Genomic DNA, 230686 nt, shown 5'->3' on the forward strand with positions numbered 1-230686 from the left:
AAAACAGGAGTGGGTCGCGTTACTGTATCTTCAGGCGCAGCTGGTACTGCTTCAAGCACTCGCTTTATCGCCTTGATGTCATTAACTAACGACTTGGCCTGATGCACATAGGGATCCTTTGCTGATGCCGTCGTCTTTTTCAATTCAGCACATCGAGAATATGACGCCAGAGCCTGAACGTAATTTTGCTTATCCCAGTAGTACTTACCCACGGCAGAAAAATAGCTGGCCTTCGCATCAATGGTTGCCTTAGCGCTGATTACTCTCTCTGCTTCACGTAATTTAGAAGCGAACGTTTCATCGTTTGCGAACGAATGCATTGCCGAAAGCGTTAACCAGCTTTCGCCGTGCTCTGGCTCGTTCTCAACGACCTGTCGTAGCAGCATCACAGCTTCTTCTTTATTACCCATCTGCGCACAGAGCGTCCCTTTGAGATGTTTAAGGCGGCAATTCCCTTCAAATCGTGGGTCTATTATCCGCAATCTCTCCTGTGCCTCATCCAGCGCACCGCAGGTAATCAAAGCAGTCACCGTATTTAACTGAAGTTTCAGGTCAGAATTAACCGGGACACTGTTCAAACAACGTAGTGCCGTTCTAAACGACGCAACGACAATGGCCAACCTGGCCACGCCATACCAGTTTTCGTTAAGCTGAATTTGTTCGGTAAACAGCTGTTCTATCCCTTGTTCCACCGCCAGTCGATCAAAGCGTTTAGCACTTGAGACTAAATTTTGTAAGATTGGATGCATAATCACTCAAAAAAAGACCCGGTCAAGCCGGGCCTTTGTTCTTCAGTTTACGATTAGAATGTAACTTCAACACTGAAACGCACGAATCTAGGCGTTTGGAATGAAGTTGCCAGCCCATATTCTGGATCTGATACACCAACATATTGACCCATATCGCCGAATCCTGCGAAACGTTCGTTAACTTCGTTTTCCTGCGTTGCCTTGTCATTGTTAAATACGTTGAACACGTCAGCACGGAAAGTTAAGTCTGCACTGTCCATTTCAATCAGGTATTTCGCACTTAAGTCAAGCGACCAGATGTTGTTGGTACGGCCTTCAGAACCCCGTGAAACAAGTTGACCATCCTTAACGAAAGATTCTGCTTCATAGTAAGAAGCGAACACGTCCGTTGGGTGGAAACCGAACGAGTTTTTAGGACGACCGGAATACCACTGGAAGTTGGTACCTAGAGTGAAATTCTCGAACACCTGATAAGCACCAGTTAACTTAACTGCGTGGCGTCTATCGTTTGGCAGGTCACCGTAACCACCATCCGTCAATCCGGGTTGGTCGAAGTTCGTTGTCAAACCTGAATCGTCCTGGTCATTATCTGAACGTACGAAACCTTCGTTGTTACCCCAGCTATGGCTCCACGTATAGGTAAAGCTCATCTGCCACACATCATCCCACGCACGGTCCACAGTGAAATCGACCGCCGCATATTGACGCTCTGCTTCAGGATAACCGAGCAAATCGGCAGGAATGGTGTAAGTATCAAACGGTACCGGACCATCGCCATCAGGATCGGTCGAGATGGTGACGTCGTTACCCGGGTTAGTCAACACGTAGTAATGGAAGCCACTACATAGCGTACAGGACTGACCTTCGAACTCACTTTCGATAAAGTCATTGAAGCCTTTATCAATTGCGATATCTTCCAGAGAGCTACCGAGGTCGCGATATGTCGCTTTTACACCGAAGCTCCAGGAATCATTAAGCACCTGTTGATAACCGAGGATAAATTCATCCTGGTACATTGGATCCAGATCCGCATTTACTGTTTCTGCGGTATTTTTCAGCGTGCCATCACTAAAAACAGTCAGACCACCTACTTTTTCACCCAACACTGGTGTGAAGTCAGCGTTGATATCAGTCACCTCATAAACCTGACGAGTATAAAGCTCATCACCGGCAAGACGGATATTGGTATTGGTCGCTACGGGTAAGAAGTAACGACCGTAGTTTGCAAATACTTTGCTGTCTCCATCACCAAAAACATCCCAGCTAAGACCTAAACGGGGTGCCCACTGATCTGATACATCAACAAATTTCTCGCCCGCTTTGTTGTAGTTTTCGAAGGTTTCATTTCGTAAACCAATACGTGCGGTGATGGTATCTGTAACAGTCCAGGTATCTTCAATGTAGTAAGCACTACTTTGCGTTTCAAAATCACCCTGGTTGATATAAAACTCTTCACGAACTAAACAGTCTGCATTATCAGGCTGATCCAGGTTATCCCCACAGTTCTCATAGCGATAAGCTACTCCGCCTGCTCGTTGGGTATTTTCGCTGGCTTCAAGATCTTCATCATCAATACCAAACGTTAACGTGTGATCAGCATTGACATACCATTCAACGTCAAAACGTAACGCGGTACGCTTATCTTCCTGAATACTCGGAGTGAATAGACCAAACGCACCAAATTCTACGCCAGTAAAGCGATCATACACTACAGGACGATCGCCTAATGGGTTAGCACCTTCGTTCAGATTGCTGTAGCTCGCTTTATTGACCGAGTATTGTGCACTCACAGTAACATCGTCAGTAACAATACCGGTATATTGCAGACCGAAAGTGCTGCCGCCTCTTTCCAGGGTATAATTACCCAAAGAAGCACCCACATTGTCTTCGTCAGGGCTGTACAGGAACTTCTCTGATTCCAGTTCTTCCGTATTGTCCCATGCAGTCAATTCAAGAATGTGATTGTCTGTGATGTACCAGTCAATTTTGGTACCAAGCAACGTATCATCACCTTCACGATCATAAAAAGTTGCTGTTTCAGCATAATCACGCTGTCTTTGTTTTTGGTTAACAATACCGAAGAAAAACAGTTTGTCTTCGATAAAGGCGCCACTTGCCCACACGTTAACGTTGGTTTCACCACGCTCGTCACGTTTGAAGACCTGATAGTATTCTGTGCCTGCTTCATCAATATCTGCTTGTGAAGTGCGGAATACATCTGGGCTTTTCGCTCTTAGTGATGAAGGTTCAAAGTAGGCGCTTGCGCCCCATTTGAATTCGTTGCTACCGCTTTTCGTGCGTGCGTTAACCACACCACCGGTGGAGCGACCAAATTCAGCTGAGTAACCGCCCGTCTTCACTTCAAACGACTCATACATTTCAAAGGGAAGTTCTGAGCCACCTAAACCGTTTCTGAAGTTAGTGACGTTGATACCGTTTACGTAGTAGACGTTTTCACCCACCGATGCGCCACCGAAGGAAGCCAGGTTACCGAAATCAGAGTCACCGGCTACCGTACCAGGAGCAAGTAATGCAATTGACGCGACATCACGCGGTACCGGAACTTTAGCGATGAAATCCTGGTCAACGTAAATTTGTGACTCACTTGAAGAAACATCTATCGCAGACATTCTTGCGCCGGTCACGGAAATACGCTCAACCGCACCTTCTTCCAGTGCAAGATCTAAGCTTGTTCTGCCGGTTGGACGAACACTAAATTGTTTTTCCTGAACTACGGCATAGCCATCTTTTTTAGCTTCAAGGCTGTAATTTCCAGGCGGAAGCAATGGAAATGTGTAACTTCCATCAGATCCCGTAGTAACGGTACGGGTTAAGCCTGTTTCTAAGTTTTTAATGGTTACTTCGACACCAGACAGAGCCTGGCCAGAAGATGAAGCAACTGAGGTACCAACGATGACACCCTTTGACTCTTGCGCAAATGCTGGCAATGCCACACCAAGTGATGCAGCTACAGCTAAAGCGGTGAGCTTTTTTCTATAGTTTATCATTCAAAATCCCTGGGTTTAAATGAGAGTGATCCCTGTGCAGAGTCACCTCTTTTATTTTTAAAGTTTACATGTTTACAGGATTAAATCCCGTGCCAACTAAATCACAGGATTAAATTTTAAGCAAGCAAAGTTTAGATCAATAAGTGTCAACAAATTGATATTAAAACGACATATAAAATAAGATGATGAGCTTAATTAAAACCAGTGATATTTCTTTGAGTTATACAATCTTATTAGACTATAGTCTAATGGTTATAAGTGTGTATAAAAATAAAACGAATTAAAGTGAAAAATTAAATTTTTGTGTTTTTTTTAAACTGCATTTTTGAGGCTATAAGTGGTGAAAATAAAAAAGAAGTGAATGTATAAATGGCTCAAAATATATACAAAGGCCTCGCTAATTCTTAAACAACGAGGCCTCAAAAAATTAAATTGCTTCTTCGTTTTGCTCCCCTGTACGAATGCGAATTGCACTGTCTAAGTTATAAACGAAAATTTTGCCATCACCAATTTTGCCGGTCTTTGCCGATTGTTCAATGGCTTCTACTGCCTGCTCCACCAGATCATCTGGTAACACCATTTCTATCTTGATTTTGGGTAAAAAATCCACCTGATATTCAGCGCCACGATAAAGCTCAGTATGACCTTTTTGGCGGCCGAAACCTTTGACTTCAGTCACTGTCATGCCAGCGATACCGACTTCGCCTAATGCTTCGCGAACATCGTCCATTTTGAACGGTTTGATTATAGCTTCTACTTTTTTCATGTTGCTCTACTCGTCGTAAATCGTAGGAATTGGAATGCGTTTATGTTGAGTACGCTGATATAGGTAAAGCAGTTTTTCAACTACCTCTTGTGAGACCTCTTTTCCCTCAAGAAAGTCATCTATTTGGTCATAACTTAACCCTAATGCATCTTCATCGGTCTTTTGCGGTGCCAGGGTCTCAAGATCCGCGGTAGGCGCTTTGTAAACCACCTTTTCAGGCGCGCCTAAGTAGGTAGCGATTGCGCGTACCTGACGCTTGTTCAAGCCAAACAATGGCGCCAAATCACACGCCCCATCCCCATACTTGGTGTAAAATCCGGTTATATTTTCTGCCGAATGATCAGTTCCCAGCACTAAGCCATCAACCATTCCTGCGATCTCATATTGAATTATCATTCGAGTGCGCGCCTTGACGTTACCTTTCACAAAGTCTTTCTTCGATTCTGCTGCAGGTAACAGGTCTTGCTCACCTAAAGCAGAGACCGTTTCAGTATGAATAGCATCAGCCCCGGGTTGCACGTTCACCTTAACGGTTCTGGCAGGCTTGATAAAGTCGATGGAGGCCATTGCGTCATCTTCATCAGCCTGCACATCATAGGGGAGGCGCACAGCAATAAACTGATACATTCCGCCGTGCTCATCATTTAACTCTTCTACCGCCAGTTGTGCCAACCGCCCGAGCAGACATGAGTCGATTCCACCACTTATACCCAACACCAAAGCGTGTAAACCAGACGTTTTCAACTGCTCCTTGATGAACTTGACCCTGCGGGCCACTTCAAATTTGACATCGATGACGGGCTGTACCCGCATCTCCTTAATAACCGCGTCTTTATGCATCATCATGTAACTCAATTTCTTAAATCAATATGTTGTAGGTTTAACTGACTGGTTGATCCTGCAAGTCTCTTTCGATAGCTTGATAGGCATACCTGCAATTTACTGACCATATCATACCTTTCGAACATGGTTATGCTCTCTTACTCTATGTAGGAAATAATTATACCCATACTTTCAGTAGATCGTTTACGATTATCAATAGCCAGCAAGGGGAGAACAAACAAGTTATGCAACGTCAAAAGGGGCTAACTCTGGTAGAAATGATGATCGCACTGGCGATTATGGCCATTTTGATCACAGTTGTCGCACCCAATGTGCAAACCATTTTGGTGCAAAATCGCATCGTAGCTGACATCAACAATTTGAGTGCAGCGATTAAACACGCCCGCTTTACCGCGGTTGACGAACAAACTGACGTCACTTTTTGCCCTACCTCAAATTACTCTTCTTGCTCTTCCAGTTGGGCTCTGGCCAAAATGGTTTTTATTGATAGCAACAATAACGGGCAGCGGGAAGACGAGGAAACCCTTATTGTCAGTGCAGATCCCTTAAGCTCGTCAAATAAGATCAGTGGTGCCACCGGTGCCGTGCTATTTTCAGCTAACGGGGGTACAGATTTGAATGCAACAGTGACCATCTGTCCTAATGATGGTGAAGTCAGTCTGGCATCAGCGCTAATTGTAACCCTATACGGACGGGTAACCACCGCCCAGGATAGCGACAACGACGGTGTAAAAGAAAACAACAGTGGTGGTGCACTTTCCTGCACTTAGTCCCAGCATTCTGCTGGCGCTCGCAAGAAGGCGTGATTCACACTCATGCTGGCACATTCCACCTCTGTTCCCTGTTTCGCTTCAGCTCGTAGCGTATAGGTAAACAGGCTGACATCCTCAATGAACACGTCAAAATCATCCAATTCAGGGTATTGCAATTCATCTGCACTGGCATAGACTCCATTGGCCAGCCTGAAGCGCTCTTGTAGAAGTTGTAGCTCCATTAACTGAAGCTGTGCTTGTTTAACTTTTTGTCGTTCATAGTAAGCCTGATAGGTGGGTGCTGCCAGCCCTGCCACGATAGCCGTTAACGCTAATACAACGGCAGATTCAAGCAACGTGTAGCCTTTATGTCTATTACCTTTCACTGCTATTTTCCTTTCTTTCGTACAGCTAAATTTTGCGTCGATTAAATGTAGAATGCGCTGACTCTACATAAAGTTATGCCGACAAACAGCTAGCGATCAGGACAGTTTTAGCAATGGAAAAGCAGGGTTACACATTGGTGCAGGTTATGGTTGTGGTGAGTATTATCAGTATACTCTTGACCGCTGGTATGCCCTCTTTCACTGACTTTCAGCAACGACAACATCTGCAACAAATTCTGCTTAACGCCCACCGCTTGTTTAACGAAGCCAGGCAGCTGGCGATTTTAAATAAAAACACCGTAACAGTTGTGGTGGAAGCCAGTGATAACTGGTGCATCGGTGCAACTAAAGAGGCGATGTGTGATTGTCACCAGGTTGCGTCCTGTTCGCTTAACGACAGACCCATGCAGGTAAGCGGCACTCATACGGGTATCAAACTCGCCGATACGCGTAAGCAGGCGATCGCGAAAGTCATGTTTGCGGGAGGCTACGGAACTGCGTATGGTTCCGCCACGACACTGACCTTTACCAGTAACATTGGGGTTGGCAAAGTGGTTATCAACAACTTGGGTAGGGTCAGACTATGTGCTGACAACAGCACGTCCATAGGACTTCCGCAATGCTGAAACCTGCACACGGATTTAGTTTGATTGAATTACTTATAACCATGGCAATGAGCGTCGCTTTGTTCGCGGGGGTAATAACGCTGACATCACAATTGCTCACCAGCCAACGACACCTTAGCGCCAGTTTGGAAGTTGAAAACGAACTCAGTCTGATTGAAGAAATTCTCACGAATGAAATTCGTCGAGCAGGTTACAACGAGCATGCCGTGGAGCTGTTTTTATCAAGGCAGCGCTCACCTTTTCTCCCTGCTATTACCCTGCGCGAAACTGGCGTAGAAGGTATTGCCGATTGTATTTTATTCAGTTACGACAAAAATAGAAACGGGATCCTGGACACGGGTATTCCAGATGAGCGGTACGGATTCAAATTACATGATAAGGCACTAGAAGTGAGACGAGACGGTGCCACTTGCGAACAAGGCGGTTGGCATGACCTGACCGATCCTCGAAGCGTTAAGGTCACTGACTTTGCCCTATCTCAATACATATCCCCTGCGGGAAGTCGCTTTTTATACATACACATAAAAGCCCATCACACACAATTTTCGCAGCTTCTGCACGAAAGAAAGCTGATATTTAAGGTAGAAAATGGATAAGCAATTAAACCAAAAAGGAATGACATTATTAGGCCCAGTGACGCTGTTGCTTTCGTTAGTCATAACGGCACTGCTGCTGTGCAATAAAATGCTACTTAGCGCATATGCGATAAAAACAGTGTCGCTTTTTGCGGATAAAACCGAAGATCTTGCGCACAACCGCTTGAATCGGTTACGCGCTGCGTTATTAAATACTGAAAATACGATTGCGATCGTGGCGGACGGTCAGCGCGTGATCGGTGAACAACGTGTGGAAATTAATGACATGTCGCTACCGCTGTTGAGTCTTGAAGGTCAGGCCAGGATGCACAACAGCGAACGGACCATTGTTGAGTCCGTTATTAAATCACCGCTCCTGTTAAATATTCCTTCGAGCCCACTTTCTATTTCTACCTTTCTTCCCCGCGACGCTAAGATTGAACTGGCATTACCGGAGCCGTTAGTCGCTTCTGGCAAATTCTTTAGTCTGTGGAGTGCTAAGTCAGTTTCGACTGAAACCAACCAACAGGTTAGTTGTATCTGGGACGACTTCATTCAGGGCGAATGCCAGTTATGGCCACTTTCATCAAGCGCACACCCGGGTAACGATTTTTTCATTGCAGATACACAGTTTCCCTCCGATTTAATCCGTTTTCTATTTGGCGTCGAGACGGCATCATTAGGTTTAATCGAAAATTATAGCGCAACACTGATTGAGAATTGCCATGCGCTTAATGAAGGTAGCAGTGGATTGTTTGTGGTCAGCACTGACTGCACAGTTGCAGCGCTTTCGGAGGTAGGCACGGTTACCAACCCCGTATTGGTGATTGCAAAAAATAACACCCTGAAGTTGGGCTCTGACGTGGTGTTTCATGGGCTGTATGTTGGACTATGCCTTGATTCGGCAATTTCTTACGACATCATCATGCATTCCAGCGCGTTTATCGATGGGGCCCTTATGACCAACTGTGCGGTCAGCAGCCAGTCCTCGATTCGAGTAAGTTATAACCCGTCATTACTTACTGCACTGCAGGGCATTGCGAAGTTACAGCAACTACACCGCATTCCTGGCTCATGGAGAGACTTTTGATATGCGTGAGGCAGGCTTTAATTATGTTGAATTGTCCATCACCAGCGCAGTAATTTCGGTGTCTGCACTGGGAATATTGTCGTTGATGGCAAACCTTACCACGTCAGTACAACAATTAAGCGTAATCAGTCAGGTTCGTTCTCAGGCCCAAAGCGAAATGACAAACGCATTGATTCAGTCATCGCACTTTAAATCGTGGCCAATGGTCGCTACAACCCTGGAAAAAAAGCCATCTGAATATTCAAAGGCGTTTACCAGCAAACAGAGCAAATTGACCGAGATTACTGTTACCAGCCGTCAGGAAGGTAAAGATTTTGTAATCAAGCACACCGTTACACTTACCACGCTTGCTGCTTCGCCGTTACCGGTTCACTCAATCTTTACGATAAATTTAGCCCATAAACCGGATTAAGTTCTACTAACAGGACCAGCAATATTCAGCGTCAGCCACTGCGCCATTATTATCTTTATCCCAGGCTTTGCGACCGTCACTGAAGTAAAATAGCGCGCCATCCCCAGCCACCGCAGAACCCGTTACCGGAGTCGCTTTAAGTTGAAACGCCAAGCTGTTAGCTTGTTCGATGGATAGCGTGTAGCGTTTGTTAGATACGGGTTCGCTGGCCGGGGAATGGGTGGCAAAAATCGCTGGTGCTCCCGTATTTGCACCACCACTGGCAGCGGCCTCATAGCTGAAGGTGCCACTGTGATGACGCTCCATTGCTGCTGCTAGCGACATTAGATCAGCTTGTGCCGCGCCCCGGTAGCTGCCGGTCATCACAGATTGATATGAGGGATAGGCAATTGCAGTAATGATGCCTACAATTGCGACCACAATCATCAACTCAATTAAGGTAAAGCCAGCCTGCGTGGATGTTAGTTTTTGACCCATGAATTATTCTCTCTCTGTTTCCGTTTTCCAGCTACCACGTTGAATACGTTCAAATTTTCCGTAAATGTTGCGCGCCAGGCAGGCAAAGTCAGATAGACACTCTTCCTGATTGCCATCTTCGTCTTCACTGATAACGGCCGAAACGCATTCTGTTCCCAGACAGACGACTGGTTTTACAATCTCTTCAATGAGGATTTTCGTTTCAGGCGCAATTCCGGTTTGTTTAAGTTGCGCATATCGATCTTTGGCATCCAGATTATTGTTTTGATTCAAATCATCGACCGCATTGCCATTAAACATATTGACCAGATACGCACGGCTATTTCCTGTCGGTGGGGCGCAGGCACTTTCACTGCTGCTCGCTGGCACGTAAGTAGTAAAGAATACTTTATAATCAATGATTAACGGCGAAGAAAGCACTTTTTCACCTTGGGTTGTAAGTCGAATGTACCACCCCGATTTAGACGCAAACAAATTGGCGGCCAACTCTCTTTCCGCCGCGTCGCTGCTGCTAAGCGCATGGTCAGTGGCATCGTATAGCGATGATTCGGTTACACCGGTTTCAAACACGTATAAGCCGTTTTCATCACGCTGAAATACGCCCTTGTCTTTGAGCAGGTAGAAGCGGTCATCAACCACTGTATCTAATGGTGAAGCGCGCCAGCCACTGCCAATCGCTACACCATAATAGTGTTCATCGGCCAGGGCAACTTCGGTGACATCAGCACCATAATAGAAATGACGGTTATTATCTTCGTCAGAACCACCAAAATCAGCAATTTTAGCGCCTTTGATAAAGTCACTGCCCGATTCGCCATTGTAGATGTCAAACCTGAACAGCTGTCCTCCCATATCTGCCATATACATATGATCAGCGAAGCCATCGTTATCCCGGTCAATAACCGAAATTCGACCTGGAACACTGTATTGCATATCTGTCAGATTGAGGTCTGCGTCGGCATTACTCGCCTCCCACAACACAGCGCCGGTATCTGCGTCTAAAATATACAGTGCATTACCCAGGTTATCTGATGCACGAACCGGCTTACTATCCTGTTCATCGTCATAGCCACCACCGATAATCATCACATTTTTTACCGTGCTGCCTATGCGTACTTTGGTAATAGTGGGTCGGGACCAGGTTTGACCTAACTTTTCCAGTCCGGTGGTGCCTCCTTTTACACTGAATACCAACTTCGGCGATAGCTTGCTGGACACATCGAAAACATAGTAATTACGGCCTCCACGGCGCATACCAAGGTATAAATAGGTTTTATCTCCTACTGTGCGTAACACCATATCGCCGTCCAGGCCATAAATATGGTTAAAACTGGAATTATCCTTATAAAAATCGTTTAAGTTACCCATCAACTCTTTAGGGATCACCGAGAAGTTTTCTTCGCCGGTATAGGCATCAAATGAATGCAGGAAACCGTGGTTGGTGGCAACAAATATAGCGGAGTCATTGGTACCATAGTTGACAATGACCGGCTGGGAATGAATCGGATCGCCCATTTGTAAACGCACATCGGTGGTATCGCCATCTCCATCGATATCACGTACGTCGACACCGCGCGTCCATTTTAAAACAGTCTCGCGTAATTCATCGGCATTTGCTTCTGCAGAAATAGCCAGATCATCGGTGGTGATCGCGTTGTTGGATTCGTGCACAGCATTTGCCGAACTGGCAATTGAGCCGGCGCCGGTAAAGAAATACATTTTGCGCGCACTGTTTAACAAGCTGGCAGCACCGCCTTCTCGCACGTCATTACCATCTTCCAGCACCGACCAGTAGCTGTGAGAGCCATCTGCGAAAAAGCCGGTCACGCTGTCAACCGCGTCCAGTCCGTTTTTATCCAGAATGCGATCACCGTCAATTTTATATTTTTTCAAATTACCGGGCCAAATCGTTCCTTCTGACGGTTTAAATAACGCGAAGTACAATTCATCGCGGTGTGTTAAGCGGTTTAACTGGTTCACTGCGACACCCGGTGAAACGAAAGTGGCGTTTACGTCTTTCACTGAGCGTAAAATGGTCTGAAACGCTGTAAGCAGTTCGGCGCTGTCATCGGCTTTGTAAAACCCGCCACCACTTTGAACCGCAAGCTGGTTCAGGAAATTATTCGCTGTAGTATTGGCAGCAAAACCAATAGTGTGCGTGATAATTCGCTTATCTATTGCCGACGTTTCCGCTTTACTCAAATTCTTCACTAAATCCAGGCCGCATTCTTCACCGCCTTCGCCGGTGCAATTATTAGCAAGTAGAGATTGGATCTTAGCAACACTGTGATTGTTATTCGCCTCCCCATCTGACAGAAGTACAATGTGGTTGTTTGTCTGACATTGTAAATCAGTTACCGGAGAGACGTAGGTCGCGCCGGCGGGAATGTATTCAGTGATACACGCGTTATCGCTTAAATTACTTTCCAGACACCCCGCAGCCCGCACTGGGTCGCCGCCGATGTAGGAGGCCCTATGGCTGACCCGTGTACTTCTTCTTACCGAGCTGCTCACATCCGACTGACCACGTGTAAGACCGTAATCCACATCCCTGCCACCATAGTAAAGTGCCGCTTCGTACAGCGTATCCACAATTGGTGTAAGACCATTGGCATTCAGCTCATCAACTTTACTGATAAGATGATCGCGCACAGTTGCTGACGCGCCAGGCGTTGCATTACCTTTATAACGAATAACCAATCGCGGCGCGCCAGAAGGTCGCCCCTTGTAGGTATAGGCACCTCGTACACCGGAGAAATCACTCAATACAAACGCCATTGCGTTTCCGGGTGTCCAGCCACCGCGGTCCACAATTTGCTGGACGATGGTCATCAGTTCCGGGGTTTGATAATCGTAGTTACGGAAAAAGGCAGGAACCGCCCATGAGATACCGGTAGTCTTAGGTAAGTTTCTTACCATGTAACGTTGGTGAGGGTGAAAATCGGCGACGTTATCCTGCGCCACACCGCGGATTTGCATCGAAGCGCTGTATCTCCAGTCCGTGTCATAGGCGGTAAACTCAAGATAGGCCTGTAATATTTCAGCGCCCTGTGGGATATTGATATTGTTAAAGCGAATGCCGATGTAGTCATTATATTCCGCATTAAACGTCAACTCTGTCCCGGTGGAATCATGACCATTTGATTTTTCTTCCACGTTGTCTTTGGTGGTTTCAACCTGGTAAACCGATTCTCCGGCAATACATCCGGTAGCAGTGGTCTCGTCGTAGGTCACCACCAGCTGCGGTGAACCACCCTCCCCCTGATCATAGGATTTCACCTTACGGCTACTACCACTGTCGGAGCTATTGCCGGTGATCAGAATACTCATTGCCTGACCACCACACCATGCCCCTTGATCCACTACTTCCTGCACTACGCTGCCCAGATCAGGGGTAGTAATGATCTCTTCACTTAATGGAAACACATTGTCAGAGTCCCACACGATTTCATTAGCGGTCTTGTTTCGCGATGACAGATTGTTCGAGGCATTGCTAAAGGCTGCGCTATCGCCGGTGAGTTCACCCCGAATGGCAAGGCGCGTAGCGGGAAAGTTCAAGCCGCCTGAGGTAAAGCGGATATAAGCACTGGTGATTGTTGCACCTTGAGGGATATTTAAGTTGGTAAAGCGCATGCCAGCAAGCACTTCACGGGTTCCATCACTTAACTTGATATTACTTGATGAAAGCGAGACGGAGCCATTAATCTCATGCGCATCATCGTTGCCGTTGGCAGTGGAGGTGATAATCTCGGGGCTGACTGCTTCATCAATACTTCTTACCGGAAATAGTACCGGCCCACCGTAATCTGAAAAACGCATTAACCCCGCATTGATATTTGTCGCTGTGCCTAATGCCTCTTTCAGCGCATTTTGCACGCGCAACATGCGTGACTCATTTCCATTATCCATACTACCCATACTGCCGGAGGTATCCATAATGAACAGTACATTGGGATTGTAGGTAACCGCGGAAGATGAGGTGCCCAGATAGATGTCCAGGTCATCCGCAACGGCGGACCAGCCAATACATCCCCAAAGCGAGACGGAAAGTATGATACGGGTTAAGTGCTTCATCACTCTCTCCAATTACTGCGATGCCGGGGCTAACACAGCGGCTGCTAACGAGTTAGCGACCACTGTGGCTTTTTCAGCGACTCTGCCACAGCCCCGGATAATAAATACGTGACAGTTAATATTACTGCCGCCAATTACATTGCTTGAACCACGACAAGCCTGCTCTCGCACAAACGCGGTGCGCGACCAGCTTTGTGTAGCCGGCTGATCCTGATAATTACCTTCGGCAACATGACGAGTTCCCGTGTTGAGGCCATTTGTCGTCATTCTGCGGTTGATCCAATCGGTCTGGTTAAAACAGCTTAGGGCATCCACCTCGGGATCAAAGGAGTTCCCCTGGCGTGCCTCCGAAAGCGGATCGAGCAAGGTCTCGTCTGCCAACAAGACTTCATCTTCCGATTCAAAAAATACGCCGGCAATGGCAGCTTCGGCCGCGTCAAATGCCATCCCGGTTTGTTGCATGGACATCGCCATTTTGGATTGCGACAAACTGCTGGATACTGCACTCACACCTAATATGGTGAGGGATAGTAAAACTAATAATGCAAAAACCAGAACGACACCCTGTTGCTTCATTGCGCGTTCCTCACAAAGTTCTTCATGTTTCTTAATGTCAGTGTTTTCGAAAACACTTGAAAATAATGGCTTTTATCTACCGTCACCGCAGTTTCATTTAATACTGCGTATTCAGGTGCGATGGTCTGCTGCACCTGCCCACGGTCACTTTTTAGTAATAACCCCAGCCGAATAGCAATGACGTGCTGGTTGTTCAGGCGCAATGCCGCCAGCTCGTCAGCAGTAACGTACCGGACCGCCTGCCCTTCAGAAACGGTGCTTTGAGCACTAACTCCATACTGGACCTGAAAACTTTCAATATTATCTAACAACACAACTGAAACCGGTGTGGTGGTAGCAACCTTTAGTCCTCGTAACACACGCCCATCATAGCCGGTACATTTCAACTGACTATTGGAAATGAAATAGTGATTTACCACGTGAAATTCGTCGTCCGCGGCATAGCCGTGTCGGCTTCCCGTGCAATCCATGCTGCCGAGAAGATTGATAACAAGTTCATCGTGTGCGCCAGAAATGCCTTGAGATGCGCCCAATGTCGCATTGTTGACGTAGTCACCTGCCAGCGCGACCGGTCGATTCTGGATCCAGCCAGCCTCAACAACTAAATCGGTACTGTTATCGACTCTGGCAGAAACCTGATCGTATCTTCCGGCCTGGATCAGCTCTCGGGACAGTCGCTGCATGATGAACCGACCTGATTCCTGTACCTGCGCAATAGCGTCATTTAATGAATTGGTGACTTTGCTACTAACCAGTGACTGAATAATTGCACCAGAGATAACCAGTCCAAGTACCAGCGAAATCATCAACTCAACTAATGAAAAACCACGCTGCTTCATAAGGTAATATCCTTAAATACACAGGCGAAACTATCTCCGTCAGCAGGGTTACAACGGTCATTCAGGGTATACTGTCTATTGGCACTGCTACTCACTGGCCATTGCAGCATAATTTGCACACGCGAGCCGGCACTGCAGACATCAGCGTCACCCGCTTTGTTATCCATGCAGGAGACGGATAATAATGTCTGTGGATTGGTCTGGACTGCTGAGCACGACAACGCCCAGCCATCATATTCAGCCATTTGAGATTCGTTGCATTCACCGTCTTCACAATTGGGTACATCGGCAGGGCGAGACAGGCAAAAACATTTGTAGGGATGGCTGCCACCAGTACAACTTAGGGTGGCAAAATTATAAGTGTCAGCGGAAAAATAATCGTTATGTACGACCAGCCCATCTCCCACCGTGGCGGCACGCGTGGCTGCGCGCAAGCGTTCGGCGACTTGTTGGGCGACTAATTCAGATTGTGTACGACTGATGGCATCTTTGTTGGCAAATGAGCCCACAAACTGCAGTGAAGCGACACCCAGCAAACCAATAGCCAGTATCACCAACGTGATAAGGATCTCGATTAAACCTACGCCTGACTGTCTGACACTTTGTGTCATTCGCACTCACCTAATAGACTATTAACACATGCTAATCCTATATCAGGATCAGGTTTTATAAAGTATCAACAGGTAAGGGTGTGTATTGATTTCAATTCGCGACACACGCCCAATCCACCATAATGTCTTTTCACCTGAGTAGGGATTGGAAGTGTCTGTTACAAAAAATGCGCGTTAAAAATGCTGGCGCTGATGATACTCTTAGCTTAGCTGACCTGGCGAATACGCAATTCTTTGGGCACCGCGAATTCGACATTTTCTTCGCGTCCCGAGCGCTCAGTCGCCTTGGTTGCTCCCCAGCTTAGCAGATGGTCCACTACCCCTTTTACCAACACCTCTGGGGCAGAAGCGCCTGCTGTTACCCCAACGTGTTGCACATTTTCAAGCCACTCACGCTGAATGCAATTCTTATCGGCAATCAGGTACGCCTGTGCACCTACTTTTTCGGCCAGTTCGCGCAAACGATTAGAGTTGGAGCTGTTCTGTGCCCCGACCACCAATAGAACTTCGCAATCCTGCGCGAGTTCTCTCACCGCATCCTGGCGATTTTGAGTAGCATAACAGATGTCATCTTTACGCGGCCCCTGTATGGCAGGAAAGCGCTCGCGTAAGGCATCAATAACATCGGCGGTGTCATCCACCGATAAGGTGGTTTGACTGCAATAATAGAGTTTTTCCGGATTCTTTACCGTTAGTCGGCCCACGTCTTCAATCGATTCCACCAGGTAAATGCCACCCGCGTCACTATTATACTGGCCCATGGTGCCTTCAACTTCTGGATGTCCGGCATGCCCTATCAGAATACATTCAGTTCCGGTTTTACTCGCGCGGGTCACTTCCATATGCACCTTTGTCACCAGAGGACAGGTTGCATCGAACACTTTCAGGCCCCGATTAGCCGCTTCATTTCTGACGGCCTGTGACACACCATGCGCAGAGAAAATCACAATACTGTCATCGGGAACTTCATTCAGCTCATCCACGAACACTGCACCGCGGGCTTTTAAGCCATCCACAACAAAGCGGTTATGTACCACTTCATGGCGAACGTAGATGGGGGGTTTAAACATTTCCAGCGCACGTTCAACAATTGTAATAGCACGGTCTACTCCGGCACAAAACCCACGGGGGTTGGCTAAATGAATTTGCATACTGATTGACCTTACTGTTGTGTTGCCAGTGGAATTATATCAATAATTTCCACATCAAATATCACTGTTTGTCCGGCAAGCGGGTGATTAAAATCAACCGTAACTGAGTCCCCCGCCAGACTGCGAATGATACCGGGGACTTCTGAACCATCAGGCTGCGCAAACGCCATGATCATCCCCTCCTCCAGCTTCATATCGCTGCTAAAGCGGGAACGATCCATATGATGGACATTATCCGGATTGGGCTGACCAAACGCATCGTTTGCGGTCAGGGTAAACGATTTGCGTTCGCCCTTACTCATACCTTTCAGGCAAGCTTCAAAGTTTGGTGTTAAACTGCCGTCACCCAACACCAGCTTTGCTGGCTTGTTGTTGACGCGGGTGCTGTCAGCAGCCGAGCCGTCTTCCAGTTTTAAGTCAAAGTGCATAATGACCTGGCAATTTTCTTCAACTTTCAGGTTTGCTTCAGTCATTTTTTACTCCGTTTGTCGCAGTGTCCGCAGGCTTTTGTTCCTGCGTGTCTTTATTAATAAACATATCGATAATTAATAGCCCAGCGCCAATAAAGATAGCACTGTCTGCAATATTAAATGCCGGCCAATGCCATTGACCCGCGTAAAAATCAAGAAAGTCGATTACGTAGCCATAAGCAATACGGTCGTACACGTTACCGACCGCGCCACCTAAAATGAATGAGAAGGCGACGGGCAACAATTTTTGCGATTTTGGCGACTGCTTTAGCCACCAGAAGATCACAATACTGACCACCACCGCAATCCCCGTAAAGAACCAACGCTGCCAACCACCCGCGTCACTTAAAAACGAAAACGCCGCGCCATAATTATGTACGTACGTTAAATTGAAGAATGGCAATACCTGAATTGACTGATACAGGTTCATTGAATCCCTAACCGCAATTTTAGTCCACTGATCCAGAATCAGCACAATCATGCTGATCCATAAAAATCGCAGACCGCTCTGGGTGATACTTTTAAGCATAATGGCGTTGCTCTCCTTCGCCATCTACGTTGGTAATACACCGGCCACATAAATCGGGATGCGCTTCATGTGTAGTAACGTCTTCTCGCACATGCCAGCAGCGCGAACACTTGCTGCCACCCGCTTTACGTACTTCAACGGCTAACCCTTCCACCTCGGTTTGTACCGCAGCGGGTGTTTTTTCATTTTCACTGAATACGTGTGCTTTCGATGTGATGAGGACAAAGCGCAACTCGTCTTCCAACTGCAGTAGCTTTTCCTTTAACCCGTCATTGGCATACAGGTGAATTTCCGCTTCCAGCGAGCCACCTAAGCGCCCTTCTTTACGCGCCTGCTCCATGGCCTGATTTACTGCATCTTTTACCTTAAGAATTTGATGCCAGTAATCGTCGTTTAACTTAGTCTCACCACTAAATGCGTCTAGCCCCTGATACCAGGTATGGGTGAACACAAATTCTTCTCGTTCACCTGGCATTTCCTGCCAGATTTCCTGTGCGGTAAAACTGGTTATCGGAGCCAACCATCTGACCAGCGCTTCAGCAATGTGGTACAAGGCCGTTTGACAGGAACGTCGGGCAACACTGTCTTGTTTTGCGGTGTACTGACGGTCTTTGATGACATCCAGATAGAAGCTACCTAGCTCAATCGAACAGAAGTGCATGAGCTTTTGCGTCACAACTAACAGATCATAACGCTCATAGGCATCAACAATTTCTTGTTGCAGCGCCTGTGCGCGCTGAACTATCCAACGATCCAGCGCTACCATCTCGTTAGCAGCAACCGCATGTTGTGAAGGTTCAAAACCATTCAGATTAGCCAATAAGAAACGCGCGGTATTGCGCAAACGGCGATACGAGTCGGCCGCGCGTTTGAGGATCTCGTCCGATACTGCAATTTCGCCACGGTAGTCTGTTGATGCCACCCACAAACGTAAAATGTCAGCGCCCAATTTATCGGTTACCTGCTGCGGAGCAACGACGTTACCCAACGACTTAGACATTTTCTTGCCATGTGCATCTACGGTGAATCCATGCGTCAGCACTTCTTTGTACGGGGCATGCCCATGCATTGCGGTTGAGGTCATTAACGATGACATAAACCAGCCTCGGTGCTGGTCTGAGCCTTCGAGATATAAATCAGCACTGGCCGGCAAATCATCACGACGGTCAACCACAAAATAATGTGTCACACCTGAGTCAAACCACACATCCAGGGTATCCAGTACCTTTTCGTAAGCATCGACCTCATCACCAAGCAGGATTTGGTCATCCATATCCCACCACGCCTGGATCCCTTTTTGCTCTACCTCAACAGCGACCTTTTCAATAATGTCGCTGGATTGCGGATGCAGTTCACCGGTCTGTTTATGTACAAACAATGGAATAGGGACGCCCCAGGTCCGTTGACGTGAAATACACCAGTCGGGACGCCCTTCAACCATTTTCTCGATGCGGTTTTGTCCCCATTCCGGGATCCACTCCGTACGTTTTATCTGCTCAAGTGACTGATAGCGCAGACCTTGTTTGTCCATGCTGATAAACCATTGCGGCGTCGCTCGGAAAATAATTGGCGTTTTGTGACGCCAGCAATGCGGGTAACTGTGTTCGTAGTTAATATTAAGTAACAATAATCCGCGCTCGGCCAGCGTCTCAATAATGGCTTTATTGGCTTTAAACACGAACTGGCCACCAAACAGCGGCGTGTTGTCTAAAAATACGCCGTTATTACCCACCGGGTTATACACTTCAATGTCATAGCTTTTACACACATTAAAGTCATCCACCCCGTGAGCAGGCGCAGTATGAACACAGCCAGTACCAGATTCGGTGGTAACGTGATCACCTAAAATTAATGGGACTTCGATACCTGCAAAAGGATGATGGACTCTACAGTTTTCCAGAGCTGAACCTACACAGCTGGCAATTTCTTTAAAATCACTGACACCGTAGCGTTGCACTGAACTTTCCATCAGTTCATGTGCCAACACCACCCACTCTCCAGAGTCGACCAGCTCCACCAATGAATAGGTTAATTCAGGATGCAGACTGATAGCGCGGTTGGCCGGTAACGTCCATGGGGTGGTGGTCCAAATCACCACACTTGCATTGTGTTTTTCCAGTTGTTTGGTGGTCACCCCAAAAGCAGCGGCAATGGCTTCAACATCAGCCACGGGAAATTTAACGTCAATTGCTGGAGAGGTTTTATCTTTATATTCCACTTCAGCTTCGGCTAATGCAGAGCCGCAATCTGTGCACCAATGCACTGGCTTGAAGCCTTTTTCAAGGTGGCCTGAGCCGACAATTTTACCTAACGCACGAATGATGTCTGCCTCAGATTTAAAATCCATGGTCTTGTATGGATTATCCCAATCACCAAACACACCCAGTCGTTTAAAATCTGCCATCTGGCCATCGATTTGCTTTTGCGCGTAGTCACGACATTTTTGACGAAATTCCGCCGCGGTTACCTTATTGCCAGGCTTACCTACTTTCTTTTCAACCACCAGTTCGATGGGCAATCCGTGACAATCCCAACCAGGTACATAAGGCGCGTCAAAATCAGACAAGGTTTTTGATTTAACAATAATATCTTTAAGAATTTTGTTTACAGCATGACCGATATGGATATCGCCATTCGCGTAGGGAGGGCCATCGTGCAAAATAAAGGGTTTTTTACCTGCTTTAGCTTCACGAATGGCGTTATACAATTTTTTTTGCTGCCACTGCTCAATCATTTTAGGTTCGCGTTGCGCCAGATTTCCACGCATTGGAAACGGCGTTTCAGGTAAATTAAGTGTTGCTTTGTAATCACTCATAAAGATTTTCTTTCCCACTATTCTTTTCGTGGCTTGGACTAAATTAAATGGTTAATGCAATTCGGGCAGCATCAGCGTCTAGCTGAATCTGCTCTTTTAATGCTTCAAACGAAGCGAATTTTTTCTCGTCTCTCAACTTCGCCACCGGATAAACAACAATTGGCTGACCATATAACGATCCGTTAAAGTCAAACAAATGCACTTCTAAAAGTGTGCGGGAACCAGAAACGGTAGGACGGCTGCCCACATTAGCAACCCCCTGATACATTTGCTTATTGACGCCTACTCGCACTGCGAACACACCATGAACCGGAGTATTGCAACGATTCATAAACACATTTGCCGTTGGGAAACCGATAGTGCGCCCTTTCTTATCGCCGTGAACGACTTTCCCACGCACCGCAAACGGCCTGCCCAGCATTTCTTCTGCCAGGGCAAAATCACCGACATCCAGCGCTTCGCGAATGGCGGTAGAACTAATACGACAATTATGCATGCGAAAGCTACGCGTACTGGCAACGGCAAAGCCGTCACGTTTGCCGGCTTCTAGCAGCATATTAAAGTCGCCCTGCCGGCCTTTGCCGAAGCGAAAATCATCACCCACTACTAAAAATTTTACGCCGAGGCGCTCAACCAGCAAATCATGCACAAACGATTGCGCCGACTGACTGGCAAATTGTCGATTAAAGCGAACACACAATAATCTATCTACCCCTAGCGCACGCAACATTTCATATTTATCACGCAAAACACTGATGCGAGCAGGCGCATGCTCAGGGTTAAACACTTCTTCGGGCTGCGGTTCAAACACCATCACGGTTGCCGGTAGCGCCATTTCACGTGCCTTGCGGATCACATTAGACAACACGGCCTGATGCCCCCGATGTACGCCATCAAATTTACCAATGGTTAGCACACACCCCTGATGATGGGGGCGAATATTATGTAATCCCCGAATAAGTTCCACTGCGCGTTACTGACTGCCGATTTTGATGATGAAATAAAACTCGCGATTATAAACGAGACGCGCCACATTACCAATCACCGATTGCATTTCGCTTAGTAACTTGCAGATCGAAAATGCCTGATTCGTGTGCCCAGCAGCAACATCACCGCGGCAAACGTGACTAATGCCAGGACAATGGTCAGCGAAACATGCCAGATTTGTTCTGCCAAAGATAACGAATTAAAAACAACATCCATATTGAACCAGATTATGGCAGCTGCCATACACGCGCTGGCAACTATAATACGTAGTAGAAAGTTGCGGGTGACCGTACTGATTTTAAATACATTTTGTTGCTGCAGCGTGAAGTAAAGCAACCCCGCGTTCATGGTGGCGGATAAACTGGTTGCAATGGCCAGGCCCACATAACCGTAGGGAATAGCGAAAATTAAGTTAAATACCATGTTGGCAACCATGCACCAGATACCGTATTTAACGGGTGTTTTTAAATCCTGACGGGAATAGAACCCGGGGGCCAGCACTTTCACCAACATAAAACTGAGCAATCCAAACGAATATGCAGTCAACGAATACGATGCCATTCTGGCTGTTTCTGCGGTAAACGCACCACGTTGAAAGATCACCGTAAGAATTTCTTCTGCCATCACCCCCAGTCCTACTGCTGCAGGGAGCCCAAGTAAGCACACCATTCGTACTGCCCAGTCCATATTGGCGCTGAACGCTTTTAGATCGTTGCCCACATGATTTTTTGACAAGGTGGGGAGAATGACAGTGGCGATGGCAATACCAAATAGCCCAAGCGGAAACTCCAATAAGCGGTCGGAGTAATACAACCAACTTATCGAGCCTGTCATCAGAAAGCTGGCAATGAAGGTATCGAAGAGCAAATTTATCTGACCTACTGACACGCCAAAAAGCGCCGGAATCATCAGCTTTCTGACTTTCAGTACGTTCGGGTCGTGCCACCCCCATTTGGGTTTGACTAACAGCCCGGCCCGGTACAAAAAAGGCAATTGAAAGCTCAGTTGCAGGATTCCGCCAGCGAATACGCCCCAAGCCAGCGCAAACGCAGGTTGTTCAAGCCCGGGTGCGATATATATGGCGCACAAAATAATTGCCACATTCAGCAGCACTGGTGTAAACGAGGCAACAGCGAATTTATTTAAGGTATTTAAGATCGCCCCAGCCAGACCCGTTAGCGACACGAAGGCCAGGTAAGGAAAGGTGATTTTGAGCATCAGCGAAGCCAGTTCGAATTTAGCTCCTTCAGGACGGTCCTGCAGCCAGTCGATGAACCAACCGGTTCCAAAGATAGCCGCCAATACTGGGGATGCGATAACCCCGATAAGCGATACGATAAAAACGATTGCACCCAGCGTCCCTGATACCTTGGCGATAAATTCGCGTAGCTTTTGCTTGTCATCTTCGTGATGAACTTCAGTCAGTACCGGAATAAACGCTTGTGCAAATGCGCCTTCGGCGAACAGTCTACGCAAAAAATTAGGAATTTTATTAGCAAAGAAAAATACGTCAGCTGCCGCGCCATCCCCCATCAACCGAGCAACGATAACATCTCGAGCCAAACCCATAACGCGCGAAATCAGCGTCATGATGCTCACAATCAGGCCGGATTTTAATAACTTTCTCGACACGTAAATTTCACTTATACTGCGTTGCTGCCTTCGGGCGTCCATCATAGCTTAAGGTGCTTGCAGGAAAAAGCGGTATGCAGGCAGGTTTAAGATTTTCTTGAAGAAAATATCACCTTAAAGAAAACGGTTGGACATTAGCACGATAAAAACGTCGAAATAGTTTGACATTTGCTCAGTTGCTAAGCATAATCCGCACCCTCGTTTTTGACATGAATTTATTTTGGGAGTTACACCTTGGCTAACATTAAGTCTGCTAAGAAACGTGCAATTCAAGCCGAAAAGCGTCGTCAGCATAATGCAAGCCGTCGCTCAATGACTCGTACCAGCATCAAGAAAGTAGTAGCGGCTATTAATAGTGGCAACAAAGAAAGCGCGCAAACCGCTTTCGCCGCGGCCACTCCTATTCTTGACAGAATGGCTACCAAAGGTTTGATTCACAAGAATAAAGCTGCTCGTCACAAGAGCCGTTTAGCTGCGCAAATCAAAGCGATGAGCTAAGCTGGTTATTAAACCTTGCAGTTAAAAAAGCGCCTTTTGGCGCTTTTTTTGTACGTGAATGTTAACCCGGTGTCAGTGTACACACGTTAAGCAGCGGTACCCGGTTGAATAAACGTAACCTGATGGCGCTGTCCAATGTCAGGCATCTTCATCAAATCGTCAGGCAGTGTCTTTACGGTATCGTTAATTTCCTGAAAGAATTGGTGAGAATGTCCTGGCGATTCAAAGGCGATGAGTAAGCCTTCTTCGTCAGACAGCCCTTTAAATGCATGTACCGCATCCGCGGGGGCTAACACATAGTCACCTTCCCTCAAGACATGCTGATCACCATTTAGGATAAATTCTACCTCCCCTTTCAGCACGTAAAAGGCTTCATCCCAGGGATGTTGATGCGGTGGCGCTCCAAGCCCCTTCGGTACGGTATTAAGCATGCTGGAATAGCGGCCCTGGGTGTCATCCGTTGTACACAGAAATTTGATTTGCATACCCAGTACGTTCAACCAATTCCCGTCCTGAGCCCGTTGAATTATCGGAGAGGTTGTCATTATCTTGCCTTTTGTCATCTCACTATAGATAAAAAGTAGTCGGCAGCATACAATAAGTCAACGTGGCACAACCTATGACATTGTTAATTTATGAGTGCGTTACTTGAAAAAAAAGCCGCTTTTACCATAAGCCTCATCCTTGATGCGGCCAGTGAGTTGCTGGAAGAAATTGAAATACAAGAGTTGAGTTTCAAAAAAGTGTCTGAGCGCGCTGATATATCCCAACGGACCATGTTTCGTTATTTTAAAACCCGAGACGAGTTCCTGGATGCGCTTACCGCTAAACTTTACGCCGAGCTGGCGTTGCCGGAGGTACCGGATAACGTAGATGCGTTAGGCGACTACATTGCAACCCTTTATCATAAATTAGATGCTCAGCCCCGCAAAGTGATGGTTTTACTGAGCGCCGACTTGCTACCTCGCATCTTAAAAACTACAGCGAAACAACGTCTGGCAGCACTGGAGTCCTTATTGGAACAGTCGTTTCCCCGCGCCGACGCCACTGATATTAAGAAGACCGCCGCAAATCTTCGCTATGTGATGAGTGCTAGTAGTTGGCGGTATTACCGCATGCATTTTGAGTTTACTCAACAAATGGCAACGGAATGCGCACAATTATTTGTTTCCCAGGCAATCAATTACTTGCACTCACAATCTGAATAGCCCTACAACGCCATAATGCAGATTACCAGCGCTTTTCAAAATAGATTAGTAACTAACTTCAATTGGCTGTTAAATTCAGGTCAGATTTTAATTTGTCAAAATCGATAAAATGTCATATGTTATGACAGTAGTTATCAACATGTGACATATTTGCTGTTTAGGTGTCGCTTTTCGTCCACTGTTCATTTGGAGAAAAGACAATGAACACAAAGCTAACAGGCGCTAACGTTTCCGGTCTAAGTTGTGCAACCATAATACTTGCAAGTATTGCAACGATGTTCCCTGACACGTCATTCGCCACTTCATCGCGACATGACGCACAAGCTCGCTATGCAGAACTCGCCAAGATCCGCGCAGCGACCAGACCGTTTAAAAAAGTGGAGAATGCACTGCAGGCAGGTTATATCAGTTCAATTGATATGGGGGCACACTGCTCTACCGCGGAATCTGAGGGTCACCCTTCCCAGCTGGGGGCCATGGGTATACATCTGGTCGACTTGCAGGATTTTGGTTCGCCTGACTTTGACTTTAAGCAGCCCAGTGTACTGGTGTATGTTCCGAAATCGCTAGAGGCAGATTGCAGTTATACCACTGATGAGTTGCTAAATAACAGACGCTGTAGAAATAATCTATCCCTGGCTGCGGTGGAAGAAGTCGTTTTTGCTCATCTGATCGACGTCGAGGAAGGTGATGGTTACTGGGACAATGTCCCTACCTTTTATAACCAGCAGTTCTACTATCTGCATGATAACCCATCCACATTTTGGGTAGATGAAGCGCATGGCTTTCCTCCCCATTATGCACTGCACATCTGGTTACATAAATACAACCCTATGGGCCTGTTTTTTCCCTGGAATCCCAGAGTGAAGTGTCCTGAAGCAGTTGAGCATTAGCTCTCTTACTACCATGTGAATTTAAATAACTGTTTGATTTAAAGACATTGAGTGACGAGACATAAAAAAACAGCCCGCCTAGAGCGGGCTGTTAGCGCTAAACAAAGTTATAACTCAGAAAGATCGGTTAAAAGAAAAGTGAGCCACTTAGCTTGACTTGTTTGATTACATCCGTAATCATGAATTTTAGATTACGCCTGTAATTCTTTGGTCAATCAGGAGCTTCAAAATGAGATGGATGTATTTTTTAATTTTTATTATCGCTTTAAAAGCTCACGCTATCGTCATCCGGCATGACGTTGCGGATAAGAATTATTTATTTGCAGCGCAAACAGATAGTTCAACGGTTACCTTCTATGGTATCTACAAAGGAGAAAAAATAGTTGAAGGCACAGGCACGTTGATTGCTGATGACTGGATTGTTACTGCCGCGCATGTGGCTAATTATTTATCGCCGGGCGGCAAGGTTGAATTTAAAAACACATCGTACAAAATCGAAAAAGTTGTTTGTCATCCTCGTTGGCAAGATAAAAAATATCCCTTTGATATAGCGCTAATTAAGTTATTCACACCAATCAAGTCAGCCACAATAGCAAAACTTTATTTTGCTGACGATGAAGCCGGACAAACCGCAACCTTCTTAGGTCGCGGCGATACCGGGAATGGCATACAGGGCATAACTGGTGCTGATGGCCACATGAGACTGGCAGAAAATAAAATCATTGCTGCAGAGGAACAATGGATTAAATTCGAATTTGATCAGGGCGAAGATGCGTTGCCTCTGGAAGGAATAAGTGGGCCAGGCGACTCTGGCGGCCCAGCCTTTGTCAGCGCTCAGAATAACCTTTACATTGTGGGTGTGAGTTCCTGGCAGGACACGGAACCTACAAAATGGCAGGAAGCCAGATATGGAGTGGTAGAGAATTACACCAGAATCTCATACTTTAAAAACTGGATTATTGAAACGATGTCAGGTGAGGCTTTCGATAAGGACCTTCCCTCATCAGAGAGGTAAAAAAGATGTCTTAGCGCATACTTGATATGGCATTTAAGCATTCAGGTTTCAACATGAATAATTGGCAACGTTAGCTGTACTCGTATGTACTAACTCAGATTTGATTCCCCTTTTTCATCAATTCGGTCAGACCATGTGATGACCGGTCCAGATACGTGAGGTAACGCCATTATCGCAAACTAAACACTAAACTGCGCATCAAGCCGACTCACCCCTACTCCACTGTTTTTCGAGACCTTAATTTGCGTAGTAATGCGCTCTTTCATCGCTTCAATATGACTGATCACCCCGATCATTTTGCCTGTGGCGTTCAGGTTATCCAGCGCATCCAGAGCGATGTCCAGTGTCTCAGCATCCAGCGTGCCAAACCCTTCATCCAAAAAGAGTGAGTCAATACTGGTTTTATGGCTGACCAAATCAGATAATGCCAGTGCCAGCGCCAGACTCACCAGAAAACTTTCACCCCCAGAAAGGGTTTTGGTATCCCGTTGCACATCCCCTTGCCAGGTATCCAGCACACTTAACGCCAGACCTTCGCCATCGCGGCGTTTCAGTAAATAGCGTCCATGCAGGCGGTCTAACTGTTTGTTTGCGAGGTAAATCAGATTATCCAAAGTCAGGCCCTGAGCGAACTTTCTGAATTTATCTCCGTTAGCTGAGCCTATCAGTGAGTGTAAATAAGTTATGTCATCGTACTTTTGTTGCTGCGCTTGAATTTGCTCAGTGAGTTGATCAACCCGTTCACGTTGATTGCTATCATTTATTAATTGCTGATCAATTTGCCCTTTCTGACTCAATAGCGCGTCTTTTTCAAGATTCAGCTGCTGCAGTTTCTCGCTGACCTCACCTGCAGGCTCGTTCCCCCACTTTGAGGCATGCTCGTTTTCACGCAAATCCGCGACCTGGCGGGTTGCCTCATCGAGCAACGTCAGCGCCTTTTGCTGGGCTTCGACCAGATTGCTTTTTAGTGTTGCCAGTCGATTACGTTCGTTCTCAGGAAGTAACGCTTGCTCAAATTGAGCCTCAGTCTCGAAGGGGCTCTGGTTAAGTAAGTTCTGCCAGTTTTGCTGCTGTTCTTCTACTTTTTGTTGGTGCTCTGTAAGACTTTTTTGCAAAATATTAAGTGAAGTAACTACATCCGCATAAGACTGCTCAATTTTTTTGCTCTGCTGGTAGTGCTCGTCTCTTTTCTGCTCAGCTTGAACCATTTTTTCGTTTAACATTGCACGCGCATCGGCAATAAGTGTATGACCAAACAATGTAAACCGTTCTCGATTCAATTTTGTTATATCCTCTGCTAACGCAGCAGTGTCCAGATGCAGTTGTTTTAGCTGCGTATTGAGCCCATCGTGCTGTCTTGAAAGAGCAGTACGTTCAGTTTGTTTGACCGATATTTCCTTGCTGAGGTGTTGCATGTTGTCGTTATGCTGTTGAAACTCGACCACATCCTCACGTTTGTGCTCAATCCATGTGGCCAAATCTGTTAATGTCGGCGCAAATCCATTTTGTTTAATTTCAGCAAGCAACGCTTTTTCACTTTCATCGAGTTTCTGGACTTTACTTGCCTGTTGCGACGTTACTTTTTCCAGATTTGAGAAAGTGGTCTGCGCTTGCTGCCCGAGCAGCTTCAGTTCGGCATGTACTTTTTCCAAATCCCGTTCGGCCTGGTTGAGATTTTCTTTTGCCTGCTGAGAATCTTTGGTCAATTGACGTAACAATTTTAGCTGGGCTTCAGCATCTTGCGATTGCGTTTGCAGGTTTACTTCAATCTCCCTTAATGCCGCGGTATCGCTTATTTCAACAGTAGCTTGCAGCTTGATAAGTGAATCCTGCCAGGAAGCACGCAATTCACTCAGTTCTTGCTCCTGCGCACATAGACGTGTGTTGATTTCGTCCAAATGACGGTTACTAGCGTCCAACTCCGTGCGAACCTGCTTGCCTTCTTCTTCGATATGTTTGAATTTTACTTCAGCATCATCACGACGCTGCACCGCGTCTGGAATATCGACCACGTCGCCATGACACTTGGGGTGTTCAATCGCGCCGCATAACGGGCACTCCTCACCCTGTTGAAGTTGCTGACGATAATACTGCAATTGCTCTTCCTGACTAATCAAGCTGGTCAAATCATTGATTTGCTGCTGACATTGACGAAATTGATCCATGCATTGCATTCTGGATTGGGTGAGCGTTTCAACCTGGCGGGCTATTACTTCAGATTGGGACTTATTTTGCTTAAATTCGCGCAGCACTTTGAGGTAGGCCTGCTGTACTGACTTTGCTTGATGAAAGACGGGCCAACGAGAGTGTGCGTTATTAAGCCTGGTTGTCAGTGCCTCTTCATCGTCCAGACATGACTGCTGTAAGCGCTGCGCTTGCGCATCAAGCTGCTGTTGACATTCAAGCACCTTTTTTTCATGTAAGCGTAATTGCTCGTTGAGCGTACCGATTTTTTCATCGTCACGCTGTTGCTGTTCAGCAAGTTTGGTGACTTCGTCAGTCATTTCAGCCAGTAATTGGTGTTCCTGCTTAAGTTGCTGCACTTGCAGCACCCAACCGTTGAGATGTTGTCCCACTAACCCATCAGGTGCATGTGCTTCAATATAGGCGGCAGCAGTCTTGTGCTGTACATTCAATTGACTCAGTGCAGCTTCGATTTCCCGTATTTGCTGTTCAAGCGTAACTGACTGCTTGTCTATGCGCTGCAACTCTTGTTGTTTCTCTTCCTGCTTAGTATTTAACGCATCAATCTTTGTATCTAGCGGCTGCACTTTTTCGTTGATTAGCTGTTCTTGCTCTTTTACTTTTTGCCTGGCAACCTGCATCGCCGAGTCGGCCTCACGCAGCGCTTCAGAAGCCTGTTCGAGCTGCATATGTTGTTGAGCTTTTATCCGTTGCTTTTCTGCAATCTGCTTGGTTAGCTTTTCAAGTTCATTTCGTGAGGTATTACGCAACGTCCAGGCCATCCGCAATCTTTCCGCAGGTTCGCTTCTAGCGAGTCTGTCAAGCTCGCTTTTAGCCATATCCATTGCCTGTACGGCTTGGTCAGTGCGAGCCTTTGCCTGCTTCTGTTTATTTTCTGCAAGCGTTAGTTTTTCCCACCATTGTTGATGTGCACGCGCCTGATCAATCTTCGTGTCCAGCGCCTTCTGTCTGGTGAAAAGCGTCTGTTGTTCGTTTTGAAGTTGCTGCTTTTGCTCGTCGGAAAGCAACTGAAAGCTTTCCGCTTTAGCATTTAGTTCGCGTAATGCCAGCTTTTCATCTGCATGATGCTCGTGTACCCGACGGGAAATTTGCCCATAAATTTCGGTACCCGTAAGCTCTTCAAGTAATTCAGCACGTTCGGCTTCATTAGCATTGAGAAATGCAGCGAAATCCCCCTGAGATAGCATCATCGATTTGGTAAAACGACCAAAATCGAGGCCCGTCAAAGCTTCGAGGACTTCATTCTTTTGTCTTATCTGGGTTGCCAGAACGTTTCCGGTAGCGACTTCTGCTAATTCAGTATCGGCTGGTTGTAGATTACCATCGACGTTGCCTCTTGCACGGCGCATACTCCAGAAAGCACGGTATGCCTTTCCTTTCACCTCAAACTCAACCTCAGATAAACACTCTGCTGTGCCTCGGCTCATGATCTCGTTTGACGATATTGAGATAGCGCCCAAACGCGGGGTCTGGTGATACAGCGCCAGACAGATTGCATCTAAAAGCGTTGTTTTGCCTGCACCGGTGGGACCGGTGATGGCGAATAGCCCGTTTTCATTAAACGGGGAGCGCGTGAAATCAATTTTCCACTCTCCTTTTAGTGAATTTAAATTTTGAAAACGTAAGGACAAAATTTTCATTCACCTGCCCCTTGCTGTTGTATTTCAGACAAAATTTGCTCAAACGACTGATAAATACGAGTACGCTGTGCAATTTCAGCGCTACTTTCAAAACTTTCCATGTCGAGCCGTTTTTCAAATACCTCATGGGGGGTCAGTTCTGCCAGGGTCTCGGTCTGTTGTTGGGCGAGTAATTGACGTCGCTGATTTCGACTGCGCCGCAGTTGCAGAATTTCAACATTTAAACCTTCTACCAATGCCTGAACACGCTGTTGCAAATCGGACAGGTAATCCTGGGTATCCACTTCCACACACAACCACACTGGCTTACCTTCAGCCGTATCTTTAAACTGGATTAATGCGGCTTCAATCTCGGAAAGGCTGCCTTTCAATATAGCCATAGGTTGGAAGCTGGGCACGTTAATGGGCACCAACGTTTTGCGTCTGACGCCGTCAAATTCAACCAGCATAACTTGCTTCTGTGTGTTCAACTCATCAAAACTAAGTGGTATAGGTGAGCCGCTATAACGTATTTGTTCTGACCGTGCGACAATTTGCGGTTTGTGTATGTGGCCCAGTGCAATATAGTCTGCTGGTGGAAACCCGTCCGCAGAAAAACCATCCAACGTGCCAATATAGATATCTCTGACACTTTCAGACTGACTAACACCTAGTGCTGTAAGATGTCCGGTGGCGATAATGGGGACATCAACATCAAGCAACTGTTTACGTTTAAGCGCCAGATCGAATAGCTGTTGATAATGCAGCTTTATTGCCTCACCCAGCGCCTGACGTTTTTCCAATCCGGTTTCGCCTGACTGACTTTGCAATACGTCGCGGGGTCGAATAAAAGGCACCGCACACAAAATCGCGCCGACATTGCCGTTTTTGTCTGGCAGAGAAAAAATCTGCTGGTCTAATTCAACACCTGTACTGGCAACGACGAAGGTATTTAAACACGCGAGAATCTGCCTGGACTCATTCAGTGTTGAGACAGAGTCATGGTTGCCACCTAATACCACCAAAACACAATTTTGTCTTTGCAAGTCAACCACGAACTGATTGTACATCTCTCTAGCGTAACTCGGTGGCGCGCCGGTATCGAATACATCTCCCGCTATGATTACTGCATCGATCTGCTCCGCTGACACCAGCTCAAGTAACCAGGCAATAAACGCCTGATGTTCATCTTTGCGACTTTTAGTGAAAAAATTTTGTCCCAAGTGCCAATCAGAAGTGTGCAGAATTTTCATTTTTTGTTTATTTTACTGTTTTAAAAGGAGTCGTTGTGAGTGTAAGCGAGTCACGTTACCAGTCGTGTGAAGCTCACGGATGGTATCATACTCGCTGGAGTAATGGTGATAGAAGGGTATAAATCACTTTTAAGGTTATGGGTAGTGCGCTAACCTTTATTTAGTGATGTTTACAGGGGCAAGTTTTGATAAAAATAATCGTACTCATTCCACTTATTCTAAGTTTACTTTGGTTTGGCTACCTGAAAGCTAACAACTATACCCTGGCGCAGGGCAAACAAGGATTCCTGTATATTTTTGTGGTTTCTACAACCATTGCACTTTTTTATACGCTGATGCTGTTTTTAACGCACTAGCCTAAATAAAAAAGGTCAGCGATTAAGCTGACCTTCTGAGTTAGTCCTGTTGAAAATCTAACGTCATCAATTAAATTTGCTTGATACTGACCTCAGCTTCCTCACGCAATGCTTCAACAAAACTCTGGTAAGTCTGTTGGCTCTCCATCGTGGCCATGCGCTGGCGGAAAGAAGCCAGTGTAGCAGCATCAGGGTTGTCAGCATGATTCACTTTAACCAACTCTACTAAACCCACATCGCCGGATGTCAGCAAGGTAACATCTCTGCGCTTGTCATCTAATGAAAGTGTGAACAAAACATCCACCATATTGCGCGCTAACTGGCCGCCTTGACGTGATACTTGCTCAGCGGTTTGCCACTCTACATTCTGCTCGGCAAGCATTTCACTGATGTCTTCATTTGCATTAAGCTTTTCAGCCACATTCAGTGCCCAGGCTTCTGCGGCTTTCTGCGCTTTCTGATCGCGCAAGGTCGCTTCGATACCTTCTTTTACTTCAGCTAGTTCCTGAGTGCGTTGTGGCTCGTGCTCTCTGACCCGAATAAATGCCACCGTGTTGTCGTCTAACTCAATGATGTCGCTGTTAACGCGGTCCTGAATCAGTTCGTCAGAAAATGCACGTTCGATTGCGTTCGGCGTATTGATTGGGGCCGGTGGTGTATTGCGGGTAAATAGCCCCGTTGTTTCAACCTTGACTTCAGCAATAGACGCAACTTCTTCCAGTGAATCAGGCATTTCGAATGCGACTTCAGCCATACGATTTTGCAGTTCAAAGAATTTTTCAGTCGCTCGGTCTGTGGCAATCTGTTCTTCAATGGTTTCGCGCACTTCTTCCAGTGGCGTTACTGATTCAGGCTTAAGTTCGGTTAACTTAATAATGTGAAAGCCAAACTCGCTTTCCACTACGTCAGAAACATCACCTTCACTTTTCAAGCTGAAAGCCGCTTCGTCAAATGCTGGATCCATCATGTCCGGAGAAATGAAATCTAAATCGCCACCATTTTCTGCAGAAAAGGCGTCATCTGAATGTGCCTTTGCAAGCTCAGCAAAGCTCTCACCATCATTTACCTTGCCAAGCAAATCTTCGGCTTTTTGTTTAGCCTGGTCCTGATCATCACCAAATTCAATCAGTATATGCGAAACCCGACGTTGCTCCTCAGTAACAAAGCGCCCTTTGTTATCCTGATACCATTGATTGACATCGTCTTCTGACACATCAACATCTTGCTTAAGATCATCAACCGACAGTACGACATAAGAAAGCGCTACCTGCTCTTCAGTATCAAACGCCGTGATATTGGCCTGATAGTAATTATTAATGTCGTCTTCACTTACCTCAACACTTTCAGCAAAAGGTTCTGCGCTGATCTGCAGGTAACGTGCATCGCGTGTTTGTTGCTGTAGTTTAAACGCTTGCTCAGCTTCACTTGGCAGAGTAAATGATGTTGCAGTCAGTGCACGAGTAAGTTGCTCTCGCGTCAATTGCACACGCAAATAATTTCTAAAGTCAGCGGGTTTGAAGCCATTTTGGCGTAGGATACCCTGGAAACGGTCATTGTTGAATGTGCCGCCGACCTGAAATTCTGGCATTTTCAAGATGGAGTCGCGAATTTGCTTATCACTGACGCGCAGCCCCATTTCGTAAGCTTTTTGCTCTATCAATTTTTCGCCAATCAAGCGCTCAAGTACACTTTGTCTGAACTGTTCGGTGTACCCTTCACTTGAAAACAGTGAGGCTATCCCCTCACCATATTGCGCTTCCATTCGTGCGCGCTGATTCTGATAAGCACGTTCAAGCGTTTGTTGACTGATTTCTTCGCCATTTACCGTTGCCGCCGCAGCTCCACTTGACGAGGTCAGATAGCTACCTACCCCAGCGAATACGAAACTCAGAACAACCAGACCGATGATCACCATCGCCCACGGCCCCTGTGAGCCTTCTCTGATTTTTTCTAGCATGACTTTACTTTAAACTCCATTGCTTTCGAAATATCTGTTTTCACTGTCGATCCGAAGACAGACAAAAATTAGGCAGAATTATAACTCATTAATGCAGGTAAACGCGAAGTCTTTATACCGTTTAATCTGAACGCTGGCTAAGTAGAAAAAGCCGCAAAACGAAGTAGAAGTAAAACGAGAGTCAGCAAGTATCTGGTAAGTTATTGTGTTTAAACACTGCCTAAATAAAAAAGGCGACAGCACCAGCCATCGCCTTTTTCTTGAAATTGAAGCTTAGTTACAAGCGTCTTTCAATGCTTTGCCAGCTTTGAAAGAAGGAACTTTCGCTGCTGCAATTTGGATAGTCTCACCAGTTTGTGGGTTACGACCGCTGCGAGCTGAGCGCTCACGAACAGAAAAAGTACCGAAACCTACTAGTGCAACCTGATCGCCGTCTTTAAGCGCTGAAGTAACAGCGTCGGTAAAAGCGTCTAATGCACGGCCCGCAGCAGCTTTAGAAATATCTGCGCCAGCAGCCATTTGGTCGATAAGTTGAGACTTGTTCACAATTATGATCCCCTTCGATTGTTATTATACTAGTTGTCCTAACAAATAAATGTATTGCCAGAGACGTTATAACAAGCTTGACAACTAACATCAAGCAATCCGTTACAATTTATTAACTTTTTATGATTCGCTGCTATCCCTTTTGTGGCAAGGCTTCAAGCGAGTACCCGGTTAAGGTAACACAAGTTTAGAGAGTTGAAAGCCCTATTTTGCAAAAATTTGCGAAAACGCCGATTTTATGGCGATTTTTTGTACAAAAAATGCAAAAAAAGCGCTGCATGCCGCGCAATCTGCGGCATGAGCCAGGCTAAACTGATTATTTTGAACTCACTACCTGAAAGGATTCGACTGGTTCCTGCAATGCGATATCGAGTACATCGTCTATCCATTTTACGGGATGAATGGCTAAATCCTTTTTTACATTCTCAGGAATTTCTTCCAAATCACGCTCGTTTTCTTTAGGAATGACAACCGTCTTAATTCCACCACGGTGTGCAGCAAGCAGTTTTTCTTTCAGACCGCCAATCGCCAATACTTCACCACGAAGCGTAATTTCGCCTGTCATGGCCACGTCGCAACGCACAGGATTGCCGGTTAAAGATGAAACCAGGGCTGTGCACATAGCAATACCTGCACTAGGCCCATCCTTTGGTGTCGCACCTTCCGGCACATGTACATGAATATCGCGCTTTTCGTAGAAATCACCGTTAATACGTAACTTTTCAGCCCGGCTACGGACGACGGTCATCGCTGTTTGAATTGATTCCTGCATGACATCGCCTAACGAGCCAGTGAAAGTGGTTTTGCCTTTACCTGGTACCGCGGTGGTTTCGATGGTCAACAGGTCACCGCCGACTTGCGTCCACGCCAGTCCGGTCACCTGACCAATCTGATTATCCTTATCCGCTTTGCCGTAATCATGACGTTGTACGCCAAGGAAATCTTTAAGATTATCCTGCTTCACTACGACCTTTTCTTTGCTCTTATTAATAAGAATATCTTTAACCGCACGACGACAGATTTTCGAAATTTCTCTTTCTAGACTGCGCACACCCGCTTCACGGGTGTAATAACGGATAATGCCGATAATCGCCGAATCGGTGATCTCCAGTTCCTTCTTCTTCAAACCATTGCGTTCCATTTGCTTACTGATCAAATGGCGTGTGGCAATGTTCAGTTTTTCATCTTCTGTATAACCCGAAAGACGAATGACCTCCATCCTGTCCATCAAGGGACCCGGCATGTTCATACTGTTTGATGTGGCTACAAACATCACATCAGATAAATCGTAATCTATTTCAAGATAATGGTCGCTGAACGTACTGTTCTGTTCTGGGTCAAGCACTTCCAATAGTGCTGAAGCGGGGTCACCACGCATGTCTGCAGACATTTTGTCAATTTCATCTAATAAAAACAGCGGGTTTTTAACGCCTACTTTCGCCATTTTCTGAATCAGTTTGCCCGGTAACGAACCAATGTAGGTTCTGCGATGACCGCGTATTTCAGCTTCATCACGCACGCCACCCAGTGCCATGCGAACGTACTGACGGCCAGTTGCCTTGGCAATAGATTGTCCAAGCGATGTTTTACCCACACCAGGTGGGCCAACCAGACACAAGATTGGGCCTTTTAACTTTTTAACCCGTTGCTGTACTGCCAAATATTCAATGATCCGTTCTTTAACTTTTTCCAAACCATAATGGTCGGCATCAAGTACCTTTTCCGCTCTGGCTAAGTCCCGTTTGACCGGACTGCGCTTATTCCACGGCACATTGGTCAGCCACTCAATATAACTTCTGACCACCGTTGCTTCAGCAGACATGGGAGACATCATTTTAAGCTTTTGTAATTCTGCCTTCGCCTTTGTTTCGGCCTCTTCTGGCATTTTTGCATCCGCAATTTTCTTACTGAGTGCTTCAAACTCGTCAGGTGCATCGTCCAGTTCACCTAATTCTTTTTGAATAGCTTTCATTTGCTCATTCAAATAATACTCGCGCTGACTTTTTTCCATTTGTTTTTTAACGCGAGTGCGAATTTTTTTCTCAACCTGCAATAAGTCAATTTCGCCTTCCATCAATGCCATTAGATACTCAAGCCGCTCATTGATGCTTTTCATTTCAAGTACTTTTTGCTTTTCCTGCAACTTCAGTGGCATGTGCGCAGCCATTGTGTCGGCAAGACGCGCGGCATCATCAATGCCGTTTAATGATGTCAGTACCTCAGGCGGGATTTTTTTATTGAGTTTTACATAACCTTCAAATTGAGACACTGCAGATCGAATCAGCACTTCCTGCTCATTTTCAGGAATTTCCTGATCAACAATCTTTTCAACGCCGGCAGAGAAATAAGGTTCAGATTGCGAAAATTCGCCAATCTCACCGCGCACATTTCCTTCGACTAGTACTTTTACTGTGCCGTCGGGAAGTTTGAGTAATTGCAATATTGTGGCAATGGTGCCAATCGAAAAAATGTCTTTTGATTCAGGTTCATCAACGCTTGCATCTTTTTGTGCGACCAAAAATATTTGTTTGTCATTTTCCATTGCCGCATCAAGACATCGAATCGACTTCTCGCGACCAACAAATAAAGGTATGACCATATGGGGGTAGACCACGACGTCGCGTAGTGCCAGCACCGGAATTTCACTGCGATTTTCACGCTCAATTGTCATACGAATTCTCTTCTTGTTAATTGTGACTTTTTATATGGGGATAATGACACAAAGTTCAATTAAAACGAGTTCACTTACTGCATAAAAAAGTTTGAAAATACAATGCATAATCCAGATCGTCAGTACGCAAAAAGCGAAATTGCCAACCAAAAATTAAAACTGCCAGTCTTATGCGTATTCCTGTCGACTTAACGAACTCTGTTGTGTAACAGCTAAATGTTGTCAGACTACCCCAGATAGAGGTTTGGTTTAAACTGAATCAACGCCAAATGCCATCCCTTACCAAGCTAAATGCAATATCAGCATAGCAGTGATTTGAACTAAGCTGGGCTATGCCGAAAATAAAAAAAGACCGGTATAAAACCGGCCTTTTTTTACATAAAGTTTAATTACTCGGATGCCGCTTTTTTATCGCTTTTACCGTAAATTAAAATGGGTTTTGATTCACCACGAATAACCGTTTCATCAATGACCACTTTATCCACATTTTCCATCGACGGTAGGTCGTACATCGTATCAAGTAACACTGCTTCAACGATAGATCTTAAACCACGTGCACCGGTTTTACGCTGCATTGCTTTTTTAGCAATTGCATTAAGTGCATCATCACGAAACTCAAGTTCTGTGCCTTCAATGGCGAACAAGGCGCCATATTGTTTAGTGATAGCGTTTTTCGGCTCACGCAAAATTTGAATAAGTGCATCTTCACTCAATTCTTCAAGACTGGTAACCACCGGTAAGCGCCCAATGAACTCAGGGATCAAACCGTATTTTACCAAATCTTCTGGCTCAACCTGTTTAAACAGTTCGCTTATCTGCGGCTTATTTTCCTTGGATTTGACGTTTGCCCCAAAACCAATACCCATCCCAGTATGCGCACGTTGCTCGATAACCTTATCAAGCCCGGCAAATGCGCCACCACAGATGAACAGGATCTTAGAGGTATCTACCTGCAAAAACTCCTGTTGAGGATGTTTCCGGCCACCTTGTGGCGGAACGGATGCCACCGTACCTTCAATCAGTTTCAGAAGCGCTTGCTGTACACCTTCTCCGCTAACATCACGAGTGATTGACGGATTATCAGACTTACGTGAAATTTTATCGATTTCATCAATATAAACTATTCCACGCTGCGCTTTTTCAACGTCGTAATCACATTTTTGCAGAAGTTTCTGAATGATATTTTCAACGTCTTCGCCTACATAACCGGCCTCGGTCAACGTAGTCGCATCAGCCATCGTGAACGGCACGTCCAACAGCCTGGCTAATGTTTCAGCTAATAACGTTTTACCACTACCAGTCGGGCCAATAAGCAAAATATTGCTTTTGCCTAATTCAACGCCCTCATGCATATCGCCGTTACGTAAACGCTTATAGTGGTTATAGACGGCCACTGAAAGCACTTTTTTCGCATGTTCCTGACCAATGACATAATCATTCAAATGGTCATGAATTTCCTGCGGTTTCGGTAACGCATCCTGCTTTTGTTTAGGCGCGATTTCTTTGATCTCTTCGCGAATGATGTCGTTACACAACTCGACACATTCATCGCAAATGAAAACCGAAGGGCCAGCGATTAGTTTCTTTACTTCGTGTTGGCTTTTGCCGCAAAACGAACAGTATAAGAGTTTACTATCACCGTCACCGTTCTTTTTGTCACTCATTACTCTTTGCCTCTGCCTTTCCTGAACGCTAATAAAAAGAAAATAGACTGCACGCGTTCAGGACTTATAATAACTATACTACTTAGTTGTCGCCGCGTCAGTTCGATTTGTCAAAACCTGATCGATAATACCGTATTCTTTTGCTTCTGTAGCACTTTGGAAATTATCTCTGTCAGTGTCGCGTGCAATGGTCTCATATTCCTGACCCGTATGCTGCGCTAACAACCGATTCAACTTCTCTTTGGTAGACAGTATTTCTTTTGCATGAATTTCAAAATCAGACGCCTGCCCCTGAAAACCACCCAACGGCTGATGAATCATCACGCGCGCATTAGGTAAACAGTACCGCTTACCCTTGGCACCACCGGAAAGTAAAAATGCACCCATGCTGGCAGCCTGACCGACACAAACAGTGCTCACATCAGGTTTGATAAAATTCATGGTATCGTAAATTGCCATACCCGCTGTCACCGAACCACCGGGTGAGTTGATGTAGAGGAAAATATCTTTTTCAGGGTTTTCGGCTTCAAGAAACAACATTTGTGCGACGATCAGATTCGCCATGTGATCCTCAACCTGTCCTACCATAAAAATGACATTTTCTTTAAGCAGACGAGAGTATATGTCGTAAGAGCGCTCACCTTTCGAGGTTTGCTCTACTACCATGGGAACTAACGCGTTATTTATTTCAAAATTATTTGTCATAGCGACTCTGGATTCTTCTCGTTAAAAACAAAAATGCTCGGAAGTATCCGAGCATTTAAGCAGTTGCCGACAGGCAAAGTCAATGAGAGGTTACAAATTTACGCTTGTTTGTTCATAACCTCGTCAAATTCCTTTTTAACTTCGGTGGTTTTTGCGTTTTCCATAACCCACTCGATTGCCTGTTCTTCAAGAGCAACATTACGCATTTGTTGCATAAGCTCCTGATTATTCTTGTAGTACTCGATAACTTCTTGTGGATCTTCGTAAGCCGAAGCAGAAGATTCAATTAATGCTTCCACTTTTTTGTCATCCACTTTCAGTTCATTTTGCTTGATGATTTCACCTAGCAGTAAACCAATCGTTACGCGACGCTTAGCATTATCTTTGAATAGATCTGCTGGTAATTCAGGCATGTTCTGACCACCGCCTTGTTGGCTAAAGCGCTGCTTAGCTTGATCACGAAGCACGTTTACTTCCTGGTCAATCAGGGCTTGGGGCAGGTCCAGCTCGTTCTTTTCTACCAGCTTGGCAATAACGTCTTCTTTAACTTTTCCACGAAGGGTGTGGTCAAGTTCGCGCTGCATGTTCTTACGAACTTCTGCTTTAAGCGCGTCAACACCACCGTCTTCAACGCCAAACAATTGTGCAAATTCGTCATCGACTTTAGGCAGCTTTTGACCTTCTACTTTCTTAACCGTTACCGCAAATACTGCGTCTTTACCTTTCAAGGCTTCAGCGTGGTAGTCTTCAGGGAAGGTGACTTCAACGTTCACTTCGTCACCCGCCTTGGCACCCACTAACGGCTCTTCAAAACCAGGGATCATGCGGCCTTTGCCCAGCTCAAGGGTAAAGTCTTCTGCTTTACCACCGTCAAACTCTTCACCGTCAATTTTACCAACGAAGTCAATGACTACGCGGTCATCTTTCTTCGCTTTACGCTTAACTTCTTTCCACTCTGCGTGTTGTTTTTGCAGCGTTTCCATCATGTTATCCAGATCAGCGTCAGTGATCTCAACCACAGGCTTCTCTACTTCGATTTCGTTTACACCTTTGACTTCAACTTCCGGGTAAACTTCAAACGCGGCCACAAACTCAAGATCTTCACCTTGCGCATCTTTAGTCAATTCAAACTTTGGCATACCAGCAGGATTAATTTTTTCCTGCACAATCGCCTGATAGAAGTTTTGCTGCATAACGTCACCAGCGACTTCCTGGCGAACAGCCTGACCATAACGCTTCTGGATAACACTCACTGGTACTTTGCCAGGACGGAAACCGTTAATGCGCTGCGTCTTCGCTAATTGCTGTAGGCGTGCCTTAACTGCAGAATCCACTGTATCTGCTGGAACAGTAATAGTAAGACGACGTTCTAAACCCTGGGGCGTCTCGACTGAAACTTGCATTATTTTACCTCAACTGTACGCCTATGATGACGTTTACTTTCCACCCTCTTTCCCGTTATTAGTCAAAATAGCTGACATTTGAGCCGGGTTAGAGGTCACGATAGAGCAGTTATTGTTTAAACCACTCATACTCATTGGTTAAAAAAAGACGCGGTAGTATACAGCCCCGCGCAAGCAGAGTCGAGTGTAAATACTGGATTTAGATTAAATCGCGGAGCACGCAACTGACAATCAATGATTTAGCGGGTTTACAGAGTGAAAACAGACACCCTTTTCGCTTCACTTAAGTAACGTAAGTGGGTGATAAAATTGCTACACCCAGGCGCCGATGAACCTGCGACCCGCGGCTTCGCCGCCAAGGGGTCTTGGCCAGGTTATTTTTATTACCTTGAAACTTGAAGATAAAATGGTCGGTGAGACAGGATTTGAACCTGCGACCCCTTGTACCCAAAACAAGTGCGCTACCAAGCTGCGCCACTCACCGAAGAGAATACTTAGAAAATAATGGTGCGGAAGGAGAGACTTGAACTCTCACGCCGTGAAGCACTGGAACCTAAATCCAGCGTGTCTACCAATTCCACCACTTCCGCAAAAAAGTGGGGTGGACGATGGGACTTGAACCCACGACAACCGGAATCACAATCCGGGGCTCTACCAACTGAGCTACGCCCACCATTGAGGTGTTGAAGTATACATCAAAGTGATACTTACACAATCACTATCTCGCTTACACTTCCGGTACTTATTTTGCCATTTTAAAATGGCGCGTCCGGCAGGATTCGAACCTGCGACCCACGGCTTAGAAGGCCGTTGCTCTATCCAGCTGAGCTACGGACGCCCGGCGAATCTTCGCGTGCGAAAATAGTGGTCGGTGAGACAGGATTTGAACCTGCGACCCCTTGTACCCAAAACAAGTGCGCTACCAAGCTGCGCCACTCACCGACTGTAGCGGTGTGAACTTCACTACCGTTACGGGGGGCGCATATTACCGACTTGCCCCACCCCCGTCAAACACTTTTTTATGCAAAAAATTCATCCGCTCATTTGATCAGCAAATTGCTGCTTTTTTGATAGTTTTTACGGTTGAATGCAGCACAATTCGCAACGAGCTTTGGCATACATTTGAAAGATGTGTGAAAATAGCTGCAGTTCATTGTTTCCACTAAAAACCATAAGCTTCCACTATGACAGCCCATTTAATTGACGGTAAATTAATTGCCAAACAAGTTCGCCAACATGTTGCTTCCTATGTTGAGTCTTTAAACAATGCTAAAAAGCGTCAACCAGGACTTGCCGTGGTGCTCGTTGGACACGATGCCGCGTCACAGGTGTATGTAGCAAACAAGCGTAAGGCATGTGAAGAAGTCGGGTTTATCTCACGTTCCTTCGACCTCCCCTCAGATACCACTCAACACGATCTGCTTACGCTGATAGATGAACTTAACAACGATAAGGAAATCGACGGCATTTTAGTACAATTGCCCCTTCCGGCGGGATTGAATGCAGAGCAGGTGTTAGAGCGTATCGAGCCGCATAAAGATGTTGATGGCTTTCATCCCTACAACATTGGCCGCCTGGCACAGCGCATCCCTGCATTGCGACCGTGCACACCTAAAGGGATTATGACGATGATTGAAGCGACCAAACGTCCAATTAAAGGGCTGGATGCAGTTATCGTGGGAGCGTCAAATATTGTTGGTCGGCCAATGGGATTAGAACTGCTGCTGGCGGGCTGCACGGTGACCACATGTCACAAATTTACCCAAGACTTACGCAATCATGTCGCCCGCGCGGACTTGTTAGTGGTGGCTGTTGGTAAACCGAATTTTATCCCCGGCGGATGGATTAAACCAGGGGCCATTGTGATTGATGTAGGCATTAACAGAATGTCTGATGGGTCGTTGGTAGGTGACGTTGAATTTGACAAGGCCAAAGACAGAGCGGGTTGGATCACACCGGTACCTGGCGGCGTGGGCCCGATGACAGTGGCCAGTCTGATTGAAAATACGCTGGAAGCCTACGTTAAGTACCATTCATGACAGTTGATTCGATAAAACAGTGGCTGGATGAAATTGTGATAGGACAAAATTTTTGTCCTTTCGCTCGCTATGTTCGTGACAATCAACAAATCCGTTTTGTTGAAAACACTCAGGATACCCTCGATGAAGCGCTTCTTTCATTACACCAGGAAATTTTAACGCTGGAGTCAGATGAAGATGTTGCCACTACGCTGATTATTTTTTCGTCTGGTTTTACCGACTTCGATGATTATTTGGATTTGTTGACGGTTGCCAACGAACTACTTGATGAATGGGGCTACGCAGGCGAGTATCAGTTAGCCAGTTTTCACCCTGACTACTTGTTTGAGGGTGAGGCTGAGAGTGCCGCCAGTCATTATACCAATCGCGCTCCCTATCCGGTGTTACATATCCTGAGAGAAAGCGACGTTGAAAACGTATTGGCACACTGCCCCAACCCGGAAGCAATCTATGAAAATAATCAAGTCAGGGCGCATGAGTTAGGAGTAAAGTGGTTTAGGCAAAAATTATCAGCTTATCGTCAAAAATAATCACGCCGCTATTCATTTTCGGTTTCTTTAAGGCTGACAACATCGCCGCGCCCAATCATATAACTTTTGGAATTAAACTCTGACAATAAAAACACCCAATCGCTGACCCAACTGGGATTGTCAGGCATGCTGAACCACACTTTATGGCTGCCCGCTTCATTGGGTTGAGACAAGTAGGCGAATACCTGACTGCGATCGGTCAAGGTGAATGTGACATCACCAATAAGTTTTTCGCCCTCCCACTGATTCTCTACATAAGCAATCGCGTTGTCATAGTTTAACGACGTCAACTCCTGCACAGTCTGCTCGATAACCGTTGGATAAACGAGGTGTTCATTTTCCTGCAAGTCGGTAAGTTGCCAGGCACTGTCTATGGATTCCTGCGTTCTGACAAACTGCACCGGTTGATTGTCACGATAGCGCACTACCACCTTAACAACATCATCTGCTGTGAAAGGTAATACCTGCCTGGTTAACCAATCACCGGGGCCGGCCGGAAGTTGAAAAGCCTGATCCACGAGCAGGCTTTGACTATCCCCCGCCGTCCTCACGTAAGTACCTACACCGTTAGCAGCCTCATTCCCTACGATGACACGCCAACGGGTGTTTGTTCCTTGCAACAGTATGCGCGTCGATTGGGCATCCTTTTTCGTAATCTCCTCCACGCCCAGACGATGATAATATTCGGGATTGGCGGTTTTCGTTTCAATAACTTTCGCTCTACTCAGCGCATTTACCAGAGATGCCAAAGCGCCAGTGTCAACTGGAAAGCCCAATCGGGTATCCAGATGTGTGGCCTGCCATTGCCCCTGCTCTTTTCGTGCTTTAAATAGGGTTCCCGACGCATTCACCACTTCTATCTGTTGCACTGAAGCGCTTTGCGAGCTCAAATCCTCCAACCACAGCGATTGGGTTATTTGTTCGCTGTTGCTGGACTTAAATATCAGCCAATAAGCGGCCACCGAAGTGACCATTACTAAACTAATAAGAATAGCCAGTCGGATGTTCATAGCTCATCCTCCACCCAGTGTTTTCCTGCACGACGTCGCAGCATCCTGGCTGCAAGATACAGTAAGCAAACCAGCACCACTGGTGCTGCCGCGATGTTGATGAATTTTAAAAAATTACCCAATGCATCAATATCACGTTCAAGTTCATAACGAACTTCTCTTAATTTTTTTCTAATTTCCACACGCTGCTGGACAAACTCATCAATGGCATTTTGCTGCTCTTCCGAGATCACGACCGCGCCGGTTTGCTCTTGTTGAGTCTGTAACTGCGCAAGTTTCTCTTCAGTCTGTTGTAATTGTTGTTGCAGACGCTCCTCTTGCTCCCGGAAACGTCGTTCGGCAATAAGTTCTAAATCGTTAACGGTGGTGAAAGGCCTGACAAACGAACCTCTACTGCGGATACTGATGAGCGCATTGCTCCCCGCCATATTCTCTACCAGATTGGTGATAAAATCGCCGTTATTTGCAAAGGGCGTATACACTGGCTGACCAAAAAAATGACTTTGTTGGACCCAGTAACGGTCAGCTAAAATATCGGCGTCCGCCACTACCACCAGCTTTAATGCATTAGTATTGCTGACATGCGTTTGTTCCAGTGCAGAAGGGGCTTCGGTAAAAGCTGAGTTTGCTTTGCCCGTCACTTTCGCTGCTACAATATAGGAAGCAAATGTTTCTCCCATTTGTCGTTGCAGATCATCTGGTGAAGGCTGTTGCAGGTAAGACAGAGCCTCTATCTCAACAGCGTTCTCTGACGTGCTCAATAACGGTTGCAGCGTTAGCTCCGTGCCTTCGGTTAACGAGAGTGCCCCCACTGACGCACCATTAATTAATTCCAAGTTAGCAGTGGTCACTTCTTTACGATCAAGTTGTTCAGCGGTAAATCCTAAAATGCCCGGGTGCATCACAATTCCACCTGATGGCGCGCGAATATCCAGCCCCAGTTTGGCATCAAGTATAATATTATCTGAGAGCTTTACCCCCCAGCTGGACAGTAATTCCATTGAAGAACGGTTTGGCTCTAATGCCCCCATCATGGCGACCGGATCCGATTCGTAATGAGGGTCGACAAATGCAACCACTCTGCCGTTGTTCATTGCAAACTGATCGATGGCATAGGATAAACCTGACGATATATTTTTAGCGTGAGCCAACATCACCACATCAGTGTTGTCAGGAATGGTAGTGGTGCTGCCGGATAACAGCTCGACGTTGTAAAGTTGCGATAACTGCTCGAAAAACACCATGGAATCTGTATATTCACCCGTCATCGGATTTTGCCCACCGCTGACAGGTAAGTCAGTGATGAGGGCAATTTTCACTGGCTCGGGATCGCTAAGCTGGTAAATCAGTTTGGCAATTTCGTACTCTAAAAACTGTTCTTTCTGCGGATCAAAAAAACCAATGATAAATTGATCGTCAAAGGCGTTGGTCCCCGCCAGTCCGAGATAAACGGATTCACCAATCGCGCCAACACTGGCTGCAGTAAGACCAAATCGATTAGCCTGATCTTCAGCCTCAGAAAAGGGCTCCGGGTCAATCACTTTTAATACAATTTTACCGTTGGCAGTCTGTGCAAATTCCTTTAGTAAGCTCTTCACCCTGTCTGCGTAATTTCGCAGGCTGGTCATGCCCTTGCTGGTAGTATCCGAGAAAAAGAAATGCAACGTTACCGGTTCGTCGATTTCCTTGAGTACAGCTTTGCTTCCCTCTGACAGTGAATATACCTGATTCTCTGTCAAATCGACCCTGAATTGCCCAAAAAGCTGATTATTTACAATGACTAACCCCACAAAAAGAAAGGCCAGCAAAGTCAAACTTGCAATCGCGGAAATTCTGCTCATTTATTAGTCCGCCTTTTTTTGCTCAATAATTATCTGACAGCCGTATAACCACAGGCCTGTCAGAATCACAAAATAACCTACATCATTTAACGCCAGTACGCCCTTTGCCATGGCGTCGAAATGCGTTAAAAAACTGAATGAAGCTATGGTATCGATAACAAGGTTGCCCGCCCAGGGCTGAAACGCTTCAAGCACAATACCGGACCCGCACACCACAAACAAAAAGCAGATAACAATGGCGAGAATAAATGCAACCACCTGATTTTTCGTTATTGCCGACATGCACATGCTTATCGCTAGGAAAGCACCTGCCATCAGCCAGCTACCAATGTAGGCAGCAACGATTATTCCGTTATCGGGTGCCCCCAGATAATTCACCGTAATCCACAATGGAAAGGTCAGGGCCAGCGAAAGTGCTAATACGCCCCAGGCTGCTAGAAACTTGCCAATTACCGCTTCTGTTATGGTGATCGGCAGGGTCATTAACAGCTCAATAGTGCCCGAGCGGCGTTCCTCAGCCCAGCTTCTCATTCCGATTGCTGGCACTAAAAATAAATAAAGCCAGGGATGAAAATTGAAGAAAGGCAATAAGTCAGCCTGCCCACGGTCGTAAAAGTTGCCCACAAAGAAGGTAAAAATACCGCTTAACATAAGAAAAATAGCAATAAACACGTACGCCACCGGAGACGCAAAAAAACTACTGAATTCACGTCTCGCGACCAACCAGGAATTTCTCATGCTGCTGCCCCATTGGTTATTCTTCTAAACACTTCATCTACTCGGCCTTGCTCAACATACAGTGAATCAACTGGAAGTTTACGATGATGTATATAGTCGGTTATTCGTCCCAGAATATAAGTATCGGGTTCTGGAAACAGAGTAACTCTGCCTGTGATGCGATCAATTTCCATATCGGCAACGCCTTCTATTTCTGCCAGCCCGGAAATGTCAGCGGCATAACTTAAGGTCAGGCTGACGGCATGAAAATAGCGCGACTTTTGCTGCAACGCAGTAGGCGTGCCGTCGAACCGAAGCTGCCCTTTTGAGATAATGATCACCCGGTTACACACTGAAGTTACCTCTTCGAGTATGTGGGTAGAAATTATAACCAGCTTCTCTTGCGACAGTTTTCGGATTAACTCTCGGACGTGATGCTTTTGATTGGGATCAAGACCATCGGTAGGCTCATCCAGAATCAAAATTTGCGGATCGTGTATGATCGCCTGTGCCAATCCTACCCTGCGCTTAAAGCCTTTGGAGAGGTTTTCCACTGCACGATTTAACACTGACTGCAGTTCAAGTTGTTTAATCACATCACTAAGCCGCGCTCGCTTTTCAGCTCCTTTTAACCCACGCACGTCGGCAATAAAATGTAGAAACTGATAAACCGTCATATCACCGTAAACCGGCGAACCTTCTGGCAGATAGCCGATTTTCTTTTGCAACAGCTTAGCGTTTTGATCAATTGATAAGTTGTCAATTTTCACTTCGCCGCTTGTCGGCGGTAGAAAACCTGTCAACATTTTCATTGTGGTTGACTTGCCTGCGCCATTGGGTCCTAAAAAGCCAACAATATCACCAGGCGCAATTTCAAATGACAAATCGTCCACTGCAATAAATTCATCGAACGTGCGAGTCAGATGCTTAACCGAAATCATACGTAATGTCTTCCATTGTTTTCGTCGCAAATGTGAAGCTGCGCTTTTTTGAGTTCTCGACTCAAAAATTTAATAGTAAAGTCGCATATTGTGGCATAGACATAAAATTCAATCATCTGAAATTCAATGTTTGCTTATTATCCCATCGAAGAGGGGTTAACTGAAACAACTCTATGATCTGCAAAACGAAACCTAAACATGTCGATGATCGGTATGTCAGCTGTTCACTCTAAATGAGCGGCCAAATTAATATAATTTCCCTCTGAATATTGGTTACACTGCTAAAATATTCACAAAATTCTTATATTATGCACCCTCACTCAATTATACCCATTGGCGAAATTCACACTCCGTTTAAACAAAAGTTCGCCATTCCTCGTCAGCCAAACCTGGCCAATGCGCCGGGGTTAATTAAGTTTGATGCTGACGTTTTTCATCCCGATATGTTAAGAGGCATTGAGCAATTTTCTCATTTGTGGATAGTGTTCATCTTTCACCAGACGTTGGACAAAGGGTATAAGCCTTTGGTAAAAGCGCCGCGTTTGGGCGGTAATGAAAAAACCGGCGTATTCGCCAGTCGGAGTACTCATCGCCCTAACGGTCTGGGGTTATCAGTAGTGAAAAACGCCGGCATAAGCTTGAAGGGAGGCCAGACAGTGTTAAAGGTAAGCGGCGTCGACATTTTACACCGGACGCCTGTCGTCGATATCAAGCCCTATTTACCTTATGCTGACTGTATAAAAGATGCCGATGCATTTCTGGCTCAACCCACCCATATCCCCCATCGTGGTGTGCGTTTTTCAGAGATGGCCATCAAGGTGATTAAGCAACATACCCACACCTACCCGGATCTGTATGAGCTGATTAGCGATGTGTTAGCGCAGGATCCGCGTCCAGCCTATAAACAGTCGAACGAAAACGATGCCAAGGTATACAAGGTTCAATTATATCAATTTGACGTAGCCTGGCAGGTGACTAACGGCGAAGTGCTGGTCACTGATATCGTTGAGGCATAAATGTATTTTTATGCTTATCTGATACTGCTAGAATGAATAAAAATACTCTTACCAATAGGATGAAACGCGGGAATGCGCACGAGCCAATATTTATTATCAACGCAAAAAGAAACACCAGCCGATGCCGAAGTAATTAGCCACCAGCTTATGCTTCGTGCGGGAATGGTGAGAAAACTGGCTTCTGGCTTGTATACCTGGTTGCCTACCGGGTTAAGAGTTTTAAATAAGGTTGCCGAAATAGTTCGCGAAGAAATGAATAAGGCGGGAGCTCTGGAAGTGTTAATGCCTGTAGTGCAACCGGCAGACCTTTGGCAGGAGTCAGGCCGCTGGGACGAGTACGGACCAGAATTATTGCGCATCCAGGACAGACAACAGCGCGATTTCGTTCTCGGCCCTACTCATGAAGAAGTTATTACTGCGCTGGTGCGTAATGAAGTCAGCAGCTACAAGCAGTTACCATTGAACCTGTATCAGATCCAAACCAAATTCCGTGACGAAATCCGTCCTCGTTTTGGCATAATGCGTGGTCGCGAATTTACCATGAAGGATGCTTACAGCTTCCATCTACAGGAAGACTGTCTGAATAAGACTTATCAGGATATGTATCAGGCTTATTCCAATATTTTCAGCCGGATGGGGCTGGACTTCAGAGCCGTCATTGCCGATTCGGGCGCCATTGGCGGTAGCGTTTCACACGAGTTTCACGTGCTGGCAAAGTCGGGCGAGGACGCCATCGCGTTTTCCAATGAGTCGGATTATGCCGCCAATGTCGAGATGGCACAGGCGGTTAAACCAGAACTATCGGCAGAGGCGCGACGTGAATCCGCTGAGAAAGTTAAAAAATCTAATCAGCATTCGCTGGCAGAATTTTATGCCGAGCATGGTAAGACAGCAGCCGATGCGCTCAAAGTGGTTATTGTGAAAGCCGCAGCAGTCGCCGATGAAGAACATGATAATTGGATCATGCTGGTATTACGTGCTGACCATGAACTGAACGAGATCAAGCTGGAAAAAACGGGAAAAGTTGCCATACCGGTGGTGTACGCTGGTGAAGAGAAAGCTACCGCTTTGGTGGGTTGCAGCCCAACTTCTGCTAACCCTGTTGCAGCCAGCCTGCCTCTCATTGTGGATCACAGCGCCGCGGCGCTGACTAATTTTATCTGCGGTGCGAACGCGCCAGATATGTTTTTTACCTGCGCGAACTGGGATGCACAACCGGAATCTGTAGATATCCGCAATGTAGTCAGCGGTGATACGTCACCTGATGGCAAAGGCACGCTTGATATAAAACGAGGCATTGAAGTCGGTCATATTTTCCAGCTTGGCACTAAGTATTCTGAGGCCATGAATTGTGGTGTGTTGAGTGAATCCGGCAAACACCAGACGTTGATGATGGGTTGTTATGGTATTGGCGTGTCGCGCATTGTGGCCGCAGCAATTGAACAGAATCATGATAAGTATGGCATTATGTGGCCGGATGCTATCGCGCCGTTCAAGCTGGCTATCATCCCCATGAATATGCATAAATCTCACCGCATTATGGAAGTGGCCGAGTCACTTTATGACAAGCTGAAACAAGCCGGTATCGATGTGCTATTTGACGATCGAAAAGAGCGTCCAGGTGTTATGTTTAATGACATGGAATTAATTGGCATACCTCATACCATTGTCATTGGTGAAAGAAATCTGGACAATCAGCAAGTGGAATATAAGAATCGTCGAAGTGGCGAAAAGTCCTTGATAGATTTGGATAAGATTGAATCCTTTGTCGGGACGCTATAAAAAATAACAAGTAACAAATAATAGAAAGTTCAGCGCGCTATTGAGCGACTGGGAGGACGCATGCAGTTAACCTTTTATGGCGTAAGAGGCTCTATCCCCACTCCGGGTGCTGAGTATGTACGCTATGGTGGTAATACTGCGTGTGTTCATATCAGCCTTGAAGACGGTACTGATATCGTTGTTGATGCGGGTACGGGTATTCGTAATCTGGGCAATAAACTGATCAAAAAGCACACTCCCATTCATTTACTGCTTACGCACAACCATTGGGATCACATCCAGGGCTTTCCGTTTTTCAAACCGATTTACCAAAAAGACCGCAAGATCATTATCACTCCCGGCCAGACCACGCCCTATGAACCCGATCAAATCTTGCAACAAATGCAAGGATCTGTGTTTCCAGTACCAGCCAGTGCACTAGTATCTGACATCAGCTTTCAGCAATTCCCTGAAGAAACCAATACCTGGACACTTGGCACAGCCAGCATTTCTCGGCTTGCGATCAATCACCCCGGCAAGGGAAACGCATTTAGCATTATTGAGAATGGGAAAAAAATTGTCTATATGACGGATAATGAACTTTATCCGCCATATAAAAAAGAAAACGACTTTTTGTCGTTTGTAACTTTCTGCCAGAACGCCGATTTGCTCATTCACGATGCACAATACAATGCAGCGGATATGCCCGCCAAACTGGGCTGGGGCCACTCAGTAGCAGAAGAAGCGGTGAAGCTGGCCATTGCCGCAGACGTTAAGCAACTGGCACTTTACAGTCACGACCCTGAACGAACAGACGAAGCAATCGATAGGTTAGTGGAGCATTGCCAGAGTGTCATTTTGACCGCACAGTGTAATTTGCTGGTATTTGCTGCAGCTGAAGGTCAGAGCGAACATTTTTAATAAGATTAGCTCCCCCGGTTTTGCAATCACATCTTAAATGCAAGGCAGCGCGTTAACGCTACCTTGTGTTAAGCACTACTCCCACTCAATAGTAGCCGGCGGTTTACCTGAAATATCGTAAACCACTCTGGATATGCCATCTATCTCATTGATAATGCGATTTGATACCGTGCCTAAAAAGTCATAGGGTAAGTGCGCCCAGTGTGCGGTCATAAAATCAATGGTTTCCACCGCACGCAGTGAAACAACCCAATCATATTTACGCGCATCGCCCATTACGCCAACCGAGCGCACGGGCAAAAATACCGTAAACGCCTGTGAGACCTTGTGGTACAGATCAGCTTTATGCAATTCCTCAATGAAAATAGCGTCAGCCCGTCTGAGTAGATCGCAGTATTCTTTTTTAATTTCACCCAGTACACGCACGCCTAAACCAGGCCCCGGGAATGGGTGACGATAGAGCATGTCGTAGGGTAAACCTAACTCTAAACCAATTTTGCGCACTTCATCCTTAAACAGTTCGCGTAACGGCTCAACCAACCCCATCTTCATCTCTTCGGGTAGGCCACCAACATTATGGTGCGACTTTATTACATGAGCTTTGCCCGTGGCCGAGCCAGCAGATTCAATCACGTCCGGATAAATGGTGCCCTGAGCCAGCCATTTTGCATTGGTGAGTTTAGACGCCTGTTCATCAAATACTTTGACGAATTCGCGCCCTATAATTTTGCGTTTAGCTTCTGGCTCTGCTTCATCGGCCAGCGCGTCTAAGAATCGGTCTTCTGCATCCACTTTAATGATATTCAGGCCAAAGTGATCACCGAACATATCCATCACCTGCTGACCTTCGTTCAGGCGCAGTAAGCCATTATCAACAAATACACAGGTTAGCTTGTCGCCAATTGCCTGATGAATCAGCATGGCAGTAACAGAAGAGTCTACGCCGCCGGACAGACCAAGAATCACTTCATCATCGCCCACTTGCTGCTTGATTCGCGCCACTGCATCTTCAATGATGGCATCCGGCGTCCACAGCTTCTCGCAGCCACAAATATTCATAACGAAATGCGACAAAATACGCATTCCCTGACGGGTATGGGTCACTTCTGGATGGAACTGCACACCGAAGAATTGTTTTTCAAGATTTTGCATTACCGCGTGTGGACAGGACGGCGTTTGCGCAACCGTTTCAAACCCTGCCGGTATCGACTCAACTTTATCCCCGTGACTCATCCACACATCAAGCGTGGCATTGCCGTTAGCGCCGATATGGTCTTCAATATTTTCAAGTAGCGGGCTAGGTTTGGTAACTTCAACCTGAGCATAGCCAAACTCGCGAATATTAGAGCCCAGTACACTCCCGCCCAGCTGTTCTGACATAGTTTGCATGCCATAGCACACACCTAAAACAGGCACACCGGCATTAAATACGTATTCAGGGGCGCGGGGTGAATGTAATACGGTCACTGACTCCGGACCACCTGAAAGAATAATTCCCTGCGGATTAAACGCTCTAATTTGTTCTTCGCTGACATCCCATGCCCACATTTCACAGTACACGCCGATCTCCCGAATGCGCCGGGCGATAAGCTGGCTGTACTGAGAACCAAAATCGAGAATTAAAATTCGCTGGTCATGAATATTTGCGGTCATGTTTTCTACCTGAAGTATCTAAAAGAGACAGGCTGGTAATTAGCCAGCCTGTTAATAAAGTTAGTATCGTTGATAATTAACCTAAACGATAGTTGGGCGCTTCTTTGGTGATGCTCACGTCATGCACATGTGACTCACCCATCCCCGCCGATGTCACCTTAACAAAAGTCGCTTTGGTACGAAGATCATCTATTGTCGGACAGCCGGTTAGGCCCATCGCCGAGCGCAAACCACCCATTTGCTGATGAATGATATTGGCAATAGGTCCCTTGTAAGCGACACGCCCCTCGATCCCCTCCGGCACTAATTTTTCAGCGCTGTTAGGATCTTGGAAATATCGATCAGAGGAACCATGATTCTGGTTCATTGCACCCAGTGACCCCATACCACGATAAGATTTATAATAACGCCCCTGATAAAGCTCTACTTCACCAGGTGCTTCTTCAGTCCCAGCCAGCATACTGCCTACCATCACTGAGCTTGCACCTGCTGCCAGGGCTTTTGCAATGTCGCCTGAAAAGCGAATACCGCCGTCGGCGATCACTGGAATTCCAGTGTCTTTTAACGCTTCGACTGCATCGGCTACCGCACTGATTTGTGGAACACCACAACCGGTAACAATACGTGTAGTACAGATTGAACCCGGGCCTATACCCACCTTGACCGCATCAACACCTGCATCAGCCAGTGCTTTTGCACCTGCGGCGGTGGCGACGTTTCCGGCAATCAACTGCAAATCGGGATAAGCCGCTCTAACCTTTTTCACCCTCTCAATAACGCCCTGAGAGTGGCCATGCGATGTATCAATCAACAACACATCCACGCCCGCTTCTACCAACAATTTAATTCTTTCATCGGTGCCCGGGCCTACACTTACTGCAGCGCCAACACGCAAGCGGCCCAAGGAGTCTTTACAGGCGTTGGGTTTGTTTTCTGCTTTCTGAAAATCTTTAACGGTGATCAGGCCCTTCAACTTAAAGTTGTCGTCGACCACCAGAATTTTCTCTATACGATTGGCGTGCATCAGCTCTAGCACCTGGTCCGAATCTGCACCTTCTTTTACCGTGACCAGCTTTTCTTTAGGTGTCATTACATCGCTGATAGGCGCATCCTGACGGGTTTCAAAGCGCAGGTCGCGTCCGGTAACGATACCAATAAGGTTATTTTTACCGTCGGTAACCGGGAAACCTGAATAACCCATCCGCTTACTGAGTTGATTCACCTCACCAACCGTTGCGTCTTGCTTTACGGTAACTGGATCTGACACCACACCACTTTCATATTTTTTCACGTCACGAACGTGCTTAGCCTGCTGCTCCGGTGTCATATTTTTGTGCACAAAGCCTAATCCACCTTCCTGTGCCAGGGCAATCGCCAGATTGGCTTCGGTAACGGTGTCCATGGCTGCTGAAACCAGAGGAATATTTAAATCAACACCGCGCGTTAGTCGCGTTTTCAGATTAGCAGTATGAGGGAGAACGGAAGAGTGTCCTGGTACCAGTAACACATCATCAAATGTAAGAGCTTCTTGAACGATTCTGAGCATGCAACAACACCTATTTGGTAAAGGGTTAATTGCGGCGCAATTGTAGTGTTTTTTAATTATCAGGTAAACTCTATTTGTCTTTTATTATGTGGTTTTTTTCTATGCAGCAAGCTAACACGTCAACTTCTCAGGAAATTTTGTCCGTTTCGCGTTTGAACAGATTGGCGAAACGCTTACTGGAAACGGAGATAGGTAGCATCTGGTTGTCGGCAGAAATATCTAACTTTGTTTGCGCAGCATCCGGTCACTGGTACTTTACGCTAAAGGATGAGCGTGCCCAGGTTAAAGCCGCCATGTTTAAAAATGCCAACCGTTTTTTATCTCAACGCCCAAAAGATGGCGACAAGATATTGGTACGCGCCTCTGTAGGGCTGTATGAACCGCGGGGCGACTATCAGCTCATCGTTGAACATATGGAAGGGGACGGAGAGGGTCAGCTCAAACGGGCCTTCGAACAATTAAAAATAAAACTTCAGGCACAGGGTTTGTTTGATGATGCGATCAAGCGGCCGCTTCCCAGCAGTATAAGACGTGTGGGCATCGTGACATCGGCTTCCGGTGCTGCATTACACGATGCATTAACTGTCTTCAAGCGAAGAAGCCCGGCAACTGAGATTGTTATCTATCCCAGCATGGTACAGGGCACTGACGCCTCCAGACAGCTTATCCAGGCACTGAACACAGCGAATCGACGCAATGAAGTCGATATAATTTTGCTTACCCGTGGCGGCGGTTCATTAGAAGATTTGTGGTGCTTTAATGACGAGCAGTTAGCCTATTGTATCCGCGACTCTTCTATTCCGGTCGTAAGTGCGGTGGGGCATGAAATAGATTTTACCATCGCCGATTTTGTCGCTGATATGCGCGCGCCTACCCCTTCTGCCGGGGCCGAATTGCTCAGCCAGGATGTTAATGTAATGCTGGATGCGCTGCGTAACCGAAAATCACGCATCAGACAATCTTTTACAAATTTGCACAATCGTCTGTCTAATAAACTGCATATATTGCAGCACCGTCTGACGGCACAGCACCCTAAAGTGCGCATTCAAACCCAACAGCAGTCTTTGGACAGGCTTCAAATTCGCCTCGTGCATGCCATTCAGCAACAGCTTAATCAACTACACAACCATCAATCGCGGATTAATCAGCGACTTTGGCGATTCGATCCCAGTGGCAAGCTCGAGCGCGCACAACTCACTTTGGTCCAGCTCAAAAAGTCACTTTACAGAAATATGCAGGCGCTACTGAATAACAAACAGCAAAAATTAGCGTTTGCAGGGCAATCATTACATGCGGTCAGTCCACTGGCGACGTTGGCCAGAGGCTATAGCATTACATTTGATAACAACCAGAATGCGCTTACTTCAATCGCGCAGACGCAAGTGGGTCAAACCATCACCACACGCTTAAAAGACGGTAAAGTGGTGAGTAAAGTTGACGCACTTTTGCCCGCAGAAGACCAAAAATAATCATTGTGCAGCTTTGTTAGATCAGTCAGACTGGATTACTGAATATAGATTGGCTGATTTATGAAGTTACTATGGTTTTTTATCGCAGGAGCACTCGGTGTTGGCGGTTGTCAAAACAATGACGACCCTATGCACGCTTCTGCTGTAGAGGATCACGCAGTAAGCACAAGCGATGATAAAATCGAAATCACCACTCCGATTGGGATATTTTCCACTTATTTAAGTGATTCGGCAGCGTCGCAATGCCAGTTACTGACATATGCTCAAACTACCTGCGAAGAAGACGCCATTGCTGCTCAGCACTTTTTTGTGGCATTAAAAAATATTGGGGCTTTCCCTAATGCACTGGCAGTTTCTGGACAATCTGACTACCAGCTTTTGATCGCCAACCAAGCCGCAACGATTGCCAGCCCAGGCTGGTGGCACACGGGCATTCAAAGTTTGAAAGGGAACAGGGCGCCACTGGCTGATGAACGGCAGCATTTTACCGAATTTACAGTGCAATGGCGTGGTTTGGAAATTGATACTCAGCTCATTCAGACACACGTGGCAATGCATGAAGACCACACGCCCGTGAAAGTTGCTGAGGACGTTATTGCACAATGGCGGACAGATGCATTGCAAAGAGGATTATTTACCGCCCCATTTTTGTATAAGGCGCTTAGAGCCAGCGACTATCTCAGTGAAATGCAGGTTCCTGATACCATTGCTGCGTTTTCACGTTTTGATACACAACTATTCCATGATCCGTTTCAGGGCGCTATCACGCGGTATACTCATAATGAATACGAAGACGCGTTGCTTGATATTACGGTTTTTCCGCTAACCACCAGTCTGGACACCGCGATTGAGACGTCGCTGACTAACATTCTGGAAAAAGAACAAGCTGATGCACAGATTGTTGCTGCAGCAAGAAACCTGACCATGGTAGTAGACCACCCAATTGCAGAATTTACTCCCGGACGACAATTCATCGAAGAGAAAGTTTTTATGCTTGCAGTACATGCTAAGGGAGAAACCGAAGAACCGATCTTTGCTACGACTTACGTATTTCGTCAGGAAGATAAAATTGTAAAGGTGAGCACAACATTTCCGCCGCGGATCGCCAACCCATTAGTGGAGCAGGCACTTCCTTCTATTAAAGTACCCGCAGAATCCCCCTTGATGGCGACATTGCGGGATATCGCCAAAACCCGCAGCTAGACACTATTTTCCGCGCAGGAATTGACTGTGTTATACCCAACTTAGTTCCCCCCCACTGCGCTTACTGTGCTACTGTGGCGGGATTATTACCGCCTTTTGCGAGGTGAAAATATCAACGTAAGGCACATCTGACGCAGATTGCCCGGTTACTTTTTCTTATTGTGAAAGGCCATCAAGCGTTTACGTTTGCGTTGTTGCGCCAACGTAAGCTGGTTCTTTTTGCCTTCAAACGGATTACTACCCTCTCTGAATTCGATCCGAATGGGGGTTCCCATCACGTTAAGTGATTTTCTAAAGTAGTTCATTAAAAACCGCTTATAAGCGTTGGAAAGGTCGTCCACCTGATTACCATGAATGACAATAACGGGGGGATTGTAACCACCGGCGTGCGCATATTTCATTTTCACCCTGCGACCACGCACTAGGGGTGGTTGATGATCCTGCTGTGCCATCTCCATGATTTGAGTTAGCATGGCGGTATTGATACGTTTAGTAGCGCTCGCATACGCTTCATTAACAGACTCAAACAGGTTGCCTACGCCAGTGCCATGTAATGCTGAGATAAAATGCAGCCGTGCGAAATCGACAAAACCCAAACGACGATCCAATTCTCGTTTGATGTCATCTTTTACATCTGTTCTCAGCCCATCCCATTTATTCACTGCCAATACCAGTGACCGGCCTGAATTAAGCACAAAACCTAACAGACTTAAATCCTGGTCGGTGATGCCTTCGCGGGCGTCAATAACCAGCAGCACGACGTTGGCCTCTTCAATTGCCTGCAGGGTTTTTACAATGGAGAATTTCTCAACGGCCTCGGTCACCTTACCGCGCTTTCTGACCCCGGCCGTATCAATCAAAATGTATTCGCGTTCATCGCGGGTAAGCGGTATATAAACGCTATCCCGGGTGGTGCCCGGCATGTCGTATACTACCACGCGGTTTTCACCCAAAATGCGATTGGTTAAGGTCGACTTGCCCACATTCGGCTTGCCGACAATTGCCAGCTTGATTGGCAGGTTCTGCAGTCTTTCCAGTTGCGCTTCGGCATCTTCCTCTTCCTGCTGAACTTTAGTTTGCACCAGCATATCTGGAAACTGTTCTTTAAGTGGGTCCAGCGCCAAATCCATCAATTGACTGACGCCGCGACCGTGGGCCGCGGCAATTTGATTTACCTCACCGATGCCCAACCGATAAAAATCGGCACTTTCGCTATGACCATCGATACCGTCAACTTTGTTGGCTACTACAATCACCTTCTTGCCCGTTTTACGCAGATGATCGGCAATACCCTGATCAGCAGGTAGCAAGCCAGCTCTGGCATCCAACAGGAATAAAACCACGTCGGCTTCTTCAATTGCTAACAATGACTGCTGAGCCATTTTTGCATCGATGCCCTCTTCATCGCCGGTGATACCACCCGTATCCACCACAATGAACTGTTTTTGTTCAAACATTGCCTGACCATATTTACGGTCACGAGTAAGACCTGGGAAATCGGCAACCAGTGCATCACGGGTATTGGTTAAGCGATTAAATAATGTCGACTTACCGACATTCGGCCTTCCTACAAGTGCAACTACAGGCAACATGAAAGCATTCCTAATAACAATTTATTGAAAAAACACAGGCCGCAAAAATGCGGCCGGTTAAGTACACGTAAAGTATAAACGGTGAGCGCAGACTTTGGTAAAAATTAACTGCGAATTATCTCGAAGCGATTGCGGCCACCTTCCCTTCACGGGTAATGGCAATAATGTTGTCTTCGACTTTGAGCGGGGAAACATACACAGATTCATCTTCGTCATCATCGCCTAACGAAAAGCGCGCGACAATCTTACCTGATTCCTGATCTAACCAATGTAAGAAGCCCCATTTATCGCCAACCACGATATGGTCTCCCACCGGCTCAGCCTCAGTCAGCGAGCGACGCTTTAAGCCACTTTGCGACCATAGTTCGACGCCGTTGCGACGATCCAGTGCATAAATGTGTGAATTGTTATCGACCACAAAAATTTGATTATCACTGAGTGTCAGATTTCTGTATGAGGCATATTCACGCTTCCAGATTACCCGGCCGCTTCGCAGTTCAACCGCCGCAAGTGTGCCATTGTAAGCGATTGAATAAACAATACCGCCATACAGAAGCGGTGCTGAATCAATATCGACAATACGCTCTAGCTCAGTGGCTCCGGCAGGTGTCGTAATTGCAGTTTCCCAGGCTACCACGCCTGAATCCAGAATATGGACTTGCAACTTACCTGTAGGCGTACCCACAATTGCACCACCGTTACCTGAAGTGGGAGTCGAAATACCACGCAGCGTTAGCGGCGGTACATCAGACTCACTGCGCCAAAGTTGCTCACCGGTTTCGGCGTTAAGCCCAAACAATACACCGGCACCAGTATTTACCAACAACACGCCTTCACCAATAGCCGGCGCAGCCAGTATCTCTCCTGCAACGGTAGCTTGCCAGACGACTTCGCCGTCCTGCTGATTAAGCGCCAAAATAACGCCATCCTCAGTGCCAATAAACAGCAGGTTTTCAGCTGCAGCAAGTCCTGCAATTTTTGCTGATTCACCACTGGACCAAAGACGGCTGATTGAATCCATCATGCCTTCGTCTTTGAATTTTGCGAAATTCTTTTCCCAGATGACCTTGCCAGATTGAGGATCTAATGCGGCAACTTCACCACGACGCTCAGCCACATACACTTTATTGTTATCATAGGCAGGACGGAGACGCGAAAAGTACCCCTCGACACCATCGCCAATTTGCTGCTCCCAAACTAACGTCGGCGTAAACGCAGCATCAATGGGCGCCAGTTTCCTAATTTCGAGTTCTTCATCATCAGCAAACCAGTCAGAGATAGTGGAACAACCTGACAGCAATAGAGCCAGCGACAATACGCCGACCGCACTGATATTTTTTTTGCGCTTTGCAGTTAAAAACATAAACACCGCCTTATTATTCTGCTTGACCTGCAACCGCAAGATTATCTAGCTTAACTTTAATAAGCGGATTATTTTCACTTGCGGCAAGGGCACGAGTGTACGCTTCTTTGGCCTTGTCCATGTCCCCCTGGCGGGCAAAAATGTCGCCTTTAATTTCATCAACCTGAGACACGAAACTGTCCAATGTTACACTTTCTAATGTGTTCAGTGCTTCTTGCGTTTTGCCCTGTTCAAGCTGAACTCTGGCTAAACGTGTAGAGGCCACAGCCGCCAGTTTGGCGTCTTCCGTTTCATTAACCACTTTTTGTAACTGCGCTTCAGCTTCAGCAAAGTTATCAGCATCAACGGCTTTTTGAGCCGCGACTAAACCCGCAATATTCGCGTAGCCAGAACCTGGATTATTTTGAATGAAAGCATCCAACTGTTCAGTGCTTTGCGCTTCAACTACCGCTTGATAAGCGGCTGAAGCTTCTTCTTTAGCAGCTAACTGGCTGTCGCTGTAATAGCGCCAGCCCCACAACCCGCCAAGACCAATCACTGCACCCACAACGATGGCTATACCATTTTCTTTCCAGAATTTTTTTATCGCCTCTACTTGTTGTTCTTCGGTGGCGTACTGTTCCATTTTGTTACCTCTAATGCATTAATTCATGAGTTGTTGTGTTCTGATACTGCCCGCAGGCAACCAGATACAACATAAACTTATTCCGCTTTAATAAGGGCAGCCAACGTTGCCGCCAATTTATCAAAGGCTACTGTTTGTTGTGGTTGGTCCAACCTCAAAGGCTTAAGCGTCACGGTGCGATTGGCAACTTCATCGCTACCAACGATAAGCGCGACTTTCGCCCCTGATTTGTCAGCCCGTTTAAGCTGTTTTTTCATATTGCCACCACCGCAATGCAGCATAAACTTACAGTGGGGTAAATCATCCCGTAACGTCTCGATCAGATTAAGCGTGGCAATTTCTGCATCCTCGCCTAATGCGCAAACATACACATCTGCCGCGGGCTGCTCAAGCGCCCCTTCTTCAAGCGTTTCAAGCAATAACACCAGACGCTCAAGGCCCAGCGCAAAGCCAACTGCGGGTGACGGTTTTCCACCTAACTGCTCCACCAAGCCATCGTAGCGTCCCCCCGCACACACTGTACCCTGGGCGCCAAGGCTGTCTGTTACCCATTCAAATACGGTGCGATTGTAATAATCCAGGCCACGCACTAATCGTGGGTTAACCTCGTATTGGATACCGGCCTGGCTTAATCGTTCACATAACTGGGAAAAATGTGCCTTTGACTCGTCATCAAGGCAATCCAGCAAGGCAGGCGCATTAGTTAGTACTGCCTGAACTTGCGGATTCTTGCTATCCAGCACTCTTAGTGGATTCGTGGTCATGCGACGGCGGCTGTCTTCATCCAGCTTATCTTCATGCTGGGTCAGGTACGTGACCAAGGCTTCGCGATAGGCTTGACGGGCTTCATTTGAACCTAACGAATTAATCTGCAGCTTGACGTGCTCCGTCATGCCAAATGCCTTCCACAACCGGGCACTGAGCAGTATGACTTCTACATCGATGTCTGGACCATCAAGACCATAGGCTTCAACACCGAATTGATGAAACTGGCGATAACGACCTTTTTGTGGACGTTCATGTCTGAACATCGGGCCCATGTACCACAGGCGTTGTTGCTGATTGTAGAAAAGACCATGTTCATTACCAGCGCGCACACAACTAGCCGTACCTTCAGGTCGCAATGTCAGACTATCGCCATTACGATCTTCAAAGGTATACATTTCTTTCTCGACGATATCGGTCACTTCACCGATAGAGCGCTTGAACAAATCGGTGCTCTCTACAATCGGCGTGCGTATTTCCTGATAACCGTAACTGGCCACAACCTGACGGATGGTGCCTTCGACACGCTGCCATGCACCTGACATTTGCGGCAGGCAATCGTTCATGCCGCGAATCGCTTGAATGGTTTTAGCCACCTTGCATTCTCATACTGACAAATAAAAGCCCCGTATTATAGGGGCTTTGCGTTTAAACAACAATCATTGCATCCATTCGGACACAACATACTTTTACTCTTTTACTTCAACCGGAATTTTGTTTTTTTCATTCAGCTGCGCTGCTTTAGCACGAATACGTTTTTCCAGCTGATCAACCAGGTCATCATTCGACAGACGTTCTTTCTGGCGCTTACCGTCAAGGTAAAAACCACTCATGTTGCGCGCGCCAGTTAGTCCCAAATCGGATACTTCAGCTTCACCCGGACCGTTAACCACACAACCGATTATGGATACATCCATTGGCGTTAGAATATCTTCAACACGTTGCTCTAACGCGTTAACGGTAGCAATCACATCAAATTCCTGACGCGAACAGCTGGGGCACGCTATGAAATTAATACCGCGAGAACGAATACGTAACGATTTTAATATGTCAAAACCAACTTTAATTTCTTCCACCGGATCAGCCGCCAGTGAAATACGTAGCGTATCACCTATTCCTTCCGCTAGCAGCATACCCAGGCCAACCGAACTTTTTACTGCGCCTGCACGCAAACCACCTGCTTCGGTGATCCCTAAGTGCAGCGGCTGGTCAATTTGTTTGGCCAATTGGCGGTATGCCCCAACTGCTAAAAAGACGTCAGAAGCTTTCACGCTGACTTTAAATTGGTCAAAGTTTAATTTATCCAGAATGTCTACATGACGCATTGCAGATTCAACCAGCGCTGCAGGCGTCGGTTCACCGTACTTTTCCTGCAAGTCGCGTTCTAGCGAACCGCCATTGACGCCAATCCGTATCGGAATATTTTTATCTTTGGCGCAATCGACAACGGCTTTAACTCGTTCAAGGTTACCGATATTACCTGGATTGATACGTAAACAGTCGGCACCGTACTCTGCGACTTTCAGCGCAATACGATAGTCAAAGTGAATATCGGCAATAACCGGAATAGAAACCTGCTGACGAATCAATTTGAATGCTTCGGCCGCATCCATTGTTGGTACTGAAACCCTGACCAGTTCTCCGCCCACTGCCTGAATACGCTTAATCTGGCTGACCGTGGCGTCAACGTCCGTGGTTGGGGTATTGGTCATCGACTGCACAGCAATGGGCGCGCCGTCACCTATAGGCACATTACCTACATAAATCCGGGTCGACTTACGACGTTGTATGGGACTTTCTGCGAACATGAAAATTCCTAATAAGGTAGCATAATACGTGCGGTACGACCGTTCTGATAAAACGAAATGTCTACCGGCTCGCCATTATACCGGATACTCACCTGATCGGGAGCACCTAATGTGATATCAAATGGAGGAATGCCGTTGAGCGTCATGACCCGACCCGCTTTTTTCACGCCATAAGCAATGGCTTCGCCAGTGGCATCTTTAATGTTTACCCAACAATCTTCGCCGAAGGTAAATTCCACTGAGGCCGTTTCTCCTGGCACGGATTGCTCTGCGCGCTCAGACGCCCCCTCTGACGCGTCAATTTCGTCGATTTGATTAGTGGTGTCAGTATTAACTGACTCACTCTCAAGACGATTCTGTCCTTCTTCTTCGGGTGGGGGAAAACGCTCCTGCATATCCTGAGGCGTCTCTTGCTGCTCTGATTCGACCCTCTGCGGCGTTGACTGCGTCAACGATTCTGAATTCTGGTCGACGCTCCCTCGTTCAACTGGGGCCTGCTGAAAAGTCTGTTCACTATCTGTGGGCGGTACCGACAGGGTTTCACTCGTATCGTCTATCAGCACATCATCATTTGATTGCTGATACCACCAGCCCACTACCCCAGCGATTAACAAGAACAAAATAACATAAGTCACCATCATCCAACGATCATCATGGGCCTGTTTGTTCACTTTTCTCGAAAAACTCTGGAAATTAGCTGTCTGGTTGGGCGTAGCATGTAATTTTTCAAATTCAGTAATGACTGCTTTGTCGTCAAGACCGACATATTTCGCATACATTTTCACATAGCCTTTAGTAAAGGTTATGGAAATGCGGGGATCCACTTTGTCATTCTCAATTTCATCGACGCTCTTTGGCTTGATGAACAACTTATCAGCTATTTCCTGTTGACTCAGACCTTGCTTTTCCCGCGCAGCCTTTAGCATCGCACCGGGACTGGGACGAGATGGATTGTCTTCTTTTTGTTGTTCTTCGAATTCCATAAGCCCTACTTTGTATTAGTCCTGTTGTTCTGGCGGCACAAGCCATAAACGCATCCCTTGTCTGATTGCGCCAGGCTCATCAAGTTGATTCCACTCTTGTAATGTAGACATTTTGAGATTGTACATCAGCGAAATACGGTACAGATTTTCCTTTGCCTGAACAATATGGAAAGGTGGATTTTCCTCGGAAATTTCATATTCAGGCTGTTTTTTTAATGAAACTGTTTGATTTTGCACCGACTCAATGGGTGTATCCTGCGTTACCGTGGCCGGTTGAGTTTGTTCAGACTGGCTTATCATTGGTTGTGTCGGTTCTTCACGTGACGGTGATTGGATTTGTTCTTGTTCAGGCGCATCCTTGGGCGATTTTCGGGTAATCGCTATTTGTGGGGTAACCCAGGCATCTTGTTGCTCTTTATAGGCGTTGGCCTGCGCGCTTTGCGGATACATGGTTAACAACATATCCCCGTACCCTTTAGCCGTATCAACATCACGCTGCCCCTTGGCAACCTGAATCTGCAGCCACAACGACTCGGCGGAAACACGTGCAACCCGTTCATATTTGCGCAGGCTTGCTTTCGCTTTCTCCCACTCCCCATTCTCTATATAAAGTTCGGTGAGCAAAAATAAACTTTTTGCGCGTGAAGGTTGATGATTCAGCGCACTCTGTAAATGCGAAATCGCGGTTGCGGGCTCCCCTTGCTCCTGAGCACAAAGCGCCATATTCTCGTAGGTTTCAGCAGCATTAGCATACTGACGGTTATTCAGTGCGCTGGCAAAAAATTCATTGGCATCATCGTAGCGCTGCTGTTGACATAGAAACGCGCCATAGCTATTCGCGATATCCGCATTGCGAGGAGCGAGTTTCAGTGCGTTTGAGTACGACTCATCAGCACGTTCGGTCTCGCCAACTAATTGATAATAATACGCCAGTGAATAATGGGTGTCTGCAAGCCGTGGAGCGTACCGTAAAGCCTGGTCTAAATTGGCCTTGGCTTGTGAGTAATTGCCGTTTTTCAAATAAGTTAAACCGAGAGAAATGCGCGTTTTAGCCGCCTTTTCCTGATCAAATTCATCACCAATAAAGCCACTTGGCTGAGTCTGGCTAACACATCCTGTTAAAATTAAGACTAAAGCTAAAACAATATAATGCATGCTTTTTTCACTTCTCACTTGGTTATCGTTATTGACTCATTTTTACTGAAATTGCTTCGCCCTTCATTTGCTTTTTTAACATTCTTTTGGTGCGATCGACAACATCGCCTACCAATTGTCCGCACGCAGCATCAATATCATCACCGCGGGTTTTGCGCACCATAACCGTGTAACCATATTCCATCAGCACTTTAGCAAAACGGTCAATGCGGGAATTGCTCGAACAGGTGTACGGCGAGCCCGGATAGGGATTAAACGGTATCAGGTTAATTTTGCATGGGGTGTCCTTCAACACTTTTGCGAGTTCGTGTGCCTGATCGGTGCTGTCGTTTATATGCGAAAGCATAACATATTCAACGGTCACCTTACCCTGATTGGCTTTTGATTTCGCCAAATATCGACGCACTCCAGCAAGAAAAGTCTCAATGTTGTATTTTTTATTAACCGGAACAATTTCATCCCGCAATGTATCGTTGGGTGCATGTAAGGAAATAGCCAGGGCAACATCGATTTGATCGCCAAGTTTATCCAATGCTGGCACGACGCCAGAGGTGCTCAGGGTCACGCGGCGTTTAGATAAACCAAAACCGAAATCGTCCAACATCAAATCCATAGCCGGAACCACGTTTTTCAGATTTAACAGGGGTTCACCCATGCCCATCATAACCACGTTGGTAATGGGTCGTTTGCTGGAGTCTTTGGACAAGCCTAAATGGGTTGCTACCCGCCAAACCTGGCCGATAATCTCACTCACGCTTAAATTACGATTAAAACCCTGCTGTGCGGTTGAACAAAAAGTACACTCCAATGCACAGCCAACCTGTGAAGAAACGCACAATGTGGCGCGATCACTTTCGGGGATCCACACCGATTCCACTTCCTGACCACCAGCTAACGCCAAGGCGAATTTAATGGTGCCATCGCTGGCTTCCTGAAAATAGGCGATTTCGGGCGCAACTATTTCACAATGCTGTTCGAGTTTTTCACGCAAGCCTTTATTCAAGTTACTCATTTGGGCAAAATCACTGACGCCCTGCTGGTAGATCCACTTCATCACCTGATCGGCGCGAAACGGCTTTTCACCAATCTCATTGAAGAACTCACGCAGCATTGTGCGATTGAGATTGAGCAGATTTGTTTTTGCCATGATTTGACCTTTAAATAACGCTTAATAAATTTGCCTGTTGCCAGGTTTACCCTCTACCTGACAGCGCTGGGACAGCCCGTCGTTTTTTGAGGACATCATATAAAAAGGGAGCCGCAGCTCCCTTCCTTGTTAACTGTCAGTCGACGATTAACGTGTGCGCGGGCAAACTTCTTCGTCTGAGAAGAAAAACGCAATTTCACGCGCTGCAGATTCTGGAGCATCAGAACCGTGCACAGCGTTTTCGTCGATAGAAACGGCGTAATCAGCACGTAACGTTCCCGCAGCAGCTTCTGCTGGATTAGTTGCGCCCATAATTTCACGGTTTTTAACTACCGCATTTTCACCTTCAAGCACCTGCACCATAACCGGGCCAGATGTCATGAAATCAACTAACGCACCAAAGAAAGGACGCTCTTTGTGTTCTGCGTAGAAGCCTTCAGCCTGCTCCTTGCTCATATGAAGCATTTTTGATGCAACAATGCGCAGACCAGCAGATTCAAAACGGTTGTAAATTGCACCGATAACGTTTTTTGCTACCGCATCAGGCTTAATAATAGAAAATGTACGCTCAAGAGCCATCTTTTCTGTCTCCGTAAACTAATCGAATAAATTTGGGCGCGAATTATAGGCAATTCTTCCGCACTTGACCAGAGGCGATTGATTAATGCACTGCGTTTCTGGCTAAACCGTTAATTTTTGCCACGATTGCGCGTAAACCATTGCCTCGCGTTGGGGTGATATGACGCTCTAAGTCCAGTGCTTCAAAATACTGATCGATATCAAAATCGAGAATCTGTCTGGGTGTTTTATCGTTGTACGCGGCCAGCACCAGTGCCAGTAAACCCTGCACAATAATGGCATCGCTATCTACGTCAAATTGCAAACGGCCATTCTGACTGCGTGATACCAACCACACCTGGCTCTGACACCCTTTTACCAGACGATCCGCAGTACGTGCTTCTTCTGGTAATCCAGGCAACGCCTTCCCTAAATCAATGATGTACTGATAACGCTGCTCCCAGTCATCGAAGAAGGCTAAATCATCAATAATGTCCTGACTACTTGGTAACTGCATGGGATAACCTTTAGGTGTTAAAAAAACAATCCGGCTTCAAGTTGGGCTTCTTCACTCATTTTATCACGCGACCAGGGCGGATCGAATACCAGTTCGACGTTAACGTTCTTTACATTTGGTACCATTCCAACACGATACTCAACATCCCCCACCAGTACCGGCCCCATTCCGCAGCCAGGTGCGGTGAGTGTCATGTCAATGTTAACAGTATTGGACGATTGATCTACGGTAACCTGATAAATCAGGCCTAACGACACCAGATTAATCGGAATTTCTGGATCGAAAATGGTTTCCAATGCTTCCCATACCTGTTTTTCGTCGATGGTGTTGTCATCTTTAGGCGTAAAATTCAACACCTGTGGCTTACGCCCAATCGCATCCGCATCAGTACCGTCAATGCGATACATATTACCGCGCCAGGTGACCGTATAATTGCCACCGAGATCCTGGGTGATGTTAACAAACTCACCTTCAGGGATTTTGACGACGTTGCCTGCGGGTACCAAACGCGCTTTGCAGTCACGCTCGGTGGTAACCATTTTCTGCATCAGATAACTCAGCTTATATTAAAACTTTCACCGCAACCGCATTCATCAACAACATTCGGGTTGTTGTATTTAATTACACCATTAACGCCTTCCATCACGTAATCAATTTCGGTGTTTTTTAACAATGGCAGTGCATCTTTGGAAATGGCGACAGTCAGGTTTTCGTTGATATCCAACACTTCATCATCGGCCTTAGCCGCATCAGCAAAATCCAACACATAGGCATACCCTGTACAGCCACTCACCCTTGTGGAAAGGCGCACAATTTTGTCCTGATGCGTTTTCAGCTTTTTCTCAAAATGCTTAACTGCAGCATCCGTTAACGTGATCACCGACGTTGGCGGCACAAAAGTTTCTACAGACATACTACCTCCATTAAGCCAGCATGGTTTGCGCTTTTTTAAGCGCCCTGAAGAAGGCTTCAACTTCTTCAATGGTGTTATAAATTGAAAACGACGCCCGCGCCGTACCCGGAATGTTTAAACGCTTCATCAAAGGTTGCGCGCAATTATCACCAGTGCGAATTGCGATGCCCTGACGATCTAAAATAAACCCGATATCCGCAGGGTGCGCGCCATCTAGCAGAAAACTCATAATTCCAACTTTGTTTTTTGCGGTGCCGATTAAACGCAACCCCTGCATGTCCGCGGCAAGTTCGTTTGCGCGCGTCAACAGGGCTTTTTCGTGGGTTTGAATGGCATGCTGATCCAACCCCATGAACCAATCAATTGCAGCCGCCATGCCGATGGCACCAGATATATTGGGTGTGCCCGCTTCTAACCGAAACGGCAATGTTCCGAAAGTTGTCTGTTGATATTCAACATCGGCAATCATTTCGCCACCCGTTTGCCAGATTGGCCAATCCTCAAGCACGTCTTTTCGCCCCCAAAGGCAGCCAATACCAGTGGGACCGAACAGTTTGTGACCTGAAAACGAATAAAAATCGCAACCAATCGCCTGCACATCTACGCCACCATGAGCAATGCCCTGCGCCCCATCCACAGAAACCAGCGCCCCTGCAGCTTTCGCCATCGCAGTCATTTCTTTGATGGGATTGATGGTGCCTAACGCATTGGAAACATGGGGGAACGCCACAAGCTTAGTCCGGTTGTTCAAGGCAGCTTTGAATTTAGCAAGATCAAGTTCACCGTCTTCGCTGATAGGAATAACAACCAGCGAAGCGCCTGATTTGATGCATGCCTGCTGCCAGGTAACCAGATTCGCGTGATGTTCCATTTCGGTAATTATCACCTCGTCACCTGACTGCAATTTTTGCGCTAATCCATGCGCCACGATATTTAACGATTCTGTGGTGCCACTGGTCCAAATTACTTCTTCATTCACATTGGCGTTGATAAAACGCGCTACGGTGGTTCTGGCCTTCTCATAGCGGCGCGTTGCTTCATCAGACAAGTGGTGAGAGCCACGATGTACGTTCGCATTACATGTAGTGTAAAATTCTACTAACGCGTCAATAACCGCTTGCGGCTTTTGTGTGGTCGCAGCGTTATCCAGATAAATCAGTGGCTTACCATCAATTTGCGTTTTTAAAATTGGGAACTGCTGGCGCAGCGCGGTGACGTCTAGGCTCATTTTACTTCCATATGCGCAAAACGCTCACTCAGTTTTGGCTGTAACCAGGACGCTATGGCTTTGTTGGGAATATCGTTGACCAACTCCTGAATAAAGCCAAAGTTCAACATAACCAACGCTTTTTGACGTGAAATACCGCGACTCAGCAGGTAAAATAACTCGCTGCCTTCAATCTCTGCCACCGTTGCTCCGTGAGCACATTTCACATCGTCAGCGTAAATTTCCAGTTCTGGTTTGGTGTTCACCAGGGCGCGACGTGATAGCAAGAGATTTCGATTGTTCATTTCCGCTAAGGTTTTTTGTGCATCACGGTGTATGTGAATGCGACCGTTAAATACTGCACGCGCACCGTCACCGATGATACCGCGGGCATTTTCTTCCGAGGTACCATTGGGTTGCGCATGCTCGATACAGGTATGCAGGTCGAACAATTCACCTTCTGCCAGCAGATAAATAGCATTAAGTTTAGCGAAAGCATTTTCCGCTGAATGCCAGATATCAATATCCAGACGAGAAAGCTGGCTACCGTAACCGACCACAGTGCTATTTAGATTTGACGATTCACCTAGTTTAAAGTGCGTGCCGCCAACCGCTTTTGCATTAGCGGTGTAAAAAGCAAAGCGGTAGTGTTCCAGACTGGCATGATCACCGATACTATACTCAGCCACTGCGGTGTTCATACTGTCGTGTTCACCCTGGCCGAATTCCAATACTTTAGCGTGGGAGTGCTGACCGAGTTTCACTAACGCACGGGTATGGTTATCCGAGTCAGCCGAGGTCAGGTTGATCAGTCTGATTACCGGGGTAATTTCTGCGTGGTCAGCCACGTCAATCATTACACCATGGTGACTGAGTGCATCGTTAATCTGTCCAAATACATGAGCTTGTGGCTTGATGCGACCAAACAATGTTTTGATATCGTCTTGCTGCTGTGCGTTCGCCTGAGCGAACGAAACAATGCTTACGCCCTGTGGTAACGCTAACTCATCTAACGAGGTGACCAACGTACCATTGTTAAATACAATATCGATGGCGTCTAATCCAGGTATTTCAGGCACACTGACTGAATCAGTCGCCTGCGCATGACTAAATGTACGATCTTTCAACGGAGTAAGCGGGGTAAACCGCCACTGCTCAGCACGCTGGCTCGGCCAGCCTGCCTGCTGTAATTGGGTAATGGCCTGCTGACGCACAGGAGCCAGAAAATCCTGATTCTCCTGCGCTACATCAATGACCTTTGTTAGCCATTGACTCATGCAGTTTCTCCTTCGTATTTCTTACCCAAAAAACCATAACCGCTTTTTTCAACTTCCAGTGCCAGTGACGCATCGCCACTTTTCACAATCTTGCCTTCAGCAAGGATGTGCACAAAATCCGGTTTAATGTAATCGAGCAAACGCTGGTAGTGGGTGATCACGACAAAGCTACGCTTACCGTCACGTTGTGAGTTAACGCCGTCGGCGACGACTTGCAAGGCGTCGATATCCAGACCTGAGTCAGACTCATCCAGAATACACAGCGACGGCTCAAGCAGAATCATTTGCATTATCTCATTGCGTTTTTTCTCACCGCCTGAGAAACCTTCGTTGACGCCACGCTTCAGAAAGTCCAATGGCAGCTGCACCTGTTTGCAGGCATCTTTGGCTTTTTTCAGAAACTCGGCTGCCGTGAGAGCTTCTTCGCCCCGTTGTTGCCGAATCGCATTAACGGATTCTTTCATGAACTCCATATTGCTAACGCCAGGAATTTCAACCGGATATTGAAAAGCCAAAAACATGCCTTCGCGGGCGCGTTCTTCGATTTCCATTTCCATCAGATTTTTACCATTTAACGTGGCATCGCCTTCTGAGACGGAATAGCCTTCACGCCCAGAAAGCACATAGCCTAACGTAGATTTACCGGCACCATTTGGCCCCATAATGGCATGTACTTCACCAGGTTTAACTTCCAGGTTCAGCCCGCGAATTATGTCTTTTTCTTCGACGCTTGCGTGTAAATTTTTAATTGATAACATCGTTTACCCCACTGAACCTTCAAGGCTTATTTCCAATAATTTGCCGGCTTCTACGGCAAATTCCATTGGTAATTCTTTAAATACTTCTTTACAGAAACCATTCACAATCATCGACACCGCTTTTTCTGGGTCGAGGCCGCGCTGTTGACATAAAAACATTTGATCATCACTGACCTTCGAAGTGGTTGCTTCGTGTTCTACAATAGCGGAAGGATTGCGACTTTCGATATATGGGAACGTATGCGCGCCGCATTTATCACCGATCAGCAATGAATCACACTGAGTGAAGTTACGCGCGCCATCGGCTTTCGGCCCCATTTTTACTAAGCCACGGTAAGCATTGTTGCTTTTGCCCGCCGAGATACCTTTTGAGATGATGGTGGAACGGGTATTCTTACCCATGTGGATCATCTTGGTACCGGTGTCAGCTTGCTGCGCACCACGGGTCAATGCCACCGAATAGAATTCACCCACGCTGTTGTCGCCTTTAAGCACACAGCTTGGATATTTCCAGGTGATGGCCGAGCCAGTTTCGACCTGTGTCCATGAAATTTTCGCATTGGTGTGACAGATACCGCGCTTGGTAACAAAATTGTAAATCCCACCCTTGCCTTCTTCATCGCCCGGATACCAGTTTTGTACAGTCGAATACTTGATGGTGGCGTTATCCATGGCCACAAGTTCCACTACCGCAGCATGCAACTGATTTTCATCACGCTGTGGCGCAGTGCACCCTTCAAGATAGGAGACATGGCTGCCCTCGTCAGCGACAATCAGTGTGCGCTCAAACTGACCCGTATTCTGTTCGTTGATTCTAAAATAGGTAGACAATTCCATTGGGCAGCGAACGCCCTTGGGAATATAAACAAATGAACCGTCGGTAAATACCGCACAATTAAGTGCCGCGTAATAGTTGTCAGTGCGTGGTACCACAGAACCGATATATTTTTTAACCAGATCAGGGTATTTCTGCAGCGCTTCAGAAATTGGGCAAAAGATAACGCCGGCTTTTTCCAGTTTTTCACGAAATGTGGTGACAACCGAAACAGAATCAAATACCGCATCAACAGCGACCCCCGCCAGCATTTCTTGCTCATGCAGAGGAATGCCTAGCTTCTCGTAGGTACGCAGCAGTTCGGGATCAACTTCGTCAAGTGACTTGGGTTTGTCCTTCATGCTTTTGGGTGCTGAATAATAGGAAATCGCCTGAAAGTCGATTTTCGGATAGTTAACGTGGGCCCAATCAGGCTCTTCCATTTCAAGCCACGCACGATATGCCTTAAGACGCCATTCCAGCATCCACTCAGGCTCGTTTTTCATTGCCGAAAGACGACGGATGACGGATTCGTCCAGGCCGTTTTCGAAAGTTTCGGCTTCGATTTCCGAATAGAAACCGGCTTCGTACTTCCGTGATAGTGCCTGTTCGATCTGTTCACTCATGTTAGGATCTCACTTACTTTAGTTTGCCTGTAAAATCGATGTTTTCAGCCTTACGGTTTGGCTGATGACGCAAACATTTCAATGTGCTCAACATCGCAGAAATATATCTCAATTGTATAATACCTGACTATTTCACTCAAGTATTAGCGTTCATGCAGTATCTCGATTTGTGTTTACACTGTACCTTGAATGGATACTCGCCGCATGGAGGATGAAGTCGCTAGCGGCGCGGATTTTGCCGTATTCGGCACAATTTTTCAATGTTAGATGCGGCTAACCGCCGTCCCCTTGCGGATTCATGTAGTCGAATGACGCAATCTGGCAACCACATCAGCAACCCGACTAACGGTATATTCAATGTCATCTTCAGTGGTGAAACGCCCAACGGTAAAACGAATGCCACTTAACGCTAAGGCTTCGTCACGCCCAATCGCCGAGAGTACATATGAGGGAGCCAGATTAGCCGAATTGCAGGCTGAGCCAGATGAAACAGCGATATCATTGCCTAATGCACGGGTCAGCATTTCCCCTTCGATGTCCGCAAAACTGACGTTGAGGTTGTTAAAAATTCGTTGTTCGGGATGGCCGTTAAGGATGACTCCGCCTATATGTAAAAGCCCCTCTGCGAGTTTTTCCCGCAGCGCATGCAAACGTTCACTTTCCGACCTCATGTGCAGCCCGGCGATATGACATGCCTCACCAAAACCGACAATCTGATGGGTGGGTAACGTGCCAGAACGCATACCTCTCTCATGCCCACCGCCATGGATTTGTGCGACCAATTCCACTTTTGGCCGACGACGCACATAAAGTGCCCCAATCCCCTTTGGGCCATAAAGTTTATGTGCTGAAAAAGACATTAAATCGACCGGGAGCGTGGACAGGTCGATAGGTAGTTTGCCTAAGCTTTGAGCGGCATCCACATGAAAAAGAATCTGTTTGCGACGACATAATTCAGCAATCGCCCGTATGTCCTGAACAACACCTATTTCATTGTTAACATGCATGACGGAAACCAGAATGGTGTCTTCACGCAGCGCTTGCTCAAGTTGCTTCAGACTAACTAAACCATCTTCGTCAACAGCCAAGTAAGTGACTTCAAAACCCTGCCCCTCGAGGAAGCCGCAGGTATCAAGCACGGCTTTGTGCTCCGTATTCAGGGTAACAATATGTTTGCCTTTGTCTGAATGGCGATAAGCCACACCTTTAATTGCCAGATTATTTGATTCAGTCGCACCTGAGGTGAAGACAATTTCACGAGGATCACAGTTGATAAGCTCGGCCACTTGACTGCGGGCAACATCCACCGCTTCTTCAGCCATCCAACCATAGCGATAGGTACGAGATGCGGGGTTGGCAAAGTTACCTTCCAGCGTTAGACATTCGGCCATTTTCGCTGCCACGGCCGGATCAACGGGCGTCGTCGCAGCATAGTCTAGATAAATAGGCTTGTTCGCAGACATTTATAAAATCACACTTAAAATTTCAGTTTCCAGTTTTATTTTTGCTTTATTCTTATCCTGACGCCCTGCTACTTCTTGCACTTCTCGTTGAGCCATTAATTCGCCCAGTGAGATACCGTTTAAAAAAAGACTGATGCGATCGCTTAAGTCTTGCCAGAGGCTGTGGGTCAAACAGCGCTCACCGCCCTGACAATCTGCCATTCCCTGACAACGGGTTGCATCGACACTTTCATCTACTGCACGAATTACCTGTCCTACCGCAATGTCATTGGCATCACGTCCCAATTTATAACCGCCTCCTGGCCCTCGCACGCTGTGAACCAGTTTTTCTTTGCGCAAGCGGGCAAATAACTGCTCTAAATACGATAAGGAAATTTCCTGACGTTCTGAAATATCGGCCAGAGGAACCGGCCCTTTCGCTGAGTGTAAAGCCACGTCGAGCATTGCCGTGACCGCATAGCGTCCTTTAGAAGTCAGTTTCATGAGGAATACCTAAATGGTGGTTGCAGTAAGTGAAAATTTTTTCATACCTGAGTAAATTGGTCAAGTATTTGGCATGCACGGTGAATAATTAAAGGCAATTAAAAATTGAGAAGAATTGTCAATCTGAAATAATGGTAAAGCTGATGGCTTTTTATGTGAATTGATCATTTTTAATCAGCTAATCACCTATCAAACGACAAAGTCAGCGTAATCCGACCCAAAGCAACTCAGACAGCCTTTACTTGCCCAATGATAATAAGTATCATTTCCATAATAAATTACGATTAGGATAGGTCATGACTACAACACTGAAGAAAATGAGTGCACTGGTTTTTGCATCAGCTATAGGCTTGGCTGTGGCGACAGGAAGCGCATTTGCCAATGGTAAAATTGGTGATCACGTTAACAATCTGCACGCTCACCTCTCTCAATATTCTGAAGAAGTACAGTGGTTAGAAACAAAATTTGGTGGCGTAGTTGACGCCTATGCAGCCCAAAATAAGTCAGTAAAAACTGATGAGATGCTAGTCTACTGGGAAGAGGTCGACTTTCACTCAGCCATAGAAACTCAGTATGTGCCGATATATGCCTCTATCTGGCAGGGTATTTACGCCGTCAAAGTAGCGATAGATGAAGGAAAGCCTGTTGCAGAGGTGCGTGCTGAACAAAAAAAATTAAGTCATACTCTGTGGCAAGCTCTGGGGGCAGTTAAGCTGGCGTCCCAATATCAAAAGCAGGGTCTGGTTGACCAGGTTCGCATTACAGAGAAAGAACCCACCACGGGTCCTGAGGTCATCGACGACATTAAAACTCGTTTAGATCGCGTGGTGGCCAAGTACGCTGAACAGTTGGATGAAGTGGCGACCAGCCTGGTTCACGATACCTATATGCAGCGTTTTGAAGTGATTGAAGATGATTTGATTGCCAGAGATGCGAAACTTGTTGAAGCTTTGGACAAAGATTTTAACGTAACACTTCCCCAGGCTATTACCAGCGATAAGGGCGTGGACAATGTTCGCATGGTTGTTGATGCAATGCACACTAAACTAGACCGTGCACGTGCATTGCTAGTTGAAACGCAAAAAGCCCAAGACGGCACATTGTAAAAACTCCTTCTGCAACAACAGGAGTTTTTTACGCGGCGTCGCTGCGACTTCTGCGCGAGGCTGTATCGCCTTGATATAAGCCACGTCATCAACTTAGGCAAATTTGACGATGGGTGCATGGGTTTACCCCCCATCCGTTCACTCCCTACCCTACCGAATGTTCCATAATACAGTAGCTTTGCTGCGTTTTGCGTTCACGATTACTTACATGAAATGAAACTCGCTGAGTTATAAATTTCATTACCCAGCAATCTTTTTGGGTTTCCTCGCCATATATTAATAATGGAATATAAACCTTTCGTGATTTGTGATGTTGGTAGCGCAGAAACTGTTAACAATAAACCCGCTCATTTCATTTCTACCTCGCGGACATACGCATGGCAAGAGGATAGCTAAATGAAATCAAACCATAAATCGCTAATAAAGATTGCACTCATTTTTGTGGTTCTGGCTGGCTGCGCGATTCTGCTCTGGAAGCTGATGGTAACCCGAGAAACCGTTCGAGAAGGTATTCAGTACATAACCTCGTTTGGTTTTTGGAGCTACTTCGTTTTTGGTCTGATATATGTGGTACTGGCGTCTTTAAGCTTTCCCAGTTCGGTTTTTAACATAGCAGCGGGCGTACTATTTTCATTTAAGCTAGGACTACTCGTTGCTGCCATATCCGCTTTGACAGCAGCCTGTATAACATTTCTCATCTCCCGTTATATGTTAAAAGAGTTTGTAACGCATAGAATTGAAGCAACCAAGTCAGGTAAACAAATCCTGAAACTGGTGGCTGAACACAGTGCAAAATTTATTTTTATGTTACGCCTCAACCCCTTTATCCCTGCGGTGGTGAAAAACTATGGATTGGGCGTTACCCATGTCAAACTAAGGACGTATGTGTGGACAACCATGCTGGGCCAGCTACCACTTACCGCCATGTATGTTTACCTGGGCTGGATAGGCGGTCTGGCAATGCTGAACCAGGATAATTCTCCGGAAACGGTGCACTGGCTTGTGCTAGGCGGTGGTTTGGCTATAAGCATCGTTACTTTGGTTCTCTCCCATTTCTACATGCGAAAATATTTATCTTCTAATCAACCGGCTCAAGAAGCAGTGAGCTGAGTTTTTTCGATGGTAATTACCAGTAATGAAATTGACTTAATCAATTCAAACGCTGACAAGCTTATATTCCTTATGTAAACTCAAGGGCATACATTTCTTACAACATCACTTCCTGCATGCTTCCAACTGTAAAAATTCTCATCATAGAAGATTCTTTAGAACTATTAGAACAACTTGTCACCGGTATTCAGTCAACCATCGAATCATTTGAGCGCACCGATATTGCCATCAGTCTGGTTGAAGCCGAAACCGTTCCAAAGGCATTGGAACTGGTACGCAATGACGGTGATATTCAGGCGGTGGTATTCAGCTGGGACACCGAAGTCAAATGGTCTGACATGGGTGAAAGCAAGGCCGGTAAAGTTGATAATAACGCCGTGGTCATTGATGCGATTAAGCATATTCGCCGCGAACTGCCCGTTTACGTTTTAGGCGATGCCATTAAAGGGCTGGATATCGTCAATCTGGCCAATGGGATGGAGTCGTTTTTTTATCGCAACGATATCATTTCAGATCCAGAGTCGATTTTAGGTTACATCATCAATGACTTTGACGACAGAAACGAAACGCCATTCTGGACGGCGTACAGAAAATATGTCGTTGAAGCCAATGACTCGTGGCACACACCCGGACACAGTGGCGGCGCCAGCTTCCGTCATTCACCCTACATTGGCGATTTTTACAAGTTTTTCGGCCGCAATGTGTTTGTCAGTGATTTATCAGTTAGCGTAGATTCATTGGGTTCCCTTTCTGATGGTACTCATGCCATTGGACGTGCCCAATCGATTGCCGCCAATACCTTTGAGGTGCGCAAATCGTACTTTGTGACTAACGGCTCTTCTACGTCAAACAAAATTATCTTACAAACCCTGTTGCGCGAGGGTGACAAAGTCATTATTGACCGCAACTGTCATAAGTCCGTTCACCACGGCATTATTCAGGCACGCGCGATGCCAGTGTACCTGGACAGTATCCTCAACCCGGATTATGGCATCTTTGCGCCCCCCGAACTGGAACGATTGGCGGAAACCATCGAAGCCAATACCGATGCCAAACTGATTGTGTTGACCGGTTGCACTTATGACGGCTTGCTGACCGATTTGAAACAGGTGGTGGAACTGGGCCATCAACATGGAATGAAGGTGTTTATTGATGAGGCGTGGTTTGCCTACTCACTGTTTCATCCGCGTTTTCGCGATTATTCGGCAATTCATGCCGGTGCTGACTATGTTACTCACTCGGCGCATAAAGTGGTGTCAGCTTTTTCACAGGCTTCTTTTATTCACGTCAATGACCCGGATTTTGACAGTGACTTTTTCAAAGAAATTTACAGTATTCACACCAGCACCTCACCCAAATATCAATTGATTGCCTCACTGGATGTGTGTCGCAAACAATTGGAAATGGAAGGGTATAAGATACTGAATGAATTGCTTAATAATGTGGATGAACTTAAGCAGCAGGTGTCCCGCTTCAAGCGCTTACGTATTTTAGATGCAGAGGATTTCGGCAAGATTTTCCCGCATTTTGCTAAAGACAATATGGGCCATGACCCACTTAAAATTCTTATCGATGTCTCCGCATTAGAGTACTCCAATCAGGAAATTCACCGTTTTCTGATGGACGAAGTCGGTCTGGAAATTGAGAAATTTACTCATAGCACCATTCTGGTCCTACTGACTTTGGGCGGTATGCGCTCAAAAATCGTGCGGCTGTATAATGCTCTGAAAAAGCTTGATCAGGGCTCGGTGTCGCTACATCGCAGTAAGAGTAAGAACGCGTTGCCCAGCACCATCCCTCCAATCAAACTGGCTGAACTGCCTTCTAACGCTTTTTTTGGAAAACGTGAAGCGATTCCCTGGCAGGAAAGTGCCGGACGAATTTCTGCGGGGTTGATTGTGCCCTACCCGCCGGGTATTCCATTGATCGTACCCGGTCAGCTGATTCAGGAAGAACACATCAACTACTTGCGCTCACTGTCCAACCAGAAGCTCACCATTCAGGGCTTTTACGACGGCGAACTGTATGTGATGCAAGACCACACTTAGATCTTAGGATCAAACGCATTTTCTTTGGGTTTCTCACCCTCCGGTACCACGGGTGAGATGCCTGTCGCAGCAAAATCCTCAGCACTTAACGACTGTAAATCCGCCGAGCACACATTGCCGCCCATAGACTGGATGACAGCACACATCTCTTCTACTTTTGTGTCCATCTGATGCATGTGTTCCAGCATGATACCCATCGCGTTGGCCACCGGGTCAGGATTGTCCGGTGCGACAGCATAGGCATCAAAACCATATTTGCGCGCAATCTGATTGCGTTTATCCGCCTGCTCTTTCACATCACCGGCTTTTTGAGCAGACATGACAATTCGTCCCGGGATGCCGACCACCGTAGCGCCAGCGGGTGTGTCTTTTACCACCACTGAGTTAGAGCCAACTTTGGCATTTTCGCCAATATAAATGGGCCCTAGAATTTTAGCGCCTGCGCCCACGACGACATTGTTACCTAATGTGGGATGGCGTTTACCTGCTCTCCAACTGGTGCCGCCCAGCGTGACTCCATGGTACAAGGTGACATCGTCGCCCACTTCGGCGGTTTCGCCAATCACGACACCCATCCCGTGATCGATAAAAAAGCGTCGGCCCAGTTTAGCCCCGGGATGAATTTCAATCCCGGTCATCCAGCGATTGAAGGTTGAAAAGGTGCGTGCCAGCCATTTAAAACCAGCTTTCCACAAGCGGTGACTAAGCCGGTGCATCCAGATCGCATGAAGGCCGGGATAGTTGGTCAGTACTTCAAAAAAGTTTCTGGCGGCGGGGTCGCGGCGAAATACACCTTCCACATCTTCTTTGATTCGTTCAAACACAGTGGTTACTCTTTAGTGGATTTATCAATTGACGCCAAAATTCCTCGAAGAATATTCAGTTCCTGCGCTTCGGGGCGGGCGCGGTTAAACAGTCGGCGTAATTTGGTCATCACCATTCCGGGATGATTTTTTACGATAAAATTGGTCCTTTGAAGCGTCTCTTGCAGATGTACATAAAAACGCTCTAAGTCTTCGTTAAGCGGATACTCTGCTTCGACTTCTGGGTGCGAGGTCGCATCAAGCCAGGCCACTCTCACCTCGTAACATAATGTCTGGACCGCAGCAGCCAGATTCAATGAACTGTAATCAGGGTTCGCTGGAATGCAGACGTGAAAATGACACTGCTGTAACTCTTCATTCGACAAACCGCTGTTTTCACGACCAAAGACCAGCGCCACCGGGTATTTTTCAGCTTCGGTAACCAGTTTAACGCCGCTTTCTCTAGGTTCGAGCATGGGCCAGGAGTGGGTTCTTGAGCGGGCCGATGTCCCTATGACCAATCCACAATCAGCGACCGCTTCGCCCAGCGTAGTAACCGTCTTAGCATTAGCCAGCACATCACCGGCACCGGCTGCCATGGCACTGGCCTTGCCATCAGGTGCGTGCACCGGATCAACTAAATAAAGGTGTTTCAGCCCCATGGTTTTCATCGCACGGGCGGCCGAGCCAATGTTGCCGGTGTGGGACGTGTTTACAAGTACAATTCGGATATTATCAAGCATGCTGACGCGGTAAGTTTTATATTCGTAATATCGCGGATACTAGCATATTTCAGCGGTTTTGAGCTAATAAAGGCGCAATTGCAATCCAATTCACATTGCAAAATACATTTGCTCTGATACACTTCGCGCCAATTACGTAATGCTGTTCATTTTTTGAATAGCGATTACTGCTTTTCTTCGATCTTTTACAATTGGTGGTTTATTATGCATCCTATGCTGAATATAGCTGTGCGCGCTGCGCGTGCTGCTGGCTCAATAATCGTTCGTGGCTTTGAGAATCGTGATGATCTGGAAACTCAAGTCAAAGGCGCAAATGATTATGTGACAAAAATTGATAAAGAAGCTGAAAAAGCCATCATTAGTAAGATCCAGCAATCTTATCCAAACCACACTTTTCTGGGTGAGGAATCCGGCGAAACAGAGGGCAGCGAAAGCGATTTTCAATGGATTATCGATCCGCTCGATGGCACCACTAATTTCATTAAAGGTATTCCGCACTTCTGTGTATCTATTGCATTGTTGCATAAAGGCCGACTTGACCAGGGGGTAATTTTTGACCCGATTCGTGGCGAGTTATTCACTGCCAGCCGTGGCCAGGGCGCACAACTAAATGGTTACCGTATTCGCGCAAGTAAAGCAAAAGATTTAAACGAGACCATTCTGGCTACCGCATTTCCGTTTAAGGATAAAAAGCAATTTGGCGAATACGCAATGAGCTTAAATAAAATTTTCCACGAGTGTGGTGACATTCGTCGTAGTGGAAGCGCTGCACTTGATTTAGCTTATGTGGCAGCAGGTCGTCATGATGGCTACTGGGAACGTGGTATCAAAGCCTGGGACATTGCAGCTGGCGAGTTATTGGTGCGTGAATCGGGCGGCCTGGTTACCGACTTTAAAGGCGGTAACGATCCTTTGTACAAAGGTGAAATTGTTGCGGGCAGTGTAAAAGTGGTTCAGGCGCTGGTAAAGCACTTAAAATAAAAGTTAAGCAATAAAAAAACCGGTGAAGTTAACTTCACCGGTTTTTTTTTAGCTAACAAATAATAACGTTATCGGCATCGCAATGGAGACACGCTTGATGCCAATGAATTATCACATTAATGGTTCTTGATCTGCGCCTTCTTTCTCAATTTCAGGCGGCATCAAATCTTCTTTACTTACCCCCAGCGCCAGCGCTACTGAGCTTGCAATATAAATAGATGAGTAGGTTCCGATAACCACACCAAACAATAGCGCAGTGGCGAATCCGTGGATCAAGGCCCCCCCTTTAAAGAACAAAGCTAACAGCACCAATATAGTGGTTAGTGAGGTGACAATAGTACGATTAAGCGTTTGCGTGAGTGATTCATTCACTACTTCTTCAGGGGTCGCTTTGCGAATTTTTCTGAAGTTTTCACGAATACGATCGGATACAACTATGGTATCGTTAAGCGAGTAACCGATGACGGCCAGTACGGCTGCCAGTACTGTCAAATCGACTTCCAGTTGCAATACTGAAAACAGACCCAAGGTTATCACAACATCGTGCACCAACGCCGCTACTGAACCCAGCGCAAAACGCCATTCAAAGCGCATCGCTACGTAGATCAGAATACAGATAAGCGCGACCAACATGGCCAAACCGCCCTGCTCAGATAGCTCGTCACCTACATTCGGACCGACAAATTCGATACGTTGTTTCTCAACTGGCGTACCGTCAGCACGTAGTATAGCGACCACCTGATCGCCAATATCGGATGCTTTGATCCCTTCGCGCGGTGCAATACGAATCAGCACTTCTTGACTACTGCCGTAATTTTGCACAACTGCATCATCAAAATCTGCCGTGGCTAACTGTTTACGTATGGCGTTTAGGTCAGCAGATTGTTCATACCCAACCTGAATCAGAGTACCGCCGGTAAAATCCAATCCCCAATTCAGCGAATTTACTGCCAGGGAGGCAATTGAACCTACCATCAGAATTGCGGAAATGACCAGCGCAGGAATACGCAGTCGCATGAAGTTGATGGTATTGGTTAAATTTAATAACTGCATTTAATTTCTCCCTATATCGCCAATGACTTCACACGTTTACCACCCCACACCAAATTCGCGATAACACGCGTTAGGATGATGGCAGTAAACATTGATGTTGCGATACCAATCATTAAAGTGATTGAGAAGCCTTTAATGGGTCCAGTACCGACAGCGAACAGAATTAGTCCGGCAATAAAGGTCGTGATATTAGCATCAATGATGGTTGAAAATGCATTGTCGTAACCATAGTGAATCGCTTGTTGCGGACTTCGGCCATCTTTAATTTCTTCACGGATACGCTCGAATATCAGTACGTTGGCGTCAACCGCCATACCAACCGTCAGAACGATTCCCGCCATACCGGGTAATGTGAGCGTGGCGCCAGGAATCATTGACATAATGCCCGCGATCATCACCACGTTTGCCATCAGTGCAATATTGGCAACCACACCAAACGCTTTGTAGTAAACCAGCATGAACACTAACACCAGCGCCATACCCCAGATAATCGCTTGCATACCTAGTTCAATGTTTTCTTTACCCAGGCTTGGTCCAATCGTGCGTTCTTCTACAATTTGGATTGGTGCAATTAACGCCCCCGCTCTTAACAGTAGTGCCAAATCACGCGCTTCTTTAGGTGAATCAATGCCGGTGATCTGGAATTTGTTGCCAAGCTGAGCACGAATGGTGGCCTGATTGATCACTTCCTCATGCTTTTCAAAAATCAGTTTGCCATCCGCATCACGTTCACCGCTGGCTTTATATTCTATGAATACAGTGGCCATGGGCTTACCGATATTGTCACGGGTATTGCGCGACATTTTGTTGCCGCCTTCAGAATCTAATGAAATATTAACGTTGGGTAAGCCATATTCATCCACACCACTACCAGCATCAATGATGTGGTTACCGGTTAGCATGACACGCTTTTCAAGTAGAACCGGATTACCTTGTTGATCGTTAATCAACACTGAACCCGGCGGCACTCGCCCTTCTACCGCGTCGCGTACATCATTCTTCAAATCAACCATGTGAAATTCGAGGGTCGCAGTAGCATTGAGAATTTCCTTTGCCCTTGCGGTATCCTGAACACCGGGCAGTTGCACCACAATGCGCTCTGCACCTTGCTTTTGTATAACTGGTTCGGCCACCCCCAGTTGGTTTACCCGATTACGCAGAATAGTAATATTTTGCTTTACTGCATAATCACGAATTTCCTGCAGTTTGGTTTCAGCAAATGTTGCGCGTAATACGTTGTCGCCAGGCGTAGTGTAGGTCAGATCACGATTGCGATTACGTAGGAAAAACTCTGCTTTATCCAGTGTTTCTTCGTCGCGAAACTGAATATCGATGTGGTTACCTTGCATGCTCACGCGACGGTATCGCAGCTTTTCTTCCCTCAGGGCCGTGCGAAAATCGCTTTGCGCATCCTCAAGTGACTTTTCCATCACTTCAGACATGTCCACTTCCATCAAAAAGTGCACACCCCCGCGCAGGTCTAATCCCAGTTTCATGGGCGTGCCACCCAGACTTTCCAGCCATTCGGGCGTATCAGGGGCTAAATTCATGGCAACGAAATAGTCTGAACCGAGTTCTCGATCGAGGTTTTCACGTGCCTTTAACTGTGCGTCGGAATCATCAACACGCACAAGAATCTGCTCATTTTCAAATTCGATACGCTTGATGTTGATATTATTTTCTTTAAGCGTTGCTTCAACGCGAGGGATCATTGACTCGGTTACAGTCGCATCACGACCACCAGAGATTTGAATGGCGTGGTCTTCGCCATATAAATTGGGTAATGCATACAGTCCGCATAGTGCAAGCACTACAATGACCAACAGTACCTTGAACGTTGAATTTTTATTTAACACAAAAAATTCCTTTTCTTGGAGGTATCAGTCATACCTCCAAACTGAATAAGTTTAGATGGACTTCATGGTACCCTTTGGTAGCACAGCAGTAACGGCAGATTTTTGCACAACAATGTTGTTGCCTTCGTTTAATGAGACCTCAATGAAGTCTTTGTCATCAGATACCTTGGTGATGCGCCCCACCAATCCGCCTTGCGTGAGTACTTCATCGCCTTTCGTCAATGAAGAAACCAGATTCTTATGCTCTTTAACGCGCTTTGCCTGTGGGCGATAAAGTAAGAAGTAGAAAATCAAACCGAACACGGCAAGCATAATTAGCATTTCCATGCCACCACCTTGTTGGGCGCCACCAGCAGTCTGAGCGTGAGCTGAAGAGATGAATAAACTCATAAATTTCCTTAATAATTGTTGTTGTAATTAAAGTGCCGGCACCGGCATATCTTTCTGTGCATAGAATTCGTTAACAAACTCATCGAGTTTGTCCGCTTCAATTGCGTCGCGTAACCCTTGCATAACGCGCTGATAATACCTTAGGTTATGGATGGTATTCAGACGCGCACCGAGGATCTCGTTGCATTTGTCCAGATGGTGTAAATATGAACGTGAATAATTTTTACAAGTGTAACAGTCACACTTTTCGTCAAGCGGGCCCGTATCATTTCGATGCTTGGCGTTGCGAATCTTTACTACGCCCTCGGTGATAAATAAGTGACCGTTGCGCGCATTTCGCGTTGGCATAACGCAGTCAAACATATCAATTCCGCGACGCACCGCCTCGACGATATCTTCAGGCTTACCTACACCCATCAGATAACGCGGTTTGTCTTCAGGAATTTTCGGTGCAGTATGATCGATTATGCGGATCATGTCCTCTTTTGGTTCACCCACCGACAAACCGCCGATAGCATAACCATCAAAGCCGATGTCTTCCAGACCTTCTAATGAAACATCTCGCAAGTCTTCATACATGCCACCCTGGATTATACCGAACAGTGCAGAAGGGTTGTCACCGTGAGCCTCTTTACTCCGTTTAGCCCAGCGCAGTGACATTTCCATTGATAAACGTGCTTCCTGCTCTGTCGCAGGATATGGCGTACACTCATCGAAAATCATCACGATATCAGAGCCTAAATCACGCTGTACTTCCATTGATTTTTCTGGCGTCAGCAGGATTTTTTCACCATTGATGGGTGAGCGAAAGGTCACGCCCTCTTCTGTGATTTTACGTAAATCACCTAAACTGAATACCTGAAAGCCACCTGAATCGGTAAGGATAGGCTTATCCCAGTGCATGAAGTCGTGTAAGTCGCCATGTTGGCGAATAATGCTGGTGCCGGGACGTAACATCAGATGAAACGTATTGCCCAAACAAATATGCGCACCGCTGGCATCGAGTTCTTCCGGGGTCATCCCCTTCACTGTGCCGTAGGTACCTACTGGCATAAACGCTGGCGTTTCGACTACGCCGCGGTCAAACACCAAACGTCCACGTCGGGCTTTACCGCTTTTCTTGACCAATTCAAATTGCATGCAATCGGTTACCTTGAAATGAAGAAATAAAAGTTGGCGGCGATTATACCAGTTCTGGGCAAGAGATCATGCCCAGAAATGCGTTAGATTTTTGGTGGGTAAATAAACATGCTGTCGCCGTAGCTGAAAAAGCGGTATTCCTCGCGAATAGCCTCTTCGTAAGCCGCCATTACATTATCGCGACCGGCAAACGCGCTGATTAACATCATCAGCGTGGACTCCGGTAAATGAAAGTTGGTGAACATGGCATCCACCACCTTAAATCTATAGCCGGGATAAATGAAAATATCGGTGTCGGCGAAAAACGGTATGATCACATCGTGGCTGCTTTCTGCCGCAACCGCAGCGGACTCCAATGAACGTACTGAGGTGGTGCCCACGGCAATTACGCGCTTGCCTGCAGCTTTGGTTTGTTTTACCAGATCAACTACAGGCTGGCCCACTTCGGCGTATTCAGCATGCATTTTATGCTCAAGAATATTGTCCACTCTTACCGGCTGAAATGTTCCCGCGCCCACATGCAAGGTAACAAACGCAATGTTAACCCCTTTTTGTTTTAGCGCGGCAAGGATTTCATCATCAAAATGTAAGCCTGCAGTAGGCGCGGCAACGGCACCTGGCTTTTGATTATAAACGGTTTGATAGCGCTCCTGATCGCTGCTTTCATCTGGCCTGTCGATATAGGGAGGCAATGGCATATGCCCATGTTGTTCCAACGCAAAAAGCGTTGACTCGACATTATCAAACTGCAGATGAAACAAGGCGTCCTCACGGCCCAGAACGGTGGCATCAATGGCGTCTTCAAGGCGCAATTGTGTGCCGGGCCTGGGCGCTTTGCTCGCTCTGACATGCGCGAGTACAGTATCGTCAGCAAGTATGCGCTCGACCAGCACTTCTACCTGCCCCCCTGTCGCTTTTCGCCCCAGCAGACGTGCGGGAATCACGCGCGTGTCATTGAACACCAGCAAATCGCCCGCTTCGACCAAATCTACCATGCTTTTGAACATGGAGTGAGTCACCTCGCCGGTTTGACCATTTAATTGCAGTAAACGGCTGGCGGCGCGCTCTTCGGTTGGGTATTTGGCAATAAGGCGTTCTGGAAGCGTAAAGTGAAAATCACTTAGTTTCATGATAGTTGTCTTTCAGTATTGTGTGATGTGATTAAATTTAGGCGCGGTGTCACTCATCGTCTTCATGCGTATTGCGCGACAAGTCACCGATAATTTCCTGCATGTCTGCAACATTGAGTGGCCTTGCATTGAGCACGACCAATATTTGCAGAAATAAATCGGCGCCCATTATACCCTTATTTACCTTATTGCGCAGGTTATCTGCCGATTGAATTATGCCTTTCTCTTCAAGGCGCTGACTCAATGCCTGATACTTTACGCCTCGAAAAGACATTTCAGTTTTAATCACCCGTTGTACTAACTCGCGCCAGCTTTGCTTTTCCATTTAGCACCATTTGTGAATCATATTTTACAAAAACACATTTATTTACACATATAGAGTGATTTTATTATTGACAGTTTTTGTACTTGTTGTCTAGTATAGTTTCGCAAGTATTGGCGAATCCACTAAACATCGGTACATTGACAACAGATTTTTGGCATTCGCTGCAAAGTAAAGGAGAAATACTATGGCTTGGGATCTTCAATCAATTGAATCCCTGTTTGATAAACGTGACGACTTGGTGGTCACACGTGAAGAAAACTGTTTGTTAATTGCAAACCAGGATGGCATTGACGCCTGGCTGGCAATAAGCGGTGAACAGATACTGGTTGAAAGTTTATTGTTTGCTGCGTCACAGGTTAAAGACAAAGCCGCGTTGGATCATGAGATCCTTTCTACACACATGGTATTTCCACTTACCACAGTGGGTATTTCAACCATCAATGGTGAAGAATATTACACGGCTTTTGGCGCCTTAAGTGCGCAGTCAAAGCAGGAAACCATTGAAATTGAAGTGGATACGTTATTTCAGAATGTTGCGTCATTTCTTGATGCATACGAAACCCATCTTCACTAAATAAAGACAGGAGAAGCGAATGTCTGTTTGGAGAAAATTAGTTACTGCGGTTAAAGGTGGTGCAACAGAAACTGCACAAGCAGTTGTGGATAGTCAGGCGATCCGGATATTGGAGCAGGAAATTCGTGAAGCAAAAGACGAGCTGCGAAAATCAGATCATGCGCGCACGCAGATTCTGGCGAAATGCAAATTGTCGCAACAGAAAATAGATAGCTTTAATGCCTCAATCGCTGAATACGAAGCGCACGCACGTAAAGCGGTTGATTCAGACCGTCAGCTAGCACTGGATTGCGCACAAAAGGTTGCGGATTTAAAGTCTGAGCGCGAGCAGGAACAATCCTATCTGGACCAGTTCAAGCAATCAGAGAAGCAACTGGCAGGCAATATCCAACAAGCCAAAGCGAATCTGCGCCGTCTTGAGCAACAAGTGGATATGGTTAAAGCCACAGAATCTGTGCAAAAAGCGCAGGTGGCTGTGTCTTCCCGCCACATGGGGGCTAACAGTAAAATGAAAACAGCCACTGAATCGCTTTCACGCATTCAGGAAAGGCAGAAACTGCGCAACGCGGAATTGCAAGCCGCGGAAGAATTAGCTAGCGACGAGTCCAATGATGATTTGGAAAAACGCCTGGCTTCTGCTGGTATTAAAGGCGGAACCACCTCCGCCGACGATGAACTTAGCCGTATTTTAGGTAGTTAAACTACGGGAGCTTTTGTGCTCCCGTTTTACTTTACAGGTTGATTCTTTGAGTATTTCCTCTGCATACTGGTGTGGTTTTCAGGTTTATTGAATTTACTGAGTTGAATTGTTTTGACGCATTGGACGCTTTTTCGCAAATTATTTCTGAAGTATTTTGGTAATACGCGCTGGTACACCATTGCGCTAGTCACATTGCTTTATGCATCGTCGAGCTGGCTACTGCTGAACCTGGCCTCAGAAACCGAATTGACCGGTAACGTAAATTTTTTATATTGGCTGGCAGTGACAGGTTCCACGGTTGGTTATGGTGATCTGTCGCCGAGCTCTACTGCCGGTAAACTCGTCGTAGCCTTTTACGTAATCCCTTTCGGGTTAAGTATTTTTGCAATGGTGGTGGGACGTATCGCCGCCTGGGTAAGTAACTTTTGGCAAAAGGGTTTGTTAGGAATGAAACCACTTCATGTACATAATCATATCTTAATCATCGGCTGGAACGAGCAACGTACCATGTTGTTATTGGACCTGTTACTGATGGAAAAAGAAGACTTACCTGATAAGCCTGATATCGTGCTATGTGTAAAGGCCAATATTGAAAACCCGATGCCCGGACAAATAGAATTTGTGCACGTTGAGTCGTTTAATCGTGATGAAGATATGGATCGTGCGTGTGTCGCAGATGCGGCAACCATTTTAATCGACAATCCGCAGGACGATGTTACTCTAACCACTGCGTTGTACTGTACTCAACGTAATCCCAATGCCCACCAGGTGGCCTACTTTAATGACGACAGTCTGGTCAAACTATTACAACAACATTGCCCTAAAGTGGAGTGTACGCCCAGTGTCGCGGTTGAGATGCTGGCCAAATCTGCATTCGATCCCGGCTCAAGTATGCTGCATCATGATTTGTTAAGCGTCGATGCAGGCCAGGCGCAGTTCTCTGTTGCCATGCCAGAAGGCATGAATACGGTTACCGTCGAAAAGCTGTTTGTGAATTTAAAACGCTATTATGATGCTATTTTTATTGGTTATGCACCCAAAAGTGAATATCAGAAACTGGTAGTGAATCCGGCATTAACCGAAACAATCTCTTCAGGTGATAAGGTATTTTACATCGCCGATAAACGTATTAGCCAGTTTGACTGGAAACGCTTAGGAGAATAACACATGTTTTCAAAATGGTTTTCCAAGTCCACTCCTGAAAAACCTGTCACCCCGGAAATTATGGGATTGTACCTGGGCGGCTCGTTCGAGCTGGATGACTTAAAACTAAGATTACTTGAACCTGAATTAACCATTTCCTCTGCAGCGCGCTCACAATTGATTCAGGCAGTGGGCCAGGCAGAGCTTGATTCGGGCGGCACCTTGCTACGCTTTTATACAGACGATGAAGGCTTTTTGCAGGTCATCACAGATGGTGGTCTAACTGAAAACCACATTACCGATGTTAAGCTCTGGCATTTCTATGAGACGCAAACAATTGGCAGCGACGCACAGTGGAAAGAGTGTTTAGAGCGCACAATCAGCCAACCCACTTACACCATCGATGGAAAGACCTTCACCCGAGTATGGAATGCCACCGGAGAAATCTCACCGCCGGTGGCTGTTTCTGAGAAAACTTACGAAGAAGATGGCGATACCAGTGTCACCGATCAGTTTATGATGCTGTACGAACGCGAACTGACTGAAGGCCGAACAGAGTCGCTGTTAGTCGTTGGAGAAGAAAAAATAATTGGTAACAATGCAGACAGATGCCTGGTCATCAGTACAGGTTTTGATATACAACCCGCAGATATAACAATAAACGGTTAAAGGACAATCTCATGGCAACACTATTTGACTCATTGGCAGGACTGGATAATTTCGCACTTTACTTTGCAGTCTCGATTTTCTTTTTATTTGTGTTCAAAATCGTCTACGCATTTGTGACACCTCATGATGAATGGAAGTTAGTAAAAGAAGAGAAAAATGTTGCTGCAGCGATTGGATTCGGCGGCGCACTAGTGGGCTTCGCCCTGGCACTTTCAGGTGCTGCGGCCAACTCAGTGTCAATTATTGATTTCGCTATTTGGGGGGTGGTTGCCATTCTTGCCCAATCGCTGGCGTTTGCGCTGCTGCGGTTTACCTTTATGCCGAGAATTGCCCAGCGCATCAATGATAATGAAATATCAGCAGGTACCATGCTGGCTGCCATGTCGGTAGCCGTTGGGCTATTAAACGCAGCTTGCATGACCTATTAAGGGGGAATATATGACCACGCTAAAACGCTCCCAGTTCATCAACTTAAGCAGAATGCGTAAACATTTTGCGCTTAAACCTCTAGCTGTTGCTGTGACAGGTCTTATTGTCAGTGGGTGTGGTAACCGACAGGAAGGGCAGATTTTTACTTCTGTGGACGATTGCAAGCGGGACTTCCCTGATGCCACACAACAATGTGAAATGGCCTACCAACATGCAGTACAGGAAGCTGCGCGAACCAGTCCGCGCTACAATTCTGAATATGATTGCGAGTACGAATTCGGACCGAATCAATGCCAGCGGGTAGAGCGTGACGGCGGCAGTTTTTTCATGCCCTTTATGGCAGGTTTTATGGTAAGCCAGCTGATGTCACCGCGTTATTACTCACAACCCATTTACACGTCGTTTTCACGCCACTCCCCTTTTCGCTCTCGCTGGATCACTGCTGATGGTTACGTTTTCGATGGCGGCCTGAATAAACGTAAGTACCGGGTATCTCCAGACGTGTATAAGCCTAAGCCAACGGTAAATCGCACCATGAACCGCGGCGGGTTTGGCAGCAGTGTGCGGGCGAAATCGAGCTGGGGCAGCAGCAGTCGAAAAGGCGGCTGGGGTGGCTAAGCCTTGCTAAGGTTACCCAGTACCCCCCGGCGCCACTGGCAAAAACAGGCGCGCGACTTTGGCTTTCACTTTCACACGCTTTATGGCGAACCTTATTGGGATGAAAGTGCTTACTATCAGTTTTCGTTAAAGCAAATTGAACAGGATCTGGAAGCCCCCACTGAAGAAATTCACCAGATGTGTCTGCATGTTGTCAACGAAGTTATTAACGATGAACAGTTACTCACCAAATTAGCGATTCCAGAGCAACACTGGGACTTAGTCAGTCATTCATGGCGCCAACAGCAGCCCTCGCTCTATTCTCGTCTTGACTTTGTCTATGATGGAACGCACCCAGCAAAACTGTTGGAAAACAATGCCGACACGCCGACTTCACTCTATGAATCGGGCTTTTGGCAATGGTTGTGGCTGGCCGATAAAGTCGATTCAGGCGAGCTCTCGCGACAAGCCGATCAATTTAATTCGTTACAGGAGAAGTTAATCGCCCGGTTGAAAGAAATCGCAAGGTTTTATGGTGTGCAGCAAATGCATTTTGCGTGCTGTAAAGACACCGATGAAGACCGGGGTACGGTTCAATATTTACAGGACTGTGCAGGTGAAGCTGGTTTGTCTGCAGATTTTGTCTATATCGAAGATATCGGGATCAGCGACACGGGATATTTTACCGATCTGTCCAATCGCCCTATTACCGACTGTTTTAAGCTATATCCGTGGGAGTTTATTTTAAACGAAGAGTTTGCCCGCTATTTGCCAGAGGCTGCGGTGAACTGGATTGAGCCTCCCTGGAAATCGATTTTGTCAAACAAAGGCCTGCTGCCGCTGTTGTGGAAATATTTTCCCGACCACCCTAACCTGCTTCCAGCCTATTTTTATGGTGAAGCTGCATCGGCTTCAACAGAAGTACTACGCTGGATTAAAAAACCGCTGTTTTCCAGAGAAGGAGCCAATATTTCAATGTTAGCCGCTGGTAGCGAAACCCCATTATCTGACGGTCCCTATGGTGAAGAAGGTTTCATAATCCAGGCCTATTGTCCGTTGCCAAGATTTGGCGATAATCATACATTGATAGGAAGTTGGCTGGTGGACGATCAGGCGGCCGGTATCTCTGTTCGCGAAGATGCCAGCAGTATAACCCAGGACACCTCACGCTATTTGCCGCACATTATTTTATGAAGCCGAGTAGATGAACCAATACCCCACACTGAAAAAACAACTTCAATTTTTAATTGTTGTCACACTCATTCTCTTTATTGTGGCAGCGGTGAATTTGTTGACCGCCAACAGTTTAAACTATTTTGGTTTGATGCCGCGCGAGCTGCATTCACTTCCGTCAATTTTCATCGCTCCCTGGTTGCACGGCTCTGCAGCTCATTTGCTGACCAACCTGCTACCCCTCCTGCTGTTTATGTGGTTAACCATGCAGTGGCCGAAATCACGCTTCTGGCTGGTAACGTTGACTATTTGTCTCATTGGCGGTCTGGGAGTATGGCTGTTTGGGCGCAGCGCCTTACATATCGGTGCCAGTGGTATGGTTTACGGTTACTTCGGTTTTTTAATTTATGCCGGCTTTCGCTCTAAGCAATTGCGCTATATTGCTATTTCGGTACTGGTGGCATTGTTGTATGGCGGCATGCTGATGGGAATCCTGCCCTCCCGTGCCTTCATTTCGTTTGAATATCATTTGTTTGGTTTCATTGGCGGTTTGTTTGCAGCCTGGGCCTGGGTGAAATGAAGCCAGTTCGTTTGTACGCCAATGTAGATTGGGACCAACAATTTACGTATAATCTAGCCTCTTTTTCAGCAGTGAAGATGTGTTATGTCAGCAAATGAACGCCCACAGAACCAAGGCTTTTTAGGTAACCTGGCTTTCAATATCGTTATCCCCGTTTTTATCATGAGCTATGCCAGCTCAGAAGACTATCTGGGCCCGGCATGGAGTATTGTTGCTGCGCTAGCCTTTCCATTAGTTTATGGTCTTTTTGATTTACGCCAATCTGGGAAAGTAAATGGTTTTTCGGTGTTGGGGGTTGTCAGTGTATTGTTAACCGGTGGTATCAGCTTGCTAAAGTTACCCGCCGAATATATTGCGATTAAAGAAGCCGCCATTCCGGCAATTATTGGTCTTGCAGTTGTAATCACACAATTTTCAGAAAAGCCGCTGGTTAAACTGCTTATCTTGAACGATCAGATAATTAACTGGCCTGAATTAAATAAAATTCTAGATGCGAAGGGCAAACAACAAGAGTTTCGCCGCAAAATTGCTAATAGCTCCTATATAGTGGCAGCGTCTTTCTTCTTGTCGTCTGCGCTTAACTATATTCTTGCCAAAATGATCCTGGTGAGTGAACCGGGTACTACCGCTTATACGGAAGAGCTTGGCCGGATGACTGCCATCAGCTACCCCGTTATTGTGATCCCCAGCATGATTTTACTGATTGCTGCATTGTGGTACTTATTTGCGCAAATTCGCAAAATTACCGGCCACGACCTGGACGATTTTATCAATCATTAAAAAAAGGCCGTCAGGCCTTTTTTTACCATTCTAGATTTTTAGTTGTCTAACAGGTGAAAAATCTTTTTAGCGATGTCAGTGTTATCAATCTGACCAGTAAACCCCTGATATCCCGCGCCAAAGGCAAAGACTTCAACATCATCACCAGTATGGCCACTTGTTGTCCACCCGGTATTGGTTTTGTTGTCTAAGAAAGCTTTAATTTGCGATGTAACAGTATCAACGTCTTTTTCCGCCACTAGCTTTTCTAATACTTTTTTGTCTTCTGCAGACAAGGTGAAGCCTAACTGTTCCTCAAGGTACAACAGAGGTGATTGTTGCTGCGCCAATTGTTTTGCAATTTTTCCTACTGAGGCCTTCATATTAGATATAAATTCCGGATTCCAGGCATACTGACCGTTTGCCCCAATTGAAAGCCCCCCGGTGCTATGATCTGCTGTCAGCACAACTAAGGTGTCAGGATGTTTTTCAACATACGCTTTCAAATATTCCATCGTCGTCGCCAGGTCATGCATTTCGGCCATTGCCGATGCGATATCATTACCGTGCCCTGCCCAATCGACCTGGCTTGCCTCAACCAGCAGGAAAAATCCGTTGGGGTTCTCAAGCCGCTCTACCGCATGTTGGGTTAAAAATGAAAGTCTTTCACGGTTAGTATCATCCAGTGCAGGAAGCAAGCCCAGCGGTGCAAACAAACCCAGTATCGGTTTGTCTTTGGGTAGATTGGCAAGCTCCTCATAACTAGTGGCGATGGCGTAGCCATGATCAGCAAATTCTTTTCGCACATCCCGGTCTTTGCGGACAAAGTGTTTGGTGCCGCCGCCCAACATGACATCTGCCAGAAACTTGTCGCCTATTCTGTCGTCAAAGAAGCTGTTTGCGATAGCATCGTAATTGTGACGACTTTCGTTTGCTACCATATAACTGGCTGGCGTGGCGTGGTTTATTTGTGAAGTTACTGCCAGCCCCGTCTTCATGCCTTTTTCTTTTGCTTTATGCAACACCGTGGGTAATGGCTTTTTATTGACATCGACCCCGATGGCACCATTGTACGATTTGACTCCCGTGGCCAGTGCAGTTGCGGAAGCGGCCGAGTCAGTCACATAGCCAGATACTTTGGCAGGATTGGTAGCGGCATTGCCCACTAACATTTCATCAAACACGACTTTCTCGATATGGTCTGTGCTTGGGTCATCCACAAAGTTGCGGTAAGCGGTTGTATAGGCAGGCCCCATTCCATCCGCCACCACCATAATGATATTCTTGGGTATTGTGTTTGACTTAGCGGCGCTTTGCGCGCTTTCCGTAGTGGCCAGACAGCCTTGGGAGGCAAGTCCGAAGGTTAATACAAGAGCTAAAGAATTTAAACGCATTCTGGCTTCCCTGGTATGTATAGTTTAATAAAGAACTGGAATTCAATGTGTTATTATAAACCGCCAAGAAGACAATAACACGGCAAATTCTGTAGAAGCGACATCTGACAAGATTAGTCGGTTGATAACGCTCTCATCCAATGCTGTTTTTTTCACCAGCAAGTCTTGCTGGAACTTTGAAATAAATTTATCACAGCCCACCCTTTTTGCCATCGCATCACTGCACTTTCACTTAGTAAAGTATTAAGAATAACATCCACATTGGCCAACCATGACTCTTCAATCACTCGAGCCGTTAGGGGATAGCCATCCACGTTCCATTACTCCGTACCTGGCCCTCTTCATCCATTTTCCAACTTTATTTTTTATATCCTGATTGATGAACATTACTGTTTGCTAAGAACACCAAGATTCACCACCCGCAACCATTCACGCAGAAAATAATGAAGATGAATAACATTGGATGTTTTTATTTAGGTTGACGCGCTAGGATTAAATCACGTTAACCGCACTGGTTGAAGTTTTAGCACTTAACGCTCAATTCAGGAATGAGAGACAGTTGGAGATTACCATGTCGCAATATCAGTCAGAAATCGATACATTAGCAACCTTAAAAGCAGCACAGAAAGGAGCCTGGGAAGGAATTACGCCTGAATTTGCGGCTCGCATGAAAATTCAAAATCGCTTTCGTACTGGTCTGGATATCGCCAGATATACCGCCAAGATCATGCGTGAAGATATGGCGGCATATGATGCAGACTCGGCACGATATACACAATCACTAGGCTGTTGGCATGGGTTTGTCGGTCAACAGAAAATGATTGCCATTAAAAAGCATCATGGCAGCACATCAAAGCGCTACCTTTACCTGTCCGGCTGGATGGTGGCAGCGCTGCGCTCTGAGTTTGGCCCGTTACCCGATCAGTCAATGCACGAAAAAACGTCTGTACCGGCATTAATTGAAGAACTGTATACTTTTTTGCGTCAGGCTGATGCACAAGAGCTCGGCAAACTTTTTAAACAGCTGGATGAAGCTACACAAACAGGTCAGGATACGCAAGCTATTCAAAGCAAAATTGATAATTTTGAAACTTACGTAGTGCCTATTATCGCTGACATTGACGCCGGCTTTGGTAACGAAGAAGCAACCTATTTGCTGGCTAAAAAGATGATTGAAGCAGGGGCCTGTTGCATTCAAATTGAAAACCAGGTGTCTGACGCCAAGCAGTGTGGCCATCAGGATGGCAAGGTTACCGTTCCCCATGAAGACTTTTTGGCAAAAATCAACGCTGTCCGCTACGCCTTCCTTGAATTAGGCATTGATGACGGGGTTATCGTCGCCCGCACCGACTCACTCGGTGCTGGTCTGACCCAGAAAATTCCAGTTTCTGCGCAAGCCGGCGATTTGGCTGCACAATATAACGAATTTTTGGATACCGACGATGTAACCGATTTAGGCTCCGTTAACGAATATGACGTGTTACTCAAGCAAAATGGCAAACTCGTCAAACCCAAACGCTTGCCCAATGGGTTATTTAAATTCAAAGAGGGTTCAGGTTTTGACCGCGTCGTACTTGATTGCGTTACCTCACTACAACATGGTGCAGATTTGTTGTGGATTGAAACCGAGAAACCCCATGTGGGCCAAATAGCTGCAATGGTAAATGCTATTCGTAAGCAGAGACCTGACGCTAAACTGGTTTATAACAATTCGCCTTCATTTAACTGGACACTTAATTTCCGTCAGCAAGTGTTTGATGCATGGAAAGAGGAAGGCAAGGATGTATCGGAGTATGATAGAGCTGCGCTGATGTCAGAGCAGTTTGATAACACTGCATTAGCGAGAGAAGCTGACGTACGCATCCAGAACTTCCAACAAGATGCAGCACGCGAAGCAGGCATTTTCCATCACCTTATTACCTTGCCTACCTACCACACCGCAGCGCTTTCTACCGATAATCTGGCTAAAGGTTACTTCGGTGAAGAAGGGATGCTGGCTTATGTACGTGGCGTACAGAGAAAAGAAATTCGTGAAGGGCTGGCGTGTGTTAAGCACCAGGTCATGGCGGGCTCTGATTTGGGTGATACACATAAGGAATATTTCTCTGGTGATGCGGCACTAAAGGCTGCTGGAGATGTCAATACCATGAATCAGTTCGATGTTTGATTTTTAAACAATTTTAAGATTTAAAAAAGCTCCTCCGGGAGCTTTTTTCGTTTCATCTTCTTTTTTAGTATAAACATCGCAATATATCTGCTTTTCGATGTAATATTCTCTAGATTAGTATGTTAGGCTGCTAGGGAAGGCAGTGGATGCCTGCCCGAAAAAGTCAAAAATGCCCCCCCGCTAAAGGGCAAAAAATTATAATACTAAGAATTAAAAAAGTAATAAGTAATGCACTTAAGGATTAAAATAGATGAATATTGCCAAGGTTGATCTCAATCTTCTGGTCTATCTCGATGTACTACTTAGAGAAGGCAGCGTTACCCGAGCAGCAAACCAGCTGAGCATTACCCAACCAGCCATGAGCAACGGTCTTAAACGGCTAAGAGATCTTTTTAAAGATCCTATCCTGGTTAGAACAAGTGATGGAATGACACCCACCAAACGTGCGTTGGAATTACAACCCATTATACGTGATGTGTTATCCAAGCTTGAAAGCTCTATTCAACCTGAGACCGATTTTGATCCCGCAACAAGCAAACGCACTTTTAGAATAATGACCAGCGACTACGCTGAAAGTACATTGTTGCTTGAGCTTGTTGGCAGGCTGTCAAAACTGGCGCCTAACATTACTTTAGATTTAATCACTCCAAGCGATGTCACTTTTCATGATGTGGAACAGGGCAAAGTTGACATGGCAATTAATCGGTTCGAAGAGTTGCCTCTTTCCTTCCATCAAAAAGTGCTGTGGTATGATTCGTTTAGCTGTGTGTTAAGTGCCAACCACCCGCTAGCACAGAAATGGGATCTGAATACTTACCTTGACGCTCAACATATCTGGGTTAGCAAAACTGGCTTTGGTGTCGGCGTGGGAATCGACCCCAACGAAGTGCAAAAGCTAGGATGGGTTGATGCAGAGCTCACTAAAATAGGCAAGCAACGTGATATTCGCGTGTTTACGCGTCATTACCACGCTGCGCTGCAGATTGCTAAAACACAGAACTTAATCGCCACGCTGCCGACAAAGGTGGCAACTATCTTCAAAGACGACGCCAGTGTCATATTAAAAGAACCGCCTTTCGATATACCGCCTATTGCGTTAAAAATGGCGTGGAGTGCGTTACTACATCATGATGCAGGACATATCTGGTTGCGCAGACTGATTGCTGATGTCGCAGCGGAAATGAATACGTTCTAGCGTTATTCTCGGCATGAATACTTGGGATAATAGTCATAAATTAAAATTAGTCAGCTAAAGTGTATACACTGAACAGGTAAATTATTTTATTGAGGTGTATATGCAGAAGTACGTCAAAAAGGGGCAACTCAAGGTTGCCCAACCGCTATATCAATTTATTAATGAACAGGCTCTGCCTGGAACCCAGGTTGATCAGGCGCACTTTTGGACGTCACTTGAAAATGTCCTACATCAGTTCAGCCCACACAATGAATCACTTTTAAACACCCGCCAGACACTGCAACGTCAATTAAATGATTACTACCAAGCCAAACGCCCCATTCATGGCGAGGCATATCTGAATTTCCTTCGCGAAATAAATTATCTCGTCGATGAACCCGCTCAATGCACCATCGCAACCACGAAAGTGGATGACGAAGTAGCCCAGATTGCTGGCCCTCAGCTAGTTGTTCCAATTAATAATGCTCGCTATGCGCTTAACGCGTGTAATGCTCGCTGGGGAAGCCTTTACGACGCGCTATACGGTACCGACCTCATTACAGAAACAGATGGAGCAGAAAAAGGCAGCGACTATAACCCTGTACGAGGCGGTAAGGTAGTTGAAAAGGCCAGAGAGTGGCTAGATGTCCTGCTTCCGCTGGCTACCGGCAGCCATAAGGATGCAATTGCATATGTAGTGGAAGATGACAATCTGCTGATTCAAATGAAAGATAAGAATTCGACCCAACTAGCCGATGTAGAACAATGGCAAGGGTACACTGGTGAGCTGACAGCCCCATCCTCACTGCTATTCCGACATAACGGACTGCATTTAGACATTCAGTTTGATCCCAGCCACCCGGTGGGTAAATCAGATCCGGCTGGCATTAAAGACATTGTTTTAGAGTCAGCCATCTCGACCATCATGGATTGTGAAGATTCCGTTGCAGCAGTTGATGCAGACGATAAAGTGTTGGTTTACCGCAATTGGCTTGGTTTAATGACAGGCACGCTTTCAACACAGGTGCAAAAAGGAGAAGAATCGTTTACCAGAACGATGAACCAGGATAAGTTTTATACCCCGTCTCCTTTAAGTTCTGAGACAAAATCATTCTCTTTACCCGGACGCAGCCTGATGTTTGTGAGAAATGTCGGCCTGCATATGTATTCTGATGCAGTGCTGCTAGATGATAAGCCTGTACCCGAAGGTATCCTTGATGGGGTCATCACGGTCCTTATAGCTAAACACGACCTGTTAGGTAACTCGAAATATAAAAACTCGAAAAAGGGCAGCATCTATATTGTTAAACCAAAAATGCACGGCCCTGATGAAGTTGCCTTCGTTAACCAGCTTTTTGGTGCCATCGAGGCAGCGTTGGGGCTGGAAAGATTTACTGTCAAGATGGGTGTCATGGATGAAGAGAGACGCACATCGGTAAACCTTAAAGTCTGTATAGCCAATGCGTCCGAGCGCGTCGTTTTTATTAATACGGGATTTTTGGACAGAACAGGGGATGAAATTCATACCTCAATGCACGCAGGAGCGTTCGCAGATAAGGCCGAATTGAAAGCATTACCCTGGATTGGCGCGTATGAGCGCTCAAATGTCGCCACCGGGATTGCGTGTGGCATGTCAGGTAAAGCGCAAATAGGCAAAGGAATGTGGCCTATACCTGACGACATGACCTCGATGATGAAGAGCAAGGTTGCACACCCTGAAGCAGGGGCTACGACTGCATGGGTGCCCTCACCTACCGCTGCTACCCTGCATGCCTTTCATTACCACCAGGTTAATGTGTTTGGAAAGCACAAAGCACTGCGTGCAGACTGTGCCAAAGAGCGGGATAACATCTTAACGCTTCCATTACTGGAAAAAAATCTGACACCAGAACAAATTCAACGTGAACTGGATAACAATGTGCAGGGAATATTGGGCTACGTGGTCAGATGGGTACATATGGGTATAGGTTGCTCCAAAGTTCCCGACATCAATAATGTTGGCTTAATGGAAGACCGCGCGACATTACGCATCTCATCCCAGCATATTGCGAACTGGTTATTGCATGACATTGTAAGCAAAGAACAGGTAGAGCAGTGCATGTTAAAAATGTCGACACTGGTGGATAAACAAAATGAGCATGATCCTGACTATGTCCCAATGGGGCCTGACACAAAACAATCGCTAGGCTTTCAAGCTGCTTATCAGCTGATATTCGATGGCGGTAGTCAACCTAATGGTTACACAGAATTTATTTTGCACGACATGCGGCGAAAAATGAAAGCATAAATCTAATTTTGAATTTGACCGTATTAAAGCCATTCATTTTGAGTGGCTTTTTGCATTTATCCAGTTTACGCAGGAAGATAAGTGCGATTTAATAGTTTTTCACTCAGCCAAATTGCAGCATGTTAAGGGAAGGAAATGAGCAGTCATCCCGTACAAAAGAAACGCGTTTTATGGATAAATCACTTCGTCCCCTACCCACCAAAAGGTGGATTACTTATTAGAACACATGGGTTACTGGATAAAGTACTTGATGATCACGAGGTTACCCTGTTGTGTCTGGTGCAACCCAGGTTACTGGCCCCTTACTTCGAATCTGTGGAAAAAGGATTATCAGAGGCCAAAGAATTTTTTGAGAGCAGAGGTGCTCGCATCCAGTTTTTCTCAATGGACAATGAAAAAACCAAGTGGCATCGTTTGAAGACGGCGGGTTTATCGCTCATAACTGACAATCCTTACTCGGTGAACTGGCTTCACAGTGCGGCACTCAAAGCAGCAGCTAATGAATTAAATTATGACAGTTTCGACTACATCCATGTTGATACGATGGGCTTGTTGGGCAATTTAGGGACCACACTACCGGCAGACAAGACAGTGGTGAACCACCACAACGCTGAGCACACGATGATGGAACGTCGGGCTGAAAAAGAAACCCAATGGGCTAAAAAACGCTATTATGCAATTGAAGCGAAAAAAATTGGCCGTTTCGACGCACAGATGATGCGTCATTATCGAAATCATATTGTCTGTTCGCCAGAAGACAAAAATGCGTTAAGTAAATTAGTACCCGGGATGAACGTTGACGTCGTTCCCAATGGTGTAGCCTTCAAGCATGAGGTGGAACGCACCCCGCAAGTGGGCAAATTGCTGTTTATCGGCGGGCTTGACTGGTATCCGAATCATGATGCTATTACCTATTTGCTAGAAGCTGTTTGCCCGCTTATTAAGCAACATAATATACCCATCCACATAGACATCATCGGTAAGAACCCGGCGACGTCTATTAAAAATATGGCAAGTCGATATGATTTTGTCACCATACACGGATATGTTGACGATATTAATGTTTTTTATCGCAATGCCCAGGCCTTTTTATGCCCGTTACGTGATGGGGGCGGCACTAAACTTAAAGTGCTTGATGCGATGAATTACGGATTGCCAGTTATAGGTTCGGACATAGCATTTGAAGGTATTACTGTCACGCACAATGAAAGTGGATATGTAGTGAATTCGACTGAAACGCTTTTCAAAACCCTTTGTGAACTAGTGCAAACGGATAAAAATACGGAGTCTATTGGCCAAAAAGGCAGACAGCTTGTGGCAGAAAAATATGACTCTAAAACAATTTCGGAACGTTATTCTCATTTAATCAGCGAATATAATTAATTTGCCAGAATAGAAGAACTGGTGCTAGTGTGATTAACAGGATATATTCACTTAACGCTACTGATTAGCAAGGTTTCTTGAACTAAAAAGTGTGCTTACTTGTTTCGTATCATATTTTCCAAATCGTTGTATTTTTCTTTTAATTAGAGAAACGTGAAATTAACGCTATACTTTTTTTAGCAGTAACAGTAGCAATCCGAGGACGCAGTAGTAAAAGAATGGTTTCTAAAGATAAAATGCTTGGTTCCTTGTCACGGAAGTTGAAAACCAGCAGCATAGGCAAACTATATAGGAGCTATCGCCAGTATGGCGAGTCGAAATATATTGCCCGTCACTTTTCAAGTTATCTTGAGCCCGTCATTGCCTCTTCAGCGTCACTGGAAGAAGTTTCTTACCGTATCCGTCATAACGTTTACTGTGATGAACTAAAGTTTGAAGAAATCAGAGACTCGGGCATGGAAACCGATGAATTTGACGATTACTCTTTGCACTGTCTAATCAAGCATTCTACAACGGACGAATTTGCAGGCACGGTGAGATTAGTACGTCCCACAGAAGCAGGGCAAGAACTCCCAATCGAAAAGTACTGTATCTCGTCAATTAACAATGATTCGTTGAACCCGCGAAATTTTAACCGTAAAAACATTTGTGAAATATCGCGCTTGGCCGTTCCCAGAAGATTCCGTCGACGGGAAATGGATAAATACGATGGCGCTGCAGTAGGTGTCATTAATCAGCAAACCTATTCAGAGATAGAACTTCGTTGTTTTCCTTTTATTGCCGTTGGATTGTATTTTGCCGCAGCAGCCACCGCCATTGAGCGAGGCGTGCAGCATGCCTACGTAATGATGGAGCCCAGGCTCGCCAGAAGCATGAGTTTTGTCGGCATTAAATTTGAGCAAATTGGGCCGGTTATTGACTACCACGGTCGCCGCGCACCTTATTATATCAACCAGCCACTATTGCAGAGCAGCTTGAAGCCTAACTTTGCAGTCATGCTGCATCAAATACGCGAACAAATCAGAAAGCAAGGCGGCTCATAGGCCTCAACCTTGGCACGCCTGTTGGCGTAATTACAGGCAGAATCCCTCATCCTGACTAACTAACTAGTTCGAAATATCTATTAGTTAATAGAAATGCCTTGTCTGCTAATTAAAGCTAGCGGCTATTTGAAACCCCTTGCAGGTAATCAATAATTTCTTGTCTATCTTCATAGCTTTTTACACCAGGAAAATGCATCGTTGTGCCCGGTGCAAAGCCACTTGGATCCTCCAGAAATGCGTGTAACCTTTCCTGTGACCAGGTCCCGTCCAACGATTTTAGCGCGTCAGAATAATTATATCTGTCAGTATGGCGCGCGATGTCGGCTCCAACCACACCCCATAAGTCCGGACCTATCCCATGACTTCTATACCGCAAATTATGGCATGCAACACACTGACTAAAAACAGATTGGGCTGGTGTTAAAATAGACACTTTGCTTAATCCGTCCCACGTAAGTATTTCCCCACCGTCTAACGAAGTAAGATCGCGAACTTTTGAGTCTACCTTAATTTGTTCAATTGCAACGGGACGATCCTCGAACAGTCTGGTTCTAAAGAGACTAAGTCCACTGCCTAATCCATTCAAACTTGCTATCAGTAAGTCTCCTTGCCAATTCTCAAACAAATCGCTTTTGTAACAAATCAGGTTGGAAATACCGATGGAGGGTGTCCAGGCGTAGAGGGGTTTGACACCATTTAAATGCTGGCCAGTTTCGCCAGACATGGTTAGCACTTTTTTTCCGTAATCAACTCCGAAGCTACTCTCAGGCCATCCGTAATCATTACCTTCAATTAATAAATTAAGCTCATCGCCACCAAACGGCCCGTGTTCTGTTAAATAAACTTTGTCATCACAGTTCACTAAACCTTGAGCGTTTCGATGTCCCTTAGAATAATTTGTAACCTGGCTTGTCGTGAGATCGATTTTGAACGTTTTGCCATATGACGACTGCTTAAATTCTGCCAGCGGAATTAATGGTTCGGCTTTAAAACTTCCAATGGTAAACAGTAGTTCGTTTGTAGAAAGTCTTAAAAACCTTCCCCCTGTTTCATTGTTAGCAATGTCATGATTTACACACGGAAGCGATTCAAAAATCAGCTCACCGTCGAGTATTTGTTCGCTTTCGAGCAAACTCAACGGCGCTTGGCTAACTCTGATTGTAAAACACTGGTTTTCCCGAGACCAATAAATATAGCTATAAAAGAGCGTATCCAGATCCTCTAAAAAAATGGCGTCAGCGATCCTGTACCAACGATTTGGTGAAGGTGCATACTTTTTATACTCATCTAAGCCAAATTCTATTTGCCCAAGCTTTTCAACGTTTTCTATCTGGTTACGCGCGTTAAATTTAGCAACAATGCCATTTCCTGTAACCAATAAATATTCGTTTCCAACATTCCCCGCTATCGCTCCGCCATCCTGATAGTTTTTTTGCTTGAAATGATAAGTCTCAATTTTAATGTCGTGAAGCGAACTAAAAATATACTTCGCACTGTTATTTCCATCAGTGTCTTGATTGAAATTGCTGAAATTTACGTGCGCCAAACTGACTCCAGCGAGCACCACCAGTGCCACTGTTGATACAGCTACTAGCTTCTTACCATTGAGAACGGCAATTAACATGATGCTCACGGCAATCGCCGTACAGATGATAATAAATGTCTTAGACTTAAAGGTGGGATTTAGTACAAGCAAAAGAACAAAAAATAGTGAGAAAGTCACTAATCCCTGTATCAAAACTTTTGAAATAACACTGTATTTGAGTAGCAAGGGCCTGATGTTGTACGCGACTATTCCAGCAAAAAAAGAACAGGCTATGGCCGATAAAAATAGTATTTGTGAATCCGTTATTTTTCCTCCCTGATAACCTTGAAGGTACACATAGAGAAACACCAAAGAAATTAGTAAGAAAATTGAGGATAAAAACTTCACAACGGTGCAACCCTTTAACATTACTTTTTTTTAATGTTAACTGCTTAAAATTTACTTTACAAACTTTTTACATTGTGAATCTGAATTAACTCGTGGATAGTGCAATATCTGTCATGCTCAGCTTTGAGTATTAGATTCGCCGCCCCTTGCAGTACCAGAGTAAGTGCTTAACAAATCTAGCAGTGCCATTTTTCTTGCGGATTGAAGGATATATTACAATCATCCATACACATCAAGTGGGATAAATAGAATGGCTTAATCGCGTTGGTAAAAGTTGTTTAACAGCTCATTAAATTCCTGGCAGGATGAGCAAAGACGTTAGAGAGGTGAAGTCATCGTGATTCAATCATGAATCCATATTACTTCACCAGATCAAATCACTTAACTGGAATAATGCTATATACCGAAATTACAGTTGTGTAACCCCGCATCTAGACTTGATAATATTCTCGATACCATTTGACCAATTCATTAACGCCTTTTTCCACTGATACACTGGGGGTATATCCTGTAGCGTTCTGCAATAAGGTTACATCAGCGTAGGTATCAGGAACATCACCCGGCTGCATCGGTAACATTTCTTTTTCTGCTTCAACACCCAGCGCATTCTCCAGGGTTTCGATAAACTTCATCAGATGCACAGGCGTCTGCGCGCCGATATTGTAAATACAATAAGGTGCTTTACTCGAAGCAGGATCCGGTGATGTCCCTTGCCAATCAGGATTACTCTGCGCGATATTATCCAGTGCATGAATTACACCAGAAACAATATCGTCAACGTAGGTAAAGTCGCGACGGTGATTCCCATAATTGTACACCTTGATAGGCTCACCCGCTAAAATGGCCTTGGTGAACTTCATAGGCGCCATATCAGGTCTTCCCCATGGACCGTACACGGTAAAGAAACGCAGACCAGTAGTTGGCAGCTGGTACAAATGACTGTAGGTATGAGCCATCAGCTCGTTGGACTTCTTACTGGCGGCATACAAGCTTACCGGATGGTCAACATTGTGACGTTCGGAAAACGGCATTTCCTCGTTCGCGCCATACACTGAACTAGACGATGCGTAAACCAGATGTTCTACATTGTTGTGCCTGCAGCCTTCCAGAATATTCATGAATCCCACAATATTGGAGTCTATATAGGCGTGTGGATTTTCGATTGAGTACCTGACACCAGCCTGTGCGGCGAGGTGCACCACGCGATCGAACTCCTGCGTTTTAAACAGCGTCGCCATTTTTTCTCGATCTTCTACTCCCATCTCGACAAATTGAAATTTATCAGCAGCGAAATTTTCCTGAATGGAATTGACCCGGGCATGCTTTAACGACACATCGTAGTAGTCATTCAAATTATCGATGCCGATTACAGTATCATTGCGTGAGAGCAGTTGTTTGCAAACTGCGGCGCCGATAAAACCCGCGGCGCCTGTAACGAGAATATGCATGTAGCTCCTTAAAGCCTTTCGTCTACAATCTTTTTATCGAAAATATATTTGAGATCAAATACCAACGCGCCATCTTTTTTAAGTTCAGCCAGCCCGTTAGCGCCTAATGCTTTAAACTCATTATGACCCACACCTGCAATAACCACGTCATATTTACCTGGCTCGGGCTTATTAACTAAATCCAGATCGTACTCATGTTTGACTTCGTCAGCTCTGGCCCAGGGATCCCAGATATCCAGATTGACGTTGTAATCCTGTAATTCGTGAGCAATATCCACAATTTTCGAATTTCGAATATCGTGACAATTTTCTTTAAACGTTATCCCCAGCAGAAGCACATTGGCGCCGCTCACCTTAATATCTTTTTTGATCATCGCTTTAATCAGGCGATTTACTACGTATTCACCCATTCGGTCATTAATACGTCTGCCAGCGAGAATGACATCTGGATGGTGACCCACTTCTTCAGCCTTATGTACCAGGTAGTATGGGTCGATGCCGATGCAATGGCCGCCGACCAAACCTGGCCTGAAGGGTAAAAAGTTCCACTTGCTGCCCGCCGCTTCCAGCACTTCTTCTGTATCGATGCCGATGCGCTCGAAAATCATGACAAATTCGTTGATCAAAGCGATATTGAGATCGCGTTGCGTATTTTCGATTACTTTTGACGCTTCAGCCACCTTTATCGATGATGCCTTATGGGTACCGGCTTTAATGACTGACTTGTAAAGATTATCGACACGCTCAGCGACCTCCGGTGTACTTCCGGAAGTGACTTTTACAATGCTCGAGAGTTTGCGGGTTTTATCACCAGGATTAATTCGCTCTGGACTGTAGCCTGCGTAAAAATCCTGATTTAACTTTTTACCTGATACTTTCTCAATGACTGGCAGGCAGACTTCTTCGGTTGCGCCCGGGAACACGGTGGACTCGTACACCACCACAGTGCCTGGCTGCATATATTTACCAATGGTTTCACTGGCCTTAATTAAGGGGGTGAAATCAGGCTGTTTGTTCTGATAAATAGGTGTCGGAACGGTTACGATGATGACATCACACTCGCTCAAAGAATCTGGCTCAGAAGAAAAGGATAAGTGTTTAGCCGCAGCTAACTCTTCTTTGGACACTTCCTCAGTTAGATCGTCCCCTTCCTGAAGTTGTTTAATTCTTTTCAGATTAACATCAAAGCCCAACGTTTTGTCATTCTGTCCAAATGCAACCGCAAGGGGCAATCCAACATAGCCTAAACCGACTATCCCAATCTTTTTAAAATCATGTGCCATAGCATTAACTACCAAGAAGAATGTTGTGTGATTTTTGTCAAAAACTGCCAAAGATAATGTCACAGTTTATCCGGGATGGAAAATCTTAAACCTACTAAGTGCAGTATTTTTTTGTTCTAAACTTAACGGATGCAGCAAGTAAAAGATCACAGGGTATAAAAAGAAAGCGAGTTTGATATCCGGCGGGTTCGGCCGTAAATCACACTGGCCCGTTTCTGTTACGGTGATCTAAAACTTTTTCAATGAAACGAACAGTCAGCGCCTGTATACTTCGGACATATCAGAAAATGCCACTGTCAAAAAATTTAACACTCGTACTTCTATCGGTTTTCAGGCCCTTGGAGGCGTCGGTGTCAGGCAAAAATAAGCGTAAGGAGCGTTATGTTTAACTATCAAAAAGCTTTTTCCCGAAATATTGGTTGGGTAACGCAAGCAGAACAGGAAACATTACGTAACGCACGCGTTGCGGTTGCAGGAGCCGGTGGGGTCGGCAGCTTACACATGCTCACACTCGCCAGATTAGGGGTGGGTGCGCTCAATATTTCTGATTTTGATCAATACGATATCCATAATTTTAATCGCCAGTTCGGTGCGTTTATGTCAACTCTTGACCAAGACAAATGCCAGGTGATGGACACGATGGTCAAGGACATTAACCCGGAGATGCAGGTAAAGCGTTTTCCAGAGGGTATCAATGAAGCAAATGTTGACGAATTTCTAAAGGATGTGGATCTGTATATCGACAGCCTGGACTTTTTTGCCCTCGCGGCGCGCAAGCTGGTATTTAAACGATGTTATGAACTCGGTATCCCGGTGGTGACCGCGGCACCACTGGGAATGGGCTGTGCACTATTGTGCTTCATGCCGGGGCAGATGACCTACGAAGAATATTTCAGATTTAACGATAAGCAAAGTGAAGAAGAACAGCTAATTCAGTTTCTTATAGGTTTATCACCTGCCATGCTACAACGAAGTTACCTAGTTGACGACTCAACCGTAGATTTTAAAGCTCAAAAAGGCCCATCAACCGTCATGGCGGTGAACCTGTGCGCGGGAATGGCCGAATCCTATGCGTTGAAAATATTATTAAACCGCGGCCCTATCCTCAGCGCCCCACATGGCCTTCATTTCGATGCATATCGCAATAAGCTGGCAAAAACATGGCGGCCAAAGGGTAACAGGGGCTTGTTACCACGAATTATGTTTAAAATTGCCAAACGAATCGCACTAAATCCAAAATAATGTCGGCTTTTTTTACAGATCACGAAAAACAAAAAAAGATCAAATTTATTTTTTTAACTATTTCAATGCTTTAAACATTTGGCATACGCTATGCACTATGTAAATCGGGGCGTAAAGCAATTAAATTTTTCGAGAGAAAAAGGAATCTTAAGAGTATGAAAAAGTTAAATCTAATCGCAGCAGCAACTGTTTTAACTGCAAGCACTTCAGCTTACGCTGATCCAATGATCATTTCTGAGTGGTCTTTCGTCAATGAAGCTGGTTTTTTTGACTGGACAACAAGAGGTAACGGCACCAACTCTATTAGTTCTTCTGGTGATAGCTCAGACGGTGGCACTTCAATTTTATCTAGCGGTGCGCTTCCTGACAATCTTTGCTGGGGTGACCCTGCAGGCGGCAGCGGCGGCAATCAAAGCTGTCTAAGCATCAACTCTCCGGTGAGTAATAATACTACTCAAACGTGGGATGAAGACGGCATGATGACTGACCTCAACGGTGGCGCTCCTCAGGGCAACGTTATGACTGTTGGTATTGACGCAGACTACACTTCTGCGTTCAAACAAGGTACAGCCGTAAAACACGACAACTTCCCTATCACTGGTGAATTCCTGGATACGGTTTCTATCCGTGATGGACTTAAATTAACAGCAGCAGCTCCTGCTGGTGTAGAAGTTCTGGCTCCTGAACTAGAATTCATGGTTGATTTCTGGGAAACGCCAAACGCTGGTCTTGATGCAGATGGTACATGTCCATTCGGTCCTGCGGCATTTACTGCAGGTTCAGTAAACGAAAATGGCTGTTCTGATATCTTTAACATTGTTGGCTTCGACGGAGCTGGTGACCTGAATATCGTTGCTTCAGGTGATGGATTCATCGACTTCTCAGTCAAGTTCCAGGTTTCTGGTGTTGACGCTTCTATGTACCACAGAGACTACGAGTTAATTACTCGCCTAAGTGGTCTTGACGTAACATTTGACAACAACGGTGTTGGCTTCGTTACCCGCGAAAACGGTGTAAACATTTTGAATGCTCAATTTGCGGTTCGCGCGATTGATGCACCAGAGCCATCAACTCTAGCTGTATTTGCGGTGAGCTTACTAGGTCTTGCTGGTTTCTCTCGCAGAAAATTTAAATAGTGATTTATCAGCAGACAATTGGTCTGTGATAACTAACTAACTTAAAACCCCGTATTTTACGGGGTTTTTTTTTAACTCTATGATTCGTAAATTATTGATGTCGATTATTTGTGCGCTTAGCCTATAAACTGTACTATTATAAAAAGAACGATTCGCTTAAATTATAAACAGAATAATAAAGCGGAACCAAAGGAATGAAGATGCAGTTGAAGCAAGTGAATTCACTTGCATCCCATTATAAGGACGTTCAAGCAGGCCCATTTTTAAGGAAAAATTGTGGAACAAAAAAATCAACACCTGCCCCAAATAATACTTCATATCGGCCGACACAAAACAGGCACCACGTCGATTCAAAGTTTTCTGGCGTTAAATGATGAACGGTTAGCTTCGGAGTATGGTATTTACTACCCCGAAATTGGTCGAGACCCTCGCTTTCCTTATCACCACCCTTTATTCATGCCCATTGTTGAAGAAAACCGCGCAGTCGATCCCTTACACGTTAAAGCAATATGTAATGAAGCTATCAAACGAGGATGTGACACTATCCTTTTGTCATCAGAAATGCTCTCTCGGTCAGGGCTTTCTGACCATCAATTGAAGCTTATGCGTGATTCCTTTCCAGGTCACGAGGTTAAGCTAATTTTGTATTTTCGTCGCCAGGATCTTTTTATTGAGTCAAGATACTCAGAGCAAGTGAAGCGTGGCTTACTCGCCGCACCGGATACCATCTCAGATATTGAGCGCACAAGCCTGAATTACTTTCAGTTCGCAAATCGGTATCAAGCCGTGTTTGGCAAGGATGCGTTAATTATTCGAAGTTTTGATAAGGACAAGGCGGAAGGTTTGATTGCAAGTTTTCTTTCTATAATGAATGTACCGCTGACGAAAACCTTTCGTTTACCCGCTAAAACATTAAATACGCGTTATCCGTGGCGATATATTGAAGTGATCCGACGAATCAATAATGTGAAATACGCACGGTCTCTCGTCATTAATAGATATAGCCGTTTTGTCATTTCGAAACTGTCTTCATGGTTTCCCAAATTTATGGACGAACCAAAACCACTTACGCCAGAGCAGAGAAACCAGATTCTGGAAGATTACCAAAACAGTAATCAGCAACTTTCGCGCGAGTATTTAAATGAGAAAAGTTTATTCTAAAGAATTCATGTGGAAACTAGAGGCTCCGATCTAGCATACATAAAAGTGTGCACCGAGGACACCTCTTTAATTGGCGGTGCTAAAACCATCCTGCACAGCGCCAGCGCTATGCAGAATTGAACACTGACTTATTTGTTTCTCGTTACGGAAGAAAATCTGGCTTTTGATCCCAAAGTTGCCAACCTAAAAGGAAAAATCGCATATCTTCATCGAAACCGCTATTTGACCAGCCCAGGACATAACCATGGTCGAAATAATTTTGTCCTTGTTGATAGGACTTTTCTGAAGTGTTGAGATGGATCAGTTTCCACGCTCCGTTGTCCACCTTTTTCCAGATTTTGTAACCGCCATCCTGCGCGGTAGCTGATGTTGAACGTTTGCGCTCAATCACAAATTCAACTACTTTTCCGTTATCGGCGGGATCAAAACAGGCGGACTCTTCACGATTGAAAAAGGTATTTCTCGCTGTAGTACTTTTGTGCCAATCAGTTCCAATAATGGTAGGTCGGCAGTATCCCACTCCCATTGTACCATCATGATGGGGCGTGATGGCTTGCGTTTCCAGGATCATGCCTGCGTTTGCATAACGCCCCTGCCATTGGGCAGAAAGTTTATTGTTATAGGTTAAAAACCTGCTGGAAACGGCAACAAAATTTGCCCCCGTTGTCTTGTTTTGAATAAGCCTTTCACTACCCCAGTTCTTAGAAAAACGTTCGTAAAAGTCGACAATGTATAATATATCACCCTCTACAGAGTGCACTTTTGCGGTTACACCCTTGTCGTTTTCTATGGCGTCTCCTTTATTCCACTTTGTTTCATCCAGTAGTTCAGGAGCGGTAATTTTAGTGATGGCACGGTGATAAAAATTAATTGGTTGGTAAAATTTGAGGTATTCCCATGTATTTTGAACTGGTTTTTTAATTTCGTAGCGCCATTCTGAAGTCGCATCTTTATTAGGGCCACCGCCCGCAAAGAAAAACTTTACGCCTTGCAAATCAGTATCAGGTACGGGTTGAATGTTGTGATGATCATCATCCCACTGAACAACGCTATTCCCATTTTGGGGTGACTCGCCGGCGTTAAAATCCCATGAGGCCAGGGGTGCAGCGACTTCACACTGTTCAAATTCGGTTGCCGATATAACACTGGAAACAATTGAAAAAAGAAAAAGCAGTGCAAGCTTGCTTTGACTTCCGTGCCATTTAAATGTTGCTTTTTTTATCTTACCTAATTTCAAGTGGATCCCCTCTTTACCGTATCTGCACTCGTTATGATTTATACTAACCCTTATATAAATGTGCGTAAACACAACATGCGTATTACGCGCAATAGCGGTGTATGTAACGTGCCATCAAATATAGGATGAAAGTCTGGCTTTAAACTTTAATGGGGTATTGCTAATGTCATTGTGAACGCCTATGCGAACGAGCTGGTGTACATCACACCCTACCCTGTTGTGGCCTCGTTTTGTGGTAACCGCGTTGGCGTAATGTTGTCTGACTAATGCAAGTGCGCTATCACTGTAGTCGCCATTGGGAAAACAAAAGCTATGCGCATGTTCATTGCTTATCTCCGACAAAATACTTTTACTTTCAACAATTTCAGCAGATAGTACAGATTGGGGTAGTCCTTCAATCAAACGCATGTGTTTACGCGTATGGCATCCTACCGTAACCCCATATTCCTGCTGCGCCTGTGAAATTTGTGACTGGCTCATCATCTCAACCTGATGCATGCCACTGGACGAAATATTGTTCAGGGCGGCATAAATTGTCTGGTCACTATGTTGTTTGAGGGTTTTAATGCATGCGGCCGCCTCATCTCTTGACAAGGGTACGTTGGGTTGGTGATTTAACAAATTCAATAAGTCTGACCAGGTTTCATCAGGCTTGCTGTTCTCGTCTAATAACAAGCGTAGCACCTTATTAGGCCAGAATGGTGCAGGCTGAGCCAGGTAGTCAGTAACGACATAAAGTGTCGAAACAAATTTATATTCTTTTAACACTGGAAATGCATATTCGAAATTGTCCAACCAACCGTCATCAAACGTTATGGCAATAGCAAGTTGTGGCTTATCTTTGTCATCTGAATTAACCCAGTCATCAACGGTTAACACTGGAATACGCTCGTTTGCAAGAACCTCCATGTGCATTTTGAATGTTGAATCCGTTACCACCATTCCGGGCTCTTCAAAACGATAACGCGGGTCATTTGCGGGAAGTACCCGATGATACATAAGTATGATGAGTTTTTTATCTCCAGCTTTTGCAAGTTGCCACCCAACGGTACCCGCCAGACTTTGCAAACATTTTTTGATTAACTTTTTCATTGCCACTAGCCCCCCAAAAAATATTTCTTCAATTCGTAGCGGAAAGGGCCCATATCATCCAGTCGGTTTACCTCGTGCTTGCGCCCGGAAAGTCTTGGCGTAAAAAAGCGACCAATATGTAGCAACTTATCCTTGATAGACTGTTTCTTGTCTCGCATATTCAGATAGAGATTGTCCAAATCGCCCAATAGCCATCGTAACTGAACACCTTGTTTGAAAGCAGTGGTTAAAGGTACATCAGCATATTCACCATCGAATAAAAGCTCAGGAAAATTGACACCGGCGTCTATTGATAGTTGTAACGACCCCCACAGCCGGGTGTTAATTTCCATCAGATAGGGCGTCCCGTCATCCGCAACCTTAAATTCAACCATGGCCACACCATGCCAGTTAACAGAGTCCAGCAGTTTTGTAGCGAATTCTTTAACCTTGGCGTCGGCAGCAACACTTTCACTCAATACGCTCACGCCTCCTGAAGGCGGTTTTTCTCGAAGTCGTTTGTGAGCAAAAAACGCCTTTGCTTCACCGTGTTGATAGTAGCAAAACAGGCCGGCTCCCTGTCCTGCGATGTATTGCTGTAGCATAAACGGATGGTTGAAATAGGCGTGTTCAAGGGCTTTGTTAAACTCAGCCTCAGTATGAACAATATGAACCTGAGTGCTTTGCCAACGATTGTTTACCAACACTTTTGACAGTGCAGGCTTTAGCACACAAGGATAATCTAGCGCATGTGTATCTACCGCGCTTGCATTCGGGTAAACCCGTGACTCGGGCACAGGGATCGCTAACGATTTGGCTAACTCTACTAATTGATTTTTGTCGCTCAGAGCCAGCACTGTATCAAGTTCCGCAAACGGCAATTTGACCGACGGAAGTTTATCTCGATTTTCCAACAGAGTGCGACTGCTAACCTCGGTTACGGGCAACAGGAAGTCGATCTGCTTGTCATCAATGATGCGCGCTAACCAGGTAATAAACTGTTCGGTGTTTTTAACCGGATCGGGACTACAAAAATACGAAGAAGAATATTTGGATGCGCCTGCCAAAGCTTCGGGTGTGGAGTCAGTAGTATAAACGGTAATATCTGAGCGCTTCCCTAAAGATCGTGTGGCCGCTAACGCACTTCTTTGTTGCGCATCAAAAATTAATACTGATTTTTTTTCCATCGGAATACAACTTTGCCTAGTATGCAGCAGCTATTTTGCCTGATATGCTTTGCTACAAATTTAAATACAGTGTTAGATTACTCAGGCATTATGCCTGAATTTTCATTTTATGACTTATAAGATTTTACATTTAATTGACACCACGGGGCCTGGCGGTGCTGAAGAAGTTTTCATTGCGCTGGCAGACCGGATCAGAACCGAAAACGTTGATTCTGTGGTGGTTATACGTGGCGAAGGCTATGTAGCTCAAAAGTTGCGAAAAAAAGGCCTCGAGCCGATTATTATCGATTCTAAGGGAAGCTTCAATTTCAAACTGATCAGAGCATTGTGCAAGATAATTAAGCACGAAAAAGTCAACCTGATTCAATCGCATCTTTTAGGCTCAAATGTTTACGCTAGTATTGTCGGCCTGGTTATGCGAATACCCGTAGTAGCTACCTATCATGGTATGGTGGATGTATCGCCAAATGAGCGCTTTAAAAAACTAAAGCTGTGGTTCATGCGCTCGGGTATTTCGCACTTTGTGGCCGTTAGCCAGTCGCTAAAACGAAAAATCGAACAGCACAATTTGCTGGTCAGTAGTAAAACGTCCGTAATATACAACGGTGTCGATGTACAAAAATACCAGGTAAACAGGAACAACACGTTGAAGCGTACGCTTGGTATCGCTAACTCAACGTTTCTTTTTGGCGCACTTGGCAATATCAGGTCGGCGAAACGTTATGATTTACTGCTTGAAGCAACGCATTTATTGAACCAATGGGGACTTGATGTTGCGGTGGTAATAGCTGGAGATCCTAAAGCCAGTTTACGAACTAAACTGGATGAGCAAATTGCCCAAAATAACATTCAAAATGTTCATTTTGTTGGCTTTATAGAGGATACACCCGACTACTTGAACAATTTGGATGCGTTTGTACTTACCTCAGATGCAGAAGGCTTTTCAATCAGTACGATTGAAGCAATGGCCTGTGGCTTGCCTGTGATATGCACAAAGTGTGGGGGGCCTGAAGAAATTATCAGTAGCCCAGAACAAGGCTCTCTGGTAGACATCGATGCAACAAGCATCGCAGAAGCCATGCGTAGTACAATTCAAAAAAAGGCAGAAGATGAAATTGTGATCACTTCTGCGATAAGCCGCGTAAACTCTGCATTCTCTTTAGAAGCTATGACAAGACAATATAAAGCTTGTTACTATGCCGTAGATAATGCGTTTCCGCAGTGATATTTCAAGCAGAAAGTAGACCACTATAGATGTTAAACGTTTCACAAAAAATAGCAGATGAATTTGGTTCCAAGCGTGGATTACTTCGTTTTTTAGTCTTTGGAATAAAAAACTCATTTGGCCACTACAAAAAAGCAACGAAAGTAGATTTACGTGATGTCCGGCGTCTGGTCTTTATTTGTAGTGGAAATATTTGCAGAAGTCCGTTTGGAGAAGAGGTAAGTAAAGTCAATGACTTTGAAGCGGTATCCTATGGTCTGCACTGCCGGGGGGGGGATCCTGCATTTGAAAAAACACTACATTTCTCCAAAGAGCTCGGTTACGACTTGCACGCCCATCGCTCTCAGCATATTTCAAACTACGAACCGAAAACAAATGATCTACTTGTAGTAATGGAACCTGCGCATTTACTGGAACTGGAGAGACTGTTTCCAGAGAGTAAAAAAGTATTAATTGGGATTTTGTCAAGTCAGCGTACTGTTTATCTGCATGACCCCTACAATACGAATGACTACTTTTTTCTCAAATGTTTACGAAGCATCGAAATTGCTACCAAAAAGCTTATTACGCAAGTTGGTAATCAAAAATGAAGCAAGTTGCATCCTATTCGTTGAACGACTTATTCTTTCTACGCATTAAAAATTTATGGTCATACTTTAAGAGCGAAAGCCTGGCCTTTAAATGTATTTCGATATATTTATTCATTGAGTTTTTCAGACCGCAATCCATATTCCCTATTTTAGATTTTGCCCCCTGGGCGCAAATATTTCTAATCGTCAGTCTTCTTGCCAGCTTTATTGACCCTAAGGCATCGCTGAAAATTACTGGCATGCATATCTTGGTGCTGTTATTTGCCGCCGCAATACACCTTTCATTTATGGTCGCTCATTACATCTCCTGGTCACAGGAAAATTACATATTTTTTGTTCAGTGGCTGGTGGTCATGTTCATATCCACGGCAGTGGTAACCACAAAAGAGCGCATTTACATTTACTTTATCGTCCTTTTTCTCTGTTCTTTAAAAATTGCCATTGGCACGGCCAAAATATGGGTTTTCAGAGGGTTCAGCTTTTCATCATGGGGGCTGATGGGGCCGCCAGGCTATTTCCAGAATTCTGGTGAGCTGGCCGTACTCATGCTGGTTCTTTTCCCAATTGGCTATTACCTCTATTCTAGGTACAAAGGAGAGGTGAGAACGTGGGAAAAGTATGCCCTGCTTGCCGCAACCATATGCCCCATCCTGACTATTCTCGGAAGCAGCAGCCGCGGAGCGCAACTTGCCCTGCTAGTGCAAATTACGCTGATGTTCTGGCGCAAGATTTTCAAGCCCAAATATCTGATTCTAATCGCATTGGTAGGCTGGATTGGTTGGAGCGTGTTGCCTGCTGAACAAAAGGAACGATTTACGTCTATTGGCGAAGATAAAACCTCTATACAGCGCATGCTGTATTGGGAGCATTCCTGGGATATTATGAAGGAATATCCTGCCTTGGGAATTGGTTATTTCAACTTCATTCCCTATTACACGCGGCATTTTCCTGAAGATATTCTGTATAAAAAAGCTGAAATGCCACACAATATATTCTTTCAAGTAGGCACCGATGCAGGCTTTATTGGCTTGTTCTTCTACCTGTTAATTATTATTGCCTCTTTGATAAGGCGACTTCCGATAAAAGCAGGCATGCGACATGAAAGTGACGAATTTTATGTCATTCTCTGGAAAGCGTTTAAACTAAGTATATTGGGCTTTGTAATAGCTGGGCAATTCGTTACCATCGGTTATTACCCCTTTCTATGGATTCTGATAACCTTTCAAACGTGCATCGTCATTGCCTACAGGCATAACTTCAAACCTTCAGCAGTTAATGAAAATGGAATCAAAGCGTACTAAAGGAAAAGGTTTTTTACTTGGCGTATCAGCAACACCGATTCGTTTTCGCCACGAAAAGGACTTTAAAAATAGCGTTCAATTTAGTGGCGCTGTTCTACTCTATGATGGTGACTACTCAAAGAATGTTATGGTTCAACCAACCGAGCAAACTCTCCTAATCTACAAAGGCGATCGCCATCTGTATAAATCATTTGCAGGGAGTCTTGGCGAATTCTGGCGTAAGCCAGTCAATGAAATAGCGGGTACATTGGTAAAGTTTTGTGAAAGTGAACAAAAATTAGAAGTCAGAACAGATTTTTTAGGCTCAGAGCCACTTTATTATGCAGTTATCGAAAATACATTTTGGATTACTGACAGAATAGATAACTTTTCTCGTTTCTTTTCGTTTTCTATCGATCTTCAGTCTGTCTATACCTTTATGACAATCGGTTCAACCGTTTCATCAAGAACGGTTCTAAAAGACGTTTTGCAAACAAATGAGTTATCTACCCTAACCTTCGACAATGCTACCAATGCATTAACCATAGACATGAGTCATCATTGGAGTGCAGAAAAAGACGCAGACGTACCTGCGCTAAAATCCTCGCTAAACTCACGATTGATGGAGGTGCTGTCAGATACACCTGAATCGTCGCTCATGCTCTCAGCAGGCTGGGATTCACGCGTCTTATTAGCAAATCCTAAAAATATTCGGTGCACCTACACACATGGCGACCTTACCAGCCGAGAAATCGACATCGCGTTCCGTTTAGGCAGGTCACTGCAGGTTCCGATGAACTTTTTGCCTCTGGAAGAAACTGAGTTTGGCGCGGACGCCAACCAAACAATGCTTGATTTAAATGGACACTGCCTATTCCCTCATTGGCTTAAAGCCAGTCAGTTCTTGAATTCGCAGGCTGCACTGCCTATAACATCAGGCATGTTTGTAGAACATTTTTCTGGTCATTATGGTCTCAATATTATCCCTGGTCGTGGCAGAAAAACGCGTACTATCAACTCATTACTCTTTCCCGCCGTTTACGAAAAAATTGCCAATGATGAAGCTGTAAATTTGCTGACACCATTACTTGCCAAAGGATTTGACTCGCTACCGTGGTTTTTTGCTGATGACGTAGATTTTGCGCAAATTCAAAAAGAGTTCAAGCACAATGTAAATGCCTGTCTACAATCTTACTCCGATACTGGCACTAACGGGATTCATGAGCTCTGCGAACGGTTTAAAATGATGCACGTAGAACGTCAGTTCATGGCCAATCAAACTAAAAGTGCTGGTGCATTGTCTGGCTATCATCACCCTTATGTCGACGGGCGCTTTTCTCAGGCAGTTTTACAGTTAAAATACAAACATCGAATCGGTTATAAACTGAGTCAGGAATTTGTACAGCTCAATAAGCCTGAGCTTCTGAGTACCCCCCTGGCGGCAACGTTAGTATCGGCTAAATCACCAATTGTGCTGCAAGAAGCCAGTCGATTCGCGCGTATCACCGGCGAATTAGTGTATAAGAAAGTGTTGAACAAAATACCGAAAGGTCTGGGTTGGAATAATTTTCAATTTCTTAATCAAACCGGTGTATTCCATGATTATATTGATGCACTCCGGCATCCTGTTTGGGATAAGCAGAAAATGCATTCTTTTGTAGATCGCTGGATCACTTCAGACCGAGATGCTTATACACTTGTGCAAATGCTTGGCCGGATCGCAACAGTAGACTACCAAATTAAGTGCATTTGATGTGGAAATTTCACTTCTTCAGATGGTACAGTCGTGTTGTATGGGCAATCGAGACACGATAACCAGGGGCACGATGAAGTGAAGACGTTAAAGGTTGGTTTTTTAGTCGATGGATTGAAAGTTTCATCTTATATCCATGATTTAGTGAAGCATGTTTCTGATTGCCCGCAATTTGATGATCCTGTAATTTTAACCGGACACTGCCTCCCTGCCCAGCCTAAATCACTTAAGGACAAAATCAGGTCGGCGTTTGAAGATAAAAAAATCAAAGATATGCTGCAATCAAGAGCCATTGACTACTTGATTGGGCTTACACGAAAGCTCGAACGCAAAAATTTAAAGAAAAATAAGCCCTGCCATTTTAATACTTTTAATCTTGAAAGTTTCAGTGAGATCAGTGTCGTAAAATTAGAAGGCGAATGGTCAAAGTCAAAGCTGTTCTTGAGTTTTAGTCCGCAACAAGTTCAAAAAATAAAAGGACAAAATCTGGATTGTATTATCCGTTGCGGCTCTGGAATACTCAAAGGGGATGTACTTGAAGCATCAACGTTTGGCATTCTTTCATTTCATCATGGAGATAATCGCGTAAACAGAGGCGGGCCGAGCGGATTCTGGGAAGTTTTGTATGACCAACCCAGTAGTGGCTTCATAATCCAACAGCTTTCAAATGAGCTTGACGGAGGAAAAGTCCTGGTTCGCGGTAACATAATGACGCGTTCTAATTGGATGGAAAACAACGCGGTCTTGCTTATCAAGTCAAATTTCTTTATGAAAAAATTACTTGATGACATCGCAAAGAACAGGGCGTTACCTGAAGAAGAAGATCCGAGTTTACACGACCATCCGTTACTCAAATTAGACAGTGTTACGCCAATAGTAAAGTATCTGTATAAGGTTCACGCCAAACTGGTCAAACAGCGGGTGATGAGCAAGCTATTCGGCCCTGATATTGTCAGGTGGAGCGTCGCTTTCTCAGCCCATGATAATTTCAAGAAGTCACTCTGGCGGTATAAGGAAATCGAAAATCCCGATGGCCGGTTTTTAGCTGACCCGTTCGTGTTTACCCATAACGATAGAACGTTACTTTTTGTTGAAGATTATTTTTATGCTGAACAAAAAGGCAAAGTGTCGGCATACGAAATCGTAGAGGGCGAATTAGTAAATCATGGGGTCATATTGGAAGAACCTTTTCATTTATCGTTTCCGTTTGTTTTCGAAGCCAACGACAAGGTTTATATGATACCAGAGTCTCATTCGGCGAACGAAATAAGACTTTATGAGTGCATTGACTTTCCGCTCAAATGGCGCTTTAAAAAAACGCTGATGGATAACGTGTCTGCGGCAGACACGATGCTGTTACAAGACAACGACCGATGGTACATGTTCACCAATATCTGTAGTGCCGGCACCTCCGATCATCACTCTGAACTACACATATATTGGTCAGAACAATTTGATAGTCAGTCGTGGACACCGATATCAAGTGGCAACCCGGTTATTTTTGATTCAGAAAGAGCGCGTAACGGTGGCTTTTTTAAACATAACGAGTGCCTCTTCAGAATTAACCAGATACACGATAAAAATCATTATGGAAAAGCGTTTGGTATTAATAAAGTCAGTAAATTAAGTGCGGACGAATACGTTGAGACCCGCGTTAAAGACGTATATCCCAATTTCAAACCTGATTTGGATAGCACGCATCATTTTAATGCAAATGAAACAATTGCGGTAATCGACTACTGTCGAAATGTAAAATATAAAACGGTGAAAAAATAACGTCTTTCTGCCTCATCAGTGGTCTGACATTTAGTTATTTTTAAATTTGCACGATGGGCAATACAGCATGGTAGAGGCCAAAATTAATGAATTACCCCACTTCGGATGAAGGTAGAGGCTTTTTAATTTGTATATCGGAACAATCTCAAACTTGTCGACTTCATTTTAAAAATAGTAAAAGTTGGGCAAACGCTTCACTCTATTCTCAAGAAGGTTATTCAAAGAATGTGATAATCAATGCCGACGACTCTGGTTTTATAGTCTATCAGGGAGACCGGCACTTTGGCGCACCACCCTCAACCTATCTGACCGACATAAGGTCTTGTGATGCTGACACACTGGTGGGTACTCGCATCGTATATTCAGCCGAGTCAGGAAAGTTAACCATTCAATGTGATTTTCTGGGTACCGAACCAGTTTATTACTGCCACCAGAATCAATCGCTATGGGTTACAGATAGAATTGAAAATTTGACGCGTGTCGTTTCCTGTACAAAAAATCCAGTTCAAATCTATACCTCTGTTATGAATGGCGCGACGATTGCCGATAATACGATATTTAACGAAGTAAAGCAGACTCGACCACTGCAAAAAATCACATTTGATTGTGCGAATAATAGAATATCTGTTGATCATGGCAACAGCTGGTCAAGTGATCCTGACGCTGATGTGGCTCAACTTTATCGGCAAATTGACGACCGATTGTTCGCGGTACTTCAAGCGAGCCCGCACACCAATCTGATGCTTTCAGCTGGTTGGGATTCAAGAGTGTTGATGGCTGATTCCGCTAGAATCAAGCAAACTTATACCCACGGTGATTTGACCAGCCGTGAGATAAAGATTGCTTTCAAACTTGGTAGCTCTCTGCAAGTGCCCATGCAATTGGCCACACTGGAAGAAACCCCTTATGGGGCAAAAAACGCGTTGGAAATGTTACATAACAATGGCCAATGCTACTTTCCCCACTGGTATCATGCCGCACAAAAATTAGCTCGGGTAAGCTCGCTGCCATTAAGTGCGGGTTTGATGGTTGAACATTTTTCAGGCCATTATGGGGTGAATAGCCTACCCGGAGAAGGGCGTCTGATGCGTCTTTTTCATTCAATGGTATTGCCAGATAAGTTTGACAACATTGACAACAATAGTGCTATCGATTTCTTAGCCCCCCGGTTAGCAGATGGGTTTAAATCACTGCCCTGGTTTTTTAATGAAGACGTCAATTTTAGTGATTTAACAAACGATTTCACTGACGACGTTCGGCATAGCCTATCCGAGTATGTTGGGTTTGGTACGAGTGGTATTCAGGAGTTAAGCGAGCGATTTAAAATCGAGCACTCGCTAAGACAATATTTCTCGATGCAGACCAAGTCTGCCGCAAACCTTTTCGGCTACCACCATCCGTTCACCGACTCGAAACTGGCACAGCTGGTGCTCACTTTAAAATATCGACATCGAATCAACTATAAACTTAGCCGACATGTGGTTAAGTCGCGCGCACCAGAGTTACTTGAATTGCCCTTAGCCGCGACGTTAGTTAAAGCCAGCTCTCCTATTATTATGCAGGAAGCGAGCAGAGCGGTGAGAGTAACTGGTGAGTTAATGTATTCAAAATTGACAGGTAAGCTGCCTAAGGGGTTAGGGTGGAACAATTTTCAATTTTTAAATAGAACTTCCGCTTTTCACGAATACGCTGATATGTTAGTCGATGACATTTGGGATAAACCAAAAATCCACCGATTCTTGGAAAATTATAGCAAGTGCAATGCTGAGGCGTACTCAATTTTGATTTTGCTGACCAAAATGGTTACGACTGACTTCAGACTACATCCACAACAGTATCAGTAGAGTTGTTTAACATGGCGTTGCTATCCAAATTTATCTACCTTTTCGGCGCTAAGCTAAGAAACCCGTCTCTGATGGGCATTTATAGCGCACTTAAAAAAACCGAGTTTGCAAACTATGACGAACTGGAAAAAATTCAACTTGATAAGCTGAAAACGTTATTAAAATCAGCTTATCAGTATTCCCCTTTTTATAGGGATCTTTTTGATGCGCATAACTTTGATCCTGAAATTGAGACGCTTTCGGATATTAAGGCCCTGCCTACGATTACAAAACGCGATTTAATTGAACAAAACGCTCAGATTCATTCTCAACAGCAATTCAAAAAAACGCTGTTAGCAGAAACATCTGGCACCAGTGGCGAAGCGCTGGCGTTTTATCGAAACGAAGAGTGGGATTCGACCAACCGAGCCAGTGTTATGCGATGTTATGATTGGTACAATGTGAAGCCCTGGGATAAGAACGGTTACTTTTGGGGGTATAACATTGAGCAAGGAGAAGCCAAAAAGGTTAAATTGTTAGATTGGCTGCAAAATCGTATTCGTATATTTCGTTATGACGATGAGTCAATTACTGCGTTTGCTAAAGACCTCAACAGCGCCAAGTTTCTTTCAGGCTATTCTTCAATGATTTATCAGATAGCGAAGAAAGTTAATGCACTAAACCTTAAAGTAAGTGGCATAAAAATGGTGAAGGGAACATCGGAAATGATTCTGGATGCCTATCAGCCAGAGGTAAAGAAAGCGTTCGGCTGCAAAATGATCAGTGAGTATGGCGCCGCAGAGTCGGGATTAATTGCATTTGAATGTCCTGAAGGCAGTATGCACATAAATATGGAAAACGTTTATGTCGAGATTGACGATAATAAAGAGATAATCGTAACAAATTTAGCATCTCACTCCTTTCCCATTATTCGATATCGGCTTGGAGACTACATTTCGCTGGGCGAAGCAAAGTGCGCATGTGGGCGTGCACATAAAGTGATTAAAGAGATATACGGTAGAAAGGGCTCAAGTATTTTGGGTACGCAGAAGGAGTACCCTGCCCTGACCTTTTATTACGTGTTTAAAAATATAGCATTAAAAGATGAGATTCTAATTAATTACAAGGCTGAGCAGTTCGAATGCGGCACGGTGATACTAAAAATAGAAGGCCAACCTACCCCGCTGTGGGAACAGTTAATTAATCGAGAAATGAATAAGTACTTTGGCGATGACCTGCGATTCAGCGTTGAATATATCGATAAGTTTGAAACGCAGACCAAAAAACAACAGTACTTCGAGAGCTTTATAAAGTAACTTGAAATTTATCCTTTACGGGTTGAAAACCAGCCCATTCCCCAGTACAGTCAACGTCTGCAAGGCAGAACGCAAGGATGAGAACGATAACTTAAAAACTATTAAAATCGTTCTCATCTAAAACAATCAGCAAATTCAATAAAAACAATAATATCTTCACGTTAGAAGCCTAGTTTTATTAAAGAAAAGTGTCACTTTACAGTGATATTCAGCATTTACTCGACCAAAGCGATTATGGTATACCAAAAAATACCCAATATTTTGAGGTATAACACGAAGTACTTAAGTTCGAGTGCATTTCTCCGATAAAATTCTCGAAGCGTGAAAAACATGTGGATTCAAATAAACGGACAAAAATAGGGAATGCGATTCGCATTATTTTTGCCTTGCGATTTGAAGTTTTGAATTCACCACGCATCACCTTAAATTTTGAATTCTCCAGTCTTAAACAAGTCTCTATTCATGATTTTTGGTAGCAAGGTTTATGGAAAGCCGTTTGATGACGTCTGTGCGATACGCCAGAAGCTTTGTTGTCATCAGAGTTGAATAAGTAGTTTAAATTTAGCGGAAATTAATCCATGAGTATTCAAAAAAACCTTTTTCAGTCTACCGATATGTCTTTAAAAGTTGTAACAAAGAAAAAAAGTTTAGCAAAGCTATGTAGCTTCCTGGCGCCAATCGCACTCGCTTTCACGGTTTCACAATCTGTAAATGCAACAGCATATCAGTGCGGACCTGCTGATGCAGTGTATAGCGGACCAGTAGCAGCGTGGGACTTCAATAAAGGCGATGATCCGGCAGCAGGTAATGACGTTGTTGAATGGTATGGTGATCACGGTGGCGTTCAGGCTATCGAAGGTACTAACCTGCAAGGTATTAAGTTTTATTTCGCAGGCAAAGGTCTTGAGAAAGACGCAACCAGTGAATGGCGTTATACCCTCAAGACCCCAATGTCAGCAACGTGGGAACATATGCGCATTTATCAACCCAAAAATTTCTATCACCGTGCTGGTACCAGAATTAATATTCCGGCAGGAATTGATCCGGACTTGTGGCAGCCTGGAGATAAAATAGTCAATGACAAAGGTATCGAAGCAACGGTTTCTCGAATCACTGATACCTATCTCTACATCACCGACTTTCATGAGCGCTTTAGCAAACACTGGGGAAGTGGCCGCGAAATACAGAACTTATCATCAAATGATGTATTTGTGAGTACTGGGCAACGCTGGTTCCCAAATAACAATAAACTTAGCGCACAATGGCATGGCCGCTATTCTAATGCTGGAATGATCATGGAAACGGAAAGCTACACACCGTTTCACGGTTTCGAAAATGGTGTAAGCTATTGCCGCCCAACAATTAACTCTTCTGTCTCGCACAAAGGCACAGGGACACAAGATAACGTGTTGTTTGACAGACCGGCGGAGTGTTTTCACCCCAGAGATAACGGAACCGTCATCGATTTAATGATTGAACGTGTTCGCAGCAGCACTCTAACCTCTGAAGACGGCAGCTATCGAATCTGGAAGAAAACGAACCGCACAGATTGGAAATTGGTGTACGAAAACACTAACCTGGTTGCGTATCAGGATGACAACTACTTCACTGATGGGTACGTATTTGGATGGGCAAACAGTGGCTTCAACGAAGATACCCGATTCTATCTGGTAGGTTGGGAGCTTTGGACTGCAAAACCCGATTTCCTTCCTTAATCCAGAGCACAGTAACGTTAATGGCTCGGTGCGTCGCACCGGGCCTTTTTTGTTTTAAGCGTGTGTGATTATCGTGCTCACGAGAATCGGCTCTAACCTTAGACATATACGTTAAACCATTTTGTTAACTCGCTTGCTTAACCAATGCGTTAAACTTTGGTTCAGTGCTTTTAATTAAAGCATCGTTAGCTTTCGGTAAATGATCAGTGCCATAAAAGCTTGCCCCAAGTATTTCGCATATTTCGTAAATGTCTGAAATTTGCTCTGCCGTTAATTTTTCCTGCCACTTGATCATTTGAGATTGTTTATTGAAATCCTCCGAAGCCGTACTGCTAGGTCTATCAGCCAAAGGAGGATTTTTTATGTTGGCAAACTCGCACAGCTTCGCGATATTTTTTTCAGAATCGTCTATCAGATGCTCATAAAATACGGTAAAAACAAACGGATTTTTTTCTGCTTCACGAACTGCAATAACTTGGTCAATGGCCCAATTGACGGCTAAAATCTGATGCGGTTCTTTAGGATTGATTTTATTGACCAACGGCAAAAACGCTTGGGGAATATCAGGAGCTGGCTGTGTTACAGCAGACCAGAGATTATTTACGTTGCCGTGCATGTTGAGTTGACTGGCAATAACGGCACAAGGGTTTCTTATTAGTAGAATGAATTTTTGCTTGGGGAAAAGCGTTGAAATAAAGGGTAATAATCTATTAATTCTGACGAATTTCAGCAGTAATCTTCTCTTTAGAACGCGGCTTTTATTTAAATACCCTACCCTTCCTATCAATACGTCTTCAAGAATTTGTTGGATTTTGCTGGCTCTCTCCGACCGATAGTCATCCTCTTCTATGAAGGTTCTTGCGCGGAATCCGGCTTTGTAGAGAAAGCTATCTTCACCACCTACAAGTCTCAATGGCTCATCTACCCAATCCAGATGCCCTTTTTCTACCAGGCATTCGGCAAGCCAAGTGCTTCCAGAGCGCGGTGAGCAACATACGCTTATTGTTTTTTCAGAATTGTATAGTCGTGTAAATAAATTTAAAACGAGTTCTCCAACCATATAGCGCGTCCATCGAACAAATCATTGGGCAAAAAATACGCTATAAAAACTTTAACTGCAAGAAATTGGTAAAGAAAACAGATAATAAGGTATGTGGCGTCATCGCAGACAACGAGCACTCTGTCTTTTTAAAACCGGTTATTTACACACAAGATTCCATTGTTTCTCAAATTCTTTCAGCATTTTATCAACGGTATAGTGCGAAGATTTTTGCTTGGCAGAACTGCCCAGATTTTCCCTCAGCGCATTATCATTAACCAGAAGTAAAATCTTTTGCACTAAGTCTGTGATTTCACCATCGCGAAATATTAGCCCATTGATCTTGTCATCTACCGCCTGTCTAACTGAAGGGATATCGGGCGTAATCACTGGTAAACCTAATGACATGTATTCGACAATGGATAGAGCGAACCCTTCCCCTTTGGCTGCATGTATAGCAATATCTGACGCAGCTAAAACATCAGGCACATCGTTTCGATAGCCAAGAAACTGAATATGGTCAGCGGCCCCACATGATCGGGCCAGTGTTTCGAACTCCTCTCGCTGTGGTCCGTCACCGATAATTAATAGCTTTAACACTGCATCTGTTTTCTTAGCGACGTCGCTAAAGGCTTTTATAATCAAATCCTGGCGCTTATATTCATGTATCCTGCCAGTGGTCACTATCACAACAGCATCAGCGGGTATTTGCAGAGATTCTCTTACTTTGGAACGTGACTGAGAAGTGACGACTTCGCGAATGCCATTTTGCACCAGTAAACATTTACTATCGGGAAAACATGAGTTTTTTATGGCTCGCTCTCTCATAAGCGGAGAAATCGCAAAAATGGCATCGGCAGCTATACCTGGGATCGCATTTCGAATTCGTTTTATTTTCCCTTTGATACCTGTGATAGTGGGTCTGTCACCTGGTGTATGATCGTGCACAATAATTTTTTTTACGCCTGCTAAACGAAACAGCAGATACCTGAAAGTAGCATACGGACGGTCCGTTAAATAAAGTGTTCCAATTTGAAGCTTTCTGATCAGCTTTATCGCCCTAAGTGCACCACCTAGCCCTGGTTCGAACAACTTGCCCTGTTCAACTTCTAACTTTGAACGCTTAATGCTATCTGGAATTTCAGCGATTTCCGGGTACAGCACAAACCCTTGTGCGTCTTTTTGACTAGCAAAGTCACCGATTTGAACCCAAAATAGTTCCATCAGCCACCACGCATAACCGACGTCTGAACGGTAGTTTGATAAACACAAAATGTTACGCACGTTTTGAACCCTTTTTTATACTGCTAAATTTTTCCAGCACTGAAAACAATATGTCTCTTGCGATAAGTAAAGAAACCAGTAAGTAGCTGATGCCCCCCACCGGTATTAAGATGAGCAATTTCAACCAGGTATCTGAAGAACTTAGTTGTAGTTCGACACCCCACAACACAGCAAGCATTGAAACCAGACAAAAACATGGTTTAAGGAGAACTGTCCAAACGCTTAAGATAGGTTGCTCTAATGTTCTGCATAACACGTACTGTGAAATAATAGTGTTAATAAATTTACTTACCAGAAAGCCGTATACAACACCCATCAACCCATATTGCAGGCCTATAACGCTACAACTTATAGTGATCGGTTTAGTCCCCAGATTCATTAAGAACTGGGTTTTAGCTTTACCCTGCGACTTAAACACTGCGCCGTTGATAGAAGCTAACCCAATCAAACCACCCGCTACGCAAAAGACCTTAACCAGAGGCACGATCGGCAACCATTTTTCCCCCAACAGAATGAACACGAGTTCGTGGGAAATCCAGAACAACCCGCCAAGAATGGGAAAAATAACAAAGCCGATCAGTTGGATGGATTGTACATAAATATTAAATACGCGCGCTTTCTGATGCTGAATGATAGACAGTGAAGGGAACATCACTGCATTAAGCGACGAAATGATATTGCGCATTGGCGCGAGGGTGAACTCTTTACCTCTGGTAAAAAATCCCAATTGTGTCGCACTCAGGTACTTTCCAATTAAAAAACCATCAAGATTTATCGCAAAGTAATTGAGCAGTTGCGTGGAGAAAACGTAAACACTAAAGCTGAACACGGATTTAATATCCGCGAGAGAAAAAATGAATTTTGGAAACCACTTTGACTTGATATAGATAAAGCACATGTAGAAAAAGTGTGTCGCCAACTGCTGGGCTACCAGTGCGTACACTCCATAGTCATTAAATGCCATAGTGAGTGCGATTACGGCACTTAGTAGCACCGAAACTAAACTTCCTACCGAAATGGACTTGAAGTCGAGCGTTTTGCTTAAAATCGCATTCGGTACACTGGCTAAGCCCCCCATTACCACCGTTAGCATTACTAAAGGCAATAATTCACTTAGCTGAGGTTGGTCAAAGTAGCCAGAGATGGGGCCAGCGAAGCTGACTACCACAAGATAGATTACAATAGAGAAGCATGTATTTAACCAGAAAATACTATTCAACATGCTGTTTTCTAACTTTTGCCGCTGGATTAATGCCGACGTTAATCCAAAATCAGTTAACAGCGTGCCTAGTCCGCTGAATATCACGCAAATTGCGATTAGCCCGAAGTCTTCTGGCAGCAGTAGCCTGGCCAAAAGTATTCCAACGACGATGGAAACTCCTTGAGTTCCCATCTTACCCAGATAAGACCAGATTAGCGCAACCGACGTTTTCGCTTTTAATTCACTCATGCACTGCTATGTCCGCTAATCTGGCATATATTGCAAGGCGGTTAAGGACTTTTGCGTTATCGCAAGTCTCGATGCGTCAAAGTCCTGCTCAAACTCCGGCGTAAAGATTTTATCAACCGCGGCACTGAGTTTCTGTAGCATGTTGTTATCAATGTCGGTGTAAAAATCCTGCAAACCTAGATTTTTGTAAAGCTCGGCAATTTTAAATTCGTAAGCGATGGCTATAGCGGGTATTCCGCAGCTAATCGCCATAATTGCAGCATGCATCCTGGTCGCTATTATGAAATCAAATTCCACGCACTTTTGCAGGAAACCTAACGGTGCTCTGAACTTCCTGTCTACCCTAACGGCACTTTTAACGTCAGCTGGCAATTTATCTACAATGCGATCGGCCATTTTATCATCTGACGACCAGTATTCTTCGATGCCCTGACACGTACTTAAAAATGAAACCTCAGCTTGCTTTTGCTGTACTAAATCAGTAACAAGTTGCGCAATTGAATTGATATAGAGCTCTTCCTTGCCATCTTCAAAGAATTTTAACGGCCTGACCGAAACCGCTACACGCATGGTGTCTTTGGCATTTGGAGTACGGGTGGGCAACGTAATAAAATGGCCAATACAAAACGCTGCGTCTGGAACCAAATGGATACGTTGCTCATTGATGCCAATTTCAGTTAAATGCGTTTTCGACGCCTGGTCACGTACCATCAACAAGTCAAAATCATTGAAACTGGCAGTTAATTGCTGAACGTTTTTTGGATGTTTAAATGGCCCCAGCGTTTGAGGAAAAATACCTAACTTAGCGTCAGTATGCTGGCTAAATCTGAAGTCATACAAACAGGATTGGATATTGTAATTTTCGGTTAAGAACGTACCACCACTGCACATAATAAGATCTGCGGACAGGTAATCATCAATTTTTTCACAGGTCGCTTTACTGGTAAACATTCTTGCCAGTAAACCCAGTTCACGTTTCATCAGACCTTGCGCGAAACAGAGACGATAAAAGTTAAACCGCTCAATCAAATGTCGGTAGCCAATTCTTTCAAACCACCGTTCTAATGCATTCGGTGACGGTGTAGCAAATAAGCTTTGCTTAAATGTGCACCAGTCATAGTATTTTTGAGCTGCTGCTGCATTTCGGTCATACACAATCAGCTCAGCGTCTTTACCGTATTTCGCTTCAACCAGACACTTCATCCCCAACAAGATGGCAGCATCGCCCGGGTTTAAAGAGACGATATTGGTGATTAAAACTTTTTTAGTCATAATTGAATTTACTTCTGAAATTACGGGTTATCTCATCAATCGACTCAAGTGCACTGGCAGTAAAGAAGTCGGTAGCTGCCATATTCTTCTTTTTACCTTTAGGCTGGAACTGCTGGTCAACTATCGTTGAAATGTCACTTTTTACTTCAAAGCCTAAATCGACGACCAACTTTTCAATGCATAGTTTTTTCTGCGCGCGAAAATCTTCATACCTGACCACCAGCGCGTCTTCAGCAATACTGTTCACTGACTGCACCCATCGATTGGCAAGACGCTCAACGCAGTTATGTCCCGCAACCTCTGGCGACTTTCCCATCAAAACGTTATACCAGGTTCCCTGAATATTTTTGTCCAAAATTTGTTGATCATCACCGGAACCATCCAGATCCAGTCGATCTAAAATCGAACGAATGTTATCGAATGGGTTTCGCACCAGATTGACTATTTGCGCAGAATTAAACGTAGCTTGCACCTGCGGAAGTAATAGTGGGAAGTTTGGATCTTTTAAAATAGTTCCTGAGAACAACGCGGGATAATCACCTACCAAATCAGTGAGTGTTATTCTTCCTTCGAAAAGCTGTTCTCGAAATACTACCTCTCTTTTATCCAACTGAAAGAAAGGATCGTTGCACGTGGTCGTCTGCATAGCCGCACCTAACAGCTTTAAAATCGCTGTCGTTCCAGATTTTGGCATACCGCTTACGACCACTAAAGTCTGATCAATTTTTTTACCAGGCTTAAATCGGTCAAATATCTTTAACACTGTTTTTCCATTGAATTTTTTAGGCTTTTTGAGCGAGAACTTGTTTTAAGAACTGGTCAGTCTCTGCTGCCACATTCGGCCAGTTGAGCTTTGTTCTGACAAGCGCTTGACCGTTCTCTCCAACCGTTTTTAATAGCTGACGATCATCCTTAATTTTCATGATTACGTCTAAGATTTCTGCAGGGTCATTTTCCACTAGAAACGCACTTTTTTCGTTCACCAGCAGCTCTTTCATTTGACTGTGATTGGAAGTGATGACTGGCGCACCCATCGACAGATATTCAAATATCTTTATGGGCGAGAGGTAGAACCCGTCCGGACACCAGTGCCATTGATGTATCAACGCAATACACGCATCCGCGTTTGCAATCTCGGTAAGTACCTCTTCACGAGGGATCTTTTGCCGTACAGAAACGTTATCCAGTTCTGGCATGCCATCAAGTGGTCCATTAATGATTAAACGGAAATGAATGGGCAATTTTTTCGAACTGGCTAGTCTAATCGTATCGGCCAGAATATCCAACCCCTGCCACGGATAAACGGAACTGCCAGCAAACAGCAAGGTAAACTGTTCGTTATTCTCATCCGATTTTACATTGGAAATAAATTCATCTGTGACCAGTGGTCCGCCATTGGGGATGACCTTTACGTTTTTTATTCCCAACGAGCTTGCGTACCCCCCCATTCCGCTTGATACGCAAATCGCACCTGCAACTGACTCTGCCAGTGTTTTACGAAAACTTTCCTCGGCTGCGGTGTCTCTTTCAACCCGCTTCTGATGAAGCCAACGTTTTAATTTTTTTAGCGGGTTTTCTTTCACCACTCCCAACCATAAGTTACGCCCGCCTAACCAGGAATACGCCATGGCTTCATATGAAGGTGAGTTTATTTCTAAAAACAGTGGAACGGAGAGTCCATGCTTGTAAACGTCCATAAAGTGGGCCATTTTAGAAATAAAACGCGCATCTACACGAAGCATGAGCACATCAATCGAAGTTAAAAACTCATCCACCCAATTATCAGCTTTGGGATCAAAGGACTTCACTGCTACGGGATTGGTGGGATCGTTGACTACGAAAATTTCATGTCCTAATTTGGTAAGATTTTCACTCACTTCCAATGCATGCGTGTGGTTTCCACCCTTTGGTGGAAAAATTTGCAAATCATATATATATCCAATTTTCATACTTCAAACCACACTAAACATGTTCAATTGTTGTTTTAAGGTTAGCGATACTGATCGCAGCAGTATGCCGCTCCAAAGCTGTGTCTCTGCCTTTTCTTCCTATGCTTTCCGCCATGGCCGGATCTGATACGAGCAGCTTCATGTAGTGTTGCATTGACTCAATATCATGCTCATTAATAAGAATACCCGATTCCTCATGGGTCATAACGTCACTGATGCCGCCGTGTCGGGTGGCAATGACAGGCAAACCAATCATCATCGCTTCCAGCACACCGACAGGGGTACCCTCGTGGTCATTATTTTCAGACACCACCGAATGCTGTAAAAAACAATCGCTGTCAAGCAAATGTTTAACCACCTTGTCGTGGTCCAGAGGCCCAAGCAGGGTTACATTATCTTCCAGGGCATGTTCGGCAATGAATGACTCGATTTCCTGTTTAAGCTGCCCATCACCGATAATGTCTAACTTCACGTGTGGAAATGAAGATACCACTTCTTTGAATGCTTTTAATGAGTTGAGTGGCCCTTTCTTCGGTGTTAAGCGGCCGACCATAATAAATTTTTTGACCGGTTGGTATGTCGATTTAGCTAATTCAGCTGGCAAATCTGCACCGCAGGGGATTACTGCAATTTTATTTTCCGGGCAACCGATAGCGACTAATTGTGATTTCATATGTCGGGACACTGCAACGACTTTGGCCGCCCGTTTAAACATGACCTGATAAGCATCACCAAATGTTTCCAACATATAATCGGTATACGCATCCCACCCATGAAAATGAACAATGAACGGAACTTCAGCTGCCGCGCACGCATCCATCACATGAACGCCGGTAGAGCCATATTCAGCCAGCACCAAATCAATATTGTTGCGAATTATGAAGCGTTTAATTGCCTGCGGTTCCGATAAAGGATGCGTTTTTGAAAATACATTCAATAGCCTCGAAAAAGCTTTAGCTAGCAAAGATTGGTTTTGAAGTACCTTTCCAGACTTAAAAATATAGCGTCGACCTTTACTACCGATGAGTGCACAATCTTCAAAGGCCAACTCTCTTATATGACTGCGTAAAAACGTTTCCGATGGGGCTAGTTTTCCATCACTTTTGTCTACTACAACTAAGACTTTTTTATCCACACTTACTACCTTAAATCGCGCAATTCAAGACACCATACAAACTCAAGTAGCTACTGTACTCTATCTAAAGCGAAATTTATTTATAATTTAGGCAATAGTACTTAAAAAAGGTAAAAAAGGCTCACTTTGACAAAGTAAAGATTCACACTAACCAGACCTGCCCGCTGGAGGTGAAAATGGCGTGTTGAGTCCATTTGAAAGCATGAGGCCAATCGTATAACAAGGAAAGCTAAACCTTAGATAAACCAAAAACAGTGTTGGGCTTAGTAAGCGCTTCTTAAGTATATTAAGTGCCCACAGCATTTTAATTAAGTAGAACTCATACAGTAAATATCATAAAGTTGATGCGCCGCAATGATTTTCGTTGCCATTTCTGCTTACGGTAATCGTTTTGAGGATAACAATTTAGGAATTATTATGGAGTCGTTAGCGTTCCGAATTAAGCGCAAACTAAAACACCTGGCCCGACCAAAAAAATACGAAGGCAAAGTTTTTTGCATCGGTTACAACAAAACTGGAACAACTAGTTTTGGCAGAGCGATGAGAAATTTTGGTTACTATCATTCATCCTTTAATCAGAACCTTTGGCGCGAAGACTATAAAAATCAACGCATTATCAATGTCATTGATTATACCGCCAAGTTTGACTCACTCGACGATCTCCCCTGGTTACTAATAGACATGATTCCAGTTCTGGACAAGGTTTTTCCAAATAGCAAATTCGTTTATCTGGAACGCGATGAGGAAAGTTGGAAAAAATCATATTATAACTGGCGAATTCAAATCTTTAATCAAAAGCCAGACATTGAGGCGCAACTTAAAGAATTCAGAGAACATAGAGAATTTGTGCAGAGCTACTTTAAAGATGCTCCTCAAAGCAAGTTCATTAGCCTGGATGTCAGACGCAAGGGCGAGCTTAAAAAGTTGGCCGATTTTCTTGGTAAAGAAACTTCTCTCGATGACTTTCCGCATGAAAATAAAACATTATACGGTACGCCTGAGTGGGATAAAAAGCAGCTTTCAAAGTGATTGGTAAAGACTTAGTACTCGGTCAGCATTAACTGAGGCATGATAAGAGTGTGGAAGCGAAATGTTCTGCCTCTTATCAAGCGTTTCTAAAATTTTATCGGCATAGCCTGCGGCGCTATGGTCTTCTACCAATCCGATTGGGAATGCCTTCGATAACAGTGGAATCAACCCGCCCACTGCATGTGCCACCAAAGGTTTACCTAATGCCAGACATTCCAACGCGGTCATGGGCAACCCTTCATGATCTGATGGCATCACAATAACGTCCATCTGCCCCATCCACCCCTGAATTAAGTTGGTGTGACCGTGGAAAGTGATATGCTTCTCAATACTCAGTTCAGTGGCCAACTGTTTAAGTTCAACAGCCAATTTGCCATCACCAAAAATATGAAAATGGAACTCTTTTTCATTGTGTTGAGAGCGCAATATTTCACTCGCCATCCGGATAAACAAATCGACTCGCTTGACGGGTTCCAGTCTGCCGACAATGCCAATGTGTGTGAACGATTTATTCACCGTGTCGGTAACGTTTTTCGCTAGGCGAATTGTCTGTTCAGCATCAATACCATTCGGTATGGTATGAATTTTACCGCGCTTAAAATAACGCGCTAGTTTCTCGGTTAGTTCAGCATCTACTGAAATGACAGCGTGTTGTAAGAATCGCCCACAAAATCGATCGACCGAAGTCTGCACACGTTGCTTAAATGACAATGAAAACTCCGGGCTTCCATGCACTGTTCGTACACAGGCTACCTGATTGCAAAGCAGATTCGCGATACTGCCAACAATATGTTCTTTTTGTCTGTGGGTATGAATTACGTCGGGTTTGGTCGACTTTAAAATCTCTTTTATTTTGCTAATCAGGGCGATGAGACCATATTCAGACTCTGGCAAAATTGTGACAAACACACCATTGGCAGCTAACTCTTTTGCCAGCCTGCCCTCATTGAGTACAATTGCACTGACTTTCTCACCTTTTTTTACCAGTTGAGTCAGCAAAGTACTAATTTGTACTTCTGCACCTGCCCATAGATCCCCGGAAGCGATATGAAGTGCGTGCATCAGTTAGTTGATTTCCACTTGTGTAATAGCGTGCGCTATCGCTTTGTGTTCAACTTCCTCTTCTTTCAATCCGTTGCAATAACGATCACATGAAATATGCATCACAATGGCACTTGCTAAAGGGGTCGAGAAAATCTGCTTTAACTGAGACAGTTTGGTTTCCAGGCCACCGGTTGAGAATGAATTACCGACCTTGTAACCCCAATAAGCAATTCCTTTTTCGTCGGGTAGCATAGCAGCGTTGAGATTTTCAGATTCGAATGAAACCGTTTTTCCGTTTCTGATGCCGGAACCAAAACGATTAGCATAATATATCAACTCTTTTCCCTGGCGTTGTTCCTTGAAGGTTAGTACTGCCAACGTCACTAACTTCCCGTCAATTTGCCCCTGAAACAGTTGCGCATGGTCTGCGCCTTCCACAACGATGCCGAATTCCTCAGGCGCAGTGTTTAGTTCATTAAGCTGAGTGAGTTTTTCCGGCAGCGTTACGGTCAGTGACTGTGTCTCATTGGTGTGTGGGTTCTGTGACTGTACAAATAAGGGTGCAGCGGCGAACGAAAGCAGCGTCAGTGCATATATCGAAACAAGTTTGACTGAGGGAGCCAGTTCGCCTTTAATCTGATCATTCGGCTCAAATTCGGTGTCTCTGGCTTCTAATTTACGCATATAGAAAAAGTATCCGACGGCGAACAAAGCAAAAATAACCCAACCAAAGAAACCATGTTCGTGAACCAGACCGCTTTCCATCTTGCTGTAATATCCGATGAGAATCAGCAACCAGACGCGGATCCAGTTACCCACCAGAGACAATATGATAATTAGACTCACAGCCCACAATTTGAGCGCAGGTTTACGCAGGTTCAGGTAGCTGTAAAACAGCCCGATACATACACCCGCCAAGAGGTAGTTGACCCCAGCGCAGCCATCAGAAATGCGCATGATGCCGTAAGGTAAATGAATGTCGTAACCTTCAATGTAAGCGGTTATCCCCTGCAGCCTTAATAACGACGTCACAACCAGCGACGTAATATCCTGCAGTGGAGTGATCAAAAAGTCAGCCACCGGCATCGCCAGATAGAGTGCTAAAACAGGAATAAACGCCCTAAAACTGTGCTTTACCCCCACCAGCGCAAGTAATGCAGTAAATAGCAGCACCGGGAGTAACATTTGCTGAATAAGGAGAACCTGAACTGCATTTGACGCCACCCAGACAATACCGGCTGCCAATGCCAGCGGTATCGCCAGAAAAGAAGGATGTTGGAACAACCAGCGCCGGTCGACAAAGAGTGCATAGCAGACAAATGCCAGCAAAATGTAGCCATGTGAATAAGTATGGTTGTTTTGCGACCACAGCGTGTGAATAGATTGAAAGGTGCCTGGGATAATCAGGTAGCAAACGCCGATAAAAACGCCAATAAACAAGAATGCCAACCAAATTGGCGATGAATTACGATCTTTTTCCATGAATACTACTTATTCTATTAACTTCTACGCCAATTTCGTGGTGTAAGAAAGAGGCAACGTCTGCTGGTATAATACTCACTCATTGATTTTGTGCAATCTTTGCAACAAAGCGCACAAATCATTGATTGCGATTTTAGCATTCAGCAGGGTAAAGTATACGTATAACCTTGAGGTATAAGATTAAGTATTATGACGTTTTTGTTTTGGCTTTTATTGCTACTCTCAGTTTTCAGTTATTTTATTTACCCGTTGGTCCTCACATTATTGGTAAAGTTTAGAAGTTTACCCTCACATTATCGTCAGGAATTTACTGAAGACGAACTGCCCAACGTTACCGTTATCGTTACAGCTTATAACGAAGAAAAGCGTATCAAAGAAAAAATTGAAAACACACTGTCGCTACGCTATCCCAATGACAAATTGACCTTGCTGGTCGCTTCAGACTGTTCAACCGATGCAACAGATGAAATCGTCAATTCCTATGCTGAGCGGGGCGTTAAGTTAGTTCGCGCGCAGGAACGTTTGGGTAAAGAGAATGCACAACTGCATGCTATCCAAACCGTTGAAGAAGGCATTATCGTATTTTCAGATGTGGCCACTCGCATAGAAGAAGAAGGTATCCTTAAGTTGGTACAGTACTTTAGTGATCCCCAAGTTGGCGCGATCAGCAGTGAAGACCGCTTTGTCAGTAAAGACGGTACTGTTGCAGGAGAAGGCGCTTACGTCAGATATGAAATGTGGCTGCGTAAACAGGAATCATTACTTGCGGGCCTGGTTGGGTTAAGCGGGTCATTTTTCGCAGCGCGGGTTGAAGTGTGTGCCGATTGGGACATTCACTCTCCCAGCGATTTCAATACCGCACTTAACTGTGCAAAATCAGATTACAAAGCGGTGACTGCGCCTGATGTGTTAGGCTTTTACACCGATTTAGCAGACCCCAGTAAAGAATACGCCCGAAAAATCCGTACCGTCATCAGAGGAATGACAGCACTTGAACGCCACCCGGAAATATTAAACCCGTTTAAGTTTGGCGCTTTTTCATTTCAGGTGATCAGTCACAAGCTGCTACGCTGGACTGTTCCCTGGACCTTACTTGCCTTGTTCGTCGTTACTCCGTTTTGTATGGGACATGGTGAAAGTATCTACACCCTGGCCTACATTGCCCAAGTTGTGTTTTACGGTGTGGCGCTGTTCGCGCATTGGTCACCTACTCTCAGGGAAAATTCAATAGCAAAAATCATTTACTTCTTCGTTCAGGTGAACGTGGCATTGTTGGATGCAGGTATCCAGTTTATCTCTGGTAAACGAATGACTGTGTGGCAACCTTCCGCAAGATGACTTTAAGGCAATTACCACCAGTGGGCACTCCGGTGTTCACTGGCCATAACAATTTGTCCGCAAGCCAAAAGCCACTGAAATTTGTGGGTTTTTCACATACTTTTTTACAATCCGGCACTGCCGCACTGGCGCTAGCCCTGAGCAAGATGGTACAGCACGGCGGTAGTCAGAAACGTAACGTCGTCATTCCGGGCTACGGCTGTCCGGATCTGGTGGCGGCCTGTGAATACGCTGAAACTCAGCCAGTGATTGTTGATTTTGATGCTAATTCATACCAGTATGATTTAGACCAGATAAAACAACTGGACCAATCGTTATTAGCGATCATTTGCCCTTCACTTTTGGGTATCTCAATGCCTCTCGATACGCTTCGCAAAGCATTCAGCAGCGACGTTTTTATCATCGAAGATAACGCTCAGTGGTTTCCAGAGTCTGACCAGGCAACGCTTCAACGCGATCGTACAAACCCATTGAATGAATACAGATTACCGGCAAATACACATAACGCTGACTTCTTTATTACATCATTTGGTCGTGGCAAACCGGTCAACCTAATGGGCGGTGGCCTGTTAGCCTGGCAGGAAAAGTACAGTGATTGGTTTAGTGAGTTTAATTCCGCACAGTCAATCGCTAAGCCGACTGCACTTACACTGCAGACACGGGTAAAAGCAAACCTGTTTAACTGGGTATGTCACCCTGTTCCATACGGGCTGATTTCGCGTATTCCTGCGCTGAAGCTCGGTGCTACCGAATATCATAGATTAGCCGACGTTCAGATGATGGAAGGTGAAAAAGTCAGTGTTAGTAGCGATGCAATTAGCCATTATTTGTCACGGCCGCAGACCCTTTCAGAGCTGTTGAAGAAAAACCTGCCGGTTGCATGGCCCCAGCAAAGTGGAACCAAACGACTTTTACGTCTGCCACTTTTAGCGGCAAATAGAGAAATTCGCGATACAATTGTAGCTAAGTGTAATACGCGGGGACTGGGAGCGTCGGTTATGTATGGAAAGCCGCTGGTGTGCATCGACCAAATACGTGAAAAAGTGGACACTCCTTTTTCCACGCCGATAGCGCAAAATGTCGCCGATGGATTTTTTACTTTGCCGCTTCACCCCGGCGTAACCTTCAAGCATGCAGAAAAAATGATAGAAGTTCTCACCCCCTATTTTACAGACCTTAAAAAGGTACCAGCATAATGATAAAGGATGTAGTAAAGAACACTGACGTTGAGTTGGATGAACTTAAATCCATTATTAAAAATTTGAAGAATGAAAAAGGTCAGACTGCAAGACAGTTTAAGGACGTAGAAGCAGGTAGCGATTCCCACCAGGCGTTAGTCGAGACAATGCAGGGTGTAACCGAACAGTTAAAAGAATATGAAGCGCTGTTAAAGTCGCGCTTGAAGGCCAACAAGCCGGCGAAAAAAGCACGCCCCTCCTCGCCCGCTCTGCCCGCACAATTTATTCAGAAAGAAGTGGTGTATACCGACGAAATCAGCGTTAAAAAAATGGTTTCAGAGCAAGAAAAAGATCAATGGTGGCAGTATGTAACGCAAAGCAAACATGCCTCATTATACCATTCTAAAGCCATCTATCAGTTTTATTGTACGCAACCGCACGTACAGTATGAAATATTTGGCGCCTGGTCACAAAGTGGAGAGTTAATTGGCGGCATGCCAGTGATCCGCATGTCCACACCACTGTTTGGTCAATTTGCTGTATCGCTGCCGTTTTTTAATTATGGCGGGCCTTTGACTGCGTGTAAGCGCGTCTTTACTGCACTAATTGAGGCTTATGACCAGCATGCGCGGTCGGCGGGTGACAAATATGCTGAAATCAGAACGACGCTTAAGATTGACAGGCAGGCCTCGGAAAAGAAGGTGTCTATGCTCAGAGCCCTTCCCGCAAATCTGGCTGCGTTCGAGAAACAGCTAGGTGCAAAGGTCAGAGCGCAGGCTAAGAAGGCAGACGAATTTTCACCAGAATTTAAAGTAGGTGGTGAAGCGCTGCTGAACGACTTTTATCACGTATTTTCCACCAACATGCGAGATCTAGGTACGCCGGTTGAGCATAAATCATTTTTCCGCTCACTTCTAAGTGTACTGGGCAAGCAAGCCAAGATCGCTGTGGTGTATGTGGGTAACAAACCTGTCGGTGCAGCCTTTCTGACCACCCATAAAAACATGATGGAAATCCCCTGGGCCTCTACATTGCGTTCAGCTAATAAAATGAACATTAACATGTGGATGTATGACCATATTTTGAAATTAGCTATTACTGAAAACTACACCTGGTTTGATTTTGGGCGTTCAACTAAAGATGCAGGCACATACCGATTTAAAAAGCAGTGGGGAGCGGTACCCGTACAACATTACTGGTACACATTGGCCACAGAACAAAACACTGAGCAGAGCCTTAATCCGGACAACCCGAAATTTAAAATAGCCATTGCAGCCTGGCAGCGCATGCCTGTATGGTTAGCAAATAAGATTGGACCGTTTATCGCTTCGCAGTTGCCCTAATTATGGAATTACACGGAAAAATACATCGAGGCCACAAGGCATTCGACGAGCTTAAAATGGAATGGCTTTCCTTACAGGAAAGAGAAAAGACACCACCGTTTATTCAGTATCACTGGTGTCTGAAACTAGCGAGTTACGAAGCCCAACCTATCCTAATCTCAATCTGGGACAATGCGAAATGCGTGGCAATTTTGCCTTTGGCGAAAAAGATAGTGATACCGAAGGCCCGCATGGAGGGGCTGGTGCACCTATGTCAACGCTTTACCGATTATCAAAGTGTGCTTATCGATTCAAGCTACCTTTTAAGTGATTGCCTGGATGCAATTTTTAACGCGTTAGAGCGTTCAGATTTCAATTCGTTACCGCTCATTTTTCATTATCCCGACCAACAACTCACCAGTGTACTGGTGAGCAGCATCAACCGGTTTGGTCGTCTGAAAAAGTTTCAACGATGGGAACACGTCAGCTATTCCGATAAGTTGGGCTCGATCAAAAAGAAGGTGATAAACGATGCAGCCAGGCGAAGAAAAAAGCTGGAAGAGACAGGGGCGCTGCAAGTTTCACTCGATCTGGGCTATGATGAAGATACAATAAACTGGATCCTGGATAATAATGCAGCTAAATACGGCGAAAGTGCGCTCACTGCCATTCACGATCGCAACGAAATTCATGAACTTCTAAAGGCGAGCGTGCCTTTTTTGCATGTTGCGTGCATTAAACAAAATGACACTATTATTGCTGCGCATCTGGGCTTTATTGTACAAAACTCACTCTATTATTATGTACCAGTGATAAACTCAGATTTTCGACAATTTTCACCAGGAATGATCATGCTTGAGCAAATTTACAAAAACTTTGCAGAGCTGGGGATTACGAAGGTTGACTTCTTGCGCGGGGTAGAATCGTATAAATACAAATGGGGCAACAAAAAGCAAAAGAAGTTTGCCTTATGTTGCCTGCCTAAAAAGATTAATCCTGTGAGAGATGCGATATTGCACTGGTGGTTAAGAAGAAATCAGTAATGTCCATTAGCCACTTTCTGCCACGAACCAAACTGTGGGTACGTATTGGGAAGGTACGCATCTGCCATTGTTGTCCAGTTGTACTTTGCGCACAGTTTTGTCAGCTTGCTTAGCGCACTGCGCTGATTGACATGATGGCGAAAGCTTGACTTGAAGTTGCTTTGAATTCTGGGTTGTTCAGGGTCAAATTCCCATGGATGGGTGTAAAAGTTTGCAATGGAATTTGCGTCACTTTGTTGAAATAGCCAGTTGAACACCGCAAAAGGAAGTAATCGGAAATAACCGCCGCCCCCCGCAGGAAACACCTTGTTGCGCCACATCGCGGTGGTAACAGGAATCTCCAGTAATCCATTAGCAAGTTTGTAAGGATGTTTAGGTGCATTAGGTACACCATATAAGTCATGGTTAATCGGATAACTGCTTGAGCTATATTGATAGCCAGCTTTTGCGATTAAATCATGTGCCCAGTCATTGTCAGCGCTTATTGAAAAACACGGCGCACGATATCCTTTCACTTCACATCCAGCAATGTCTTCAATTAATGCTTTTGCTTTGGAAATGTCTTCATAAAACACATCCGCGTTTTGTTTTGACAAATGTTGATGCATGAACCCGTGACTGGCAATTTCATGACCTTCTGCAACAATCTGTTTAACAATATTAGGATGCGCTTTGGCAATCCAGCCAAGCGTAAAGAAAGTTGCTTTTACCTCTGTTTCCGCAAAAACCGACAGTAATTTTTCCATTTGAATAGCCAGACGCGATTCATAGTTTGACCATTCACTTATTGCAATATCCTGAGCGAAAGCTTCCACCTGAAAGTATTCCTCAACATCCACTGTCATTGCGTTAACATTTGCCATAGATTCTACTTTTTATTACTTACTTGAGTTACAGTATTGACTTAGATATATGTACGCAGTAGTAACCAATCAGGATTGCTTGATGATCATCTGCGGATTTCTTCCAGTACAAGAATAAACTTTATATTCTTGCAACTTGGCTCATTGTAAAGAGATTAGCTTGTAAAAGGAAACATTTATGCTTAAGAGAACGTTGATACTGCCTTTGTTAATTGCGGCTAGCGTAGGCTGTACGCAACCCGTAAATCGCGAAGAAGTGATTGCAGACGCAGAAGCAGCTCTGGAAAATGGACAATTAAACGAAGCGCGGATTAATTTACAGAACGTTCTAGTGGACAATCCCGATGACATCCAAGTGCGACTCCTGCTTGGCCAGGTACTACTGGCAAACGGTAACTATGCAGCCGCTGAAAAAGAACTTAAAAAAGCTAAGCAATTGGGCAGCGATTTACCTGACGTTACGTTAGGCATAGCGCGGGCACAAATACGACTCGGAGATTTTAAAGAGGTCGTCCAGACTGACTTTGATGGTGCTGACTTCTCAGAAGACCAGATAGCTCAGATGTATGTTTACAAAGGCGTAGCAGCATCGGCACTTAATAATGAAGAAGAAGCTCTGGTGTTTTTTGAAAAAGCCTCTGCGGCGGGTGAAAATTCTACCTATTCACAGCTTGGCAGTGTGTATGTCACTTCCAACCAAGCCAGTATGGATGAGGCAATTTCGTTGTTGAACGAATTAGTTGAAAGTAGTCCGGAGGTAGCAGAAGTTCACCTGCTGTTGGGGCAGCTCAACTTAAAGGCCAACAATTTTCAGGCAGCGGTCGACGCGTTTAGGGATTACAGCGATATGCAGCCTGAATCTCGTGAGGCCAAAGTTCTGCTAGCAGGCGCCCTGGTGCAGGCACAACAGTTTGAGGAAGGTAAGAAAATAACTGATCAATTGTTAAAAGAATTCCCTTCTCACCCTTATGTGAACAAGTTAGGCGCCATCATTGCGTTCAACGAAAAGGATTATAAATCAGCGAAACGCATGGTCGATATAGCGGTGCAAGCCGGTCTGCGTACAGAGATGGCGTTGGTCGTAAAGGGCGTCAGTGATTATCAGCTGGAAAACTACGAGCAATCTTATCGCAGTCTGAAAATGGTGGTAGACAAACTTCCTGCAGAGCACCCAGCAAGACGATTATATGTCTTAACTCAGATTCTATTGGGCTACGATCAGGAAGCCTCGTCTACGGTGCAGCAATGGAACTCGATGACAAGCGAAGATGCCAGCATCGTCGCTATGCTCGGCACTAATCTGGCACGTTCAGGAGAAGAAACGAAAGCGCGCGAACTGTTAGACGAACTGAAGTCGATTAAAATCGACTCAGCAGAAGATATTGCCCGCCTTGGCCTGCTTAAGATTCAACTTAATGATATGTCTGGCATTGCTGATTTAGAAAAGGCAATTTCGCAAGACAAGAATCTACAAGGAGCAAAATTGGGGCTGATTGACGCCTATTTGAAAAAAGGTGACGACGAAGCCCTGATGAAGTTTGGACAGCAACTCACTAAAGACAAAGACAGTGAAATATTAGGCTATAACACGATTGCCCTCGCCCATCGTGAGGCTGGAGATCACGAAAAGGCGGTAACGGCTTACCAAAAAGCGCAGGATATCGATAATCTAAATACTCCTTCACGTCTCTACTTTGCCAACCAGGCGCTTTCCGAAGGCAAGCGCAAAGACGCTATTGGTCATCTGGAACCCTTGGTTGAAGGCAAACCTGAGTTTCTACCCGGCGTAAAAATGTTAGTCGGAATATACGCAATGGATGACCTCTCAAAGAGTATTGAGACGTTAGACAAAACGATAGAAAAGTCACCCGAAAACCTGGAACTCAAAGTGTTGTTGGCGCAGCTTTATATGCGTCAAGGAAAACATCAGGAAGTACAATCGACGTTAGACATTGATCAGGACCAGCAAAAAGTTGCTTCGAATGATTATTTCTACACTCGTCTGGAAAGCTATTTACAGCAAAACAAAATGAGTGATGCGGAAGATTTGCTTGCTACCTGGGTCAGAATGCAGCCAAAAAATGAAGTTGCCGCGTTGGCGCAAATCAGCTTCTTCAAAAACACAGAGAAAGAAAGTAAAAAGTTGCAGGCAATTCAACGTGCAATCTCGGATATCCCTGAATCATCCAACTTAAAAGCAATTAATGTGCGTCACCTGGTTGAACAACAGGATCCGCGCAGAGCAAGAATTGCGTTGACCAAACTACCTGAAGAATTTAAAACATCAGTAATTGGCAAAGGGCTTGAAGGTCATATCCTGTTGTTAGAGAAGAAGCCGGAGGAAGCACTTCCCTTGCTTAACGCGTATTATGAGGCGGCGCCAAACTTATTTAATACCAAAGCCATCGCTGTAGCGCTAAAAGCAACAAGGCAATCAGACCAATTACTTACCTTTCTTAAAAACAGAGTTGAATCTCATCCTAACGATGTATATTCACGTAACCTGCTAGCTAACCTGGTTATTTACCAGCAACCTGAGTTGGCGAAAGAGCAGTATCGGGCTATTTTGCAGCGTCAACCTAACAACGTCATTGCCGCAAATAACCTGGCATGGTTGTTAATGACCAGCAAAGAGTACAACGAGGCTAAGAAAGTCGCAGAAAGCGCTTTAGAACGTCAACAAAATGTGCCTGACCTTTTAGATACACTGGGTCAGATCGAAGCAAAAATGGGTAATGGAGCTAAGGCAGTTGATCTTCTGGCGAAGGCATATAGCATTACCCCCACGCCCAATATCGCATTGCATTATGCACAGGCATTACTGGCTGTGGGTGATAAAACGCAAAGCCGTCAAGTCGTAGATAAAATTGGCAACGTAGAGAATCAACAGTTTCAGAAAGAGTTAGACCAGCTGCGTAGTGAACTTCAATAAGTGAGAGAAGCGGTGAGCTCAACCATTGCTTGTTTATTGCAGTAATAGATTCATTTAATCACTAATTGTGTGGCCGCTGTGGTGGATGCTCGAGACAAAAGTTAACCGGTTTCAAGCTATTTGCTCGCTTAGCGCTTGAAGATAGCGAATTGGCTAGCCGCAATCGAATACACCGCCTTAGTTTAGGACGTTAAAAAGCCAGTCAGCAGTGCTGACTGGCTTTTTAATAGGTATTATGGCTTATGACTTGGGATTATCTGCCCTTACCAAATAGCACCACTTCCACCGTTCTAATCAGGATAAGAATATCCAGTAATAAGCTCTGGTGCTTAACGTAGTAGAGATCAAACTTTAACTTTTCCATCGAATCTTCAACACTTGCACCATACGGGTAATTAAGTTGCGCCCAGCCAGCTAGCCCCGGTTTAACATTATGGCGCTGATTATAATACGGCACTTCCCTTACCAGCTTTTCAACGAACTCAGGTCGCTCAGGTCGCGGTCCGATAAATGCCATCTCCCCTTTGAAAACATTAATTAACTGAGGAAGCTCATCAACCCGGTATTTGCGAATAAAGTGACCGATTCGTGTCACCCTGTCGTCATTCTTACTTGCCCATTTGGCACCATCTTTTTCCGCGTCAGGTCGCATGCTGCGAAACTTGATAATTTTAAACAACTTTCCATTCAGACCCACTCTTTCCTGCCTGTAAAACACAGATGTGCGAGTACGCAATCCATCGTCTAACCAGATTATCAGCGCCGTAATTAACATGAATGGCCACGCAAAAATGAGTACGAATGTAGCCAGAAACGCATTCAGGAAATAATCCAGTGCATCCCTTAAATAGTTTTGACTTTGAAAACCATTCGAATAAATAACCCAACTGGGGTACATAAGATTGACAACAATTTGTCCGGTTTCCCGCTCCATGAAATCAAGCAGATCGGTAACCTCTACACCGCGCAGGCGACATTCGAATAATACATCAATCGGCAGCGTTCCCCGTCGCTGGTCGCAGGCAATAACGATTTCCTCAACATCATTATCAGCGATAAACTGTTGAAAATTCTCATCCACTTTTACATGGATGATCTTCTCTTTGCGGATGCCATCCTCACGGTTGTCACCGGGGATAGGAATAAAGCCAAGCAGCTCAAAGCCAATCCGGTCTACGTCTCGGCGCATTCTTTTTTCAATGATTGAAGCACGTTCACCGGCACCCAGAATGACAATGCGAACCTTTCCCAGACCAAGCAGCCCTAATCGATTGGTAAAATACCTGAAAACCACCAGTGTAATAATAATTGTACAAACAGCGGCGGGTAAAAAGTAAGGATGCATCATCAATGCATCAAAGAATGTACGGCTTATCAGCTCTACAAAAAAATAACTTAAGCCGACACTAACGAAAATCCGTCTTATGATTCCCCGGAATGTCTCTCTAAGTTTGGTTTCATATAAGCCAACCGATAAAGAACAAATAAGAATTGAGATGGTCAGCATGCCCACATTAACCATCAATTTTTCAATCGGAACTGAAGGGCTGATGTTGATCTGAGCGAGGATAAAGTGTGTGATATATCCCATATAAGCGATTAATAATGCTTCGGTGATAACCAGAATATTCGATCGCTTATTTTGATTGCGCCTGTTTAGTGCCACCCTTGGCCCCCTAATTTTACTTCTAAAGTGAACATAATAAAGATAATTATTGTAATAGACTACAAATGATGATGGCATTATAGTGGTATTTACCGTAGGGTAAATTACATTACGATAAAAATTTAACCATTCGAGCGCAGGATGATCTCTTATGTACCGTTCTAAATACTTATTTAAAATAGCACTTGGAACCTCGATTACGCTTTTGGCAGGTTGCAGCAGTTTAACTTCAGATTCAAGCTCTACTTTACCGGAAGCTAGTACGCATGCATCGCTTACTACGGATGTCAGTGAGTATCAATATCTGATTGGTCCTGGCGATACGTTAAATATATTCGTATGGCGTAACCCTGATATCTCTGGCACTTTTACAGTCAGACCTGATGGTAAAGTAACTACCTCATTAGTGGAAGATATTCAGGTGGCGGGTAAAACACCCACCAATCTTGCTCGCGAAATAGAGCAGAAATTATCTACTTATATAAATAACCCCCGAGTAACAATCAGTGTTAACTCATTCTCTGGCCCATTAAGTGAACAGGTCAGAGTTATCGGCGAAGCCATGAATCCAAAGGTGGTCAACTACACCAAGAACATGACGTTGCTTGACCTTATGATATCAGTGGGCGGTTTGACTGAGTTTGCAGATGGTAACGGTGCAAAATTGGTTCGCGTTGTTGATGGCGAAAAACGTACTTATGACATAGATATAGATGATCTTATTCGTAAAGGAAACATATCTAAGAACGTGGATATTCTTCCTGGTGACATCGTGATCATCCCGGAAGCTTGGTTCTAGCAGCATCGGAACAATTTAATGCAGGATTTACAACCATCGATAAACCAGTTGCTCGACTTTTTGAAGGGCATCTGGATTAAAAAACGTATAATAATAATTTGCTCGTGGATAATATGTCCACTTGGCTTTTTATATGTAGCCTCGCTACCTAATCAGTATCAGTCAAATGCTACTGTGTATGTAGACACTGGCTCTCCTTTGAGACCTATTTTGCAGGATATTGCGCTACAGTCTGATCCCAGAGAAGAGATCCAGATGATGGCACAAACGCTGCTGAGCAGGTCTAATCTGGAGACAATTGCCAGAGAAAGTGACCTGGACATTACTGCCAGAACTGACCGTCAGTTCAATGACCTCATTGATAACCTCAGCGATGCTATTACGCTCGAGTCGACCACCAAAGACAATATTTTTACCATCAATTACCAACACAGAAATCCGAATGTAGCTCAACGGGTTGTGCAGGAAACGTTGGAATTATTTGTCGAAGGATCGCTGGGTAACAATCGCAGAGATACTGACACGGCTGGACGATTCCTGGACGAGCAAATTGCAGACTACGAAACGCGTCTGTCTGATGCAGAACAACGACTGGCAGATTTTAAACGCAAGTATAGCGATGTTTTGCCTTTGCAAGGCACCTTTTATAACTCGCTTCAAGCGTATAAAAATGAGCTTGAAAACACGCAGTTGGAAATAGCGCAGACTCAACAGCAAATTGATACCGTCAAGTCACAAATTTCATCCAAAGTATCAGATAGCTTTGGTGTCAGAAGTGAAGGTGAGATTGGCTTACAAACCCGATATGACGATCGAATCAAAGCATTAGAGGATCAACTGGATAACCTGACGCTTCGTTTTACCGATCAACACCCTGATGTAATTGAAACTAAAGCGTTGCTTGCTCAATTAGAGCAGTCACGCGACGAAGAACTTCAGCAATTTCTGGAAGAACAGGGCTTAGCTTCAGGTCAGCCTGTGGGAGAGCTTAACAGCCAGTTAGCGTTGGAGGTCAGTCGCCTGCAAAGCAATATTGCGTCGTTAAGAGTTAAAGAGAAAAGCCTTGAAAGCAAGATTACCAGTTTAGACTCTAAAGTTGATTTAGTTCCTCAGATTGAAGCTGAACTGGCGTCACTGAACAGAGACTATGGAATCACCAAGAAACGTTATGAAGAACTGCTTTCACGGCGTGAGTCAGCAGATCTGTCTCGTCGCGCTGAAGTTTCTGCTGAAGAATTCCAGTTTAGAATCATTGAGCCGCCACTGATACCTAATGAACCAGCTGGTCCCAACCGAATTATACTTTATTCATTGGTACTGCTTGTGGGATTTGGTGTGGGCGTTGCAATAGCATTCCTGATAAGTCAGTTGGCGCCAGTATTAGTGAGAGCGAATCAGTTGTCGGATATCACCGAGTATCCTGTATGGGGGGTGGTCAGTCACCTACAGGCCGATTCGATATTGCAACGCAATCGTAGCCATCTGGTGGTGTTTGGTGCCTCATCAGGCGTCATTGTTCTAATGTATGGGTTTCTTGTCAGTGCAGAAATTCTTAATATCCAGTTACCAGGTGTGTTGTAATGAGAAGTACGATTGAAAAAGCGCTTCAGAAGCAAAGGGAAGCTCAAGCCTTAAAAAAGCAACAGAGTGTGAGCACGCCCCCTGATAGCGCAGTTGCTAAGCCTCAGACTGAACGCGCACCGGTTGCTCCGGTGCGGGTAAGCGAAACTGAACCATTTGACATCGACTTTCAAAGGTTGACAGAAAATGGTTTGGTTACAATGGATGGGGGTCGCACCGCGATTAACGAGGAATACCGTGAGATCAAGCGTAAACTGATTAAAAATGCATTCGGCCCGCTTTCCAAAACGCTTAATAACAGTAACATCATCATGGTGACAAGCGCCCGACCGTCCGAAGGTAAAACGTTTACTGCAGTGAACTTGGCGCTAAGTATTGCATCAGAACAAGACAAGACGGTGCTACTGGTTGATGCCGATGTGTTAAAACCCAATGTTCTGAACACTTTCGGCCTCGAGGGCCGTAAAGGAATCGTCGAATATCTGACCGGTGAGGTGGATGATATTGCTGATGTTTTATATCCCACCAATGCCGACAAACTAAAAATTATCCCTGCGGGAAAATCGCATCATTCTACGACTGAGCTGTTAGCCAGTCGAAAAATGCACAATACAGTAGATGAGTTTGCCAACCGGTATCCGGATCGTATCGTTATCATTGATACTCCCCCGTTAATAGGCATTAACGAAACCGCGATTCTGGCAAATTTTGCCGGACAAGCTGTGGTAGTGGTAGAGGAAGGAAAGTCAAAGCTATCAGACATCAGGCATTCAGTAGACCGCCTGAGCTCTAATATGGCGATTGGGTTTGTGGTGAATAAGTCAATTGTTTCCGATCCTGAAGGAGCTGGTTATTACGGATACTATTATGCAGAAGACCAAGATTAAAAAACCATCTTTCTTGCTAAACGCCTTAACGTATAAGCTGTTCTTCAGCAGCTTAGCGGTAACTGCATTTTCCAGTGTTGCCAATGTTAATTTTCTGGGAAGTGTAGAGTCTGATTTAACCTACCAGAACATCGACTCTAACCGATTGGGATCGAATGATGTATTTACGCTCCAAATTAAGCCGACCGCCGGAGCCTTACTTAATACCAGAACACTCAATGGCTACTGGCTTGGCTCGGTAACGCATCTGCAAAGGACAGGTTCTACTGCTCCAGGCAGCGATACCTACCCGGAATATCAATACGGTATAGACTGGGAAGCGATTGATAATGTTCTCACATTTAGCGGTGATGGGAGTCTTACTTATAGAAATGTCAGTGCAGCGGACTTCCTGATAGCAGACTTTTTGAACAGCGATGATAACCTGACCAGCGCTCAGACAGACCGCGTTTCAGCACGATTAACGCTGTTGCAAGGCAATTGGGTGCGTAGCACGGGTACAGTGAGCTATTCAAGAACCGATGCAGATGAATCGGCACTTTTTCAGAACTTTGCATTAGATAGCGAAAATTATTCTGCAAGAGGCAGAATATACAATGGTGATGAAGCTAAACGCCTGTTTTGGAGTGCAAAAGGGGCATATGTTAATACGGAACGCTCAACCAGAGGCCTCGATGATTTTGTCAGTAGAGATGCCAGTGCATACGCTGATACGTTGATATTTGGCAATTGGGGCGTGCGCATAAATGGTTATTATGAGCAAAACGAAGTCTCTGAAAATCGCGCAGCGCTCAGTGACAACGATGAGTTTACCAGCTATGGTGCCGGTATTGTGTATCGTCAATCAAGCAGACGATACATTGCCGTTACCGTCAACGAATCGATTTCAGATGACCCAAGCGTCGATGGTGAACAGTTTGTAGGATTGGATACCAAGTGGGCTTTATCTCCTCGCACTTCAATTGACGCTGAGTTAGGCAAAAATAACTATGGCCGCAGAGCAACAGCTTCATTTAATTACGAAACGAAGTATACCAACGCGAGCCTCGCTTACTCTGACAGAGTAACAAACACCTCTCGCCTACTGACTGATGAAACGCCAATAGGCATCTATGTGTGCCCTATCGATATCGGTGATGTCACTGGTTGCGCAGCGCAGGATGACCTTAATTATGTGCCGGTCGAAGGCGAACAGGTGATTCCGATATTAGAGGAAAACTTCACGCTGGATGATAGCGTAATTCTGCGGGAATCCTTAGTCGGCTCAATGGGCTACACCAAAGGAAAGATCGAACTAGCGGTTTCGCTTCAGTTTAGTGATGAGGAGCTATTGGAAAGACAGCTCAGCAGAGACACTCAGGCCCTGTCTGTTGAGTCTCGTTATCGACTAAATAGAAATTTATACTTTGTTAACAACGTCAGTTACGCAATTCTGGAGCAACAGTCTGAAGATAACCCGGGCGTTGAATCCAAGAACTTGTCGATTCATAGCGGTTTCGAAAAACAGCTTAATCCTCGTCTGCTATTTCAAACTTATCTGACCTACTTAGATAAAAATGGCAACTATGGCACGGGCAGGTACGGCTCGGATTATCGTGACATTCGCTTAAGCGTAGGGGCACGTTACCTTTTTGATTAAGCGGTTAATGTGTAAAAAGTAAAAAGCCGTTCAAAAATGAACGGCTTTTTACATATTGCTATCGCCTACTCTTCATCACCTTTTAGACGAACGTAAGTGCGGTACTTTTTCTTCAATAACTTATCGATATATTGGGTGAGCTTAATTTTATGGCTGATGGCGTCATCCAGCGCATCGACCAGCTCGCTAAGCATGCCCTTGTAGTACTCTACTTCCTTAATCTCATTTCCGTTTGGTGTAAGCACCTTTTGCGTAGGCTTAAAGCTGCCATCACTGGTATTTCCATCCGATGATGCATCTTCTTCTTCTTCAGCTTCCTCAAATTTGGGTGACTGAGGAAGAAACATTTCATCTTTTACTTCTTCAATAACGGCGTTTACAGCTTCTTCTGTCAGCACTTCAAGTTCTTCAAGAAACCCGTATAACAAAATACGATCCATGAGCGTATTAATTTTTCTGGGCACACCGCGAGTGAATTGATATATATGAGCATACGCTTTATCAGATAACAGGCGTTTGCCCTGCCAACCTGCGTGCTGCATCCGAAACTCAATATAATGCTGTGTTTCATCTTCAGTCATTGGCGCCAAATGACAGGACGCTACAATTCGTTGTCTGAATTGTTCCATATTGGGGGCACGCAATATGGGTTGTAGTTCTTCCTGACCTAACAGGAAGCTTTGCAATAGCGGTTTACCGAACTGTTGGAAGTTCGATAACATCCGTAATTCTTCGATGGTTTCCAGTGGCAGGTTTTGTGCCTCATCTACCAGCAGCAACGCGCGCTTGCCCTGCTTACTTAAGTCATAGAGAAAGTGTTCCAGCACATCTAAAATGTCGGCCTTGGACAACCCTGCGACTTCCAAATCAAATTTTGCCGCTACCATTTTGACCAGTTCATCTGGAGACAGTTTAGGTGTCACAATCTGCGCTGCAATAATGTCATCTTCAATTTCAGCTAGTAAGCTGTTAGCAATGGTGGTTTTCCCAGTGCCTATATCGCCAGTTATGACAATAAAGCCTTCAGCTTGAGACAACCCGTACTGAAGATATGACATAGCCCTCTTGTGCCACTTACTGGCAAAGAAAAACGCCGGGTCTGGCGTGAGCTGAAACGGCTTGGAATCCAGCCCATAATAACTCTCGTACATGTATGTTACCGCTTATCTGTTAGGCTATGCTTAATGTGATAGCTTACTTAAATAGCTGCTGTGCAGCTATATAAACCCAATATACTCATTACTTGTCAATTTTTACAAATATCGTTTACTGTAGTTTTACGCTTTTACTGACAATTTGTTCAATAATTCCAGTAGTAGAAACACCTTCTTCGAAATGCAACACTCTGACTTCACCGCCGTTCGCCTGAACCTCTTTTGCTCCGGCAATTTGCTCAACCGTATAATCGCCCCCTTTTACCAGCACATCGGGTAACAATCGCGCGATTAATCGTTGCGGTGTATCTTCAGAAAAAGGAACCACCCAATCTACTGCACTTAATCCTGCGAGTACCGCCATTCGCCGGTCGACAGAATTTACTGGCCTACCAGGCCCTTTTAAGCGCGTGACTGAATCATCGGTATTGACGGCAACAATCAATCTGTCGCCTAACTGCGCCGCTGCCTGAAGATATGAAACATGCCCTGCATGCAATATGTCAAAACAACCATTGGTCATAACAATGCGCTCACCTTCACCTTTCGCTTGTTCCAGTGCGCGCAAAAGCTGTTCTTCATTCATCACTCCACCATCAAGGTGCGTACTTTGTTCATTCAAAGCCAGTGCCAATTCGGTAGGAGTGATCACCGACGTGCCTAATTTGCCGACCACGATTGATGCCGCAATATTGGCAAGCACGCATGCCTGTTGGACAGACTGTCCACATGCCAATGCAACGGAAAGGGTAGAAACCACCGTATCCCCTGCCCCGGTCACGTCATACACTTCCCGTGCTTTGGCCGGTAAATGAAAAGGAGTGCCTGTATTAAACAAGGACATACCTTTTTCCGAGCGTGTTACCAACAAATTATCTATGGCTAATTTATCGCGCAACTCAGTGGCCTTATGATGTAACTGCGATTCGTCTTCAACGTGACCTACAATCGCTTCCAGCTCTGCCATATTCGGGGTAAGTACGCTGGCGTCCTGATATTTGAAAAAGTCACTGCCTTTAGGGTCAACCACAATGGTTTTTTGCTGCGCTTTAGCCAGTTTTATCAGCTGGCTTACATCGCTAAGCGCTCCTTTGTTATAATCAGAAAAAACAACCAGGTCAGCTTGAGAAAGCTGGGTTGAAAATTGATTAGCAAGCTCGGACTTATCCACTTGTGCAAAGCTTTTTTCAAAATCCATTCTTAACAATTGCTGGTTTCTGCTTAATACGCGAAGTTTGGTAATGGTGTCGAATCCCGCAATCGGTAAAAAACAACACTGAACACCATAAGATTCAAGACGAGCCTGTAATAGCTGCGCATTTTCATCTTCACCACACAATCCTAACAAGGTGACCTCAGCGCCCAACGAAGCGGCATTGATAGCAACATTAGCAGCCCCCCCCGGACGGTCTTCTACTTCATGTATATTGACCACAGGAACGGGCGCTTCAGGAGAGATACGGCTGGTGCCACCTTTCCAATAACGGTCTAACATTATGTCACCGACAATTAAAATCCGGGCTTGGCTAAAATCTGGTAGAATCATGACTTACATTACTTTCTAAATAGTGATCAGTAGTATAACAGTGGAACCGACCGTTGAGGACTCACAAACAGCAATCTGGTACGTTTATCTGATTGAAACTCAGTGTGGCTTGCTTTATACCGGCTCAACCACTGCCCCCAGGCGTCGGTTCCGGCAACATAGTGGTGAATTACGTGGCGGAGCAAAATTCTTAAAGGCGCATAAACCGCGCGAATTCAAGGCGGTGTTTAAAGTCTCAGACAAATCTGCCGCCCTGAAACTTGAATGGAAAATAAAACGCCTTTCACGGCCCCAAAAGTTGAATCTTATCGCTTCACATTGTATTGACGACATCCAGTTAACCTGTGCCTTACGCGAATTATCCTTACCCTAAGAAGCTCAGCACGCCGTTAACAATCAATGCGATACCGATACTTAACGTCATCGCGACACACGCCACACCAACGTTGTGTTGATGGTCTATTTCCTGGCGATGATCCATTCCGAATAAAATCATTTGCTTGCTTAAACTAACCAGCAACATTAAAGAAACCGTTAACACTACCGAAACGGCGAGCCAGCCTGAAACATTGCTGACATACCCTTCAGGGTCGTACTTTAATAGACTTCCAGCAGAGGCAACGATGGTGGCTGTCCCTAACAAGTTTCCGGAATGCTCTATTGCTAATGCCAACTGGCCCTTTCGTAATGCGCCCTGAAAAGAGTCGTTCTGGTTTCCCTTGGCGTATTTTTTTTCAATCAAGCGGGTCAGCACTAACAGCACGGCCAATACCACCAAAAAGCCTGTAGTGATAGCGATTATGGCGTTAGCGTCGCTTCCATCTACCCAAATCATCATACTGCGCAAAATTATTGCGCTGGCAATCAAGCTTGAGGCATCAATCAATGCCACACTAACGCTTCTATCCGAAATCATAGCCTGACTGTCGATCCGATCCAGCACCAGTTTATCGTGAGCAAAGCGGCCGAACTTGACCAAAATTATTCCGACCAGACCAAAGGTTACCATACCCAAAGCGGCTTCCTCATAGCCCATCCCCACATGTCTTCCAACCACTGAGCTTAACACGATACAGAGGGAGAGCATGCCCCCGGCAATACTGATACCAAATGCAAAGTTGTCTTTAACACCCAGTTCTTCGGTGACGGTACTCTTTTTAAACGCACCCGCCATCAGTTTGAGCAGTAATAGCAGTATGAGCGCGAGTCCCAGATCAATGACCAGATACACCCACAGATCAGAAGGCAGATCAACCATCTTTACCAGTGTTTCCATTCGCCACGTACCTTTATTGATTATTTAAAAATAAATTGCATTCGCGTATTGTCATCGACTGACGTAAGCCGTTAATGTTAGCGATATTCATGTTAACTTAAACAATTGATTTCTCCAGCATGCATACGATGAGCGAACATTACAAGTTTATTCAAGCACGTAGCGAACATTTCTTTGGTGAAATTGAAGGTCGCTTAGCCGATCTGAGCAAAGCAGAGCGCGACAAACTGACCACCCTGGTCGGTTACAGTGACTTCGTTTCACGTCATTTAGCGCGACACCCAGAGTGGATAAAAGAGGTACTATCCGCGACCATTCACATCAAAGAAAATTACGCTGAGTTGCTGAATGAACAGCTTGCGGAGGTGAATACAACTGAGCAGCTATATCAGCAGTTGCGTACTTTCAGGCATCTCCACATGCTGTGTATTTGTGCACGAGACCTGCTGAATACGCAGGATATCGAACACTCGCTACAACAGGTATCCTGTCTTGCCGATGCGTTAATTTTAGGCGCGTACAATTGGTTGTACCGGTATTTCTGTGAGAAACATGGTACGCCCGAGGGTGAGCATGGCCCACAGCCATTAATTATACACGCCATGGGGAAGCTGGGTGGTAAAGAACTGAATTTCTCTTCTGATATCGATCTGATCTTTACCTTTCCCGCCAAAGGCACGACACAAGGTGCGAAAAAGACATTGGAACATCAGCAATTCTTTATCCGTCTTGCCCAGCAACTCATTGCCGCTTTAAATAAAATAACCGATGAAGGGCAGGTTTTCAGGGTAGATATGCGCCTTCGTCCATTTGGCGACAGCGGACCGTTAGCTATGCATTTCGCGGCGTTTGAAGACTATTATCAGGATCAGGGGCGCCATTGGGAGCGTTTTGCGATGCTTAAGGCGCGTATTTTAAATCCCCCCTCCCCCTATACCGAACAGCTTGAGGCTATTCTTAAACCCTTTGTCTTCAGACGCTACCTGGATTTCACCACCCTTGATGCATTACGTGACATGAAGCAGCTTATCGCCAGAGAAATCAGGCGCAGGCAGCTTGCTGACAATATCAAACTTGGTGCGGGAGGAATTCGTGAAGTCGAATTTTTCGCCCAGAGTTTTCAGCTCATTCATGGCGGACGCGAACCGGCCTTACAGTGCAAAAGCCTTAAGCGCGCTCTATTTGCTTTGGTAGATTTGGATATTGTTGAAGAAGAGGTCATCGAAACACTTTATACCAATTATTTATGGCTGAGAAAAACTGAGCATACCCTCCAACAGCTCGATGACCAGCAAACCCAGACATTACCTGAAAAAGAATGGCAACGCTATGTGGTGAGTCAGGTGATGCAAGTAGAGAATATTGAGGCATTCGAACAGGTACTGGCAAATGTGATGGCGAATGTGCATAGCCAGTTTAATGAGTTAGTAGAAGAAGCTCACGAGTCGCACAGTGAAGACGATTCACTGTTTAAGAAGTGCCGCGACTGTTGGCGGATGCCGTTGGAACTGCACGAATTTTGCGAGCTGTTTAGCGATCATTTAACCCAGAAAGAATGCCAGGGTATTCATCAGCAGCTAGAAGAGTTCAGTCAACAGATGCGAGGTTTCCGCCTGGGTCAGCGCGGCGAAGACACATTGAAAAAGTTGATGCCGGAGGTCCTTTATGTACTGATCGAGCAGCACCCACAGCGTTCAGATAAGGTGTTAAGCGCCGTGCTGCAAGTAGTTAATGCAATTTTGGGGCGCACCACCTATTTGGATCTACTCTTAGAAAACCCCGATGTGTTGAAGCAGCTGGTGTCCCTGTGTTCCCGCAGTGACTGGATAGCCAACCAAATCAAGCGGTTTCCGCTACTGCTTGACGAGTTGCTTTCGCCGGTTTATTTGCAAAAGCAGTGTGTTAGTCTCGACGATACCCGGGCTGAGCATGCCGATGAATTGCGCCAGCACCTGCTTAGAATCGATCCGGAAGACATTGAACAATGGATGGAAGCAATCAGGCAATTTAAGCTTTGTCAGCAATTACGCATTGCTGCCAGTGATATCAGCGGCTCCCTGCCCATATCAAACGTCAGTAATAAATTAACCGTGTTAGCTGAAGTCAGTATCAGTACGGTTTTCCAGCAAGCCTGGCGACAAATAACGGCGAAATACGGCAAGCCAGAGCATTTGAAAGATCAAGAGACGGGTTTTGCGATTATCGGTTATGGCAAATTGGGCGGTTACGAATTGGGTTATGGGTCTGATCTTGACTTGGTTTTTCTGCATGATGCGCCTCAACAAACTCACACCACCGGTGCTAAAAAAATTGGTACCACTCAGTTCTACATAAAACTAGCACAAAGGATTATGCATTATCTGACTACCTCTACTTTATTTGGCCGACTGTACGAAACCGATCTACGCTTACGCCCCTCTGGTGACGCAGGGCTAATGAGCTGTCATATAGACGGTTTTGCCAGCTATCAGCAAAATGACGCGTGGACGTGGGAACATCAGGCACTGGTAAGAGCCCGAGTCGTATGGGGTGGTAAAATGTTATCCGAGCGGTTCAATGCGGTCAGGCAAACCACCCTGGAAAAACGCAGACCAACCGAAGAGCTTAGAATGGAAGTCGCCCAAATGCGGCAAAAAATGCGTGACCATCTGCTTAAAAAAGATGCTACACAAATTGATTTAAAGCAGTGCGAAGGCGGGATTGCCGATATAGAATTTTTGACTCAATTTTGGGTATTGGCACACAGCTGTGAATTCCCCAAACTGGCGCAATATACCGATAACCTGCGTATTCTGGATGCGATTGCGAAAGCCGAGGTTGTCGACAAGGAAATTACCAACTTGTTGAAATCTGCTTACCTCGCGCTGCGTGCGGAGTATCATCAGTTAACATTATCGGGGAATAAACTGGCTGACGATTCCGATGATCTGGCGGCAATTCGCAGAAAAGTTAGTGAAATATGGTCGAACGTCATGCAACCAACTACCTGACATCGACGCGTAACTACATACTTTGTCTGACAGGTTAAACTATGAACGCTTAACCTCGTTACATTCAGATTTTAAATATTTCGTCTTGTTTGCGGTTACCACTAACGACCGTTGATTAGGGCAGATATAGGTTTTCACCTGACCAGCAAAATTACTGTCGATGGCGGTGGCAATTTCAGACAGAGCTTTGACAATGGTGCCGTCAACCTGGAAGTGATGTTTAATTACAAAGTCCTGGTCAAGATCCCAGATAACTTGCATACCTTCCAGCTCAGCATAAGTAGAGATGGTTTCTCGAAGCGTGCTCCCCGCTTTAAAACTTCTAAGTTTATGTTCCCCCACCCATCGCTTATTCATCGGTTTAGTGTCGCTGGACATGCCCTGAAGTTGATTATCCAGGCTTTGTTCACCGTTAGATACTTCAATGACGAAATCACCATTGTCTTCTTTTATTCGCTCATCAGAAGACATGCGAAATTCACGATAAAAATCGCTGAGTCCTTCAGAAACACTTTTTTGTTTGGTTTCACCTTCCGGTACCGGCGCCGACTCATTTCTGGATTGTAATTGAATCAACACGACCGCGATAACGATCAACGCGATCGCCAGCCCTAAATGCTTCGCCCAAAACAGCGAACCGGAAAAGCCTGTTTGTGCCATAATTTTACACCGTAGTTTCTGCGTAACACCTTTAAACAGCAGCCTGTTCTAATTATATCGGCAGCAATATTCTGTTATTTAATAAAGTGACAATGCCTCTTCTTCTGGCCGCGTCTTAAACCGCTTATGCATCCATAAATAACTTTCTGGCTGCTCCTGAATAATCTTCAGGATATTCGCGTTTAACAAGGTTAACGCTTCAACGTCTTCCATTGCGGCCAGCTCAGGCATTGCTGGGTAAATTTTAACCTTATATCCATCATTTGTGTACTGTGAAGTAATTATCATTGGTACACATTGGGTGCGACGAATAAACATCAGCGTGGCCGTGGTGGTAGCCGTCTTTTCAACCCCGCCAAACGGAACGAAAATACTTTGCGAACGACCGTAATCCTGATCAGGTAAATACAAACACAGTTCACCGTCGTCCAGAGCATTTAATAACGCTTTGGCGTTGCGCTTATGAATCATATATTTATTTGACTGCGCACGCCCCCGATACTGCATGTAGTCTACCAGCGGGTTATTGTGTTTGCGGTAAAATGCGATAGCAGGCCAGGTGTAACCCAGTCCTCTGCACGCGAACTCAAGATTGACATTATGCAATGCCATACCAAAGACACCTTTGCCTTGCGCAAAGGCTTGTTCGATATGCTCAAACCCTTCCACGTGAAATGCGCGCTTCACGCGCCATGCCGGCCACCACCAGCCCATAGCGGTTTCAAATAGCGCCATTCCGGTGCGTTTTATGTTTTCCTGAACCAACTTTTCACGCTCATCTGCCGCCATGTGCGGAAAACAAAGCTCGATATTGCGTCTGGCTACCGCTGCACGCTTTGGTGCCACTTTGCACATCAACTTGCCTAATTGTGCGCCAAGCCATCGAATGGCGGGCAATGGCAACCAGGTGATGAGATATAGCACCGCTGAGCCCAGCCACACGGGCCAGAATTGAGGCAGTAAGAAGCGGGGCGAAAATTTTGGCGGCTTAATGGCAGCAGACAACGACACAATTCCTAGAAACTTTTTAGGTATTGTAACCGCTAAAGACAATGCATAGAAGTGTGACTGGTATTACCTGGGTGTAAATGCGTGCGAGTGACGTTAATATTCTTCGTCAATTTGTTTAAGTTTTTTCTCAAACTGTTCAAAATGTTCAGAAGATTCATAGTCAAAGTGATATTGGTTATGAAAACCAAACTGTAATTTTACCTTCGAATCTTCAACGAACAATGTATAGCCGTCCAGGTCGGTAAAAGCAGTAATGCCATTGAGGCGATACTTGTCGTCCTGTTTCTCACCGAATTGACGTATTTTTTCAAATACCTGCAACAGAAATTTAGGATCCAGCTCGTTTTTCATATTATCGTTCACATTCACTTCAAAGAGTTCTTAAGAAAGGTACTGACTAAACGGCGATATAGATTAGTTGAAGTTGTATCTGATACCTAAATTGACCACATTAGCTTTAAAGTCATTTTCACCACGTATATGCTCTAATTCAATCCGCACCATGGTTCTCAAGGTCAGGTGATAGTCAAAGCCCAGCGCTACCATGCCGCCTAACAGGCCTTCGTCATATTCACAAAGCCCTGACATAACTGAAACGTTTCCCAGCGTGCAGGTTGTCCCTTCAACGGGCTGATACCCTTTGACATCCAACTTCATCACACCCAGTTTGTAAAACAACTCGCCTACCTGATGACCCGCTTTACCCAATACGGCAAGATACATCGATGACGCTTTCATCGATGACTGCATTTCCTGTTCATCCACAAGTTGCCTAAACCCGGCCTCGGCATACCATTGGCGTTTGAACTGGTGCCCCAGCGCCAGCGAATAATTCACATTGTCTCGTCCCTGATGGTTAAATTTGACATCCGAATAGCCCGAGGCAACAAGTCCATACATCTTTTCTGTGGCAGAAGCACAGAATGAAAAGCACACGCAGAGTGCCCAGGTCGCAAATATTTTCTTCATCATTTTTATTATATTGCTTTAGGGTTAAAAGAAATGCTCTAACGACAACTGTATATGATCATCCCGTCTAAGGAAATAGAAGGTATCGGCCTCATCATCGGATGAAAAGAAATAGGCATCAATTTTCCAGCGCCAACTATCGGTAATTCTGCTTGATGCTTCGACAAACCCGCTGTAGGTTTGAAAATCATCCAAGTCCTGAACGTAACCGAACAAAAACTCTGTGCCATCAATGTCATTCCATACCCAACGAACGCCCGTCATTAAATCATTCTGACCGGTGGCAAAAAAGTTATCATCCCGTTCGTCATACTGATATTCCATCAAAAGACCTATATCGTACTGAGTGTCGAATACACCAACACTGGTTCGTTCAAACCCGGCGACTGCAGCGGTAAAATCTTCACTCTGACCAGTGCGGTAGATGCCTTCAAATTTAAGTAACCAGGCGCCCTGCACTTTAAGTAGATCCACTCCGAACTGCTCAATTTGAGCATAATACGGACGAATTTGAGCATTTCCGGTAGCATCAAAATCGGTGATCAGTTCAGGCTCACGGGAGGTACCGTCAAAATAAGAAAGCCCGACTTCCCACGGCCCAATGCTGTTGCGCCAGCGAAGTGCGTAATCCACATGAGACTGCTCATCATCAGACTCATATAACGCGTTATCTCCATCAATCGCAATCGGCGGACGCAAGCGCCCGTCCATGCCTGCAAACGTGCGTTCTCTGAAATAGGGTAATACAAACGCAGAAAGCGTTCCCCAGTCGCCGAATACATTAAAGTTAACCATGGGCTGGCCGAGCTTGTCTTCCCCATCAACGGCTTCAACTGAATCGGTCTGATTGATAATATCGACCAGATGCATAGATTCAGTCTGGCCCCAAAATACATGTCCTATACCCACCCGGGTTTCCCAGTTCTCGCTGGCATGCAACCACTGCAATTCGCGAATGTCGAAATGGGTTCTTTCTTCATCGTGCTGATCCACACGATAAAACGGCTTAAACAGTATACTGTCTGCCCTGTCGTTCCACTCGTGATAAAATTCAGGCTCAATGAACGCGGAAAGCTGTACACGTTCCTGTCCAGGATAGGCGGCATCCTGAAGGAAGTAGCGCGCATCGATACCTGCCTGTCCGCCAATATCCACTTCTGCAACGACAGTTTGATGGGCAAGCAGCGCGCCTGCACCTAGTATAATTTTCTTTATCACGGTTCTATCTAGCTCTTCTTAAACTGTTTTCGTCAAAGTCTGTGTCTTCCAAACCGGCGTCAAATTCTAGTTCGTGGGTAATGAGTTCGGTCGATTTCTGCGTTTGCACGTTATACATAAAGCTTTTTAATGGACGCCAGAACTCATCGTCAAACAGGGTGTAATCTTCAAATTCCAGGGTTTTCAACAAATCCCCTTTTTTATCAAAAAACTCTACCTTACGCACTCTGTAGTGTTCTTTGTCGATCCATACGATTTGTTTTGAGTAGCCCGAATAATCATCCTGTGGGACCTGTGAAATTACATAGACCTCATCCCCCTGATAAGTATCGTCGCGCAGGAAGTCGTAAGTAAATTTGTCTACTTCAAATGAGGTCATATCCTCAAACGCAAACTCACTCCCCATAAAAGGCCCAGACTTATTTTGTGATGCAATCCGTTTTACTCGCTTGAGCGCAGGCAAATAAATCCACTGCTCATCGGGCTCTTTGGAATGCGAAAAACTTAAAAACGCTGTGCCACTGACATCCCGCGGCGAATCGAAGATAGTCAATGCCTTATCACCATCCTCTTGCACCTCAAGTGTCTTCACACGCATTCTACGCTCTGACTCTTGTCCTTGCGCGTTACGTAATATCATTGACATATCAGCCAATGAATTATCCCACCCACGGTCGCTCTCTTTGCGCTCAGTGGCTATACGTAAACCTTCTTTTTCCGATTCTTCATCGGCATTTACAACCGGTGTTACCAGAATGGCACAGGTGATCAGGCTTCCTAACCACTTATGTTTGCTTGCTAATCTGATCATGCTCAGTTGCCCCTTTTCGTTTGCTCAACCACATCAAAAATGCGGGTAAAAACAGTAAATCTATCAGCAATGCAGCCACTATAATAATAACTGTCAATGCGCCCATGTCAGCGTTTAAGGCGAAACTCGATAACGTAAGCACGCCAAAACCTGCTGCCAATACAATTGTAGTGGTGGTCAATGCTAACCCCACGGTTCTGAATGCATAATGAACAGCCTGTTCAACGTTGCGTCCTTCCTCACGTGCAACCTGATATTTAGAAAGAAAATGAACCGTGTCGTCAACAATAATGCCCAGGGTCATACTCAATACGACTGATAGGGCCATGTTAATTTCACCCGACAACATCCCCCAAACGCCAAATCCTACGCCTGCAGGGACTAGGTTGGTTATCAAGCTCACACCGCCTAAAAACCAGGAGCGCAATGCAATTACGATCAATCCCGAAATTAACACCAACGCTAGTAACGTTCCGCCCACCATGCTTTTCATATTCCGTTCACCGATATGGGCGAACATTAGCGGAGGACTTGCGGCCTCCAGACGCAAATCTGGTGCCAATTCGGCGAACTTGGCTTTAGCACGCCGTTCAAAATCAGTAAATTCGTTACTTCCCAGGTTATCCAATACGGCAATAACGCGTAAAGCGGATTTATCGATATCTATTTGATTATTAAGATCCAGACCATAAGGTAACGACATTTCATACAGTAACAGGTATTGCGACGCCAATTCTTTGTTTTCAGGTAACGCGTAAAAAGCGGGCTGATCCGCATGCATGTTCATATTCAGCCGTTTCATGGTGTCAGAGAAACTTAAAACATGTTGCACTTCTGACTGCGCTTCTAACCACTCGGCAAATTGACCGATTTTGCTGAGAAATTCGGGATTTGTAATCCCATATTGCTCGTCAGTGTAGGCAACAAAATCCATATTCGACATCCCACCAAGGTAGTCTTTCTGAATGTTGACGGCTTGTCGGAAGGTGCTTGAATCATCAAAATAGTTAACCGCGACATCATTTAACTCATTTTTCGCAGAAAATAATGAGATGGCGATGAGTAACACAGCTGAAATGGGGAGTACCTTGCGATAGTTTTTCGTTACCCAATGCCCCAGTGCTTCGAACTTCTGCTGCTTTTGCGCCTCAGTTGACGAGCCTTTAAAAGGAAAAAGAGTTAGCAATGCAGGTAAAATGGTTAACGAAAACAAACATGCCAGCATCACGCCAACCGCAGTCATGTTACCCAAATCAGCTAAAATCGGCACCGCCGAAAAATTTAGCATCAAAAAACCAATGGCAGTGGTAACACTGGTAATAATGATTGGCTTTTTATTGATCAACAGACTTTTATGGATTGCATCCGCTTTGGACATTCCTGTATCCAAAAACAGACGCATACCTACAATGATGTGAATGCAATCTGCCACCGCCAATGTCGTTACCATCGTTGGCACATTGACGGTGGCCGTACTCAAAAATAACCCATACCAGCCGGCCAGCCCCATCGTAATAGCAATGGAGGTGGCCACAATAATCAACGTGGAAATCGCAGCGTACAAGGAACGCGTCAACACCCCAATCAATACCGTGATGATAAGGAACATCAATGGCACCAGTGTTTCCGCATCGTTTTGAGCCGCCACTGCAAACGCATCGTTCATTACCACCATACCGTTGAGGTAAATTTCGTGATCAGGGTACGCTTCCTCATACTTCTGCTCGAGAGTGCGGGCAAAATCGGCTATTTTGATCACTTCTTTGGTCTGATCACCATCAGGCAGTTGAACGGTGACATCAACCACGGTTACCTGACCTTGGTCAGAAACCAACCGGCCAGCGATCTCTGGCGCGGAAGCGACCACATCTTTTACCCAGTTGATGTGTTCAGCCCCGGTCTGACCCTGCCGAATCAGGTCGGTTACAATCATATCGTCCTGTTCTGCATAGGTATGTTGATAATTTGAAAGCGATTCGACCCGCAATGATAAGGGGATTTGCCATGCATCTTCGGTCAACGCCTGCGTCAATTCAAAGGTGGACGGCTGATACACATTGCCGTTTTCTGGCACGATTAAAAATGAGACATTCTCGCTCTTGTTGAAAATGTTTTGCATTTCTTCAAACGCGACCCGTTGAGGGTTGTCAGGTTCGAAGAAAACTTTGTAATCGCCCCGGAAATAAAGATTTTTCGCGCCGATCGTCGCCACAACGCAAACAATCAGAAATAAAGCCAATGCCATTTTGGGGGACTTGATAAACCATGCAATCCAGCTGGGAAGTGCTCGCATCAATAATAACCTGTGTTTTATAGATAAGAAAAAAGTTTGCGATTAAGTGTATGCCACACAAGCGCTTTTTTCGATACCCAAGTTGGAAAATGTAAATCAGATTATAGCGTGTTAAAAAACTTACGAAACGCCCAATTGAAAGATCCCCTTCGTTACTGAAAATTTGATCTTTGTTGAAATATATGTAGTATGAGTAGAAACAACTGGTCAGATGAGCGGATGAGTATTATGAGTATCAGAACTAGCTTGAAAAAAGTGTTGCCACCTATTTCGATTACCGAGCAAGAAGCCCTTGATGCGGGTGATGTTTGGATCGAGTCTTCAATCTATCGTGGCAAACCTGACATGCAGGCGCTTCGTTCCATTCCTCAGGCAAAATTAACCGCAGACGAACAGGCTTTTTTAGATGGCCCTGTTCAGCAATTGCTTGAAATGGTTGACGATTTCGAATTAAGCAATGACAAACATATCCCCCAGCACGTCTTGGATTTCCTGGGTGAAAACAGATTTTTTTCAATGATTATCCCGAAAAAATTCGGTGGTCTTGAATTCAGTCCTTATGCCAATTCAACCATTGTTGCGACCATTGCTGCAAAAAGTGGTGCTATTGCAGTTACCGTAATGGTGCCTAACTCTTTAGGCCCGGGCGAATTGCTAATGCACTACGGCACTGAGGAACAGCAAAACTATTGGTTACCCCGCTTAGCGGTGGGTAAAGATATTCCGTGTTTTGCTTTAACCAGTCCGGAAGCTGGTTCCGACGCGGGTGGAATTCCTGATGCGGCTATTGTCACCAAAGGTGAATTTAATGGCGAAGAAGTGTTGGGTTTATCCGTTAGCTGGGACAAACGCTACATCACACTAGCGCCCATCGCGACGGTTCTTGGCCTGGCATTTAAGGTGTACGATCCGGATCAACTATTAGGTGACAAACTTGAGCTGGGAATTACGTGTGCGCTATTGCCCAAGTCACATCCTGGTGTAGAGCTAGGTAACCGTCACGACCCTATGGGCGTGCGTTTCTATAACGGCACAACCCGTGGTGAAAACGTATTTATTCCAATGGACTTCATCATTGGCGGTCAGAAAAATATCGGGCGCGGCTGGCAAATGCTGGTAAGTTGCTTAGGTGCAGGCCGAGGTATTTCATTGCCAGCTATGGGCACCGCAACTGGTCATTCAGCCCTTAAAAGCACCGCAGAATACGCCTTTGTCCGTGAACAATTTGGTTTACCTATTGGCCGTTTTGAAGGCATTCAAGGTAAAGTGGCTGACATCGCAGGTAAAACCTTCTTGTTGGAAGCCATGCGTGTGCTTACCACTGAAGGCCTCGGTTTAGGCGTGAAGCCTGCTGTCGTTACCGCTATCGCCAAGTACCACATGACAGAACTTGCGCGTGATGTGATGAACTCAGCGATGGACATTCAGGCTGGTAAAGGAATTCAGCGTGGTCCGCAAAATACACTCGCCGGTGGGTATGCTGCATTACCTATTGCTATTACGGTTGAGGGTGCAAATATTTTGACTCGCAACCTGATGATTTTTGGTCAGGGGGCAATGCGTTGTCATCCTCACCTGAAAGAAATGGTCGATCTGATTCACAGTAATGATTCATCGGCAGACGCTGAGTTTAATAAAGTACTTAGAAAGACGGTTGGCTTCAGCGTTAAAAACGCGTTTAGAAGTATTGGCAAGAGCTACCTGCCATTTATCCGTGAAGCAGAATCCAGCCTGCCAGAAGTGCGCAAATACGAGAAACGTATGAACGCAATAGCGGCCAAGCTGGCTCCACTGGCTGATTTATCGCTACTTGTACTGGGCGGTGACTTGAAAAAAGCGGAATTGCTGTCTGCGCGTTTAGGTGACGTGATGAGCTACGTTTACGCCGCTATGGCATCTGTGCGCTTCTACGAGCAACGTATTGAAGATCGTAAGCTGGCCAAGCCATATTTTGATTACGCGATGCAGTGGTCATTACAACAAGCTGAACAAGCGTTAGTGGATTTCATCAACAACTTCCCGAATGCAGCAACCCGTGGATTGATGCGTGTGCTTACCAATACCTACTCGAATAGTGTCAGTGGCATCAGCGACGACTTACTGCGTGAGTTATCGCTGGCAGCAATGCAAGACAACAGCGTTAAAGCGCAGTTGACGCATTTGGTGCGTCCAATTCCTGGCGATGGCAATGACATCAACGAACAGGCATTTAAAGCCAAGCATGCTGTAGCGCACTTGCTGACCAAAGTTCAAAAGGCGTTACGCAAGGAACCTGTGGTGCCATTTGTTTCGCTTGAAAATGCGCTCAACAAGTTACAGGAAAAAGGCATTATTTCTTCGGCAGAGGCCACCTTGCTTCACGATTATAATGAGAAGCGAAAACTGGCCGTACGCGTTGATGAGTTCACCTTTGATATGGAGTTAGTCAACGCTGATGGCAATACAGCAGAAGCAGTATCGTCTACCAAAGATGCCGCATAACAGTTGAACTGCACCAAAAAAGGCAACCGCAAACGGTTGCCTTTTTTATGTCAGCAGTGACTACCAGACCTGAATGTTTATTGCAGAGATTGGGGTGCTGTTTACGCCCCTTTAGGCAGTCCATCACACCAGCTTAAGTTTTTTGCCTTAAAAACGGTCTCGACAATATGCTATTCATTCATTGCAGGTAATGCGCGTAAGCTTCCAACTTTGCAGATTTGTATTAGACTGTGTGACATAATTTTTGTAATGTATCTTCAATAATCGTGTTCCGAAAAATCAGGTAGGCAATTAACTTGGGTGCCAAGTCATTGTTATTCAACGAACCAGATCAGCAGTACAGTAGCTATGATGTGATATCTCTGCTTCATGGGAATATTGTTACTGGCCTTGTAATGACTGTGCTGGCCATGGGTTGTCTTGTTTTCGGGTTCGATAACCCAGAAATTTACTACCTTAAACTCAACTTCTGGTTTGCCTTACTGGTCATCGTGGTAATTCGGTTGGCCGACACATTGTACTGGCGGTTTTCGTTACAGGGGACCGAATACGATCCAGAAATTCCCTTATTGAGATTTGCAGCCGGTGCGGTGGCTAACATCGTTGTCTGGTCAGCTTACGTCAGCGTGCTTTACTATCATATGGGAACCATGGAAATTATGACCACTCTGGTTGTCATTTCTGCAATGGCCGGCGGCGCGGCAACCATTCTTGCCCCAAGTCGTTTGCTCGTCTCACTGTACTGTACATTGTTGATATTACCAGTTTCGATACTGGCACTGACCGACATGCGTTCTGAGTTTAATATTATCGGCTTTCTAGGGATCGCTTACTGGTTATTGCTGTTTAGCATCTCTCTTAAATCCAGCGCGTTCTTCACGCAAGCGATTGAAATTAAAAAAGTTAATGAGTCGCTAATTGGTCAGCTTAAAATGGAGCGTAATGAGGTGGCCAGAGCCAACGAAGCCCTGCGCATTACCAATGAAAAACTGGACGAGTCCAACTCGACGCTTGAAGAGCAGGTTTTAAAACGAACAGATGATATTCATCGATTATCCCATCGAGACCCGCTGACGGAGTTACTCAACCGTGCAGGCTTTACCCGTCACCTAGAGAGTATTTTGAAAACCACGCGCAAGCTTGAGAACAGCCTGGCAGTATTGTTTGTCGACTTAGATGGGTTCAAACAAGTTAATGACAGCCTCGGGCATCAGGTGGGTGACAAGGTATTAATTGAAGTGGCTGCGCGTCTGAAGCGCTTTTGTGAAACCGACCATCTTGCTCGCTGGGGGGGAGATGAATTTGTGATGGCGTTACCTTACGCCAATCGGGATACTGCCGTCGCGGTTGCACAGGCCGCCAGAAGCGGCATCACAATTCCAATTTTTGTGGAAGAGAATCAAATCATTCTGGACGCCACCATTGGTATTGCGACCTTCCCCGAGCATGGCGACTCTGCATCGATTCTAATTCAGGAAGCCGATGTAACCATGTATGAACAGAAGCGCATCCAGCCTGGTACAGTGGGTGTGTTTAATGCGCAATTATACGATGCGCTTAAAGAAGAGCAGGCGCTGCGAGAAGGATTACGCTATGCGATTAGTCGGCGTGAACTGTCGGTAGTCTACCAGCCAATCATTAATGGAGGGGATAACAGTGTGTGGGCAGCAGAGGCACTCTTGCGCTGGACCTTCAACGATGAGCCCATTCGACCCGACATTTTTATTCCTATAGCTGAAAAAATCGGCCTGATCCATGAAATTGGCGACTGGGTGCTCAATCGAGCATGTATTGATGCCGCTCAATGGAGTTTTGGAAAAGAAGTGGCCGTTTCGGTGAATGTTTCAGTCATACAATTAATGGATGATAATTTTATCGGCGCGCTTGATCGAGCACTAAAAAGCGCTGGTCTCGCCCCTGAAAAACTGCATCTGGAGATCACCGAGTCTGTTTTTGCCGATAATCGGGAGAAAGTGCAGATGCAAGTCAATTCGATTAAATCCCGTAATGTACAGATTTCAATTGATGACTTTGGCACCGGTTTTTCTTCATTAAGCCAATTGCAGACGCTTGACTTCGACCACATCAAAATTGATCGTGCGTTTGTACAGAATTTAGAAGAAGGCAGTGATACTATTATTCGCGCGACCCTGCTGATTGCCAAAGAGTTTGGCTACAAAACAATCGGTGAAGGGATTGAAACATTAGATCATGCGGAACGCCTGACGCGCATGGGAGTCGATTTTTTGCAAGGTTACTACTATGCCCGCCCCCTGCCCGTACGTGAACTAGCCACGTGGTTTGAACAACACCAACAATAAAAAAGACATGGCACAATTATACTTTTATTACTCTGCGATGAACGCAGGCAAATCAACCTCTTTACTTCAGTCTGCGTATAATTATCGCGAGCGTGGCATGCACGCGGTTATCTTTACTGCCGCCATCGATAATCGATATGAGGTAGGTAAAGTCACCTCAAGAATAGGTTTGCAAGCTGAAGCTCAGCTTTTTCAAGAAGCGGATAACCTGCATCAACGGGTAGTGGCGCTACAGCACGAAAGGCCACTCGACTGTATTTTTATCGATGAAGCCCAGTTTTTAACCAAACAGCAAGTCATGCAATTGGTTGAAATCGTAGATGAATTGGATATCCCTGTGCTCGCATACGGCCTTCGTACCGATTTTCTGGGTGAAACCTTTGTAGGCAGCCATTACCTGTTAGCCTGGGCTGACAAGTTATTTGAGCTAAAAACCGTTTGTCATTGCGGCCGAAAAGCGAGTTTTGTGGTGCGACTTGATGAAGAGGGCAACGCGGTTACTGCTGGAGATCAAGTCGTCATTGGTGGCAACGATCGCTATGAATCGATGTGTCGAAAGCATTTCAAGGAATTGGTTTGGGGTGATCTAAGCCAGTGATTCTTTCAACGACGTCCGTTCTTAGAATCTGTTCAATGCAATTCAGTTGCTGCCCTTTTAACGAAATAACTTTCGGCTAGATTAAACAGTTTCTATTGAATATACCAATTGTACGAGGTTTGTTTAGCTTCAACCTTTTATTCAGGAGACTTGCGAAACTAATCAAGGCCACGTACCTTTATAATTCAATTATAAAAGTAGAAAACTCATGGCTGATTATGACCCGTTAACCGACTTAACCATAAAACTAAGTCGACAGGCGTTAAGTGATGAGAAAAAGTACAGAGAAATATGCAATTGTGTCAGACGCGTAATTGGGGATGCCAACCGGGTCAGCTTGTGGCAGTTTAACGAGCGCCGAGACGAAATTTACTGTTTATGTCTGTTGGAAGATGGCAGTTTTTCCGCTGACATTGACTTAGTACTGGCCCAAACTACCTGTGCCGATTATTTTGAAGCGATATTGCGCAAAGAGGTGGTTATTGCCCCGGTCGCGCGGGAACACCCTCACACCTATTGCTTTACCGAAGACTATTTCGAACCGAATAATATCTATTCCCTTCTGGACTATATTTTCCATCAGGATTTTAAACCTATTGGCATCATCTGTTGTGAGGGCACTACAGGGCCTGTGTCGTGGACTGAACGTGATATATCCATGCTAAAAAGAATTGCAAATATCACGTCGATGTTTTTCTAAATAAACCGAGATAGAAGTGGTTAGCGGGTTCCGAAAAGTTTATCACCGGCATCACCCAGGCCAGGAATTATGTAGCCTTTTTCATTCAGACGCTCATCAATTGATGCGGTAAATATGTCCACATCAGGATGCCTTGAGGTGACCGCTTCAATGCCCTCAGGGGCGGCAACCAAAAACAGCCCCATGATATGTTTGCACCCCTTCGACTTAAGCAGATCCACCGTTGCATTGAACGTACCACCGGTGGCCAACATTGGATCAACGATTAACGCTACACGTTCTTCAATTTGTGCAGCCACTTTGTCGAAATAAGGCACGGGCTGTAATGTCTCTTCATCGCGGTAAAGGCCTACGACACTGATTTTAGCATTAGGGATAAGGTCAACCACACCATCAAGCATCCCTAAACCTGCGCGTAAAATGGGAACAATGGTTATTTTTTTACCTTTGATACGTTGTACTTCAATGTCTTCGCCTGTCCAGCCGCTGATCGTCACCTTTTCAGTGGACAGCTCGCGCGTCGCCTCATAAGTGAGTAAATTTCCTATCTCACTGGTTAGCTCCCGAAAGTCTTTAGTACTGACGTTGGCTTCACGGAGTAGCCCCAGTTTATGTTGCACCAAGGGGTGCTTAATTTGATATACAGACATTATGCTGACCTGAACTCGATTAATCTCTATTTATTTAAACAGGAATCAGCCTATTTAGATAGCATAGGGCCAATATTAGTTCTGGTCTGTGTCTGGTTTTCTGATGATAAAAATCAGATCGTTGTGTCGCCACGATAAATACCCCAAAGAGCACACGCTTAGAAAAATAGCACCATACTTTACAATCGATCCGATCAGACCATTTTTTTTAATGTAATTATTTTTGCCCAGTTCCGTTACCAACTGCAGATTATTTAAACGACAGAATCGGCGAATCCCCTCACGAGAGATGCAGTTATCATAAACTACAGGGTAAGGCGCGTAGCCAGGTTGGCCAGCATGTTCACATTGCTTAATGTGTCGATAAAATAGCACATGCGACCAGTGCGGTGTATGCCTGGCTAGAAACCCATAAACGGAATCGCGATCGGGGATCTTCAATATGATAAGTCCATTTGGCTTTAACCAACGGCAAAAGTTATCCAACACCAAGGCCGCGTTTTCGACATGTTCCAGCACAAATGCGTTATAAATGAGGTCAAATTGCTCATCAGGTAAATCTACCACCCTCAGATCACCAACAATCGCGGTGTCCAGATCGCCAATGTTCTGTTTTCTCAAGGCCAGTGCATCTTCATCCGCATCGATTCCTGTCAACGAATATTCAGTTCCCGCTAAATCCAACGCCCAATGCTGCCCGCAGCCCGCTTCTAAAATAGAGATGAAATTATAATCAGAAAAATGTTGGTGTATGTACCGAACCAGCAACTGTGACTCCGCCTTGGAGTTTTCGATTATGCTAAGATCCCTCACGCTGACATTCCTTCAAACCTCATCTGAACAAAACAAGTGAAATTCACCCATTATAAACAAGCAATGACTTGCGCTTGCTGACTCTACCACCCAGTCACCGTGACACAGTCCAATGTAGATAAATATTACGCTGAGATTTTTATTTAGTTCAGCCGCATAAAGACCGCGAGCTTCAATATGATGCCACTAATAGTGGCCTGAAAGGCGTAAATACCCTCTTTGCTGTCAGAGTTTTTTACACACTTAAAAGTTTCACGACAATGAATGTATATGTTTCAACAAGTTAAGGAGTGGCTCACTTTGTGCTTCACTTATATAGACATAATTTAGCACTGCAACCTTGTTGTAATGTGGTCTCCCGAGCCCTCGATGGCTCATCACTACGAAAAAAGCGAACTGAATCAGTTCGCTTTTTTTCGTTGCAAAGACCTAAGCTTATTGGTTGGCGCTTTTCTTTATTTCCTGCTCAACCATTCCACCAAATTTTTTCAGCATTTCAATATCTTGCTCAGAAAACTCTCTGGGCTCATCATGAATAATGCACAGCGTACCAAGTTCGTAGCCATTGGGTGAGTGAATGATAATGCCTGCATAAGCGCGAATGAATGGCTCGCCTTTGACCAATGGACTATTGGCGAATCTGATATCTTTATGAGCATCAGGGATTATCAGATATTCTTCTTCGGCAATGGCATAAGTACAAAATGAAACATTGCGCGGGGTTTCACAGGCAGAAAGCCCCTGTTTAGATTTAAACCACTGGCGGTCTTCGGCAACTAGACTGATCAAGCAGATTTTGCACTGAAAATATTCTTGAGCAAATCGAGTGATTTTGTCAAACCGCTCCTCTGGTTGAGTATCAAGAATACTCAATTCGTACAGCGCCTGAAGGCGCTCAATTTCATTTTCTAACTCAGGATAGCTCGACATCGATTTCTCCGACAAATGGCTACTGAATGATACCTGCTTTATGTGGCAAGTGCGCAATGAACATTACGCGGCGCAGCATAATGGGTTAACGCTTACTTATCAATCGATAATCCTGTTTGCTCACTCAGCCGACGGGATTTTAACGATTGATACACTGCGATTAACTTTTGAAAGCCAAAAAAGCCAGCCTTACGACTGGCTATAGTTAACTAGTTCACAAATCCTTCATTCGCTTTAATAGTCAAAGGGTGGTAACCCGCTTTCGCCTCGTTAAATGCTTTAGTGGCAAAAGCCTTACCTTCGGGCGTTTTAGATAACTCTCTGTACAAGGGTTTTACCAGTTTGTTGCGACCTATACTGACAAGATAGTCGTGTAAGCGAGAATACGCGGGCTGATATTCATTTCTTACCGCGATCATCAGCCAGCTGTGCGCAATTTCATTATTTTTACTGGCCGTTAATGAAAACGCTTTGTCCAGCTCAACTAACTGCTGTTCACTCAGCGCATCAGGCAAGTTATTTAAAAAGTATAACCATTCATGCACCGTCCACTCACGGGTATCAATGTTATCTGCCGGTAATTCGTCATTTAGCCAAGCTGAACGTGTCTCATCTATTTTAGCAAACGCGTTGGACTGGGGCTGTGGAGCAGCATCAGGAATACCCGGTTCGAAAATCCACTGCATGATCCTGTTGCGGTCGAGCTTGTCTGCGTAGGTTTTAAGCAAGGTTTTATCCAGATAAGAGATAAACTCATCGGTGGTAATACTCTGAAATTCAAATTGCGCGAAATAGTTTCTCAAAAACGCATCAAAATTTTTCCTGCCAACCTGCTGTTCTAACTCTCTCAAAAACAGAGCGCCCTTCTCATAGGGAATATTGGAGAACACATCATCCGGGTTGCGACCACGTAAATCGATGGCGAGAATTTCATCATTGCTATCCAACGCCTCGATGTCAGCTTGTAAGTCCTGATAACCTAACACGGCCTCTTTTTTAAACCGGTCGTTGCCATACACCATCTCCATAATTCGATAGGTCAGGTAAGTGGTAAAGCCTTCGTTTAGCCATAAATCCCGCCAGGTAGCATTGGTCACTGTGTTCCCAGACCAACTATGCGCTAATTCATGTGCAATTAAGGACACCAGACTTTTATCACCCGCTATCACGGTCGGAGTGATAAAAGATAAACGTGGGTTTTCCATACCACCGAAGGGAAACGATGGGGGTAAAATCAGTAAGTCGTAGCGATCCCAGCTGTAAGGCCCATACGTTTTTTCTGTCACCTCCAACATGTCTTCCGTGTCTTCAAATTCTGCTGCAGCAGCGTCTAACAATGCCGGCTCGGCGTATACACCCGTTCTTTTCCCCATTGCTTTAAACTCGAGATCACCGATGGCTAAAGCAATCAGGTAAGATGGGATGGGTTGTGGCATGGTGAACTCATAGACGCCATCCCTGTCAGTATCAGGGTCATTAGATGCACTCATAACAGCCAGCAATTCTTTTGGCGTGCGGATAATCGCGTCGTATGTTACTCGCACCTGTGGTGAATCTTGCAGAGGAATGAAGCTACGGGCGTGAACCGCCTGTGCCTGAGTAAACAAAAAAGGATGTTCTTTTCCGGCCGTCTGCGCAGGCGTGAGCCATTGCACGCCGGAGGCATCGGGAGAAGTAGCGTAGTTTATGGTTACGCTACTTGCCGATGAGGGTAAATCAATGGTTAGCGCGGCGCCCAGTTCCTCATCCACTTCTCCAAGTTGATAGTTGACCGGGTTTCCTTCCACAGTGACTTTGTTAATAGTCAGATCACGGCTATCCAACACTAGCGTGTTAACATTTTCCTGCTGCCGTTCGAACGAAAGTGTTGCCTGCCCTACTAATTGGTTTGCGCTAAAGTCAGCCGTCAAATCCAGGCTGAGATGGGTTACTCGAATTTCATCGGGGTTGGCGAACGAGTGGTAATCCTTGTCCGCTTTCATGGTTGATTTTGCAATTGTTGCATCGGGTTGATCAGCAATCGCAGGTGCGGGTGCAGTGTCTGCATTATCGGTTTGAGTTTCCGCACAAGCACATAACAGTGTGGCAGAAAGTGCCACCAATCCAAGCTTTCGCATCGTCGTCCTTCGTCTGAATTTGAAACAAAATATAATATTACGCGTTTTGCGTTTATTTCCCACCCCTGTAACACGATGATGCAACAAATATGGCGTCAATATACGCCAACGCGGTGCGTGAAGTGGCGGCAAACCTCATACCAATGCAGCTGGCACGCAGCCCAAAAAACCAACTATACTGTGATTAACGTTTGCGCAAACAGATGTGGAGGAGCGTTTATGGTTAGTCGCATAATGTTATTGCTGATTCTTTTTACGCTTGTTCCTGTCTGCGCAATCGAAATAAGTGAGCAAGAGTTAGACACACTTCAGCGATTTACCTCAGATAGTCACAAGGCGACTACCCTTGCAACGTCTTCCGTTACGCAAAATACGCGGGACCCCCTGCTGCTTTCCATCTGGGAACGCTCGCGAAAGTTAAAACAACTTCAAACGCTCACCCACCCAGCTGCCAGTGAACGTGATTTTGTCAGCACACTTTTAAACAGTAATGAGATACTGACTCTGCGTAACCCTGATCACCCGCAGCATTTACTGACAATAGTGGATATTGCTCGCGAAGCACGCGCGACTGAGTATTTGTGGAAGGTTAATGCAAAACGACGGCAATTGCATGAACGCTGGCAGTCTGAGCGCTGGAACTGGACTGACATTGCAAATCATACGGATAAATCTGATCAAGCCGCCTTAATCTCCTGGCTAGATAACCTCCACGTCAACGAAATATCAGACGTCGCTGACAATTTTTATCAACATGCAGAAGGCAATCCATTTGATTCGAATCATGTCCTGGTCAAACTGGCGCTCACATCACAAAATCCGGCACTGTTACAAAGGTTGGTAGAGCAACCTGCCGATCAGTACAGTCATATGGCATTACAGTTGTTAACAGAAATTGAGGATACCGCAGCGGTTTCAACTTACCTGCACGCTCTCAAAAACAGCGCTTTAGAATCACAGGCATTATTAATGCTAGCAAAACATTACGCGCATTATGATGAGGTACAAGTTACCCTGGTCAACGCGTTAAAATCAGAAAAAAGCAAATGGCATGCCGCAATGGCGATAACGGTAATAACCGAGCAAAATACCGCTGAGTCGCTGGCCAGACACATTGATGGTCATGCCGGTAAGGCTAACCAACTCGCACTCTCCCATTTACTGGGCCTTAACCAATGAGACCGCATGGTATGATAGGTATCCTTATAGCCCTGGCATCCCTATCGGTGCCGGCTCAAATTCTTACCTACACGGAAAACGAATCAGGTGCGGATAAAATTCCACTAGGTTACCCGGTCCCCTTGCCAGTCGACTCATTAACTCCGGTAGACGGATTCAGAACTTACTCAAGCCTGAGCTTGCGTCATCAACAGTTAACCGAACAAAGCGAAAATATTGAACAGCATCAGATTGGCAGCACTGTCGAGCAACGGCCCATCTGGGCTTACCTTATATCCGACAAAAATGACGTCACATTAAATGGCCTTAGTGAAGGCGCAGCGCTAATTAATGGCACAATCCATGCCCGCGAATGGCAAAGTCCGGAAGTGCTTACCAGTCATATGGAGACGTTATTCGAGCGCCAGAACGACAACTATATTGGCCAGTTTTTGCATGAAAATATGCGCATGGTGATGATACCTGTTCTTAATGTCGATGGCTTTTTACAAACCCAACGCTATCCATCCCAGGTCACTTCGAATGCTGAGACCCCGCGTGACGGTCGCATGCGTCGGAAAAACATGCGGGAAGTCGATACCCTACTGACAACTCCCAATGACAACCAGAAGGGCATTGATTTAAACCGTAACAATAATCCCTATTGGGCCACCAGTAACAACAGCTCAAGTGACATTGATTCGTTGGTTTATCACGGTACAGCACCAGCCTCTGAACCAGAAACAAAAGCGTTACAGCAAGCGGCAAAGCTGGCTGGTGAAGATCGGTTGCGCTTTTATATCGACACCCATTCTTTTACCCAGGTTTACCTTACCAGCCAGACAACTAATCAACGACGCAATCAAATTACCACGCGGCTGGCCAGCATTATGCGTGCTGTGAACGACTTTAAATACACTTATTCTGCGGCAAGCAGTGGCAGCGGAATTGGCACGACCGAAGAATATTTTACCAATACTTACGATATTCCATCCTATACGCTGGAACTGGAGCCCAGAAATTCAGCACAGGATTATGGTGCAATTGCCGGGGGCCACAGCGGCTTCATTTTGCCTAATGCTGAAGTTGCCAGAATGCGCGATGAAAAAGACATTGCGTTGCTGGTTGGGCTTTATGCAATAGCGCAAGTACCTTACACCACCGGCATTAAAATCAAAAACAGCGAAACTCAATCTGATGAAATTGTACTGGAGTGGCGCTTTAACGAAGGTAGCGGTGAACTTGTTACGATCACCACGGGCACCTTGTCACCATCAACGTCATATCGTCTCGATATCATTTTTAGCAAACCAATGCGATGGCTTAAAAACGGTGAAGTGGTTGATTACTCGACGATAAGCAAAGCTCAGGATATCGAACTGGCATTATTAGCAAGGTCCACTGCTGGCGAATCCAGCTGGAATATTGATAGTGAAAAAGGGGAATGGCTGACTGAAGGTTACGCGCGCTATCAAACGGATACGTTTTCTGTGCCTCTCGAATTAACTTCAGATTTTGACTGGGCGGAACTGACATACCTGGCCCTTGAGGTGGAAACTAACGACTTCACTGGCTATAAACTCGATACCAACCCCGCTACCTTAGCTGACTGGGGAGCAGGTGCCTGGGTCAATTACGAAGACACAGATGGCCAGACTGATACAGATTCAGGCGGCATCGACCGCTCAATGCGACTGATTGACGATGGCAGCGAACTTTATTCTGCCCCAACACCAGAGCCTGCTCCGGAGCCCAGTCCACCCCCACCTCCTCCGCCTGCGGGTGATAGTGGTAGCGGGGGTAGCCCCTTGTTACTTGAGATTTTCATCTTGTTGGGATTGGCACTAATCAGGCTGGGGAGTCATCTGTCCAGCGTCAATCACCCCAATAACAACGCGCTGTTTAAATAAAATATATTAAAAATATTCTGACCCTTCAGTTTTCAATTCACGTAGGCACTCTAACGTCATTAGAAAACGTTTTTGTTTACTACACATATTCAGTCTATTCCGCATTACAGTGTGCGCCATCAACGCTATAACGCTTCTATTTTTGATATTTAAAATGTGAAAACTGAAAAGTCAATTTCGTGAACGATATGGAGAATGCAAATGAAAGTATTCGGATTTGGTGCTCAAGACGCCGATAAAGAGTTAACCCCCCTCGTCTTTGATCGCAAAGACCCACGTGCTGGCGAAGTCGCCTTTAAAGTAACCTACTGCGGTGTATGCCACTCTGACCTTCACCAGGTAAGAAACGATTGGAAAAATACTAAATACCCATGTATTCCCGGCCATGAAGTGGTTGGTGAAGTGACTGAGGTAGGCGAAGGCGTTACCCGCTTTAAAAAAGGCGATACCATCGGCGTAGGCTGCATGGTGAACAGCTGTATGGAATGCGAAAAGTGTCACGATAATGTAGAAAATTACTGTCAGGGCCCCATCGGTTTCACGGGTACCTACAATGGACCGGGAAAGAAAGAGGACCAGAATACCTATGGCGGCTATTCATCGCACATGGTTGTGCGTGAAGAGTTTGGTATCAAGGTTCCCAAAGGGTACGATCCCAAATACGTTGGTCCCGTACTGTGCGCTGGCATCACCGTGTACTCGCCTATGAAGCATTGGAATGTCGGTAAGAATACAACCCTGGGTGTCGCTGGCGTAGGCGGTTTAGGCCATATGGCGATTAAATTGGGTAAAGCGTTAGGCGCAAAAGTAGTCGCTCTGACACGCAGCGAGGGTAAGAAAGACAAATTACTCAACATGGGCGCTGACGAGGTGATCATCTCGGAAAACAAAGATGACATGAAAGCTGCGGCACAAAGTATCGATGTATTAATCAATACGATCCCCGTTCCTCACGATATTAATCCCTATGTTAATTTAATGAAGCCAGACGGCAGCATCGTGATCGTTGGTAACCTGATTAATTTTGAAAATGTCGTCCCGGCCCCTTTGGTTGTGAACCGGATCAGCATCGCAGGCTCGTTAATTGGTGGCATTAAAGAAACACAAGAGGTGTTAGACATTTGTGCTGAACATGATATTTCACCGGATATCAAAATGGTGAAGATGCAGCAGATCAATGATGTGCTAGATACGCTAGAGAAAGGTAACGACAGTGATTTTCGTCATGTAATTGATATGCAGTCATTGCATGATGAGATTGATAGCTTACAGGACAAAGCCACGCAAGTGAAAAACCCGGACCGCGGCGAAGTGGTCAATCGAAAAGCCAGCTAGCTTTGCATGCGCCCGCGATGCGGGCGTTCTATTGAGTAAAGCAAAACTAATCTCGGTGACCGCGTTTCACTTAATGTATATGCTAAACAGCATTACTTATTCTAGTTTGCACATTGCTGTCAGCATCAAAATAAGTAAAATGCGCAGCCAGAGAAACAAATCAACAATAATTGTGGTTAAATATTAACCACATTATGTTGAAGCGTAAATTTGATTTTGATTTACTCTGCCTCAGTTCATCAATTGTGTGATTTAGTTTGCTGCATTTATATCTACGAAATTTTTATGTTTTCACAATGGTTCTGGTCTGGGGCGTGTCTCTTTTGTCCCTTCCCTTGTCATACAGTGCCAATGCACAAACCAGAACCTACATAGTCGGTGCTGAGCAATTAGATTACTATCCTCATTTCGATTTTGACCGTTCTGAAGACAAAGGATTTGCCTGGCAGGTATTACAGCAATTTGCAGCACGTCACGATATTCAATTTAATTATATTTCACTCCCCCCTAAACGGCTTCAGCTTGAACTGGATAAAGGCACGATCGATTTCGCCTATCCGGATAATCCAAGATGGCAACATCACGACATTCAGGTCAGGCAAAATAAAATTTTTAGCCAGGGTTTAGCGCTGGGTATTTATGGCACCATGGTAAGACAGGAAAATCTGGGACAAAGTGTTGAGCAGTTTAACAAACTTGCTTTCCCGATTGGTTTTACGCCGGTCAAATGGCAACAATTATTCAAACAATACAATATCAAAACCATCGAAACGTACGATGCGGCAGGTGCAATACTCGCCGTCGCGCGTGGACGTGCCGATGGTGCTGACATTGAATATAATGTCGCCGCTTATCTGGGTTCTGTCTCACCTGATAACCTTCGCTTGCAGCTGAATCCTGATCTACCTTTCAGTGCTGTGAACTTCTCGCTTTCAACGTTCGCTCACCCTGAACTGATAGAACAATTAGATCAGTTTCTTATAGAGAACCAGGAGCTGATCAATAACCTGAAGGCGCGGTATCAGTTGCAACAATCCATTGAGCCACGTGACTATGTTAAGGCCAAATGATGTCAATTGATCAGGCTCTGGGTAACCCAATCAATTAGTCACCAGTTTTGTGCTGGCAACCAGCTTGGCCACTTTCTTCTTTTTCCTGAATAAGTAAAAGTAAAGACCGGTTAACGACAACCACAGAGGACTTAATCCCAACACACACCAGATAATTTTGCTGGTTAACCCCGCGAAATAGCCGAAATGCAACTTACGAAACATGTCCACAAATACATTCCATCCCGATGCCGTGCGGATATCATACGCCGACATCAGCGCTCCCGTTTGTCGGTCGTAGGTTACCACTGACGAATACTCACTCGATAGCAAGCCTTTATCTGGCACATCTCCAAACACGCTGATATGGCGCTCGTCCTCGAAAGGGAAGGTCAGGTAAGTAGGGCGATGATCAGGCACATGGTCAGCGGTAGAATCAAGCAGATATTGAAAGTCAATCTCTTTGTTATACAACGCCACGTTTGTATAGACATGTTCATCGCCATGTTCGGTAACCTCATGCAATACTTCAGAGGCATTCCAGTAGGCTCCGGTAAGCGCGATCACCAACAAAACCGGTGATGACACAATCCCAATTAATTTGTGCACATCGCTAAAAAATATTCGTTTGACCGCATTAAAGCGCAGGGTAAACAGCTTTTTCCAAAATTGTCTGTATAAAATCATTCCGCTGATAGAAAGAAAAAACAACATTAGTGCAAAGATAAATCCTAACGAGGTACCGGCAACCCCCATTAGAAATGTGTAGTGCAGTGATAAAAGCCAGTCAGTGATGTCATGTGTTACCGAAACCGGCTCTGAGAGTAAGTCTCCCGTGTACTGGTTCAAATACAGCTTATACCATTCACCGTCTTGTTTACTTATCAGGTAAACCGCATCAGAACGCGACTTATCGTCAAATAACTCCCAGCTACCCAAGACGAAATCTGGATGCGCTGATTCTACGGTGCTTTTAAGAGCATTAAGATTTTGTCTTGGCTGCTGAGCGGTTGCTGGCACTGTCATATGTTCAGGCATGAGCCAGGTGTCAATTTCAACTTTAAAAACCAGAATGCTTCCGGTAATGGCAATCACAAGTAAAGGAATCATTGCGATAAGGGCGCACACTGAGTGCCATTTAAATAAGGTTTTGCGCATGAATTTGATACTTCAACTTAGGTTTCGAGTTATTAATAGGAGTCGACCGCCCATCACAGACTGCAGCCTTGTATTCACATACATCTTTCGCCTAGTGTAGCCAATCGCATTCAAATGTAAATAGAAATTATTATCAATACCATTGTTAATGATTATTTCTCGACGACATACCTACGAGCAAGTCGTGCTATGCTTATGTTTGTTGATCAGCCAATCGATGACATTTTGAAACCTTATATAGTGAGTCTGCTTTTATTTGTGATCGCTTTTCAAGCGCTTGCCGGTGAGGACCGGGAGAGGCAGTGCTTGCTTGACCATTTTGATGAGGGTGATGAGTCGCTGACGCTGGCAGAAGTTAAAAATTACTGTGTACAAATGCTTCGGGCGGATCAGAAGGTCGAACAGGCAAACGCGGCAAAGCAGGCTGACGTATTACTCGGGGGCATTTCCAGCCGGATCGTCAATGAGCGCAGAACCGAATTCGATCCGTATGTGATCACGCCTCACAAACTGAATTATATTTTACCCGCCTGGGTTTCCGATAACATTAATCGACAAGCATACCGCTCGCTGGAAGGATACGAAGAAAATCTTGAAGATATAGAGACAAAATTTCAATTGAGTCTAAAGGTTCCATTGAATACGGGGCCCCTGTTCATTGAAGGCGACGGCCTATATTTGGGCTTTACCCTGGAAGCATGGTGGCAAACCTATGCCAATAATATTTCTAAACCGTTTCGAGAAACCAACTATCAGCCCGAATTGTTCTACATCGCTCCCCTTCCCTGGCAGTTAATGGGCGGCAACACAGGATTTATAGTGGGGGTTGAGCACCAATCTAACGGTCGCGGTGAATTATTCTCACGCAGCTGGAACCGGGTTTACACTCACTTTCTGTTTGAAAAAGAAAACTTTGCGCTGTCGCTCAAACCCTGGGTACGTCTGTCGGAAGATGAAAAAACATCACCACTTGATTCAGACGGCGATGATAATCCGGATATCGAGGACTATCTTGGCCACTTTGAACTAACTATGGTGTATCGATGGGACGCTCTTGAACTGAGCCTTCGCGGCCGTCAAAACCAGCATACGCACAAGGGCGCGCTGGAAATGGGGCTGACATTTCCACTGTGGGGTAAATTACGTGGTTACGCCACCGGCTTTACCGGTTACGGTGAAAGTCTGATTGACTATAACTACAAGCAAACCCGTATTGGTTTTGGTGTGTCATTAAATAATGTCTTGTAGGTAGTTTATTGTTATGGTGCGCTTTTGAACTGACAGGGTAAATTATATGAAGAAATATATTGTTTCTGGTGGTTCTACCGGAATTGGAAGAGAAGTTGTCGAGTCACTGATAAATCAGGGCAATGCCGTCATCAACATCGACATCAAAGCCCCTGAAAAATCTTTGGCCAGAGAAACCTATATTAATGTTGATTTGGCTGATTACCGTACGATTGAACACAAAGTGTCGCTGACAGGTAAGTATGACGGCGTATTTTTTAATGCTGGCATACACCGAAGTGGATCTGTCTTTTCTCACACACTGGAAGAAATCGAACACCTGCTTAACACTAACCTGCTCTCACATGTTGCGTTACTAAAAGCATTGGAACACAACCTAAATGATCGTGCATCGCTAGTATTTAACGGTTCGGACCAAAGTTTTATTGGTAAGCAAAACAGTTTCGCTTACGGGCTTACTAAAGGTGCCATAGGACAGATAACAAAGTCATTGGCATTAGATTTGGCCAAACGCGAAATTCGCGTCAATGCGGTCTGCCCCAGCACCACAGACACTCCCCTGTATCGCGAGGCAATAGCGCGCTACGCAGAAAAGTCGCACACTCCGTTGGCTGAAATTGAGCAAGCGGAAGCGGCTGAAATTCCATTGGGTCGAGTCGCCTCCCCTGCAGAAGTGGCTGAAGTAGTTTTGTTCTTATTTAGTGACGCGTCACGCTTTATGACCGGCTCCTTAATTCCGGTTGATGGCGGCTACACCGCCCAATAAATTTTTTCGGAGTAACGATGTTTGCGAATGAAACTGACATTCGTCATAAATTGGCCATTGCTCACCATGTCATCGCCCATTATGGCTGGGATGAGCTGGTGTCCACTCATTTATCAGCAAGGATCCCTGCGACTGACGCGGTCCTTATTACACCTAAGGATACCGCGTTTAAAAACGTGACCGCATCCAACCTGGTTTTGGTAAATCTGGAAGGCGAATACCTGTCAGACAACGGTCATCAGATATTGAAACAGGCTGCGAATATCCACTTAGAGACGTATAAACAAAGAAGCGACATTATGTGCATGATCCATACACATAGTATGTATCCTACTATCGTCTCGTCTCTATCCACCGGCTTTCAGTTTACCAATCAAAACAGCCTGCGCTTTTATGATGATATTGCGTATCATCCGTTTGACGGATTGGCACTGGAAAATGAAGGCGCGGCAATTGCCAAAGCGCTAGGCAATAAACGCGTTTTGTTTGCGAATAATCATGGCGTGATCACGACCGGCACAAGTGTTGAGGAATCGCTCTACTATCATTTTCATATTGAAAACTGTTGTGAAATGCTGGTCAAAACGCTGCAGTGCGGGGTAAAAACTCATCCCATACCCAAAGAGATCTGCAAAATAACCAAGCAGCAATTTGATGAAGTAAAAACGCCTCAGGTGGAATTCCGGTATTTTACCGATCTGGTCAACGCAGGTTGATATTGTGAAGCTGATTGATTCTCACATTCATTTTTGGGATGTGGCTAACGAACTGAATAGCTGGGTGAAAAAAACGTCGTTACCTCAATCTATCTCTCCAGAAGATGTCGATGCCACAGGTTATGTGCATATAGAAGCTCACGCTGAACACCTGTCACCATTATGTGAACTAACCTGGCTCAGAAATACGTTCGCCACAGGCAATATAAGGGTGATCGCATTTTTAGACTTTACCCAGCCGCTACAAGAGTTTGAGCGAAGATTATTACTGCTGGCCGCCCAGCCGGAAATAGTTGGGGTCAGACAAGTAATGGCAAGTAGCAGGGTATCCGCCTATTCTCCTTTCCAGCAGACGTTACCGGCGGACTTACCTCGAAAGCTGGCGATGCTGGCAGCTAATAACCTGATATTTGATGCCCAGATGTATCCCGATCAATATTTGCCTATATTAGACGATATTATTGCTTCGGATGTGATTATGGCAATGGAGCACATGGCGTTACCGATAGCCACCTCTGCCGAAAATATGCAGACCTGGCAAACCCTGCTCAAGCTGGTTTCGCAACAACCGAATTGTACGTTAAAGTTATCCGGGTTCGACATCGTCAATCATAACAATGATATCACTCGAGTACTCGATATCCTGTTTGACGTTATGCCCATGGAACGTCTTTGCTGGGGGTCTAACTATCCTGTTTCAAATCAGAACGATTATAGATGCTGGCAGACACGGCTTAGCAACTATCTTGGTGACCCTACAATTGAAAATACCGTCTTTTATCAGACTGCAAATCGGCTGTACTTTAACGGCACGTTATAACTTACAAAGGTTCAACTTGATAGTCGAAGCGCTTTGCGTCTGACATACTTATCGCCGCAGGATTAAGAATGTCAGTAATAAGGGCATCCAACATTGCATGAGTAAATTTAGGCAGGCAGGTTAGCGTAGAGCGATGACGATATTGGGGGAAGTGCCATTTTTGAAATATAGCCTGTGGCACCTCTTCTAACACAATGGTGATGGCTTTGTCGTTTTTCCAGCATTTGATTGAGTGCTGCTCAAGTATGCCTAAAAAGAGCTCGGCTTTGTCCAGACATGCCTGATATTTTGCCAGCATACCAGCTTCAGCACCCAGTGCTTTGATTGTGTTATACATCAAAACCGGCGCTAAACCATTCCTACTGCCACCAATGGTGACATCATCATTATTGATGTATTGAACATACTCACCTGATACAAAACGTCTTTCCATCAATAACAGACCGGATGGAACCGGCGCGCCCAAAAATTTGTGACCGCTCACGTTGACAGAAGTAAAGTTGCGTCCTAATTGATACTCATCGACTAGGGGTAGAAAGGCTCCATCAAATGCGCCATCCAAGTGGATAAAATGTTCAACTTGCACCTGCTCAAAAACCGCCTTCGCGGCAGCAACATCATCAAGCGAAGAAGTGATCGTTGATCCCATTGTGGCTACGAGAATGTAAGCGCAGTCAGTATCCAAAGTCACCATTTGCTTTAGTGCGTCAATATTGATACAACCGTTGAGATGAGACCTTACTACCTGGTGGTGTATACCCAGCACGTTAGCTATTTTTTCACTGCAGTAATGGGAATATTCTGAGGAAAGCAACACCACTTTCTTGCTGGCGCTCTCGCGGTATCGCCAGCACGCATACAAAATCGCTTCAGTGCTACAGCTTGCAACATATCCCCATGACCTGTCCAGGTTGGTTCTGTAAAGCCGCATGAAAAACTCAATTACCGCTTTTTCATGGGAGAAACTGCTATAGCAAGAAACGCTTTTGAACGGGTCACCTATATTATTAAGGTGCTGGTTCAATAGTTCAGCGCAATTGGTGTGATTAAAATCGGTGGAGGTGGGATAACCTACATAGACCTGCTTATTGTGCGATAACTTGCTTAACAAATTTGCAATATCTGACACCGTGAACCCAACCTGCAGAGAATTGATTATTCTCTACTATATCACTGCGAACACGAGTGTCACTAACGCTATCAAAACAATTTATCAAGCCGCTCGGTGCGCAATAAACTCGTTGTAGGTACCTTCAAAATTATTAATCTTCTGATTGCTTATTTCAATGACCTGAGTAGCCAGTGAAGAAACGAATGTACGATCGTGGCTGACGAAGATGACAGTACCATCAAAATTCAGCAACGCCTTATTCAACGCCTCAATTGACTCCATGTCCAAGTGGTTGGTAGGCTCGTCCATAACCAGTACATTGATATCCTGCAGCATGAGCTTGCCAAATAACAAGCGGTTTTTTTCGCCGCCTGAACACACTTTGACTTTTTTATTAAAATCGTCAGAACCAAACAACAAACGACCCAGCATACCTTTAACCTGTAAATCGTCATGCTGAGGTCCACGCCACTGAGACATCCATTCAAACAAAGTCAGGTCACAATTAAAGTCACTGCTGCTGTCCTGTGGAATGTATCCAATCGCCGCGTTTTCTGCCCACTTAACAGAACCTTGTCTGGCTTCTACGTCATTGAGCAAACATTTTAAAAGTGTGGTTTTGCCAGCGCCGTTCTCGCCAATAATCGCTAAGCGGGAGCCTGCTTCGAGTAGCAGGTTGGCATCTTGGAATAAAGTATGCTCGGTATAGCCATGTCCCAGCGCTTCTAACGTAATCGCCAGCCTGTGTAGTTTTTTGTGCTGTTTGAACTGAATAAACGGCTTACGACGGCTTGACGCTTTGACTTCCGCCAATTCAATTTTTTCCAGCCGCTTTGCACGGGAAGTGGCTTGCTTTGCTTTTGATGCATTCGCAGAAAAACGCGCAACAAACCCTTGTAACTCTTCGATTTCAGCAGACTTCTTGGCATTTTCATGGTGCAACTGTTCCTGCACCAGTGCGGCTGCTTCAGTGAAGGCATCGTAATTACCAGGGTAAATGCGCAGTTCGCCGTAATCGATGTCGGCCATATGGGTGCATACCGAATTCAAAAAGTGGCGATCGTGCGAAATAATGATCATGGTGGACTTGCGCTTGTTCAGTTCTTCTGCCAGCCAATTTATGGTGTAGATGTCCAGGTTGTTGGTTGGCTCGTCAAGTAACAGAATATCAGGATCAGCAAACAATGCCTGAGCAAGTAATACGCGTACCTTCCGGCCCGGAGCAACTTCTTTCATTAAACCAAAATGATAAGACTCTTCAATACCGGCTGCACTGAGAATATCCCCTGCCCTGGCTTCAGCAGTATAGCCATCTTTTTCAGCAAATTGCGTTTCCAAATCCGCTACGCGCATACCCTCTTCTTCGGTCATGTCAGCTTTACTGTAGATCTCATCACGTTCGCGCTTCACTTCCCAAAGCTCACGATCACCCATAATAACAGCATCCACCACACTCATTTCTTCGTAGGCAAATTGATCCTGACTAAGAATGCCCAGTTTAGTACCAGGCGCGTATGACACGTTGCCCGACGTGGGTGCCAGCGCACCACTGAGTATTTTCATAAACGTCGATTTGCCACAACCGTTCGCGCCGATAAGACCGTAACGATTGCCGTTACCGAACTTAGCTGAAATGTTTTCGAATAGAGGCTTAGAGCCAAATTGCATGGTGATATTGGCAGTGGTGATCAAAACAGAACTTCCAGATAGATATTGTGAAAAAAGACACACTCTGAAATAGAGTGGAGGGCGCGCAATATAAAGAAAGAAAGGACAACTGTCGAGGAAATTTTGAGCATATTATATGCTGAACTCCAAGATTGAATGCAGCAATTCGGTTTCTAATCGGCTAGACTGGTTGTCAGACCACTATACGACTAGCATTTTTTATGACTGAAACCGCCTACCCCAACCTGCTGACTCCACTTGACCTTGGATTTACTCAATTGCGTAATCGCACGTTAATGGGTTCGATGCACGTTGGCTTGGAGGAAGAAAAAAACGGTTTCGAAAAATTGGCCGCGTTTTACGCAGAACGCGCGCGTGGCGGGGTCGGTCTGATTGTTACCGGAGGCATCAGCCCGAATATTGAAGGCTGGGTAGCGCCGTTTGGCGGGCGCATGAGCAGCCGTCGTCATGCAAAAAAGCATAAAGTCGTGACTGCCGCAGTGCATGCAGAGGGCGGAAAAATATGTATGCAGCTTCTGCATACCGGGCGTTATGGCTATCACCCATTTGCCGTGTCAGCTTCAGCAATTAAATCACCCATTACTCCGTTCAAACCACGCGCATTATCGTCGCGAGGTGTCAAGCGAACCATAAAAGCCTACGCCAAATCTGCCAAGCTTGCGCAGAAAGCCGGTTACGATGGCGTGGAAATCATGGGTTCAGAAGGCTATCTGATCAATCAGTTTTTTTGTGAGCGCACTAATAAACGCAATGATGAATGGGGTGGTAGTTTAGAGAACCGTGCCAGATTAGCCGTTGAAACGGTCCGCCAAACTCGTGAGGCAGTAGGTACTGAATTCATCATAATCTATCGTTTGTCCATGTTAGATCTGGTTGAAGGCGGCGCAAAATGGGAAGAAGTCGTTTATCTGGCTAAAGAAATCGAAAAAGCCGGTGCCACCTTAATCAATACCGGCATCGGCTGGCACGAAGCCCGAATTCCCACCATATCCACGTCGGTACCCAGAGCGGCATTTACTTGGATAACCGGCCGTATGAAGGAGGAAGTATCCATTCCCCTTATCACCACCAATCGCATAAATACGCCCGAGGTTGCTGAAAACATTCTGGCGAAAGGCGAAGCCGACATGGTGTCGATGGCGCGCCCTTTTCTGGCGGACTCACATTTTGTCGCCAAAGCACAGAACAATCAGGCTGACCGCATTAATACCTGCATAGCGTGTAATCAAGCCTGCCTGGACCATGTGTTTCAACGCAAACGCGCCAGTTGTTTAGTAAATCCCCGGGCCTGTTACGAAACTGAATTAAATTTTCCCGCTACCCATTCACCTAAAAAATTAGCGGTAATCGGCGCCGGCCCAGCCGGATTGGCCTTCGCCACGTACGCCGCTGAGCGCGGCCATGAAGTGCATTTGTTTGACAAAGCCAGTGAGATTGGCGGGCAGTTTAACTATGCCAAACAAATTCCCGGTAAAGAAGAGTTTTATGAAACGCTACGTTACTACGGCAAGCAAATTGAGTTATTAGGGGTCAAGTTATATCTGAACCACACCATGACCGTCGACACCATTATCGAACGTCAATTCGATGAAGTAATATTAGCCACCGGAATCAAGCCCAGAGATGTCGATATACCGGGCATAGACCATCCCAGGGTGATGTCTTATCTGGATGTCTTACGTGACAAAAAGCCGGTGGGTCAAAGCGTCGCTATCATCGGTGCGGGCGGTATCGGATTTGATGTAGCCGAATATTTGGTAGAAGATGAACATCTAACCACCCACCCCGAAAAATGGCTGAAACATTGGGGCATTGATAAAGAGTACAGCCAGCCGGGTGCTATCATGCCGCCCAAGATTGAGCCCACTCAACGTGAAGTTTTTCTATTGCAGCGAAAAGAGACCAAAGTGGGCGCTGGTTTGGGCAAAACTACCGGCTGGATCCATCGTGCATCGCTAAAGAATCATAATGTGAAGAAAATTAATCGGGTGACTTATCAAAAAGTCGATGAGAAAGGATTGCATATTTTAGTGGGCGACGATCCCAGAATATTAGATGTAGACAACATTATTGTGTGCGCTGGTCAGGTTCCCCTGCGCGAATTGCAGCAGGGATTAGAAAATGCTGGTCAAACAGTTCACATCATCGGTGGCGCCGACGTTGCCGCAGAACTCGACGCAAAGAGGGCAATTCGACAGGGAGCAGAATTGGCTGCGGTTATTTAGCTAACTGCAATCCCCCGCCTGTGCGGGGGATAATTACTGATAAATGCCGGATGGTTGCGGCAAAGGGCGGGAGTTACTTGTTCCTAAATTTCAGTTCTTGCAATAAAACAGTGCTCATAACCGTTCTGTATTCGGCGCGATCACCACTTTCCTGCTCCATGGTTTCCATGCTTTTTTTCACCCACTCCATGTACTTTTTGCGCCGTTGCTCATCTTCCTCAACCGTGCTCATATTCTTAAACACAACCGCGAGGTAAAGATCAGGTTCATCATGTCGTGGATGAAGATTACCAAACACTTCGTAACGGGTGATCCACCCTTCTGACTTGGCGAACTCCATGTTTTTCTTCCACTCCGACGCTAACCACTTCTCGTATTTCAACCACCCACCATCAGCCGTTTTAATGCCGGTAATTTCCCAGTATTCACCACCGATGAAGGGAGGCTCGTGGTCATCGGCTAGCACGTTTGGTAAGGCGATTAAACTCACTACACAAAAAACAACTCCTCTAATAAAATTTTTGTTCACTTTCTTATCTCCGTTAGATCAGAGTGTGTGAGTACACCCTGAAGCACAAAACATAGTATAAAATTTATATTTGTCTATTTTTTGTACAGATCCATGTTGGTTGCAAAGATGAGAAAAGAGAAAAAGCAAAAAGAATGACTAGAATAAAAATCATTCCTTCATCCATCTTAATCTCCTGGGTGTAAAGTTAATGATTAAATAGGTTGCTTCTATACACCTCTAACGCCATAAATTATTGTCTTACATATCATATTGTTAGAAATGAATGTGTACAGTGAAGATGCCCAAATTCAGCGTTTTTTACCAATGATTAGCAAAGTGATAATTGGCCAGCGATAAACATTGCGGGGACCACAGGTCACTTTTCAACCTGATTTTATTGATCTTCTTTATTATATGTGACAGTAATATGTCACATACATAAAAGGATATTATGGCAATTCACAACTTAAACTTATCTAAAACGTTTATCTCGCTACTTTTGCTTATACTTGCAGGAGACGCGGTGTTTATTGCCCTGCACATTCTACAAAAATTGCACTTTCTCAATCATCCTGCGTTTTTGCTTACCACTGATGGCGGTTATGCAGAAGTATATCAATATCTAAAAGAGGGGTTGATCGCAGCACTATTTCTGTGGGCCGCTACTCAGACTCGAAGCTTAATCTTTTTCGCCTGGTCAGCATTGTTTTGTTTTCTATTACTCGACGACTCACTGCAATTTCATGAAAATGCAGGCGAACAATTAGCCCACCTGTTTAGCTTTACCGCAAGCTTTAACATGCAACCTCGTGATCTCGCTCAGCCGTTCGCCATAGCATTGTTTGTGGCTCCGCTATTATTGTTTCTGACCTTTTCGTATGCAAAAGCTAACGCTGAACAAAGAATGATGTCTAACTGGATGCTACTTTTGCTCGCCGGAATTGGTTTTTTTGGCGTAGCCGTCGATATGATGCACGCTGCAACTACCTGGGGATTTGGGCTGTTTGCGCTTATTGAAGAGAGCGGCGAAATGGCGGTGATGAGCGGAACTTTAGTCTTCGTAGTCCATTATATTCTGATTAGTTCTGAACAAACGTTTACCTCTCGGCAACTCGGCTGAAGATTGTCGTCACGCGTTCGTTTTTTATTTAATACTGGTGTCTTCTTCAAAGTAAAAAACCCGCGCTACCCTTGCTGGTAACAGCGGGTTAAGGGAGAGCAAAACTATTCGTGGTTATGGTCGTGCGTTTCAGCAATACCTAACCAGCTGATGCTTTTTGGAACAATTTCCAACTCGATATCACCGGCTATTTCTAATGATTCCAAATCGATCTGCAGAACGTGTTGTGCCAGCGGGTCAGCAACGTACACGTATTGACCATTCTGCGCGACGCTCATGCTGAAAGAAACGCCTTCAGGCATCGTCGACACATCCTCTTCAGAGATATCGATACTTTCTTCAAGTTCCCAGTGCATATGTCCATCGTGTTCATGTGCACTAAGTACATTTAAAAAGCCCTGATCGTCTAACACCAGAAAATGATCACCTTCACTGGAAAAGCTGTAGGCTACGGGGCTTGCACCGTCAGCAGGTTGCCATTCAAGCAGCTCCATTTCATTTTCTTCTGGGTTGACGCTCAACAGCATTGCACTGCCACCGCCGTGAGAAGACGCCACGCCTATAAAGGATTCACTTTCTTCGTGACCGTAAAAGCTACCAATCCGCACATCACCTAACTCATCGATATTGGCAATTTTCTCTGCTTCATAAGTATCATCATGCTGGTGAGCGACTAACACGCCATCACTGCATCCAAATACGACAAAATCATGATTTTGCGCAGCACCGTGCAAGTCGGGGCAGGCAACTTCTAACACCTGCTCCTGTTCGTACTCACTGTCGTGCAGGTGATAAACAGCAACCTGATCTGGTAACACCTTGTTGGCAGACGTACTTTCAGCATCATCACGACGCACTGTCGCTAATAAATGCTCGCCTCTTGGCTCAGCCACACCGTGCATATTCACGGTGTAGTTTATTGAAGGCAGCGGGTCAGTTTCGTTGGTGATATCCAGATCAGTGGCCACCTGAACTAAAGCAGGCAATGACGCATCTGCATCGCCATCATAAAAAATCGCCATTTGTCCATCGTGCTTAACTACATGGGTAGGGCGACTGCCGGTTAACACAAAATCGCTCATCGCGGGTGCTTGCTCAAAGTCGTGATCGTGCTCGGCATGGTCTTCACGCCATAAACCACCATCAATGAAGCCAATATAATCGTTGCTTCTGCTGGTGATCACAGCATAACGATATCCTGCGGAGGCGGTAAGTGAATTAGACTCGTTAGTTAACGAGAATGTATCGAGCAACGCACTGTCATCTAAATCAAATACTAAAGCTTCAGCCGCATCATTAGACAACACTGCCAGTCTACCCAACGATTCAATTAAAAACCCTTCATCACCGTGATCATGTTCGTCATCATCATGCTCATCTTCAGCTTCTTCAATTGGATCTTTTTCTACTATGGTGGTTTCAGCATCGCCACAACCTGTCAGCAACACCGCGCCTATACCCGCTGCTATCAAATTTAAATGAAATGATCTGTTCATTACTGTAATTCCTTGTCTTGTAACTTTATTTTTAAATTAGTAATAGCCGCGGACACCCAACGCGATGCTGCGTCCTGGGCGTGGGGCGATGTCTTTCAAAAATGAAGTGTGCACCCGTGCTTCGGTATCGGTGAGGTTGCTACCTTTTAGATAGATGGCGATGTCCTGATTAAGTACCGACAGGTTGTAAGAAACCGTTGCATCTACCAGCGTGTAACCGTCAGTTGCAGTTTCTTCAGCAGCAATTCTGTCTTGTTCCTGATAGCGAGTGATATCCAGATGAGCACTGAACTGTGCTTCCTCGTAACTGAATTGCGAGCCAAAACGTAATGGCGGTGTTCTGGGGAGATCGCCACCGTCCTGCAGGCGAGCGCGGACGTAGTCAGAAAACAGGGTAGTTTTGAAGGTATCGGTTGCCTGCCAGGCTACCTGTGCTTCGAAACCATGCAGAATCACATCATCGGTTTGGAAGATGTAGACTGGTAATTCGCCCCCATGATCATGTCCTTCATGGCCTTCTTCCTCATGCCCACCGTGGCCGCCTTCACCAAACAAACCGGTATCAACCTGGTAGTAATAGTTGTCAATCTGGTTGTAAAAGGCGTTAAACACAAAGCCAACATCTCCCTGCGTTTTACGCAAAGTCAGGTCAATATTATTTGCCGTCTCCAGATCGATCTGTTCGTCAGTTAACTCGATATCGGTTTCGTCGCCTTCAACATGGGTGGCGAATAACGCGCCCACTTCGTAGCTGCCCGTGCCTATATGAGGACCAAATGAAAGCAGTTCAGAGGCTGAAGGCGCGCGTTCAGAACGTGAAAGCGACAGGCCAATGTTATAGCCCGGAGTGAAATCCCATACTGCCCCCGCAGAAACGGTAACCGGAGTAAACGCATTTTTAACGGAGAATACGCGCGTGATATGGTTATCTTCGTCATGTCCGTGACCATGATCATCCTCAGCGCCTTCTTCATCGTGTCCATGCAGCTCCAGATCAGGCAGGAGAACGTTTTCGGCATCCAGCGTAACGCGCTCTATCCGTCCACCTAATTGAACGAGAAAGTCACCAAGGTGCCTTTCTTCCATAATCGCTAGCGCGTAGGTCGTTTCTTCAGAGGGTGGCGTAAATGCTTCTTCTCCCTGCGCATTAACGTCACTGTTTTTAACGTGAAAACTCAACCCGCCGTGCCACTCTCCAATGGGCTTATGCATGACATCAAGTTTTAATTCTTGCGTGGTGTTCTCAAACAACGTACCGATCAGACCATCCTCAATTTCTGCGTGTTCATAATCGGTGAAACCGCCCCGCAGATTGATCCTGTTTACCCACTTGCCATCAACATTAAATTCGCCTTGAAGCTGAACGCGAGTTTGATTCAGGTCGGCATAAACATCTTCTTCTTCATCATGCGCTTCATCGTGACCATGATCGTGGTCATGCTCATTTTCCTCACCAGCATGACTGTGGCCGGGAATGCCGTATTCACGATTAAATTGCTCAACGGCAATGCCGATGTAGCCTCTGTCAAACAGATAGCTGGTGCCCAGCGTCAAACCTTCTGACTGTTCGTTGCTGTTTTCGACCACAAAATCATGATCGTGTTCGTCATCATGATCAATATCTGGTGCTCCAGGTGTTTCATAATCATCAGACTCGCGAAAATATCCATCAGCGTAAAATGCAAACGATTCGACACCAGTAGTCACATTAAATGACGCCAGTTTTTGGTCGTTGACTGAATCTCCTTCCAATAACCATTCACCGCGGGTAGTTTTATCCGTTGGCACACGTCCATCTACAACGTTGACAACGCCGCCAATTGCCCCACTGCCGTAAAAAAGTGTCGCTGGACCGCGTAACACTTCAATTTGCTGAGCTGTCGACGCTTCAGAGGCCACCGAGTGATCAGGGCCCACTCTGGAAACATCACTTACGTCCAGGCCATTTTGCGCAATCAGCACCCGGGGGCCGCTCAAGCCTCGAATAATTGGTGTACTGGCGACATTTGCATGAAAGTTTGATTGCACTCCGGGAAGATCTTCAAGTGTGTCCCCTAGCGTTGCAGACTGCTGACGACGCAATGATTCACCGCCTAATACGCTAACCGGCGACGCCGATTCCATCACGGACATGTGGACGGGTGTGGCTACCACATCAATCACCTCAATGGGTGTACGTTCCAGAGTGAAGGTAAGTTGCTTGTTTTCACTTTCGGTAAGGGTTATATCTTTGTGTAAATGGGCAAAGCCGGGCGCAGTAACATGTAGTTCCTGTATCCCTGCGGAAACATTGTTAAATACAAAGCGACCGTTTTTGTCTGTTTTAGTTTTAAGCCCGGTATCTTCAACTTCGACATGCGCATTCGCCACGCCTTTCCCGTTTTTATTCAGCACGACCCCTTCTATAGATTGTGCCAGTACGCTCATCGGTAGTAGTGCGCCTACGATAGCTGCAATCTTCGACACTCTGTGCATTTCGCCCCCAAGCAAATGTTATAATGTTTCAACTTATGCCGGTTATGTTATATTGTATCATTTGTAAAATCAAACCTGATCAACAGGTTTTATCTCCGATTGTCGCGGTTTTTATTGCACTTAACGCAATGGTTAAAAAGTGTTCTGGATTCAAGTTTTGATGCGGGAGATCTCATGAACACGTTTCACACATTCATTTGGGAAACTGCAGTGTTGTTGACCCGCCCTTTTTCACTTGCGCTGAATGTTCACGGTCAGCGCTGGTGCTAATCACGCGTTTTTCCAACAATCACATACTTAAGTGGCGTACGCAGTACGAGTCCATAGTAACTTAGGGTAATGAGGGGGATAGCAATGGCTAAGGTGCCAGCGTATTTCATTAATGCCGGAGCATCCAGTACCGCTACCACTCCGCCGGCAGCCACCACAATAGGGAAGTGAATCAAATATACCCAGTACGAGGCTTGCCCGAAGAGCTTGCCACTGCGTGTCGGTTTGTCCATATGCAAATGAAACAACCCGACTAACGCTACCGTCATTGCTATGCCCAACGCACCATTGGTCACTCCTGCAATGGCGCCCATAATAAAGTCACTGTCATGCTCAGCAAACCAACGGACGCGACTTGACCATACACAGATAGGCATTACGGCAAGGGCCATAATCAGTGCAGCTTTGTAGCAAGTTTGCCAGTACGTAATCACGTCTTGTCGCTGGTATAGAAACCAGCCCAACATAAAATAGCCTAGTAAAGTTAATTGCATTGACCAGTGGGTGCCACTGCCTGTTTCGAATATGTAGGAAGGAACAGTGGTGAGTGAGAACAGTATCAGCAGTAACCAAAACCCGCTTGGCCTGATAAGCGTTTTGGCCACCCATTGCGTTAACCTGTCGCTAAAATCGTAGCGGCGCAATACCAGAAGTCCAAGTAACGTAAGCCCAGTAAACAGCAATAGCGACAGCAAGAACCACAGATGATAAAGCTTACTCCAGCGAAGCCAATCACCCGCTAGAAATACCCCGAATCCAGCACTTAGCGAATCAAATTCCACCACCGCTTTAGCAAAATCGTAGGCGCCCCGTATGAGTGGCGTGAGTAAAACATAGGCTACCAACAAGGGCACTAAAATGCGGTTTAAGCGATTGTGCCATAATCCGCTCATGCCTTTCTTCTCGAACAGTAACGCCGCCGCAAAGCCAGCGGTCACAAAAAACGCTTGCATGGCGAAGGCGTATAGAAACACCGCTGCGATATCAAAGCCAATATGGGTAGTGACATCTTTAAATGAACGGGGAACAGTGACATAAGGCAACATGGGATGACCGAACATGACCACAAACATCATGCAGGTGCGGAGATGATCAATCGCGTAATATCGGCGGTCTGGCATGGGCATAATTAATGACTCAGCGATAAAATTGGGCAGCCCTAATAAAGAGCAGCCCTAATAGTTAACAAAAAATGACTGAAGAATCAGCATGCATAAGTATCAGTGTAGCATCTTTGGGTATTGAGAATTATTATCAATAAGATTACACTGAGTATCACTGTACCCACGAAGGATTTTATTCAAGTATGCTTTCACTAAAAAAACGTCTTATCGCAGCCTCGGTAACATTAGCTGCTGCACTATCTTTTACTGGTTCGGTCAGCGCTGAAGAAGTCAACGTTTACTCAGCAAGAAAAGAAGCGTTGATTAAACCTTTACTGGACAAGTTTTCTGCTGAAACGGGCATCGAAGTGAATCTGGTTACCGGTGATGCCGATGCGCTGATTAGCCGCATGAACAGTGAAGGGAAATTTAGCCCGGCAGATGTATTAATTACCACTGACGTTGGCCGCTTAGTGAGAGCAAAGCAGCAAGGGTTAACCCGTATTGTAGTTTCAGATACGCTTGAGCAGGCGATACCAGCGCAACTGCGTGACGATGAAAACCAATGGTTTTCATTAACTATGCGTGCCCGCCCGATTATGTATTCTCCAGAACGCGTTGATCCTGAGCAACTTTCTACCATGGAGGCATTAACTGATGCTGAATGGAAAGGTCGCATTTGCATTCGCTCTTCATCAAACATCTACAACCAGTCCATGGTTGCTGCCATGATCCAGCAAACCGGAGAGGAAGACACCTTAAAATGGGCCAACGGCTTGGTAAAAAACTTTGCTCGTCCGCCAAAGGGTGGCGATCGTGACCAGATAAAAGCAGTGGTTTCAGGGCAGTGCGATATTGCCATCGCTAACACGTATTACCTGGCCGGTATGCTCAACAGTGCCGATGATTCTGAGAAAAATATTGCCTCACAGGTAAAAGTGTTCTGGCCAAATCAGGATGATCGTGGCGCACATATCAACGTTTCAGGCGCTGCTTTGGCGAAACACGCTCCCAATAGCGACAACGCGGTGAAATTACTTGAGTACATGGTGAGAGAAGATGCTCAGGCGTGGTACGCCAAAACAAATCATGAATATCCTGTGCGAGATGGAGTAGAATGGAGCGAAACCTTAAAGCAATTTGGCACATTCAAAGCTGAGGAAATTCCATTACACCGCGTTGGTGAGCTTAACGCAGAAGCCGTTAAAGTAATGGATAAGGCGGGTTGGAAATAACCTTCACGCTTTTCCTTCGTTAACAGGAAATTTTTAAACCTTTGAGTCAGCAGTTTAGCCTCACAATAAAATCATACTTACGCGCCCTGCTCGATCCCTGGCAGGGCGCGCTTTTATTATTGGGAGTCCTGTTAAGTCTGCCCGTAGTCGTCATCTTCACGAGCTGGATTTACCCCCAATCCGAGCTTTGGCAGCACTTAATGACTACCGTCCTCCAGGATTATGTGGTTAATTCACTCCTTCTCGCTTGCGGCGTCGGCGTGGGCAGCTTGCTTATTGGCACCACGGTCGCGTATGTTATCAGTCGATATGATTTTACCGGCAGAAAACTATTTCGCTGGCTGACCTTATTACCCCTGGCTATGCCTGCCTACATCATCGCTTATACCTACACGGGAATTCTTGATTTTAGCGGGCCTGTACAAACTCTTCTGCGAGATACTTTCGGTTGGGGTTATGGTGATTACACTTTTCCAGACATCCGCTCATTAACGGGTGCGATAATCGTTATGTCATTGGTGCTCTACCCTTATGTTTACATGCTCGCGCGGACGGCATTCAGCGAACAACCCATAAGTCTGGTAGAAGCGAGTCAGACCATGGGGATCAGCAAATTCGGCTATTTAACTCGGGTATCTTTACCGTTAGCACGCCCCGCTCTGTTTACAGGAACCGCATTAGCTATGATGGAAGCGCTGGCAGACTATGGAACGGTGCAGTATTTTGGTGTGTCCACGTTTACCACGGGAATATTCAGAACCTGGTTCGGACTGGGTAATGGCATCGCTGCGGCACAGCTTTCTTCGTTGTTGTGTTCGTTTGTGCTCATCGTTTTATTGTTTGAAAAATGGTCGCGCAGGCATATAAAGTATTATCATCAGGGTCAAAACCACAAAGTTCAAAAGCGCAAGCAGCTATCCGGTGGATGGGCGGTTTTCGTGTTTATCCTGTGTCTGCTGCCCCCCTTGCTTGGCTTTATTGTGCCGGTGATTCAATTGCTTTATTGGACGTGGTTGACGCTGCAGCAAAATATTGATGTGCAATTTATCGAATTGATTATTAATTCGTTTGGTCTGGCGTTATCTGCGGCAATTATCGTCGTGATGCTGGCGCTGTTGTTTTCCTATACCCGGCGCATAAAAAACAGCAAAGTGATAAATTCGCTGGAACAGGCTGTGTCGTTAGGTTATGCGATCCCCGGTACGGTAATCGCTGTGGGGGTTTTAGTGCCCCTGAGCTGGGCTGATAACACGGCTAACCTTATTTCCGAAAGCTGGTTTGATACTACGGTAGGTCTTATTTTCTCAGGAACCCTGTTTGCTTTACTTCTGGCCTATAGTATTCGTTTTCTTTCCGTCGCCATACACAATGTAGAGGCGGGTCTAAGCCGTATTACGCCAGACATGGACAATGCAGCACGTTCACTGGGAGCCCCACCTAAGCGCGTACTAAAAGAAATACATATTCCGCTTTTGAAAACCAGTGTCTTAAGTGCCGCATTACTGGTGTTTGTTGATGTTTTAAAAGAGCTGCCCGCAACGCTGATTTTGCGACCCTTTAATTTTAACACCCTTGCGGTAAGAAGTTTCGAGCTGGCATCGGATGAAAGGCTTGTCGATGCGGCAACCCCAGCGCTGGCGATTGTATTGGTTGGATTACTGCCCGTGATACTTATCACTCACGCGATTGATAAAACGATAAAAGGAAAGTCCTGATAAATGCTGAGCTTGCACAACATTGATATACGATACGGAAATTTCTTAGCTGTTGATGGCGTGAGTATCGCACTGAATAATGGCGAAATCGGATGCTTGTTGGGACCGTCCGGTTGTGGCAAGACTTCAATATTAAGAGCGATAGCGGGCTTCGAGTCGATCAGCAATGGACAGATAAAATTGCGCAACGAAACCGTAAGTAAGCCTAAACACTTAATTGCCCCCGAAAAGAGACATATTTCGGTCGTTTTTCAGGACTTCGCGCTGTTCCCACATATGTCCGTGAGCGACAACATTGCGTTTGGTCTGCACAAATGGAAAAAAGCGGCTCGCATTGCGCGGGTGGACGAAGTGCTTAAACTGGTTGGCCTTCCCCACATTGCGAAACGCTTTCCCCACGAACTTTCAGGTGGCCAGCAACAACGAGTCGCCCTCGCCCGCGCGATGGCTCCTAAGCCAGATCTGATACTGATGGACGAGCCCTTTTCGAGTCTTGATGCTGAGCTTAGGGATGAACTGGCCAAAGATATCCGCAACATTTTGAAAAGCGAAAATACCAGCGCACTGGTGGTTACGCATGATCAAAATGAAGCGTTTGCCATCGCCGACATAATCGGAGTGCTTAGAGAGGGTCAGTTACACCAGTGGGACGATGCCTACGCCCTTTACCATAAGCCGGTTTCGCGGTTTGTCGCTGACTTCGTGGGCAGCGGCGTGTTTCTTAACAGCCGAATTGATCAGGATGGCAATATCGAATGCTGCTTAGGGAAGGTAAAAGTCGATCCTTCGCGTTTAAACGGGTTCAAACGCGGCCAGGAGATTGAACTGCTGATCCGCCCGGATGACATTGAATACGATGAATCCAGCCCAATTATTGCGACGGTAGTGAGGCGGTCGTTCAGAGGCGCGCAAATTATGTATGAGTTATCGTTACCTGGCTCAGCGCAGACTATTTTGTGTCTGGCACCAAGTCACAACGATCATGCGGTGGGTGAGTCGTTTGGTATTAGATTGGACCTGGCACACCTGGTTATGTTTGCGAAATCCTAGTTTCGCTGCAGTGGTGGCTACCATTGAGGTTTATTGCAAAGATTGTTTATTCATATACGACCCCACTGAATCAAGCGCTAAGCCATCTTCTATTGCCAGCAGTTCATTCAGTGAATTCATCAATGCTTAAAAATCACTGTCGGGTAGTAATGCAATCTATTCAATTTCCTGATACTTTTTATTCGACGATTGCGCGTGTGTGGCTGGCAGAAAACCCTAAAGGAATGTGAACAAGCATGTTGAAACTAGAACAAAACGCATTAACTGGTTATTTTGTGCGGCTAACACCCAAATGTCTCAATGCTATGACATTTCATTATTGATGTGTACATGTTGTCTTTTTTCTTTTCCGTGTGTTGATTATGAATTCTGCAGCCAAAAGTAAGTTAGAAACCAACGCAATCCACGTAGAGAACGTGCTGCATCGTTACAGTAAGTCGGATCCTGACAGCCAGATGTTTATCCCTGAATGGCAAGTTCAGCGAGGACAGCAGGTCTTTTTGCATGGTGAGTCAGGCTCGGGAAAAACAACCCTTTTAAATTTACTGGCGGGCGTTTTAATTCCTGATGAGGGGGCTATTACTATACTGAACAAACCCTTTTCTACGTTAAAAGCGCATAAGCGCGATAAGTTCAGAGCCGATCATATCGGCGTGGTTTTCCAGCAATTTAATCTTATTCCCTATTTGAGCGTGCTGAAGAACATTCAATTGGCAAACCATTTCTCATCCACGCATTTAGACAACGTGAACGAACTTGCGGCCGACTACGTTCAAAAACTAAAACTCCCTGCTGATATTTTTCACCAGGCAGCCAACTCGATCAGTATTGGCCAGCAGCAGCGTGTGGCTATTGCCCGAGCTCTTATCAACAAACCTGAATTGTTGCTAGTCGATGAGCCAACGTCTGCGCTTGATGAAGCAGCTAAAGACGCATTTATGAGAGTGTTAACGGAAGTGTGCCAGGAGGCGGGGACCACGTTAGTATTTGTCAGTCATGATATGCATTTGAAGCAGTTTTTCCCCGCCAGTGTGGAAATGTCCGAACTAATCGCACAGAAGGAAGGGCAGTAATGTTAGTGTCGTTGGCCTGGAACAGCCTTAAAAGCAGAAAAAAATCCGTAATTCTGACGTTTCTTTCACTACTGATCAGCATCAGCGTTTTGCTCAGTGTGGAGCATATTCGCCTGCAGGCAAAAGAAAGCTTTAACCGCACCATCTCAGACGTGGACCTTATCGTGGGTGCACCCAGCGGGCAATTAAATTTGCTGTTGTATTCGGTGTTTAGAATGGGTAGCCCTACCAACAACATTTATTTTAAAAGCTATGAAGCATTAAAAAATAACCCACAAGTAGAATGGGCGATTCCCATTTCACTGGGTGATTCCCATCGTGGATTTCGGGTAATGGGAACCAATGGCACCTACTTTACTCATTTTAAATATGGCAATAAACAAACATTAAGCTTCGCCCAGGGCGAGCCCTTTGGGCGACTTTTTCAAGCTGTAATTGGCGCCGATGTGGCTAATAAACTGGGATACAAGGTGGGTGATGAAGTCGTTATCGCTCATGGCACAGGCTCAACCAGCTTTACCCATCACGACAACACCCCTTTCACCATCAGCGGTATCTTAAAAGCCACGGGCACCCCCGTAGATAAAACGGTTCACGTAAGTTTAAAGGCCATTGAAGCGATTCATCTCCCTGCCCCACAACAGGCCAGCCTGTTAGGCGATCCGTCACTGGTAGACGAGCTGACACCTGACAGCGTAACCGCTGTTATGTTAGGTTTGAAGACAAAATTTGCCATTTTCAAACTGCAGCGAGAGGTTAACAACGACCGCTCAGACAAAATGATGGCTATTTTACCCGGCGTGGCATTAAACGAGCTATGGCAAATGATTTCCACGGTTGAAAATCTGCTTCGCGTTATCAGCGTTTTGATCTTGATTTCATCGTTATTTGGCTTGTCCACCATGCTACTGGCATCAATGCAGCAGCGCCAAAACGAGATTGCGGTTTTGCGGGTACTTGGCGCGGGTCCGCACGTGATATTTGCGTTGGTGTTAATAGAAGCGCTCATTTTGGTTGGCCTGGCAATAGTCGCGGCCACGGGTCTTGTCAGTCTCATTATTACCCTGCTCAGCGACTGGCTATCGGCGCAGTATGGATTATTCCTGTCTGCCAATCTGGTACAGGTGGAAGTAATGGTGGTGTACGCCGTGATAGTGATAGCCTCTGTGATCACATCGGCTATTCCCGCTTACGATGCGTATAAGAGTGCCTTGCACTCGACCCTGTCAGCTAAATAATACTACTTTTGCTGCTGAACTCTGTTCAGCTCAAAAGCACCCTGCAGCTCTAAACAGTTGCATATGTACATCCACCAGCGCAGGAATATCGCGCTGGTAGCCCCCTCCGATGACCGCAGCAACAGGAATGCCGTTCTTCTTACAAGTGTCCAGAACCAGCTTATCCCGGCGGTATACCCCTTCAGTAGATACGTGTAAGTGCCCCAGCTCATCATTCTCATGCACGTCCACACCGGCATCGTAGATCACAGCGTCAGGGCTGGCATTGCGCAACCCAAGTAACAGTGCTTCTTCAACTGTACTCAAATACGCTTCATCCTGAGTGCCCTTAACTAAACCAATATCAATGTCAGAGTGCTGCTTTCTGTGTGGAAAGTTTTTTTCTCCGTGTATGGAAACAGTAAATATCTGCGGGTTATTTTCAGCTAGCTTGGCAGTGCCGTCTCCCTGATGAACGTCGCAATCAAAAATCATGACTTTATCAACACCTGGGGTATCCAGCATCTGCAGTGCGGCAAGGTACAGGTCATTAATCATGCAGAAGCCTGAACCAAAATCAGCGAAGGCGTGGTGATAGCCTCCGGTCAGATTAAGTGCTACGCCGTGATCCATCGCAAGCCTGGCGGTGCGTAACGTACCTCCCACAGCTGTTCGCGTTCGACGAATAAGTTGTTCCGACCAGGGAAAGCCTATCCTTCGCATCGCTTTTTCATCCAGACTCCCACTGCATAACTGCTGAATATAGGTATTATCGAACGTGTTCTCCAACAACTCGAAATCCACAGCTTCTGGGAGGTTGAAATTACTCATATCAACACCTTCAACTAACAACGCCTCTTTAATAGCAGCATATTTCTCAATGGGAAATCGATGTCTAACGGGTAATGTTAATTGGCTATAGATGGGATGAAAAACCAATGGCAATGTCATGAGCCCACTTAGTTTTGTTCAACGTTGTTGCTAGTAAATCATATTTTTGATGCATTTGCTTACTACAAACGTTAAGCAAATCAGGGCACCGTTACTACTTATTAAGCGCTCTCTCCTTCATTATTTTCTGGTATTGGCGAACTTTGGCTTCCAGGCTTTGCTTTTCTTCTGTGCTCGACTCAGAGTGCTTGAGAACAAAATGACAGGTTCGTACCACAGAACGCCAACGGGGGTTTTGCGGTAAAGAACTGAGATTTAAATAACGCTCAAGCGCACGCGCTCTTAATCGGCCATCGTCAATGCCAACACTCCACAATTTACTCTGCTGTGCTAACTCCAATTTCCCCGAAGCGGTTTCCTCTTCCCAGATCTGGATCGCCATCAACATCAGATCGACTGTCATTACCCGCAGCGTTTGATCGTCTACTGATTTAATTTCGTGCTGTTCATGAGCAATAATCGAGTCAGACGAGTTTATTGCACTTAATGTGACCTCTTTTGGAGGATTGTCTCCAACAAATTTCAGGTTAACCGAGTCGTCAGTCTGATGTTGCCTTAACCGCTTTTGCAAACGCATGCGATAAACTACGAGTAACAAACCAACTGATAATCCAAAGGTTCCCACCACAGGCATGGTTGAATGTAAAAATGAACTGCTGCCGGTTGAACCTGGATTTGGTGTCGGTACTGAAAAAATGAAGTGACTCTTCATGCGGCTGGCGTTAAGCAAATCTTTTTGACTGAGTTGGGACTGTAACGTTTCAGAATAAAGCTTCCAGTACTTACTGGCTTCCTCAAACTCCTTATTCTGTTGCTTCAATTCTGCCATTGAACTGTAGAGCCTGCCTGTGAACGATTTATCATCATTTTCAGAAATCTGTGCCAATGATTTTTCAAACGCATTTGATGCCAGATCGTTGCGTGTCTGGTTGCGCCAGATTTGACCCTGAACAAACCAGAGTTTTGATTCAGGCTGCTTGGAGCGCACCATACTGAATACATCTTTGGCTTGATTTAGCCAGGTTTGCGCTTCAAGTGCAGTGAACTTTTCTACGAAAAGCTCGGCCAATAATAAATATACCCCCGCTTTGGCTTTGTAGGCATTAAGCGAATTAAACATTTCTGCCGCCTGTTGCAACAGTGCGCTTGCCTGCTCGGCATTGCCAGACAAGCTGAAAGTTCTGGCCAGGCTGGACAAAGTGTGAGCCGCATTAAATTTATCACCTAGCTTGTCATGTAAATCGTATGCCTGACGATATGACACAATAGCCTCGTCGTAGGCGTGCTTGTTACGATAGATATTTCCTAGATTCGCCAGCACTAGCGCCTGGCCGAATTCATTGTTATTGCTTTTGTGAATATCGTAACTTTTAAGCAGCAGACGACTGCTGGTTTCGAAATCGCCCAAGCGCTGATAAATACCTGCAATGTCGCTATACCCGTGGGCAACGAGTTCCGACTCATCATTCGTTTGCGCAATATTCAACGCCAGCGTAAATGCGTCAAATGCCTGCTCAAATTTTTGCTGATAAAAATAGGTCGCCCCTATCTGGCGATGAACGTTAATAGCCAGCTCATGGGCGTGGGGTGGAACATAACTGATAAGTGCTGTCAGAATAGATTCCGCAGAAGCATAGTCACCTGAGGCGCGATACATGATTGATAACCTTTTACTGGCAACAATATACGCAACACTGTCAGGTTCAATGTCTGTCAGATGTTGACGGCAATCAAGAATTGCCTGACTCAATCCTTCGAATGTCTGCTCCTCCTTTGAACAGGGTTCAGCCCGGGCTGATTGCGCCATTAGCAGACACAGCAAAAGAAATGGAAAAGCTCCGCGCATGATTCGCGAAGTCGTTGATGACTTCCTGCTAGCGTTAAGTTGCATCGACTATCCTTTGGATCCAGAAACGCAATTGAAAAAGTATGACGAATTTCCAGGCTTTTTATGATTCAGAATGTTTTTAGAAGACTACTTGATAATTTTTATTGGCTGAAAAACAACCTGGATAAAAATAACATATGCAATGTAAAAAAATAATTCAACATGAAAATACTAAATCCTTTTTGCAATCTTCCCCAGCTTAGCGATAACAAGCTAAAATAGTATTATATTTCATTCACTTAAACCTAAAGCATACCAGAGTACTGCCTATCAGACCACATTCTTGCCCGCTATAGCCCTTTCAAAAAATTTTGCAGTAGATCAATACTGAATCCATCAGGCGATAAGCAGCTCGCTGATCTTAGAACGTTAACAATATTCATAATATGAGGAAACTAGAATGAAAAAAGCAGACCTAAACGCTGAGATTTCAAATCAGGGCGCTATTCGTCAGGAAAAAATGCAGTTAATTGAAGATACCTTGTTGGAAAATGTTTCTGGCGCCCGTGGCGCGTTTGGAGAATTGCCCATTTGTATGTGCTGGCAATTCTGTGAGCTGGACCCACCTAAAGATTTAACTGAAAATCGATAGTTCGATTTAAACACCATCCGGGCCGGCCATTGCCGGCCTTTTTTCATTTGTAAACTCAGCTAATCCTGTTTTATCAGCGAAGAAACTATCGCAAATATTTTGCTCGCCCCGTCTACGTTAAGCTGCTTACCTTGTGGCGATTCACCCCCTTTCACTGCAATTCAAACCATCTCGTATGCTCATCAACGCGATAAGCACACTTTTTCCTTTTCCCTTTTCATCATCAACACCTTTGAACAAGACTTGCCATTGCGTCAGTCACGGTGATCTTGCACCGCGTTGTTCACGTCATTACATATCCACACATTGTCCAGACACCTCGAAAAAAAATAATAAACCCACTTACAAAAAGAAAAATCCTTAATCGCATAACTGACGCTTTCCTCACGTTTTTTTCTGATCCTTCCTGCGGGGAATTAGCGGGTACAAATTAAAATAAACATCATTAAAAACAAATTTATAGGCATTACTGTTACCCGATTCACCACCCCTTCCCATCCCCGTTAAAACCGCAAGCAATCCCTGTTTTTTCCTTTTCAATTACAGCCAGGTCAACCTTAATTGAATCACCTGGCGAGGCAATACGAAGTCGCGAATCACATCACGGGTTAGTGTGCATCAACAGGAAAATTGAACACTTAACTTAAATAAAAAATCTTACGGGAGATTTTTAAATGAACACTTTAGATAACGACAAATTTGAAATCATTGAAGAAGCGTTACTGGACAACATCAGTGGTGCCGCAGCAGAGGTAAGCTTCTGCTGGGAGTTCTGCTGGGAGATGTGCTGGTCAATGTGTTTCTCTAACTAATTCAGTCATTCGTGACTAAATACCTGTCCAGCAACGGACAACAACACTCAACAACAAGTAAAAAGTAATAGGAACAACTATGAACACTGAAAAATTTGACATCATCGAAGAGACCCTTCTGGACAACGTGGGCGGTGCAGCTGCATTGGAACGCGGCTTTTGCCTGGAGTTTTGTTTAGAACTTTGTTTCGAACTTTGTTTCGACGCTGTGTAAGTTCAAGACAATAATTATACGTCCGGCCCTCAGGGTCGGGCGCTCTTAAGGAGTTAATCATGTACAAAAAAACCACTCTGGAGCAAGTCGTCGCTTATCAAAACACCGACATCGTTGAACGTTTCATAAAAATTTACGGTGTGGAAACAGAAGAAGCAGTCAAAATCTTCAACAGTACAAAAATGTGGATGTGGTTAAGCTATCAACGCCGTCGTCTGGGGGTTAAAAGACACTTAGTCATTGATTCTCCGCTAGTGGTAATTGACGAGATGTGGCACAACTTCATCTTATTCACGCACGCCTACACCCATTTCTGCGAGCAGTTCTTCGGTTTTTATATGCACCACGCGCCAACGACTAATCAAATGATTGAAGAAAGCAAAAAGCAAAACACCGGACTCAGCGCAGACCAAATCAAGCAAAAAATGATGGATGACAAACGCTGGCAATACGAATTTGTCTACGACCAGTTAGGCAAGGAAGAATTTCTATTGTGGTACAAGCAATACCCCAAACAATACTCGCCAGAATCGTTAGCCAAATTAGCCTTGGAAAATGAACAACGAAAGTTGGCAGAACTGCACGCCAAAGTGGAAGAACGAAAAGCGCAACTCGCTGGAGCAGCCTAAACGCTCAACGACATTAGCTGGGAGGAATGATGAATAAATTAACTGACAAAGCGAAGCTGTTTCGTCGGCAGGTTATGGAAAACCAGCATCGCGATGCATTCGGTGAGGTGTTGGTCAAGCACCCCAGAGAATACGCTTACTTTGCGTGGACAATGGTATTTGTGGTAGTGCTTGTGCTCCTGCTGTTTTTTAACGCCAGCTATACCCGCTACTCGAATGTGTTCGGGGTTATTACGGCAGATAAGGGAATTGTCAAAGTAGCGGCACGGGCTGAAGGTGAAATCATCGAGCAGCATGTCGAAGAAGGCCAATACGTACAAAAAGGTGAACTACTGTATGTAATCTCCACAGCGCGGCATAGCTCAAATTCACAAAACCTGGATGCGGCAATGATGCAACAGCAAGAAGCCTTAAGAGCGTCACTGGAAAAAGACATACAGGTAGCCCGCGATGCCCACAAAATTCAGCGAGCATCATTGGACGAAAAAGCCCGAGGTAAGCAACAAGAGCTGACCCAAATAGAAGAACAGCTTGCCATTTATCAGTCACGGGTAGCCTTGTCAGAATCCAGCTATAAGCGCAACCAGGCTTTGTTTAAGGAAGGTTATATCAACCAGTCAGAGCTTGACAGAAATCAGGAAGAGCACCTTTCCCTGTTAGCAAAATACAGTGATTTAAAAGCAAAATACGGTACAACCGCTACCGCACTTTCTGAAATTAACGGCCAATTGCAACTGGCGCCAAAAGAGTTTGAGGAAAAAATCAACCGCCTGCAGCGAAATGTACTGGAGAATCAACAGCGTCTGGCAGAAATTTCTACCAATGTTGATTATCGTATTGTCTCGCCGGTAGATGGCATGATTGGTACGCGTCTATCGCATACTGGCAATCCGGTAAACCGCGGCGATGCATTGTTAACGATTATTCCCAGCGACTCTCAGTTACAGGCAGAGCTTTACGTTCCAGCACAATCAATTGGCTTTATTCAGGCGGGCCAGGACGTATCAATGCGCTACAGCGCATTTCCTTATCAGCAATTTGGCTTGCAACTGGGTACAGTGAAAAGTGTCGCAAAAGTCATTTCACTGCCTGAAGATATCGCGACAAGCGTGAGTTTAACTGGCGCTGTGTACAAGGTTATCGTCGACCTGGCCTCGCAAAGTGTTCGGGTAAAAGACCTGGACCGTGCCGTGCAGGTGGGGATGGAGCTGGAAGCCAGCATCGCATTAGAACAGCGCTCGCTGGTGGAATGGATCCTTGAGCCTCTCTACAGTCTGAAGGATAAGTAACATGACCTCTATCATTGATAAACTGAACTTTACCGGTAGCAACCGTTTACCTGTCATCCAACAATCCGAATCCGCAGAGTGTGGCCTGGCGTGCCTGGCTATGATTGCGGGGTTTTATGGCCATCATACCGACCTGAACAACCTGCGCCGAGAACATCGCTTGTCACTGAAAGGATCATCGCTGAAAGGACTAACATCATTAGCAGAAAAGCTGGGCTTTAGCTATCGACCTATCCGTTGTGAACCAGAAGGCCTGAAAAATCTGGCTGTGCCCTGTATTCTGCACTGGAACATGAACCACTTTGTGGTGCTCAAACAAGTCAAAGGCGATAGAGTCGTTATTCACGACCCGGCACTGGGTGAACGTAAAGCATCTTTGCAGGAAGTTTCCAGTCACTTTACCGGTGTCGCTCTAGAGTTATCACCTGCGAAAAACTTCAAAGCTCAGGAGGCGCCGAAGAAAGCAAAGTTCAGTAGCTTTTGGTCTGAACTGTCAGGATTGAAAAAATCGTTGCTGACAATTTTTGCCTATTCCATGCTTCTCCAGGTATTTATCCTTGCTACCCCACTGTATATGCAGATTGTAGTAGATGACGTGCTGATTTCGAACGACTATTCGCTACTCAATATTCTGGCATTAGGTTTTGCAGCAATACTGCTGTTGCAGGCGGCAGCAACCGCATTACGGTCGTTAATTATTATGCTGATTGGTAATCAATTGTCGTTGCAAATGAATGCCAATCTTGTCACCCACCTGCTGAAACTACCCATTGATTACTTTGAGAAACGCCATATAGGCGATGTAGTCTCGCGGTTTCGTTCACTTGAGGCACTGAAAAACCTGTTAACCTCCACCTTAGTCGAGAGCCTGGTTGACGGTTTAATGGTGGTAGGGCTGGTTGTCATGATGTATCTATACAGTGTCGAGTTACTCATGATTGTTACTATCGCCTCGTTAATTTATTTAGGGGTGCGCAGCGCACTGTACTTAAAGTTTAAAGACGTGACCCGTGAGCATATCGTCGCCGGCGCGACACGCGATTCAAACTTTATGGAAACCGTGCGTGGTATCCAAAGCATCAAGTTATTCTCTAAAGAAGCCGACCGTATCGGTTTATTTAACAACTTCAATGTGACTACAGCCAATAATGCAATCAAGGTCGAGCGCTTGAAAGTGGTGTTTACCTGGAGCAGTTTACTGATATTTGGCGTAGAAAATATACTGGTTATTTATCTCGGTGCGGGCATGGTGATGGATACCACGTTAACCGTAGGCATGTTACTGGCATTCATTGCCTACAAAACTCAATTTGACACCAAAATTAACAACCTGATTGACAAATTTATCGAGTTCAAAATGAGCAGCCTGCATCTCGAACGCCTGGGCGATATTGTGCTCACTGAACAAGAAGATCATTTAGGTAGCCTCGATGATCAATTACAAATTGAGGGGCATGTAGAGGTAAAAGGTGTTTCCATGCGTTACTCCGACGAAGACGATTTAGTTCTGAGTGACATCAGTTTTTCCATCGAACAGGGTGAATCGGTCGCTATCGTAGGCCCTTCCGGTTGTGGCAAAAGCACATTAATGAAGGTAATGCTTGGCTTACTCCAGCCGGAGACAGGCAAGGTTGAGTTAGACGGCCGCGATATCAGAAAAGTTGGTTTGCTTAACTACCGCTCACATGTAGCCAGTGTGATGCAGAACGACCGATTATTGTCGGGTAGCATATATGACAATATTACTTTTTTCTCTCACGATACGGATATGGAATGGGTTGAAACCTGCGCTAAAACCGCGGGGATCCATGATGACATCATCAAGCTTCCCATGGGTTATCAATCACTGATCGGCGATATGGGCAGCTCTTTATCAGGCGGGCAAATGCAGCGTTTGTTGCTGGCCAGAGCACTATATCGTAAGCCCAAAGTGTTGTTTTTAGATGAAGCCACATCCAGTTTAGACCTTCGCCTGGAGCAACATGTAAACCAGGCAATTAAAGCCATGAATATCACTCGCATCATTATTGCGCATAGGCCTCAAAGCATTATGAGCGCAGATCGGATAATCAAATTTGCTAAAGGCCGTTGTCTTGAGTTGTCAAAAGAAGAATTTGCCCAGCAACGACGACCAGAAGGAAGAGGCAAGCTGGCCATGGCCTAGTGTCGCAACGTTATTGTTTGAATAAAAGTTTGAGCTTGGCGTTTGGCAGCCACACCGTTAAACGGGTGGCTGCCCTTTTTATTAAATTGGCAATCAACTGTATTAAAGTAAAAACTGCCAGGTCGATTTGGCTCTGCTAGTGAAACGCATGGATATGGGATACCACTTTCTTGTCTAACTCCTCTATCCACGCCATTGGTATCACATCACTGACTTGTACCAGCAATTTTTCCGCAACATCACGTACTTCATCAGAGCTTCGCTGTTTGGCCGTTTTTGCCCAAAGGTAGGCTTTTGCCAGCAAATGCGCCTGATCTGAATGCGCATCTTGTGTAAGTTTCCAGTAAAGCGCAGCTACAGGTAAATAGGCTTGTTCGTAGCCCTGACTGGCGGCCACTTCATACCAATAAGCTGCTTGACGAATGTCAGTTTCAACGTCAAGCCCCATATCCAATATCCTGGCCATTTGAAATGCAGCACTGGGCTGCTTCTCCGGTGCGGCCAACGCATAGAAATGCATCGCAGATAAATAGCTTTGACTGAGGTATTGTCCATCGCGGTACCAGTTCGCTACCTGCAACGCGGCATCAATACTGCCTTTTTCAGCCGCGTCGAGGCACAGTGTCACCCCCTGCCGTAACGTCTTCTTGTCAACTTGTTGAGTCAACAACAATTTTCCCGCTTCACAACCCGCTTTATAGATCTGATTCTCGAACGCACGTAAATACCACTTTAACGCGGCATCCACTTGGTCCGGAGAATCAGTTTCATTTAAAATGCATCGGGCGGTTTCATATTGAGCAGCCGGTATATTGTTGTTAGCAGCTTTAGCATACCAATGACATGCAACTTGCGGATCCGCGACGTCACCCCAGCCATTCTGGTGAAATAAAGCCAGGTTGAACTGAGCCAGACCATTCCCTTTATCCGCCTGCAATTCAAATGCGTGCAGAGCCTTTTTGGTCTTTCCCGCTTCAAGGTAAGCCTGTGCCTGTTGTAGTGCCTGCTGCCAGTCTTCGGGTTGCGCAGACAGGCCATTAGCACTCACCAGGCACATTAATCCCACAAAAAAGCGGTAGGGTACAAAAACACTTATCATGAGCGCGGAGGAAAAATACCCTGAAGGGCAATAAGCCAGGTCATGCCCACATAAGGACTACGAACATCGAACGGTGTGCTTCCACCAGTGTTGCCTACTGTAGTTGTCGCGCTAGCGGTTGATGAGATCTGCACATCTAACACAATGGCGTCTGCTCCCATATCTACAGATGGCAAGCCTGTGTTATAAATTTCTTCACGTGGAGGACTGTCAGCCAACACACTACCTGTGGGATCGGTGGTGTTAGCCGAAGCCGCCAGCGCTCTGAGCACAGCGGAACTGCCACTGGAATCATTCGAAATAGTCACGGTGGTGCTGGCGGTATGATTGTGTGAGGGTAAATTAGACACATTTAATGTGGCTGTCTCCCGCCCCCCTTTCTGCCCGAGCTGAATATTACTTAATCCCGGCCCCTGACCAGCACCCACAGGGGTTCTGCCGCGTAAATCAGGTAATGCGAATGTGGTTCGTCCATCGCCTCCGTAGGTTGTGCCAAGAATTGAAAATAATGCTGTATTCGTGGCTATTTGCAATATCTGCCCTTCCGCTTTGGCATAGTCTCTAATTGCAAAATTGCCCGCAAATAAACACATCCCTCCTATATACGGCTGGGCGCCACATGCCAATGCCGTTGCAGAGAAGAAGCTAGTGGACACTACCGCCACTAAACTACATGCCATTGATTTTATAGAAATTTGCATAATATTATTCCTTTGCATTTAGTTTAAAATTACGGCGTTTTCCGGCCAATAAAGATAACAATCCGCCGGTAAAAAGCATCAGTATTGAAGGCTCTGGTACATCCGGTGGCGTGGTCAGGTCGACCACCCTTAACACGCTGATAAATGCTTCGGTTTGCGCGTTAAACGAGCCATTACCAAAGAATTCACCACCATCTATCTTCAGCAAGCCGCTAAAAAAGTCGGACATGCCCGCGCCCAATGTAATATCAAAGAGGAAATTCCCTGAATCGCTTAACGCCGCCCCCAGAGACGTTAGCGATTCACCATTTCTCTCATCACCAAAAAACGTATCCGAGGTGAGATCTGAAGCAAAAAATTCGTTCGAGTCACCGTCAAATAAATTGATCTCACCATCAACATAGGCGTCACTGCCATTGGCATCGACAAAATTAGCAAAGCTTACTTCAAAGAAAATTTGATAATCCGTGGTTAATGATGAGTTGGTCAAATCAAATGCAAAGTCAAATATGAAATCACCCACACTTGAATCCGCACCTCCCGATGCCGACGCATTAACTCCCACCCCATCGCCCGTCTCAGTAAGTGCACCGCCTATAGGGTTATCACCGGTAACGGTGACATTGTTTACCGAACTATCTGAGTTAGTCCCCCCTTGTATTGCTGTCATCGTCGCCATCTGGGATGCCGGGCCAGTAGTTCCGCTAGAATCAAAAGTGTCAAACATTGCTGATCCGTTTATCGCAAGTGATACCGGTATCGGAGCAGAGACAGCTGTATATGAAAAAGTCGTAAGTAGACCTATGAACTGCAAAGTGGCTACGCGTAATACCCATTGTTTCATTGTTAGTTCCTTAACGTTATTGTTTATTTTGCGAGCAGCACAAAGCATAAAACGAACCGACTGGTTATTTTTTAATCACTTCAACGAGTTGTGTTTTATTTGAATGCCAATTGTAAATTATTTGTAAAAAAATCTGACGCATTTGGTTAAACCGAATAATATCTACGGCTATGTTGTATATTAATCGAACAGCTTGAAATCAACTTGATTTCCTCTCGTAATACCGATGCTGTCTACGCTGGAGCGTGAATGAGGGGGTTGTCGAACACTTTATAAGAAGGAAGATGAGGCGTTGAAATATGTAAAAATAGTCGACAGTCTAAGGTGCAAAAGCACCCTAAACTGACTTACTTAATGAACTGTTAAAACTTTTTTCTGCGACTTGCAAGCGCTCCGGCGCCTAACAATAGCAATAAGGCTGCTGCAGGTTCTGGAACATTCGCTGCCGGTTCAAAATTAAATGTACGTGATTCCTGCCCTTCAAATTGAAGCGTGACATTGTCTGCAAATGCGACATAGTCTGCACCTGCTGAAGAGCCAACGCCTACACTGATGGCTGCAATATAGGCACTGTCAGAATAAATCCCGTCGGCCCAGTCAGCAATAGTGCGATCATAAACTTCAGTGGCACCAATACCCGTTTCCCAGCGCCAGAAATTATCCGTAAACGAAGTTTGATACCAGGTGTCGCGAAGCGTACTGCCGTAGGTTCCGTTGTACGCGCCTTCCCAAATCAATTCGCTGCGTTGTTCACCGTCGAATATGTGCAGGCGTAATGCGGGTGTGTAATCCGCGTTTAACGCTGAAATACTATCGCTGGCTATGGCCCACTCAAAACTAAAATCAGTCAGTGCTGATAACAAGCCGATGTTACTGCCTGCATCCCACGGATTCCCCAACCCGTAATAGCGCGTTCTGTCACCACGCAATTCAAGTGAACCCGCACCACTTCTGGCCATCGCAGTGGTAATTTCACTGTTCGTGTCACCGCTGCCCCACGCGGGGTCATCTGGGTTTACCGTCACTACAGCTGCCTGCGATACGCCATGTGCCGCCAATGTAATCGCGACTACCGATATAAATCCTCTGATTGTATTTTTCATCATTATTTCCCTTTCTATTTTAGTTATAGCGTCAAGTTATAAGCAAATACTAAACCAAATGCACAACCTCATGTTTCTAAAGGTTTATTTCGGTTTTTTAACTTTTTCTTTAATGGACCTGTAAAGATTGCTGACTTATACAATGAGAACAAAAAATAGATATTAGAAATACGATTCACTGGCGGGGAAGACTATTACACAGAATTTCTCGGAATGACGCCACCACACTTGATAACAATATTGATAACCATTATCATTCAGGATAATTCAAAAATGCTTTCATGTTGTAAAAATGACAAAAACACTTATTAGCCTCGCACTCTCTACCGCGCTTACCACACCAACCCTTGCCACCGAGCAAACCGGCGAAGTAATTACAGTCACGGCAGCCCGCACCAGTGTTCCACAAAGTGCTATCCCCGCCACTGTTTCCGTTATCACGGGCGATGAGATTCGCGCTCAATTGAACGTTGCGCAATCGTTATCAGATATCCTTGGCAATATGATCCCTGCTTTTTCACCTTCGCGACAGAAATTAACCAGTGCGGGTGAAACATTGCGTGGGCGTGAACCCCTTTATCTCATTGATGGTGTACCTCAATCCAATCCACTGCGTAATGGCTCGCGTGCTGCCTACACTATTGACCCGTTTATGATTGAGCGCGTTGAGGTTATCCACGGCGCCAGCGCTATTCAGGGAATGGGGGCAAGCGGGGGGATTATCAATATCATCACTAAGTCGGCTGAAAATGGCCCAACACATGAAATTAACGCAGGCATCACGTCGTCAACGGAAGCATTTTCCGACGGTCTGACCTATCAGACAGGTTACCTTTACCGCCATAATGCGGGTAAATGGCAAGCATTATTGGGTTTCCAATTAAAAGAGACAGGTATGTATGTTGACGGCGAAGGGCAGTTAATCGGACTTGACGGCGCTCAAGGCGATACAATGGACTCAACCAGCACCGATCTATTTGCGAAGTTCGCGTATACAGCTGACGAAAAGCAATCGCTTGAGTTTATGATCAACCGGTTTGAAATGGCCGGAAACGGTGATTTTAACTCAGTGGGTGGCAATCGTGAAATAGGCGAGCCTACAATTTCAGGTGAAGGAAAGGTTGAAGGGAAAAGCCCGGAAAATGAAGTCATAACGTCTTCGCTTACCTATCGCAATAATGACTTGATGTCCGGTAAGCTAAACTGGCAACTTTTCCTGCAGGATTTTTCAGCACTGTACGGTGGCGGTCGTTATGCAACTTTTCAGGATGCCGCATTAGGCGAAGATTTGTTTGACCAGTCGCGAAATGATTCACAAAAATATGGTTCGCGCATCACGCTGAACTGGCAAAACGTAGGCCAGGCACCTCTGGATATTACTGCTGGTCTTGATTATTTGAATGACACCACCTTTCAGGAACTCGCACAGACTGGACGCAAGTGGGTTCCGGATACTGAGTTTATCAATTGGGCGCCGTATCTACAGGCACGGTATCAGGTTGGTGATTTAAGTCTGAGTGCCGGTGCTCGCTATGAGTACGGAAAGTTAAAAGTCGATGACTTTACCACCCTGGCCTCCAATGGCAATACCTTTGTCGCAGGCGGACAACCTTCCTTTAATGAGTTGCTGCATAACCTTGGTGTCGTGTACCAGATTACCCCTCAGCTCAGAGCCTATGCAAGCTTCTCAGAAGGTTTCAGTATGCCTGATGTTGGTCGCGTGCTTAGGGGAATTAACCAACCTGATTTGAGCGTATCCAGCTTTTTAGACTTGCAACCTGTGATAGCAGACAATAAAGAGGTTGGCTTAGATTATACCTTTGAAGCATTGTCGTTCGGCTTAAGCTACTTTACCTCTGACTCAGATCTGGGTGCACGATTGCAAGCAGACGATGATGGTATTTTTTCCGTAATGCGTGAACGAACTGAAATTGACGGTTTTGAAGCAAATGCCAGCTACATGCTCTCTGCGCAAACGCGTTTCACAGCGAGCTATGCCGACACCGATGGCGAGTACGACAGTGACGGCGATCAACGGGTTGATCAAACCCTGTCCGGTCGCAATATCGCCCCTCGCCGCTTGAACATATCCTGGCATCAGAGCTGGACTGACGCTCTTTATACACAAGTGCAATTTAGCAAGCTGTTTAGTCGAGATGCTGGTGAAGAGAGTGACATCAACGACTTCAATGGCTACCACACGGTTAACGCATCAGCGACGTATGAAACGATGCAAGCTGGTACCTTCACCCTCGGTTTAGAGAACCTTTTCAATGAATATTACTTCACTTATTATGCGCAAACCGTGGGTGGAGACACTCGCAACTTCACTGGCAGAGGAAGGACTGCGACGTTAAGTTGGCAGTACGGATGGTAAGCCATTGCCAAAAATCATTGCACGACTAAATCAAAGTTTCCACACCTGGCTCGGCTTATTGCTGAGCCTTTGGATGCTGTTGATGGCAATTACAGGTACCACACTGTATTTCAAATCTGAGTTACTACAATGGCTTTACCCGGCGCTTCACCAAGATGCTCCGCTAGCGCAGCGTGAAGTGGCGTCTATTTTGGACTCGTTGATATTGAAGCAGGTAGATGCCTATGCATATATGCCAACGGATGACGCCCCCTGGTTAGAAATTGTCGATTCAGAAAAAACGCACTGGTACTACACGCACCAGGGCATGGTGTTAGAGCGACCGCTTAACAGCGATTACATCAGCTTGTTTGTTTCGCTACATCACGATCTGATGCTCGGAGAAACCGGCAAAAATTTGTTAGGTATTCTGGGGCTGGCAAGTCTATTACTTGTGGTGACCGGCGTTATCAGATGGTGGCCACGACACCGTATCTCGGCTCGATTATTCAAAATTCACTGGTTCAGTTTACGCAGCCGCAAAGGCTTGCAGACATTAGGCGAGTTACACAAAGTCAGTGCGGTATTGTTGTTTGTTCCCATTGTATTGGTACTCACAACCGGCACTGCGATGATTTACTCGTCGCCCGTAAAGTCGCTTTTGGTTGCGCTTTTGCCCCAACAGGGTAATCAGCCTACCGTGTCAGCAACCCACATCTCCTATGATAACTGGCAAGACAAGTTCACCGCGGCCAGTGAATTGTTAGATGGCGCCTCACCACGTCTAGTTTACCTTTCCGCCAACAAATTACGATTGAAGCATGATACAGAGTGGCACCCTAACGGTCGAAACTACGTTAGCTTTTCCTCTGCGGGCAAAATCACTGCGGCCGAAAACGTAAGCGAAACCTCATTGGGCAATCAACTTTCTCACACGATTTATCCATTGCACGTAGCTGCGGTGGGCGGAACGGCTTTCTTATTTTTAGCAACGCTGACAGGACTCACGTTAATACTGATACCTGTTACAGGAATAATGTATTGGTGTAAACGACGTCAATATCAGGTCAAAAGATAGCAGCGTCGCAAACCTTGATACCTGGATGGTTGCTACTATTTGAATTTAACAAAAGCCAGCTACTTAACTTTAATCAACCCAAGTAAAAAGCAAATACCTCCCCCAACCATGCCAGCCCAGGCCTCCCAAGGCGTTTCGCCATCAAGTGCCCGCGAAAACTGTGAGCTGGCAGAGTCATAGATATCGTACCCCCACCAGGCCAGAGCTACCCCGACGACGATTAGAATTATTCCAATTACTTTATTCATTTAATTTAAAATCCTTGTTTACTGATTTAAAACAATATCGGCAAGCTCGTCCAATGAAGATACACTGAACGACGCTTCTGCACTTAACGGATACTGACACTTACCCTCGCGCTCTACAAAAACGGTGCGCATGCCTGCGTTGGCAGCGCCAGCTACATCCCAGCCGTGCGCAGCCACCATCATGCAATTCTCGACTGCGACGCCTATTTTGTCACAGGCCCAGTGATAAACGTCAGCATGGGGTTTGTATCTGCCCGCATCCTCAACGCTAAGCACATCATTGAAGTAATTGATAATCCCTGCGTATTCCAATTGCGTCCTTAACCCCTTGGTTGGTGAGTTGGACAAAGCAATAAGTTTAATACCAGACTGGCTAAGTGTCTTTAATGCTTTTGCTGCATCATCATACGCAGGCAGCGTTGTCATAGCGTCTTTGATCACGTGCAGAGCATGCTCGAATGACAGTGATATTCCTTTACCGTACGCCACCATTTGCGCGGTAGCCGCTCCAATTTCAGAAAAGTTATGCTTGCCACCAATAGATGATTCAACCAGCGAATGGTGAAGCAACATCGAAAACCATAATTCAACCAGGGACTCCTGCCCATTGAACAGGCTGGCAAGGGCTGGTTTCGCGCTGGATAAATCCAGCAACGTTTCGTTGACGTCAAAAATCAGAGCGGCAGGCTTCATTATAAAAAAACTTTAATGTGAATGTGATGATTAATAATTATCGAAGATTGTTTTAGATCACGTCAATTCTTGCAACGCAGATGGCTGGCGAGGTACAGCTGAGCTTATGAGGTGAGAAGAGTATACATGAAGCACTTATTCACTTGGCCCTCTTACACCCTAACCTTCTCTTTATGCGATTTAAAAACGACAGTTGAAAACCATAAGCAGGCTCACACGTAGTGATTAGCTGTTGTAAATTCTAGCCACAGAGAAGGAAAATTATGTCTGCTTCCCCCCTATTTCAAACGTTAAAATGGGCAAACAATATCCTGACGAACCGAATGGTCATGGCGCCCATGACACGCGGAAGAGCCGGTAAAAACCGTATTCCAAATAAAGTTATGGGCGACTACTACGCACAGCGTGCTGACGCAGGTCTCATCATCACCGAAGCGACAACAATTTCCGAAGAGGCAAACGGTTGGGTCGATTCTCCCGGAATCTATACAAATCAAATGGTTGAAGGGTGGCAGTCGATAACCCAACGTGTGCATGACGCCGGTGGCAAAATCGTATTACAGCTTTGGCATACTGGACGCGCCTCGCACAGTGATTTTCATAATGGGAAAGCGCCTTTCTCTGCCTCCGAAGTAAAATTAGAAGGTGACCAAATTCATACCCCTGAAGGCAAAAAGGACTATGAAGTCCCGCGCGCAATGCAGATTGAAGATATTAAAAGAACAGTCCAGGACTTTAAACGCGCAGCTGCTAATGCACTGGATGCCGGTTTTGACGGCGTTGAGATCCACGCGGCAAACGGTTACCTGTTAAATCAATTTTTAGACGGCAGAAGTAACCAGCGTGATGATGATTATGGCGGCAGTCTTGCCAATAGATATCGGTTTCTTGATGAAGTTACCCGCGCCGTCTTAGAAATCTGGCCTGCTGAAAAAGTGGGTGTTAGATTATCACCCAATGGCTCGTTTAATGATATGGGATGTGACGACTACCGCGAGATATTCACCTACACCATACAACAACTTGCCGCTCACAAACTCGGCTATCTTCACGTTATGGATGGGTTAGGCTTTGGTTTTCATGAACGTGGTGAGCCTATGACACTGGCGGAAGTCAGAAAATTATTCAGCGGTGTGATAATCGGCAACGTTGGCTACACCAAAGAAAAAGCCGAGAAAAGAATCAGTGATGGCGATGCCGACTGCATTGCATTTGGCCGCCCTTATATTACCAATCCTGATTTGGTGGATAGATATAAAAACGACTGGCCTCTGAATGACTTTGACGATATGTCGCAATGGTACGGGGGTGGCGCTGAGGGTTACAGCGACTATGAGACATTTGAGGAAGAGACTGGTAAAGATCAAGTGAGAAAGATCGCGCCCTAGTGTTATCAGTCGATAATCAAGCGTATCGCTCCCACAAAAGTGGGAGCTTTAAAATGAATACGGTGCTTAGTCGGTTCATTTTTGTACCGGGCGCCTGATTTGTCGATTGGTAGATGATTCAATTTTTGCACACCTATATTACATAAGTTTAATTTAGCCAGGCGTTGTGCAGCATGTTCTGGCATTTGTGAATGCAACAGGGAATGGAAAAACGATCTGGTATACCAGTGACTCTTATTCAATGACGAACTGGTTAAAAAAGTCAAAACGAGTTTAAAAAATAAACACTATTCAACGGCGCAATATTCGCTGTCCCTTTACTTGCGACTCCACCTTCAAAGCGGGATGACGGGCTCTTGAGCAATGTCACAAATATAACGACAACTTAATAAACGCTATTGCAAAAGCCAGACCCGAATGTTAATTTCATCACAATTAACCTTGAGTCGAAAAGGACTTTGGTGTTCGATGCTCCTCGATAGTAAATCAAGTTCGAGCTCGCCATCAGCGGCGGAAGAGAGACTTTCAAAAATACCAACGATGGTAAGTGAAATCTCTCGTAAAATTTCTGATTTCAGACGTCGATATCGTGCTCTTGTTGATAACGCAGAAGTTTTCTTTTGCCATTATCTGGAAGAGTATCAATCACTTGAATCACTGAAAAGTAAGATCAACAAATTTCAGGATCAGGTCGATCGTATCGTCAAATATCAAAAGGAAACAGGAAGGTACCCGTTAATTAAGGGTCAACCTTCAACGCAACGCTATTTATCCAGAATTACTGCTAAACAAGGTATGTATGAAGATGAGTATCGGGTATTGGAAGGTCAGCTCAATTCAGCACGAAACCAGCGATACGAGACACTCGACCACCTAACGGATGAGATTCTGGATCTATTAGACGGTCACCAGATTTTTAGCCAGTTTCTGGGCACAATTGCGTTATCTACCCCTTCACCTGAAGATAAAGTTCGTCATATCAGAAACGAGAAATACAAGCCTATTTACATTACTGCATTGACGATTGCCTTGTTTGAAGAGGTGCGTTACCGCGGTTCGTTTACTTCCGACTTTCTCAACGAGCGTCTCAAACAAGTTTTCACCTCAGAGGCTAAAATGAGTCTGATGGCCACCAAGGGTGAGACAGTTACCAGTACCAATATGTTTCGCAACCCCATGTCTGCCGAGACAAAATTAGCGTACCGCGAGAAAATTTTGAAACCGCTGGCAAAGGCCGCATTGTTGCAATCTATAGGCATGCACAGCCCTCCCGCTAAAGCACTGCTTGGAAAAGATCGCTACCGTGTATTGGATCAACTTGAGCGCAAAAAGCTGATCGCCATTGTTGAAAAGAAAACGACTGATTTTCTCAAGCTTGGTATTGGTATACCGGTGATTCGTTATGAGTCCCGCGAACATAAAGAAAGTTTTGAGAGAGAAGAGCAAAGTCAGTTAGATTTCATGCTAAAAACCCTGTCAGCATTGAAAGAGTCCAATAGCGAACTGGGCGACTTGCTGCGCATTCCCATGACCTACGCATCGTTTCTGCTCTCGACCAAAAAAGAATTCGATTACAAGGAAATTTATCGCGCTTACGGTGTATTAGAAGAAGGCATGCATCGAAAAACCTATAGACCTGAGTATGTTCAATATTTTCTCGAAATGGTTGGTCGCTTTCCGCTTGGTAGCGGCATTTATTTTGTTCAGGAAGATTCAGGTGAAATCGAACGCGCCATCGTTTCGTCCTTATACCCACAACATGTGGATGAACCCATTTGCAAACAAATTACGCGCAGGCAAATTCAGTTTCTGTGTCAGAAAGAAATTATTGTTACCAGACAGACTAATTTCTATTTTGAAAAAACCAGGAACGAGAGCCATTACGACAAAGACTATTTAAAAGCTCGATATAAAGACGAGTTTACCTGGAATGCTGCAGAGTTGTGGGAGTTTCAGATCCCAGCGATTGAGTTCTGGAAAAGAGATGGCTCGCGTAAGCGAAATGGGACCTTTAATCCTGATTCATATTGATCTATGTTGTAAGTAGAGATAGTGCAACAGTTTTTTCACAGCAAAAGTCACGTTTATGTGACAATGTTGAGTAGTGAATAGTGTGCTAACGAGTTAGTACGCCTAACCTACCTGTTACCTGTAACGTTGCATTTTCGCGGGTGACTAACATCCATTAAAAGGCTCATTGTAATAACTAGTCAGATAAAAGGTGATAATACGGCGTTTGAGTTGGTGCTATGCCTGACTAAAACACGACGGTATCGACCGCCAAGAAACTTCATCAGGACGGGTTTAAACTGTCTGCCGTGATTGCGTCTCTTAACAAGGAAAATGGTGAAAGTATTAAATAGCCCTGAGCAAATTGAAAATCATCGAAAGCGACTTTTGATCATTACTTTCGCAGTATTAGGGTCTGTTTTTCTTAGCTCGTTCGGAATACTGTCATTGCTTGGCGATCACTTCTACCTTGGCGTGGTGTTGCTGTTTTTTTTGGTCACGGTCATTGCCATTGCCGTAAAAGCTAAAAATATCGAACACGTTCAGCGTATCTCTATTTTTCTCTCCACTATTTTGTTTTCTCTTGCTATTTATCTTCTGGTCAACGGCGGTAATCAAGGTACTGGCGCGTATTGGACTTATCCTATCGTCATGCTGATGATTTTGCTGGTTGGTCCTAAGGTAGGCCTGGCTTTCACGCTTGCCTATTCAGTCCTCAGCGCAGTGCTTATATTCGGCAATTTTGAGTTTGTCTATAACTACCCCGAGGTACATAAAGTTCGCATTAGCGCAGCCACAGTTTCATTGCTTGTCCTAATCATTGCCAGTGAGTGGATCCGTTTCAGCTCATACAGCGCTATTTCAGCAATTTCTAAAGCGCATCAGAATCTGGCTAACACCGATGCGTTAACCAAAGTACTCAATCGCCACGGACTACAACACGCACTTCCACGTAAAGCATTTAAACAAAACACCGTTATAGCATTGATTGACGCTGACAGCTTTAAATCACTAAACGACAATTATGGCCATGACTTTGGTGATCAGGTATTAATAACGCTTGCCAACATTATTCGCCAAAATGTCAAAGGTGCTGACCTGATTGCTCGATGGGGGGGAGAAGAATTTCTGTTAATTTTATTCGATACCCATTTGCACGATGCAGAAGCGCTAGTGGAAAAAATTAAATATAAATTTTCTTCTTTCACTTTCATTCATAAAGGTGAAAAAATTAATTGCACTTTCAGCGCGGGAATGAGTAATTTTGAGAGCGCAGAAGAATTTGAACAATCTTTGAAAAAGGCTGATGAAAGGCTGTATAAAGCTAAAGAAGCAGGTCGTAATATTGTACTGGCAACGTGAAAGTCTCATTACATTCATCACAAAGGCTCAACGAATTCGAAAAAGTACTCAATCCATTTCCATGATCTGCGTTTCAAATCCGTGAACATCGTTGAAGAATTGACGTCGGTCAATGCTCGTCACATGACGAAGCGCATCGACCTGACGACAATTATTTAGACATTAAGGTTAAACTACACATTACATTGACTTAGCGCCTGAACACACTATTCCATCAGGTCGCTGCGCAGCGCCCAGATATTGTAGGTAATCTCCTCAAAATGACTTACCCAGCTTTCCATCAGTTTTTGCGCGTCGCTTTCGCTACCCAGATGCGTTGACAACACCTGCATAAACTGAGGTTCCGGTGGCGCCATTGCTTCCCAATTTTCATAAGGCACTGCCAACATTAATTCACCCCGCCCACTGATTCCTTCAGAGAACGCCCAGTGAAACGGCCATTCCTGCGCTTTAGCAGCCTCTACCATGGTTTTCATATCTTTCTCAATGGCACCACGGTGACCTAACTTGGGTACGTAGCTGGTCACACCCACATACCGATATTCAACCTCCGGTCCCCAATTACTGTTTTCGTGATCCTCAACAGAAATATAATGATGGTAGTGATCAACCAGGTCTCCCGCTGTTTCTTCCCAATGCTGGTTTATTCCCTCTTTCATCGTCCAGTCACGATACGTGTCCATATCTTTCCAGGTGAAACCATTTGCCCGCACAGCAATTCGATCCAGCTTGTGGCCCAATACCGGCGAATAAAAATGCCATTCCCTGGAATCCTGTTTTGAACGCCTGAACTTTACGTGTTCACGCATCGCCGCCTCCAGCTCCTGCATTTTGCCTGCTTTCGGTACCATCACCCACATTTCGGCGAGCATTTCCTGCTTCGCCCCTTTTGACCCATGCTGATCAGCCATAACATGCAGTGTCATCACACTTAGCCACAACCCACCCAAGGTTACCAATACACCTTTTATTATCTTGTTCATTGTTCATCCTCATTTGTTGTTCACAAACAAACGAGCCCCCCAACGTTGGCCTGTCAACGAATGAAAGCCAACGAGAACTCACAACTTTTAGTGAGTCATAAGCTTAGTCGACATACATATATATACATATGCTTATGAACAATTTTTCTAATGCGAGATTGCATATAGAAAAATTGAATTAAAAAAAGTTAATGTGAACCTGAATTCATCCTACAAGACTATGTTGGCGTCGATTTCTGACCTTCCTTCATGTAACTTTCTCAAAATTGGTTGGATAAGGAATCAGATCAGCTGGCTAAGGGGAGCATTACACTTGTGCTTGTTGTGGCACTAGGTCACTGCTCTTTTCTGTTGAAAACGCGATTGC

The 230686-nt window shown here is 45.3% G+C and carries 194 protein-coding genes and 5 tRNA genes (2 of these 199 only partly in view); 88 read left to right on the forward strand and 111 right to left on the reverse strand.

Features of this window, described 5'->3' with window-relative positions; all coding sequences use genetic code 11:
* From HCJ96_RS02780 to nadE, 4 genes are all read right to left on the reverse strand, one after another.
* A protein-coding gene (locus HCJ96_RS02780; RefSeq protein WP_169209528.1) for a tetratricopeptide repeat-containing sulfotransferase family protein crosses the window boundary here: on the reverse strand, positions 1-749 show its 5' portion. It extends 700 nt beyond the left edge of the window; the window shows 749 of its 1449 coding nt (coding positions 1-749); its start codon is at positions 747-749; its stop codon lies beyond the left edge, outside the window.
* Between the two features lie 53 nt (positions 750-802).
* Complete coding sequence (locus tag HCJ96_RS02785) at positions 803-3757, reverse strand: TonB-dependent receptor (RefSeq protein ID WP_211162672.1); 2955 nt, start codon at positions 3755-3757, stop codon at positions 803-805.
* Positions 3758-4184: 427 nt separating this feature from the next.
* Complete coding sequence (locus tag HCJ96_RS02790) at positions 4185-4523, reverse strand: P-II family nitrogen regulator (protein ID WP_169209529.1); 339 nt, start codon at positions 4521-4523, stop codon at positions 4185-4187.
* 6 nt (positions 4524-4529) lie between these two features.
* Entirely contained in the window at positions 4530-5363 is an 834-nt protein-coding gene (gene nadE, locus HCJ96_RS02795) for an ammonia-dependent NAD(+) synthetase (RefSeq protein WP_169209907.1), read from the reverse strand.
* 227 nt (positions 5364-5590) lie between these two features.
* On the opposite strand from nadE, the gene HCJ96_RS02800 reads away from it, so the two are divergent.
* Positions 5591-6136 (forward strand): GspH/FimT family pseudopilin, encoded by a 546-nt coding sequence (locus HCJ96_RS02800; RefSeq protein ID WP_169209530.1) that lies wholly within the window; start codon positions 5591-5593, stop codon positions 6134-6136.
* Here the strand turns inward: HCJ96_RS02800 and HCJ96_RS16260 are convergent.
* Entirely contained in the window at positions 6133-6504 is a 372-nt protein-coding gene (locus HCJ96_RS16260) for a type IV pilin protein (RefSeq protein ID WP_169209531.1), read from the reverse strand. The genes HCJ96_RS02800 and HCJ96_RS16260 overlap by 4 nt on opposite strands.
* Positions 6505-6617: 113 nt before the next feature.
* Here HCJ96_RS16260 and HCJ96_RS02810 point away from each other — a divergent pair, with 113 nt between their 5' ends.
* The 4 genes from HCJ96_RS02810 to HCJ96_RS02825 are packed head-to-tail and all read left to right on the forward strand — an operon-like array spanning position 6618 to position 9207.
* A complete protein-coding gene (locus tag HCJ96_RS02810; RefSeq protein ID WP_169209532.1) occupies positions 6618-7130 on the forward strand; it encodes a GspH/FimT family pseudopilin in 513 nt (170 codons plus the stop codon).
* On the forward strand, positions 7124-7726 hold the full coding sequence (locus HCJ96_RS02815) for a prepilin-type N-terminal cleavage/methylation domain-containing protein (protein WP_169209533.1): 603 nt from the start codon (positions 7124-7126) through the stop codon (positions 7724-7726). The genes HCJ96_RS02810 and HCJ96_RS02815 overlap by 7 nt, the downstream gene beginning before the upstream one ends.
* Positions 7719-8795 carry a hypothetical protein gene (locus HCJ96_RS02820; RefSeq protein WP_169209534.1) on the forward strand — a complete coding sequence of 359 codons (1077 nt, stop codon included), beginning with the start codon at positions 7719-7721 and terminating at the stop codon, positions 8793-8795. The genes HCJ96_RS02815 and HCJ96_RS02820 overlap by 8 nt, the downstream gene beginning before the upstream one ends.
* A 1-nt stretch (position 8796) precedes the next feature.
* Complete coding sequence (locus HCJ96_RS02825; RefSeq protein ID WP_169209535.1) at positions 8797-9207, forward strand: type IV pilus modification PilV family protein; 411 nt, start codon at positions 8797-8799, stop codon at positions 9205-9207.
* Between the two features lie 6 nt (positions 9208-9213).
* Here the strand turns inward: HCJ96_RS02825 and HCJ96_RS02830 are convergent, their stop codons facing one another.
* From HCJ96_RS02830 to murJ, 11 genes are all read right to left on the reverse strand, one after another.
* Complete coding sequence (locus HCJ96_RS02830; RefSeq protein WP_169209536.1) at positions 9214-9684, reverse strand: type IV pilin protein; 471 nt, start codon at positions 9682-9684, stop codon at positions 9214-9216.
* A 3-nt stretch (positions 9685-9687) separates the two neighbouring features.
* Entirely contained in the window at positions 9688-13758 is a 4071-nt protein-coding gene (locus tag HCJ96_RS02835) for a PilC/PilY family type IV pilus protein (protein WP_169209537.1), read from the reverse strand.
* 12 nt (positions 13759-13770) lie between these two features.
* On the reverse strand, positions 13771-14334 hold the full coding sequence (locus tag HCJ96_RS02840; protein ID WP_169209538.1) for a PilX N-terminal domain-containing pilus assembly protein: 564 nt from the start codon (positions 14332-14334) through the stop codon (positions 13771-13773).
* Positions 14331-15173, reverse strand: a complete 843-nt coding sequence (locus HCJ96_RS02845; protein ID WP_169209539.1) for a PilW family protein — start codon at positions 15171-15173, stop codon at positions 14331-14333. The genes HCJ96_RS02840 and HCJ96_RS02845 overlap by 4 nt, the downstream gene beginning before the upstream one ends.
* Positions 15170-15784: a type IV pilus modification PilV family protein gene (locus HCJ96_RS02850; RefSeq protein ID WP_169209540.1), complete on the reverse strand. Its 615-nt coding sequence runs from the start codon at positions 15782-15784 to the stop codon at positions 15170-15172. The genes HCJ96_RS02845 and HCJ96_RS02850 overlap by 4 nt, the downstream gene beginning before the upstream one ends.
* Positions 15785-15990: 206 nt before the next feature.
* Positions 15991-16935, reverse strand: a complete 945-nt coding sequence (ispH, locus tag HCJ96_RS02855) for a 4-hydroxy-3-methylbut-2-enyl diphosphate reductase (RefSeq protein WP_169209541.1) — start codon at positions 16933-16935, stop codon at positions 15991-15993.
* Positions 16936-16946: 11 nt separating this feature from the next.
* A complete protein-coding gene (fkpB, locus tag HCJ96_RS02860) occupies positions 16947-17408 on the reverse strand; it encodes an FKBP-type peptidyl-prolyl cis-trans isomerase (RefSeq protein ID WP_169209542.1) in 462 nt (153 codons plus the stop codon).
* Entirely contained in the window at positions 17401-17934 is a 534-nt protein-coding gene (gene lspA / locus HCJ96_RS02865; protein WP_169209543.1) for a signal peptidase II, read from the reverse strand. The genes fkpB and lspA overlap by 8 nt, the downstream gene beginning before the upstream one ends.
* Positions 17927-20749: an isoleucine--tRNA ligase gene (ileS, locus tag HCJ96_RS02870; protein WP_169209544.1), complete on the reverse strand. Its 2823-nt coding sequence runs from the start codon at positions 20747-20749 to the stop codon at positions 17927-17929. The genes lspA and ileS overlap by 8 nt, the downstream gene beginning before the upstream one ends.
* A 43-nt stretch (positions 20750-20792) precedes the next feature.
* Positions 20793-21716 carry a bifunctional riboflavin kinase/FAD synthetase gene (gene ribF, locus HCJ96_RS02875; protein WP_169209545.1) on the reverse strand — a complete coding sequence of 308 codons (924 nt, stop codon included), beginning with the start codon at positions 21714-21716 and terminating at the stop codon, positions 20793-20795.
* A gap of 92 nt (positions 21717-21808) precedes the next feature.
* Positions 21809-23368 (reverse strand): murein biosynthesis integral membrane protein MurJ, encoded by a 1560-nt coding sequence (gene murJ / locus HCJ96_RS02880; RefSeq protein ID WP_169209546.1) that lies wholly within the window; start codon positions 23366-23368, stop codon positions 21809-21811.
* Between the two features lie 234 nt (positions 23369-23602).
* On the opposite strand from murJ, the gene rpsT reads away from it, so the two are divergent.
* Entirely contained in the window at positions 23603-23866 is a 264-nt protein-coding gene (gene rpsT, locus HCJ96_RS02885; RefSeq protein WP_169209547.1) for a 30S ribosomal protein S20, read from the forward strand.
* An 86-nt stretch (positions 23867-23952) separates the two neighbouring features.
* Here rpsT and HCJ96_RS02890 read toward each other — a convergent pair whose 3' ends face one another.
* Positions 23953-24411 carry a cupin domain-containing protein gene (locus tag HCJ96_RS02890; protein WP_169209548.1) on the reverse strand — a complete coding sequence of 153 codons (459 nt, stop codon included), beginning with the start codon at positions 24409-24411 and terminating at the stop codon, positions 23953-23955.
* A 90-nt stretch (positions 24412-24501) separates the two neighbouring features.
* On the opposite strand from HCJ96_RS02890, the gene HCJ96_RS02895 reads away from it, so the two are divergent.
* The 3 genes from HCJ96_RS02895 (at position 24502) to HCJ96_RS02905 (ending at position 26982) form a co-directional block, all read left to right on the forward strand.
* Complete coding sequence (locus HCJ96_RS02895) at positions 24502-25074, forward strand: TetR/AcrR family transcriptional regulator (protein ID WP_169209549.1); 573 nt, start codon at positions 24502-24504, stop codon at positions 25072-25074.
* Between the two features lie 200 nt (positions 25075-25274).
* Positions 25275-25967 carry a hypothetical protein gene (locus HCJ96_RS02900; protein WP_169209550.1) on the forward strand — a complete coding sequence of 231 codons (693 nt, stop codon included), beginning with the start codon at positions 25275-25277 and terminating at the stop codon, positions 25965-25967.
* Positions 25968-26196: 229 nt separating this feature from the next.
* Positions 26197-26982 (forward strand): S1 family peptidase, encoded by a 786-nt coding sequence (locus tag HCJ96_RS02905; RefSeq protein WP_169209551.1) that lies wholly within the window; start codon positions 26197-26199, stop codon positions 26980-26982.
* A gap of 179 nt (positions 26983-27161) precedes the next feature.
* Here HCJ96_RS02905 and HCJ96_RS02910 read toward each other — a convergent pair whose 3' ends face one another.
* Together HCJ96_RS02910 and sbcD are read right to left on the reverse strand one after the other, a co-directional pair.
* The gene (locus HCJ96_RS02910; RefSeq protein WP_169209552.1) at positions 27162-30827 is read right to left on the reverse strand and encodes an AAA family ATPase; all 3666 of its coding nucleotides are present in this window, start codon (positions 30825-30827) and stop codon (positions 27162-27164) included.
* On the reverse strand, positions 30824-32059 hold the full coding sequence (gene sbcD, locus HCJ96_RS02915; protein ID WP_169209553.1) for an exonuclease subunit SbcD: 1236 nt from the start codon (positions 32057-32059) through the stop codon (positions 30824-30826). Before sbcD ends, HCJ96_RS02910 begins: the two co-directional genes overlap by 4 nt.
* Positions 32060-32244: 185 nt before the next feature.
* Between sbcD and HCJ96_RS02920 the strand changes: the two genes are divergently transcribed.
* On the forward strand, positions 32245-32415 hold the full coding sequence (locus HCJ96_RS02920; protein WP_169209554.1) for a hypothetical protein: 171 nt from the start codon (positions 32245-32247) through the stop codon (positions 32413-32415).
* Between the two features lie 70 nt (positions 32416-32485).
* Here HCJ96_RS02920 and HCJ96_RS02925 read toward each other — a convergent pair whose 3' ends face one another.
* The 11 genes from HCJ96_RS02925 to HCJ96_RS02975 all read right to left on the reverse strand — a co-directional run bounded on the left by HCJ96_RS02925 (position 32486) and on the right by HCJ96_RS02975 (position 42303).
* Positions 32486-34372, reverse strand: a complete 1887-nt coding sequence (locus tag HCJ96_RS02925; protein WP_169209555.1) for a SurA N-terminal domain-containing protein — start codon at positions 34370-34372, stop codon at positions 32486-32488.
* A 273-nt stretch (positions 34373-34645) separates the two neighbouring features.
* Positions 34646-34918 (reverse strand): nucleoid-associated protein HU-beta, encoded by a 273-nt coding sequence (gene hupB, locus HCJ96_RS02930; RefSeq protein WP_169209556.1) that lies wholly within the window; start codon positions 34916-34918, stop codon positions 34646-34648.
* A 316-nt stretch (positions 34919-35234) separates the two neighbouring features.
* Positions 35235-37589, reverse strand: coding sequence for an endopeptidase La (gene lon / locus HCJ96_RS02935; protein ID WP_169209557.1), 2355 nt, complete (start codon positions 37587-37589; stop codon positions 35235-35237).
* A 389-nt stretch (positions 37590-37978) separates the two neighbouring features.
* The gene (gene clpX, locus HCJ96_RS02940) at positions 37979-39253 is read right to left on the reverse strand and encodes an ATP-dependent protease ATP-binding subunit ClpX (RefSeq protein WP_169209558.1); all 1275 of its coding nucleotides are present in this window, start codon (positions 39251-39253) and stop codon (positions 37979-37981) included.
* 78 nt (positions 39254-39331) lie between these two features.
* Entirely contained in the window at positions 39332-39958 is a 627-nt protein-coding gene (gene clpP, locus HCJ96_RS02945; RefSeq protein ID WP_169209559.1) for an ATP-dependent Clp endopeptidase proteolytic subunit ClpP, read from the reverse strand.
* A gap of 98 nt (positions 39959-40056) precedes the next feature.
* Positions 40057-41361 (reverse strand): trigger factor, encoded by a 1305-nt coding sequence (gene tig / locus HCJ96_RS02950; protein WP_169209560.1) that lies wholly within the window; start codon positions 41359-41361, stop codon positions 40057-40059.
* Positions 41362-41768: 407 nt separating this feature from the next.
* Positions 41769-41845: transfer RNA gene (locus HCJ96_RS02955), tRNA-Pro, on the reverse strand.
* A gap of 21 nt (positions 41846-41866) precedes the next feature.
* Positions 41867-41951, reverse strand: a tRNA-Leu gene (locus HCJ96_RS02960).
* 7 nt (positions 41952-41958) lie between these two features.
* A tRNA-His gene (locus HCJ96_RS02965) sits at positions 41959-42034 on the reverse strand.
* Between the two features lie 88 nt (positions 42035-42122).
* Positions 42123-42199 (reverse strand) — tRNA-Arg (locus tag HCJ96_RS02970).
* Positions 42200-42226: 27 nt separating this feature from the next.
* A tRNA-Pro gene (locus tag HCJ96_RS02975) sits at positions 42227-42303 on the reverse strand.
* A gap of 242 nt (positions 42304-42545) precedes the next feature.
* Between HCJ96_RS02975 and folD the strand changes: the two genes are divergently transcribed.
* On the forward strand, positions 42546-43400 hold the full coding sequence (gene folD / locus HCJ96_RS02980) for a bifunctional methylenetetrahydrofolate dehydrogenase/methenyltetrahydrofolate cyclohydrolase FolD (protein ID WP_169209561.1): 855 nt from the start codon (positions 42546-42548) through the stop codon (positions 43398-43400).
* Positions 43397-43930, forward strand: coding sequence for a DUF1415 domain-containing protein (locus HCJ96_RS02985; protein WP_169209562.1), 534 nt, complete (start codon positions 43397-43399; stop codon positions 43928-43930). The genes folD and HCJ96_RS02985 overlap by 4 nt, the downstream gene beginning before the upstream one ends.
* A gap of 8 nt (positions 43931-43938) precedes the next feature.
* Here HCJ96_RS02985 and HCJ96_RS02990 read toward each other — a convergent pair whose 3' ends face one another.
* Genes HCJ96_RS02990 through HCJ96_RS03005 form a run of 4 tightly spaced genes read right to left on the reverse strand, consistent with a single transcriptional unit; the run spans position 43939 to position 48439 of the window.
* The gene (locus HCJ96_RS02990; protein WP_169209563.1) at positions 43939-44940 is read right to left on the reverse strand and encodes a DUF4340 domain-containing protein; all 1002 of its coding nucleotides are present in this window, start codon (positions 44938-44940) and stop codon (positions 43939-43941) included.
* Positions 44937-46781 carry a GldG family protein gene (locus HCJ96_RS02995; RefSeq protein ID WP_169209564.1) on the reverse strand — a complete coding sequence of 615 codons (1845 nt, stop codon included), beginning with the start codon at positions 46779-46781 and terminating at the stop codon, positions 44937-44939. Before HCJ96_RS02995 ends, HCJ96_RS02990 begins: the two co-directional genes overlap by 4 nt.
* Before the next feature lie 3 nt (positions 46782-46784).
* Positions 46785-47519: an ABC transporter permease subunit gene (locus tag HCJ96_RS03000; protein WP_169209565.1), complete on the reverse strand. Its 735-nt coding sequence runs from the start codon at positions 47517-47519 to the stop codon at positions 46785-46787.
* Complete coding sequence (locus tag HCJ96_RS03005; protein WP_169209566.1) at positions 47516-48439, reverse strand: ABC transporter ATP-binding protein; 924 nt, start codon at positions 48437-48439, stop codon at positions 47516-47518. Before HCJ96_RS03005 ends, HCJ96_RS03000 begins: the two co-directional genes overlap by 4 nt.
* 308 nt (positions 48440-48747) lie before the next feature.
* Here HCJ96_RS03005 and tsaA point away from each other — a divergent pair, with 308 nt between their 5' ends.
* The 3 genes from tsaA to HCJ96_RS03020 all read left to right on the forward strand — a co-directional run bounded on the left by tsaA (position 48748) and on the right by HCJ96_RS03020 (position 52137).
* Entirely contained in the window at positions 48748-49455 is a 708-nt protein-coding gene (tsaA, locus tag HCJ96_RS03010; RefSeq protein ID WP_169209567.1) for a tRNA (N6-threonylcarbamoyladenosine(37)-N6)-methyltransferase TrmO, read from the forward strand.
* 72 nt (positions 49456-49527) lie between these two features.
* Positions 49528-51237: a proline--tRNA ligase gene (locus tag HCJ96_RS03015; RefSeq protein WP_169209568.1), complete on the forward strand. Its 1710-nt coding sequence runs from the start codon at positions 49528-49530 to the stop codon at positions 51235-51237.
* Between the two features lie 60 nt (positions 51238-51297).
* The gene (locus tag HCJ96_RS03020; RefSeq protein ID WP_169209569.1) at positions 51298-52137 is read left to right on the forward strand and encodes an MBL fold metallo-hydrolase; all 840 of its coding nucleotides are present in this window, start codon (positions 51298-51300) and stop codon (positions 52135-52137) included.
* 75 nt (positions 52138-52212) lie between these two features.
* On the opposite strand, the gene guaA is transcribed toward HCJ96_RS03020, so the two are convergent.
* Together guaA and guaB are read right to left on the reverse strand one after the other, a co-directional pair.
* Positions 52213-53790, reverse strand: coding sequence for a glutamine-hydrolyzing GMP synthase (gene guaA, locus HCJ96_RS03025; RefSeq protein ID WP_169209570.1), 1578 nt, complete (start codon positions 53788-53790; stop codon positions 52213-52215).
* 76 nt (positions 53791-53866) lie between these two features.
* Entirely contained in the window at positions 53867-55336 is a 1470-nt protein-coding gene (gene guaB, locus HCJ96_RS03030) for an IMP dehydrogenase (RefSeq protein WP_169209571.1), read from the reverse strand.
* A 101-nt stretch (positions 55337-55437) separates the two neighbouring features.
* On the opposite strand from guaB, the gene xseA reads away from it, so the two are divergent.
* A complete protein-coding gene (xseA, locus tag HCJ96_RS03035) occupies positions 55438-56805 on the forward strand; it encodes an exodeoxyribonuclease VII large subunit (protein WP_169209572.1) in 1368 nt (455 codons plus the stop codon).
* Positions 56806-56865: 60 nt separating this feature from the next.
* On the forward strand, positions 56866-58008 hold the full coding sequence (locus HCJ96_RS03040) for a hypothetical protein (RefSeq protein ID WP_169209573.1): 1143 nt from the start codon (positions 56866-56868) through the stop codon (positions 58006-58008).
* 146 nt (positions 58009-58154) lie between these two features.
* On the opposite strand, the gene der is transcribed toward HCJ96_RS03040, so the two are convergent.
* The 18 genes from der to iscR form a co-directional block, all read right to left on the reverse strand.
* Positions 58155-59600, reverse strand: a complete 1446-nt coding sequence (der, locus tag HCJ96_RS03045) for a ribosome biogenesis GTPase Der (protein ID WP_169209574.1) — start codon at positions 59598-59600, stop codon at positions 58155-58157.
* Between the two features lie 115 nt (positions 59601-59715).
* Complete coding sequence (bamB, locus tag HCJ96_RS03050) at positions 59716-60963, reverse strand: outer membrane protein assembly factor BamB (RefSeq protein ID WP_169209575.1); 1248 nt, start codon at positions 60961-60963, stop codon at positions 59716-59718.
* Positions 60964-60976: 13 nt separating this feature from the next.
* Positions 60977-61588, reverse strand: a complete 612-nt coding sequence (locus tag HCJ96_RS03055; protein ID WP_169209576.1) for a YfgM family protein — start codon at positions 61586-61588, stop codon at positions 60977-60979.
* 77 nt (positions 61589-61665) lie between these two features.
* On the reverse strand, positions 61666-62949 hold the full coding sequence (gene hisS / locus HCJ96_RS03060; RefSeq protein ID WP_169209577.1) for a histidine--tRNA ligase: 1284 nt from the start codon (positions 62947-62949) through the stop codon (positions 61666-61668).
* A gap of 93 nt (positions 62950-63042) precedes the next feature.
* The gene (gene ispG, locus HCJ96_RS03065) at positions 63043-64161 is read right to left on the reverse strand and encodes a flavodoxin-dependent (E)-4-hydroxy-3-methylbut-2-enyl-diphosphate synthase (RefSeq protein WP_169209578.1); all 1119 of its coding nucleotides are present in this window, start codon (positions 64159-64161) and stop codon (positions 63043-63045) included.
* Positions 64162-64169: 8 nt separating this feature from the next.
* Positions 64170-65144 (reverse strand): RodZ domain-containing protein, encoded by a 975-nt coding sequence (locus tag HCJ96_RS03070; RefSeq protein WP_169209579.1) that lies wholly within the window; start codon positions 65142-65144, stop codon positions 64170-64172.
* 15 nt (positions 65145-65159) lie between these two features.
* Positions 65160-66299, reverse strand: a complete 1140-nt coding sequence (gene pilW / locus HCJ96_RS03075) for a type IV pilus biogenesis/stability protein PilW (protein WP_169209580.1) — start codon at positions 66297-66299, stop codon at positions 65160-65162.
* A 28-nt stretch (positions 66300-66327) separates the two neighbouring features.
* The gene (rlmN, locus tag HCJ96_RS03080; RefSeq protein WP_169209581.1) at positions 66328-67446 is read right to left on the reverse strand and encodes a dual-specificity RNA methyltransferase RlmN; all 1119 of its coding nucleotides are present in this window, start codon (positions 67444-67446) and stop codon (positions 66328-66330) included.
* A 147-nt stretch (positions 67447-67593) separates the two neighbouring features.
* A complete protein-coding gene (ndk, locus tag HCJ96_RS03085; protein WP_169209582.1) occupies positions 67594-68025 on the reverse strand; it encodes a nucleoside-diphosphate kinase in 432 nt (143 codons plus the stop codon).
* An 82-nt stretch (positions 68026-68107) separates the two neighbouring features.
* Positions 68108-68521: a SufE family protein gene (locus HCJ96_RS03090; RefSeq protein WP_169209583.1), complete on the reverse strand. Its 414-nt coding sequence runs from the start codon at positions 68519-68521 to the stop codon at positions 68108-68110.
* A 17-nt stretch (positions 68522-68538) separates the two neighbouring features.
* On the reverse strand, positions 68539-69072 hold the full coding sequence (gene sufT, locus HCJ96_RS03095) for a putative Fe-S cluster assembly protein SufT (RefSeq protein WP_211162691.1): 534 nt from the start codon (positions 69070-69072) through the stop codon (positions 68539-68541).
* A gap of 5 nt (positions 69073-69077) precedes the next feature.
* Positions 69078-69434, reverse strand: coding sequence for a HesB/IscA family protein (locus HCJ96_RS03100; RefSeq protein WP_169209585.1), 357 nt, complete (start codon positions 69432-69434; stop codon positions 69078-69080).
* Positions 69435-69444: 10 nt separating this feature from the next.
* Positions 69445-70662: an aminotransferase class V-fold PLP-dependent enzyme gene (locus HCJ96_RS03105; RefSeq protein WP_169209586.1), complete on the reverse strand. Its 1218-nt coding sequence runs from the start codon at positions 70660-70662 to the stop codon at positions 69445-69447.
* Entirely contained in the window at positions 70659-71918 is a 1260-nt protein-coding gene (gene sufD / locus HCJ96_RS03110) for a Fe-S cluster assembly protein SufD (protein ID WP_169209587.1), read from the reverse strand. The genes HCJ96_RS03105 and sufD overlap by 4 nt, the downstream gene beginning before the upstream one ends.
* Positions 71915-72676 carry a Fe-S cluster assembly ATPase SufC gene (sufC, locus tag HCJ96_RS03115; RefSeq protein ID WP_169209588.1) on the reverse strand — a complete coding sequence of 254 codons (762 nt, stop codon included), beginning with the start codon at positions 72674-72676 and terminating at the stop codon, positions 71915-71917. The genes sufD and sufC overlap by 4 nt, the downstream gene beginning before the upstream one ends.
* A 3-nt stretch (positions 72677-72679) precedes the next feature.
* A complete protein-coding gene (sufB, locus tag HCJ96_RS03120; RefSeq protein ID WP_169209589.1) occupies positions 72680-74116 on the reverse strand; it encodes a Fe-S cluster assembly protein SufB in 1437 nt (478 codons plus the stop codon).
* Positions 74117-74412: 296 nt separating this feature from the next.
* On the reverse strand, positions 74413-75579 hold the full coding sequence (locus HCJ96_RS03125) for an IscS subfamily cysteine desulfurase (RefSeq protein ID WP_169209590.1): 1167 nt from the start codon (positions 75577-75579) through the stop codon (positions 74413-74415).
* The gene (gene iscR, locus HCJ96_RS03130; RefSeq protein WP_169209591.1) at positions 75580-76062 is read right to left on the reverse strand and encodes a Fe-S cluster assembly transcriptional regulator IscR; all 483 of its coding nucleotides are present in this window, start codon (positions 76060-76062) and stop codon (positions 75580-75582) included.
* A gap of 296 nt (positions 76063-76358) precedes the next feature.
* Between iscR and HCJ96_RS03135 the strand changes: the two genes are divergently transcribed.
* From HCJ96_RS03135 to HCJ96_RS03145, 3 genes are all read left to right on the forward strand, one after another.
* Positions 76359-77168, forward strand: coding sequence for a hypothetical protein (locus tag HCJ96_RS03135; protein ID WP_169209592.1), 810 nt, complete (start codon positions 76359-76361; stop codon positions 77166-77168).
* Between the two features lie 396 nt (positions 77169-77564).
* Positions 77565-78278: a TVP38/TMEM64 family protein gene (locus HCJ96_RS03140; RefSeq protein ID WP_169209593.1), complete on the forward strand. Its 714-nt coding sequence runs from the start codon at positions 77565-77567 to the stop codon at positions 78276-78278.
* A 116-nt stretch (positions 78279-78394) separates the two neighbouring features.
* On the forward strand, positions 78395-80326 hold the full coding sequence (locus HCJ96_RS03145) for an aminotransferase class V-fold PLP-dependent enzyme (RefSeq protein WP_169209594.1): 1932 nt from the start codon (positions 78395-78397) through the stop codon (positions 80324-80326).
* On the opposite strand, the gene cysE is transcribed toward HCJ96_RS03145, so the two are convergent.
* A complete protein-coding gene (cysE, locus tag HCJ96_RS03150; protein WP_169209595.1) occupies positions 80323-81150 on the reverse strand; it encodes a serine O-acetyltransferase in 828 nt (275 codons plus the stop codon). The genes HCJ96_RS03145 and cysE overlap by 4 nt on opposite strands.
* Positions 81151-81155: 5 nt before the next feature.
* On the reverse strand, positions 81156-81872 hold the full coding sequence (gene trmJ, locus HCJ96_RS03155) for a tRNA (cytosine(32)/uridine(32)-2'-O)-methyltransferase TrmJ (protein WP_169209596.1): 717 nt from the start codon (positions 81870-81872) through the stop codon (positions 81156-81158).
* Between the two features lie 204 nt (positions 81873-82076).
* Between trmJ and suhB the strand changes: the two genes are divergently transcribed.
* A complete protein-coding gene (gene suhB / locus HCJ96_RS03160) occupies positions 82077-82853 on the forward strand; it encodes an inositol-1-monophosphatase (protein WP_169209597.1) in 777 nt (258 codons plus the stop codon).
* Positions 82854-82964: 111 nt separating this feature from the next.
* Here suhB and secF read toward each other — a convergent pair whose 3' ends face one another.
* The 6 genes from secF to HCJ96_RS03190 form a co-directional block, all read right to left on the reverse strand.
* Positions 82965-83906, reverse strand: a complete 942-nt coding sequence (secF, locus tag HCJ96_RS03165) for a protein translocase subunit SecF (RefSeq protein ID WP_169209598.1) — start codon at positions 83904-83906, stop codon at positions 82965-82967.
* A gap of 11 nt (positions 83907-83917) precedes the next feature.
* Positions 83918-85762, reverse strand: a complete 1845-nt coding sequence (gene secD, locus HCJ96_RS03170; protein WP_169209599.1) for a protein translocase subunit SecD — start codon at positions 85760-85762, stop codon at positions 83918-83920.
* 51 nt (positions 85763-85813) lie between these two features.
* Complete coding sequence (gene yajC / locus HCJ96_RS03175) at positions 85814-86152, reverse strand: preprotein translocase subunit YajC (RefSeq protein WP_169209600.1); 339 nt, start codon at positions 86150-86152, stop codon at positions 85814-85816.
* 27 nt (positions 86153-86179) lie between these two features.
* The gene (gene tgt / locus HCJ96_RS03180) at positions 86180-87292 is read right to left on the reverse strand and encodes a tRNA guanosine(34) transglycosylase Tgt (protein WP_169209601.1); all 1113 of its coding nucleotides are present in this window, start codon (positions 87290-87292) and stop codon (positions 86180-86182) included.
* Positions 87293-87375: 83 nt separating this feature from the next.
* Positions 87376-88422, reverse strand: coding sequence for a tRNA preQ1(34) S-adenosylmethionine ribosyltransferase-isomerase QueA (gene queA / locus HCJ96_RS03185; protein WP_169209602.1), 1047 nt, complete (start codon positions 88420-88422; stop codon positions 87376-87378).
* Positions 88423-88471: 49 nt separating this feature from the next.
* Complete coding sequence (locus HCJ96_RS03190; RefSeq protein WP_169209603.1) at positions 88472-88747, reverse strand: DUF6471 domain-containing protein; 276 nt, start codon at positions 88745-88747, stop codon at positions 88472-88474.
* 184 nt (positions 88748-88931) lie between these two features.
* On the opposite strand from HCJ96_RS03190, the gene HCJ96_RS03195 reads away from it, so the two are divergent.
* From HCJ96_RS03195 to HCJ96_RS03235, 9 genes are all read left to right on the forward strand, one after another.
* On the forward strand, positions 88932-89321 hold the full coding sequence (locus HCJ96_RS03195) for a DUF2170 family protein (protein ID WP_169209604.1): 390 nt from the start codon (positions 88932-88934) through the stop codon (positions 89319-89321).
* Between the two features lie 19 nt (positions 89322-89340).
* On the forward strand, positions 89341-90021 hold the full coding sequence (locus tag HCJ96_RS03200) for a PspA/IM30 family protein (protein WP_169209605.1): 681 nt from the start codon (positions 89341-89343) through the stop codon (positions 90019-90021).
* A gap of 111 nt (positions 90022-90132) precedes the next feature.
* A complete protein-coding gene (locus HCJ96_RS03205; protein WP_211162673.1) occupies positions 90133-91185 on the forward strand; it encodes a potassium channel family protein in 1053 nt (350 codons plus the stop codon).
* Positions 91186-91188: 3 nt separating this feature from the next.
* Positions 91189-91833, forward strand: coding sequence for a YjfK family protein (locus HCJ96_RS03210; RefSeq protein ID WP_169209606.1), 645 nt, complete (start codon positions 91189-91191; stop codon positions 91831-91833).
* 11 nt (positions 91834-91844) lie between these two features.
* The gene (locus tag HCJ96_RS03215; protein WP_169209607.1) at positions 91845-92261 is read left to right on the forward strand and encodes a DUF350 domain-containing protein; all 417 of its coding nucleotides are present in this window, start codon (positions 91845-91847) and stop codon (positions 92259-92261) included.
* 10 nt (positions 92262-92271) lie between these two features.
* On the forward strand, positions 92272-92880 hold the full coding sequence (locus tag HCJ96_RS03220; RefSeq protein WP_169209608.1) for a DUF1190 domain-containing protein: 609 nt from the start codon (positions 92272-92274) through the stop codon (positions 92878-92880).
* 3 nt (positions 92881-92883) lie between these two features.
* The gene (locus HCJ96_RS03225; RefSeq protein ID WP_169209609.1) at positions 92884-94053 is read left to right on the forward strand and encodes a glutathionylspermidine synthase family protein; all 1170 of its coding nucleotides are present in this window, start codon (positions 92884-92886) and stop codon (positions 94051-94053) included.
* Between the two features lie 10 nt (positions 94054-94063).
* Positions 94064-94612: a rhomboid family intramembrane serine protease gene (locus HCJ96_RS03230; RefSeq protein WP_169209610.1), complete on the forward strand. Its 549-nt coding sequence runs from the start codon at positions 94064-94066 to the stop codon at positions 94610-94612.
* Between the two features lie 84 nt (positions 94613-94696).
* On the forward strand, positions 94697-95392 hold the full coding sequence (locus tag HCJ96_RS03235; RefSeq protein ID WP_169209611.1) for a VC0807 family protein: 696 nt from the start codon (positions 94697-94699) through the stop codon (positions 95390-95392).
* 38 nt (positions 95393-95430) lie between these two features.
* On the opposite strand, the gene HCJ96_RS03240 is transcribed toward HCJ96_RS03235, so the two are convergent.
* Positions 95431-96765 (reverse strand): alkaline phosphatase, encoded by a 1335-nt coding sequence (locus HCJ96_RS03240; protein WP_169209612.1) that lies wholly within the window; start codon positions 96763-96765, stop codon positions 95431-95433.
* Between the two features lie 571 nt (positions 96766-97336).
* On the opposite strand from HCJ96_RS03240, the gene HCJ96_RS03245 reads away from it, so the two are divergent.
* From HCJ96_RS03245 to HCJ96_RS03265, 5 genes are all read left to right on the forward strand, one after another.
* Positions 97337-98932, forward strand: a complete 1596-nt coding sequence (locus HCJ96_RS03245) for an isocitrate lyase (RefSeq protein ID WP_169209613.1) — start codon at positions 97337-97339, stop codon at positions 98930-98932.
* Positions 98933-99182: 250 nt separating this feature from the next.
* Complete coding sequence (locus HCJ96_RS03250; RefSeq protein ID WP_169209614.1) at positions 99183-100127, forward strand: LysR family transcriptional regulator; 945 nt, start codon at positions 99183-99185, stop codon at positions 100125-100127.
* A 100-nt stretch (positions 100128-100227) separates the two neighbouring features.
* Positions 100228-102393, forward strand: a complete 2166-nt coding sequence (locus HCJ96_RS03255) for a malate synthase G (RefSeq protein ID WP_169209615.1) — start codon at positions 100228-100230, stop codon at positions 102391-102393.
* A gap of 135 nt (positions 102394-102528) precedes the next feature.
* Positions 102529-103776, forward strand: a complete 1248-nt coding sequence (locus tag HCJ96_RS03260; RefSeq protein WP_169209616.1) for a glycosyltransferase family 4 protein — start codon at positions 102529-102531, stop codon at positions 103774-103776.
* A 218-nt stretch (positions 103777-103994) separates the two neighbouring features.
* Entirely contained in the window at positions 103995-104819 is an 825-nt protein-coding gene (locus HCJ96_RS03265; RefSeq protein WP_169209617.1) for a PEP-CTERM/exosortase system-associated acyltransferase, read from the forward strand.
* Between the two features lie 115 nt (positions 104820-104934).
* Here HCJ96_RS03265 and HCJ96_RS03270 read toward each other — a convergent pair whose 3' ends face one another.
* From HCJ96_RS03270 to HCJ96_RS03280, 3 genes are all read right to left on the reverse strand, one after another.
* Positions 104935-106752, reverse strand: coding sequence for a PQQ-dependent sugar dehydrogenase (locus HCJ96_RS03270; RefSeq protein WP_169209618.1), 1818 nt, complete (start codon positions 106750-106752; stop codon positions 104935-104937).
* A 431-nt stretch (positions 106753-107183) separates the two neighbouring features.
* Positions 107184-108200, reverse strand: a complete 1017-nt coding sequence (locus HCJ96_RS03275; RefSeq protein ID WP_169209619.1) for an NAD-dependent epimerase — start codon at positions 108198-108200, stop codon at positions 107184-107186.
* A gap of 8 nt (positions 108201-108208) precedes the next feature.
* Positions 108209-109483, reverse strand: a complete 1275-nt coding sequence (locus tag HCJ96_RS03280; RefSeq protein ID WP_169209620.1) for a nucleotide sugar dehydrogenase — start codon at positions 109481-109483, stop codon at positions 108209-108211.
* Between the two features lie 381 nt (positions 109484-109864).
* On the opposite strand from HCJ96_RS03280, the gene HCJ96_RS03285 reads away from it, so the two are divergent.
* The 3 genes from HCJ96_RS03285 to HCJ96_RS03295 all read left to right on the forward strand — a co-directional run bounded on the left by HCJ96_RS03285 (position 109865) and on the right by HCJ96_RS03295 (position 113022).
* Entirely contained in the window at positions 109865-110725 is an 861-nt protein-coding gene (locus HCJ96_RS03285; protein WP_169209621.1) for a ThiF family adenylyltransferase, read from the forward strand.
* A 155-nt stretch (positions 110726-110880) separates the two neighbouring features.
* Entirely contained in the window at positions 110881-111861 is a 981-nt protein-coding gene (locus tag HCJ96_RS03290) for a THxN family PEP-CTERM protein (protein WP_169209622.1), read from the forward strand.
* A 276-nt stretch (positions 111862-112137) separates the two neighbouring features.
* Positions 112138-113022 (forward strand): hypothetical protein, encoded by an 885-nt coding sequence (locus HCJ96_RS03295; protein WP_169209623.1) that lies wholly within the window; start codon positions 112138-112140, stop codon positions 113020-113022.
* A 142-nt stretch (positions 113023-113164) separates the two neighbouring features.
* Here the strand turns inward: HCJ96_RS03295 and HCJ96_RS03300 are convergent, their stop codons facing one another.
* From HCJ96_RS03300 to HCJ96_RS03310, 3 genes are all read right to left on the reverse strand, one after another.
* Positions 113165-114259: a hypothetical protein gene (locus HCJ96_RS03300; RefSeq protein ID WP_169209624.1), complete on the reverse strand. Its 1095-nt coding sequence runs from the start codon at positions 114257-114259 to the stop codon at positions 113165-113167.
* 114 nt (positions 114260-114373) lie between these two features.
* Positions 114374-115351 (reverse strand): polysaccharide deacetylase family protein, encoded by a 978-nt coding sequence (locus tag HCJ96_RS03305; RefSeq protein ID WP_169209625.1) that lies wholly within the window; start codon positions 115349-115351, stop codon positions 114374-114376.
* 5 nt (positions 115352-115356) lie between these two features.
* Entirely contained in the window at positions 115357-116517 is a 1161-nt protein-coding gene (locus HCJ96_RS03310) for a carboxylate--amine ligase (protein ID WP_169209626.1), read from the reverse strand.
* Between the two features lie 109 nt (positions 116518-116626).
* Between HCJ96_RS03310 and HCJ96_RS03315 the strand changes: the two genes are divergently transcribed.
* From HCJ96_RS03315 to HCJ96_RS03350, 8 genes are all read left to right on the forward strand, one after another.
* The gene (locus HCJ96_RS03315) at positions 116627-117742 is read left to right on the forward strand and encodes a glycosyltransferase (protein WP_169209627.1); all 1116 of its coding nucleotides are present in this window, start codon (positions 116627-116629) and stop codon (positions 117740-117742) included.
* A 29-nt stretch (positions 117743-117771) separates the two neighbouring features.
* Entirely contained in the window at positions 117772-118332 is a 561-nt protein-coding gene (locus HCJ96_RS03320; RefSeq protein ID WP_169209628.1) for an arsenate-mycothiol transferase ArsC, read from the forward strand.
* Positions 118329-119633: an O-antigen ligase family protein gene (locus tag HCJ96_RS03325; RefSeq protein WP_169209629.1), complete on the forward strand. Its 1305-nt coding sequence runs from the start codon at positions 118329-118331 to the stop codon at positions 119631-119633. The genes HCJ96_RS03320 and HCJ96_RS03325 overlap by 4 nt, the downstream gene beginning before the upstream one ends.
* A complete protein-coding gene (locus HCJ96_RS03330; protein WP_169209630.1) occupies positions 119614-121365 on the forward strand; it encodes an asparagine synthetase B family protein in 1752 nt (583 codons plus the stop codon). The genes HCJ96_RS03325 and HCJ96_RS03330 overlap by 20 nt, the downstream gene beginning before the upstream one ends.
* A gap of 33 nt (positions 121366-121398) precedes the next feature.
* Positions 121399-123141, forward strand: coding sequence for a glucosamine inositolphosphorylceramide transferase family protein (locus HCJ96_RS03335; protein ID WP_169209631.1), 1743 nt, complete (start codon positions 121399-121401; stop codon positions 123139-123141).
* 227 nt (positions 123142-123368) lie between these two features.
* On the forward strand, positions 123369-124985 hold the full coding sequence (locus tag HCJ96_RS03340) for a hypothetical protein (protein ID WP_169209632.1): 1617 nt from the start codon (positions 123369-123371) through the stop codon (positions 124983-124985).
* A gap of 11 nt (positions 124986-124996) precedes the next feature.
* On the forward strand, positions 124997-126280 hold the full coding sequence (locus HCJ96_RS03345) for a phenylacetate--CoA ligase family protein (protein WP_169209633.1): 1284 nt from the start codon (positions 124997-124999) through the stop codon (positions 126278-126280).
* Positions 126281-126858: 578 nt separating this feature from the next.
* Positions 126859-127995, forward strand: coding sequence for a hypothetical protein (locus tag HCJ96_RS03350; RefSeq protein WP_169209634.1), 1137 nt, complete (start codon positions 126859-126861; stop codon positions 127993-127995).
* Positions 127996-128119: 124 nt separating this feature from the next.
* Here HCJ96_RS03350 and HCJ96_RS03355 read toward each other — a convergent pair whose 3' ends face one another.
* From HCJ96_RS03355 to HCJ96_RS03385, 7 genes are all read right to left on the reverse strand, one after another.
* Positions 128120-129055 carry a sulfotransferase gene (locus tag HCJ96_RS03355; RefSeq protein WP_169209635.1) on the reverse strand — a complete coding sequence of 312 codons (936 nt, stop codon included), beginning with the start codon at positions 129053-129055 and terminating at the stop codon, positions 128120-128122.
* A 138-nt stretch (positions 129056-129193) separates the two neighbouring features.
* Positions 129194-130318: a glycosyltransferase gene (locus HCJ96_RS16500; RefSeq protein WP_169209636.1), complete on the reverse strand. Its 1125-nt coding sequence runs from the start codon at positions 130316-130318 to the stop codon at positions 129194-129196.
* Positions 130311-131768: a lipopolysaccharide biosynthesis protein gene (locus HCJ96_RS03365; RefSeq protein WP_169209637.1), complete on the reverse strand. Its 1458-nt coding sequence runs from the start codon at positions 131766-131768 to the stop codon at positions 130311-130313. Before HCJ96_RS03365 ends, HCJ96_RS16500 begins: the two co-directional genes overlap by 8 nt.
* Positions 131769-131783: 15 nt before the next feature.
* The gene (locus HCJ96_RS03370; RefSeq protein WP_169209638.1) at positions 131784-133040 is read right to left on the reverse strand and encodes a polysaccharide pyruvyl transferase family protein; all 1257 of its coding nucleotides are present in this window, start codon (positions 133038-133040) and stop codon (positions 131784-131786) included.
* Positions 133033-133803: a sulfotransferase domain-containing protein gene (locus HCJ96_RS03375; RefSeq protein ID WP_169209639.1), complete on the reverse strand. Its 771-nt coding sequence runs from the start codon at positions 133801-133803 to the stop codon at positions 133033-133035. The genes HCJ96_RS03370 and HCJ96_RS03375 overlap by 8 nt, the downstream gene beginning before the upstream one ends.
* Before the next feature lie 19 nt (positions 133804-133822).
* The gene (locus HCJ96_RS03380) at positions 133823-134989 is read right to left on the reverse strand and encodes a glycosyltransferase family 4 protein (protein ID WP_169209640.1); all 1167 of its coding nucleotides are present in this window, start codon (positions 134987-134989) and stop codon (positions 133823-133825) included.
* 13 nt (positions 134990-135002) lie between these two features.
* Complete coding sequence (locus HCJ96_RS03385) at positions 135003-136124, reverse strand: glycosyltransferase (protein WP_169209641.1); 1122 nt, start codon at positions 136122-136124, stop codon at positions 135003-135005.
* Between the two features lie 417 nt (positions 136125-136541).
* On the opposite strand from HCJ96_RS03385, the gene HCJ96_RS03390 reads away from it, so the two are divergent.
* Positions 136542-137153: a sulfotransferase gene (locus HCJ96_RS03390; RefSeq protein WP_169209642.1), complete on the forward strand. Its 612-nt coding sequence runs from the start codon at positions 136542-136544 to the stop codon at positions 137151-137153.
* On the opposite strand, the gene HCJ96_RS03395 is transcribed toward HCJ96_RS03390, so the two are convergent.
* Entirely contained in the window at positions 137145-138215 is a 1071-nt protein-coding gene (locus HCJ96_RS03395) for a glycosyltransferase (protein ID WP_169209643.1), read from the reverse strand. The genes HCJ96_RS03390 and HCJ96_RS03395 overlap by 9 nt on opposite strands.
* 3 nt (positions 138216-138218) lie before the next feature.
* Positions 138219-139679 carry an exosortase gene (xrt, locus tag HCJ96_RS03400; protein WP_169209644.1) on the reverse strand — a complete coding sequence of 487 codons (1461 nt, stop codon included), beginning with the start codon at positions 139677-139679 and terminating at the stop codon, positions 138219-138221.
* 189 nt (positions 139680-139868) lie between these two features.
* On the opposite strand from xrt, the gene HCJ96_RS03405 reads away from it, so the two are divergent.
* The 4 genes from HCJ96_RS03405 to HCJ96_RS03420 are packed head-to-tail and all read left to right on the forward strand — an operon-like array spanning position 139869 to position 144560.
* On the forward strand, positions 139869-141017 hold the full coding sequence (locus HCJ96_RS03405) for a glycosyltransferase family 2 protein (RefSeq protein WP_211162674.1): 1149 nt from the start codon (positions 139869-139871) through the stop codon (positions 141015-141017).
* Positions 141014-142213: a DegT/DnrJ/EryC1/StrS family aminotransferase gene (locus HCJ96_RS03410; RefSeq protein WP_169209645.1), complete on the forward strand. Its 1200-nt coding sequence runs from the start codon at positions 141014-141016 to the stop codon at positions 142211-142213. Before HCJ96_RS03405 ends, HCJ96_RS03410 begins: the two co-directional genes overlap by 4 nt.
* The gene (locus tag HCJ96_RS03415; RefSeq protein ID WP_169209646.1) at positions 142213-143538 is read left to right on the forward strand and encodes a FemAB family XrtA/PEP-CTERM system-associated protein; all 1326 of its coding nucleotides are present in this window, start codon (positions 142213-142215) and stop codon (positions 143536-143538) included. The genes HCJ96_RS03410 and HCJ96_RS03415 overlap by 1 nt, the downstream gene beginning before the upstream one ends.
* A 2-nt stretch (positions 143539-143540) precedes the next feature.
* Positions 143541-144560 carry a GNAT family N-acetyltransferase gene (locus HCJ96_RS03420; protein WP_169209647.1) on the forward strand — a complete coding sequence of 340 codons (1020 nt, stop codon included), beginning with the start codon at positions 143541-143543 and terminating at the stop codon, positions 144558-144560.
* Here HCJ96_RS03420 and HCJ96_RS03425 read toward each other — a convergent pair.
* Positions 144554-145423 carry an XrtA system polysaccharide deacetylase gene (locus HCJ96_RS03425; RefSeq protein ID WP_169209648.1) on the reverse strand — a complete coding sequence of 290 codons (870 nt, stop codon included), beginning with the start codon at positions 145421-145423 and terminating at the stop codon, positions 144554-144556. The genes HCJ96_RS03420 and HCJ96_RS03425 overlap by 7 nt on opposite strands.
* 178 nt (positions 145424-145601) lie before the next feature.
* Between HCJ96_RS03425 and prsT the strand changes: the two genes are divergently transcribed.
* Positions 145602-148355 (forward strand): XrtA/PEP-CTERM system TPR-repeat protein PrsT, encoded by a 2754-nt coding sequence (gene prsT / locus HCJ96_RS03430; protein WP_169209649.1) that lies wholly within the window; start codon positions 145602-145604, stop codon positions 148353-148355.
* Between the two features lie 253 nt (positions 148356-148608).
* Here the strand turns inward: prsT and HCJ96_RS03435 are convergent, their stop codons facing one another.
* Positions 148609-150021 carry a TIGR03013 family XrtA/PEP-CTERM system glycosyltransferase gene (locus tag HCJ96_RS03435; RefSeq protein ID WP_169209650.1) on the reverse strand — a complete coding sequence of 471 codons (1413 nt, stop codon included), beginning with the start codon at positions 150019-150021 and terminating at the stop codon, positions 148609-148611.
* Positions 150022-150172: 151 nt separating this feature from the next.
* Between HCJ96_RS03435 and HCJ96_RS03440 the strand changes: the two genes are divergently transcribed.
* The 4 genes from HCJ96_RS03440 to HCJ96_RS03455 are packed head-to-tail and all read left to right on the forward strand — an operon-like array spanning position 150173 to position 154927.
* Positions 150173-150820, forward strand: coding sequence for an XrtA/PEP-CTERM system exopolysaccharide export protein (locus HCJ96_RS03440; protein ID WP_169209651.1), 648 nt, complete (start codon positions 150173-150175; stop codon positions 150818-150820).
* Positions 150821-150838: 18 nt separating this feature from the next.
* Complete coding sequence (locus HCJ96_RS03445) at positions 150839-152401, forward strand: XrtA system polysaccharide chain length determinant (protein WP_169209652.1); 1563 nt, start codon at positions 150839-150841, stop codon at positions 152399-152401.
* On the forward strand, positions 152401-153288 hold the full coding sequence (locus HCJ96_RS03450; RefSeq protein WP_169209653.1) for an XrtA-associated tyrosine autokinase: 888 nt from the start codon (positions 152401-152403) through the stop codon (positions 153286-153288). Before HCJ96_RS03445 ends, HCJ96_RS03450 begins: the two co-directional genes overlap by 1 nt.
* Positions 153269-154927, forward strand: coding sequence for a hypothetical protein (locus HCJ96_RS03455; RefSeq protein WP_169209654.1), 1659 nt, complete (start codon positions 153269-153271; stop codon positions 154925-154927). Before HCJ96_RS03450 ends, HCJ96_RS03455 begins: the two co-directional genes overlap by 20 nt.
* A gap of 65 nt (positions 154928-154992) precedes the next feature.
* On the opposite strand, the gene HCJ96_RS03460 is transcribed toward HCJ96_RS03455, so the two are convergent.
* The gene (locus tag HCJ96_RS03460; RefSeq protein WP_169209655.1) at positions 154993-156078 is read right to left on the reverse strand and encodes an XrtA/PEP-CTERM system-associated ATPase; all 1086 of its coding nucleotides are present in this window, start codon (positions 156076-156078) and stop codon (positions 154993-154995) included.
* 115 nt (positions 156079-156193) lie between these two features.
* Positions 156194-157627, reverse strand: coding sequence for a bifunctional D-glycero-beta-D-manno-heptose-7-phosphate kinase/D-glycero-beta-D-manno-heptose 1-phosphate adenylyltransferase HldE (hldE, locus tag HCJ96_RS03465; protein WP_169209656.1), 1434 nt, complete (start codon positions 157625-157627; stop codon positions 156194-156196).
* 40 nt (positions 157628-157667) lie between these two features.
* On the opposite strand from hldE, the gene HCJ96_RS03470 reads away from it, so the two are divergent.
* Positions 157668-158000: a GIY-YIG nuclease family protein gene (locus tag HCJ96_RS03470; protein ID WP_343034643.1), complete on the forward strand. Its 333-nt coding sequence runs from the start codon at positions 157668-157670 to the stop codon at positions 157998-158000.
* Here HCJ96_RS03470 and HCJ96_RS03475 read toward each other — a convergent pair.
* Positions 157992-158903 carry a DUF350 domain-containing protein gene (locus HCJ96_RS03475; RefSeq protein WP_169209657.1) on the reverse strand — a complete coding sequence of 304 codons (912 nt, stop codon included), beginning with the start codon at positions 158901-158903 and terminating at the stop codon, positions 157992-157994. The genes HCJ96_RS03470 and HCJ96_RS03475 overlap by 9 nt on opposite strands.
* Positions 158904-159031: 128 nt before the next feature.
* On the opposite strand from HCJ96_RS03475, the gene glnE reads away from it, so the two are divergent.
* Entirely contained in the window at positions 159032-161893 is a 2862-nt protein-coding gene (glnE, locus tag HCJ96_RS03480; protein ID WP_246261107.1) for a bifunctional [glutamate--ammonia ligase]-adenylyl-L-tyrosine phosphorylase/[glutamate--ammonia-ligase] adenylyltransferase, read from the forward strand.
* A gap of 39 nt (positions 161894-161932) precedes the next feature.
* On the opposite strand, the gene HCJ96_RS03485 is transcribed toward glnE, so the two are convergent.
* The 7 genes from HCJ96_RS03485 to HCJ96_RS03515 form a co-directional block, all read right to left on the reverse strand.
* Complete coding sequence (locus tag HCJ96_RS03485; RefSeq protein WP_169209659.1) at positions 161933-162553, reverse strand: toxin co-regulated pilus biosynthesis Q family protein; 621 nt, start codon at positions 162551-162553, stop codon at positions 161933-161935.
* A 78-nt stretch (positions 162554-162631) separates the two neighbouring features.
* Positions 162632-163558: an LpxL/LpxP family Kdo(2)-lipid IV(A) lauroyl/palmitoleoyl acyltransferase gene (gene lpxL / locus HCJ96_RS03490; RefSeq protein ID WP_169209911.1), complete on the reverse strand. Its 927-nt coding sequence runs from the start codon at positions 163556-163558 to the stop codon at positions 162632-162634.
* 99 nt (positions 163559-163657) lie between these two features.
* The gene (locus tag HCJ96_RS03495; RefSeq protein ID WP_169209660.1) at positions 163658-163915 is read right to left on the reverse strand and encodes a DUF3081 domain-containing protein; all 258 of its coding nucleotides are present in this window, start codon (positions 163913-163915) and stop codon (positions 163658-163660) included.
* A gap of 63 nt (positions 163916-163978) precedes the next feature.
* Complete coding sequence (locus tag HCJ96_RS03500) at positions 163979-164536, reverse strand: outer membrane beta-barrel protein (protein ID WP_169209661.1); 558 nt, start codon at positions 164534-164536, stop codon at positions 163979-163981.
* Positions 164537-164557: 21 nt separating this feature from the next.
* Complete coding sequence (locus HCJ96_RS03505; protein ID WP_343034644.1) at positions 164558-165751, reverse strand: hypothetical protein; 1194 nt, start codon at positions 165749-165751, stop codon at positions 164558-164560.
* 4 nt (positions 165752-165755) lie between these two features.
* Positions 165756-166562 (reverse strand): outer membrane lipoprotein-sorting protein, encoded by an 807-nt coding sequence (locus HCJ96_RS03510; RefSeq protein WP_169209662.1) that lies wholly within the window; start codon positions 166560-166562, stop codon positions 165756-165758.
* Positions 166537-168855 (reverse strand): efflux RND transporter permease subunit, encoded by a 2319-nt coding sequence (locus HCJ96_RS03515; protein WP_169209663.1) that lies wholly within the window; start codon positions 168853-168855, stop codon positions 166537-166539. Before HCJ96_RS03515 ends, HCJ96_RS03510 begins: the two co-directional genes overlap by 26 nt.
* A 228-nt stretch (positions 168856-169083) precedes the next feature.
* Between HCJ96_RS03515 and HCJ96_RS03520 the strand changes: the two genes are divergently transcribed.
* The 4 genes from HCJ96_RS03520 (at position 169084) to HCJ96_RS03535 (ending at position 174955) form a co-directional block, all read left to right on the forward strand.
* On the forward strand, positions 169084-171336 hold the full coding sequence (locus HCJ96_RS03520; protein ID WP_169209664.1) for an acyl-CoA dehydrogenase: 2253 nt from the start codon (positions 169084-169086) through the stop codon (positions 171334-171336).
* Between the two features lie 353 nt (positions 171337-171689).
* Complete coding sequence (locus HCJ96_RS03525; RefSeq protein ID WP_343034645.1) at positions 171690-173657, forward strand: putative bifunctional diguanylate cyclase/phosphodiesterase; 1968 nt, start codon at positions 171690-171692, stop codon at positions 173655-173657.
* A 7-nt stretch (positions 173658-173664) separates the two neighbouring features.
* Positions 173665-174255 carry a thymidine kinase gene (locus HCJ96_RS03530; protein ID WP_169209665.1) on the forward strand — a complete coding sequence of 197 codons (591 nt, stop codon included), beginning with the start codon at positions 173665-173667 and terminating at the stop codon, positions 174253-174255.
* 208 nt (positions 174256-174463) lie between these two features.
* Positions 174464-174955, forward strand: a complete 492-nt coding sequence (locus HCJ96_RS03535; RefSeq protein ID WP_169209666.1) for a GAF domain-containing protein — start codon at positions 174464-174466, stop codon at positions 174953-174955.
* A 20-nt stretch (positions 174956-174975) separates the two neighbouring features.
* Here HCJ96_RS03535 and upp read toward each other — a convergent pair whose 3' ends face one another.
* From upp to HCJ96_RS03555, 4 genes are all read right to left on the reverse strand, one after another.
* Complete coding sequence (gene upp / locus HCJ96_RS03540) at positions 174976-175605, reverse strand: uracil phosphoribosyltransferase (protein WP_169209667.1); 630 nt, start codon at positions 175603-175605, stop codon at positions 174976-174978.
* Positions 175606-175680: 75 nt separating this feature from the next.
* Complete coding sequence (locus HCJ96_RS03545) at positions 175681-176418, reverse strand: methyltransferase domain-containing protein (RefSeq protein WP_169209668.1); 738 nt, start codon at positions 176416-176418, stop codon at positions 175681-175683.
* Positions 176419-176853: 435 nt separating this feature from the next.
* Complete coding sequence (locus HCJ96_RS03550) at positions 176854-177348, reverse strand: GAF domain-containing protein (protein ID WP_169209669.1); 495 nt, start codon at positions 177346-177348, stop codon at positions 176854-176856.
* 209 nt (positions 177349-177557) lie between these two features.
* The gene (locus tag HCJ96_RS03555; RefSeq protein WP_169209670.1) at positions 177558-179465 is read right to left on the reverse strand and encodes a M1 family metallopeptidase; all 1908 of its coding nucleotides are present in this window, start codon (positions 179463-179465) and stop codon (positions 177558-177560) included.
* Between the two features lie 219 nt (positions 179466-179684).
* Here HCJ96_RS03555 and HCJ96_RS03560 point away from each other — a divergent pair, with 219 nt between their 5' ends.
* The 4 genes from HCJ96_RS03560 (at position 179685) to HCJ96_RS03575 (ending at position 184938) form a co-directional block, all read left to right on the forward strand.
* Entirely contained in the window at positions 179685-180644 is a 960-nt protein-coding gene (locus HCJ96_RS03560) for a hypothetical protein (RefSeq protein WP_169209671.1), read from the forward strand.
* An 11-nt stretch (positions 180645-180655) separates the two neighbouring features.
* The gene (locus HCJ96_RS03565) at positions 180656-182533 is read left to right on the forward strand and encodes a M14 family zinc carboxypeptidase (RefSeq protein WP_169209672.1); all 1878 of its coding nucleotides are present in this window, start codon (positions 180656-180658) and stop codon (positions 182531-182533) included.
* Between the two features lie 201 nt (positions 182534-182734).
* Entirely contained in the window at positions 182735-183868 is a 1134-nt protein-coding gene (locus HCJ96_RS03570) for an NAD(P)-dependent alcohol dehydrogenase (protein WP_169209673.1), read from the forward strand.
* A 314-nt stretch (positions 183869-184182) separates the two neighbouring features.
* Positions 184183-184938 carry a substrate-binding periplasmic protein gene (locus tag HCJ96_RS03575; RefSeq protein ID WP_169209674.1) on the forward strand — a complete coding sequence of 252 codons (756 nt, stop codon included), beginning with the start codon at positions 184183-184185 and terminating at the stop codon, positions 184936-184938.
* A gap of 30 nt (positions 184939-184968) precedes the next feature.
* Here the strand turns inward: HCJ96_RS03575 and HCJ96_RS03580 are convergent, their stop codons facing one another.
* Positions 184969-186075 (reverse strand): PepSY-associated TM helix domain-containing protein, encoded by a 1107-nt coding sequence (locus HCJ96_RS03580; RefSeq protein WP_169209675.1) that lies wholly within the window; start codon positions 186073-186075, stop codon positions 184969-184971.
* Positions 186076-186264: 189 nt separating this feature from the next.
* Between HCJ96_RS03580 and HCJ96_RS03585 the strand changes: the two genes are divergently transcribed.
* Genes HCJ96_RS03585 through HCJ96_RS03600 form a run of 4 tightly spaced genes read left to right on the forward strand, consistent with a single transcriptional unit; the run spans position 186265 to position 189625 of the window.
* A complete protein-coding gene (locus HCJ96_RS03585) occupies positions 186265-187323 on the forward strand; it encodes a phospholipase A (protein WP_246261109.1) in 1059 nt (352 codons plus the stop codon).
* Between the two features lie 46 nt (positions 187324-187369).
* Complete coding sequence (locus HCJ96_RS03590; RefSeq protein WP_169209676.1) at positions 187370-188089, forward strand: SDR family NAD(P)-dependent oxidoreductase; 720 nt, start codon at positions 187370-187372, stop codon at positions 188087-188089.
* Positions 188090-188106: 17 nt separating this feature from the next.
* Positions 188107-188805 (forward strand): class II aldolase/adducin family protein, encoded by a 699-nt coding sequence (locus HCJ96_RS03595; RefSeq protein ID WP_169209677.1) that lies wholly within the window; start codon positions 188107-188109, stop codon positions 188803-188805.
* Between the two features lie 4 nt (positions 188806-188809).
* A complete protein-coding gene (locus HCJ96_RS03600; protein WP_169209678.1) occupies positions 188810-189625 on the forward strand; it encodes an amidohydrolase family protein in 816 nt (271 codons plus the stop codon).
* Position 189626: 1 nt separating this feature from the next.
* Here HCJ96_RS03600 and HCJ96_RS03605 read toward each other — a convergent pair whose 3' ends face one another.
* Complete coding sequence (locus tag HCJ96_RS03605; RefSeq protein ID WP_169209679.1) at positions 189627-190754, reverse strand: histidine decarboxylase; 1128 nt, start codon at positions 190752-190754, stop codon at positions 189627-189629.
* Between the two features lie 84 nt (positions 190755-190838).
* Positions 190839-192428 carry an ABC-F family ATPase gene (locus HCJ96_RS03610; protein WP_169209680.1) on the reverse strand — a complete coding sequence of 530 codons (1590 nt, stop codon included), beginning with the start codon at positions 192426-192428 and terminating at the stop codon, positions 190839-190841.
* 197 nt (positions 192429-192625) lie between these two features.
* Here HCJ96_RS03610 and HCJ96_RS03615 point away from each other — a divergent pair, with 197 nt between their 5' ends.
* Positions 192626-194650 (forward strand): NADPH-dependent 2,4-dienoyl-CoA reductase, encoded by a 2025-nt coding sequence (locus HCJ96_RS03615; protein ID WP_169209681.1) that lies wholly within the window; start codon positions 192626-192628, stop codon positions 194648-194650.
* Positions 194651-194723: 73 nt separating this feature from the next.
* Here the strand turns inward: HCJ96_RS03615 and HCJ96_RS03620 are convergent, their stop codons facing one another.
* Positions 194724-195140, reverse strand: coding sequence for a hypothetical protein (locus HCJ96_RS03620; RefSeq protein ID WP_169209682.1), 417 nt, complete (start codon positions 195138-195140; stop codon positions 194724-194726).
* Between the two features lie 472 nt (positions 195141-195612).
* On the opposite strand from HCJ96_RS03620, the gene HCJ96_RS03625 reads away from it, so the two are divergent.
* Positions 195613-196281, forward strand: coding sequence for a hypothetical protein (locus HCJ96_RS03625; RefSeq protein ID WP_169209683.1), 669 nt, complete (start codon positions 195613-195615; stop codon positions 196279-196281).
* Positions 196282-196385: 104 nt separating this feature from the next.
* Here HCJ96_RS03625 and HCJ96_RS03630 read toward each other — a convergent pair whose 3' ends face one another.
* The 3 genes from HCJ96_RS03630 to HCJ96_RS03640 form a co-directional block, all read right to left on the reverse strand.
* Positions 196386-197777, reverse strand: coding sequence for a 5-methyltetrahydrofolate--homocysteine methyltransferase (locus tag HCJ96_RS03630; RefSeq protein ID WP_169209684.1), 1392 nt, complete (start codon positions 197775-197777; stop codon positions 196386-196388).
* Between the two features lie 36 nt (positions 197778-197813).
* Positions 197814-200252 carry a TonB-dependent receptor gene (locus HCJ96_RS03635; RefSeq protein WP_169209685.1) on the reverse strand — a complete coding sequence of 813 codons (2439 nt, stop codon included), beginning with the start codon at positions 200250-200252 and terminating at the stop codon, positions 197814-197816.
* A gap of 266 nt (positions 200253-200518) precedes the next feature.
* Positions 200519-201649 (reverse strand): acyltransferase family protein, encoded by a 1131-nt coding sequence (locus HCJ96_RS03640; RefSeq protein ID WP_169209686.1) that lies wholly within the window; start codon positions 201647-201649, stop codon positions 200519-200521.
* A gap of 179 nt (positions 201650-201828) precedes the next feature.
* Here HCJ96_RS03640 and HCJ96_RS03645 point away from each other — a divergent pair, with 179 nt between their 5' ends.
* The 5 genes from HCJ96_RS03645 to HCJ96_RS03665 all read left to right on the forward strand — a co-directional run bounded on the left by HCJ96_RS03645 (position 201829) and on the right by HCJ96_RS03665 (position 207936).
* Positions 201829-202860 carry a Fe(3+) ABC transporter substrate-binding protein gene (locus tag HCJ96_RS03645; protein ID WP_169209687.1) on the forward strand — a complete coding sequence of 344 codons (1032 nt, stop codon included), beginning with the start codon at positions 201829-201831 and terminating at the stop codon, positions 202858-202860.
* Positions 202861-203060: 200 nt separating this feature from the next.
* Positions 203061-204575, forward strand: coding sequence for an ABC transporter permease (locus HCJ96_RS03650; protein ID WP_246261111.1), 1515 nt, complete (start codon positions 203061-203063; stop codon positions 204573-204575).
* Positions 204576-204578: 3 nt separating this feature from the next.
* Positions 204579-205625 carry an ABC transporter ATP-binding protein gene (locus tag HCJ96_RS03655; RefSeq protein WP_169209688.1) on the forward strand — a complete coding sequence of 349 codons (1047 nt, stop codon included), beginning with the start codon at positions 204579-204581 and terminating at the stop codon, positions 205623-205625.
* Between the two features lie 362 nt (positions 205626-205987).
* Complete coding sequence (locus HCJ96_RS03660; protein WP_169209689.1) at positions 205988-206698, forward strand: ABC transporter ATP-binding protein; 711 nt, start codon at positions 205988-205990, stop codon at positions 206696-206698.
* Positions 206698-207936, forward strand: coding sequence for an ABC transporter permease (locus HCJ96_RS03665; protein ID WP_169209690.1), 1239 nt, complete (start codon positions 206698-206700; stop codon positions 207934-207936). The genes HCJ96_RS03660 and HCJ96_RS03665 overlap by 1 nt, the downstream gene beginning before the upstream one ends.
* A 30-nt stretch (positions 207937-207966) precedes the next feature.
* Here the strand turns inward: HCJ96_RS03665 and HCJ96_RS03670 are convergent, their stop codons facing one another.
* Together HCJ96_RS03670 and HCJ96_RS03675 are read right to left on the reverse strand one after the other, a co-directional pair.
* Positions 207967-208866: a histone deacetylase family protein gene (locus HCJ96_RS03670; RefSeq protein ID WP_169209691.1), complete on the reverse strand. Its 900-nt coding sequence runs from the start codon at positions 208864-208866 to the stop codon at positions 207967-207969.
* Positions 208867-208960: 94 nt separating this feature from the next.
* Positions 208961-210757, reverse strand: a complete 1797-nt coding sequence (locus HCJ96_RS03675; RefSeq protein ID WP_169209692.1) for a tetratricopeptide repeat protein — start codon at positions 210755-210757, stop codon at positions 208961-208963.
* A gap of 397 nt (positions 210758-211154) precedes the next feature.
* Between HCJ96_RS03675 and HCJ96_RS03680 the strand changes: the two genes are divergently transcribed.
* The 6 genes from HCJ96_RS03680 to HCJ96_RS03700 all read left to right on the forward strand — a co-directional run bounded on the left by HCJ96_RS03680 (position 211155) and on the right by HCJ96_RS03700 (position 216454).
* Positions 211155-211346, forward strand: a complete 192-nt coding sequence (locus tag HCJ96_RS03680) for a hypothetical protein (protein WP_169209693.1) — start codon at positions 211155-211157, stop codon at positions 211344-211346.
* A gap of 674 nt (positions 211347-212020) precedes the next feature.
* Positions 212021-212158, forward strand: a complete 138-nt coding sequence (locus HCJ96_RS03685; RefSeq protein WP_169209694.1) for a hypothetical protein — start codon at positions 212021-212023, stop codon at positions 212156-212158.
* A 79-nt stretch (positions 212159-212237) separates the two neighbouring features.
* Positions 212238-212372: a hypothetical protein gene (locus HCJ96_RS16435; protein ID WP_281358527.1), complete on the forward strand. Its 135-nt coding sequence runs from the start codon at positions 212238-212240 to the stop codon at positions 212370-212372.
* Between the two features lie 59 nt (positions 212373-212431).
* Entirely contained in the window at positions 212432-213001 is a 570-nt protein-coding gene (locus HCJ96_RS03690) for a glycine-rich domain-containing protein (protein WP_169209695.1), read from the forward strand.
* 26 nt (positions 213002-213027) lie between these two features.
* The gene (locus tag HCJ96_RS03695; protein ID WP_169209696.1) at positions 213028-214290 is read left to right on the forward strand and encodes an HlyD family secretion protein; all 1263 of its coding nucleotides are present in this window, start codon (positions 213028-213030) and stop codon (positions 214288-214290) included.
* Between the two features lies 1 nt (position 214291).
* On the forward strand, positions 214292-216454 hold the full coding sequence (locus tag HCJ96_RS03700) for a peptidase domain-containing ABC transporter (RefSeq protein ID WP_169209697.1): 2163 nt from the start codon (positions 214292-214294) through the stop codon (positions 216452-216454).
* Between the two features lie 136 nt (positions 216455-216590).
* Here the strand turns inward: HCJ96_RS03700 and HCJ96_RS03705 are convergent, their stop codons facing one another.
* The 4 genes from HCJ96_RS03705 to HCJ96_RS03720 form a co-directional block, all read right to left on the reverse strand.
* The gene (locus HCJ96_RS03705) at positions 216591-217511 is read right to left on the reverse strand and encodes a tetratricopeptide repeat protein (RefSeq protein WP_169209698.1); all 921 of its coding nucleotides are present in this window, start codon (positions 217509-217511) and stop codon (positions 216591-216593) included.
* Between the two features lie 38 nt (positions 217512-217549).
* Positions 217550-218254 (reverse strand): phage tail protein, encoded by a 705-nt coding sequence (locus HCJ96_RS03710; protein ID WP_246261113.1) that lies wholly within the window; start codon positions 218252-218254, stop codon positions 217550-217552.
* 4 nt (positions 218255-218258) lie between these two features.
* Complete coding sequence (locus tag HCJ96_RS03715; protein ID WP_169209699.1) at positions 218259-218981, reverse strand: PEP-CTERM sorting domain-containing protein; 723 nt, start codon at positions 218979-218981, stop codon at positions 218259-218261.
* A gap of 479 nt (positions 218982-219460) precedes the next feature.
* Entirely contained in the window at positions 219461-220204 is a 744-nt protein-coding gene (locus HCJ96_RS03720) for a PEP-CTERM sorting domain-containing protein (protein WP_169209700.1), read from the reverse strand.
* Between the two features lie 289 nt (positions 220205-220493).
* On the opposite strand from HCJ96_RS03720, the gene HCJ96_RS03725 reads away from it, so the two are divergent.
* Both HCJ96_RS03725 and HCJ96_RS03730 read left to right on the forward strand, forming a co-directional pair.
* A complete protein-coding gene (locus HCJ96_RS03725; RefSeq protein ID WP_169209701.1) occupies positions 220494-222578 on the forward strand; it encodes a TonB-dependent receptor in 2085 nt (694 codons plus the stop codon).
* 4 nt (positions 222579-222582) lie between these two features.
* Positions 222583-223635, forward strand: coding sequence for a PepSY-associated TM helix domain-containing protein (locus HCJ96_RS03730; RefSeq protein WP_169209702.1), 1053 nt, complete (start codon positions 222583-222585; stop codon positions 223633-223635).
* Between the two features lie 59 nt (positions 223636-223694).
* Here the strand turns inward: HCJ96_RS03730 and HCJ96_RS03735 are convergent, their stop codons facing one another.
* Complete coding sequence (locus HCJ96_RS03735; RefSeq protein WP_169209703.1) at positions 223695-223883, reverse strand: DUF3185 family protein; 189 nt, start codon at positions 223881-223883, stop codon at positions 223695-223697.
* Between the two features lie 18 nt (positions 223884-223901).
* Entirely contained in the window at positions 223902-224576 is a 675-nt protein-coding gene (locus tag HCJ96_RS03740) for a haloacid dehalogenase type II (protein WP_169209704.1), read from the reverse strand.
* 263 nt (positions 224577-224839) lie between these two features.
* On the opposite strand from HCJ96_RS03740, the gene HCJ96_RS03745 reads away from it, so the two are divergent.
* The 3 genes from HCJ96_RS03745 (at position 224840) to HCJ96_RS03755 (ending at position 229336) form a co-directional block, all read left to right on the forward strand.
* Positions 224840-225964: an alkene reductase gene (locus HCJ96_RS03745; RefSeq protein WP_169209705.1), complete on the forward strand. Its 1125-nt coding sequence runs from the start codon at positions 224840-224842 to the stop codon at positions 225962-225964.
* 468 nt (positions 225965-226432) lie between these two features.
* Positions 226433-227995, forward strand: coding sequence for a hypothetical protein (locus tag HCJ96_RS03750; RefSeq protein ID WP_169209706.1), 1563 nt, complete (start codon positions 226433-226435; stop codon positions 227993-227995).
* A 312-nt stretch (positions 227996-228307) separates the two neighbouring features.
* On the forward strand, positions 228308-229336 hold the full coding sequence (locus HCJ96_RS03755) for a GGDEF domain-containing protein (RefSeq protein WP_169209707.1): 1029 nt from the start codon (positions 228308-228310) through the stop codon (positions 229334-229336).
* 206 nt (positions 229337-229542) lie between these two features.
* Here HCJ96_RS03755 and HCJ96_RS03760 read toward each other — a convergent pair whose 3' ends face one another.
* Both HCJ96_RS03760 and kynU read right to left on the reverse strand, forming a co-directional pair.
* The gene (locus HCJ96_RS03760) at positions 229543-230319 is read right to left on the reverse strand and encodes a hypothetical protein (protein WP_169209708.1); all 777 of its coding nucleotides are present in this window, start codon (positions 230317-230319) and stop codon (positions 229543-229545) included.
* Positions 230320-230649: 330 nt separating this feature from the next.
* A protein-coding gene (kynU, locus tag HCJ96_RS03765) for a kynureninase (protein WP_425483729.1) crosses the window boundary here: on the reverse strand, positions 230650-230686 show its 3' end. Its footprint extends 1217 nt past the window's final position; the window shows 37 of its 1254 coding nt (coding positions 1218-1254); its start codon lies off the right edge, out of view — the gene reads right to left on this strand; its stop codon occupies positions 230650-230652.

Source organism: Alteromonas ponticola, assembly GCF_012911815.1.
Classification (GTDB): Bacteria; Pseudomonadota; Gammaproteobacteria; order Enterobacterales; family Alteromonadaceae; genus Alteromonas; species Alteromonas ponticola.

Excerpts from the sequence above, each read along its gene's own strand:
- HCJ96_RS02785 (WP_211162672.1), bottom strand. The coding sequence starts at position 3,757 with ATGATAAACTATAGAAAAAAGCTCACCGCTTTAGCTGTAGCTGCATCA.
- HCJ96_RS02790 (WP_169209529.1), bottom strand. The coding sequence starts at position 4,523 with ATGAAAAAAGTAGAAGCTATAATCAAACCGTTCAAAATGGACGATGTT.
- nadE (WP_169209907.1), bottom strand. The coding sequence starts at position 5,363 with ATGCATAAAGACGCGGTTATTAAGGAGATGCGGGTACAGCCCGTCATC.
- HCJ96_RS02800 (WP_169209530.1), top strand. The coding sequence starts at position 5,591 with ATGCAACGTCAAAAGGGGCTAACTCTGGTAGAAATGATGATCGCACTG.
- HCJ96_RS02810 (WP_169209532.1), top strand. The coding sequence starts at position 6,618 with ATGGAAAAGCAGGGTTACACATTGGTGCAGGTTATGGTTGTGGTGAGT.
- HCJ96_RS02815 (WP_169209533.1), top strand. The coding sequence starts at position 7,124 with ATGCTGAAACCTGCACACGGATTTAGTTTGATTGAATTACTTATAACC.
- HCJ96_RS02820 (WP_169209534.1), top strand. The coding sequence starts at position 7,719 with ATGGATAAGCAATTAAACCAAAAAGGAATGACATTATTAGGCCCAGTG.
- HCJ96_RS02825 (WP_169209535.1), top strand. The coding sequence starts at position 8,797 with ATGCGTGAGGCAGGCTTTAATTATGTTGAATTGTCCATCACCAGCGCA.
- HCJ96_RS02830 (WP_169209536.1), bottom strand. The coding sequence starts at position 9,684 with ATGGGTCAAAAACTAACATCCACGCAGGCTGGCTTTACCTTAATTGAG.
- HCJ96_RS02835 (WP_169209537.1), bottom strand. The coding sequence starts at position 13,758 with ATGAAGCACTTAACCCGTATCATACTTTCCGTCTCGCTTTGGGGATGT.
- HCJ96_RS02840 (WP_169209538.1), bottom strand. The coding sequence starts at position 14,334 with ATGAAGCAACAGGGTGTCGTTCTGGTTTTTGCATTATTAGTTTTACTA.
- HCJ96_RS02845 (WP_169209539.1), bottom strand. The coding sequence starts at position 15,173 with ATGAAGCAGCGTGGTTTTTCATTAGTTGAGTTGATGATTTCGCTGGTA.
- HCJ96_RS02850 (WP_169209540.1), bottom strand. The coding sequence starts at position 15,784 with ATGACACAAAGTGTCAGACAGTCAGGCGTAGGTTTAATCGAGATCCTT.
- ispH (WP_169209541.1), bottom strand. The coding sequence starts at position 16,935 with ATGCAAATTCATTTAGCCAACCCCCGTGGGTTTTGTGCCGGAGTAGAC.
- fkpB (WP_169209542.1), bottom strand. The coding sequence starts at position 17,408 with ATGACTGAAGCAAACCTGAAAGTTGAAGAAAATTGCCAGGTCATTATG.
- lspA (WP_169209543.1), bottom strand. The coding sequence starts at position 17,934 with ATGCTTAAAAGTATCACCCAGAGCGGTCTGCGATTTTTATGGATCAGC.
- ileS (WP_169209544.1), bottom strand. The coding sequence starts at position 20,749 with ATGAGTGATTACAAAGCAACACTTAATTTACCTGAAACGCCGTTTCCA.
- HCJ96_RS02890 (WP_169209548.1), bottom strand. The coding sequence starts at position 24,411 with ATGACAACCTCTCCGATAATTCAACGGGCTCAGGACGGGAATTGGTTG.
- HCJ96_RS02895 (WP_169209549.1), top strand. The coding sequence starts at position 24,502 with ATGAGTGCGTTACTTGAAAAAAAAGCCGCTTTTACCATAAGCCTCATC.
- HCJ96_RS02900 (WP_169209550.1), top strand. The coding sequence starts at position 25,275 with ATGAACACAAAGCTAACAGGCGCTAACGTTTCCGGTCTAAGTTGTGCA.
- HCJ96_RS02905 (WP_169209551.1), top strand. The coding sequence starts at position 26,197 with ATGAGATGGATGTATTTTTTAATTTTTATTATCGCTTTAAAAGCTCAC.
- HCJ96_RS02910 (WP_169209552.1), bottom strand. The coding sequence starts at position 30,827 with ATGAAAATTTTGTCCTTACGTTTTCAAAATTTAAATTCACTAAAAGGA.
- sbcD (WP_169209553.1), bottom strand. The coding sequence starts at position 32,059 with ATGAAAATTCTGCACACTTCTGATTGGCACTTGGGACAAAATTTTTTC.
- HCJ96_RS02925 (WP_169209555.1), bottom strand. The coding sequence starts at position 34,372 with ATGCTAGAAAAAATCAGAGAAGGCTCACAGGGGCCGTGGGCGATGGTG.
- lon (WP_169209557.1), bottom strand. The coding sequence starts at position 37,589 with ATGACAATTGAGCGTGAAAATCGCAGTGAAATTCCGGTGCTGGCACTA.
- clpX (WP_169209558.1), bottom strand. The coding sequence starts at position 39,253 with ATGAGTGACAAAAAGAACGGTGACGGTGATAGTAAACTCTTATACTGT.
- clpP (WP_169209559.1), bottom strand. The coding sequence starts at position 39,958 with ATGACAAATAATTTTGAAATAAATAACGCGTTAGTTCCCATGGTAGTA.
- tig (WP_169209560.1), bottom strand. The coding sequence starts at position 41,361 with ATGCAAGTTTCAGTCGAGACGCCCCAGGGTTTAGAACGTCGTCTTACT.
- folD (WP_169209561.1), top strand. The coding sequence starts at position 42,546 with ATGACAGCCCATTTAATTGACGGTAAATTAATTGCCAAACAAGTTCGC.
- HCJ96_RS02985 (WP_169209562.1), top strand. The coding sequence starts at position 43,397 with ATGACAGTTGATTCGATAAAACAGTGGCTGGATGAAATTGTGATAGGA.
- HCJ96_RS02990 (WP_169209563.1), bottom strand. The coding sequence starts at position 44,940 with ATGAACATCCGACTGGCTATTCTTATTAGTTTAGTAATGGTCACTTCG.
- HCJ96_RS02995 (WP_169209564.1), bottom strand. The coding sequence starts at position 46,781 with ATGAGCAGAATTTCCGCGATTGCAAGTTTGACTTTGCTGGCCTTTCTT.
- HCJ96_RS03000 (WP_169209565.1), bottom strand. The coding sequence starts at position 47,519 with ATGAGAAATTCCTGGTTGGTCGCGAGACGTGAATTCAGTAGTTTTTTT.
- HCJ96_RS03005 (WP_169209566.1), bottom strand. The coding sequence starts at position 48,439 with ATGATTTCGGTTAAGCATCTGACTCGCACGTTCGATGAATTTATTGCA.
- tsaA (WP_169209567.1), top strand. The coding sequence starts at position 48,748 with ATGCACCCTCACTCAATTATACCCATTGGCGAAATTCACACTCCGTTT.
- HCJ96_RS03015 (WP_169209568.1), top strand. The coding sequence starts at position 49,528 with ATGCGCACGAGCCAATATTTATTATCAACGCAAAAAGAAACACCAGCC.
- HCJ96_RS03020 (WP_169209569.1), top strand. The coding sequence starts at position 51,298 with ATGCAGTTAACCTTTTATGGCGTAAGAGGCTCTATCCCCACTCCGGGT.
- guaA (WP_169209570.1), bottom strand. The coding sequence starts at position 53,790 with ATGACCGCAAATATTCATGACCAGCGAATTTTAATTCTCGATTTTGGT.
- guaB (WP_169209571.1), bottom strand. The coding sequence starts at position 55,336 with ATGCTCAGAATCGTTCAAGAAGCTCTTACATTTGATGATGTGTTACTG.
- xseA (WP_169209572.1), top strand. The coding sequence starts at position 55,438 with ATGCAGCAAGCTAACACGTCAACTTCTCAGGAAATTTTGTCCGTTTCG.
- HCJ96_RS03040 (WP_169209573.1), top strand. The coding sequence starts at position 56,866 with ATGAAGTTACTATGGTTTTTTATCGCAGGAGCACTCGGTGTTGGCGGT.
- der (WP_169209574.1), bottom strand. The coding sequence starts at position 59,600 with ATGTTGCCTGTAGTTGCACTTGTAGGAAGGCCGAATGTCGGTAAGTCG.
- bamB (WP_169209575.1), bottom strand. The coding sequence starts at position 60,963 with ATGTTTTTAACTGCAAAGCGCAAAAAAAATATCAGTGCGGTCGGCGTA.
- HCJ96_RS03055 (WP_169209576.1), bottom strand. The coding sequence starts at position 61,588 with ATGGAACAGTACGCCACCGAAGAACAACAAGTAGAGGCGATAAAAAAA.
- ispG (WP_169209578.1), bottom strand. The coding sequence starts at position 64,161 with ATGTTCGCAGAAAGTCCCATACAACGTCGTAAGTCGACCCGGATTTAT.
- HCJ96_RS03070 (WP_169209579.1), bottom strand. The coding sequence starts at position 65,144 with ATGGAATTCGAAGAACAACAAAAAGAAGACAATCCATCTCGTCCCAGT.
- pilW (WP_169209580.1), bottom strand. The coding sequence starts at position 66,299 with ATGCATTATATTGTTTTAGCTTTAGTCTTAATTTTAACAGGATGTGTT.
- rlmN (WP_169209581.1), bottom strand. The coding sequence starts at position 67,446 with ATGGCAAAAACAAATCTGCTCAATCTCAATCGCACAATGCTGCGTGAG.
- ndk (WP_169209582.1), bottom strand. The coding sequence starts at position 68,025 with ATGGCTCTTGAGCGTACATTTTCTATTATTAAGCCTGATGCGGTAGCA.
- HCJ96_RS03090 (WP_169209583.1), bottom strand. The coding sequence starts at position 68,521 with ATGCAGTTACCAAGTAGTCAGGACATTATTGATGATTTAGCCTTCTTC.
- HCJ96_RS03100 (WP_169209585.1), bottom strand. The coding sequence starts at position 69,434 with ATGTCTGTAGAAACTTTTGTGCCGCCAACGTCGGTGATCACGTTAACG.
- HCJ96_RS03105 (WP_169209586.1), bottom strand. The coding sequence starts at position 70,662 with ATGAGCCTAGACGTCACCGCGCTGCGCCAGCAGTTCCCAATTTTAAAA.
- sufD (WP_169209587.1), bottom strand. The coding sequence starts at position 71,918 with ATGAGTCAATGGCTAACAAAGGTCATTGATGTAGCGCAGGAGAATCAG.
- sufC (WP_169209588.1), bottom strand. The coding sequence starts at position 72,676 with ATGTTATCAATTAAAAATTTACACGCAAGCGTCGAAGAAAAAGACATA.
- sufB (WP_169209589.1), bottom strand. The coding sequence starts at position 74,116 with ATGAGTGAACAGATCGAACAGGCACTATCACGGAAGTACGAAGCCGGT.
- HCJ96_RS03125 (WP_169209590.1), bottom strand. The coding sequence starts at position 75,579 with ATGTCTGCGAACAAGCCTATTTATCTAGACTATGCTGCGACGACGCCC.
- iscR (WP_169209591.1), bottom strand. The coding sequence starts at position 76,062 with ATGAAACTGACTTCTAAAGGACGCTATGCGGTCACGGCAATGCTCGAC.
- HCJ96_RS03135 (WP_169209592.1), top strand. The coding sequence starts at position 76,359 with ATGACTACAACACTGAAGAAAATGAGTGCACTGGTTTTTGCATCAGCT.
- HCJ96_RS03140 (WP_169209593.1), top strand. The coding sequence starts at position 77,565 with ATGAAATCAAACCATAAATCGCTAATAAAGATTGCACTCATTTTTGTG.
- HCJ96_RS03145 (WP_169209594.1), top strand. The coding sequence starts at position 78,395 with ATGCTTCCAACTGTAAAAATTCTCATCATAGAAGATTCTTTAGAACTA.
- trmJ (WP_169209596.1), bottom strand. The coding sequence starts at position 81,872 with ATGCTTGATAATATCCGAATTGTACTTGTAAACACGTCCCACACCGGC.
- suhB (WP_169209597.1), top strand. The coding sequence starts at position 82,077 with ATGCATCCTATGCTGAATATAGCTGTGCGCGCTGCGCGTGCTGCTGGC.
- secF (WP_169209598.1), bottom strand. The coding sequence starts at position 83,906 with ATGCAGTTATTAAATTTAACCAATACCATCAACTTCATGCGACTGCGT.
- yajC (WP_169209600.1), bottom strand. The coding sequence starts at position 86,152 with ATGAGTTTATTCATCTCTTCAGCTCACGCTCAGACTGCTGGTGGCGCC.
- tgt (WP_169209601.1), bottom strand. The coding sequence starts at position 87,292 with ATGCAATTTGAATTGGTCAAGAAAAGCGGTAAAGCCCGACGTGGACGT.
- queA (WP_169209602.1), bottom strand. The coding sequence starts at position 88,422 with ATGAAACTAAGTGATTTTCACTTTACGCTTCCAGAACGCCTTATTGCC.
- HCJ96_RS03190 (WP_169209603.1), bottom strand. The coding sequence starts at position 88,747 with ATGGAAAAGCAAAGCTGGCGCGAGTTAGTACAACGGGTGATTAAAACT.
- HCJ96_RS03195 (WP_169209604.1), top strand. The coding sequence starts at position 88,932 with ATGGCTTGGGATCTTCAATCAATTGAATCCCTGTTTGATAAACGTGAC.
- HCJ96_RS03200 (WP_169209605.1), top strand. The coding sequence starts at position 89,341 with ATGTCTGTTTGGAGAAAATTAGTTACTGCGGTTAAAGGTGGTGCAACA.
- HCJ96_RS03210 (WP_169209606.1), top strand. The coding sequence starts at position 91,189 with ATGTTTTCAAAATGGTTTTCCAAGTCCACTCCTGAAAAACCTGTCACC.
- HCJ96_RS03215 (WP_169209607.1), top strand. The coding sequence starts at position 91,845 with ATGGCAACACTATTTGACTCATTGGCAGGACTGGATAATTTCGCACTT.
- HCJ96_RS03220 (WP_169209608.1), top strand. The coding sequence starts at position 92,272 with ATGACCACGCTAAAACGCTCCCAGTTCATCAACTTAAGCAGAATGCGT.
- HCJ96_RS03230 (WP_169209610.1), top strand. The coding sequence starts at position 94,064 with ATGAACCAATACCCCACACTGAAAAAACAACTTCAATTTTTAATTGTT.
- HCJ96_RS03235 (WP_169209611.1), top strand. The coding sequence starts at position 94,697 with ATGTCAGCAAATGAACGCCCACAGAACCAAGGCTTTTTAGGTAACCTG.
- HCJ96_RS03240 (WP_169209612.1), bottom strand. The coding sequence starts at position 96,765 with ATGCGTTTAAATTCTTTAGCTCTTGTATTAACCTTCGGACTTGCCTCC.
- HCJ96_RS03245 (WP_169209613.1), top strand. The coding sequence starts at position 97,337 with ATGTCGCAATATCAGTCAGAAATCGATACATTAGCAACCTTAAAAGCA.
- HCJ96_RS03250 (WP_169209614.1), top strand. The coding sequence starts at position 99,183 with ATGAATATTGCCAAGGTTGATCTCAATCTTCTGGTCTATCTCGATGTA.
- HCJ96_RS03255 (WP_169209615.1), top strand. The coding sequence starts at position 100,228 with ATGCAGAAGTACGTCAAAAAGGGGCAACTCAAGGTTGCCCAACCGCTA.
- HCJ96_RS03260 (WP_169209616.1), top strand. The coding sequence starts at position 102,529 with ATGAGCAGTCATCCCGTACAAAAGAAACGCGTTTTATGGATAAATCAC.
- HCJ96_RS03265 (WP_169209617.1), top strand. The coding sequence starts at position 103,995 with ATGGTTTCTAAAGATAAAATGCTTGGTTCCTTGTCACGGAAGTTGAAA.
- HCJ96_RS03275 (WP_169209619.1), bottom strand. The coding sequence starts at position 108,200 with ATGCATATTCTCGTTACAGGCGCCGCGGGTTTTATCGGCGCCGCAGTT.
- HCJ96_RS03280 (WP_169209620.1), bottom strand. The coding sequence starts at position 109,483 with ATGGCACATGATTTTAAAAAGATTGGGATAGTCGGTTTAGGCTATGTT.
- HCJ96_RS03285 (WP_169209621.1), top strand. The coding sequence starts at position 109,865 with ATGTTTAACTATCAAAAAGCTTTTTCCCGAAATATTGGTTGGGTAACG.
- HCJ96_RS03290 (WP_169209622.1), top strand. The coding sequence starts at position 110,881 with ATGAAAAAGTTAAATCTAATCGCAGCAGCAACTGTTTTAACTGCAAGC.
- HCJ96_RS03305 (WP_169209625.1), bottom strand. The coding sequence starts at position 115,351 with ATGAAAAAGTTAATCAAAAAATGTTTGCAAAGTCTGGCGGGTACCGTT.
- HCJ96_RS03310 (WP_169209626.1), bottom strand. The coding sequence starts at position 116,517 with ATGGAAAAAAAATCAGTATTAATTTTTGATGCGCAACAAAGAAGTGCG.
- HCJ96_RS03315 (WP_169209627.1), top strand. The coding sequence starts at position 116,627 with ATGACTTATAAGATTTTACATTTAATTGACACCACGGGGCCTGGCGGT.
- HCJ96_RS03320 (WP_169209628.1), top strand. The coding sequence starts at position 117,772 with ATGTTAAACGTTTCACAAAAAATAGCAGATGAATTTGGTTCCAAGCGT.
- HCJ96_RS03325 (WP_169209629.1), top strand. The coding sequence starts at position 118,329 with ATGAAGCAAGTTGCATCCTATTCGTTGAACGACTTATTCTTTCTACGC.
- HCJ96_RS03330 (WP_169209630.1), top strand. The coding sequence starts at position 119,614 with ATGGAATCAAAGCGTACTAAAGGAAAAGGTTTTTTACTTGGCGTATCA.
- HCJ96_RS03345 (WP_169209633.1), top strand. The coding sequence starts at position 124,997 with ATGGCGTTGCTATCCAAATTTATCTACCTTTTCGGCGCTAAGCTAAGA.
- HCJ96_RS03350 (WP_169209634.1), top strand. The coding sequence starts at position 126,859 with ATGAGTATTCAAAAAAACCTTTTTCAGTCTACCGATATGTCTTTAAAA.
- HCJ96_RS03355 (WP_169209635.1), bottom strand. The coding sequence starts at position 129,055 with ATGGTTGGAGAACTCGTTTTAAATTTATTTACACGACTATACAATTCT.
- HCJ96_RS03365 (WP_169209637.1), bottom strand. The coding sequence starts at position 131,768 with ATGAGTGAATTAAAAGCGAAAACGTCGGTTGCGCTAATCTGGTCTTAT.
- HCJ96_RS03370 (WP_169209638.1), bottom strand. The coding sequence starts at position 133,040 with ATGACTAAAAAAGTTTTAATCACCAATATCGTCTCTTTAAACCCGGGC.
- HCJ96_RS03380 (WP_169209640.1), bottom strand. The coding sequence starts at position 134,989 with ATGAAAATTGGATATATATATGATTTGCAAATTTTTCCACCAAAGGGT.
- HCJ96_RS03390 (WP_169209642.1), top strand. The coding sequence starts at position 136,542 with ATGGAGTCGTTAGCGTTCCGAATTAAGCGCAAACTAAAACACCTGGCC.
- HCJ96_RS03395 (WP_169209643.1), bottom strand. The coding sequence starts at position 138,215 with ATGCACGCACTTCATATCGCTTCCGGGGATCTATGGGCAGGTGCAGAA.
- xrt (WP_169209644.1), bottom strand. The coding sequence starts at position 139,679 with ATGGAAAAAGATCGTAATTCATCGCCAATTTGGTTGGCATTCTTGTTT.
- HCJ96_RS03405 (WP_211162674.1), top strand. The coding sequence starts at position 139,869 with ATGACGTTTTTGTTTTGGCTTTTATTGCTACTCTCAGTTTTCAGTTAT.
- HCJ96_RS03410 (WP_169209645.1), top strand. The coding sequence starts at position 141,014 with ATGACTTTAAGGCAATTACCACCAGTGGGCACTCCGGTGTTCACTGGC.
- HCJ96_RS03415 (WP_169209646.1), top strand. The coding sequence starts at position 142,213 with ATGATAAAGGATGTAGTAAAGAACACTGACGTTGAGTTGGATGAACTT.
- HCJ96_RS03420 (WP_169209647.1), top strand. The coding sequence starts at position 143,541 with ATGGAATTACACGGAAAAATACATCGAGGCCACAAGGCATTCGACGAG.
- HCJ96_RS03425 (WP_169209648.1), bottom strand. The coding sequence starts at position 145,423 with ATGGCAAATGTTAACGCAATGACAGTGGATGTTGAGGAATACTTTCAG.
- prsT (WP_169209649.1), top strand. The coding sequence starts at position 145,602 with ATGCTTAAGAGAACGTTGATACTGCCTTTGTTAATTGCGGCTAGCGTA.
- HCJ96_RS03440 (WP_169209651.1), top strand. The coding sequence starts at position 150,173 with ATGTACCGTTCTAAATACTTATTTAAAATAGCACTTGGAACCTCGATT.
- HCJ96_RS03445 (WP_169209652.1), top strand. The coding sequence starts at position 150,839 with ATGCAGGATTTACAACCATCGATAAACCAGTTGCTCGACTTTTTGAAG.
- HCJ96_RS03450 (WP_169209653.1), top strand. The coding sequence starts at position 152,401 with ATGAGAAGTACGATTGAAAAAGCGCTTCAGAAGCAAAGGGAAGCTCAA.
- HCJ96_RS03455 (WP_169209654.1), top strand. The coding sequence starts at position 153,269 with ATGCAGAAGACCAAGATTAAAAAACCATCTTTCTTGCTAAACGCCTTA.
- HCJ96_RS03460 (WP_169209655.1), bottom strand. The coding sequence starts at position 156,078 with ATGTACGAGAGTTATTATGGGCTGGATTCCAAGCCGTTTCAGCTCACG.
- hldE (WP_169209656.1), bottom strand. The coding sequence starts at position 157,627 with ATGATTCTACCAGATTTTAGCCAAGCCCGGATTTTAATTGTCGGTGAC.
- HCJ96_RS03475 (WP_169209657.1), bottom strand. The coding sequence starts at position 158,903 with ATGGAAACACTGGTAAAGATGGTTGATCTGCCTTCTGATCTGTGGGTG.
- glnE (WP_246261107.1), top strand. The coding sequence starts at position 159,032 with ATGAGCGAACATTACAAGTTTATTCAAGCACGTAGCGAACATTTCTTT.
- HCJ96_RS03485 (WP_169209659.1), bottom strand. The coding sequence starts at position 162,553 with ATGGCACAAACAGGCTTTTCCGGTTCGCTGTTTTGGGCGAAGCATTTA.
- HCJ96_RS03495 (WP_169209660.1), bottom strand. The coding sequence starts at position 163,915 with ATGAAAAACGAGCTGGATCCTAAATTTCTGTTGCAGGTATTTGAAAAA.
- HCJ96_RS03500 (WP_169209661.1), bottom strand. The coding sequence starts at position 164,536 with ATGATGAAGAAAATATTTGCGACCTGGGCACTCTGCGTGTGCTTTTCA.
- HCJ96_RS03510 (WP_169209662.1), bottom strand. The coding sequence starts at position 166,562 with ATGATCAGATTAGCAAGCAAACATAAGTGGTTAGGAAGCCTGATCACC.
- HCJ96_RS03515 (WP_169209663.1), bottom strand. The coding sequence starts at position 168,855 with ATGCGAGCACTTCCCAGCTGGATTGCATGGTTTATCAAGTCCCCCAAA.
- HCJ96_RS03520 (WP_169209664.1), top strand. The coding sequence starts at position 169,084 with ATGAGTATCAGAACTAGCTTGAAAAAAGTGTTGCCACCTATTTCGATT.
- HCJ96_RS03530 (WP_169209665.1), top strand. The coding sequence starts at position 173,665 with ATGGCACAATTATACTTTTATTACTCTGCGATGAACGCAGGCAAATCA.
- HCJ96_RS03535 (WP_169209666.1), top strand. The coding sequence starts at position 174,464 with ATGGCTGATTATGACCCGTTAACCGACTTAACCATAAAACTAAGTCGA.
- upp (WP_169209667.1), bottom strand. The coding sequence starts at position 175,605 with ATGTCTGTATATCAAATTAAGCACCCCTTGGTGCAACATAAACTGGGG.
- HCJ96_RS03550 (WP_169209669.1), bottom strand. The coding sequence starts at position 177,348 with ATGTCGAGCTATCCTGAGTTAGAAAATGAAATTGAGCGCCTTCAGGCG.
- HCJ96_RS03555 (WP_169209670.1), bottom strand. The coding sequence starts at position 179,465 with ATGCGAAAGCTTGGATTGGTGGCACTTTCTGCCACACTGTTATGTGCT.
- HCJ96_RS03560 (WP_169209671.1), top strand. The coding sequence starts at position 179,685 with ATGGTTAGTCGCATAATGTTATTGCTGATTCTTTTTACGCTTGTTCCT.
- HCJ96_RS03565 (WP_169209672.1), top strand. The coding sequence starts at position 180,656 with ATGATAGGTATCCTTATAGCCCTGGCATCCCTATCGGTGCCGGCTCAA.
- HCJ96_RS03570 (WP_169209673.1), top strand. The coding sequence starts at position 182,735 with ATGAAAGTATTCGGATTTGGTGCTCAAGACGCCGATAAAGAGTTAACC.
- HCJ96_RS03580 (WP_169209675.1), bottom strand. The coding sequence starts at position 186,075 with ATGCGCAAAACCTTATTTAAATGGCACTCAGTGTGCGCCCTTATCGCA.
- HCJ96_RS03585 (WP_246261109.1), top strand. The coding sequence starts at position 186,265 with ATGCTTATGTTTGTTGATCAGCCAATCGATGACATTTTGAAACCTTAT.
- HCJ96_RS03590 (WP_169209676.1), top strand. The coding sequence starts at position 187,370 with ATGAAGAAATATATTGTTTCTGGTGGTTCTACCGGAATTGGAAGAGAA.
- HCJ96_RS03595 (WP_169209677.1), top strand. The coding sequence starts at position 188,107 with ATGTTTGCGAATGAAACTGACATTCGTCATAAATTGGCCATTGCTCAC.
- HCJ96_RS03615 (WP_169209681.1), top strand. The coding sequence starts at position 192,626 with ATGACTGAAACCGCCTACCCCAACCTGCTGACTCCACTTGACCTTGGA.
- HCJ96_RS03625 (WP_169209683.1), top strand. The coding sequence starts at position 195,613 with ATGGCAATTCACAACTTAAACTTATCTAAAACGTTTATCTCGCTACTT.
- HCJ96_RS03630 (WP_169209684.1), bottom strand. The coding sequence starts at position 197,777 with ATGAACAGATCATTTCATTTAAATTTGATAGCAGCGGGTATAGGCGCG.
- HCJ96_RS03635 (WP_169209685.1), bottom strand. The coding sequence starts at position 200,252 with ATGCACAGAGTGTCGAAGATTGCAGCTATCGTAGGCGCACTACTACCG.
- HCJ96_RS03640 (WP_169209686.1), bottom strand. The coding sequence starts at position 201,649 with ATGCCCATGCCAGACCGCCGATATTACGCGATTGATCATCTCCGCACC.
- HCJ96_RS03645 (WP_169209687.1), top strand. The coding sequence starts at position 201,829 with ATGCTTTCACTAAAAAAACGTCTTATCGCAGCCTCGGTAACATTAGCT.
- HCJ96_RS03650 (WP_246261111.1), top strand. The coding sequence starts at position 203,061 with ATGACTACCGTCCTCCAGGATTATGTGGTTAATTCACTCCTTCTCGCT.
- HCJ96_RS03655 (WP_169209688.1), top strand. The coding sequence starts at position 204,579 with ATGCTGAGCTTGCACAACATTGATATACGATACGGAAATTTCTTAGCT.
- HCJ96_RS03660 (WP_169209689.1), top strand. The coding sequence starts at position 205,988 with ATGAATTCTGCAGCCAAAAGTAAGTTAGAAACCAACGCAATCCACGTA.
- HCJ96_RS03665 (WP_169209690.1), top strand. The coding sequence starts at position 206,698 with ATGTTAGTGTCGTTGGCCTGGAACAGCCTTAAAAGCAGAAAAAAATCC.
- HCJ96_RS03670 (WP_169209691.1), bottom strand. The coding sequence starts at position 208,866 with ATGACATTGCCATTGGTTTTTCATCCCATCTATAGCCAATTAACATTA.
- HCJ96_RS03675 (WP_169209692.1), bottom strand. The coding sequence starts at position 210,757 with ATGCAACTTAACGCTAGCAGGAAGTCATCAACGACTTCGCGAATCATG.
- HCJ96_RS03680 (WP_169209693.1), top strand. The coding sequence starts at position 211,155 with ATGAAAAAAGCAGACCTAAACGCTGAGATTTCAAATCAGGGCGCTATT.
- HCJ96_RS03685 (WP_169209694.1), top strand. The coding sequence starts at position 212,021 with ATGAACACTTTAGATAACGACAAATTTGAAATCATTGAAGAAGCGTTA.
- HCJ96_RS16435 (WP_281358527.1), top strand. The coding sequence starts at position 212,238 with ATGAACACTGAAAAATTTGACATCATCGAAGAGACCCTTCTGGACAAC.
- HCJ96_RS03690 (WP_169209695.1), top strand. The coding sequence starts at position 212,432 with ATGTACAAAAAAACCACTCTGGAGCAAGTCGTCGCTTATCAAAACACC.
- HCJ96_RS03695 (WP_169209696.1), top strand. The coding sequence starts at position 213,028 with ATGATGAATAAATTAACTGACAAAGCGAAGCTGTTTCGTCGGCAGGTT.
- HCJ96_RS03700 (WP_169209697.1), top strand. The coding sequence starts at position 214,292 with ATGACCTCTATCATTGATAAACTGAACTTTACCGGTAGCAACCGTTTA.
- HCJ96_RS03705 (WP_169209698.1), bottom strand. The coding sequence starts at position 217,511 with ATGTGCCTGGTGAGTGCTAATGGCCTGTCTGCGCAACCCGAAGACTGG.
- HCJ96_RS03710 (WP_246261113.1), bottom strand. The coding sequence starts at position 218,254 with ATGCAAATTTCTATAAAATCAATGGCATGTAGTTTAGTGGCGGTAGTG.
- HCJ96_RS03715 (WP_169209699.1), bottom strand. The coding sequence starts at position 218,981 with ATGTTTGACACTTTTGATTCTAGCGGAACTACTGGCCCGGCATCCCAG.
- HCJ96_RS03720 (WP_169209700.1), bottom strand. The coding sequence starts at position 220,204 with ATGATGAAAAATACAATCAGAGGATTTATATCGGTAGTCGCGATTACA.
- HCJ96_RS03725 (WP_169209701.1), top strand. The coding sequence starts at position 220,494 with ATGACAAAAACACTTATTAGCCTCGCACTCTCTACCGCGCTTACCACA.
- HCJ96_RS03735 (WP_169209703.1), bottom strand. The coding sequence starts at position 223,883 with ATGAATAAAGTAATTGGAATAATTCTAATCGTCGTCGGGGTAGCTCTG.
- HCJ96_RS03740 (WP_169209704.1), bottom strand. The coding sequence starts at position 224,576 with ATGAAGCCTGCCGCTCTGATTTTTGACGTCAACGAAACGTTGCTGGAT.
- HCJ96_RS03745 (WP_169209705.1), top strand. The coding sequence starts at position 224,840 with ATGTCTGCTTCCCCCCTATTTCAAACGTTAAAATGGGCAAACAATATC.
- HCJ96_RS03750 (WP_169209706.1), top strand. The coding sequence starts at position 226,433 with ATGCTCCTCGATAGTAAATCAAGTTCGAGCTCGCCATCAGCGGCGGAA.
- HCJ96_RS03755 (WP_169209707.1), top strand. The coding sequence starts at position 228,308 with ATGGTGAAAGTATTAAATAGCCCTGAGCAAATTGAAAATCATCGAAAG.
- HCJ96_RS03760 (WP_169209708.1), bottom strand. The coding sequence starts at position 230,319 with ATGAACAAGATAATAAAAGGTGTATTGGTAACCTTGGGTGGGTTGTGG.